This window comes from Winogradskya consettensis (assembly GCF_018332715.1).
Lineage (GTDB): Bacteria > Actinomycetota > Actinomycetes > Mycobacteriales > Micromonosporaceae > Actinoplanes > Actinoplanes consettensis.
The window spans coordinates 57,672-288,357 of sequence record NZ_BOQP01000030.1 but is presented as its reverse complement, the minus strand read 5'-3'; the positions used below and the strand labels follow the sequence as shown (position 1 = coordinate 288,357).

Genomic DNA, 230,686 nt, shown 5'->3' with positions numbered 1-230,686 from the left:
CGGAGCTTCGCGGACGCTCCCGAGCCGCGGTTCAAACAGGTGATGGAGGCGCTCGTCCGGCACTCGCACGCGTTCGTCCGCGACGTGCGGCTCACCGAGGCCGAATGGCAGGCCGCGATCGGGTTCCTCACCCGCGCCGGGCACATCACCGACGACCGGCGGCAGGAGTTCATCCTGCTCTCCGACGTGCTCGGGCTCTCGATGCTGACGATCGCGGTGAACCAGCCGCCGGAGCCGGGTGCCACCGAGGCGACGGTGTTCGGGCCGTTCTTCGTCGCCGGGGCGCCCGCCGTGCCGTACGGCGGTGACGTCGCGCAGGAGGCGAACGGGCAGCCGTGCTGGGTGGACGGCGTGGTCCGCGGTGGCGACGGCCGGCCCGTGGCGGGTGCTCGCATCGACGTGTGGGAGGCGGACGAGGACGGCCGCTACGACGTGCAGTACGGCGACGACCGTACGGCGGGGCGCGGGCACCTTCTCACCGACGAGTGGGGGCGTTACGGGTTCTGGTGTGTGACGCCCACGCCGTACCCCATCCCGCATGACGGCCCGGTCGGGGATCTGCTCACCGCGGCAGGCCGCGGGCCCATGCGCGCGGCGCACCTGCACTTCATGGTCACGGCGGCGGGTTTCCATCGGCTGGTGACACACATATTCGTACGCGGTGACACCTATCAGGACTCCGACGCGGTGTTCGGCGTCAAGGAGTCCCTGGTCGTGGATTTCACCGAGCAGGAGCCGGACACCCCGAATCCCACAGGACGGGAGCTCGACGGCACTTGGACCCGCACGCAGTTCGACATCGTTCTCATCGACCTTGGGGAGCCCGCATGACCGAGCTGCAGACCGACGTCCTGGTGATCGGCAGCGGGCCGGCCGGTGCGTCCGCCGCGCTCTTCCTGGCCACGTACGGCGTGGAGCACATCGTCGTCACGAAGTACCGCTGGACGGCGAACACCCCGCGGGCGCACATCACCAACCAGCGCACGGTCGAGATCATGCGGGACATGGGCATCGAGGACGAGGTGCTCGCCGAGGCGACGCCGCATCACCTGATGGGTGACACCGTCTTCTGCAGCAGCCTGGCCGGCGACGAGATCGGCCGGGTACGCACCTGGGGCACCCACCCGGCGCGGGAGGCCGACTACCGGCTGGCCAGCCCCTCGCTCAACTGCGACCTGCCGCAGACGCTGTTCGAGCCGCTGCTCATCGGGCAGGCCGCGGCGCGGGGGAGCCGGATCCGGTTCGACACCGAGTACGTGTCGCTGGAGCAGGACGCCGACGGGGTCAGCGTGCGGGTCCGGGACCGCATCTCCGGTCACGAGTACGTCATCCGCGCGAAGTACGTGATCGCGGCCGACGGCGGGCGCAGCAAGGTCGCCGCGGATCTGGGGCTGCCCATGGCGGGCCAGATGGACGTCGCCGGCAGCATGAACATCGTCTTCCACGCCGACCTCAGCGCGTTCGTCGCCCACCGGCCCAGCGTCCTCTACTGGGTGCTGCAGCCGGGCGCGACCATCGGCGGCATCGGGCTCGGGCTGGTGCGGATGGTCCGGCCGTGGAACGAGTGGCTGATCACCTGGGGCTACGACATCAGCGGGCCGCCGCCGAAGCTCGACGACGAGATGGCCACCGGCATCGTGCACAGCCTGATCGGTGACGACTCCGTGCCGGTGATCATCCGGTCGCTGTCGTTGTGGGGCAACAACAAGATGTACGCCGAGCGGTACCGCGAGGGCCGGGTCTTCGCCGTCGGTGACGCCGTGCACCGGCACCCGCCGTCGAACGGGCTCGGGTCGAACACGTCCATCCAGGACTCGTACAACCTGGCATGGAAGCTCGCGCACGTGCTCAGCGGGAAGGCCGGGGCGGGGCTGCTCGACAGCTTCGACGCCGAGCGCGCACCGGTCGGCAAGCAGATCGTGCTGCGGGCCAACAAGAGCATCGAGGAGTTCGGGGCGATCCTCGCGGCGCTCGGTGTGCGGGGCGATCAGGACGTGACGCAGATGCAGCAGGCCATCGCCGCACGCGGGGACGACTCACCGGAGGGCGCGGCCCGGCGCGAGCAGTTGCGGGCGGCGCTCGAGTTGAAGGACTACGAGTTCAACGCCCACGGGGTCGAGCTCGGGCAACGGTACGCCTCCCGCGCGATCGTTTCCGACGGGTCGCCGGAGCCCGCGTACACCCGTGATCCTGAGCTCTTCTACCACCCGACCACCTGGCCCGGGGCGCGGCTGCCGCACTGCTGGCTCGGCCGTGACGGGCACAAGGTGAGCACGCTCGACGTGGCGGGCAAGGGGCGTTTCGTGGTGCTCACCGGCATCACCGGCCGGCCGTGGGCGCAGGCCGCGGCCAAGGTGGCGGACCAGCTCGGCGTTGAGCTCGAGGCCGTCGTCATCGGGCCCGGCGCGGATCTCACCGATCTGTACGACGACTGGGCCCGGCTGCGGGAGGTCGGCGAGGACGGGTGTGTGCTGGTACGCCCGGACGCGCACGTCGCCTGGCGCTCCGCCCACCTCGCCGCCGACCCGTCCGGAGAACTGTCCCGCATCCTGACCGCGCTCCTCGACCGCTGACCGCGCTCCTCGACGCTGGCCGAGGCCGGCCCGCTCAGCGAAAGGTTGTGCACAATTAAATTGTGCACAACCTGAATGGGCAGACCGGCGTCCCGCCCGTCACGCGGTCAGGACTTCGGCCTGAAGGCTCCGTCGACGGCCGTGGCAAGGGCTTTTTTGCGGCGCGCGTGCTCGGCGGCGGTGTCCTCGGGGCTCGCCGCGACCAGGGTGCTCGCCGGGGACCAGGCCATGGACATCGCGATGACCAGGGAGTGGACGTCCTGCGGGGCGTAGCCGGCGTCGATGTGCCCCGCGGCCTGGGCGTCGGCGATCGACTGGTGCTTCTTCTCGTCGCTCTTGGCCATGTGGGCGAACAGGTTGCCCGTCGGGATGCGTTCGAGGCGGGCCCAGGCGCTCAGCCGGACGAGGTGGGGGCTGCCGAGGTACGCGTCGTAGAGCCGGGTCGCGTAGCCGGGGAGGTCATCGGCGGTCAGGGGGACCGCGTCGACGATCTCGTTGACGGATTCCGTCCAGATGGCGTCGAACAGGTCGGTCTTGTTGCCGAACCAGGCGTACATCTGCTGCTTGTTGACCTTGGAGGTGGCGGCGATGCGGTCGACGCGGGCGCCGGCCAGGCCCCAGGTGGCGAACTCGGCGGCGGCGGCGTCGAGGAGGCGGCGTCGCGATGCCTGTCCGTCTGCCATGTGGCGACCTTAACAGGGGACAAACCAACTAGATGGTTGCCCTAGTGGTACGGTCGACCAACCAACTAGTTCGTTGGTCTCTGTCGAAAGGCAACGCGACATGCGTCAGACATCCGGATACGCCCTGCACAAGCCCGGCGACGAACTGCGCCCGTGGCGGTTCGAGCGCCGTGACCTGCGGCCCGACGACGTGGCGGTCACCGTCACCTACTGCGGGCTCTGCCACTCCGACGTGCACGCCGTCGACGCCGCGAGCGACGACGGGACGCCGTTCGTTCCCGGGCACGAGTTCGTCGGCATCGTTGCCGAGGTCGGTCCGGCGGTCACGCGGTTCGCGGTCGGTGACGCGGTGGCGGTCGGCAACATCGTCGACTCCTGCGGCGTCTGCGAATACTGCCGGGCCGGGCAGGAGAACTACTGCGGTGCGTTCCCGACCACGACGTACGGCGGGATCGACCGGCACGACGGCACCGTCACCCGGGGTGCGTATTCGCGCGAGTACGTGGTCCGCGAGGCGTTCACCTACCACCTTCCCGACGGCCTCGACCCGGCCGCGGCTGCCCCGCTGATGTGCGCCGGCGTCACCGTCTGGGAGCCGTTGCGCCGCTGGAACGTGGGCCCGGACATGCTCGTCGGCGTGGTCGGGCTCGGCGGGCTCGGGCACCTGGCGGTCAAGCTCGCCAAAGCCCTGGGCGCCCGCGTCGCGGTGTTCACCACCTCGCCCGCGAAGGCGGCCGCGGCGCTGGAACTCGGCGCCGACGAGGTCGTCATCTCCACCGACGCGAGCGCCATGGACGCTCAGAAGGGCCGCTTCGCGTTCATCCTCGACACCGCTTCGGGCGCGCACGACCCCAATCCGTACCTGCGGGCACTCGGCCTCGACGGCACCCTGTGCGTGCTCGGCATCCCGGGCAGCTGGACCGTCGACCCGATGAGTCTGCTCGTCGGCCGCAAGAGCTTCGCCTCGGCCGGCAGCGCGGGCACGCGGGGTACCCAGGAGATGCTCGACTTCTGCGCGGAGCACGGCGTCACCGCGGACATCGAGATCGTCGCCCTGGCCGACGTCAACGAAGCCATGGACCGCTTGCGCCGAAACGACGTGCGCTACCGGTTCGTCCTTGACATGACAGAAGGCGCCTAATCTGAGCGGATGGAGATCGGGCGGATCGGCATCTGGACCAATCAATTCGATCAGGTACGCCTGTCGTCCGCCCTGCGAGCCGCGGCCGAGCTCGAACAGCTCGGGTATTCGGCGCTGTGGCTCGGTGAGCTGTTCGGCCGCGAGGCGCTGACCCAGGCGACGCTCATGCTGTCCGCGACGAGCACCATCACGGTGGCGACGGGCGTGGCGAGCATCCACGGCCGGGACGCCACCCTGATGGTGCAGGCTCAGCGGACGCTGCACGAGGCGTACGGTCCGCGTTTTCTGCTCGGTCTCGGTGTCGGGCATCCGTGGACGGTGAGCGAGATGCGCGGGCTCCCGTTCGGGCCGCGCCTGCCGACGATGCGCGCCTACCTCGACCGGCTCGACGAGGTGTCGTTCGGTCCGCCGAACGCCGAGAAACGACCACCGCGCGTGCTCGGGGCGGTCGGGCCGAAAATGCTCGGGCTGGCCGCTTCGCACGCCGACGGCGCGTTGCCGATGGGGATGCCGGTCGGGCACACCCGGATGGCCCGCGCCCTGATGGGCCCGGCGGCCTTCCTCGCCGTGGTGCTGCCCGTCCTCCCGGCCGACCGCACCGGCGTGGGCGAGCGGGGCGAGGACCGGGCCGCAGCCCGCCAATACGTCGTGGAGGCCCTGCCCAACAGGGCGGAAATGCTGCGATCCCTGGGGTACGACCTGAGCGCCGGCCCGGACGGTCTCGTCGACGATCTCGTGGCCCGCGGCGGCGTCGACGAGATCGGGCAGCGCGTCCGCGAGCACCTCGACGCCGGTGCCGACCATGTCTGCCTGAGCGTGATCGGGGCGCTGCCCGGCGAGCTGCCACTACGGCAATGGCGGACGCTCGCCGCGCTCACCGCCTGAAACTCAGGGCGGCCGCCTCGCCGCGGGAGCTCACCTGGAGCTTGTCGAGGATGTTGCGGACGTGGAACTTGACCGTGTGCTCGCTGAGTTGAAGACGCTCGGCGATCGCACGGTTCCGCAGGCCCTGGGCGATCCCCGCGAGCACCTCCAGCTCCCGCGGATTGAGCCGGTCGAGGGGGCGTACGTCCGCCGGTGCCTCGATGCCCAGCGGGAGGCTCGCGGTCACCGTGGTTCCCCACCCGGGGACGGCATCGACCTCCCAGCTGCCCCCGAGCGCCGCAAGCCGCCGGGTCACGTCGTGGGTTGGGCCGCTCCCGTCATGGGTTGGGCCGCTCCCGTCATGGGTTGGGCCGCTCCCGTCATGGGTTGGGCCGCTCCCGTCATGGGTTGGGCCGCTCCCGTCATGGGCTGGGCCGCTCCCGTGGGCTGGGCCGCTTTTGTCGGTGCTGTTGTCGCGGACCGTGATGTGCAGTGCCTGGCCGGTGAGGCGCCACGACGCCCGGATGCGGGTGGTTCCCGGCCGGTCGATCGCGGCGAGCACGAGGCCCCGCGTCGCCGCGCGGGCGGTGTGGGCGATGTCCTGGGGGATCAAGCCGTCCTCCGCGGGACCGGCCAGGGTGATGTCGGCGTCCGTGTGACGGACGAGCGGGGCGAGCTGGTTCTCCAGGGCGGCGAACGACGCGCTCGCCGGCTCCGCGGAGAGCTCCTGGTCGCGGTCGGCCACGGCCTTGAGCTCGATGAGGGCCTCGGCGGCGAGGTCGGTGGCGGTCCTGCGTGCCACGGGGTCGGTGAGGCGGGCCGATCGGAGCACCGCCAGCAGACCGGTCAGGGTGGTCGACCAGCTCTGACCGAGATCGGTGATCGTCCGGGCCCGGGCGGCGGCCGCGGCCAGGTTGCCCGCCAGCAGGTCCGGGGTCTGCGCGGTCGCGCGTCTGCTCTGGTCCGTGCTGAGAACGCGCCACAACCGGGCCGCCACGTCCAGGGCGGCGGCCGGTGGTTCGGGTTCCTCGGGGACTATCACCAGCAGCGACCGGGCCGAGGCGAGCAGGACGAGGCGGCGTTCGGCCCCGGCGAGGACCGCGTCGATCAGCAGCGCACTGCTGGCTTCTGCGGATCCTTCCGCGGGTCCGCCTGCGCGAGCTTCCGCGCGTTCTTCTGCGCGCTCGGACAGGCGGAGCAGCTCCGTGCTGGTTACCGCTTCCGTGATCGCCGGGTCGCCCGCTACCGCGAGGGGGCTGCGGGCGCAGTCGCCGGTCTGGATCGCGGTGGCGTGGTGCGGGATAAGCCTTTCCAGCTCGGCGGCGAACGCCTCGTACAGGTCCACTCGCGGGACCGCCAGGAGCCGTTCGACAACGGCGAGCACGTGGCGCGGGTCCGACCAGCAGGCGTCCATGACCACCAGGGTAGGCAGGCCGGGCGGGCGGGGGACTGCTCCTTCGGCTGGTGGACGCTGCTCCTTCGAGTGGGCTGCCGCGCCCGTCCGGCGAGTTGACTTCCCCTGGCCGGAACATCCCCGACGTCAGGAAGTCCCATGCGAGCGATCACCTTCACCGAGTACGGCGGCACCGAGGTTCTGCGGATCTCCGAGGTCGAAATTCCAGAACCAGGACCGCTACAGGTACGCCTCAGAGTCCGCGCCGCCGGAATCAACCCGATCGACTGGAAGATCCGCAGCGGCGCGCTCCGGCATGTCCTCCCGGTCACCATGCCGCACACACCCGGTCTGGAACTGGCGGGCATCGTCGACGCCGCCGGGGCGGACGCGGGCTTCGAGGTCGGCGACGAGGTGTTCGGCTGGGCGGACGCCGGTGCGTACGCGGAGTTCGCACTGGCCACCAACCTCGCGCCGAAACCCGCCGGGCTCTCGTGGGCCGACGCGGCGACGCTGCCGATCGCCGGTGCCGCGGCGGTCCGCGACGTTGACCGGCTGGGGGTTCGCGCGGGGGAGACGTTGCTGATCCACGGTGCCGGCGGGACCACCGGGCGGTTCGCGGCCCAGGTCGCGCTCGCCAAGGGGGTCACGGTCATCGGCACCGCGGGGGCCCGCCACCACGACGACCTGCGGGCGCTGGGCGTCGTGCCGATCCTGTACGGCGAGGGCTGGCCCCACCGGGCCCGCCTCGTCGCGGCAGGACACATCGACGCGGTCTACGACGCGGCCGGGCACGGACAGCTGCCGGGATCGATCGAGCTGCTCGGCGGCAAGGAACGGATCATCACCATCGCCGACGAGGCCGCCTTCGAGCTGGGGATCCCGTACTCCACGGGGGGTGAGCAGACCCGGGAGTCCCTCGCGGAGGTCGCGCGCTGGGTCACCGAGCGTGGGGTGCGGATCGTCCACCGGCGCGGTTACGCACTCGCGGAGGCGGCCGCCGCGCAGGCCGAGAGCGAGACCGGACACCCGGGGGGAAAGCTGACCATCCGCGGGGAATGAGCCATCGCCCGGCAGCAGCGTATGGCCTCGACCAGGCAGTGGATCGGCGAGGATGCGGGGACGTGGCAGGTGCGGTTGAATTGCTCGTTGTGCGTACCGAAAAAATGCTGCCGGCGGCTGTCGTCGCTGATCCCCATGCGGTTTATGAGCAGTTACGGGAGGACGGGCCGGTTCACCGATTCGTGCTTCCGGACGGGAGTTCCGCGTGGATCGTGACCCGTTATGACGATGCGCGGGCGGCGCTGGCCGACCCCCGGCTCTCGCTGAGCAAGGCCCATGCCGGGCCCGGCGCCTGGAAGGGTTTCGGATTACCGCCCGCGCTCGACGCGAATCTGCTGAACATGGATCCGCCGGACCACACGCGGCTGCGGCGGCTGGTTTCCTCGGCTTTCACTCCGCGGCGGATGGAGCTTCTGCGGCCCGGGATCGCGCGGGTGGCCGACGCGTTGCTGGAGCCCGTTGTCGCCGCCGGTGAGGGTGATCTGGTCAGGACGTTCGCGCCGCTGCCGGTCGCGGTGATCTGTGATGTGCTCGGAATCGCTGGGCAGCAGCGCGGGGAGCTGAAGAACTGGGCCGCTGTTCTGCTGGCGCCGCCGAAGGACGACCCGAAGGCCGCCGGGCGGGCGGTGCTGGAGATTCAGGCATTTCTCGGGCGGCTCATCGAGGACAAGCGGAGCCGGCCCGGTGATGACATTCTCTCCGCCCTGATCGCGGCTCGCGACGATGACGACCGGTTGAGCGAGGACGAGCTGACCTCGCTCGCTTTCCTGACGATTATCGCGGGCTACGAGAATTCCGCCAATCTGATCGGGCTCTCGCTGCTCACCCTGCTGCAGCATCCGGCGCAGTGGGCGGCTCTGCTGGCCGATCCGGGGCTGCTGCCCGGTGCCGTACGGGAGTTGATGCGGTTCGAGCCGCCGGCGCCGGTCTCGTTGCGGCGCTTCCCCAAGCAGGACCTGGAGATCGGCGGCGTACGCATACCGGCCGGCGACACCGTGCTGATCGCCATCGCCTCGGCCGACCGGGATCCGGCGCGGTGGCCCGATCCTGGCACCCTCGATCTCACGCGGGACACGTCCGGGCAGTTGTCCCTGGGGCACGGAATCCACTACTGCCTCGGTGCCCCGCTCGCCCGCATCGAGGCCGAGGAGGCCATCGGTGCGGTGCTGCGCCGGCTTCCCGATCTGCGGCTCGCCGTGCCGGTCGGCGAGCTCGGCTGGCGGCCGTCCTTCCGGTCCCGTGCGCTGCAATCGTTGCCCGTACTGGCCGGAGAGGCTGGACAGCGGCAGCGGGGGCCTCTACATTGAGGACACGCCGTTGCGAGTTCTTCCCCCGTGGAATTCGCAGCGGCGTTTTAATGCCCTCGGTTTACGGGCCCGCCCCGGCTTTGAAACCCGCGCGCCGGCCGATTTCGGATTCGATCAATTTTTCCGTGTTAGGCTAGCCGTGTCGGGTTTCGTCAGAGCATGACGATTGCAGCATATTTCGCCCCCCAATCTTCGGCCCAGATTTGCGGCTCAGATCTTTGGCTCAGATCGTTGGCCCGGATCTTCGGACCAGCTTTTGGCACCAGGCCTTTGGCCAGAATTCCGAGCCGGAATTCTGCCCCGCAATGTTGCCCCGCAATGTCTGTCCCGGGGATATCGCGGCGAAATGTCGCACCGAAATGTCGCGCGGCGGCCCAACCGGTTCGGTGGGCCGCCGCGGCTTTCCCGGCAAAGGCGAAATGCGGTCCTCGGCAGGCGGTGCGACACTTGCCTGGTGCGGCACCGGATTTTTCCGGCGCCGCCCGGAGGGTGTGTCAGCGGCCGGCCACCCCTCGTCGGCTGCCGAGTCCGCGGGACCCATGTTGCCTTCACCAACGGACGAGCACATTGCCCGACTGGCCCTTCCCGGCGATTCCGGTGCCGGCGCTGCCGGGCGGGAATTCGTCACCGCGCAATTGACCCGGTGGGGATTGCCACCTGACACCGTCGAGATCGCCGTCCTGCTCACCAGCGAACTGGTCGCCAACGCCGTCAAACACGCACCACCGCCGGGTGACCTGACCCTGGCCCTGGCCGACGAGTTCGTCCGCGTCGAGGTCGGCGATTCCAGCTCGGCGCCGCCGGCGGTGGCCGAGCAGCAGCCCCGGGCACTCGGTGGCCGCGGGTTGCTGCTCGTCGAGGCGCTCGCCGCCCGATGGGGGTGGCGCCAGGAAACTCAGGGCAAGGTCGTCTGGTTCACGGTGACGGTGCCGTCGGTGCGGATGGCGCCGCCAGTGCGATGGTGAGCGCGGACAGCCACTCCGGGTCGCGCAGCCGGTCGCCGTAGAGCTCCCGCAGCCGGGTCATGCGATAGCGGACGGTCTGCGGGTGGATGAACAGCTCCGCCGCCACGTCCTCGCGCCGGCCCTGGTGCATCAGCCAGCTCCGCAGCGTCTCGACCAGCTTCGTAGCGGCGAGATCCGGGCCGCCGGCGAGCGGCGCCAGCACTTTCGCGCGCAGGTCGGCGAGGGCCTGCGGGTCGGCCGTGAGCACCAGGACGGCGAGGTGGTCCTCGGTGTCGACGATCCGCCCGGCCGGCGAGAGCCCCGGGATCTGCATCGTGCGCACCGCGCGGTCGAACGACGCCCGCACCTGCGTCCACGGCCGGGCCGGGCCGACCACGGCACTCTGCCCGCGCAGCAGACCGGTGACGGCCGCCCGCGACGTGCCGTGCGCGTCGGGGACGAGCAGCAGCGAGAAATCCTGCACCCCCGGACCGGCCTCGCTCAGCTGCAGGGTCCGGCTGTCGAGCAGATCGACGACCGTACGCGCGGCGTGCTCGGGCACCAGCACCGCCGTCAGCGACTGCGGGGGTGGCCAGTCGGCGCGCTCGGCGGCCGCGATCAGGCTCTGCTCGGCCTCGCCCGCGAGCAGCGCGCGGGCGAGCTGCTCCAGGTGGCGCAGCCGGGCCCGGCCGGTGGAGGCCAGCTCGTCGGCGTGCCCGGCCACGCTCGCCGCGGACAGCTCGTCGATGTAGGCGAAGACCAGCTCGGCGAAGTGCGCGATGATCGGGGCCGGCTGTCCGGCGCCGACACTGATCGCGGCCAGTTCCCGCCAGGCGACCCGGGCACCCACCCGGTAGGCGCCGAGCAGGGCGTCCAGGCTGCGGCCGCTGCGGGCCTCGCCCCGGCCCAGGGCGTACGCCGCCTCGAGCGCGGGGGCCAAGGGCGACTGCGGATCGGGGCCGTACGCGCGCGACACGAGATTGAGGAACGTGCCCAGCGCCGCCTTGACCGCCCGCTCGATCTTGCTGCCCAGCAGGCCGGTGAAGGCCTCGGTGTACGCCGGGACCTCGGCCGTGATCGCATCGATGGTCTGCAGCGCGACATCCGACAGCCGCTCCCGCAGTGGCGCGACCACTTCGGGTGAGAGCCGGTAGCTCCGGACGTCGGGGAGGGGCTCCGACACGGTGTTACTCCCGTTCAACCACGGCATCTTGTGCTCGACGAACAAAGAACAGGGTGGAATTCACTTCGTTTGGTCAGGACTCTACCCCTGAAACGCAGGACCCTTGTTATGTGGCTGTTATACGCAACCTGCGGACCGGTGCCTGGCGCGTCGTGGAACTCATCACGACGCCTGTGGTCCCCGCCGATTACCTCGATGTGATCGCCCCGTTGCGCAACGCGAACGTGTTGCGTGCCCGGGTCGATGCGGTTCGTCCCGAGACGGAAAGGGCCGTCACGCTGGTGCTGCGGCCCGGTCGCGGCTGGGTGCCGCACGAGCCCGGTCAATATGTACGGGTGGGAGTCGACGTCGACGGCGTCCGCCTCTGGCGCTCCTACTCCATCACCAGCACGCCCGCCCGCAAGGACGGCCGGATCACGATCACCGTCAACGCCGTGCCCGACGGCGCGGTCAGCACCCACCTGCTCACCCGGGCCCGGCGCGGCATGCTGCTGCACCTCGACGTCCCGACCGGCGAGTTCCAGCTGCCCGCGGCGCGTCCCGGCAAGGCGCTGTTCGTGACGGCCGGCAGCGGCATCACCCCCGTGATGGGGATGCTGCGCAGCGCCCTGCACGAGATGTCCGACGTCGTGGTGGTGCACTCGGCCGGCACGCACGAGGCCGTGGTGTTCGGCGCCGAGCTGCGCACCCTCGCCGCCGAGGGGCGGATCCGGCTGGTCGAGCGGCACACCCGTACCGATGGCCGGATCAAGCCCGCCGACCTGGACGACCTGGTCCCCGACCTGTTCGACCGGCAGACCTGGGCCTGCGGGCCCAACGAGATGCTGGACGACCTTGAGGCCCACTGGGCCGACGCGGGTGAGGCGGACCGGCTCGTCACCGAGCGTTTCCGGCCCGCGTTGATCAGCGCCGGTGGTGGTGGCTCGGTCACGTTCACGCAGTCCGGCACCGTGGTCGAGACCGACGGCTCGGTGCCGCTGCTCGACGCCGGTGAGGCCGCCGGTGTCCTCATGCCGTCCGGCTGCCGGATGGGCATCTGCTTCAGCTGCGTGCTCCCGCTGCGCGAGGGCGCCGTGCGGGACCTGCGCGACGGGACGCTCACCGTCGCGGAGGCCGGTGACAGCATCCCCGTCCAGACCTGTGTCTCAGCCGCGGCGGGTCCCTGCCGCATCGACGGCTGAGCTCCCGGTCCTCCCCCTTACCTCTTCCCCCGCTCCCTGCGAAAACGAGGAAATTCTATGACCACCATCCAGCGCAAGAAGACCAGCCCGATCGCCCACCTCACGCCCGAGGACATCGAAGCGATCGGCGTGGAGCTCGACGCCATCCGCGACGAGGTCATGAACAGCCGGGGCGAGAAGGACGCCGCGTACATCCGGCGGGTGATCGCCTGGCAGCGCGGGCTGGAGCTCAGCAGCCGCGGGGTGCTGCTCTTCTCGCTGTTCCCGCCGGCGTGGCTGGTGGGAACAGCCGGTCTGTCGGTGGCGAAGATCCTCGAGAACATGGAGATCGGCCACAACATCATGCACGGCCAGTGGGACTTCATGCGCGACCCGAAGATCCACTCGACCAAGTGGGAATGGGACCACGCCTCCCCGGCCGAGCAGTGGAAGCACTCGCACAACGAGCTGCACCACACCTACACGAACGTCGTCGGGCGCGACAACGACCTCGGCTACGGCATCATGCGCGTCGACGAGGACCAGCGCTGGCACCCCATGCACCTGGGCCAGCCGCTGTGGAACTTCATCAACGCCTGCTTCTTCGAGTACGGCATCGCGGCGTACGACCTCGAGCTCGGCAAGAACCTCGCGACCAAGGAGCGCCGCCGGCGCCCCGAGTTCAAGAGCGCCCTCAAGAAGGTCCGCCGCAAGATCGGCAAGCAGATGCTCAAGGACTACGTCGTCCACCCGGCGCTGTCCGGCCCGTCGTTCCTGCACACCCTCGCCGCCAACGCCACGGCCAACCTGATCCGCAACGTGTGGAGCCACTCGGTCATCATGTGCGGCCACTTCCCGAACGGCGTCGAGACGTTCGAGAAGACCTCCATCGAGGGCGAGACCCGCGGCGAGTGGTACCTGCGCCAGATGCTCGGCTCCGCCAACATCAGCGGCAGCAAGGCCATGCACATCATGACCGGCAACCTCTCCCACCAGATCGAGCACCACCTCTTCCCCGACATGCCCAGCCGCCGCTACGCCGAGATCGCCCCCAAGATCAAGGACCTCTTCCAGAGGTACGGCCTGACGTACACGAGTGGCCCGCTCCCCAAGCAGGTGGCCTCCGCCTGGTACAAGGTCATCCGCCTCTCCCTCCCCAACCGCGGCGAAGCAGCCATCCGCCGCCCCAAGGCCGTCAAGCCCGTCGTCGCGAGCGACCCCTCCGCCCGCTGGCGCCGCGCCTCGGCCGCGGTGGCCGAAGCCCCCGCCGTCGTCGCCGCTTCCGCGGCCGCGGCATCCTCCGCCGTAGCCGCTTCCGCAGCCGCCGCGTCGTCCGCCGTCGCGGATGCCGCGACCGGCCTGGCAGGAACCACCACCGCGCAGGCCTGAGCCCCCGCCGGCGGTTCCTCGGCGTTTTCGATCGTGAGAGATGCCACGGGATCCGCGGCCCGTAGACCGGGCGGCGGATCCCGTGATCCCGTAGGGTTCGGTTCAGGTGTGCCGGGAAGTCTGGTCGGCGGTTCTTTTGCCGACCCCTCCGGAGGATCTCGCCCATGGCCGCTTCCCGTCTCTTCTCCCGTGGCAGCTGGCCCGAGGCCCGGCGGATCGCCGAGGTGCTTCGCGCCGAGACGGTCGGTGGCGCCCTGTTGCTCGCTGCTGCGGTGCTCGCCCTGGCCTGGGCCAACTCACCCTGGTCGGGCGCCTATCACGACCTGTCACAGGTCCGGGCCGGGCCATCCTCCTGGCACCTCGACCTGACCCTGGCCCAGTGGGCGGCCGACGGATTGCTCGCCGTCTTCTTCTTCGTCGCGGGGCTCGAGCTCAAACGTGAGTTCGTGGCCGGCGATCTCCGCGATCCGCGCCGCGCCGCACTCCCGGTGGCCGCGGCGGTCGGCGGCATGGCGGTGCCTGCCCTGATCTTCGCCGCGGTCGCCTCGCGCAGCGGCGGCGCCCTCGTGGGCTGGGCGATCCCCACGGCCACCGACATCGCGTTCGCGCTGGCGGTTCTCAGCGTGATCAGCACCCATCTACCCAGCTCGCTGCGGACGTTCCTGCTGACCCTCGCGGTCGTCGACGACCTGCTGGCCATCGCGATCATCGCGGTTTTCTACACGTCAGCACTGCACCTGATCCCGTTGCTGCTGGCGCTGGTGCCCATCGCGCTGTTCGGTGTGCTCGTGCAGCGGCGGGTGCGCAGCTGGTGGCTGTTGCTGCCGCTGGCCGCAGTGGCCTGGGGACTCGTCCACGCATCGGGCATCCACGCCACTGTGGCGGGCGTGCTGCTGGCCTTCACCGTCCCGGTCCGCAGCCGTGACGGCGCAAGCCACGGGCCGGCCGAGAGCTTCGAGCACCGCTGGCGGCCGATCTCGGCCGGCGTGGCAGTCCCGGTCTTCGCCTTCTTCGCGGCCGGGGTGTCGGTGGCCGACGCCGGTGGGATCGGCTCGGCGCTGACGAACACCGTCACGCTCGCTGTCGTCGCCGGGCTGGTCCTGGGCAAGGTCGCCGGCATCACCGGGTCGACGTGGCTCGTGCAGCGTTTCACCCGGGCCCAGCTGGCCGACGGGCTGAGCTGGTGGGACGTCACCGGCCTGGGCCTGCTCGGCGGGGTCGGCTTCACGGTCTCGCTGCTCATCGGCGAGTTGGCGTTCGGCGCCGGCACCGAGCGCGACGGCTATGCGAAGATCGGCGTTCTGGTGGGCTCGCTGGTCGCCGCCCTGCTCGCGATGGTGGTCCTGAGGCTGCGCAATCGCCACTACCGGCGGCTCTGCGAGCAGGAACAGGTCGACAGCGACCGGGACGGCATCCCCGACGTCTATCAGAGAGATCCCGCGTGAGCACCCTCGGCTGGATCGCGGTGGCGATCTTCGTGACCGCGTACGTCCTGATCGCCACCGAGAAGATCAACCGTGTCGCCGTCGCCGTGGGTGGCGCGGCTCTGATGCTGGCCATCGGCGCGACCGACGCGGAGCACGCGTTCTTCTCCGAGGACGCCGGCATCGACTGGAACGTCATCTTCCTGCTGATGGGAATGATGATGATCGTCGCCGTGCTCCGCCGCACGGGACTGTTCGAGTTCCTGGCGATCTGGTCGGCCAAACGAGCCCGTGGCCGTCCGTTCCCGATCATGGTGATCTTCATCGTGGTCACCGGCGTGCTCTCCGCCGCGCTCGACAACGTCACCACCGTGCTGCTGGTGGCACCCGTGACGCTGCTCGTCTGTGAACGGCTCGGCGTACCACCGGTGCCGTTCCTGCTTGCGGAGGTGTTCGCCTCCAACATCGGCGGGACCGCGACGCTGATCGGTGACCCACCGAACATCATCATCGCCGGGCGCTCCGGGCTGACGTTCAACGACTTCCTCAGTGTGCTCGCACCGTTCGTGGTGGTCGTGCTCGTGGTGCTGGTCGGGCTCTGCCGGATCATGTTCCGCAAGGCGTTCCGCTACGACCACGAACGGGTGCAGCGGATCATGGCGCTGAACGAGCGCGACGCGATCCGGGACCCGCGCCTGGTGGTGCTGAGCTTGTCCGTGCTCGCCCTGGTGCTCGCCGCTTTCGGGCTGCACACCGTCCTCGACCTCGAGCCGTCCGTCGTCGCCCTGCTCGGTGGCCTGCTGCTGCTGGCCCTGTCCCGGATCGACGCCGGCGAGATCGCCCGCGAGGTCGAGTGGCCCACACTGATCTTCTTCGCCGGTCTGTTCGTCATGGTCGGCGCCCTGGTGACCACGGGCGTCATCGGCTCCCTCGCCCACGCCGCCACCGAGGCGACCGCGGGCAAGCTGTGGCCGGCGACGATGTTGCTGCTGTGGGCCTCCGCCGCGCTGTCCGCGATCGTCGACAACATCCCCTACGTGGCCACCATGAGCCCGATCGTCGCGGACCTGGTCGACGCCAACGGTGGGCTCGGCCATGCCCAGGTGCTGTGGTGGGCGCTCGCCATCGGCGCCGACCTCGGTGGGAATGCCACCGCCGTGGGCGCCTCGGCGAACGTGGTCGTACTGGGCCTGGCCGAACGCGCCGGGCACCGGATCACGTTCTGGGAGTTCACCCGGTGGGGCCTGATCGTCACGGTTGTCTCGGTCGCGCTGGCCGTTCCCTATCTCTACCTGCGCTTCTTCTGAGGTCAGGTGCCCAGGATGTGGTCGAGCAGGCTGTCCAGGGTGATCGCGCCGGTCATCACCCGGTCGGCGTCGACGACCGCCACCAGCGGCACGTTCGCACGGGCCATCACTGCGGCCACCTCCAGCAGCGTGGCCTTGGGGCTGACGGCGGGCAGCTCCCGGCGCTCGCGGGGCAGCAGGTCCGCGACTGTGCGGTCGCCGATGCCGTCGAGGATCACCGTGGCGTCGGCCTCGCCGATCACCCGGGCCAGCGCCGGATCCTCCTGGCAGTAGGACGGCAGCGCCATCCGCAGCACCTGGACACCGGCCAGAACGGTGAGCGGGCGGCCCCGGTGGTCGACGACGATCAGGCCCGGCAGATCCTGACCGGCCAGCACCTTGGCGGCCTCGCGGGCGGGCGTGCCCTCGGTGACCGTCGCCATGGTGACGGCCACGTCCGCGGCTAACATCGGCGCCTCCAGTCGGTTGTCACCTCACGGTATCTCGGTCCCGCCCATGGTGAGCCCTTCCGCGACAGAGCTGGGCGCGACCACCGTTCGCCGGCGTGGTCGCGGTGCCGAGGAAGACCGGATCGCGTGGGACACGGGGAAGCCCGGCCTTCCCGCAACGAAGGCCGGGCCTGGACCCCAGGGTGGTCTAGAGGGTCGCCGTGCAGGTGGTGCCGTTGAGGGCGAAGGCGGATGGCGTGCCCGGGCTGCCGGTGAAGGTTGCCTGGAAGCCGGGGGTGACCGTGGCGCCGGAGCCGAGGGTGGGTGCCCAGCTCGGGCCGGTGACCGCGAGGGTGGTGCCGGACTGGGACCAGACGCCGTTCCAGCCGTTGCTGAGGGTGACCGTGCTGCCGACCGTGAAGGTCAGGCGCCAGGTGCTGAGCGGCGGGCCGTTGTTGGTGATGCGGAGGTCGGCGGTGAAGCCTGTTGACCACTGGTTCGCTGTCCAGGTGACCGCGCAGGCACCCGGGAACGAGGGCGTGGAAGGCGACGGGGACGCGGGCGGGGTCGTGGTCGGAGGAGTGGTGGTCGGCGGGGTGGTGGTGACCGGGGCTGCCATGGCCAGGTCGTAGGCGCGTTGCGGGACGAACTGGCCGGCGGGGCCGATGCAGCCGTCCGACTCGCCGGGGAGTTTGATCCAGAGGTACGCGTCGAGGATCGGGTCGGCGACCTGGTTAGTGCTCGGTGTGCCGATCGCGCGGCCGGCGGGGTCGCACCATTCGCTGCCCGCGGGGCCGTTGCCGTTGCGGCTGGTGTCGATGACGCCCTTGAGACGGGAGACTCCGGTGGCGGCGATGACGTTGCGGACGTACGTGGTGCTCTCCGCCGTGGTCCGGTAGTTGGACACGTTGACCGAGATGCCGTCGGCGCTGTTGGCGATGTCCGCGCGTACCAGTCGGGAAGCGATCTCGGCGGGAGCGAGCCACGCGGAGTGACCCGCGTCGAAGTAGACCTTGGCCTGTGCCGAGGCGGCCTTGAGCGTCCTGCCCGCGTAGGCGATCGACGTGTAGACCTCGGCCTGCTGGGCCGTGGTGAGGCACGTGGTCATCAGGGACAGGACGTCGGGTTCCAGGATGATCGCGGCGGCCCGGCCCCGCAGGCCCGCTGCCACCTGGTCGATCCATTGACGGTACGCCGTGTGCGACGGCAGCCCGCCGGAGCTCGCGCCGGAGCAGTCCCGATTCGGGATGTTGTAGACCACCAGGATCGGGATCTTCCCCGCCGTCGACGCGGCGGCGGTGAAACTGTCCACTTCGGACGCCACCGTGGCGGTGTTGTTCGCGGTGAACCAGCGGGCCTGTGGCACGTTCGCGATCCGGTCGCGGATGACCGCCGTGCGGGAGTCGTTCGGGTTGGCGGCGACCCAGCGGGCGGCCTGGGTCGACGGGTCGACGTAGTAGGGGGAGTCGGCGGCCAGCGCGGGCCGGGCGGTCAGAACGCCCAGCCCGGTGACCGTCGCGGCGGCGAGTGCCGCGGCGAGGACGGGTCGGTATCGCAAGGGGGAACTCCTATCCGGGCGGGGAAGGCTCCTATGCGGGCAGGCAGGAGAGGCCGGGAAGCGATGCGGGGGCGCTGCCGTTGGCGAGGAACCCGACGGTGGTGGTGGCACCGGCCGTCAGGGACTTGTTCCAGGCTTCGGGTGCGACCATGGCCGAGGTGTCCATGGCGCTGAACGTGCCGCCCCACGACTGGGTGACGCTCTGACCGCCGGGCCAGATGAAGTGCACCATCCAGTTCGACACGGCGGTGGTCGCGGTCACCTTGATCTCACCCTGGAAGGCACCGGCCCACGAGCTCGTTGTGGTGTACGCCGCAGTGCACGAACTCCCCGTGGGAGGCGTGGTCGTCGGCGGGGTGCTCGTCGGAGGCGTCGATGTGGGCGGCGTCGATGTGGGCGGCGTTGACGTCGGTGGCGTGGTGGGCGTTGTGCCACCACCCGTGCCGACTCCGGTGACCTCGCCGTTGCCGCCGTCGAACACCACGTCGGAGCAGCCGTAGAACGTCTCGTTGCTGTCCGAGCGCTGCCACACCGAGTAGATCAGGTGCCGGCCGCTCTTGCCCGACGGCAGGTTCGCCGTCCATGAGTAACGGCCGTCCACAGTGCCCGGTCCGCCGGTCGACTCCGGGTTGACGACCTGCGAGAACGGTGTCGTCTCGAGGTCGCTCCAGGCCAGGGCGCGGGTCGGGCTCCAGGTGTCCTTGGTGATGAAGAGCTTGAACGTGCCTGGGTGCTTCGCCCAGTTGTTGTAGTCGAAGCGCATGCTCGCACCCGACGTCAGGTGCGTGACCGGCCAGTCGGTGCGGGCCAGGTTGAAACCGGTGAAGTCGTACGGCCCCCCGGTGCCCGCGCTGCAGGCCTGCCCGTCGGGGATGAAGCCGGAGGTACGGCCGGCGCCGTCGGAACGCAGCACGGCGAACCAGTTGTACAGCGAGTTGGCCCCGCTCTGGGCGACGGCGGCCGCGCAGGCCGGATTCTGCGGCACGATCTGCCCGGTCGAGGTCAGACCATCTTTCCAGCAGAGATAGGTACGGCTGCCCGGTGCCATCATGGCGCCGTGCGCGCTCGCCGACGTCTGGGTGATCACGATCGCGCCGGTCGCGGCGAGGACGGCCGCGGCGGCGTACACCATGAACTTGTTGCGGACTTTCATGGGTGTGTGCTCCTTTCAGCTCCGTGCGCAGGTGGTGGCCGGGACGGTGGCTGCCCCGGTGCCGGTGAGGCCGAAGGTGGTGGTGGCGTTCGCGGCGAGGGTGCCGTTGTAGGCCGCGTTGCGTACGGTGACCGCCGCTCCGGACTTGGTGAGGGTGCCGTTCCAGACCTGGGTGACGTCCTGGCCGGACGGGAGCGTCCAGCCGACGGTCCAGGCCGTGGTCGCGGCCGAGCCGTTGGTGACAGTGACCTCGGCCTGGAAACCGCCCTGCCACGAGCTGGTGACCCGGTACGCCGCCGTGCAGCCGCCGGTGGTCGGCGGCGTTGTGGAAGGCGGCGTTGTGGAAGGCGGGGGCGTGGTGGTCGGCGGCGGCGTTGTCGGGGACGGGCTGGTCGACGGTGTCGTGGACGGGGACGCGGTCGGGCTGGACGTGGGCGGGGTCGTCGTGGTGCCGGTGCGGTCGGCGTAGAGGATGCCGCGGCCGTTGGTGCCCAGGTAGACGCGGCCGTAGACGCGGGGGTCGCCGGCGAGTGCGTCGCCGTTGTTGCCGTACTGGTGGGCGTTGTCGTTGATCCGCACCCAGGTCGCGCCGGCGTCGTCGGAGCGGAAGACGCCGTCCACACCGTCGACGACACCGACGAGGAACACCGCCGGGTACGCGGCACCTGGCGCCGCCTTGCCGAACGCCACGTTGATCGCGGAGGTCACGGTGGCGAGTCTCGTGAACGTGGTGCCCGCGTCGGTCGAGTGGTGCAGTCCGGTGGTGCCGGCCAGCCACACGTCGCCGGTCTTCCCGGGCACTGCCTTCAGGTTCGTGGCGGCGAGGGCTGCTCCGGTGGTGAACGTTGCCCCGCCGTCCTTGCTGACGTAGACCGAGCTGCCCGCGTACCCGTAGAAGGTCCTGGGGTTGACCCTGTCCGACTCGACCTTGGCCCCGGCCGGGATGCCGGTGGAGGCGGTCCACGAGCTGCCGCGGGTCGTCGAGTAGTGGACGCCGGTGCCGGCCGGGGACCACACGAACGAGTTCGCGTCCGCGCCGACCGCGATCGTGCCGCCGCCGGTGACGCCCGAGGGTTCCTGGCCCGCGTACCAGTTCTTGCCGCCGTCGTTGGAGACGCCGAGGTGCGGGGCGGCGTCCGCGTTACCGACCCGGGCGAAGACCGCGGGGCTGAGCTCGGCGAAGTCGAGGCTGGTGTTGCTGCCCAGGCTCGGGGTGTCGTGGAAGTTCGGCGGCACGGCGCTCAGATCGCCGTGGTGGAAACCGCCGACATCGCCGAGCGCGCTGACCAGCGGTGCGCCCGACGGCGGGCTGGCCAGGTCGAGGACGGCCGTCTCCTCGATGCCGGTGGCGAACGGCTTGATGGTGAACGCGGTGTTGCTGTCCCAGTTCGTCAGCTGGGTGGTGCCGTAGACGGTCGCGCCGGTGCCGTAGAGCATCCGGTTCGAGTCGAACGGGTCGATCTCGAGCGACTCGGTCATCCAGCCCAGCTTCGGGGTGGCCTCCGGTGGCTGCGGGTTGGTGTTGAAGTCGAGCCACGGATCCGATGAGACGTCCATGGTGTAGCGCTTGGTCGTGCTCGGATAGCCGTTGTAGTCCCAGATCCGGGTCCACGTGGCGCCGTAGTCGGTGCTGCGGAAGAAGATGACGTCGGGCCACCACGAGATCTGCGTGGCGACCATCAGCGTGCCGGGGTGCAGCCGGTCGACGGTCAGCCCGGAGTAGCCGTAGTACGCGTCCGCGGCCGGGGTCGGGCTGATGTCGGTCCAGGTCCCGGTGGTGGTGTCGAGGCGCTGCACCTGGCCGGTGCCGCCGTCGTACGGGCCACCGCTGTCACTGGTCGCGATGAACAGGTACTTGCCCTGGATGACGCCCTTGTGCGCGAGATAGCCGGTGGGCTGCCCGGCGACGCGTTCCCAGGTCGTGCCGCCGTCGAGCGAGCGGTAGACCGGGTTCTGCTTGTCCGCGACGCCCACGTAGATCTGGTTGGTGTCGCCGAACGTCACCCAGCTGAGACCCTGGTTCTGGTTCAGGTAGCCGTTCGGGTCGGCCGGGTCCTGCACGTAGTTGCCGGCATTCGGGAACGCGGTCACCTTGCTGAACGTCGTGCCGTAGTCGGTGCTGCGGTACAGCCCGTTGCCACCCTCGGCGGCGAAGTAGACGTTGCGGTTGTTGCCCGGATCGACCGCCAGCCGCTCACCCATGCCGCGGCCGGGCATGTTGCCGCCGTTCTTGAACGGCAGCGTGGTGATCTGCCAGGTCGCGCCGCGGTCGGTGGACCGCAGGATCGCGCCGTTGTTCGGGTCCCAGCTGTTGGTGTACATGCCGACGGCCGCGTACACCCGGTTCGCGTCGACGGGGTCGGCGGCGATGCTCAGCACGCCGTTGTAACCGAACTTGTCGCGCGCCACCCAGTCCAGCAGGGGCACCCAGTTCTGACCGGCCTGGTTCCAGCGGTAGGCGCCGCCGATGTCGGTGCGCGCGTAGATCAGGTTCTTCTCGGCGCGGCTGAAGATCAGACCCGGGACGAAACCGCCGCCGTCGATCCGGACGTTCTTCCATGCGTACGCGTCCGAGGCGGCAGCGGCCGCCGGAAGTGGCTGCTGGAGCGCGGGCACGGCGAGGGCGGCAGCGCCGCTGAGGGACAGCGCGGCGACGAGGACGGTGAGGCGTCGGCGGTGCAAGTGGTCCTCCCATCGATGGACGTGATTGTGGGAGCGCTCCCAGACAATGCTGTCTGTTCACGTGGCTGTCAAGAGTCGGAAACAAACTCTGGCGCGATGTGGGGTCTTTGCGTCGGTACCTGTTGACGCCGCCCGGTTCGGGGGGCTAGAAAGACCGCTGTCGATCCATTGTCGGAGCGCATTCGTCTGTATTCGATGAAGGCGTGCTCTTCGGGGCGGCAGTGACCAGCATCCGGAGCCCGACGCATCCGGAGCCGTGCGTTCTTCCAATGTGGCCTGCCACGGTTCGCTTGCTGCCGATGTCGGCGCGGAGTTGGATTCCAGGGCGCCGGCGGACACCCCCTGTGTTCTATTTCCTGGAAGTTTCGGGTTCGTTAACTGGGTATTGCGCTGGGAGCGCTCCCATGGCAACATCACGCTCAGTCGCTAGTTCGGCACCGACGAACGTCGATCAGATTCCCCGCCCCCGTCCTTCGAGGAGCAATCTGCGATGACTCCCCCTCCCTCTCGATCACCCCGGCGCACCCTCACCCGGGCGCTCACCGTGGCAGCCGCTGTCACGCTGGTCTCCGGACTCGGCGTGGTGGCAGCCACCCAGGCGAACGCCGCCGCCGGTTGCCGGGTCGCCTACTCCGCCAACTCGTGGAGCACCGGCTTCACCGGCAACGTGACGGTCACCAACCTGGGTGACCCGATCACCAACGGCTGGACGGTCGCGTGGGCCTTCGCCGGTAACCAAACCGTCACCCAGGGCTGGAACGCCACGATCACGCAGAGCGCGAAGAACGTGACCGCGGTGAGCCCGACCTACGCGAACTCGCTGGCCACCAACGCGTCCGCGACGTTCGGCTTCAACGCGAACTACTCGGGGACGAACACGAACCCGACGGCGTTCACGCTCAACGGCGTGGCCTGCACGGGCAGCACCGGCCCGACGACCCCGCCGTCGTCACCGTCCACCCCGCCGTCGTCACCCTCGACGCCACCGTCCTCGCCGCCCACCAGCCAGCCGCCGGCCGGAGCCAAGGTCGACAACCCGTACGCGGGAGTCGCGGGCTACAAGAACCCGGAATGGCAGGCCAAGGCGAACGCCGAGCCCGGCGGCAGCCGCGTCGCCAACAACCCGACCGCGGTCTGGCTCGACCGGATCGCCGCGATCGAGGGCACCGACGGCAGCAGCTCCAACGGCTCGATGGGCGTCCGTGACCACCTGGACGCGGCCCTCGCCCAGGGCGCCGGCTACATCCAGTTCGTCATCTACAACCTGCCCGGCCGCGACTGCGCGGCGCTCGCCTCCAACGGTGAGCTCGGCCCGAACGACCTGCCCCGCTACAAGAGCGAGTACATCGACCCGATCGCCGCGATCCAGGCCGACCCGAAGTACGCCGCCCTGCGGATCATCAACATCGTCGAGATCGACTCGCTGCCCAACCTCGTGACGAACACCTCCGGCAACGCCGGCGGCACCGCGGCCTGCGACACCATGAAGGCCAACGGCGGATACGTCCAGGGCGTCGGGTACGCGCTGAACAAGCTCGGCGCGATCGGCAACGTCTACAACTACGTCGACGCCGCGCACCACGGCTGGATCGGCTGGGACAGCAACTTCCTCCCGACCGCGAACATCCTGCTCCAGGCGGCCCAGGCCTCCGGCAGCGTCAACAACGTCACCGGCTTCATCGTCAACACGGCGAACTACTCCGCGCTCAAGGAGCAGTACTTCGGCATCGGCACCTCGGTCAACGGCACCTCGGTGCGCCAGTCGACCTGGGTCGACTGGAACCAGTACGTCGACGAGCTCACGTTCGCGCAGTCCTTCCGCAACCAGCTCGTCGCGGTCGGCTTCAACTCGAACATCGGCATGCTGATCGACACCAGCCGCAACGGCTGGGGCGGCTCGGGCCGCCCGACGGCGGCCAGCACCTCGACCGACGTCAACACGTTCGTCAACCAGTCCCGCATCGACCGCCGCATCCACGCCGGCAACTGGTGCAACCAGTCCGGCGCCGGCCTCGGCGAGCGTCCCCGGGCCAACCCGGAGACCGGCATCGACGCCTACGTCTGGGTCAAGCCCCCGGGCGAGTCGGACGGCTCGAGCTCCCTCATCCCGAACGACGAGGGCAAGGGCTTCGACCGGATGTGCGACCCGACCTACACCGGTAACGCCCGCAACGGCAACAGCCTCAGCGGTGCACTCCCGAACGCCCCGATCTCGGGTGCCTGGTTCTCAGCACAGTTCCAGCAGCTGATGGCCAACGCGTACCCCGCGCTGTAGAGCATTTCCGACCTGACCCTCTCCCACAGCCCGCGGACCGCCGTCACCCGGCGGTCCGCGGGTCTTTGCCGTTACAGTCCACCGGGTGCCCACGCTGCGAATCGTCGCCTCCGTCATCCGCGATCCCGAGGGGCGCTGGCTGCTCGTGCGCAAGCGCGGGACAACCATCTTCATGCAGCCGGGCGGGAAGCTCGAGCCGGGAGAAACACCCGATCAGGCTCTCGTACGCGAGCTGGGCGAGGAACTCGGGATGCGCGTCGGGGTGGAGGCGCTCGGGCATGTCGGGCGGTTCATGGCTCCCGCCGCGAACGAGGCCGGGTTCGACATCGACGTGGACGTCTACACCGCTCCCTATCCCGGCCCGGTCACGGCGCTGGCCGAGATCGAGGAGGTCCGGTGGCTCGACCCGCGGACGCCTGGTGACGTCGTGCTCGCCCCGCTGATCGTCGACCGGCTCCTGCCAATGCTGCTGGCCGGTCGGCTCTGACGGTTTCAGGTGCTCCCCGACGCTTTACGGGCCGAGGAGGGAGCGGAGGCCGCTGGCCCGGGCGATCGGGCGGGTGATGGCCGCTCGGATCGCTTCCGCGGTGCCGAGGATGCGCAGGTGGGTCCTTGCCCGGGTGGCGGCGGTGTAGAGGAGTTCGCGGGTCAGGAGCGGGGATTCGGGTGGCGGGAGGATCAGGGTGACGCGGTCGAACTGGCTGCCCTGGCTGCGGTGGACGGTCAGGGCGTAGAGGGTCTGTGCCTCGAGGAGGCGGGTCGGGGGGATCAGGACCGGCGTGCCGCCCCGGGCGAAGGCCGCTCGCAGCCCGTCCGAGGTCTGGACGATGACCCCGGTGTCGCCGTTGTAGAGGCCCGCGTCGTAGTCGTTGGCCGTGATGAGCAGCGGCTGGCCCGGGTACCAGTCGGAGCCTGACGGGGCAGCTTCCCGCCAGCGGGCGATTTCCGCGCTCCAATGCGTCACGCCGTGCGGGCCGTGGCGGTGGGCACACAGCAGGCGGTGCGTGTCGAGGCGGTCGAGTGCGGTGACGGCGTCGCCTTCCAGTGCTGCCCTGGTCACCTCGTCGAGGGCGGCTGTGACGTCCGCGCGGAGGCCGTCGGTCGCGCCGTCCTCAATGAGCTCGACCTCTCCGGCTGTCCTGTCGGCCCTGGCTTCTTCGCCGGCCCGGCCTTCTCCGGCGTCGACGCCGGCCTTGTGGCGGGCATCGGCGGTGAGGTGCAGGACTTCGAGGGCTGCGTCGGGGTCGCCTGCGCGGATGGCTCTGGCCAGGGCGGCGATGCTGCCCTGGAAGCGCCAGGTGTGGTCGAGGGTGACGACGCCGTTGGTGACGGGCCGGCCGAGGATCTCGCTGGGGTGGCCCTCGGCGCGGACGATGTCGCCCAGGACCGCGCCGGCCTCCACCGATGCGAGCTGGTCGGGGTCGCCGACCAGGATGAGGCGGGCGGTGGGGCGTACGGCGTCCAGCAGCTTTGCCATCAGGGTGAGCGACACCATCGAGGTCTCGTCGACGACGACGACGTCGTAAGGCAGGCGGTTGGTGCGGTCGTGGCGGAAGCGGGTGCGGGAGCCCGGGCGGCGTCCGAGCAGGCGGTGGATGGTCGACGCGTGCAGGTCGCCGAGCTCGGGCAGGTCGCAGGCCCGCACCGCTTCCTCCAGGCGGGCGGCGGCCTTGCCGGTGGGCGCGGCCAGGGCGATCCGGGGTGGGTCGCCGGGCTGGTGGTGCAGCGCGGCGAGGATTCGCGCGATCGTGGTCGTTTTACCGGTACCCGGGCCACCCGCGAGCACTGTCGTCCAGCGATGGACGGCAACCGCGGCGGCGAGCCGCTGGCATTCGCTGTCCGCGCCGGGGAACAGCGCGTCGAGGTCGGTGGTCAAACGTGCGGAATCGAACAGCGGGGTGGACCGGGCGCGTTGTTCGAGATGGTGACGGACCAGCTCCTCCTGGCGCCAGTAACGGTCAAGATAGAGCAGTTCGCGGACGAGACGCAGCGGGCCGCCGGGGGCGACCAGGGGGCTGCGCGCGCAAGCCTGCAACCATGCGGCCGGCGCGGGCCATGGCAGGTCGCCCGGGACGACGTCCTCGTCGCCGGTCGCGGTGCCGGCGACCGTCGTCAGGTCGACGCAGACCGAGCCCAGCCGCAGGGCGCGTACGGTCAGCGCGAAGGCGAGCAGAACCGTCTCGTCGCTCTCGCCGCCCAGCGCGGAGACGCGGCGGGCGGTGTGAACGTCGGCGAGGGCCAGGACACCGGCGGTGTTGAAGACCTGCACCAGGCCGGTGGCGCGCAGGGCGAGGGTCATAGCAGATCCGACAATTCCTCGATGAGGGCAGCGGGCGGCCGCCAGCTGAAAACGCCCTGCCCGGGCGGGGTTTCGGGGCCGTTCATGCCGCGCAGGAACAGATACAGCACCCCGCCGAGGTGGGTCCGCGGGTCGTAGCCGGGCTGACGCCAGCGCAGATAACGGTGCAGGGCAACGGCATAGAGCAGAGCCTGCAGCGGATAGTGCGCTGCGATCATCGCTTCCGCGAGTGCCGAGGACCGATATGCGTACGCCGTGAGCGGCGCCCCTCCCAGCCAGTTCGACTTGTAGTCGACGACGAGGTACCGGGGCCCCGGCAGGCGTAACACGGCGTCGATGCTCCCGGTCAGGTAACCACGAAGCCGCTGGGAACTGAGCGACGGTTCGCGCAGCTGCTGGGCGTACCCGTGGAGTGGATCGTCGGCGGGCAGGTGCCGTGCCAGGCTGTCGCCGAACAGGCCGAGGGTGACCGGCGGGCCGCTGCGGGGCAGGTCGCCGCCGTCGAGGGGGAGTTCGAAGTCCAGTTCGGCCAGGCGGTCGGCGGGGGAGAAACCGGTGAGACTGCGATTGCCGGCGAGCGGGCCGAGCGGGGTGTGCAGGCTGGGCAGCATCGCCTGCGCGAGTTCGTCCGGATCGAGGGTGAGGGCTGTCGCGGCGATGAGCGGTTGTGCGCGTTCGAGCAGGGCAGCGTGCAGATCGGTGGCCGTGAAGTCGAGGTCCTCGAGCAGGGTGTGCAGCAGCGTGCCGAACGCCGCCCCTTTCGGCAGACCACCCATCGGCGCATCACCACCTTCCGCCTCCCCTTCGGCGAAAGCATCCAGCTCATCCTCGATGCCGACGTCGGGCTCGCTGCGGACACCGGGCGCCTCCTGCGAAGCCGCGGTGGCTTGGTCGTGGTGGGCGGCGGTGAGGCGGGAGTAGGAGGTTCGGCGCCAGCCGAGGTCGAGGTGGCGGTGGAACCGGGCGGCGGACAGTGACGGCGGATCTGTCCGCGTGCCGTGGAAGGGAGCAGGCGGGGCGGGGGTGATCCGCTCGACCGCGAGGTTGAGGTGGCGGAGATGGTCCAGCGCGGCGGCGTCGGCAGGGACCGGGTATTCGGGGAGCGGGTTCTCGCCGGCGCCGGGGCGGCCGAACAGGAAACGGTGCAGGGCCGAGGCGGTGGTGTTCAGGGTCGGCGCCCACCACGCGACGACCTGGTTCGCGGCCCGGGTCAGCGCGACGTAGAGCAGGCGCAGATCCTCGCCGGCCTCCTCGGCCAGATGCCGGCGCAGACCCAGTGTGTACCCGGGGCCGCTGGGCCCGCCGACGTCGAGGACCCGGGCGCCGTTGTCGTCGTGCAGGTGCAGCAAGTCCGGCTTGCCCATGTGCCGGTCCCAGCCGAACGGCAGATACACCACCGGATACTCGAGGCCTTTACTACTGTGGACGGTGAGGATCTGTACTGCGTCGTCGTCGGATTCGAGACGGCGGCTGCGTTCCAGGCTGACGTCGTGCGGTGCCTCGTCGATGCGGCGGCGCAGCCACTCCGCGACGGCGGTCAGCCCGAGGGTGCCCTCGGTTGCCGCGGCGTGCATCGCCATGCCGATGTGGCGCAGGTCGGTGAGGTGGCGTTCGCCGGCGCGTTCCGCGAGCAGCCGGGCGGGCAGCCCCGTCGCGGTGACCGCTTCGAGCAGGGCGGCCACGCCACGCTGGTCGAGCAGCCGGGCCCACTGCCGCAGCGTTGCGCCGAGCTCGTCGAGGTCCGGTTCGGTGGCGACGGCCAGGCGTTGAGCGGACCAGCCGATCAGGCCCGACAACGCGACCGCGGCGACCCGGGCCCGGCGATGCGGTTGTTCCAGGGCCTCCAGCAGCACCAGCCAGTCCCGGGCCGCGGGTGTGCCGAAGACGCTGGTCGCCCCGGCCAGGACGGCGGGGACACCGAGTGCGGTCAGGGCCTCGTGGACCTGGGTGCTCTGCCGGTGGGTGCGGACGAGGACAGCCACATCGCCGGGGACCAGGCCGGCGCGGCCCGCGATGTCGGCGGCCAGGTCGGTGGCGACGGCGTCCCGGGCGTCCGCCGCGGGGATCAGGCCGGGTTTGTTCAGCGTGAATCCGGTGCGGGCAAGGACGCGCAGGCGGAACGGCGCCAGGACCCGGGGCTTCGCGGGTGTCGCCGCGCGCACCGGGCGTACGGTGATGCGGCTGTCGCCGAGGGCAGCGTGCCCGAAGACGGTCTCGAAGGCGGACAGGACCTGTTCGTCACTGCGCCAGTTCGTGGCCAGAGTGGCGTGCGCCGGCGCGGCACCGGCGGCGGTCAGGTAGCTCACCACATCCGCGCCGCGGAATGCGTAGATCGCCTGCTTCGGGTCGCCGATCAGGACCAGCGTCGTGTGACCGTGGAACGCGGTGCTGACGATCGCCCACTGCACCGGATCGGTGTCCTGGAACTCGTCGATGAGGACCACCGGGTACCGCTCCCGCAGCCGCGTGCACGCCGCCGGGCCCCGCGCCGGGTCGGCGAGTGCGGCTTGCAGTCCGGTGAGCATGTCGTCGTAGCAGTACAGCCGGCGGCTCGCTTTGCGTCGCTCCACTTCGGACCGTACGGCGCACGCGAACCGGTAGCGCACCCCTGCGAAGGAATCCGGCGGTGCCGCTGCCGGTTCGAGACGCGCCTGGCTGTCCGCCACAGCCTGGCGCGCGATGGCGAGCGCGACCTCGCGGCCGAAATGCGGGACGGGTGCGCCGGTTCGCGCGTACTTGCGGATGTAGAGGTCGTCGACCACCTCCGTGACCAGATCGTCGAGGTCCTCCACGAACGTCGCGTCCGGATCGCTGTCGGACGTGATGCCGAGCCCGGCGAGCACCTGATGGCAGAACTGGTGCGTGGTGGCGATCGTCGCCGCGTCGAAATCCGCCACCGCTGCCGCGAGCCGCTGCCTGCGCGCGGCGACCTCCCCGGGACCTGCGTCCGCCAGCAGTGCAAGGACCACATCGTCACCCGCGCGGGCGGCTGCCGGGTCCGCGAGCCCACGCTCAGCACTGACAAGTCTCTCCCGTACGCGCTGACGCAGCTCCGCCGTGGCCGCGCGCCCGAACGTCACGAGCAGCAACTCCCGCAGCCCGGCCCGCCCCTCGGCGACATAACGGGCCGCCAGCGCCGCGATCGTGAACGTCTTCCCGGTGCCGGCGCTGGCCTCGAGGACCGTGGTGCCGGTCGGCAGCGGCCCACACACGTCGAACGCGGGAATCGTGGTCGTCACGGGACATCCAGGACTTCGGCGTCGTGCAGCGGGCGCCAGAGTTGCAGTGCCAGGCCGCCGAAGAGAGTCGGCTCCGGGCCGCTGGACGCCGTCGCGGTCAGGCGGTCCAGCGGGGCACCGGGACCCCAGACCAGGGTGTGTGCCGGGTCGTCCGACTCGCCACCGCCACCGAAGCGGGTCCACGCATCCCAGGCTTTGTTCACCGCGACCTCCGGTGGTCTACCGGCAAGGCGGCTCTGCGCGTACGCATGGGAGGTCCTTGTCGCCATGAGTGCCGGCTCTCCCTGCTCAGCCCATGCGATGAGCGTGGTCAGTGTCCGCAGTGCCTTGTCAGCGTCGATCGGGCCGAGCGTGGAACGGCTTGCCCCGCCGCGCATGCCACGCCCGATGGTGACCGCCCGCCACGGGATGCCGGGGCGGGTGGCGGACAGGGCGAGGAGGTTGAGCCATGCACGGATCCGGTATTTGGGGCCGAGCTTGGCGTAGGTGATCGTCACGACGGTGTCATCGTGGACGTTGGCGACGGTGCCCGTGAGGCGGCGGCCGCCGGGAAGAGGGAGTTCGACGTCGAGGGCTTCGGGCGTACCGGTCAGATGCGCCCGGGCGGCCTCGGAGAGCGGGCGGACGTCCGCGGCTATCTCGTCCAGCAACCGCTTGCCCAGCGGGCCCGGCGGAACGGCTCCGCGCCGCCATTCGGCCTGGACACAGCGTTCCAGGTCGGCGCCGTCGAGCAGGGCGCGCAACATCCGGTCGCCGACCGCCCATTTGCTCAGGGCGTCCAGCTCGACGGGGAGCGCGTCGTCAGGCTCGTCCTCGCCGGTGGAGAACCCGAGCCCGAGGTTCCGGCGCAGAAACGCGCGCACGGGATGATCGAGAAAAGCGCGCAGATCATCCAGGGCGACTGTTTCGCTGGGGCCGTTGGGGGGCAGCGGGCCGGTCAGGAACGGCGTGGGTGCCCGGCGCTCACCGGCCGCGGCCAGCGCGCCGGCCAGCGCCGTCGGGTCGAAGCTGAACGGGTCACCAGTGAAGTTGCGCTGATCGAACGGCTGCAGCGGATGGTGGGTCACGACGTCCGGGCCGAGGACATCGAGCAGTTCATCCAGCGGTACGCACGGCGGGCGCGGCGCGTTCGTCCGCTCATCCGCGCCCGAGTAGAGCATGACGAGAGTGCCGGTGGCTGCCATGACCGCGTCGAGCAGGAGCTGACGGTCCTCGCCGCGGGGATCGCGCTCGCCCACGCAGGGGTCACGGGCCAGCACGTCGTCGCCGTCGACACCGGCCTGCCGGGGAAACGCTCCGTCGTCGAGCCCGAGCACACAGACGACCCGGTGGGGAACCGAGCGCATCGGCACCATGGTGCACATCGTCAGATCGCCGGTGCGGAAGTTCGCGCGGGTCGGCCGGCCCCGGAGGCGCTCGCTCAGAAGCGAACTGATGTCGCCGAGACCGAGTGACGGGTTCTGCGCGTTCTCGGTGAGCGCGAACAGTTCCGCGCGTACCTGGGAGCTCTGCCAGGCATCGGCATCCGGGACGTCGGTGAGCGAATCGACGGCGCCCGCGAGCACTTCGCGCCATTCGTTGAGCGGGCGTTCGCTGATCATGGCTGTCAGGACGGTCTCCAGCCGGTCGACCAGCTCGGCCAGCCGGCCGGCGAGATCCACATCGCTGGAGTCGACGTCGTCCAGCGGCAGGGCTGTCCCGAGCCAGGTCAGTTCCTCCTCCGACATCGCCACACCGAGCAGGATCCGGTCGAGCCCCGCGGCCCAGGTGTTCGGCCGTACGTCGAGCTGGAAACGTGCACGGTGACCGGCGTCGAAACCCCACCGGACACCGGACTCGACCACGAGGTCGCGCATCCGGTCGAGGTCGTCGTCGTCCAGCCGGAACTCACGGCGTACGGGGGGAAGGCTCGCGAAGTCCAGAACCTGGGCCGCCGTCACCCGGGAGCCGGCCAGTTCCAGGAGCCGGCCCACCACGGCGAACAGCGGGTTCACCTGCCGTAGTGCCCGGTCCGCCAGACGGACGCGGAGGCGATGCGCGGGGTGCGTCGCCTGCTCGCCCAGCCCGAACGAGGCCGAGATCAGCGGCGCGAACGTCTCGATGTCCGGGCACATGACGAGAATGTCGCGCGGCTCGAGCCCGGGACTGCGCGACAGCAACCCCAGGATCACCTCCCGCAGCACCTCCACCTGCCGATCCGGCCCATGGCAGGCATGCACCTGAACACTGGAATCGGCCGGTCCCTGCGTGGCCGGTCCCTGCGGTGCCGGGCTTTGTTCGGGTGGGAGGTCGTTGGCGATTGCGTGCTGGAGGCGGCCGAGGGTGGTGTCCGGGTAGGCGGGGCCGGGGTGGTGGGTGTCGTGAGGCGGTGATGGTGTGGTGAGGCTGAGCTGGAGTTCTCGGGCGTCGCGGCCCAGAGAGGCGAGGAGTGGGTTGCGGGGGAGGTCCTTGGTCGGGTCGTCCAGGCGGGTGCGGGGTTTCGAGTAGGCGCGCAGGCGGTCCCAGAGGACGGGGGAGGGATGGGGGAGCCAGAGGTGGACGTCGTGGTGTTCGGCCAGGGCGGTCAGGAGTGCGGCGTGGGCGGATGGCAGGCGGGTCAGGCCGAAGACGGACAGCCGGGGTGGCATCGACGCTGCCTGTGGGTCGTGGCGCAGGGTTTCGCACAGGTCGGTGAGGCGTTCGGCCGGGCCCGGGGTGTGGAGACGGGCTCGCAGGTCGCGCCAGAGTGCGGCCTGCCAGCGCAGATCCTCGGGGAGGGTTCTACCGATGCCGTCGACGTCGTCGCCGGCTGTCCAGGCGGTGACCATGTCCGGGCGGTGCAGGTTGTACGAGTCGAACAGCGCGGCCAGGTGGCGGGCTGTCGCGTAGCGCCGGCCGTCCGTCGCGAGGTAGGCGGCCAGGGTGCTGCACCACGGTTGCTGCACCGAGCGGTCGATCGCGTCGAGGACGTGCCAGACGAGGCGGTCGGGATGCCAGGGATCGGGTGCCGCACCGAGGGCCGCCGGGCCGCCCGGATCGGTGATCGAGTCGATCAGCGCGGACACCGACAGGAACTGCACATTCGCGCAGATCCCGTCACCGTGACCGACCGTCGCCGGGCCGGCGGCCGGGCCTGTCGCGCTGCCAGCGCCGGGTGGGTCAGCGCGGGGTGGGCTGGCACCGGGCGGGGTGGCGTTGGGTGGGGTGGCGTTAGGTGGGGTGGTGCCGAGGTGGTGGGAGAGGCGTTGGGCGAGCCAGCGTTCCACGCCGCGGGAGGGGACGCTGATGATTTCCGGGGCGAAGGGGTCGGGGAGGGGTGTGCGCAGGAGGGCGGCCAGGGCCTCGGCGAGGTGGTCGGCGCGTTCGGCGCGGTGGAGGCGCAGCACCTGGCTTATTTAACCGAATAATGCTCATAAAAGGCGTCAAACGGCCTGATCATCCACGGTTTAAGGTGGTGTGGTGGCTTATCTCGGACTGCTCACCACGGATGATGTCGCGCTGCACGGGCGTGACGTGGACACCGCTGCGCTGGTCGACGCGCTGCGCGGGGACGGGCTTCGGGTCGATGCGCCGGTCTGGCATGACGAGTCGGTTGACTGGGGAGCGTACGACCTGCTGGTCATTCGTTCGCCCTGGGACTACTCGGAGCGGTTCGCGGAGTTCATGGCGTGGCTCGATCGGGCGGCGGGGCTGACCCGGATCCTCAACGCGCCCGAGCTGATCCGGTGGAACATCGACAAGAAGTACCTGCGTGATCTCGAAGGACATGGTCTGCCGTGCGTTCCCACCGTGTTCTGCGAGACGGTCGAGGAGGCGGAAGTGGCCGTATCGCGCTCGGGGCAGGATCGGATCGTGGTGAAGCCGTCCATCTCCGCCGGGTCGCGGGACACCGGGCTGTTCGCGCCCGGCGATCCGGAGGCGATCGAACTGGCCGGCCGGATTCTCGCCGCCGGGAAGACCGTCATGGTCCAGCCCGCGAACGAGCATGTGATCGAGCACGGCGAGAACGGGCTGTTCTTCCTGAACGGGACGTACGCGTACGCGTTCCACAAGGGTCCGATCCTGGCGCCCGGCGGGGTGTACGTGGGCGGGGAGTACGGGCCGGCGATCACCGCCACGGAGGCCACCCCGGCGGAGATCGCCTTGGGGGAACGGGCACTTGAGGCCGTACGTAAATCGGGATTTGATCTTCCGCTCTATGCCCGGATCGACATCGCCGCCGGCACTGAGGTGATCGAGGTGGAGGTCTTCGAGCCCGCCTACCAGAGCGACACCGTGCCCGAGGCGGTCGGACTGGTCGCACAGGCCATCCGCGATCGGATCCGGGGCCTCTAACCAGAGCGCGGCGAAGAAGGGGACCAGCTCGGCGACGGCCTGGGTGACGTGCTCGTCCTTGTCGTGGAGCGAGATGTGCGTGCCGCGACCTTCGCGCATCACCGCGCCCACGTCCGTTGCACGACGGACTGCGCATGCTCGCTTCGTGGGCCGCGGGTATCGATGTCGCGGCCCTGAGCGGTGATCAGGCGTCGGTTATGCGGTAGCCCGCGCCGGGGATCGTGATGATGACCGGTGGTGTGCCGAGTTTGCGGCGCAGGCGGCCGACCGTCACCGTGACCGTCTTGGTGAACGGGTCGGTGTGCTCGTCCCAGACCTTGTCGAGCAGGGTCTCGGTGCTGAGGAACGCCGGCCCGGCGAGGAGCAGGGCTTCCAGGACCGCGAATTCCTTGACGGAGAGGTCGAGCCGGCGGCCGTCGCGGACCGCGGTGCGGCGTACGGGATCCAGCTCGATGCCCGCGGCCCGTAACGTCCGTGGGTGGGCCGCGGGTCTGCGCCGTGCCAGGGCACGGACCCGCAGGACCAGCTCGGGGAAGTGGAACGGCTTCGCGAGGTAGTCGTCGGCGCCGAGGGTGAGGCCCCGGACCCGGTCGGCGGGCGCTCCGGCGGCGGTCAGCATCAGCACCATCGGCCGGTCGTCCCGCTCGGTGATCATCTGACAGAGCGTGTCGCCGTGCAGTCCCGGCAGATCCCGATCGAGTACGACCACGTCGTACCCGGTGATGTCGAGTTTCGCGGCCGCCTCCAGGCCGTCGCGGGCGAGGTCGACCGCCAGACCCTGATCCCGCAGGCCTTCCGCGACGACATCGGCCAGCGCGCGGGCGTCCTCAACAACCAGGACCCTCATCTGTGTACGCCTCCAGGTGTCCATTCGTGCAGGGTGACCGTCGCCGCAAGTCCGCCCGATGCACGAGTGCGCAACTCCAGCCGGCCGCCGTGCGCACCAGCGACCGCCGCGACGATCGACAACCCGAGCCCCGTTCCGCTGCCCGCCCCGATGCCCTCACCGAGGCGTTGGAAGGGCTGTCCGAGCCGGGCGACCTGCGCGGGATCGAGCACCGGCCCGCCGCTCTCCACGACGATCCGCGCCCGGTCGGCGGAGACGCGAACCAACCCGCCGGCCACGTTGTGCGTGACCGCATTGTCGATCAGGTTGTCCACCAGCCGGCCCAGCAAAGCGGCATTGCCCCACGTCCGGCCGGGATCTCCGATGCGTTCCACGGTCAGCCCCTTGGCCGCGATGTCCGCGCCGCGCGCCTCGACCGCCCGCTCGATCAGGGCCCCGAGCTCGACCTCCGCGGTACCGGCCGGGTCGCCGCCCGCGGACAGGGCACCGTGCTGGGCGCGGGCGAGCATGAGGAGGCCTTCGAGCAGGGACTCGATCCGGTCGAGTTCGGGGCGCAACCGATCCGCCAGGGCGACGGTCTGCGCGGCGGCCTGGGGTTTCGCCGAGGCGACGTCGAGGGTGGCGCGGATCGTGGTGAGCGGGGTACGCAGCTCGTGCGATGCGTGCGCGACGAATCTGCGCTGCGCCGCGAAGGACACCTCCAGACGTTCCAGCAGGTCGTCGATGGTGTCGGCGAGGTCTTTCACCTCGTCGGCCGGGCCGGGGACGGCGAGTCGCTCGTGCAGGTTCTCGGCGGTGATCCGGCGGGTGGCCGTGGTGATCGTCGTGAGGGGCCGCAGGACGCGCCGTGCGGCTGACCGGCCCAGCAGCACCGACACCACCGCCATCACGGCCAGCGCGATCAGGGAGCCGGCCAGCAGCTGGCGGGTCTGGGCCGCCTCGGCGCCGGCCAGTTGCTCACGCAGATCCGGTCCGGCGCCGGCGAGGCGGGTGTACCTGACCGTGCCGAGGACGTTGGCCAGGGCCAGCAGGGCGGCGCCCGAGACCAGGAACATGGCGGCGTACATGATCACGAGCCGTTGCCGGGCTGTCCGTCGTGGCTGATCCATGGCGTGAAGGATGCCGCATGGCCGGGAACAGGGTGGTAACAGCGTGCGACACCGCCCTGTCACCGCCCGGCCGGTAGGAATTTCGGCATGCGGAAAACCACCATCATCGGGTTCGCCAGTGCTGTTCTGGTCGTCATTCTCGGCGGGCTGCTCACCGCGTACACCGATCTGGCCCATTGCAGCGAGGGCGAGCGGGAGGTGCCCTGCCCGGCCGCCGAACGGGTCAGCGACACATTCGTCTTCGCGCACAAGCCGATGAGCGCGAACGGCAGCATCACGGTGCACGTCGCCGCGCTGACCGGAACGCTCACCTATCCGCCGCCCGGCCGTGACGCGATCGTGCCGGGGCTGGTGCCCTGGGCGAAGGGCGGCATCATCATCAAGGACGGAACGGGTCAGGGCAGCCCGTACGTCGCGCTCATGCGGACAGCAGAGCACGGCGTCCGGCTGCAGTACGCGTACACCCATGATCTGGCCGGAAGCCCGGATGCGACCTGGCTGCGCCTCACCCGGGAGGGTGACACGGTGATCGGCTATGACTCGATGGACGGCCGCGAGTGGACGGAAATCGGCCGTACGCGCATTCCGGACCTGCCCGCCACTGTCGAAACGGGCATGTTCGCAACCTCGCCCGGCTGGCTGGGACTGCGCACTGTCGCACTCGGGGCAAGCGTCGCGGAATCCGGCTTCACCCAGGCCTCCGCGACCTTCGACACCATCACCACCACGGGTACGCCCACCGCGCCCTGGACCCCCGCGATCATCGGCGACCTGGGCCACACGGACTGGGAGAAACACCACCGAGCCCCGGGCATGACCGAGTCCGCCGGCACGGTCACCGTCACGGGCAGCGGCGACATCGGGCCCCAGGGAGACGGCGGCGCCCGTGACATCGAGGACACCCTGGTCGCCCTGGCACTCGGGCTCCTGATCGTGCTCGTGATGAGCACGCGCGCGAACACCGCCCCGGTGACACTCGCCGCGATGGCGTTCGGCGCCGGACTGATCGCGGCGGGTGCCACCATCCCGCTCGGCGTCCGGCTGCTCCGCGCGAACGGCAACACGGTCAACGCGGCGTCTGTCCTCACCGAGCTACGGGTGATCGTCGGCGTCGGGGTGCTGTTCGCGTTGGCCGCCCTCTTCGCCCGAGCCCTCGCCGTCCGCCTTCACCGACGCCGCCTCGCCATTCTCGTCGCTGTCGCCGTGGTCGTTGTGCCTTACCTGCTGGCGGCGTTTCCGCTCCTGCCGGACGTGGTTGCTGGTTGGCTTTTGCGGCTCACCCCGGCGGCCGGGTTTGCGGTCGTGGGGACGACTCCCGAGTATTCGCAGGTCGCGGCCCATTATGTGCCCTCGGGCGGCTACTTCCCGCTGCCGTGGTGGGGCGGTCTGCTGGTCCTGGCTGCATGGACGGCCATTGTCATGGTCGGCCGGGTCCGGCGGGTCAGCTTCAGCCGTGGCTCGGATGGCCGGACCGGGCAAGGCCGCTCGAACGGCTCGGCGGAGTGAGCAGCGCCCGAAGACTGAGTGGCGTTCGCAGTGTGAGTGGTGCCCACAGTGTGAGCGGTGCTCGCGGAGTGAGTGTTGCTCGCAGTGAGCGACGCTCGAAGAATGGGCCATGCCCGCAGTGTGAGTGGCGTTCGTAGTGTGAGTGGCCAGCTCGGAGTAAGCGGCGTTCGCACTGTGAGCGATGCTCGAAGAGTGAGTGTTGCCCACAGTGCGAGTGTCGTTCGCAGTGTGAGTGGCCCGCGCAGAGTCAGCGGCGTTCCCAGTGTGAGTGTCGCTCGCACAGTGAATGGCGTTCGCGGAGTGATTGGTGCTCGCAGAGCGAGCGACATGCGAAATGTGAACGGTGCTCTCAGAGTGAGTCGCGCTCGCAGAGTGAGCGGTGTGCGCAGAGTGAGGGGCGGCCCGGCAGGGTGCGTGGCCGGGCAGGGTGAGTAGCCGGGGGTGCGTGGCCGGGCAGGGTGAGTAGCCGGGCAGGGTGAGTAGCCGGGGGGTGCGTGGCCGGGCAGGGTGAGTGGCCCGGCAGGGTGCGTGGGCGGGGAGGGTGAGTGGCCCGGCGCCCGGGGCGGCCGCCTCCGCTCCCGGGTGCCGGGTCCGCCCCGCACTGCCGGCCAATTGTGCTGAAATGGCTGGTCAGCGCGCCCCTGAGGAGTGGCGCAGGACGTCGGAGAGTTGGGCGGCGGCGCGGACGGCGGCCAGGCGGCCCTGGTGGAGGATGGTGAGGTCCTCGACGGCGCCGGCGGGTGGGGTGTGGCTGACGGCGGCGGCGAGGGCTTCGTTCTGGCGGCCCCAGGTGGCGACCGTGTCGGTGAGGGCGGTGGCCATCGCGGCGGGTGGGAGGTCGTGGGCTGCGTAGTACGCGAGGAGTTGCTGGCGGTGGGGCCAGTAGGACCAGACCTTGGTTTCGTCGAGCAGCTGCTCGACCGGGTCGGTGCGAAGGTAGCGCAGGGCGAGCTGGACGGAGTCGGGGCGGCCGTCGGCGATCAGGTCGTCGACCATGCGGTGGCGGGCGTGGGAGCCGGCCACCTCGTAGAAGGTGCTGCGGCAGCCGTGCGGCCGGGCTGCGGCGACGATGCTCTTCCAGGTCAGCGGTGCGCCGGGGCGGGTGACCAGGAGCTCCGCCGCCGCGCGGAAGTAGATGATTTTCGTCTGCCAGTGGTTGCGGCGCGGGGACTTGTTGCCCGAGAGCCTGAGGAGCCAGCCGGCGGTGACAGTGTGCCGCAGTTCGTGGGTGATGGTCGTGGACATCGGCTGGGGCCCCTTTCGGGTCGGCTTGTCTCCGATGTCGAGCGTGGCTCGCACCGCCGGGACGGGGCATCACGTGTTCACGTGATCTCCGTCAGTTCGCCACCATCGCGGAGTTCGGGTCCCCGCCATCGCGGAGTTCAGTTCGCTACCATCGCGGCGCTCAGGTCCCCACCCTCGCGGAGTTCAGTTCGCCACCATCGCGGAACTCAGCACGTCGCAGAGCTGCGCGCCGGCGCGGACGGCGGCGAGCCGGCCCTGGTGGATGACGGTGAGGTCCTCGACGGCGCAGGCGGGCGGGCTGTGGTTCACCGACGCCGCGAGCGCCTCGTTCTGCCGGGCCCAGGCGAGCACCGACTCGGTCAGGGCCGCGGCCATCTGCTCCGGCGTGAGCGACGGCGACAGCGACAGCGACAGCGACGGCGACATCGACAAGGACCGGGACTGCGACTGCGACTGCGACAGCGACCGGGACGGCGACTGCGACGGCGACGGCGACTGCAGGCGGGCGAGAAGCTGCTGACGGTACGGCCAGTACGACCAGACCTTCGTCTCGTCGAGCAGCTGCTCCACCGGGTCGGTGCGCAGGTAGCACCAGGCGAGCTGGACGGAGTCGGGGCGGCCGTCGGCGATGAGGTCGTCGACCATGCGGTGGCGGGCGTGGGAGCCGGCTACCTCGTAGAAGGTGCTGCGGCAGCCGTACGGCCGGGCCGCGGCGACGATGCTCTTCCAGCTGAGTGGTGTGGCCGGTAGCGCGGCCAGGAGTTCGTCGGCGGCGCGGAAGTAGGTGACCTTGGTCTGCCAGTGGTTGCGGCGCGGGGAGGTGTTGCCCGAGAGCCGGGTGTGCCAGTCGCCGGTGACGGTGTGCCGGAGGCCCTGCATGATCATCGATGACATCGGCGTGAGTCCTTTTCGGTTCGACGTGATCCGATGTAGAGCGTTGCCGTCGCCGGGTCGCATCGACATCACGTGTTCACGTGTTCCTGACCGGCGCGACCCGTGACCACGTCCAGCACGGCCTCCCAGTCGGTGGGTACGGCACCGGAGCGCCACGCCACGTGCTGGTCGGGGCGCACCAGCACGAGACCGCTCTCCCAGCGGGCCCGCACCACGGCCTCGGTGATCGTGAGGTGCTTCATCGGGATGCCGCGGGCGGTGGCGGCGGCCACGAGCGGCGTACCGTCCGCCTTGTCCGTGAGGTCGACCAGGGTGAACTGCGGGCCGAGCCGGTCGAAGAGCTGGCCGCCGTCGGCCATCCGCAGTGCCGGCGGCCGGGCACCCGGCGCGGTGGTCACCTGCCCGGCCGCGGGTGCTCCGGTCTCCTGCCAGACCACGCCGGAACTGCCCGCACCTTCACCCGACGCCGTGCCGTTCAGATCCAGCTGGGGTGGCTCCTGACCGAGCACCCCGGCGAGGACCTCACGGCTCGCACCGGCGGCCGTCAACCGGCCGAACCGGCTCCGCGTCTCCAGTGCCCGCGCCGCCAGCTCCCGGTCGATCAGCGCCCGCCGGCGGCGTTCGTCCTCGTAACTGCCGAGCAGCGCGGGCCCGCCCCAGCCGTTGACCGTGGCGGCGAGTTTCCAGCCCAGGTCGACCGCGTCACCCACGCACGTGTCCACGGCATCACCTGGTGGGCGGAACCGGTGGGCGGCCTCACCCGCGAGGAAGACCGGTCCGCACCGGTACGCCGTGGCGACCCGCAACGCCTCCTCCGACTGGGTGACCCCGACGATCTCCGCCGTGTCCGCCACCGCGCCCAGCCGTCCCTTCAGCATCGCCATCGGGTCGACCATCGTCACCTCGTCGGCGGGCAGCGGCAGATGGCCGATCCACAGATCCTCGTCGTGGCGCCAGGTCAGGGTCAGCCCCGCCGTGATGATGGTCAGCGGGGACGCAGACGGCCCCGCCATCCCGTCGATGCGGAAGTAGACGGTGTAGTGGTGGACGGGGGCGGCCAGGTGTTCCATCGCGACACCGACACAGCGCCGCACCGTGCTCTGCGCGCCGTCGCACCCGGCCAGATAGGTCGCCTGGACCACGTGCCGGTCACCCGTACCCGCTTCCACCAGGACGGCCACCGCTCCGCCCTGCTCCGGTCGCAGATCCGTGAAGGTCCAGCCCTCCCGCAGATCGATGAGGGGATGCTCGCGGACGGCGTCGCGCAGCCGCCCGGTCAGCTCCGCAGCCGGTAACAGCACGTACGGCTCGATCGGCGCGGTTCCGTCCGTGACGGCTTCGTACGCGGTCCGCAGCTGGTTGACCGACGGCAGCGTCGACATCAGCACGGGTGGCTGTTCCAGCCCGCGCAGCCAAACCACCTCGGCGGTGCAGTCCGGGTCGATGCTGTGCCGGCGGATGTCCCCGGCCAGCCCCAGCCGCCGCAGCAGCTCCATGCTGCGGCCGCTGACCAGATTGAGTTCGCGGTGCGGCGCGGGCCGGGACGCCCGCTCGACCACCGTGCTCGCCACCCCGTGATGAGCGAGCTCGAGCGCGAGCACCGAACCGGCCACGCCGGCACCGACTATGAGAACAGGAGTACGCAGCGCAACCATACGGCCCATGCTGCGGCCACCGCCGTCGCGCGTACATCACGTACCCACGGGATAAGGCCTATCCGCCGCGTTCCCGCTCGACGCGTTTCGCCAGCTCGATCCGGCGCTTGATCTCCAGTTTGGCGAAGATGTGCCGCAGGTGGCTGTCCACGGTGTGCCGTGAGAGGTACAGCTCGCCGGCCACCTGCAGGTTGGTGAGGCCGTCCGCGACCAGCAGGGCGACCTTGCGTTCGGCGGGTGACAGCTCGGGGAGCAGCTCACTCTTCGGCTCGGCCGGGGGCGCACTGCCGTGCTGCCGTTGCAGGCGTCGCTGCGCGCCGGTCGCGCCGCATTCGCTCACGATGCCGAGCGCCTCGGCGTACCAGTCGGATCGGTCCTCCGCCCGTGCGGCATCTTCCAAAGTAGAGGCAAGAGCCAATCTGCGGGGTGTACGCCGGAAGCAGTCCACTGCTTGCCGCAACCGCGCCGGATCGCCGTGCAGCAGACCGCCGGCGTGGGCCGCGGCACCGTGGGCCGCATGCGACTCCGGGTTGCGTCGCGCCAGCGCCTCGGTCGCCGCCACGACCCGCCCGGCCGCGGCCCGGTCGCCCTGCCCCAGCGCGATGCCGACCAGGATGCCGGGGGCGGTCGGGTCCATCGTGATCAGGGCCGGGCGCTCCGGCAGCGATCCGTAGAAGCCCGCCGCCAGCGAGAACGCCACATCACTCTGTCCCTCGGCGTGCAGCAGCAGCGCTTCCGGCCAGACGACATCCTCGGGCGTTGCGGTGATCCCGGTGCGCATCAGCTCGTGCATCCGGGCCAGGTGCGCCTTCGCCGCCTCCAGATCGCCGCGCAGCACCGCCAGCCGGATCAAGGTCCCGAGCAGAGGCACCACCAGTTGGTACGCCGTGAGCTGCTCGGCCGTCGCCACCCCCGCATCGGCTTCCGCGGTCGCCTCGTCGAGCTCTCCGCGCGCGGCGAGAAGATTGGCGTTGTAGTAGTGCCACAACGGCTGCGCCCACAACGTCCCGAGCCGCTCCGACTCGCGGCGCCCCCGGCCGAGGACCTGCCCCGCCTCCTCGAACCGGTCGTACGCCGTCAGCGCGCTGCCCATCCAGATCGCCGGATGCCGGTGCCGGGCACGGCCGCCCCGCGTCGCCGCCGTGCTCGTCGCGGACTTCGCGTGCGCGAGCGCCGCACCCATGCGACCCTGCGCCTGAGCGACGAGGCTGCGCGCGGTCTCCCCGAACACCGCCGCGCCGTACTCGCTGCTCGCCATGCCGAGGCGCTGCGCGTCGGCCCCGGACGCGTCGGCACCCTCCAGATCGTCCACATAGAACAGGGCGTGGGCGCGGATCGCGTACAGCCGGGCCCGGGTCGCGTCGCCGATCTTCTCGTGACCCAGGCCGCGGTCGGCGTACTCAACGGCGCTCCTGTTCTGTCCTGCGTGCTTGCACGCCTCCGCCAGGCCGAGCAGCAGCTCGGCCTCGGTCTCGGCATCCAGCCCGGCGTCCAATGCCTCCTCGCCGAGCCGCCGGGCCTGATCGACCCGCGCCGCCGACGCGAGCAGGCCGACCGCCTCGGCGATGAGCACGGTCCGGTTCTGATCGTGCGCGGGCAGCGCCTCGAGCGCGTGCAGCATCAGATCCGCCGCTGTCGCCGGAGCCGCACCGGCCACCTCGCGGGCTGCGGCCCGCAACATGGCAACAGCGTCCGTGGTCCCGGCGCGACCGCTCTTGAGCAGGTGCTCGGCGACCTCGATGGCGGGCAGCCCCTCGTCCCGGGAGATCGTCGCCGCCTCCCGGTGCAGCCGCTCCCGCAACGTCCGGGGCAGCGTCGAATACACCGCCTGGCGCACCAGGTCATGGCTGAACGCGATCCCGTCCCCGGCATCGGTGAGGATCTCGGTGAGGCCCTCCTCGACCAGGCGGTACATCTCGGCGGGACCGTGCCCGGTCAACCGGGTGGCGGCCTCGACCCCGAACGGGCGGGTGAACACCGAACACGCCCTGACCAGCCACTGCGTACCCTCGCTGAGACTCTCCAGCACCTCCCGGACCGTGTCGACGAAGCTCGACGGCAGCTCCCCGCCGATCACGGTCGCCGTCCCCGCCGTGATGACGAGCTGCCGGGAGGCGCGCAGGGCCCGGAGCAGCTGCCCGACCCGCAGCGGGTTCCCGCCACAGCCGTTGGCCAGCGCCAGCACGGTGTTGTCGACCTCCGCACCGACCACCGCCGCGCTGAGCTCAGCGATCGCCGGCTCCTCCAGAACGCTCAACCGGATCGGCGCGGCGCCACCGCGGATCAACCAGTTCAACGTCTGCAGCCCCGGCGTCTCCACCGGCTCCGGCCGCCCCGCGAACACCCACCACACCGGCGAGCTGGCCAGGGCCGGAACGAGCTCGCGCACGGCGAGCGCGCTCAGCTCGTCCATCCACTGCGCGTCGTCCACCACGATCAGCAACGGCCGCTCGGCGGCGAAATCCTCGAGGGACGCCCGCAGCAGATCGATCGTGCGGTACTGCTCGGTCCGGTGCGAACCGTCGAACAGCCAGGAGAAACGCTCACCCTCGCGCGTGCACGCCCGCAGCGCCCCGGCCAGGGTGACGAGCGGCGCCGCCAAATCCAGCTTGAACGCCTCCCGTGCGGCCACGGCCAGCCCGAGCTCGGTCGCGGTCTGCACCGCCGCCCGCACCAGGTGGGACTTGCCCACACCGGCCGGCCCGAGCATGACCAGGCAGCCACCCTCACCCGCCGCGGTCCCGGCGAGGGCGCGGCGGATGGTGTCCATCTCGTCGCTACGGCCGAACGTCTGCTCGTTCAGGACGGTCTCCCCGGCATGCTCGTCGATCCTGGGCTGGGCTTGCTGAGTGGGCTGGTCGGGTTGGGCGTGCCGGTCGGGGCGGGCTGGCAGGGCAGGTCCGGCCCGCTCGGGCCGGGGCCGGCCGTTGTGGCGGTGGTGTCCGGAAGTGATGATCAATTCAGGGGTCCGTTCGGACGGTGGGCCACTCCTTGTCATAACCGGACGGACACGGGAGTGCCCGGACAGCGACGTGGATGATTTTTGTATCACCGCACTGTTGGGTGCACCTTGTCGCTGGACGGCCGGCCGCCCGTGATCCGGGCACCGCGTCATCGATCATCGGGTACGGCAGCGCCTGACCGTTCCGGGTCAGCGCGCGCCGCGCAGTACACCGGCCTGAGTGGACATAAGAGCTGATCAATCCATGGACCGCCGTCGTGCCAGGCGCTCGCGGGGTCCGCGCGCTCCGGCACACGATCGGCCCGGCCGGCTCGTCGCGATCACTCACCGCGGCGAACGGAACGCCGGAACCGGCATGATCGCGGCCGTCATCGATCGTCGTGGTCCGTGACACGCCTCGCGTGGATTCACTCATTCGGGTGACCGTCGGCTTCATGCTCACGTTGCTCGTTTCTGTCCGGGCCGTGCCACAGCTCCGCATCCGTTCACCAGGGTGGTGCTCACCGCTACCGTTACCCTTCCGCGGGCGGCGGCGTCCGCTGTCCGGGTGAACCCGGCCGAGCCGGCGGCACCGCCGCGGGAGACCTTTTCCGGCGGCCGGGAATCTACGGCCGCTGGCCTGTGTATCGCGTGATGACCATTCCTGATGCGCCCTCGGGGTGTTCCGGTGATGACGATTCCCCGGCAGCCGGAAATCGGCACCTACCCATACGAGTAGTAGGCCCCGGCGCCCTTCGTGGCTAGCGTCGAAATGCAACGGCGCTCTCGCGGAATCGGCTCTGAGCAGCCGCCGCGCCGATCTGCCGACCACCGCCCGTCGAGGCGGTGACGAACTCGAAAAGGGGTCACGACAATGGAGGAGAACGGAACCTTCGGCCGCCGGTTACGGCTGCGCCATCTGTATCGGAAACCCGGATCCGGGCTGCTCGTGGTGCCCCTCGACCACGCGATCGCCGGCGGGCCGCTGCACCACCGGGGTGACCTCGACAATCTCGTCGCCGAGCTGGCCGACAACGGTGCCGACGCGGTTGTCCTGCACAAAGGAGCCGCCCGCCGGGTGCATCCCGCGCGTTTCCGGCGGCTCTCGCTCGTGCTGCACCTGAACGCGAGCACCGGCCTGGCACCCGACCCCGACGCGAAGTACCCGGTGGCCACGGTCGAGGAGGCGCTGCGGCTGGGAGCGGAAGCGGTCAGTGTCCACATCAACGTCAGCTCGCTCACGGAGAGCCGGCAGATCGCGCATCTAGCTCTCACCGCGGAGGACTGCGACCGGTGGGGCGTTCCGCTGCTGGCGATGATGTACGTCCGCGGGCCGGAGATGATCGACGGCCGCGCCCCGGAACTGATCTCCCGGGCCCTGACCGTCGCGGCCGAGCTCGGCGCCGACCTGGTCAAGACCAGCCTGCCCGCCACGCCGGACGAGCTCACCCCGATCCTCACCGACTGCCCGATCCCCGTCCTCGCCGCGGGAGGCCCACTCGCGGGAGGCCCGGCGGCTGGCGGCCCGGCGGCTGGCGGCCCGGCGGCTGGTGCCTCAGCCGAGGTCCTGGCCGCTCTGGCCGGTGCCGTGCGTGCCGGAGCCGGGGGGATCGCGGCGGGCAGGCTGGTGTTCACCGCTCCCGACCCCGGCGCCATGGTCCGGCAGCTCGCCACCCTGGTGCACGATCGGACGGCGGTGGCGGCGCGATGACCGTCATCGACGAGAACAAGCTGACGGCTGCGGGTTCGCCCGGGGGGACCGACTTCGGCGGGGACAGGAAATGCTGGCTTGATCTGCGCGGGCTCGGTGAGTGGCGGCAGGCGGTGGGGGAGGAGGCCCTGCACCAGGGATTCGACGCGATCGTGGCCGCTGATCCGGCCGATCTCGCACCGCTGCCGCCGTCGGTGACCAGGGTCCTGGTCCCGGAGGAGTTGCCGGACGACTTCGGCGTGGCGGACCTGGTGCTGGTCGATCCGCGGCGGCACGGGATGCCGTCGGTGCTCGCCGAGCGGCACCCGGGAGTGCGGTTCGGGAGCCGGCACGACGTGCGGGACCCCGATGACCTGGCGGCGGCGTGCGAGAGCGTACGCCGTGACCCCGTGGTCCTGTTGCACTTCCTCGACCCCACGAACATCCCGATGGAGATCGTCCTGGCCGCGGCGGACGGCGCCGAGGGCACGATCATCACCCGCGTGGACGGCGTGGACGACGCAGCCGTGCATCTCAGCGTGCTGGAGCACGGACCCGGCGGCGTGATGCTCGCCGGAGCCGCGCCGGGAGAGGCGACCAGGCTCGCGCAGGTGGTGCGCGACCGGTCACCTGATCTGGAACTGGTCACGCTCACGGTCACCGGGGTACGGCACGCCGGCACGGGTGAGCGTGCGTGCGTCGACACGTGCACCTATCTGCGCCAGGACGAGGGGATCCTGGTCGGTTCGCGGTCCCGCGGCATGGTGTTGTGCGTCAGCGAGACCCACCCGCTGCCCTACATGCCGACCCGTCCGTTCCGCGTGAACGCGGGCGCGATCATGTCGTACACGCTCGCCGATCACGAACACACGCGTTACCTGAGCGAGCTGGCGGCCGGTGGCACGGTCCTCGCGGTCGGGGCGGACGGGCGGACGCGGCGGGTCACGGTCGGGCGGGTGAAGATCGAGACGCGGCCGTTGCTGTCGATCGACGCGGTGGCGCCGACGGGTGAGCGGGTCAACCTGATCGTGCAGGACGACTGGCACGTACGGGTGCTGGGCCCCGGCGCGACGGTGCACAACTCGACGTCGCTGCGCCCGGGCGACGAGGTGCTGGGCTACCTGCCCGGCCGGGAACGCCACGTGGGCTATCCCATCGACGAACTGTGCTACGAGCAATGATCTTCGACTTCCACGCCAGGCTCGCGCCCGTCCCTCGCGCCGCTGAAGTACTGCTCAGCGTCATGGACGGGGCGGGCATCGCTCGCGCGGCGGTGTCGGCCGGCGGGTTGATCGGGCTCGGCCGGCTCTCGACGCAGATCTCCGAGGGTGGGCGCGCGGAGGTGAGCGCCGACAACAACGACGTGCTCGCGCAGTGTTCGCTCTCCGGTGGGCGGCTGCTGCCGTTCTTCTTCGCGGATCCGGTGCACGACGTGGCCGCGTACCGACAAGGTGCGGGGAATTTCCGGGGGTTGGAGATCTCACCGGCCGTGCACGGGTTCCGGCTGGACGATCCGGCGGTGCACGAACTGATCGCCGTCGCGGGTGCGATGCGGCATCCGGTCTACGTGGTCACGCTGGCTCACGCCGGGGCGCGGCCCGCCGATCTTGCGCGGCTGGCCCGGGCGAACCCCGGGGTCACGTTCGTCTGGGGACACTGCGGTCACACCGGGCTGGAGCTCGCGGGTCTGGCGGAGCTCGCCCCGGTCCCGAACGTTCTGGCCGAGCTGTCCGGCTGCCTCACCGTCACGGCGCGCGCGGCGGTCGAGGGGTTCGGCGTACGGCGCGTGCTGTTCGGCACCGAGCATCCGTTGCAGGAACCGCGGGTGGAGCTGGTCAAGATCGCGGCGCTCGGTCTGTCCCCGGCTGACCTGACCGCCGTGACCTGGGCCAACGCCTGCCGCGTCCTGGGGGAGGAGACGACATGAGAGACGTCCGGCCCGGTCTGGGTGACTGGCACGATGCCGCGGAACTCGCCTATCTGCAGGACGCTCAGCTGGGGCAGCTGCTGGCGTCGGCCGCGCACTCCCCGTTCTATCGCAAACGCGGGGTGCCGGGCGGGCGCGCGGAACTCGCTCAGTATCCGCTCACCACGAAGGAGGATCTGCGCGACGCCTATCCGTTCGGGATGCTCGCGGTCGATCGGGCGGAGCTGGCGACCTATCACGAGTCGAGCGGGAGCAGCGGGGCTCCCACCGCGTCGTACTACACGGCGGCGGACTGGCTCGATCTGGCTGAACGGTATGCGCGTAAGCACGTCGGGATCCACGCGACGGACACGTTCCTGGTGCGGACGCCGTACGCCCTGATGATCACCGGGCATCTGGCGCACGCGGCTGCGCGTTCCCACGGGGCGACCGTGGTGCCCGCGGACAACCGCTCACTTGCCACCCCGTACGCGAAAGTGGTCCGGGTCCTGCACGACCTCGACGTCTCGCTCACCTGGTCGTTGCCCACGGACACGCTGCTGTGGGCCGCCTCCGCGCGGCTTCGCGGACTGCGGCCGGAGCGGGACTTCCCGGCCCTGCGCGCGCTGTTCGTGGGCGGCGAACCGTTGAGCGCGGCCCGGCGGGCGCGCATCGCGCAGATCTGGAACACGCCGGTCGTCGAGGAGTACGGCGCGACCGAGACCGGCAGCCTGGCGGGGGAGTGCCCGCACGGACGGCTGCATCTCTGGGCGGACCGGGCGATCTTCGAGGTGCACGATCCGGGAAGCGGGCGCTGCGCACCGTACGGTCGCGGGCAGCTGGTGGTCACGCCGTTGTACCGCTCGGCGATGCCGCTGCTGCGCTACAACATCGAGGACGAGGTCGAGATCTCGGACGCCCCGTGCGCGTGCGGCTGGGCACTTCCGAGCGTCAGGGTGCTCGGCCGGGCGCGGTCCGGCGTGCACGTCCGGTCCGTCGAGCTGACCCAGCTCGACGTGGAGGAGATCGTCTTCCGGCTCCCCGCGGAGTACGGTGTCCTGTTCTGGCGGGCCCGCCCCGATCCGCCGCGGCTGCGGGTCCAGATCGAGGTGGATGAACGATTCCGGTCTGTCGCGGCGCGGGACCTGCGCGACGCGCTCCACGCCGCGCACGGCATCGACACCGTCGTCGACACGGTGCCACCCGGTGGGCTGGTGCCGGCGGCGCTCCTGACCGCCGCACCCGACGTGATGAAACCCCGCAGCCTGTTCGGGTCCGCCGACAACTGGGACAAAGCGCTCCAATATTACTGATGGGCCCTCTTTGATACTGACAGGAGTGAGTGTCGTGGCCATGACCAGAGCAATCGTGATCGGCGCGGGAATCGCGGGCCTCACCACGGCCGTCGCGATGTCCCGCACCGGCGTGCATTGCGAGATCGTCGAGCGCAGAACCTGTCCGGCCGGTGGCGGCGGGCTCCAGCTGTCCCCTGATGCCACCTCGGTTCTGCGGCGGCTGGGGCTGGGAACGGTGCTGCGGGACGCGACCCGGCCGCGCACCCGCGAACTGCGGCGCTGGCAGGACAACTCCGTCATCGCCCGGACCGGACTCGGGTCGCGGGAGGCGCCCTACTGCACGATGCGGCGCACCACCCTCGTACGCGCACTGCTCGCGGCCGTGCCCGGTTCTGTTCACTTCGGGCGGCGCTGTGCCGGCGTGATCGACCACACCGGCGGCGTTGTCGCCCGCCTCGACGACGGCACGGCGCTGACCGCGGACATCGTGGTGGGGGCTGACGGATTGCACTCCTCGGTCGCCGCTCAGCTCGGCACCGTGCCGATCCGCTACTCGGGGCACAGCGTCTACCGGGCGGTGATCCCGGCGGGCCGGGCCGGGCGGCTGGCGCCATCCGGCGTGGTCGTCTGGCTGGGCCCGGGACAGCACTGCGTCGCCTACCCCATCGACGACGGGGGCAGCATCAACCTCGTGTTCACCGTGCCGGCGGCGGTGCCACCCTCGGCCGTCCGGGAGGTGGAGACGGCGAGCGTGCTGCGGGCGTACGACAATTGGCATCCCGCCGTGCGCGGCCTGATCGCACTGGCCGACCGGTTCGATCATCATGGCCTGTTCGACCGCGCACCGCTGCCGGCCTGGCACCGCGGCCGCGTGGTCCTGGTCGGCGACGCCGCGCACCCGATGCTGCCGTTCGTGGCGCAGGGTGCGGCGCAGGCCATCGAGGACGCGGCGGCGCTGGCCGGAAACCTGGACGACTTCGCGCGTTTCGAGGCGGGGCGCCGGCCGCGGGTGGAGCGCATCGCGGCTGCCGCGCGGGACGGCGCGGTGGAGTTCCACCTTCCGGACGGTCCGGCCCAGCGTGAGCGCGATCGCCGGCTCGCCGCCGGTGCCCGACCGCAAGTGGGGGCCCTGCGATGATCGCTCTGGTGACCGGGGCCGGTCAGGGGATCGGCGCGGCTGTCGTCGCGGCACTGGCGGCGGACGGGTACCGCGTCGTCGCGACCGATCTGAAGCCGCCGGTCACGGATCCGGGCACACCGGACGTCCTCGCGATGGCGATGGACGTGTGTGACACGGGTGCGGTGACGGCGACCGTCGCGTGCATCGAGCAGTCGGTCGGAGCGATCGACGTCCTCGTCAACGTCGCGGGGATCCTGCGGGTCGGCCCGGCCACGGACGCGACCGACGCCGACTGGCACGACGTCTTCGACGTGAACGCGGCCGGCGTCTTCCGGGTCAGCCGTGCCGTCGCCCGGCCGATGATGGCGCGGCACCGGGGAGCCATCGTCACCGTCGCCTCGAACGCGGGCGGTGTGCCGAGAATGAACATGGCCGCCTATGCGGCGTCCAAGGCCGCAGCCGTTCATTTCACGCGCAGCCTGGGGCTCGAGCTCGCGGCGTTCGGCATCCGGTGCAACGTGGTCTCCCCGGGTTCCACCGACACCCCCATGCAGCGTGGTCTCTGGAGCGACGCCGGGGGTGCGGCGGCGACTGTCGCGGGCGATCCCGGCCGGTACAAGGCCGGCATTCCGCTGGGCCGGATCGCCGCACCGCAGGACGTGGCCGACGCGGTGGTGTTCCTCGCCTCGGCCCGCGCCCGCCACATCACCATGCAGAACGTCTATGTGGACGGGGGCGCGGCGCTGTGATCACGCAGGACCGTCGCCAGCTCCACCCGGGAGGCGATCCCGAGCTTCTGGAAGACCTGCCGCAGGTGGTAGTTGACCGTGTGCGGCGACAACCCGACCCGGTTGGCGATCTGCTGGTTGGTCAGGGCGTGACCGGCGAGTTCGGCGACCTCACGCTCCCGGGAACTGAGCAGGTCCCGGCCCGGTCGCTGCGGTGCCACGCGCAGCGCCGCCGCGATCGGGCGCGGCAGGCTGTCCGTCACGATCGCCCGGACGAGGTCGTGACTGAACGACAGCATCTCGCCGTCGCCGACGAGCAGCCCCGACTCCAGCGCCTCGCCGATCGCCGGCACCACCCGCACCGGGCTCACCCGCACCAGCCGGGTCAGCTCGACCAGGGGAAACGGCGAGCGCAGGGTCGTCGCGGCCTGCAGGAGGTGCCGCGCCTGCGGGGAGAGGGCTGCGAGCTGTCCGGACACCCAGGATTGCGTACGCCGGGGAAGTGCCGGAGGCTCCGAAACCGTCACCCGCCCCTCCTCCTGCAACCCGGTGATCAGCTCGCGGACCGCCCCCGGGCGCCCGGCGGCAACCCGCAGCAGGTCCACCAGTTCCCTGCCCGGCGGCCGGCCGAGCAGCTCGGCGGCGAGCAGTCCGACCTCGGCGGGCGGCAACGGGGCGAGGGTCAGCCGGTGGACCGAGGGCGAGGTCAGGCGGTCGAGCGGAAGCGGATCGTGGCCGGTGCGAGCGGTCACGACGACGAGGACGGGGGCGGATTCGGCGAGCAGGTCGAGGCCGTCCCAGATCCGGGCGGTGATCCGCAGCGGATGGTCGCTGCAGAACATCAACGGCCCTGCCGGCGTCCACTCCGGAGCATCCGTGACGGTGACACCCAACCGGCGGGCCGCCGCGCTCAGCTCCTGCAGGAACCGGGTCCGGCCGCTGCCCGCGGCACCCTCCACGACCAGGACGGTGACCTGGCCCGGCGCCGTGGCGCCGAGCAGCCCGGTGGCATACCGCAGTTCGCGTTCCCGGCCGACGAACGGTGCCGGGCGCAGGTCACGGGCGATGTCGGGGCACCCCATGGCTCCTCCTCGATCGTTGTGTACGAACGATGGTGGGCCGAGGTCGCCGGACGGACGCTCTATAAGTAGGGGATCGCGGCACGCAGTCGCCTTCCTCACATCCGGTATCAGAAGGTGAGGCATAGCGAAACCCGGTCCCCGTGTCCGCAGCTGATCATCGGAGAAAGGGTCGTTCGAACGGCGCGAGACTTCGACGATCGTCTCTAGGTGGGCCGCGAATCGCTTGATCCTGCGCACAGCCCTCCCGCAGGACGGGCGTTTCCGGTCAAGCTGACGCTCCACAGTCCTCATTCAGGATCGGCCCGATCGGGCGACTCGATCGGATCCCGATCTGGCAGCTCGACCGGAAGGAGTAGCGGTGAACAACTCGCATGCCCCGACCCAGCGTCTCGACCCCGCCCGGATCCGTGCGGGCCGCGCGTCGAACGCGCCCCAGGGCGGGCTCTACGCCTCCCGCACGGTCCGGCCCGAAGCGCCCGTCGAAGTGCGGGACCAGCCGTCGCGCAGCGTCGACGAGCGGCGCGTGATCGACCTGCGGCCGGGCTCGGAACGCGCCGAGGGGGCGCTGTCCGACGGGTTGCGGGCGGCGGGTGACGACCGGGTCCGGGAGTTCCGTGGCCTGGCGCGCAGTGGACAGCTCGCCGCCGTTGCCGCCGCCGATACCGGCCTGCGGGTGCGGCTCAGTGGTGCGGCGTACGAGGTGGTCTGGCCGATTGTGTTCTCCCGGCTGACCCGTAGGTTCGAGCTGGCGCGCGGGCACGCCATGTGTGCGTCGGGCGTGGAACGGCTGGCCGACGAATGCCTCGACCGGTTCCACGAGGACGTCGAGGCGGTCGTCGCGGACGTGCTCGCCCACGCCCGGCAGCCGATCCTCCACCTCGAGGCGTGGATCGCCGGGCGACTCAACGCCGCCACGGTCGACCATCACCGGCGGATGCGGGGACGGCGTGGCGCATTGCAGCGTCCGCGGTTGCCGCGGTGGCTCGCCGATGCCCTGGACAACGATCCGTGGCTCACCACGCTCGCGACGGAGATCCTGGTCTGGGTCGGGGTCACGCTCACGGCGGGCTCCGAGACCTGGCCCCTGGAGTCCTGGTCGCAGAAGCGGGGGGTCCGGACCGGGCAGTGGGCGACCAGCGACCCGGCAACCGTCGCGCGGGAGATCGAGTCGGTTCTCGCGATCATGCGCCGACGGCGGGACTGGTACGAGTCGTACGTGGAGCGTCCGCTCGGCGCCAAGCAGGCGCCCGTGGCCACCTCGCCGGTGGGGGACGCCACCGGTGAGCTCGCTCGGCCGCTCGGCCCCGCGGACCCCGACGGCGCGATCGACGCCGAGCTGCTCGGCCTCGCCGCCGAGGCGGTACGGAAGATCGACAGCCGGGTCGCGGGGGGCGAGCGGGCCGAGGCCATCGTGGTCGACGTCATCCGCGCGGTCTTCGGCGGGACGTTCACCGGGACGCTCGACCGCGCACCCTACGGCGCCGCCGATCCGGTCGGCGGTCTGTCCGGCGCGCTCGCGAACACACAGACGGTCAACCGCATCGTCACGACGGTCCTGAGCATTCTGCCGGCGGGCATGTCCGTCAGAAACGAGCATGACGACACCAGAGAACAGCGAGCCCGTCGCCCACATCGGTGAGCGTTCCCAGGCCGGTGCGCGCGGTGACCATCCACAGCCCGCCGGCCTGATGCGGGTTGCCGGCTACTCGCCGCCCCCGGTGATCTCCCGGCCGGCGACGGCGGGAGATCGCATCGGGGCGGCACTGCTCGACGGGGGGATCGCGGTGGTCACCCTCGGGGTGGGATGGTTCATCTGGTCGCTGTTCACCTGGCAGCACGGCCAGAGCCCGGGCAAGTCGCTGCTCGGCTACGTGGTGGTCGACGCGCTGACGGGCGAGCCGTTCGGGTGGGGACGGATGTTCGTCCGCGAGCTCCTGATCAGGGCCGTCCTGTTCAGCGGCGCCGGCGCGCTCACCTGCGGCGTGTTCTCCCTGGTCGACGCGGGCACGATCTTCCGGCAGGATGTGCGCTGCCTGCACGACCAGGCCGCCGGCTCGATGGTGGTGGTCCTGCCGGCCGGCTGAGCTACGGGCGGGTGTTCGACGTCACGGATACCCGGGCGCGATCTGCGGATACTGTTCCCCGCGGTGTCCAAGCTCGCCGCGGCCTTCGCCCTGCCCACAGCGCCCGGATCCTTCGTCGGCCGTGCGGTGCTGCTCGACGCCCTGCGCGCGGAGCTGGCGAGACCGTCGGCGCTGGTGCTGCTCACCGGCGAGGCGGGGGTCGGGAAGACCCGGCTGGTCGCCGAGCTGCTCGACAGCGCCGAGGTCCCGATCGTGGTCGCCCACTGTGACGACCTGCGCGACCCGCAACCGCTCGGACCGCTCGTCGACGGGTTGCGGCTCACCTCCCCGCTGGTCACCGGGCCGCCGCTGGACGCCGACGCCGAGCGGGCCCGGCTGCTCAGGGCCATGGCCGAGCTGCTCCGCGAGCGGGGTCCGCTCGTCGTCGCTCTCGAGGATCTGCAGATGGCCGATCCGGCCACCGTGGAGCTGATCGACCATCTGGCCGCGTACCCCGTGCCCGGCCTGTCCGTGCTGATAACCATGCGTGACGGCCTCCCCGGCTGGCAGCCACCCCCGGCCGTGCGGCACTTGCCGGTGTCGCCGATGACCCGAGACGAGGTCGGCAGTCTCGCCGCCGCGGTGCTGACCAGGTTCGACGCGGGCGCCGAGCCGCCGGACCGGTTCATCACCCACCTGTTCGAGCGGACGGCCGGCATCCCGTTCCTGATCGAGGAGGTCGTGCGCTCGCTGGTGACCGGCGGTGACGTGGAGCGCATCCGGCGCCATCCCGAGGTCCTCGCCGACGTCGCCGTCCCCGCCCTGCTGCGGGACGTGCTCCTCACCCGCCTGCGCCAGCTCGGCGAACGCACCCAGGAAATTCTCGGCGCGGCCGCGGTGACCGGCATGGCTGCGGACCCGCACCCACTGTCCGTGATGGTCGACACGGATCACCGTACGGTCGCCACGGCCCTCGCCGAAGCCCGCGCCGCCGGCCTGCTGCACGAACGCGACGGCCGGCTCTGGTTCCGGCACACCCTCGCCCGGCAGGTCGTCTACGAACTCGTCCCGCCGGTGACCCGCAGCCTGCTGCACCTGCGCAGCGCCCGGATGCTCGAGGAGCAGCAGCCCCGGCCGGTCGCGCTGCTCGCCCACCACTACCGGCTCGCGGGCAGTCCCGCCGACCACGTGCGCAACGCCGAGGCCGCGGCCGATCTCGCCACCGCCCAGGGCGACGACGCCACCGCGGCCCGCTTCCTGCTCGAGACCATGGGGTACGCCGACCTGCCCCGCCCGGTCCGGGTCCGGCTCGCGGTGAAACTGGGCCGCTCGGCGATCGAGAGCGTCGCCCAGGCCGACGCCATCCCGGTCCTGCGCCGCCTGCTCGCCGACCGCCGGCTGCCCCCGGGCGCCCGCGGCGAGCTGGGCCTGGCACTCGGGCGGATGCTGCGCCAGCAGGGCGAGGCCCGCGAGGGGTACGAGGAGATCGAGCGCGCGGTGCCCTACCTGCGTCAGCACGCCCGCCGCGCCCGCGCCCTCGCCGTCCTCTCCGCGCCGGACACCGTCGTCGGCCGGCACGTCTCGGAACATCAACGCCGCTGCACCGAGGCCGCCGCGGCAGCCGAGCTCTCCGGGGACCCGTCCGCCCTGCTCGCCGTCGAGATCGCCCGCCTGTCGCTCAGCCTGGAGACCGGTGATCCCGGCGCGTGGCCCGCGATCGAGGCGGCCCTCGCCGACGAGACGTTCGCCGGCTACCCCCGGGACCGGGCCCGGGCCTGCCTCAACTGGGCTCAAGGCGCGCTGCACGCCGGCCTGACCTCCGCCGCGTCGCAGCTGCTCGACACCGGTCGCCGGCTCGTCGACGCCGCCCAGTACGAACGGCTCCGGCCGATCGTAGAGCTCACCGAGATGGGCCTGGATCTGGCTGCCGGGCGGTACGACGGGCTCGAGGAGCGGCTGCTGCATTTTCTCGCCCGGCCGTACCGCTCACCGCAGGCCATGCCGGACGCGCGGCTCTACCTCGCCCGGCTGCGCTACCGGCAGAGCCGCGCGGCCTCGGCCTCGGCCGTGGCGTCGGCTCCGAGCGGTGCGGAAGCGGGGATGCGTACGGTGATCGCCGAGGCCGCCCGGGTCGGTGCTGTGTGGCCGCTCATCCCCGCGCACACTGCACTCGCACTGTTGCTGGTGGAGGACGGCCGCTCCGCGGAGGGGATGGCCGAGGTGGCGGCGGCCCTGGAGCTGGTCGAGGGAAAAGGCATTGAGGCGTGGGGGCGGGAAGCACGTAGCATCCGCAACCATGCGGATCACTAAATACACCCACGCGTGCGTCCGGCTCGAGGCCGAGGGCCGGGTCCTGATCGTCGACCCGGGGACCTGGAGCGAGGCGTACGCGCTGAAGGGCGCCGATGCCGTCCTGGTGACCCATGAGCACAGTGACCACGTCGACGTGTTGCGGCTCGCGGGTCTCGGCGTCCCCGTCTACGCCCCGGCCGGCGCAGGGATCACGGGGGTGGACTTCACCCCTGTCACGCCCGGTTCGACGTTCAGCGCGGCGGGTTTCGAGGTGCAGGCGGTCGGCGGGGAGCACGCCACCATCTACGGCGGGCTGCCGGACTGCCCCAACCTCGGGTACATCGTGGACGGCGCCGCCTACCACCCGGGGGACTCGCTGCACGTTCCCGGCGTGCCGGTGGAGACGCTCCTGGTCCCGGCGCAGGGCTCCTGGCTGAAGATGCGCGAGGCGATCGATTTCGTGAAGACCGTCAACCCGGACCGCACGATCCCGATCCACGATGCCCAGCTGAACGAGCGCGGCCTCGAATCGATCAACGGCTGGCTCGCGGAGGAGACCGACAACGGGTACCGCTATCTGGCGCCCGGCGAACACATTTGATCTTACGCATTTGGCTTCAGTGCGTACGGGGCGTACTCGACGCAGTTCTATGCTCTATTCTCCTTGCCTGGCGACCGGATATTCCACTCCGGCTTTTTGATGCCGGCTTTTCTGCTTACGGAGATTTCAGGGCATGGGCGACAAGATCGAAATGCTGGTGTCGGTCCAGGAGACCGATGCCGACCTTGAACGCATCATCGAGCTGACCGGCTATCTGCGGGACAGGATCGCGGAGAACGACGACGCCGTCATCGGCCACCCGGTGACCGGTGGCGGCCCGCCGGGCACCCGGGGGACCGACCTCGAGACGATCGGCGCGATCCTGGTGACGGTGCAGGCCTCCGTGAGCCTGGTCGCGACGGTGGTCGACACGGTCCGGGACTGGCTCAGGACCGACACCGCATCGCAGCGCCGGGTGAAGATCCGAGTGGGTGACAACGAACTCGAGGTCAGCGCGGCGACGACCGCCGAGCAGGGACGCCTCGTCGCCGCCTTCCTGCGGGCGATCGAGGCCGGGGACGACGGGCGGCCCTGAGCTCATGGCCGGCGCCCGGTCCGCCCTGATCATCGCCGTGAACGACTATCTGGACGACAACCTCGACGATCTCCGGGCGCCGTTGCGCGATGCGGCGGCATTGAAAGGTGTCCTGGCCGATCCAGCGATCGGCGCGTTCGACAAGGTCACGATTCTGCCGAATCCGACGGCGGACATGGCACGGCGCGCTCTGGAGAATTTCTTCAAGCGGGGCGGGGCGACCGAGGTGCGGGTCTGCCACTTCAGCGGGCATGCTTTTCGTGGCACATCGAGCGACAGCCTCTATCTCGCGATGCACGACACGGATACGGAGGAATATCCCGATTCCACTTCCATCCCCAGCGACTGGCTCGCAAATCTGATCAAGAGAAGTCCCGCCCGGTACAAACTGCTGCTCCTCGATTGCTGTCACGGCGGCCTGTTCAAATTCCGCGGCCCGGACGGCGGGGAAACCCTAGGCTCCGACGACGTCGACGAAACGCTGAACCGCAGCGTCGGGAAGTTCGCCCCGGCCCCGGCGATTCCGATAGCGGGCGGCCGGGCCGCGGTGGCGATCGCGGCCGCCAGAGCCGGGCAGGGGTCGGTGGAGAAGCGCCACGGCGCGCTGTCCGAGGCGATCATCGAGGGCCTGAGCACCGGCGACGCCGGCCGGGCCGACAGCGAGTGGATCACCCCCGACGACCTGCTGGCGTACGCCAGGGACTGGTTCACGAAGACCGGACTGCAGCAGTCCCCGGTCGGGACGCAGCACGAGAACACCGCCGACTTCCTCGTCGCCCGCAACGTCTCCTACCAGCCACTCATCCCGCCCGACGTCGAGGAGTTGCTCAGGTCTCCGACCCCCGCGACCCGTTACACCGGGATCGCGAAGCTCGACATGGTCGCGAGCTCGGGCGCAGCCGGTGCGGCGCAGGCGGTCCGGACCCGGCTGCAGCAGTTGGTCCAGGACAACAAGGGTTCGCAGCTCGGCGAGCTGGCTCAGGTGGTACTGCTGCGAAATTCCCTGACAGTGAACCCGGCCGTGGCAGGCTTCGGCCGGGTGCGCCGGGGAACGACAGTGCCGGCTCACGAGATCACGGTGGCCGTTCCGCACCTGGGCGACCGGTGGCAGGCCGAGTGCGCTGACCCAGCGGTGACGCTCACCCGGCACTCCGACCGGCTCGCCATCGCCATCGACCCGGCGCGACGCGGCGACATCGCCGCCACCGTGACCGTCACCAGTGCGATGGGCGACGCCGAGATCCCGGTGACGGCGACGGTGATCCGCCCGGAGATCCCCTGGCACGTGCCGGCCTTCCCCCTGCTGCCGCGGCGGCTTCACCTGCCCAGGTTCACCGATGCCGGGAGGCGCACCGCCGCGACCCTGGCCTGCGGTGCCGCCGTCCTGCTCACGACCACGTCCGCCCACCTCGTGCCGAAGGTCCAGCTGCAGGGCTGGTGCATCCCGACCCAGGACCTGCCGGTGCTGACGACCCAGTCCCTGCAGCCCGCCCTCGAGAAGGCCGCCCGCGAGTTCGAGAGCAGCCACACCAGCACCGACTGCGCGGACACCCAGGTCCGCATCAGCATCACGGCCCTGAGCTCCGACGGGCTCGCCGAGCGCCGCATCGCCGAGCAGTGGCCGGACACCGCCGACGCGGATCCCCGGGCGACGCCGGAGGTCGCCGCAGCGGCGGACGCCGAGGCACGAATGGCCGGGCCGGCCCCGCAGGTGTGGGTGCCGGAGTCATCGGTGCAGGTGGAGCTCGCCCGCACCGCCATGGGTGGGACTGCCCCGCTCAGCCTGAACCTGCCGGCCGCTGCGGAGATCTCCGAAGCGTCGGTGGCCGCGTCACCGTTCGTCCTCGCCGTCCCCGATTCCCCCGGCAGCCCTGCGCACCTGACCTGGAAACAGGTGCTCCAGGACGGATGGAGGTTCCCCCGGCCCGACCCGCGGAATTCCACCACCGGTCTACTGGCGACCTACGCGCTCTACGAAGCGGCGTCGGACGACCGCGACGCGGAGAAGATCCTGCGGCCCAGCCTCGGCGGCGACGACCTGCGCAACGATCTCTGCCGGCTGCGGCTGTCCACCGACGCGCCACCGGACGGCACAGCGTTCCTCATGCCCGAGAAATACGTCTCGGACTACAACGCCGGGCGTCCGCTGGGCGACGGCTGCCCCGTCGCCAATACGGCGCCGGTGACCACCACCCTCAAGGTCGTGGAGTCGAGCACCCCGGCGCCTGCCCTGGACGTGCCGTGCGTGACCCTGACCGGCATCCCGGCGAGCGACGGCGCGCAGCACGAGCTGGCCGAGGCGTTCTGCGATCACCTCCACAGCGCGAAGGGACTCGCGGCCCTGCGGGCCGATGGCCTCGCCGCCCCGCGGAGCAGCGCGGCCATGCCCAACCCGGGCACCGGGGCGGCGAAGAAGGTCATCGACACCTGGACCTCGGCGCAGCGACCCGTCCGCGTCCTGCTCGCGATGGACGTCTCCGGCTCGATGAAACTGACGCCACCGGGCTCGTCGACGCAGCGCATCGAGACCGTCCGGGCGGCGGCCCGGACCGCGGTCGAGCGCAGCAAGATGGCACCGGGCGACGAGGTCGGCGTCTGGCGGTTCGCCACGCATCTGTCGGGCAACAGGGACTACGCGGAGCTCGTGCCGCTCGCCTCCGCCACCAGCGACCAGCAGAGCCGGGCGGCGGCGGCGCTCGCGTCGCTGACGGCCACGCAGGCCGACACCGGGCTCTACGACACGATCCAGGCGGGCGTGCGGACCCTCGCCGAGGGGATCACGGCAACCGCGGGCGTCGACCCGGTGAACAGGCTCGTGGTGCTCACCGACGGCGAGAACGACGACGACCCGACGGCCGCGACGGTGCAGGATCTCGCCACCGAGCTGCGCGCCTACGACGTCGAGGTCTCCATCATCGCCTCGGTCGGCGCCGACTGCGCGCCCTTCGAGCCGCTCTACAAGTTCGACCTCACCTGCGTGGAGAAGGGCGCGGACGAGCTGGCCGCGGCGTTCGCCAAAGCACTCCCCAGCCGGGCGGTGACCCCCTCATGATCACGCCGGCGCGGGTGGCGCGGGTGGCGCGGGTGGCTGGGCCGGCGCGGCTGCGCAGGCTTGGCTGCGGGGCATCGGTGCTGTTGCTTCTGGCTGCCCTTGCGGCGGTGGCAGGCTGCGAAGCCGGCCCGCCCGAATGCGGCGCCGACGGCATCGGAAGGATCACGTTCGCCACGGTGAAGAACTATTCGGCGGCCCAGCGACGCGACCTCACCCAGCGGTGGGCCAGGGACCACCCGGCCGAGCCGTTGACGATCGTCGTGCTCCCGGCCACCTCGGACCAGCAACGGGTTCAGCTCGCCACCACCCTGCAGGCCGACAAACGCGCCGGCCGCGCCGGGCCGGGCAGCTACGACGTGGTCGGCATGGATGTCGTCAACCTGCCGGAGTTCGCCGAGGGCGGATACCTGCAGCCCCAGGACGAGAAACGCTTCCGGCGCGCGAACTTCCTCGGCGTACCGTGGCAGAGCTCCGTCCAGGGCGGCACCCTGTATGCCGTGCCGTTCACCACCAACGTCGGACTGCTCTACTACTGGGCCGACGAGCTGGTCAGCCGCAAGGTGATCAGCAACGAGAACGAGCGCTGGAAGCCGGAGAGCTGGCAGCAGATCGCCGACGCGGCCCGTGCCTCGATGGGCGACGACAGGGCCGGATACACGGCCCAGCTGAAAAGCTACGAGGGTCTGACAGTCAACGCGATGGAGCTGATCTGGGCGGCCGGCGGCGACCTGCCGACCCCGACCCGGCCCGTCAGCCAGGACCAGTTGGACGCCGCGGCCGACGGCATCGAGGTGCTCATCGACGGCGTCCACCAGCGGTGGATCTCCCAGGACAGCCTGGACTACGACGAGTCGTCGAGCCTGAACGCCTTCCTCGGCAAGAAAGCGGTGATCATGCGGCACTGGCCCGACGCCTGGCCGGTGCTGCGCAAGGGCGACCCCCACATCCGGGTCACGATGCTGCCGGGGACCCGGTCGACCACCCTCGGCGGTGAGAACATCGCGGTGGCCCGCTGCTCACCGCACCGCAGCAGCGCGTCGGACCTCCTCGCCTTCCTCACCGCTCCCGACCAGCAAAAGTGGATCTTCGATGCCGGCGTCTACCTGCCGACCGTCCAGAGCCTCTACACCGACGGCAGCCTCACCGGCGGCACCCTCAACCTCGAACCGGACTTCATCGCCCTGCTGAGATCGAGCATCGACAATGCCCGCCGCCGCCCGGTGCTACCCGCCTACAGCGACGCGAGCCAGCTGATCCAGACCCACATCCACGCCGCTCTGCAGACCCCGGCAGGCGAGGGCAAACCTCCGGTGGACGTCATCAACGACCTGGCCGGCGACCTGCGCGGCTGACCGCCCTACCGCGGCTACGCTGTTTACTCCTTACCGCGGCATGCGCTGCGCGGCAATGGTCGCCCTGCCGAGCGGCATCGTCCGCCATCGAGCCGCAAAGGTCCCCGCCCCCGCATCCAGCACAATCCTCATCCGGTGCGGAGTCTCCACAAACACCAGATCAACAACATCCGCACCGTACGCCGTGACTACCGGCCCGCTCCCCGCCCAGCTCCCGTCAGCGCTGAGAGCCATCACCTCCCCGTCCACGACAACCTCCTTCGCATCCACGACCACCTCCCGCACAGTGGGCACCTCATTGCCCGCCCCCGCCCGATAACTCCCCGCGGTGAGCCGCGCCGGCCCCACCGGCCGCGCCAGCTCTGTTGCCGTCGCGGCTTGCGCGTTGTCTCCGCCCGCCGGTCGCGCTAGCTCTGTTGCGGCCCCGGCCTGCGCGCTGTTTCCGCCCGCTGTTGCGGTCCCGGCCTGCGTGCTGTCCCCGTCCGGGGTCAGGGCGGGGAGCAGATGCGTCCACACGGCGTCGAGCTGGGCTGCCATGTCGGGGCTCTGCGCGGTCATCGCGATCACGGCGTCCTGCTCCGGCAGAACCAGCATGTACTGCCCGTACGCCCCGTCGCCGCGGTAGCCGTGCCGGCTGCGCCAGAACTGGAAGCCGTACCCGAGATCCCAGTCCTGCTCGGGCCGCCGGGTCTCCACGTGCTTGCGGGTGGCCTCCGCGACCCACTCGGCACTGAGCAGCCGCCGCCCCGCCCACACACCGCCGTCCAGATACAACTGACCGAGCTTCGCGACGGCCTCGGTCGTGACATGCAACCCCGCGAACCCCGGCTGCCGTCCGACCCGGTCAGCTCCCCACCCGTACGTGCTGATGCCCAGCGGCTCGAACAACCGGGGCCGTAGGAAATCGATCAGCGACCCACCACTCACCCGGCCGATGATCGCCGACAACGCATACGTGCAAGGCTGGTTGTACGCGAACACGGTCCCCGGCTCCCGCTCCGGCGGCACCTGCAGAAAACCCCGCAGCAGATCCCCACCGCCGGCCACCCGCGCCCGCTCGAACGTCTCCTGCTCGTGCCCACTGGCCATCGCCGCCACATGCCGCACCCGGATCGACCGAGCCCCGGCATCGGTGACAAGCCCGTCGAGCTCCGGGAAATACGACAGCACCGTCGCATCCAGATCGACGAGCCCCTCCGCCACCGCCATCCCGAGCGCCGTCGACGTGAAACTCTTGCTGAGCGAATACAGCCCGTGCGGAATCTCCGGCGCATAGGGATGCCACCACCGCTCGGCAACAACATGCCCGTGCCGCAGCACCATCAGACTGTGCAACTCCACCCCGTCCATCCCCGCGACCGCGGCGACGAACCTGTCGATCCCCCCGGCATCGACGCCTTGCTCCCCGGGCGTACTCCGCGGCAACACAGTGCTCTGCATCCCTGCTTTATACCTTCCGCAGCGCAGGCCCGGCAGCCGCCACGAACCTCAGCCGTGGAACAGGTCGATCAGGCTCTGCGCTGCGTCGTCGCCGAAAATGATCCTGGTGGTGGCCTCACCCTCAGCCGCGGCTTCGGCACTGCGAGGAAACATGACCTGTTCGTACGCCGTGAGCGCGCCCTCGACGTCGCCGGGGTGAGCGGCGATGGCAGCACCGAGCTCGGCGCCGTCCTGCATCGCGAGGTTGGCTCCCTCGCCGTTCGGCGGCTGCAGGTGCGCGGCGTCGCCGAGCAGGGTCACCCCGGGCACCCGGTCCCAGCGATGGTCGCCCGGCAGTGTGAAGTGGGGCCGGCAGACCGGAGCAGTGTCACTGTCGGTGAGCAGCGCTCTCAGTTCGGGCGCCCAGCCATCAACCTCGCGGGCGATCCGGGCGGTCGCCGCGACCCGGTCGCTGAAGTCGATGCCGGCGAACCACTCCTGCGGCCGGGCCAGCCACAGGTACGCGTGCAGGTTGCCGTCGCTCTCCCGGTGAACGAGGAACGCTTTCCCGCCGCCGCTGTTCTCGGACACGAACAACATCCCGTCACCGACCGCCTTCGCGGTGGCGGGATGCCGGCTGGCGGCGTCGAAGAGGAAGGTCTCGATGGACGAGCTGCCGCCGTACACGGGCGTGACATCGGTGAGCAGCGACCGCACCTTCGACCACGCCCCGTCTGCCCCGACGAGCAGGTCCGTGCCGACGGTGCTGCCGTCGTGGAAGATCACCTCGTGGCGTCCGCCGCCGACCGACCGCACCCCGCTGACCCGCCGCCCCCACCGCACAGTGCCGGCCGGAACCGAGTCGAGCAGCATCTGCCGCAACGCCGCCCGCTGCGCCTCGGGACTGCCACCGCTCCCGTCGTCAGCCTTGTCGAACAGCACAACGCCACCCGGGTCGAGCACCCGTACGGACTCGCGCCCCGGCAGCACGATGGCCCGGAACTCGTCCATCAGACCGGCCGCTTCCAGGGCCACCTGGCCGTTGTAGTCGTGAATGTCGAGCATCCCGCCCTGAGCGCGCGCCGTCGGCGACGCCTCCGCCTCGAAGACGGTGACAGGGATGCCGTGCAGATGCAGGACGCGGGCGAGGGTGAGGCCACCGAGTCCGGCGCCGATGATCGTTACTGGGCTCTTCATGCGTTCGAGCCTGCGCGCCCCCACCGACACGCCGGCGACACAACAACGACACGACACCTACACCCGGCTCCGTAGCTCGGCCCTGCCGCTTGCCGGCGTCGGATGGCACTTCATTCCAGTTCGCCAGCGTTCAGGTTCATTGCAGCGTGCGCTAATATTGGATCCAACAAGACAGTGCTTGGATCCTGAAATGGGATTTCGGGGCTTGCTATCGTGCTTCCACCCCAGCCGCCGTCGCGGCACCGATCGAACCCGGGACCGCATTGACCACAGCGGGCGAGGCCACCATGGACGACGCACCCCGGAGCGACGCGCTCGTCGACGCCACAGCCGCTGCCATTCGGGCGCGGATCATGTCCGGCGACATCCCGATCGGCGCGCAACTGCGCCAGGCGGAGCTGGCCAAGACACTCGGCGTCAGCCGCACCCCCGTGCGCGAGGCGCTGCGCCAGCTGCAGACCGGCGGCCTGATCGAGGTCGTCCCGCACCGCGGCGCCGTGGTTCGCGTCCCCGCCCCGTGGGACGTGCGCGAGACATACGAGGTCCGCGCCGAGCTCGAGGGCCTGGTTTGTGAGCGTGCCGTCCCCCGGATCACCCGCGACGGCCTCGACGACCTGCGCAAGGCCAACGAGGCGCTGCGGCCCGGCGCGATCCGCCCCGACGGCTCCAGCACGGTCGCCAACGACAGCTTCCACACGCTGATCCACGGCATCGCCGGCAACGAGCGGCTGGCCCGGGTGATCAAGGAGATCAACGAGGCGTTCCCGCGCAACGTCTCCGCGCTCGTGCTGCAGGACAACCCGCGCCACCGCGAGGACAACTTCGCGGAGCACGAGCGGATCATCACCGCGCTCGCCGCCGACGACGCCGAGACGGCCCGCCGCGAGATGCAGGCACACGTGATCAGCGCCGGCGAGCAGCTCGCCCGGTGGTACGAACGCCGGTCCGCCACGGTGTTCCGGGGATAGGTCACGCCGTCACCGCGAGAGCCGCGGGGGAGAGCCCGTCCGGATCGGGGAGAGCCCGTCCGGATCGGGGCTGGCGATGCCGGTCGCGAGGTCGGCCAGTGCCGCGCCGATCGCGGGACCGAACTTCAAGCCGTGCCCGGAGCAGGCCGCCGCCACCAGCACGTGCGGCAGGCCGGGCATCGCCCGATCGCGAACCGGTTGCGCGACCGCGAACCGGTTACGCGGCGCCATCGTGTAACGGCACCTCGATCGAGAACGCGCCGAGCCCGGGCGGCGCGACCAGCGACGCGTTGCCGGCACCGAGGAAGACGTTGACGATCCGGGTCTCCTCGAGCAGCGGCGCGAGCGCCGGGTAGCAGCCGCGACGTCCACGGCCTGGCGCAGACGACCGGCCGGTCGGCGGTCAGCTCCCCGCCGTCCGTGCTGACCCGCATTCCACTGCCGCCGGCCCGCCACGACGTGACCGTGGTGCCTGCACGGGGCCGGCGGTCCTCGATCGATGCTATTGGATGCGACAATCGGGGTTGCGACAGTTCTCTTGCATTTCACCGGCCATTGGCTCACGCGAATTACGCTCACGCGACCCGATGCGAGGTTCGCGTATCTGTTCGCCATCTGTGATGATCATGAAAATGTACTTTCCCGCGCTGAGCTTGGCTTTCTTCGTCGACTGTCCGCTTGCGACAGTCGTTACGAGAGGGATGCCCGTTTCGGAAACGCAATGGAAGCACCCCCTTCATTACTCCTTTCGGGTTCACGCCATTCCTTTTTAACAATCAGGCCCTACCTTTTACAGCGGCACGGGTATGTGTGGGGGAGGTGCCGTGAGAAAACTATTAGCTCTGCTCGTTTCGGCTCTCCTGGTGGTCGTTGTCCTGGCACCGTTGCCGGCGCAAGCGGCGCCACCAGCGGATTTCCGGACCGAACTCGTGGTCGGGGCCGGGCTGGAGGGGCCGTCCGGTTTCGAGATCGCTCCCGACGGGCGGATCTTCGTCCTCGAGCGGTCGGGAAAGATCAAGATTGTCAAGAACGGGCGACTGCTGGCCACGCCGTTTGCGGATCTGCCGTCGCAGCCCAGTGGCGACCGCGGCCTGATCGGTGTCGCGTTCGACCCGGAATTCGGCGTCACCAACCACTACGCGTACTTCTATTACACCGGCCTCGATCTGCACAATCGGCTGGTCCGATTTGACGCTTCGGCCGATGTCGCCACCACCGGTCCGTTCACCATCTTCCAGACCGAATCGTTGTCGCAGGAGCTGCACGTAGGCGGAAGTCTCGCTTTCGGGCCGGACGGGAAGTTGTATTTCGCGGTCGGGGACAACGGCTACCCGCCGAACGCCCAGCTGCTGACCAACCCGCACGGCAAGATCCTGCGCATCAACCGCGACGGCACGATCCCGCCCGGCAACCCGTTCGCCGGCCAGGCCGGCAAGCAGCAGGAGATCTGGGCGTACGGCTTCCGCAACCCGTGGCGCTTCCAGTTCGACAGCGCGACCGGTCAGCTCTACGGCGGTGACGTCGGCGACTACACGTGGGAAGAGGTCAACCACATCGTCAAGGGCGGCAACTACGGGTGGCCGCTCAAGGAGGGCGCCTGTACGTCGGCGTGCACGGGCTACGTCGACCCGATCTACGCGTACCCGCATGAGGGTGAGAGCGCGGCCGTCACCGGCGGGCCTGTCTACCGCGGGACGATGTTCCCGGCCGAATACCGGGGCAACCTCTTCTTCGGCGACTACGCCAAGGGCTTCATCCGCCGCGCGGTGCTCGACGCGGACGGCAACGCCACCTCCGTGGAACCCTTCGACACCGTCGCCGGCAGCGTCGTCGACCTGAAGGTGGCACCGGACGGCTCGCTGTACTACCTCACCTTCATCCCGGGCCGGCTCTACCGGATCAGTTACGAGATCGGGAACCACGCGCCGAGCGCCACGGCCACGGCCGACGTGACCAAGGGCCTGGACCCGCTGACCGTGCACTTCTCCGGTGCGGCCAGCGTCGATCCCGACAGCGACCCGCTCACCTATCAATGGGAGTTCGGCGACGGCACCGGCAGCACCGCGGCAGAGCCGGTCAAGATCTACCCCGACATCGGTGTGTACGTTGCCACGCTCACCGTCACCGACAGCGAGGGAAACGCCGCCGAGGCGGTGCCCATCGTCATCCAGGTCGGCATCGCGCCCACGCTCAACGTCGCCGTGCCGGCCGACGGTGCCCGCTACCGCGCCGGCGACGTCATCACCTACAACGCGTTCGCCAGCGACGCCGCCGGTTTCGACCTGGACGACAACGACATCACGATGAACGCGGTGCTGCACCACGGCACCCACATCCACCCGTTCGTCGGCCCGCTGACCGGAAGGGCCGGCTCCTTCACGATCCCGTCGACCGGGGAGTCGTCCGCGGACACCTGGTACGAGCTCACCGTCACGGCCACCGACACGAACGGTCTCAGCACCTCGCGCTCCGTCACCATCCGGCCCATCACGACGACGTTCACCGTTGCCACCAGCCCACCCGGGCTGACGGCCTATCTGGACGGCATCCCCGAGACGGCACCGCACGAGGTGGCCGGGGTCGAAGGCTTCAGGCGTGAGTTGTACGCCCCACCGGTCGCCGTCGCCGCCGACGGCACCACGTACCACTTCACCGGCTGGTCGGACGGCGGAAGTATCCGGCACACCATCGTCACGCCCGGGGACGACACCACGTACACGGCCGTCTACGCCCCGTCGACGCCGTTCGCCGCCAAGTACTACGCCGGCAGAGCCCTCGCCGGGGCGCCCGTCCTGACCCGCAACGACCCGCGCATCGACTTCGCGTGGGGCGGGGGCTCACCCGGCGCCGGTGTGCCCGCGGACAACTTCTCCGCACGCTGGACCAAGAAGCAGTACTTCGCCGCCGGCCGCTACCGCTTCACCGCGGTCTGCGACGACGGGTTCCGGCTCTACGTCGACAACACCCTCGTGCTCGACCACTGGTCCAGCCAGCCCGGCACCGCGTACGACTGGATCGGTGACCTGGGCGCGGGCAACCACACCATCACGCTGGAGTACTTCGAGGAGGCCGGCGGGGCGATCGCCAAACTCGACTGGGCCGCCACTGTGGAGCAGCCCGACGACACCTGGCGCGCCGAATACTGGAATCTCCCCGGCACCGGCAGCTCGCCGACGGTGCCCAGCGCCCCACCGGTCCTGACCCGCGCCGAGGACGCCGTCGACCACGACTGGGCGGGGGGATCACCGGCCCCGGCGATCAATACCGACCACTTCGCCGGGCGCTGGACCCGGACCTTGAGCCTGGCCCCGGGGGAGTACGAGTTCACCGCCACCGCGGACGACGGGGTACGGCTCACCGTGGACGGGCTGCGGGTGATCGACCGGTGGACCGATTCGGGGCCGGTCGCGACCACCGCCACCACGGTGCTCGACGGTGGCCCGCACACGGTCGTGCTGGACTACTACGAGAATTCCGGCGGCGCCGTGGCCCGGCTCGCCTACCGGCAGCTCGCGGACCAGCTCGACCCGCAGGACTACACGTCGGAATTCTGGAACACCCCCGGTGCGGGCAGCGCCCCGCCGTTTCCCGCCGGCGAGCCCGACGTGACGCGGACCGACCCAGCGATCGCGTTCGACTGGGGCGGTGGTTCCCCGGACCCGGCCATCAACGATGACAAGTTCGCGGCCCGGTTCACGCGAACAGACACGCTGTCCGCGGGCCTCTACCGGTTCTCGGGCCTGAGCGACGACGGGGTACGGGTCTTCCTGGACGGCGTACCGATCGTCGACGAGTGGGCCGACCAGCACGCCACGTTCAGCACCGACCGCCCGGTGCTGGCCGGCATCCACCAGATCCGCGTCGAGTACTACGAGAACGGTGTCGGCGCCGCACTCCAGTTCGGCTATCAGCGCATCGGCGCGTACCACCCGGCCGCGACCTGGTCCGCGGAGTACTTCGCCAACACCACCCTCACTGGTACGCCCGTGGTGTCCCGCAGCGACGACACAGTGGACTTCGACTGGGGGCTGGGGTCGCCGGACCCGCTCGTCCCGGCGAACCAGTTCTCCGCCCGGTGGACGAAGACCGCTGACTACGCCGCCGGCACCTACCGGTTCGCGGCGACCGGGGACGACGGCATCCGCGTGCTGCTCGACGGCGTCACGGTGCTGGACGGCTGGTCCGACCACGGCCCCACCACGTTCACCACAGACCTCGACCTCGGAGCCGGCGAGCACACCGTCGTCGTCGAGTACTACGACAGCTTTGTCGGCGCCGTGGCCGTGTTCACGGAGACACCCCAGTGAGCCCCCTGTGAAACACCCCCCAGTGAGAAGGAGTCCGTTCATGGCGGAGATATCGCCGACCCGGCTCGAAGCCCCGGCGCGGGTCGCCGGCGCTCCACCGGCGGTGACCGTCGTGGTGCCGACCCGCAACGAGGCGGACAACGTCGGCCCGCTCGCCGACCGGGTACGCGCCGCGTTCGGCGACCAGCCCGTGGAGATCGTCTTCGTCGACGACAGTGACGACGCGACGCCGTCGGCCATCGAGGCGATCGCCGAGCGTCACCCCGGAGAGGTGCGTCTGATACATCGTGTCTCACAGGAGCGTGCCGGTGGTCTCGGTGGTGCCGTGGTCGCGGGGATCTCCGCCGCCCGCGCGCCCTGGGTGGTGGTGATGGACGGCGACCTGCAGCACCCGCCGGAGACCGCGCCGCTGCTGCTGGCCGCTGGTCGCGCAGAGACCGCCCAGGCCGTGGTGGCCAGCCGTTACCGGGAGTCAGGCCGGGTCGACGGGCTGGGCGGCTGGTTCCGCCGCACCGTCTCGCGTGGCTCCGGGCGGCTCGCCAAGCTGTTCTTCCCGCTCCGGCTGCGCGGTGTCACCGACCCGATGAGCGGGTTCTTCGCCGTGCGCCGCGACGCGGTCCGGCCGGCGGAGCTGCGCCCGGACGGCTACAAGATCCTGCTCGAGATGCTGGTGCGCAACCGGATCGAGCGCGTCGCCGAGGTGCCGTACACGTTCCGGTCCCGGACCGCGGGGGAGAGCAAGGCGTCGCTGCCCGAGGGCCTGCGGTACTTCCGGCACCTCGCGGGGCTGCGGCTGTCGATGATGCGGCGGCCGCAGTCGGCGTACGGCCGGATGGCGGGTTTCGCCCTCGCCGGCGCCGCCGGCACCGCGGTCAACTCGGTGGCGCTGTGGGCCCTCGGTGAGCTCGCCGGGCTGCCCTACCTGCTCGCCGCGTTCCTGGCCGTGCAGGTCGCGATCGTCTGGAACTTCGCGGTCATCGACCACCTGGTGATGCCGCCCGGCGTACACGCGCGACGGCACCGCTTCGGCCGCTTCCTGCTGCTGAACAACAGCCTCACCCCGCTGCACCTGGGCCTGCTGTTCGCCCTGGTCCGCTGGGGCGGGCTGCACTATCTCGGCGCGAACGTGGTCGCCATCATCGTGGTGTTCGCGCTGCGCTACATCGTCACGAGTTCCTGGGTGTACGGCACCCCGGCCGGCGGCGGTCTGCCCGCCACGGAGCTGATGCGGCTGGTCCGGCGGACCGGGCAGGTCCGCGTGATCCTGACCCTGCTGCTCACCGCGCTGGCGTTCCCCGCCCTGCTCGCCGTCTCGTGGAACGGGCTCTGGACCCGCAGCGGTGCGGTGCCGCTGATCATCCCGCTGGCCGCGGCGACGGCCCTGGTCCTGGGGCGGCTGCGCCCCGACCGCGGCGAACCGGATGTGCACGACCGGCAGGTGGACGGCCTGCTCTCGGTCGGGTGCCTGGTCTCCGCGTCGGCGCTGCTGCTGCTCGCCCCGGCGCCCGACCGGCTCACCTGGCTGCTGCCGGCGTCACTGTTCTACCTGGCGGGTGCGGCGATCCTGCTCCTCGGTACGCGTACGGCGGCCCGGCTGCGCTGGGCCCTGCTGCTCCCGCTCGTGTCCATCGCTGATCTCGGCCTGGCCGCGAACGACGCACCGGCCGTGCTCGGCGCCGTGGCCTGCCTGATCGTCAGCGCGCTGGTCATCTTCGGGGCCCGGTGGGGTGCCTTCGCACGCGCCGCCGTCGCGTCCCTGGCGGTGGTCGCGGTGGCGGCCAACGTCCCGTTCGTGGCGGGGATGTTCTCCTCGGGCCGCTACGCCGGGCTACCCGCCCTCACCGACGTCTCGCTGGCGCTGGTGGTGGCGGCGATCGTGGTGTTCTGGTCGCGGAGCCGCCCGGTCCGGGCACTGGCTGCCGGGCGCCCGTTCCTGCCCCGGGCCCGCTTCGTCCTCGCGACCCTCACCGTCGTCGCCGTGCTGCTGGGGCTGCGCACTCTGCCCGAGCTCACGTGGCAACCCGCGGAGCTGCCGGCGACGTCTGGCGCCTCGTCGCAGGGTTCGCCGCGGGGAGACCGCTGATGCCGGCTGAGGTGATCGAGCGCAAGCTCACCGCGTACTCCGCGCATGTTGTTCTGACCCGGCTCCAGCGCATCGGCCTTTTCGCCGGTCTCGCCCTGCTGGCCGGGGTCGCCGTGCTGCGCCCGATGCTGGTGCTGCAGGTGATCGTCGCGCTCGTGACGCTCTGCTACGGCGCGGCCATCGCGTTCCGGGTCGCGCTGGTCTACGCCGCCGGGCGTGGTGAGCACCGGGTGCTGATCAGTGACGAGGACGCGCGGGCCGTGGCGGACGCCGAGCTGCCGGTCTACACGGTGCTCGTCCCCGCGTACCGTGAGCCCAGTGTGATCGGTGCCCTGATGGCGCATCTCTCGGCACTGGAGTATCCCCGCGACAAGCTCGAGGTGATCCTCCTGCTCGAACCGGACGACACCGAGACGATCGAGGCCGCACGGGCCGCGCTCACCGGCGAGCACCTGCGGATCCTGGTCGTGCCGGAGTCGATGCCCAAGACGAAGCCGAAGGCCTGCAACGTCGGGCTGGCCGAGGCGACCGGCGAGTTCGTCACGATCTACGATGCCGAGGACATCCCCGACCCGCTGCAACTGCGCCGGGCCGTCGTGGCGCTGCGCCGGCTCGGCCCGGAATACGTGTGCCTGCAGGCGGAGCTGGGCTACTTCAACACCGATCAGAATCGGATCACCCGCTGGTTCGCCCTGGAATACGCGACCTGGTTCCGGTCCCTGCTGCCCGGGTTGGTCGCGCTCGGCATGCCGGTCCCGCTGGGTGGCACAAGCAACCATTTCCGTACGCGTGAACTGCGCGAGCTCGGCGCCTGGGATCCGTACAACGTCACGGAGGACGCGGACCTCGGCATCCGGCTGGCCCGCTCCGGCTTCCGCGTCGGCGTGCTGGAGTCGGTGACCCTCGAGGAGGCCAACTCCGACTTCATCAACTGGATCAAGCAACGCAGCCGCTGGTACAAGGGCTATCTGATGACCTGGCTGGTCCACCTGCGCAGCCCCCGCGCGACGTTCAAGCAACTGGGGTGGCGCGGGCTGCTGTGCCTCAACCTGTTCGTCGGCGGCACTCCGCTGGCCGCGCTGCTCAACGCCGTGCTGTGGGCCACCACTCTGCTCTGGTTCCTGGCCCAGCCCGCCGTGATGGAGCAGATCTTCATCCCGCCCTTCTACTACATCGGCGTGTTCTGCCTGGTCTTCGGCAACGCCACGGTCATCTACCTCAACGTCCTCTCGGTTCGCAGCATGGACCGCCCCGACCTGCTCGGCACCGCGCTGCTGTCGCCGCTGTACTGGGCGATGATGAGCCTGGCCAGCGCCAAAGCCGCGTGGCAGCTCGTCTTCAAGCCCTCCTACTGGGAGAAGACGACCCACGGCCTGCACCTTCCCACCACGGCGCCGGCGGCCTCCGATGACATCTGACACCCTCGTCGCCCGGCGACGCCCGACCCTCACCGAGCACCGCGCGGTCCTGCTCGCGTGCGGCATCGTCTACCTGGCCGTCGCTCTGTGGTTCTGGCACAACCAGGTGATCCCGAGCGACTCGACCAGCCGGCTCGCCAACGCGTACTACACGCTCTTCAGCCGGGACCCGCACCTCGCCGCGGTCGGCTTCGTCTGGAACCCGCTGCCGTCGCTGATCCTGCTCCCGTTCCTGCCCCTGAAGGTGCTGCTCCCGGCGCTGACCCAGCAGTCCCTGCTCGCGCCCCTGGTGTCCGCCGCGTTCATGACGGCCACCGTCGGCGTCGTCCACGACCTGCTGCGCCGCATGACGCTCACCCGGACCCCGCGGCTGATCCTGACCGCGGCGTTCGCCCTGAACCCGATGACCGTCCTCTACGCGGGCAACGGCATGAGCGAGGCCTGCTTCCTGCTGTTCCTGCTGCTCGCCACCCGTGCGCTGTACCAGTGGCTGACCGTGCGCAAGGTCGAGTCGCTCGTCCCGGCCGGTCTCGCGATCGCACTGGCGTACGGCGCGCGCTACGAGGCCCTCGCCCCGGTCGTCGCGCTCCCGGTGGTGGTCGCTCTGGTCACCTGGCGTCTGGGGGGAACCGGCAGCCGGGCCGCGCTGGCCCGGGTCGACGCGGTGATCGCGGGGCTGCCCGGGGTGCTCGCGGTGGTGCTCTGGGCGGTCGCCAGCAAGATCATCGTCAACCAGTGGTTCGCCACGTTCTCCTCGGAGTACGGCAACTCGGCCCAGGTGTCGAGCGGGTCGACCGGGATCTCGTCGGTCACCGGTGACGACCTGGGCGGGCGGCTCGCGTACTGGTCCCAGCAGTGGCTCGGGCTCGCCCCGTTGCTGCTCGTGCTGCTGGTCCTGGCGGCGATCCTGGCCTGGCGGGCGCGCAACCCGGGCATCCTGGCGCCGGTCACGATCCTCGGGTCGGTGCTGGCGTTCGACGCCCTCGCGTTCCTGACCGGCATGTCCTTCGGCTGGCTCCGCTTCCAGATCACCCTGATCCCGCTCGGCGTCCTGCTGGCCGGGCACGTCCTGGCCACGTGGCGCCCGCTCGGCACCGCCCGCGTCGCGGTGACCCTGACCTTGGCCCTGCTGGCGATCCCGAGCACGCTCTACACCCTCACCCAGCCCGAACTCGCCCGGGAGGAATCCGAGTACGTCACGGCCGCCGGCTCGGCCCGGCGCAGCGACCTCGCCCGCGTCGACGCCCGGGTGGCCGCCGACCTGGACGCCATGAACCTGCCCGACGGCGCCGTCCTGGCCGACGCCGCGGTCGCCTACGGCGTCATCCTCGCCAGCGATCACCCTCACGGCTTCGTCACCACCCCGGACCGCGACTTCCCCGGTGCGGTCACCGACCCCCGCGGCCACAACATCCGCTACCTGCTGCTCTCGGCGGACGCCCCCACCGACGCGGTCCGCACGGGGCGTTACGGGCCCGACGCCGCGTCGGTTCCTGTCACCGGCGTGCGTACCTGGTCGGACGCGTACGGCAACCTGCAGTGGACCCTGATCGCAGCTTGACCGGCATTGCCCGGCGGGTGGGTCTCCCGCCGGGCAATGCCCCCTACAGTGATCATCATGGTGACTGGTGAATACAGGGACTTCTTCGTGGCGATGGCCGGCGCGGCGGGTGCGCTGACCGGCCTGCTGTTCGTGGCTCTGTCCTTGACTCCGCACAACAGCCCCAAACTCGACAATCCAGTCATTCGACAGGTACGCGCGAGCGCCGCCCTCATCGCCTTCACCAATACCCTCGTGGTCTCACTCTTCGGCCTCGTCCCCGAGACCAACCTCGGTTACCCGGCAGCCTCCATGGGAGTCGTCGGCGTCCTGTTCACGGCAGCCGGCATCCGCACGGTCCTGGCCAGCGTCGCCGCCACCCGCGCCCGCCTGCGCCAGGCCGGTCTCATCGTCCTGCTGCTCAGCATCTTCGGCGCCGAACTGATCTGCGGCGGCCTCGTCATCGCCGGCATCAACCCCGAGGTCGCCATGCACCTCATCGGCTACGCGCTCTGCACCTCGATCCTGGTCGGCGTCGCCCGCGCCTGGGAGATGGTCAGCGACCGCGACACCGGCGTCGTCGCCTCCCTCGCCACCCTGGTCGAGCACAAGCCCTGAGTTCCTCTGCCGGCGTTGCTCGGCTTTGCGGGTGCAGGCAGATGACGAGCGCACGCCGCCGACTTCGAGACGTCGTCGCCGGGCCGGCGAAGAGGTGATCGGCCTGGTGTCCACCTCGGGGTGATCGTCCACAAAGGGCGGGGTCCTGCGTACGCCGCGTGCCAGGTGTCGCACTCTCCGGATTGGGGCATATATCGACGTACATGTGTCAGCTGGAACCGGTTTGACGCATACTGCTAGCGTTCCCGGCGGTCGGCGATGGTCGATCCGTGTGGATCGTGTTCAGTGGAGGTGTCGCTGGTGCTGGAGAGGCTCAGCGGCGGCCTCGATCGGCTTCGTGACGAGGCCGGCGAGGGCACCGTGACAAGGCGGCGGTTGCTGACCGCCGTGCCGGGAGCTGCCGGGCTGCTCGTGCTCGGCGGGGCGGCGACGGCCGGGTCCGTGTCGGCGGCGAGACCCGAGCACACGCCGCGGGCGACGACAAAGCCGCGCACCCCGCCCAAGGAGAGCGCGCCGGCCAAGCCGCCGGGGCTGCCGACGCAGAAGAAGCCGATCTTCACGCTGGCGGACTATCGGCGGATGTCGTCGGCGCCGCCGTTCCCCACCGACGCCGTGGCGCTGACCATCGACGACGGGCCGCACCCGATCTGGACCCCGAAGATCCTGCACCTGCTCGACAAGTACCACGTGCCGGCCCTGTTCTGCATGATCGGCAACCAGGTGCTCGGCCACGAGCAGATCGCCAAGACGGTCGTCGGCGCCGGTCACCAGCTCGCCAATCACACCTGGAGCCACCCGACGAAGCTCGCCGGCAAGTCCGGCCCGCAGGTGGCCAAGGAGATCGCCAGGGCCCAGGCCAAGATCCAGAAGACCACGGGGTACGCCCCGAAGCTGTTCCGTTCCCCCGGCGGCGACTGGTCCCCGACGGTGCTCCGCGAAGCCGCCCGCGCGGGCCTGCTCCCGGTCGACTGGAGCACCGACCCCCGCGACTGGTCCCGCCCCGGCGCCCCCGCCATCGAGCACCGGCTGATGGCCGCCCGCCCCGGGCAGATCATGCTCTGCCACGACGGCGGCGGCGACCGTTCCCAGACCTACACCGCGCTGAAGAAGGTCATCCCCGCGCTGTCGGCGAAGGGCTACCGCTTCGTGGCCCTGTAACCGGACCGGCCTTCCCGTCGACAGCGCCCGTTCGGCCGTGTTCGCCGGTTGGGCCCGGGGTGGCCGGGGTCGCGGTGGCGGTCCTGCGGGGGAGGGCGGCGAGGAGGCGGTCGAGGGCCAGGAGGGCCGCGCCGAGCAGGGCGAAGAGGGCCAGGAGGGCGACCATCCAGAGTGCCACGCCCAGGTAGCCCTTGCCCTCGGGGCTGAAGAAGAAGTACGGGTAGCGGTCGGGGACCTCGGGGAAGAGGATGGCCCGGAAGATGGACGTGATGCCGTACCCGAACGGGTAGATGAGCCAGAGCGGGAGGTCCCGCCAGGGTGACACCCGGCGGGGGCCGAAGAGGAGCCAGTCGAGCAGGACCATGATCGGCACTGCGTAGTGCATCAGGAAGAGCGAGCGGTTGGTGAGTTCGGTCGCCGGGTCGCCGTGGATGAGGCCGGGCAGCGGATTGTCGCCGTGGTTGAGCACGAAATGCGAGATCAGGCACGTGATCACGATCCAGAGCGTGACCGGGCCGCGGAGCCGGGGTGCGGCCGGAGCGGTGGTGCCGCGTTTCAGCATCCAGTAGATCGTGGCGCCGAAGTAGCCGAGGACGATCAGGTTGCTCTGGTTCGTGTAGTAGGCGAACCGGTGCTGGTCCATCTGGAAGCCGGTGTAGCCGCAGGCGACGATCGCCACCCGCCACCACAGCTCGGGACGGGACAGGACGGTCATCGGGGGAGGGTCCTTCCGGCGGGTCATGCTTGAGGGGGCTTGATCGATTCTCTGGATTATGCGGGAGTCTCGCGGCGGGCGCGCGGCACCCCTACGATGGTTGTCATCGATACCTGGGAAGCCGTTCCGCGCGGCAAGGGCTTTGTCGTCACCATCCATGCCGGGCCGCGCCCGCACGTCGCGCGGCTGTCCGCCGAGGAGCTGGAGATCGTCCGGCCGATCCTCGACGAGACCGTGGAAGCCGGTGGCCGCGACGAGTTCAGCCGGGTCCAGTTCGCCGACGCGCTGCGGGTGGCGATCGGGCGGGACCCGTTCCGGCAGGTCGGGCGTGGGGGAGCCGAGTGGCGCACGGCCCGGCTCGACATCGCGGGCGTCGTGATCGGGTTGATCTTCGCCAACTCCGACGACGTGCGGTGGCGCCAGGTCACGGGTTACGCCGTCGCTGCGTTCTGCTTCGCCCATCTGTGCTGGCTGACCATCCGCGTGCTGCTCCGCCGGCAGCCCTGACGCTGCCGGCGGAGTCCGGTAGAGGCGGAGCCCGGTAAAGGCCGAGTCCGGTAAAGGCCGAGTCCGGTAAAGGCGGAGTCCGGTAGAGCCAGGGTCAGTTGATGGTCACGCGGTGGCGGAGTTTGTTGTAGCCGGTGCTGGGTTCCCAGAGGCCCTCGTTGGCGAGGTGGATGGAGTACTCGGGGCGGCCGGCCAGGCGGGCGCCGGGGTCGGGCAGGTCGAGGAGCAGGTCGTACGTGCCGGCTGCGAGACCGTTCAGTGACACGGTTTCGGTGGCCGTGGTGGTGGTGCCGGGCGCCCAGCGGCGGGGGTCGGCGGTGAGGAAGCGCAGGTAGTTGATGCCGGTGTCGGTGTTGCGCAGGACCAGGGCGGCGTCGCGGGGGTTGGCCGGGGCGGACCAGCCGTCGTTGCGGACGGTGAAGCTGATCGGCAGGATGCCGCCGCGGGCGGCGGTGTCCGGGTAGGAGCCGCTGACGAGGGTGAAGCGGTAGCCGAGGCTGCGGCGGATGGTGTCGATGCAGCCGCCGGAGGACCAGCTGGCGAGCACGTCCGGGTGGTAGTCCTCGTTGAGGAAGTTGTAGTGGAACTGGATCAGCTCCTGCACCGCGGTCGGGCAGTCGGTGCGGGGGGAGTTCTTGGCGCAGGTCTCCCCGCCCATGGCCACGTACCGGGTGTCCGCTTCCAGGTACGGGTACTCCGCGTTCGGGTTGCGGAACGTGCCCATGTCGTCGGCGGCGGCCAGGAAACAGTCGTTGTGGTGGCCGAGGCGGGCGGCGATGGTGCCGGAGTACGCCTCCGTGTCGGAGACGGGATCGGGGTCGTACAACGTCTGCTTGTAGGCCATGGTGCGGACCTGGAGCATGCGGTCGGCCGGCAGGACCGTGAGCAGCTTGTCCAGGATGGCTTTGCGGTTCGCCCAGTCGGCGGGGGAGATCTGGCCGAGGTTGCCGAAGTTCTGCGTGTAGTACCACTCGCCCCAGGCGCCGATGAAACCCGCCTGCAGGACGTGGATGATGTCGGCATTGGCACGCAGTACGGGTGCGAGCTGGTCGATGTGCGCGAGGATACGGTCCGATGTGGCATCGTCGCCGCCCATATCGGCGGTGTAGGCGAACCGGACGACCATTTTGAGCCCCGCCGAGCGTACGACATCGGCTTGTTGCTGGAATTGTTTCAGGGCTGCGTCGCTGATCGGGGAATGCTTGTACGGCGTGAGATAGAACATGCACATCACAAGTGAGATGTGCTCTTTTCTACGGAACGACAGAAGTCGATCACGGTCGAAGTCGTGCGAGTCACAGTTTCCGGGGTAGTGGTAGAAACCGCGCTCGGGATTGGCGATGTCGGCGCCGTCCGCGCTGTAGGCAACCGAGTTGTCCGCGGCGCGGGCCTTCGTGGTGAAGGGCGGGGCCGCGCCGACAATGGTGGCACAGAGCAGACCGGTGAGAGCCGCGGCCGGCATGCGTTTCAGAGGCATGAGAATACGCTAGGACAAACTCCGATGAAAAGCCGCATAACACGATAAAAGAAAGGCGCCCGGGGGAATCTGCCCCGAGCGCCCTTCAGCATTTCTCAAGCAATGGTCACGGTACGCAGCAGGTCGTTGAAACCGGTCGAGGCCTCCCACACGCCGGCGTTGGCGAGCTGGATCGCGTAGTCGGCGCGGGCCGCGAGGCCGGTCGTAGGGTCGGGCAGGCTGAGCAGCAGCCGGTAGCTGCCCGCGGGGATCTCGGCGAGTGAGAGCGACTCGCTGACCGTGGTGGTCGTGCCGGCCGCCCAGCGCCGCGGGTCGGCGGCGAGCGGGAGCCGGTAGAGCGCCCCGGTGCCGGTGTTGCGCAGCACCAGCACGGCCTTGCGCGGGTTGGCGGGCGCCGACCAGCCGTCGTTGCGGACGGTGAACCGGACCGCGAGGGTGCCGTTGCGGGTGGCGGTGGCCGGGTACACCCCGGTGGTGAGGGCGAAGCGGTAGCCCAGGCTGCGCCGGACCGTGGTCATGCATCCGCCGGCCGTCCAGGTGTTCAGGACGGACTGGTTGTAGTCGGTGTTGAGGTAGTTGTAGTGGAACAGGGCGAGCTCCTGCGTCGCGGTCGGGCAGTCCGAGCGCGGGGAGTTCACGCCGCAGGTCTCGCCGCCCATGACGACGTACTTCGTGTCCGCGGCGAGGTACGGGTACTCCACGGCGGGGTTGACGAACGTGCCGTAGTCGTCGGGGCTGGCCAGGAAGCAGTCGTTGTGGTGCCCGAGACGGGCGACCGCCGTTCCGGTGTACGCCTGCGTGGCGGAAACGGGCTCCGTCGCGTACAGGTCGCGTTTGAATGCCGGTGTCCGGAGCTGGACATCGCGGTCGGCCGGCAGCGCGGTCAGCAGCTTGTCGACGACGGCCTTGCGGTTCGCCCTGTCGGTGGCGGAGACGACGCCCGCGTTGCCGAAGTTCTGGGTGTAGTACCACTCGCCCCAGGCGCCGATGAAGCCCGCCTGCATCACGTGGATGACGTCGCTGTTCGCCTGCAGGAGCGGCTTGAGCTGGTCGATGTGGGCGAGCACCCGGCTCAGCGGGGCGTCGTCACCGGTGGTGTTCGTGGTGTACGCGAACCGCACGATCATCTTGAGCCCGGCTGCCCGCACGGTGTCGGCCTGGCGTTGGAACTTCGCGAGAGCGTCCGCACTGATCGCGGAGTTCTTGAACGCGGCCAGGTAGAAGATGCACATGACCAGCGAGATGTGATCGTTCGCGCGGTACGCCGCCAGGGTTGCCTGGTTGAAGTCGGCCGCGTCGCAGTCCTGGGTGTGGTGGTAGAGCCCGCGCTCCGGGTTCGTGATGTCCTCGGTGCTCGCGGCGTAGGAGACGGAGCCGTCCGAGCCGCCGGTGTAGGTCTGCGTGATCCTCGCTGAGGTCTCGAGCGGTGACTCGATCTGGAAGACGAGGTCGGCGTCGCCCGGGGTGGCCGTCTCGCCGAGGTCCGACCGGTTGACCGTCCACGTGGCGGTGCCACTCGCCGCGGTGTGGGTGACCGTGGCGACCGAGGCCCAGCTCCAGCCGCTGCCGGAATTGCGGTAGAGGGTGTTGTTCTCGAGGAGGAAGTCGGCGCCGACCCCGGCGGTTGCGAAGCCGGTGGCGGCGTTGCGGTCGGCGTCCACATAGACCCGCCGGAAGGCCGGGGAGCCGGTGTAGCCGACCGTGTACGTGACCGTTGTGGCGGTGTTGGTGGCGCTCGGCGAGGTGATCGCGGCGTGGGCCGGGGTGACGGCGAGGGCGGTCGCACCGAACAGCCCGGCGACGGCCGCGGCCAGTAAGCGCTTCAGGGGCAGAGCTCGTGTCAGGGGCAGGGCTCGTGTCAGGGGCATGGCTCTCCTATCGGCAGGTGTCTATTCCTATATTGAGGTACTCCAGGGAAATTCGGGCGACGGTGAACAAACTTTGGTAAAAAAGGGCGCCCCCGGGAGAACCCGGGGGCGCTGTCGTGCGGCGGGTACCGGTCAGAGGCCCGCCCACTTCTGGTTCGCCGCGCCCGTACACGTCCAGATCTGCAGTTTTGCACCGTTGGTGGTGGCGGCGTCCTTGATATCGAGGCATTTACCACTCGCCACGTTCACGAGGTCGTGACCGGCGGTGTACGTCCACTGCTGGTTCGGGCCGCCGAAGCAGTCCCACATCTGCACCGCCGCGCCGTCAGTTGTCAGGTTGTCCTTCACATCGAGGCACTTGCCGAGCGAGCGCAGTGTGCTGTCCGCCGGGTGCTGCCAGAGGCTCTGCGCGGCCGGATCGCCCGCGTAGCAGTGCCAGGCCGAGCCCGCGACGTTGGCGCCGGCGGCGGTGTTGACGCTCTGCGCGTACGTCGTGTCGTCCCAGTTGTGGTCGTACCCGAGGATCCTGGTGCTCAGCCCGGCCGCGGCGAGTTTCGGGGCGAGCGCGTTGATCACCCGTGCCTGCTGGTCGGCGGTCATGAGCATTCCGGGATAGCCGGGCGGCGAGAACTTGGGCTCGTTCTGCACGCTCAGATATCCGATGGGTACGCCGGCATCGCGGTACGCCTGCGCGAACTTGACGAGATAGTCCGTGTAGGCACCGATGCCGGCGTCTTTCAGCGAGCCGCCGATCAGCGCGGAATTGGTTTTCATGCGAGTGGGTGCGCTCCACGGCGTACCCATGAAAGTGACCTGGGGGTTCAGGGCGCGGGCCTGGGTGAGCAGCGGAAGAATGTAGTCCTGGTCGTGCGCGATCGTGAATCCCGCACCGTCGTCGTAGGTGTAGAAGGAGCGCGAGTAGTCGCTGGCCGCGATCGGCTGGCGTACCCAGCTCAGGCCGATTCCGGCGGCCGGGTCGAACAGTTTTGTCATCACCGCGTCGCGCTGCGGGGAATGGAAGATGTTGTACGCGGCGGAGTCGGTGAACGACGCGCCGAAACCGACCATGCTCTGGTAGGTCTTCGCGGGGTCGACCGTGATGACGGTGCCCGACCCGGTGCCGCCGAACGCGACCGCCGCCTGCTGGGTGAGCAGATTCGTCCGGTCGGGGGTGGTGAGCCCGAGGGGGAGACCGCGCGGGGATTCGCGGCGTCGCGACCATGGCCGAACGGATCGGGAGCTGTCCATGATCGGTGTAACAAATGGGGAGTTTCAGCCCGTTGTTACCTCACGGGAGGGACCTTCTTCCCTGGTGGGCGCGTTGTGCCCTATCCTCTGCCGACTGCCGCAACGGCAGGATGAGGCACAGTTGAACGGGGCAGGGGACCACGGTGTATCCAGGACAGCAGCAGGGCGCTCCGGGCGGGGCGATCGCCATCACGACCAAGTATTTCTGGCTCGCGTTCCTGATGGGGCTCTTCAAGCCGGAGATCAGCTTCAACGGCCAGATCGTGGCGAAGGCCTGGGGGCGCACCGTCGTCCCCGTGCCGGCCGGCCAGCACCACGTCCACGTGCACGTGCCCTACCTGATCCCGTCGCGGATCGGCAACGCCGACCAGGGCGTCACCGTGCGGCCGGGCGAGACCGTCGAGATCGAGTACAAGGCGCCCACGATCGCGTTCCTCGGCGGCGCGCTCGGCACCCCGCCGCAGAAGTTCCCCGGCATGGTCGCCACCTGGATCATGCTGGGTGTCGCGCTGTTCATCATCCTGTGCGCGTGCGGTGGCAGCCTGATCTCGATCGCGTCCAGCGGCAGCACCTCGCCGTAATCAGTTAACCCCGGAACGCGAACCGCTCTCGCGCGTGCCCTGGTTCGGTTGGTAGCATCCCGCCGTTCCAGGGCCACGTGCGGAGGTCTCCGGTGACAGACAATCGGATGAAGGATCGTGTAAAAGTGATGTTCAACGGGACGTCCCCGGACAATGCCACCTCCGAGCACCAGCTGCTCGCGCCCGGCCAGCCGCAGCAGGGCCAGCCGCACCAGGGCCAGCCGCACCAGGCGCAGCAGGGTCAGGCCCAGCAGGGCATTCCCCCGAACCAGGCGCTGCAGGTCCTCACCATGGCCCAGCGCACCGCCGAGGAGCACCTCCAGCGGGCCCAGCAGCAGGCCGACAAGATCCGCACGGACGCGCTCGCCGCGGCCGAGGAGATCGGCCGCGAGGCCCAGATGCACGGCCACAACGTGCGCCGCGAGGCCGAGCAGGTGCTGCTCGAGGCCCGGGCCAACGCCGAGCAGATCGTCCGCGACGCCCACGAGCGGGTCGAGGAGTCACAGCGCAACGCCGCCAAGGTCGTCCTCGAGGCGCGCGGCGAGGCCGGCCGGATCACCGCCGACGCCCAGGCCAACGCCGACCAGCTGCGCCTGGCCGCCCAGCAGCGTTACGACGACGTGGTGGGCAGCCTCGGCGCCCGGCGCGAGGCGTTGCAGCAGCAGATCGAGGCCCTGGAAGCGTTCGACCGGGACTACCGCGGCCGGCTGACCAGCTTCATGCAGGGTCAGCTGCGCTCACTCTGGGTGGACCAGCCGCAGGTCAGCGGTGACCTCGGCAAGCAGGAACCCGAGCCCGTCACATTTACCCCGGCCCTGCGCCAGCCCACCGGCCAGCTGCCGATGATCATCCCTCAGCAGGCCACCCCCTCCTCCTCGCCGGCCGCGTCCGACGAGGACGAGGACGCGGCCGAAGAAACCGAGGAGACCGAGGACGCCCGCCAGGGAGCTCACGCGTCGCGCGACGAGTAGACCAGCGAACCACCCACGTAGGTGAGGTCCACGCGGGCCTCGGCGATCGCCTCCGCCGGGCCCGCGAGCAGGTCACGGTCCAGAACGACGAGATCCGCGCGGTGGCCGGGCCTGAGTTCGCCGCTGTCATCGCGGTGATTCACAAATGCCGACCCCTTGGTGTACGCCGTGAGCGCCGGCGAGATCCCCAGCGCCTGACCCGCCAGGAACGGCGGCTCCCCGGAACCGGGATGCGCCCGGTTCACCGCGGTGTGTACGCCGAGCAGCGGATCCGCGGTCGTCACCGGCCAGTCGCTGCCCGCCGCCAGTCGCGCCCCGGCACGCGCCAGATCGCCGAACGGGTACTGCCATCCCGCCAGCGACGGTTCAAGGAACGGAATGGTCAGCTCGTCCATCTGCGGTTCGTGCGTCGCCCAGTACGCCTGGATGTTCGCGGTGGCACCGAGCGCGGCGAAACGGCGTACGTCATCGGGGTGCACAACCTGCAGATGCGCGAGATGCGGCCGGGTGTCCCGCATGCCGTTGGCTTTCCGGGCGGCGGCGACCGCGTCGAGAGCCTCCCGGACGGCCCGGTCGCCGAGTGCGTGGAAATGCGCCTGGAATCCGAGCGCGTCGACCGCCGTGACGTATTCCGCGAGGGCGGCCGGATCGACGAACGACAGGCCGCTGTTCCCGGTCGGGTGCCCGCACCTGTCGCGATAGGGAGCGGTCATCGCGGCGGTGAAATTCTCCGCGACGCCGTCGAGCATGAACTTGACCGACCGGCTGCGCAGATTTCCCACGCTGAATGTGTCGCGCTGCTGCAGCAACGTCTCGATCTGCTCGGCGCCGCGGTCCCTGTTCCACCACAACGCGCCCTCCACGCGGGACAGCAGCGAACCGTCGGCCGCCGCCGCCAGATAGGCGTCGGAATGGTCGGGATAACCGTTCGCGCCGCACAGCATCGCGTCCTGCCACGCGGTCACCCCGAGCGAGTGCAGCAATTCCTGGGCCCGCAGCAACCCGGCCAGCCGCTCGCCGGGCGTCACCTCCGGGACGAGACCGGCGACCAGCGCCATAGCCCCCTCCTGCAGGCACCCCACGGGCTCGCCGTGCGCGTCACGGTCGATGCGCCCGTCCGCCGGGTCGGGCGTGCCCGCGGTGATCCCGGCCAGCTCCAGCGCCCGGCTGTTCACCCACCCGGCGTGGTGGTCCCGGTTCATCAGGAACACCGGCCTGCCGCCGGCTATGCCGTCCAACAGCGCTTTCCCGGGTACGCCGCCCGCGAAGCTCTCCATCGACCACCCGCCCCCGGTGATCCACCCGGCATCGGGACGGGTGTCCGCATAGTCCCGGATCCGCCGCAGATACTCGCCTACGTCAGTGGTGCCGCTCAGATCGCAGAGCCCCAGCTCCAGCCCGCCCAGCACAGCGTGCACGTGGGCGTCCTGGAAACCCGGCAGGAGCAGCCGTCCGCGCAGGTCGACGAGCTCCGTGCCGGGCGCCGCGCGCTCCCGCACCTCGTCGCCGCCCAGCGCGGCGATGTGCTCACCGCGTACCAACAGGAAGGAAGCGTCCGTGCCGAAGAGCCGGCCGCCGGTGAAGAGAACGTCCATGCACCGACAATGGCAGCTCTTGACCTGGAGCGCGCTCCAGGTCCTAGCGTCGTTCGCGTGCAGACGACAGAACTGGGACACACGGGTACGCAGATCAGCCGCCTCGCCCTCGGTGCCATGCAGATGGGCAACGCCACCAGCGAGCCCGACTCGATCCACATCCTGAACCGCTACCTCGAGATCGGCGGCAGCTTCCTCGACACCGCCGACTGCTACGAGTGGTGGGCCACCCCCGGCAGCCGCGGCGGCGAGAGCGAGGAACTGCTGGGCCGCTGGCTGCGTGCCGGCAACCACCGCGACGAGGTCTTCCTGGCCACCAAGGGCAGCGCCCTGCCGGTCCACTCCCCGGAGCTGTGGGCGGCCGACGGCACCCCGGACTGGGACCGGGCCCGCCGGACGTTCGCCGGTGGTGGCGCCACGGTCCTGCGCGACGCCCTCGACGGCAGCCTGCGCCGTCTCGGCACCGACCACGTCGACCTCTACTACATCCACGTCGACGACCGGGTCACCCCGCTGGAGGAGACGCTGGAGACCCTGGCCGGCTTCGTGCGGGCCGGCAAGGTACGCCACCTGGGCTGGTCGAACGTCTACACCTGGCGCCTGGAACGGATCCGCCGGCTCTGCTCCCGCCACGGCTGGCCCCTGCCGGTCGCCGTCCAGCAGCAGCACTCGTACCTGCGCCCGAACGGCTCCTACGTCTCGGTCAGCAACGCCGAACAGCTCGACTACCTCGCCGAGCACGGCGACCAGACGCTCGTCGCGTACTCCCCGATTCTCAAGGGCATCTACGACGACCCGGCGAAACGGGCCGGGCACAGCGCGATGTCGGCGTACGCCGGGCCGGATTCCGACGCCCGGCTCGCGGCGCTCACCTCGCTCGCCGGCGACCTCGGCGTCACCCCGAACCAGCTCGTCCTGGCCTGGATGATGCACCAGGACGCCCCCACGGCGATCCCGCTGATCGGCCCCCGCACGATCGAGCAGTTCGAGGCCGCCGTCCCCGCCCTCGACCTCAAACTGACCCCCGAGCAGCTGGAACTCCTGTCCTGACCGGACGAGTCAGTAGCCGCTCGTCTAAACAGGATTGTGAATTCGTGCGGTGATCGCCGATGGCGTAGGGTTCCGGCGTTCTGCCCGTCGATGCGCGAACTGAGGGAATCCGGTGTCACTGACCAGGAAGCAGCTGGGTATGGCGCTCGCCGCCGGCCTCGTCACAGCGGGTTCGATCGTCGTCGTCACCGTCGCCATGATGATGGCGAGCGAGCCGCCCGCGACCCAGGTGATCACCGAGAGCGCGGTGAACCTGGCGTCGCCGCCCGTCGTCGCTTCTTCTTCTCCTTCGTTGTCGCCGTCGGCCTCGGCGCCGGCTTCGCCCTCGGCTTCTCCGTCGGCTTCTCCCAGTAGGTCCAAGAAGAAGACCCCCTCGAAGTCCCCGTCGCCGACCCCCTCGAAGACCACACCCCCGATCAAGACCTGGCCGTCCGGTACGAAGGCGAGCGCGTCCAGCGTCCACGCCTCGAACGTGGTCGACGGCGTGACCCGCCACTACGAGGCCGCCGGCGCCATCGACGGCGACGCCGCCACGTTCTGGAACGACGACACCGCCGACCAGCAGCCTGACACCCTCACGATCACCACCCCGGCCAAGGTCACCGTCGCCGGGGTCGCCGTCACCTCGCACGTCGACGGCATCATCTCCGAATACCAGGTGCAGACGTGGAACGGCAGCGCCTGGGTCACCCAGGGCAAGGTCAGCGCCAGCACGGCGATGACCCGCACGATCAGCTTCGCGGACCCGGTGACGACCACCAAGGTACGAGTCGTGGTCACCGGCGTCGTGAACCAGTCGAGCCGCATCGCCGAGGTGAAGCCCGCGGTCTGACCGGCCTGTCAGCCGGTGTTTCGCGGTGCCGCGGACACGCCGGTGACGGGGGCTGCCGGCTGCCCGGCTGCGGCGCCGTTCTACTGCGGGGCGGGCCAGGTCGGCGGGCAGGTGGTGGCGTCGGCTGACCAGCCGGAGTTGCCGGGGCCGGTGGTGATGGTGAAGCCGGTGCCGCAGCGGTAGACCGGCGGCGACTGCGCGACCCCGGTCACGGTGACCCCGGTCAGTGTGGCCGCGCCGGCGTTCTGGAAGAGCAGCGCGTACGTCCCGGCGCCTGCGATCCGTACACCGTCCAGGTCGAGCCCGGTCACCGCGCTGCCCTCCACGGTCTGCACCGCGGCGTACGTGCTGTCGATGATGTCGGTGTCGCTCACCTTGATCGACGCCCCGGTCAACGGCGCGTTCAGGGCGTCGAACCACAGCGCCCCGATGCCCGACTCCCACTCGCTGGGCGACCCGGCCCGGATCAGCGTGTTCCGCGCGAGCGTGAACGTCCCGGACACCGCAGTCGGCCCGCGCACGTCGTCGAACCGGTTGCCCACGTGCACCCCGCCGCCGCTGACGATCGTGTCTGCAACCACGTTGTCCGTCACCGTGATGCCGGTGCCGCCGTAGACCGCGATCGCGTTCGCCAGCATCGGCGCGACGACGGTGTTGTCGCGGAACGTGTTGCCGGAGTTGACGTTGGTCTGGGACCACATCGCCAGCCCGTCGTCGCCCGTGTTGCGGACGAACGTGTTCTCCACGGTGGAGCCGGTGATGCCCCGGTGGAAGTTCACGCCGTCCGCGGTCTGGTCCAGGATCCGGCTGTTGCGCAGCGTGAAGTTCGTCGTCACGCCGTCCAGCCACAGCCCGACCTTGGTGTGCTGCAACCACACGTTGTCGACGACGGAGTCCGTCAGCGAACCACCGATCGCGTTGGTCGGCGCGCTGTCGTCGCGTTCGGTGATGTCACCGATGATCGCCAGGTCACGGATCGTCACGCCGGTGCTCGGTGCCCCGCCCGCCCCCGCGTACCTTCCGAACAGCCCTGCCGCCCGGGACCGATCGCCGGGGTCACGCCCGCCCAGCACGGAGTACCAGGGTCCCGCCCCCTGCACGGTCACCTTGTCGACGGTCACATGCCCGAAGAGCAGGAAATTGCCCCGGGGTACGAACACCGCGCGGCCCTGCGTACGCCCCGCATCGACTGCTGCTTGAAATTTCGCCGTCGCGTCGACTGTGCCGGTCGCGTCCGCCCCGAAGTCGGCCACCACGTCCAGCGCATCGGCGGGCCTGGCGATAGGCGCCCCGACCAGCTCGAAGTCGGCGAGGTCCACGGTGATCGAGGGGGTCTGCGCCGTCGACGACAGCTCCACCCGCACCGTCGACCCGGCCGGCAGCGTCTGCCCGAACATGGTCCGCGTCTCGTCGTAGAAGTGGTGCGCACCCGTACCCGGCGTGTTGGTGAACGGGAACGACCCGTAGTAGAACGCATACCGTGACGTGACCGCCACCGCGGTGCTGTTGCCCCCGGCCCGCACGTCGACGCTCGCGGTCCGCCCGGTCCCGGCCGCGTCGTCCGGCACGCTGTAGCGGAACGACATCGCATCAGCCGGCGCCGTCAGCGTGAACTCGACGTACTCCCCGGCCGCGTCCAGGGTCACGGCCCGGCGCCCCGAAGCCTCGGTCGCGAGGGTCCCGTACCGCCGGTCCGGCGCCAGCACGGTCCCGTTGGTCGCCGCATCCTCCGCCTCGAGCTCGGTGAACGGCACCCGCGCACCCCGCCCGTCCACCGCGAACGGCGACGTGGCCGTGGCCGCGGCTGTGATCGCGGCATCAGCCGACGGCGACGCGGCTGTGGTTGCGGCATCAGCCGACGGCGACGCGGCTGTGGTTGCGGCATCAGCCGACGGCGACGACCACCAGGACGACAGGCTCAACCCCGCAGCGACAACCGCCGCCGCCCCCAGGGCAGCCACCCCGCCCGCCGCCCGCCGCCGCGCCCGCCGGTGCCGCGCAGGCGCACCCTCACCGTGGAAACTCATCGAACCGGTACCTCCGAGACAGCCGACAGCCACCCGGACGCTATAGACCCGCCCCGCAGTCACGCACCGTCAGTAAGCAAAGTTAAGAGCTGCCTAAGGGGAGGAGATCGCGAGTGCCCTTTCACTACGGCCGGTTGTGCACGAACCAGGCGTCCCCGCTGGCCACCGCGACTGCCAACTCCCACTCAAGGACGTCCGAATCAGGTCCCAGCGCGAGCAGTTGCCGGGCCGCCGTCCACGCGTCATCTCCCGGAACCGGCGGCCAGCGCCGTCTGTGCCTCGGAGTCGAGGGGTGAAGGCGCCACTATGTTCCGGCAATTCGAGCATGGGCCCGATTGTGCATGTCACCACTCGGTTGACGTTATATGACGGCTTCCGTACTGTGTGGCCCGTGCAGAACTCAACTCATGGCTTCGGGCCGCTGCTCGCTGCGTACCCCGCTCGGATGCGTCGGCGGCACGGGGCGGAACTGATCGCGACCCTGATCGAGATGGCCGGGCCGGACGGGAGGTCGAGCCGGGCCGCCCGGTGGCAGCTGGCCGCCGACGGACTGCGGGAACGGTTCCGGTTGCCGGGCGGGCGGCCGCTCGCCGTGGTGGCCGCGGTGCTGGCACTGGTGGTCGGTGGGGCGCTGGGGGCGGCAGGCGGATCCTGGGTGGGCACCACGTTGTACGCCGACCTGCCCGGCGCCGAGTCGGTCGCGGCGCAGATGCTGCCTCCGGGCGGCACGCCGCTCAGCCACACCGGGGACAGCTCGTACCTCAACGTGATGGACACGATCGCCGCCGGCCTGAACCCCGCTGAAGCGGCCGAGGTGTCAAGGCAGAAGATGGAGGCCGACGGCTGGGACACCACATCGGTCGGTACGGGCGACGGCTCCGACGGTCTCCTGCGAAACGCCCACTTCCACGCGACGAACGGCAACACCGAGCTGAGTGTGTACGCGTACTACGCCACCGCCGACGTCGACCCCATGATCTCCATCGCCGGATGGCCCTCCCGGCCCGCCGCCTTCGTACCGCTGACGATCGCGGGGCTCGTGCTGGGCATGATCGTCGGATGGCTCGTCGCGGCGGCGCTCACCCACCGCATCGCGGCGGCCCGGCGACGCCGACCGGCCGCCCTGCTCGGCGGGGCAGGCCTCACCCTCCTGCTCCTCCCGGCGACCACCTTCTTCGCCTCCCTGGCCTACTACCTGACCGGCCCGGACACCGCGAGCACGGGCGGCCGCCTCCACACCGGCGACGCCTTCACCTTCGGCCCGACCATGGATCTGCTCCGGGAGACCGGTGTCCAAGGAGTCTTCGGCCAGACCGGCACCTACCTCAGCTGCACCCTTACCGGCTTCACCCTCATCGCGATAGCCGCCATCGCCGCCCGCCCCCACCCCGCCGGCGAGGCCCCCGACCCGGTCGGCGCGCTTCCCGCCTGACCCGGCTGCTCGAGCCCGTTCACCCGCGCGTTTCGCCTGGCCGTCTCGCCTGCTGAGGCGGCCAGGCGGTCTTCCGGCTGATCCCTTGTGGATGGCCTGCGCTCATGAATTCCCGCGATGAGACGATCGCGTCGCCGAGGTCGTGCTGCGCGGTGCCGTGGTTCCGCACCTGCTCGGCGCCGCCGAGGACCCCGGCGGCGCCCCGATCGAGGTCTTCGACCAGCTGCGGGCCGGGCTCGCCGACCGCTCCGAGTTCTGTCGCGGGCTCGCCGAGCCGTGGCCCACACCTTCCTGGCCGGGGGCCTCTTCTCAGCGGGAGGCGGGTTTCACCTGGCTGAGCAGGGCTGCTGCTTCCTGCGGGGTGAGCGGGCCGTCGACGCGCAGCGTGGGGAGCATCAGCGGGTAGACCCGGCCGGCGTTCCAGGAGCGCTCGTACGGGGCGGCGTCGAGGACGATGACGCGTACGCCGTCGTGGTGGGGGATGTCGGCGGGTTTGCCCTCGTTCCAGATCCAGTCGCCGTTGGCGTCGATCATGTTCCAGCTGCCCGTGATGCCACCGTCGGGTGCCGGGTCACCGGTGCTCGCCGCGGCGATCTCGATCTCCGTCGGCGGGCGGCCCGGCAGCCGGGTCTCGTCGGCGGGGTCGCTGATCAGGGCGGCGGCGAGCAGCGTGTGGAGCTGGAAGTTGTCGGCGATGCCGCCGATCGTGACCCGGTAGCCGCGGCCGGTGCCGGCGAAGCCGCGGTCGAGCACGATGAGCGGTTCGTCGTCGAGGACCTCGAGCAGGCCGGCCAGCCAGGACGGCGTGCCGAGCCGTTCCCGGACGGGTTCGATCGCGGCGGCGAGGCGTTCGCGGCCGGGCAGCGCGGCCCGGGCGTCGGCGCGCTGGCAGAGCACCAGCAGCGGCTGGACCAGCTGGTCGGCGGACATCCAGGCCTGCATCAGCAGCTCGGCCTCGTGCGCGTCGAGGCTGCGGCGGCGGGCGAGCTCGGTGAAGCGGGCGAGCGCCTCGCGGGCCGTACTCTCATCGGTGAGGTCCGGGATCTCGCCGAGGTCCGCCTCGCACAGGCCGGCGAAGAGCGCGGCCGACTCCAGCACCTCGGTGGCCCGCTCCACGAGGACCGGCAGCACCACGAGCGGGTCGGTGCCGAGCCCGGCGACGGCGCCGACGACCTGGGCGAGGTCCTGCGCGAAGAAGAACGGCATCGCCCGCATCCCCTGGGCGAGGCGTTCCAGCGCGGTCTGCACCTCGGCCGGCTCGGCCCGCTGCGCCTGCTCGACGATGCCGGCCAGCGCGGCCTCCCACTCGTCGGGGTCGGCGGTGCGGCTGAGGACATCGAAGTACACGTCGAACGTCACCGCCGCGATGTTACCGGGGTTCAGGTGCTGTCACGCGCCGTGGGCGTAGAGCGCCAGGCGTACCCGGTTGGGGCTGGCGGTCTTGGTCATCAGGCTGGTGACGTGGGTCTTGACCGTGGTCACGCCGATGTGGAGCCGCTCGCCGATCTCGGTGTTGCCGAGGCCCTCCGCGACCAGGGCGAGCACGTCGCGTTCGCGGGCTGTCAGGGCCACCGCCGTGCGCGGCTCACCGGTGGGGGCCTGCATCGCCCTGCGGACCAGCCGGCGCAGGACGTCCTGACTGAACGGGCTGTCGCCGGCCGCCGCCCGCCGGATGCCGTCCAGCAGGTCCTCGGGGGAGGCGTCCTTGAGCAGGAAACCGCAGGCCCCCGCGTTGAGCGCCGGGTAGAGATGGTCGTCGTCACCGAACGTCGTCAGCACCAGCACCCGGGCGGCGGGCCGGGCGGCCAGGATGCGCCCGGTCGCGGTGATGCCGTCCAGGCCGGGCATGCGCAGGTCCATCACGGTCAGGTCGGGGGCGAGCCGCTCGGCGAGGGAGACCGCGTCGCGGCCGTTGTCCGCCTCGCCGACCACCTCCAGGTCGGGCTGGGCGTCGCAGAGCATCCGCAGGCCCGCCCGGATCAGATGCTGGTCGTCGACGAGAAGAACCCGGATCATGCGGTCACCTTGGGGAGGAGGGTGCGGACGCGCCAGCCGGTGCCGAGGGGACCGGCCTCGAGCTCGCCGCCCAGCACCGACACCCGTTCGCGCATCCCGGTCAGGCCGTGCCCGCCACCGGACGGTACCGCCGGGACGGCCCGGGTGTCGCGGCCGCCGTCGTCGCGGACTTCCCACGTGTCGCGGCCGCCGTCGTCGCGGACTTCCCACGTGACGTCACCGTCGTCGACCGCGAGGACCAGCCTTACGTGGGAGCCGGGGCCCGCGTGTTTCGCCACGTTAGTCAGGGCCTCCTGGGTCAGGCGCAGCACGGCGAGGCCGCGGACCGCGTCGAGGGCGCCGGCTGCCGGGGAGATCTCCGCGTCGACCACCAGCCCGGAGCGGCGCGCGGTCTCCACGGCGCCATCCAGTGCCGCGGGCAGGGCAGCAGGTTCGATTGCGGTCAGGGCGGCGTCCCCGCGTACGCCATCGGGGTCCCGAAGCACCGCGACAAGCCGCCGCAGGTCCGCCAGGGCCGTCGTGCCGGTGCCGTGCACGTCGTCGAAGACATCGCTCACCTGCGGGTCCAGGCCGGGCAGCACGTGCCGCGCCACACCGACCCGCAGCACCATCGACGCCACGTGATGCGCGACCACATCATGCAGCTCCCGGGCGATGGCGGTGCGCTCGTCGGCCCGGGCCGCGCGCAGCTCCGACTCGCGACGGCGGTGCCCCTCGGCCACGCGTTCCGAGGCCTCCCGGGCGAGCTCGGCGCTGATCCGCACGACCATGCCGAGCAGCAGCGGCACGACGACCGCCACCATCAGGCCGAAGACCCGCACGAACAGCGACCCGTACCCGCCGGCCACATAGACCACCGAGAGCAGGCCGGCACCCCACCACCGCACCACCGGCCTCGCCCAGATGGTCACCTCGAGCAACGCCCAGCCCGCCCCGACCTGGTTGATCGTCGGATCGTCGAGCAGCCCCATCGCCACCGCGAGCAGCACGGCCTGGGCCGCCAGGTTCGCGGTCGGCCGGTTGCGCAGGACCAGCGCCGCCGTGAAGGCGATCACCGCGAGCACCCACTGGTCCGCCCCCGGTGACCGGTGCGCCTGGGCGCTGTAGACCAGGAAGCCGACGCCCGCGAGGTCCACCAGCACCCACCGCACGAGAGCACCGCGCGCGTCGAAGAGCCGGCCCACCCATCTCACGGCCCTCACCCTATGCCGCCGCAGCATCGCTCTCCCCGCACCACTCACCCAGATCGGTTGTGCACAACTTGGTTGTGTGCAATTTAATTGTGCACAACTTAATTGCACACAACTCAATCGTGCACAACTGAATTGCCCGCAACCGATTTCGGGCGCCACCAGCGGCGGAGCACGAGGTACGCGAGCAGCCCCAGCGGCCCGAGCAGGATCGTGAGCAGCAGAACCGGGGCCATGACCAGCGCCGGGACGGCACGCTCCCGGCTGTCGAGCCACGCCCACCGCCCGACGAACAGGTCGAAGGCGATCATGTGTGCCCACCCCGCAGTGGCGCCGTCGGCCGAGCCGAGCAGCTCCCGGACGCCGGCGAGGGTCGGGGAGGCAACGGCCGGAAGGACCTCGCCGAGCGACCCGGCCACGGTGATGGCGTAGATCAGCAGCGGTGGCAGCACGATCCAGGGCGAGCCGATGATCCGGCGCGTCCACGACCAGCTGGGAAGCAGGATCATCAGGGCCCAGAACGGCGCGGCACAGGCGAACGTCAGCGAGAACAGAACTCCGGTCATGCGGTCACAGCCTTCCGGTTCGCGGCGAGATACACACCGGCGGCGGTCGCGGTGGCGGCCACGATGACGGCCAGTGCGGTGAGAGTCAGGGCATCCGGGTGCACGACCGACTGGCCACGCAGTGCCTGCCAGGTCAGCACGACGGTCGTTGCGCCGTAGGCCGTTCCCGCGACCCGGAGCAGGCCGATCTGCGTACGCTGCGCGAGCCGTCCGCCGAGCCGGGCCAGCAGCAGCGCGAGCAGCGGCAGTGCCTGCAGGGCGTGCAGGCCCACGAAATGCCCGGCGCGCAGGTCACCGCCGACCGTGCTCCAGCCCAGCACCGGCAGCCCGGGTCCGCCGTCGAGAGTGCCGACGCTGTGCGCGCCGGCGATGTCGTCGATCCCGGGTGCGGCGGTCGGCAGGACCATCGGGATCGCTGCCAGCATGCCCAAGGACGACAGGCCCAGCCCGAGTCGTACGCCCAGAGCGGCGACCCGGTCGGCGATCCGTGCCCGCAGCACCACCACGGCGATCACGATCTGAGCCACGAACAGCACCATGATCGCCGTACCCATGACGTTCCAGAGCACCGAGTTGAGCGCGCTGGTCTGGTTGTAGTGGCTGGTCTGGCCCCGGGCGGCCTGCCCGGCGATGACCACCATCTCGGCGACGCCCATCGCGACGATGACGACGGTCGACCATTCGGCGAGGCGGCTGCGCCGGGGCAGCAGGGTCAGCATCCACGCGAGGGTGCCCGCGTAGAGCACGAACGAGACGGAGAACTTGAACGGCTTGAGCCAGACCGGGGCTCCGGTGACGATCCGGTCGTCGGCGGCCAGTCCTGCCAGGGTGGCGATCGTCAGCACGGCCATGGCGGCGGCCAGGACCAGCAGCGGACGGTTCCAGCGCTGGACGCGTACCGGCATGATTGTGGTGGTCATAGGTCGATCCTCGGGTTCCGCGGTGCCCGTTTCGCCCGCCCCGGGGCCGGACCCGCGGCCGCTGGTCCGAGCCGTGCCTCCTCCCTGGGGAGGAGGCACGGCTAAGCTCCGAACCGTGATCGCGAATCCCGGAATCGTCTTCAAGGACCATGTCGTCGCCGTGCCGCTCGACCACTCGCGGCCCGACGACGGGGAGACCATCGAGGTGTTCGCCCGCGAGATCGTCGCCGCCGACCGAGCCCGTGACGAGCTGCCGTGGCTGCTGTTCCTGCAGGGCGGGCCGGGCAGCCCGGGGACGCGGCCGTTCGGGCAGGACGCGTGGCTGCGCCGGGCCCTGCGCACGCACCGGGTGCTGATGCTGGACCAGCGCGGCACCGGGCGCAGTACGCCGATCACCGCGCGGACGGTGCAGGGGATGACCGACGAGCAGATCGCCGCGTACCTGAGGCTGATGCGTGCCGACAGCATCGTGCGCGACGCCGAGATCCTGCGTGAGGAGGTCGCCGGCTGGGTGCCGTGGGACACCTTCGGGCAGAGCTACGGCGGGTTCTGCACCCTCACGTACCTCTCGATCGCTCCTGAGGGCCTGCGCAATTGCTACATCACCGGAGGACTGTCGGGGCTCGATGCGACGGCGCACGACGTGTACGCGCGTACCTATCCCCGGGTCGCGGCCAAGAACGCCGCGTACTACCGGGCGTACCCGGAGGATGCCGCCGCGATCCGCCGCCTGAGCGACCGGCTCATTGCCGAGGATGTGCGCCTGCCCGACGGTGACCGGCTCACGGCCCGGCGCCTGCGGCTGCTCGGCTCCTCCTTCGGCATGAGCAACGGCTTCTCCAACGTGCACTGGCTGATCGAGTCCGCCGGCCTAGGAGCGGAAATTCCCGATGCCTTCAGGTACGCCGTGATGAGCGAGACCGGGTTCGTCGACCGTCCGCTGTACGCGTTGCAGGAGTACTGCTACGGGGCTCCCGGCAGCGCGACCGGGTGGGCCGCCGAGCAGGCGATCACGCAGTACCCGGAGTTCGCGGAGAAAGCCGATCCGCTCTACTTCACCGGCGAGATGATGTACCCCTGGATGTTCGAGGAGATCAAGGCGCTGCGCCCGTTCGCGGGTGCCGCCGAGATCCTGGCCCGGGCGCAGGACTGGCCCGCCCTGTACGACCCGGCGCGGCTCGCCTCGAACGAGGTCCCGGTCCGCGCGGCGGTCTACCACGACGACATGTACGTCGACGCCGGCCTGTCCCTGGAGACGGCCGCCGCGGTCGGCAACGTCCGGACGTGGGTCACCAACGAGTTCGAGCACGACGGTCTGCGCGCCGACGGCGAGCGGGTCCTGGGCCGCCTGATGGACATGGCCACCGGTCTGGCGTGACGCTGGGTGACGGTCTCGATGGGGTGGGCCCGATCACCAGGTTCGCCGGAACGGCCGCCGGGGGCGTAAAGTGGGCCGTACTCCGGAACTGCGCGCTCCTCTGACGGGCATGATGCGCGGTCGGCCGGTCTACTTGGCATCGTTGTTCGGGCGCTGTCAATCTTGGCCTTGTCGCTCCTGGCGCTGCCAAACATTCCGGCATTCCAGACTTTCGGCATTCCAAACATTCCGGCATTCCAGCCTCTCGGTGATCCTGCCGTCGGCACACCGGTTCGGCCTCGACCCCGCCGCGTCGCGATCTTCCGATGACGTACGGGCCGATCCGACGGGCTTTCCCGCGCCATTCACCGCTGCGCATGCGGTGCAGGGCGGCCGTCGGCCCGTGGCCGGTGCCGTGTTGCATCCGTCGCGGCACCACGGAAGCAGCCCGCCATGATGGTTCCCCGGCACGTCATCGTCACCGCCCTGCGCGAGCGCGGCAAGAGCCAGCGCGCCGACTGGGTCGACCGTTCCCTGCCCGACCAGGTCGACCTGCACCACCAGGTCGGACTGCTCGCCACCCTCGACCTGAGCGCCGACGACCTCGTCGCGAAGGCGGCCGCGTCATGACCGCCGTCGCGGCACCCACCGTCCGGCTGCGCCTCGCCCCCGGGGACACCCGGGGCAAGCTGCTCGACGGTGCCTGGTGGCCCCGCACGAACGACCTGACCACCGAGCTGCCGCAGCTCGTCGCCGAGCTCAGCGGCCGGCGGGGCACCATCACCCACGCGCTGGCCCGCACCGAGGACTGGCAGGCGCCGCATCCGAAACGGCTGCCCGGCGACCGCCGCGCCGTCCGGCTCGCCTGGTTCAGCTCGCAGCCGCACGGCCTCGTCACGCTGATGACCGACTTCGGCCGCGACCGTTACGACCTGGCGATCGTGCCGGTCGACGCCACCGGCGAGCAGGCGGAGACCGTCATGGCCGCCGCGGCCGACCCGGACGGCGAACGCCGCGCGCCCGACCTGCTGACCGGGCTCACAGCCTGACCGCAGTGGCACTCCAACCATCGAAAGCAGGGGTTATGCGGTTCGGATTTCTCAGCACCCAGCCACCCACCCGGTGCGGCCTGGCGACGTTCAACGCCGCGCTCGCCGGGAGCATCACCGGCGGTGACACGGCCGGCAGCGTCGTACGCGTCACCGCCCCGGGGGACCACACGCCGTCCGGGCCCGACGTCGCGCACACCTGGCGGATGGCGGCGGCTGACGGCTGGCGGGAGGCCGCTGACGCGCTGAACGCGTTCGACGTCGCGATCGTGCAGCACGAGTACGGCATCTACCCCGGTGCTGACGGCGCTGACGTGCTCCGGCTCATGCGGCGGCTGACCGTACCCACGATCGTGGTCCTGCACACCGTCCTCAGCCGGCCCACCCCGCGGCAGAAGTCCGTGCTGGAGCAGGTCGTCGCCACGGCCGGCGCCGCCGTCACGATGACCGCCACCGCCCGGGACCGGCTCCTGATCGGCTACGACGTCGACCCGGCCAAGGTCGCCGTCATCCCGCACGGTGCGGCCTTCGACACGGGTACGCGCACCGAGCGGCCCGCCCGTCCGCACATGCTGACCTGGGGTCTGCTCGGGCCGGGCAAGGGCATCGAATGGGCGATCCGGGCGCTCGTACCCCTCAAGAGCCTCGACCCGCTGTACATCGTCGCGGGCCGGACCCACCCACGCGTGATCGAACTGCACGGCGAGTCGTACCGGTCGGGCCTGCACCGGCTCAGTGCCGAGCTCGGCGTGGCGCCCCAGGTCGACTTCCGGGACACCTACCTCGACCAGGCCGGCCTCGGCGCCCTCATCGGGTCGGCCGACGTGGTCGTGCTGCCGTACGACTCCACCGAACAGGTCACCTCGGGCGTCCTGGTGGAAGCGGTCGCGGCGGGCGTACCCGTCGTCGCCACCTCGTTCCCGCACGCCGTCGAGGTCCTCACCGACGGCCCCGGCCTCATCGTCCCCCACCGCAACCCCCGCGCCCTGTCCGCCGCGGTCCGCAAGGTCCTCACCAACCGCGGCCCCATCGCCGGCTCCGACACCGCCGCTCTGCGCTGGCCCGCCGTCGCCGCCCGCTACGAAGCCCTCGCCGCCGCGCTCGTCACCGGCGTCCCGGCGGCTGGTTCCTCCCCCGCCCCGGCTGCTGTCTCCGCGTCTGTTTCTGCCTCTGTTTCTGCGACCGCCCTGGTATGACCGATCGCATTCTCGCTCCGCCGGCGCGGACCTCCTCGGCGTTCGTGGCCCGCGGCCGCTCGGCCGTGACCGATCGCCTCTTCGTTCCGGGGGCGCGGACTTTCTCGGCGTTCGTGGCCCGCGGCCGCTCGGCCGTGACCGATCGCCTCCTCGTTCCGGGGGCGCGGCTTTCCCTGCCGTCCGCGGTCTGCGGCCCTGAGGGCATGTCTGAGGGGGCTCAGCCATGACGGCGCCGGTCGAGGCACCGGCGCGGCGGACCACGCCGACGCCGCCGTTCCATCATTTGATCCGGCTCACCGATGACACCGGGTTGTTCGAGCACGCGCAGTACGCCATCGCCCGCCGTGAGCACGGCTACTGCACCGATGACGTGGCGCGGGGCCTGCTCGTGGTCAGCCGCGAGCCGGACCCGGCGCCGGCGCTGCTGCGGCTCGCCGAGACGTACCTGACGTTTCTCGTCCATGCCCAGGCCGCGGACGGCTCGTTCCACAACCGGCTCAGCTTCGAGCGCCGTTGGACCGACCGCCCGGAGCTCGGCGACTGGTGGGGACGTGCCCTGTGGGGCCTCGGCACCGCCGCGGCGCGCCACCCCGCCGGCTGGATCCGGGACTCGGCGCTGCGGGCGTTCACCGCCGGCGCCGCCCGCAGGTCACCGGCGCCGCACGCCATGGCGTTCGCGGGGCTCGGCGCGGCGGAGATCCTGCGTGCCGACCCGGGCAACGAGCTCGCCGCGACGCTGCTCGCCGACGCCGCCTCCGCGATCGGGTGGCCCGACCCGGACCCGGCGTGGTCCTGGCCGTACCCGCACCTCAGCTATGCCAGCGCCGCCCTCGCCGAGGTGGTCATCGCCGCGGGTCATCGCCGCGGCGACGTGGCGTTGCGCGCAGCCGGTCTGCGGATGCTCACCTGGCTGCGCGACGCTCACCTGGCAGACGGGCACCTGCGCCCGCTCCCGGTCGCCGGATGGACCCGCCGGACCGTACGGCAACGCTACGACCAGCAACCCATCGAGATCGCCGCCCTCGCCGACGCCTGCGCCACCGCCGCCGAGGTCACCGGCGACGAACAATGGCTGGTGACAGTGGGCCAATGTGTGCAGTGGTTCCTCGGTGACAACGACGCCGGCGTCACGATGTGGGACCGCGCGACGGGCGGCGGCTTCGACGGACTGACCGCGCAGGGCGTCAACGTCAACCAGGGCGCCGAATCCACCCTCGCGCTGATCGCGACCCTGCAGCACAAGCGCACGCCGAGGTCCCGGTAGGCCCCGTCACCTGTAGCTGGTCAGCTCCTCCGGGGCCCGGCCGAGCAGGTCCGCCAGCTCGCGTACCTCGATGGTCCGCTCCGTCGAGGCCGCGGGCACCGGGGGCTGCGGGCGCCGGTCCCTCAGCCTTCGCTCGGCGATCCCGTGGATCCATCCGGTGACGCCGGAAGGCGGCCCCGCGTAACAGCCGGCCAGCCACCACACCTCGACATAGACGGCCGCCACCAGCGTCGTCGTCGAGTGTGGATGCACCAGACGGGCCTGGATCCGGTCCCGGACCGGCCCGGAGGTCTGGTCGTACAGGACGGCGAAGGCCTCGCGGTCTCCGCGGGACACCCGATCCATCAGAGAGCCGAAGTCGACCTCGGGCACCGCGTCGCGGGTCAGAGACGGTCGGCGAAGAGAAATGCGCACAGCGGGCTCCAGACCATGGCACAAGAGAATTCCGTGCCGCCGAGTTTCGTGCCGCCGGGGTCTGGAGCGACGATGCGAGGTGACATCCCAGCAGATAAACCGACAATACCGATGTTCGCTGCCGCGGGACCAGCGGATTCGCCCGGAAGTGGTACGCGGTTCGCCCCGGCGGGTGTCCATCCAGGAACTGCCGTAACCCCGGAACGGACTGCGTCGTGCGGAGGCGACGGAGCCCCACGCGGTGGTTGAGGCCGCGTGGGGCTCCGCCGGTCCCTCCCCAGGGGCCGGTCTGAGAGGGGCGAATCAGGTCAGGTTGGCGTGGGCCGCCCGGGTTGCGTGGGCCGCCCGGCCTGGCTGGGTTGCCCGGCTTGCGTGGGTCGCCCGGCCTGGCTGGGTTGCCGGGGTTGCGTGGGCCGCCCGGCCTGGCTGGGTCGCCCTGGTTGCGTGGGTCGCTCAGACGAAGTGCGCGGCGATCCAGTCGGCGACCGTGTTCACCGAGGCGAAGACCGCGCCGTCGTGGGTCTGGCCGTTGAGGGTGATGAACTGCTCGGGGGCGTTGTAGGTGTTGAGCTCGTCGATCAGCGGGCCGGCCGTGATGACGTACGGGACGGCCTCGTCGTCGGTGCCCTGCACGATGAGGATCGGGGCGCTGGGCGCGGACGTTGCCGGGTTACCGTACTGTGCCAGTTTGTTCAGCACGGTCTGTGACACAACGCCGCCCGGCACGAGCTGCTCCGGGGTGAACGAGGCGTACGCGTCGAGGATCTCGTAGAGACAGCCGGTCGCCAGCACCGAGGCCTTGGACTTCGCCGGTGCTGCCAGGTAGTTGTTCGGGACGAACGACGGCTCCACCGCGTTGATGCCGTAGAGCGCCATCACGAGGTACCCCTGGCCGGGCGTGCCCGGGATGTCGGGGGCGATCAGGTTGAGGTTCGACACCGGAGCGATCGCCGCAGTGCCCTTCAGAACCAGGGCGCCGTCGTACGAGGGGGCGAGCTGGTTGGCGAACAACGCGCCCTGACCGCCCTGCGAGTGGCCGTCGATCGCGTACTGGGTGCCGAGCGCGGCGTCGAGGTTCCGCGCGGCCTTGGCGCTGTCGATGATCGCCCGCGCCTCGCTCGCCCCGACCAGGTACGGGTGGCTGCCGGCCGTGCCGAGACCCGCGTAGTCCGGGGCGGAAACGGTCCAGCCGCGCTGCAACAGCACCTTGATGGCGGCGATCGCCTCGGGCCAGAAGACGTTTATGTTGGTGGACGGCGCGCAGTTGTCGGCCAGCCCGGTCGTGCCGTGCGCCCACACGACCGTCTTGTTCTTCTTGTTGGTCTTCGGCGTGAACACCAGCCCGGAGGTCGTGATGAGTACGCCGTTGATCGCGGTCGTCACATACGTGATTTTCTTGGCCGTGGCCAGCGCCGAGTATTCCGCCGGAACGGTGAGATTCGCCGACGACAGAACGGTTCCGGCGACATTGACCACCGCGTTCGCGGGGCTACTGGTGGTGAGAACAACACCGGCAAGGGCGAGCACAACGGCCTGGCCGGCTGCGGCCAGGCGGACGGCATAACGCCGTCGGAGCACAGTTCTCATGTATGTGTCCTTTCAGGGAAGCGGTATCGCGCATTACTGACGGACGGATTACGGGCAGCCTGTGGCACTGATCGAGTTCCGGCCGGCGAAGAATGTAAAGGGACTGCTTTCGCGGCGATGATTACCGAGATCGGGTGAATTGCTCGCGGATCAATTCTCCGGACGTGTTCTCACACCGCCGGCATTTCTGCGGCGGAGCTGGGCCTGCGGGGACGGCGCCGGTCGTCCGGCCCGGGGCGCGCTTCACGGTGCGCGGATCGCCGGGCGGCGACCGGTGCGGGTGCTACCTGACGTTTCCGCACGGCGGTCTCGCGGCACGCATCGTGCTGTCGGAACGATGCACTGCCGTGCTGTGTCATGAACGCCGCTACGGGTGAGGGGCGGCGCACCCGCACGAGTGCTGTCGTGCGGGTGGCGCTGCGTGCGGATTTACGGGTGGTGCGGAGTGGTGTGCACGTACACATATACGCGCAGGTTGTAGGGGGTGTACGTGCGTGCGCACGCACACGGAACGTTCGGATGCGGTGGTGCGTATTGCGGGGTGGTACGCGGTGCGGGGGTGGTGCGCGGTGCGCGGTGCGGGGGTGGTGCGCGGTGCGCGGTGCGGGGGTGGTGCGGGTGGTGCGGGCGGTGCGGCGTGCCGGGCGGTGCGGGCGGTGCGGCGTGCCGGGTGATGCGGGGTAGTGCGGCTTGGGGTGGTGCGGGGGTGGTGCGGCTTGCCGGGTGGTGCGGATTGCTGGGTGGTGCGGCTTGCGGGGTGCTCCCAGGGCGGGCCGGTGCGGACCGGGCGGGCGGACCGCACCGGCCCGGACCTGGGCGGGGAATAAGGCTTCTGACGCCGGTGGGGACCGGTCGAGTGGGGACGGACCGAAGGTGGAACTGCCGATGGGCGGACAGACCGGGGGTGGAGCGGCCAGGGCGCGGCCAGGCCGGGGGTGGAGCGGCCGGGGGTGGAGCGGCCGGGGGTGGAGCGGCCGGGGGTGGAGCGGCCGGGGGTGGAACGGCCGGGAAGGGACGGCTGAGGGTGGGACGGGGGAAGGGGGGTGGGGCTGGGAGGGGGAGAGGGTGGGTCAGGCGAGGTGGTCGGCTATGCGGCGGAGGGCGGTGATGGTTTCGCGGTCCCGGGTGGGGTCGTCTTCGGTGGGCCAGGCGCTGCATTTGACGATGACGACGTCGGCGGCGGGGTCGACGAAGAGGTATTGGCCGTGGACGCCGAGGCCGGTGAAGGCGTTGAAGCAGCTTTCGCCGAGGGTCCACCACTGGTTCGCGTACCCATAGTGGTCGTAGCCGCTGGGGCCTAGGGCGCCGACTGCCAGGTGGGGGAGGTCGGTGCCGCGGCTTCGGCGGGCCCAGTCGCGGGGGACGATCTGGTCGCCGGCGAGGCGGCCGTCGTGGGACATCAGGAGGCCGAGGCGGGCGAGGTCGCGGGCGGTGGCGTTGAAGGCGCCCGCGCCGATGGCGGTGCGGGGCTGGGAGCGGGTGAGGCCGTAGTAGGCGTCGCGTTCGGCGCCGATGCGGGTCCAGAGCCTGTCCGACGCGTACGCCGCCAGGGTCCTGCCGGTTGCCGCTTCGAGGACCCAGCCCAGGATCTGGGCGTCGAACGTGGAGTAGTTGAACGTTTCGCCGCTGGGGGCGGTGCGGGGCGCGGAGCGGATGATCGCGGGGACGTCGCCGCCGCTGAGGACGGCTCGTTCGAAGTCGCGGATGATGCTGGCGGCGCCGTCCCACGACTCGAGCTCGCCGACGCCGCTGCTCATGTCGAGCAGGTCGGCGAGGGTGACGCCGTCGTAGGCGGTGCCGACGAAGTCGGGGCGGTAGTCGGTGATCTGGTCCTTGATGCTGCCGATCGCGCCGTCGGCCAGGGCGATGCCGAACAGCATCGAGGTGACCGACTTGGAGAGCGAGAACAGCTGCATCCTGGTGCGCGGGCCGGCGAAGGCACCGGGGTAGCTCTCGTGCACGATCCGGCCGTGGTGCAGCACCACGAACGCGGTGGTGAACGTGCGGTGGTGCAGGTCCGTGAGGTTGTAGTCGTGGTCGTCGAAGCGGTAGGTCAGGTCGAGGGGCACGGAGGCGACCGACAGGGGACGGTATTCCAGCCCGCAGCTGACGCGTTCGGTGGGCATCAGCCAGTTCATGTGGGTGAAGGTCCACTCGTTGAGCGGCCTGCGCATGATCACGTCGCTCTGCCGTTCCCACCAGGAGGGCTGGGCGGCGGCGGGGCGGACGGCCGGTGGCTCGATCGTGCTGGTCATGGTCGGTCCCCGTTCTGGTCGATGGTGCGATCCGCCGGGCGCGCCCGGAACGAGGTGTCTCGGAAGTGCTCACGCAAGGTCAGCCCGGATGGTTCATTGACCGGTTCGAGGTAGCTGTTGAGGATGCCGAGGACCGCCATGGCGACCAGGTTGTCCTGGTGGTCCTCGCCGACGATGCCCGCGCCGGGGTCGCCCAGGTGGTGCAGGGCGAAACCCTCGGTGACCGCGGCCAGCATGTTGGCGAGCTGGTCGAGTGTGACGCCGTTGCGCAGCTGGAAACCGCGGGAGGCGAACGTCGACTCGTAGATCTTCTTCCACGGCTCGAGGGCGCCGTCGTACTGGTTGGCGATCGCGTCGTGGATGCCGTCGTTGCGGTCCGCGGTGGCGACCATGATCAGCTGGAGCCGGAACAGCGGCATCCGGCAGATCGCCTGCAGCTCGGCGAAGGTGGCGCGGTCGATCGCGTCGACGAAGCTCTCCTCGTCGTCGAGCCAGCCACGGGTCTCCACCTCGGCGTTGTACTGCGGGTCGTAGTTGTTCGCGTGGAACATGAAGGTGAGCAGGTCGTTCAGGTAGTCGTCGTGACTGGCCCAGGTCGCGCGGTAGGGCCCGTCGCCCTTCTGCCGCAGGAACGGCGGCTCGAGGCTCTCCATCTCACGCGACAGTGCGCGCTCGGTCAGGAACCGCAGGCCCGACCAGTACTGCTTCTTGCCGGTGTCGGCGACCGCTGCCCAGTCGCACGCACCCAGGTTCTGCTCGACGAGGTTGGCACCGGCCTTGAGGTAGGACGCCACCTTCGGCGAGTTCACCAGCGCGGCGCGCGTGGCCTCCCGGACACCCTTCACGCGGGTGACGATGCCCGAGAAGTCCTGGTTATAGGGATAGGGCAGTTCTGCCTTACCGACCGTCATGCAACGATTCTTTGGCCGTTTCCCGTTCCGGACAAGTGCGTGAGTGCGTAGTACTCGAAGTCTAGTCCTTGCCGTTTTACGATGGCGGTAAATATTACCTTTAGTAGCGCGGCGATTACTGTAAGAAATTGTCGAGGTCGCCATGATTGGGTATAACGAGCACATGCACAGTGAAGCTCTCGTGGGTCTGCTCGGCGAACTACCCGGCACGGAGGTGTCGGTGGCCGCCGGCGCCGTGACCGTGACCATCCCGGCCATCGGTGACGCGGTCACGCTCGCGATCCGCGACGTCCTGGGTTTCGAGCAGGTGATCGTGCCCACCGGCGACCCGGGACTCGAGCTGGGCGTGCGGCGCGGCCACGAGGAGCTTCCCCTGATCATCACCGTCGACGACGTCGTGTTCATGCCGGCGTACGCCGCTGACATGCTCGTGCCCGGGGCCGAGGTGCGCGTGCCCGCGACCCCGCACCTCATCGCGTACTCGGAGATGCACCGCGACGTGCGTGCCCTGGGCCGTGCCGTCGACGCGCAGGGCGCCGAGTTCGACGACGACATCCTCGCCGCGACGCTGCTGGTGCACCGCTGCTTCCTCGCGGGCGCGGTCCGGGTGGGGCTCTGGCCGGTGCGGGTCGCGGCCTGGTGGGAATACACGTACGCCCGGGTCGGCAGCCGGCTCGCGCTCGGCCCTTTCCGGCCCGATCCGGCGTGGGACCGGCTGATGGCGGACGTCACCCGGGCGCGGGCGTCGAGCGCTCAGCCCGTACATCAGGAATGATTTTTGTTTGGGGTCCGCTCCACTGTGGGTAGCTGAACGGTGTCAGCGATTCTCATGAAGGAGTTGGATGATGGCGCAGGTGACCAGCACTCGGCCGACCCGTTCCGGCGTTACCGCAGCCCGGGTCTGCACCATTGTGGGCTTCGTCTTCGCGGCCCTCGCGATCGTGTTCTTCCCGCCCGTTTTCGGCCTCGTCGCCGTGATTCTCGGAGTCGTCGCCGGTTCCCTCGGCGACCGCCCGCTCGGCTGGTACGCCGCGGCTGCCGGAGTGGCCGGCGCGGTGCTCGGCATGGTCCTGAGCGCGCTTCTCCTCAACGCCGTCTGACAATTCCCAGCCCCCGAAGGGCCGTGCCGCCAAATCTCCCCCTTGGCGGCGCGGCCCTTCGTGCTATGCCACGGCATCGCGCACGATGCCGGCAGCGCGCTGCGCGATGTCGGCATCCGTGCCATTCCACAGCGAGGCGAGCCAAGGGCCCGCGAACAATCCGACCAGGGTGGGTACGCCGTCAGCGCCGGAAGCGTCGAGCCATTCGCAGATATCGCCCGCGCCCGGCCCGTGGATCCGGTAGTAACCCGAACGCGACACCGGCCAGAAGTGCTCGTCGAAGCGGAGCACCACTTTCTCGACCCGGCCCATTCCCAGCCGCGAAAGAGCGTCGCGATGCCCCTGCGGCAATGGCGGCACAAAAGCGAGCGTGCCGGCCTTCAGCACTCCCACCGGCACGGTCACGATCGCCGCGTCGAAACGGGTGCCCCCGACGAGGACACCGTCCGGCCCGGCGCTGACGTGCGAGACCGGGCTGGACAGGTGCACGGTGAGGCCGCGCGCGAGATGGTCGACCAGGAGCCGGTAACTGCCCGCGATCCACCGGTCGCCCGCACCGACCCCCGGCTCGAACCCGTGCCGCGCGCTCAGCCACGACAGCGGCGCCCCCGAATCCATGATGATCTCCGCGTCGGCGAACCGCTGGATGTCCGCGGGCGTCCACGGCGCCGGCTCGCGCAGCCACGCGTCGACCACGTCCGCGATCGACGCGTCCGCCGGTGCCGCCGCCAGCCGCCGCTGCGCGTCCACGTCGAGCCCCGCCGGAGCCGGCGCGCCCCGCAACACCATCGGATCGGCGAAATCCGTCGGCACCGTGCGCAGCCCCAGCCGCTCCGCGATCCGCGCCAGCGCGTTCCCCGCGTACTGCTGAAGCCAGTTGGCACCGAGATCGAAGCGGAAGCCGTCCAGATCCTGCCCGGCGGTCCGCCCGCCCAGGCGGTCCCGGGCCTCGAAGACCTCAGTGTGTACGCCGAGCCGGGTCAACTGCCGCGCCGCCGCCAGCCCCGCCATCCCGGCACCGACCACCGCGACCCGCCGATGCCCCAGGTCCGCGGCCCACAGCCCGGCCTCCCGGCCCTTCTCGTACGCGCCGTGCGCCATCCCGGCCCGCTCCGGATGGGTGGCCTCGCCGGCGATCCGCAGCCGTACGCCCACCGCGCTGCCCAGCGTCACCCGGTCCGCCGGGGTCCCGCCCCGGCCGATCAGGCTCCACGAACCCCGGGACCACGGGTCGTCACCCCAGTGGGAGACGAGAAAAGCTCGCATCACGGCCGCAGCGTACGCCTTCGCGCGCGGGAGGTAGGTTGACGGGAACTCGTCGTCGCGCGCAGCGGGCTCGTGACGTGCCCGTCGAAAGGTGCGGCAGTTGTCTGCTAGGAGGGCGGTATCCCGATCAGGGCAGGCTCTGCCCGCGACCCGCCCGCCGACGCTCGACGAGGTGGCCACCCGCGCCGGCGTCGGCCGCGGCACGGTGTCCCGCGTCATCAACGGCTCGGCCCAGGTCAGCGATCAGGCCCGCGAAGCGGTGCGCTCCGCGATCGCCGAGCTCGGATACGTACCGAACAGGGCAGCCCGCACCCTGGTCACCCAGCGCACCGACTCGATCGCCCTGGTCGTCTTCGAATCCGGCGAACGCTTCTTCGCCGAGCCCTTCTTCGGCCGCATCGTCCAGTCCATCTCCACCGGCCTCGTCGACCGCGGCCTGCAGATGGTCCTCATGATCGCCCAGGCCCCCCACGAGCGCGAACGCCTCGAGGGCTACCTCACCCGCCAGCACGTCGACGGCGCGCTGCTGCTCTCCCTGCACGGCGCCGACCCCCTGCCCACCAAACTCGAGGAACGCGGCGTCGCCACGGTCCGCGCGGGCCGTCCCGCCGGCACCGACCTCGGCTGCTACGTCGACGCCGACAACCGCGGCGGCGCCCGCGACGCCGTCGCGTATCTGAAGGACCGGGGCCGGCACCGCATCGCGACCATCACCGGGCCGCAGGACATGGCCGCGGGCATCGCCCGGCTGGCCGGCTATCACGACGTGGCAGGCCCGGGCCTCGTCGAGCACGGCGACTTCAGCGAGGAGAGCGGGGCCGCGGCCACCGTCCGGCTGCTCTCGCAGGACCCGGAGCTCGACGCGATCTTCGCCGCTTCGGACACGATGGCGGCGGGCGCTCTGCGGATACTGCGCGAGCGAGGCCTGCGTACGCCACAGGATGTCGCCGTTGTGGGTTTTGACGACTCGGTCGTCGCCGCCCACACCGACCCGCCGTTGACCAGCGTCCACCAGCCGATCGAGCAGATGGGCCAGGAGATGGTCCGGCTCCTGCTCTCCAAGATCGACGGCATCGAGCCCTCGGACCCCGAAGTCGTCCTCACCACCAGCCTCGTCATCCGCGGCTCCGCCTGACCGTTCCGAGCTGTGGTCTGCGTCTTTCCGTTCTCAGCTGCGGTTAGCGCTTGACCGTTCCCAGCTGTGGTTGGCGTCTTACCGTTCTCAGTTGTGGTCGGCGACCATGAGGCGGCTGTTGCCGAGCGAGCGGGGCCGGTGGGACGGTGTTTCCAGGGCCGCGGCTACCGCCAGCAGATCCTGGTCCAGCGTGACGGTGAAGCCGTGCCGCGCGAGCAGAGCCGTCATCTCACCCGCCGTCCAGGTCGAGCGCCACGGCTCCCGCGCCCAGACACTGCGCCTCCCAGTGGAGGCCATCAGAGCCCGCGCCACCAGCTGACCGACCCTCATCGACGGTGCGGGCGCCTGGAAGTTCACGATCAGGCGACTCCCCGGGGCCGAGCAGGCAGCGGCGGCGGCAACCGTGGCGGCCACCTCCGGCCTGGTCAGATACGGCACGACGCCCTCCCGGATCCAGGTCGTGGCCACGTCGGCACGACAACCCGCCGCAGCCAGCACCTCGACCAGGTCGTCCCTGCCGAAATCCACGGCCACATATGCCGGCCCGGCACCGTCGAGTAGTGCGGCACGGTCGCGTTTGTCCTGCTGGGAGGCCGGCTGGTCAACCTCGAAAACCGCGGCGCCGGCAAGCTCGGGCATCCGCCACGCCCGGCCGTCCAGCCCCGCACCCAGAATCACCACCTGGGGGCTCGCCCGCTCCCGCACGGCATCGTCGATGGCCACGGTCCGCGGCACCATCATCTCGGCGCAGCCCCTGACCATCTCGTAGTCGACCCTCTCCCGCCACCGCCCGGGCACGGCCCCATCACGCACCCGGTTGACCGCCGTACGCTCGCCGTCCCGAAGTAGAGCCATGGCCGTCGGATCCGAGAAACGGCCCGTGGCAATCAGGCCATGCCCAGCCGCCCGCCCCTGACAGACCATCACCGCCGTACGGCTGGCCCTCAGCGTCCCTGTCATCTCAGCCCTCACCCGGACCACGCTAATCGCGGGGCAGAGCCGGCACCGCTGACAGATGTCACCACTCCGAGCCGAGTAATTCCGATTGTTTCTTGGCCGGGTCGGGCCACCGGCGCCTCCCTGCGGTGGTCAGTTGACGGCGCTGCCGTGGACCGGACCGCCGGAGGTCAGGCCTGCGGTGGTCAGTCGATGGCGCTGCCGTGGACCGGGCCGCCGGAGGTCAGGTCGGCGACCTTGAGCATTCCGGCCCAGCCGTCGTCGTACCCGAGCACCACACGGGTGGTCTTGTCCGTGCCGCCCTCGTCGGCGCGCTGCACGATGCCCTGGACCTTGGCGGCCTCGGCGGGGCTCAGCTCGACGCCGTTGTCCGTGCCGGTCGCGTCGACCTCGCCGAGCGAGCCGTTGAGGACCACGCAGTACCCACCGCCGTCCACCTCGACGTAATAGGTGTCGGCGTCGCACATCCCGATGAGGCGCCCGACCACGCCGGGGCGTTCCGAAGCCGGGACCGTGGTGCTGATCGAGTCGTCCACGGTGTAGACGTTCACCGTGTGCGTGCTCCCGGGCGGGAGCGGTTCATTGCCGCTGTGCGCGATCACGTACGTCGCACCCGTCGCCGCCGTGGTCACGCCGGCCGCGGCGAGCACGGCCGCTGCGATGAGCGCACGTCTGACCCAGCGCCGGCCCTGGCTCTTCGCCGGGGGGCTCGTGATCGGACGGTCGAGTTCAGTCGTGGAAGTCATGCGACCCAACGTATTGACCGATCCGAGCCGGCACGTGAGCTGTCGTACTCAAACCGCCTGGGTGCTGCAAACAAATCGATTGACCATGCACCGGGGTGGCCGTGAGGGTGTGCACATGATTGGTGTCACCGGGGCCACCGGCAACCTGGGCCGGATCGTGGTGGAGGTGCTGCGGGAACGGGCCGGTGAGGTTCTCGCGTTCGGCAGGGAGCAGGCCGACTACGACAAGCCTTCAACTCTGGCCGAAGCCTTTCACGGGGTTTCGCGTCTGCTGTTCATCTCGTCGCCCGAGCTGGACCCCGGCCGGCGCACCGCGCAGCATCTCGCCGTGGTCGGGGCCGCCGCGGAGGCCGGGGTCGAAGCCGTCGTCTACACCAGCTTCCACCGGATTCCCGGGATCTTCGCCGTGCACGGCCTGACCGAGGACGCGATCGCCGCCAGCGGCATGGCGTACTCGATCCTCCGGAACCCCTTCTACACCGAGCCGTTCGTCGCAGCCGCCCCGACGCATTCCGCCGGTGGGCATACCGCCGGTGGGCGGTCCGTCGAAGGCCCGACGCATTCCTCCCGCGGGCGGTCCGTCGAAGGCTCGACGCATTCCGCGGGTGGGCGGTCCGCCGGAGAGCTGACGCATTCCGCGGGTGGGCAGTCCGCCGGTGGGCAGCCCGCTGGTGGGGAGTCCGTCGGAGAGCTGACGCATGCGACCGGTGGGCAGCCGCTGAACACCGCCTACCGGGCCGATCTTGCCGAGGCCGCAGCCGGAGCACTGCTCTCGGATCGGATCGCCAATCGCACCTATGAGCTGAACGGTCCGCTCTGGACCTTCCCCGAGCTTGCGGCATCCCGGGGCACGACGGCGCGGGAGGGTGAGGTCGCCGGGCCGATGGGCTGGCTGCACGGGTTCGCTAAGGCCGGGGCCCTCGCCACACAGACGCCGGATCTGGAAGAGCTGCTGGGCCGCCCCGCACGTGCGCCGCGATGAGCTGAGCCACCCGCCGTACGCCGGGTGAGGTCTCCGCGCTCCGGGTCGCCATGACGAGGTCGACCGTCGCGCTGCGCTGCAGCAGTGGCACGTAGGCGACGCCGTCGATGCCGAGCGACCGGACCGACGCGGGGACCAGGGCAACGCCCATGCCGGCCGCCACGAAGGTGACCAGCGTCGACGTCTCGCGTACCTCGATGATCTCGCGGGGCTGGAAGCCCGCCGCCCGGCAGGTGTCCAGCAGGCTCTGGTGCATGGAGGAGAGCCGGCGCGACGGGTGTGAGACAAACGGTTCCATAGCGAGGGTGGTCAGGTCGAGGACCCCGGCGCCGGCCCGGGGGTCGTCCGCGCGCAACGCCGCCACGAGGGCCTCGGTGCGCAGCGGCACGACGTCGAGGCCCGCGCGGTCGGTGGGCGGGCGCATGAGGGCCACGTCGAGCGAGTAGTCGAGGACGCCCGTGACCAGCTCCGGGGTGAGCATCTCGCCGCGCAGGTCGAGGCGGAGGTCGGGCAGGCCGGCCCGGAGCTTGCGGGCCACGCCGGGCAGGACGTCGTAGGTCGCCGTCCCGATGAAGCCGATGCTGACCTGGCCCGCGCGGCCCTGGGCCAGGCGGGCCTGTTCGTCCTCGGCCCGGGTGAGCAGGGCGAGGATCGTGCCGGCCCGTTCCAGCAGGAGCGTGCCGGCCTCGGTCAGCTCCACGCGGCGGGTGGAGCGGGTGAAGAGCGTGTTGCCCAGCTCCTTCTCGAGCTGGCGGATCTGCTGGGAGAGCGCCGGCTGGGCCAGGTGCAGGCGGGCGGCGGCGCGGCCGAAGTGCAGCTCCTGCGCCAGCATCGTGAACGATGTCAGCTGCCGGAGATCCATGCATCCAGCTTATCAATCCGTGGCGATTGAAGATTGGAGAGTATGAGTCAGCGGCCGTACGGTGAGGGGTATGACCGCGAGCTATCTGTACGGCGCCGCGCGCACCCCGTTCGGCCGGTTCGGCGGGGCACTGGCCGGCGTACGCCCGGACGACCTTGCCGCGACCGCACTGTCCGGCCTGCTGGACCGCTTCCCGGCGCTGGACCGCGCCGCCATCGCCGACGTGGTCTGGGGCTGCGCCAACCAAGCCGGCGAGGACAACCGCAACGTCGGCAGGATGGCGGTGCTGCTCGCCGGGCTGCCGGTCACCGTCCCCGCGACCACGGTCAACCGGCTCTGCGGCTCCAGTCTCGACGCGGCGATGATGGCCTCCCGCAGCGTCGAGACCGGCGACGCCGACGTGGTCGTGGCCGGCGGTGTCGAGTCGATGACCCGGGCGCCCTGGGTGCTGCCGAAGCCCGACAAGGCGTTCCCAGTCGGCAACGCCACCGCGGTGTCGACCACGCTGGGCTGGCGCCTGGTCAACGAGCGGATGCCCGCCGAGTGGACCGTGTCGCTGGGAGAGGCCAACGAGCAGCTGCGCGACCGCTTCGGGATCGACCGGGAACGGCAGGACGAGTTCGCGCTGCGGTCGCACCTGCTCGCGCACGCCGCGTGGGAGGAAGGCTTCTACGACGACCTGGTCGTGCCGGTCCCGGGCGCGGTGCTCACCCGCGACGAGGGCATCCGGGCATCGAGCACCCTGGAGAAGCTCGCCACGCTCAAGCCGTCGTTCCGCCCGGACGGCGCGATCACCGCGGGCAACGCCTCGCCGCTGAACGACGGTGCCGCCGCCGTACTCATCGGGTCCGAAGCCGCAGCCGCGCAGATCGGCAGCGCCCCCCTGGCCCGCATCGCCGGCCGCGGAGCCGCCGCCCTCGAACCGCAGATGTTCGGGTACGCCCCCGTGCAGGCCGCCGACCGCGCGCTCGCCCGCGCCGGGATCAGCTGGGACGACGTCAGCGCCGTCGAGCTCAACGAGGCCTTCGCCGTGCAGAGCCTCGCCTGCGTCGACGCCTGGAAGATCGACCCGGCGATCGTCAACGCCAAGGGCGGCGCCATCGCCATCGGCCACCCCCTCGGCGCCTCCGGTACCCGCATCCTCGCCACCCTGGCGAAGCGCCTCACCGACTCCGGCGACCGCTGGGGCGTGGCCGCCATCTGCATCGGCGTCGGCCAGGCCCTCGCGGTCGTCCTGGAAAATGAGTCATGACTTCCATTTGTGCGAGCACCGACGAGGCCGTGGCCGGGGTCGAGGACGGGTCGACGGTGCTGGTCGGGGGCTTCGGCATGGCGGGGATGCCCACCCACCTCATCGACGCGCTGATCCGGCAGGGCGCGACCGGCCTCACGGTGGTGTCCAACAACGCCGGCAACGGCGACGCGGGGCTGGCGGCGCTGCTGGCCGAGGGACGCGTACGCAAAGTGATCTGCTCCTTCCCCCGCCAGCACGACTCCTGGGTCTTCGACGGCCTCTACCGGTCCGGCAAGATCGAGCTCGAGGTCGTGCCGCAGGGCACCCTCGCCGAACGGCTCCGTGCGGCCGGCGCCGGCATCGGCGCGTTCTACTGCCCGACCGGCGCCGGCACGCTGCTCGCCGAGGGCAAGGAGACACGCGAGATCGACGGGCGTACCCATGTGCTGGAATTTCCCATCAAGGGCGACGTGGCGCTGATCGGCGCGCACCGCAGCGACCGGATGGGCAACCTGGTCTACCGCAAAACGGCCCGCAACTTCGGCCCGGTCATGGCGACCGCCGCCACGACGGTCGCGGTCCAGGTCAGCGAGATCGTCGAGATCGGCACGCTGGACCCGGAGGCCGTCGTCACGCCCGGCATCTACATCGACAGGGTGGTCGCGGTATGAGCGGGCGGTTGGTCGGCGAGATGGTCGCGGCATGAGTGGGCAGGCATCTATCGGCAGGGTGGTTGTCGGATGAGCGGGCAGGCTTCGCTGGGCAAGGCTGAGATGGCGGCGCTGGTCGCGCGGGACATCCCGGCCGGGGCGTACGTGAATCTCGGGATCGGCCTGCCCACCCTGGTCGCCGATCATCTCGAACCCGGCTCGGGCGTGGTGCTGCACACCGAGAACGGCATGCTCAACATGGGCCCGCAGGCGCACGGCGACGACGTCGACCCGGACCTGATGAACGCCGGCAAGGTCCCGGTGACCGAACTGCCCGGGGCGGCCTACTTCCACCACGCCGACTCGTTCGCGATGATGCGCGGCGGTCACCTCGACGTCTGCGTGCTCGGCGCCTTCCAGATCTCCGCAGCCGGCGACCTCGCGAACTGGCACACCGGCGCCGCGGACGCCATCCCGGCCGTCGGCGGGGCGATGGACCTCGCGATCGGCGCGAAGAAGGTCTACGTCATGACGACGATGTTCGCCAAGGACGGCAGCCCCAAGGTCGTGCCGGAGTGCACCTACCCCCTGACGGCCGCCCGCTGCGTCGACCGCATCTACACCGACGTCGCCACGCTCGAGGTGACCGGCGACGGCCTGGTGGTGCGAGACCTCTTCGGCATCACGTACGCCGACCTCAGCGCACGCCTCACCGTTAAGCTGAGTGACGGCTCAGCTTAGCCCTGCCACGGCCACCGTCGGCGCGGCCCGTAAGGGCAGGGCGCCGTTAGGGCAAGGTGCCGTGAGGGCAGAGCGCAGTGAGGGCAGAGCGCTGTGGCGTCAGGGTGTGGCGGCGGCGGGGTGCCGTGACGGCAGAGCGCTGTGGCGTCAGGGTGTGGCGACGGCGGGGGTGCCGTGACGGCAGAGCGCCGCGGCGTCAGGGTGCGGCGGCGGGCTGGTCGAACCAGCCGCAGTCCGGGCAGAGGTCGAAGGCGGAGTAGCGCCGGACCCTGGTCTGGTCGCAGTGCGGGCAATGAGACGGTCTGTCTCGGAGTGGGCCCGGCCGGTCGAGGCGCAGCACTGCGAAGTCCAGGACGTGCCGCAGCACCCCGTCACCCGGGTCCACCGACAGCGAGCCCGCGCGGTCCGCGACCGTAGCGCTGATCACGAGCCAGGGCCGGGCCTGCGCGGGGAGCGGCTCGGCCAGCAGCGGCCCGGCCTCCTGCGGGTTGACCTGTTCGATGCCGGTCACTACCGCCGCCGAGGTGCGTACGCCCGGCCGGCCCAATGTCTCGCGCCAGCGGCGGTGCGGGCCCGGGCCGGCGGCGGTGCCCAGGTGGGTGCGCAGGATCAGGCACAGCGGGGCGGTGTCCGTGCCGAGCATGCCGGTCTTCACGTCGGCGTCGCGGCCGTCGTTGAGGCCGGAGAGCAAAGCGGGTTCGGCCGGAGCCGTGAGGCCGGGGTGCAGGAGCGGCGCGGCTTCGCGTACGAAATCCCAAAGGGCCGACCGGACGCCTGGCCGCAGCACTTCACCGCAGTTGGCCCTTCGCCACCGGTTGATGGTGGCGGTGCCCGGCGGACGCCTGGCGGGCACGAAGATCCCGGAGGGCTCCTGAGGTGCGCGGGAACCTGAACGCATGTCCGCATCGTGTCATCAAGGCCACTGTCGATCATCGCCGGGTCGATCATGGCGGCCGAGCGTGGTTGGGTGGTGATCGTGACGGATACCGGGGTAGGCCTACGGTCGGAGCGTGGTCCGGTGCTCGCCGCCGTCATGCTGAGCACGGCGCTGGTCGCGATCGACTCGACCATCATCGCCACGGCGGTGCCGTCGATCGTGGCGGACATCGGCGGGTTCGCGGAGTTCCCGTGGCTGTTCTCGACGTACCTGCTCGCGCAGGCGGTGAGCGTACCCGTGTTCGGGAAACTGGCTGACCTTTTCGGACGCAAGCCTGTCGTCCTGGCCGGTATCGCGGTCTTCGCCCTGGGGTCGGTCGGCGGTGGCCTCGCCGGCAGCATCGGCGCCCTCATCGCCTTCCGGGCCGTGCAGGGCCTGGGCGCGGGCGCCATCCAGCCGACCACGATGACGATGATCGGGGATCTCTACTCGGTGCGGGAACGCGCGAAGGTCCAGGGCTATATCGCCAGCGTATGGGGCATCGCCTCGGTGCTCGGGCCGACCCTGGGCGGCGTGTTCAGCGAATGGGTGTCCTGGCGGTGGATCTTCTTCATCAACATTCCGCTCTGCCTGGCCGCCGCCGTGACCATCTGGCGTCGCTTCGGCGAACGCGTGAACCGGGCCCACCCGGCGATCGACTACCGCGGCGCGGCGTTGCTCACCACCGGCCTCACCCTGATCATTCTCGGTCTCCTGGAGGGCGGTCAGAGCTGGGCGTGGGCGTCGGTACCCGGCATCGCGGTGCTTGGCGCGGGCGTCGCGCTGCTGGTCGCCTTCGGCTTCGCCGAACGCGACGTCGCCGAACCGGTGCTCCCACTCTGGGTCTTTCGCCGCCGGACCCTGGTCGCCGCCGGCCTGACGTCGTTCGGGATCGGGGCGGTCCTGCTCGGCCTCACTTCCTACATCCCCACGTACGCCCAGACTGCGCTCGGCGCCAGCCCACTGCTCGCCGGTTTCGCCCTGGCGACCCTGCTGATCGGATGGCCCATCGCAGCCAGCCAGTCAGGAAAGATCTATCTGCGGCTCGGCTTCCGTGGCTGCGCCCTGATCGGTACGGCGATCGTGCTCGCCGGCTCGCTCCTGCTGCTCGTCCTCGACCAGCGCTCCAGCGTGTTCACGGTCGGCGCGGTCTGCCTGCTCATCGGTCTCGGCATGGGCCTCGTCGGCCCGCCCACCGTCGTCGTCGGCCAGTCGAGCGTCGGCTGGGAGGACCGCGGCGTCGTCACCGCCAACTATGTCTTCATGCGCTCCCTGGGCAGCGCCGTCGGAGTCGCGGTCTTCGGCGCGATCGCCAACGCCACCCTCCGCGGCGACGGCACGGACCCCGTCCGCATGACCACCGCGGTCCAGCACGTCTTCCTCGGCATCATCGCCCTCGCCGTCCTCATGGTCGCGATGGTCACCCTCATGCCCCGCGGCGACCGCCCCGATCCTGCCGCCGCGGAGTAGACGTGGAGCTCCATGAGTTCGCCGCACTCGCCGAGCCGCTGCTGGCGAGGTCCGCAGCGGGGGAGGCCGAGCACGGCTTCGCGCTCGTCGAGGGACGCACGGCCACGGCCGATGAGATAGCCGTCGTCGAACGCCGCCTGGGAATCGCACTGCCGGAGAAGTACAAAGCGTTCATTGTGCGCTTTGGTGGCGGCATGTTCGGCTACGTGGAGCTGTTCCCCGTCGTCGCGGAGCCGCAGGAGTACGGCGACGACCTCTGCACCGTCAACGACCAGGAGTTCCCCGATCGCAGTTTTGTCGCCGTCGCCGCGGTCGGCACCGGCGACCACTGGGGCTTTCCCGTCGAGGATGGCCGCTGCCTCGAGCAGGTCTGGTTCCACTTCCACGCCGCCGGCGACGACGAGATCGTCGCCGCGGACTTCCTCAAGTTTCTGGCGGCGCACGCGCTCAGGCCTTGAACCTCCCGTCCGGCTCGTGCGCGGCGACGTGCCTCTTGTCCTGGGCGCGCCTGCTGGAGGGTCGGCGGAGTCTGGCGGCGTGCCTCTTGTCCCGGGTGTTCGCTGGAGGGTCGGCGGAGTCTGGCGGCGTGCCTCTTGTCCCGGGTGTGTTCGCTGGAGCGTGGGCAGGCTCTGGCGGGGGATGCGCCCGCCGGAGCGTCGGGGGGACTGGAGATGATCTCGCGATGGAATTCGTGCTGGATCCGCCGTACGGGGCCGGGCCGCTGCGGCTCGGGATGACCGTCGAGGAGGCAAGATCGGCGCTGGGGACGCTCGGGCCGCTGGTCCGGGACGCGTTCGGCGGGGTGGCGCTGACGATGCCCGGCGGTCTCGGGTTCAGCGTCGGGTTCGGTGTGGCCGGGCGTTCCCGGGGGCGGGTCAACTTCATCGAGCTGTACCGCCCGTACGAGGAGGACGTCGTGCGGTACCGGGACGTTGATGTCTTCGGGCAGGCGGCCCGCGAGGTGGTCCGGGAGTTGCGGCGGCACACCAGGGTCGATGCGGGCGAGGACGATGGCTGCTTCTCGGCGCCCGATCTGTACCTGGGCCTGTGGCGGTCGTTCGCGGCGGACGACGATCCGGATGAGGAACAGGGGTTCTACTTCCAGTCCGTCGCCGTGGCCCGGCCCGGGTACGGCGACGGACCGGCCGAGGCCGCTGCCCGGGCCGCTGTGGGGGAGGAGTCCGGCTACTGATCGCGTACGGCTGAAGGATCTGTCGCTCATCCTGATTTTGGATCTTCAGGGAGATGGTTTCCGGCTTGTTTCCGTGGTGTGCTGGGTCCATGAGCGATGAGAAGGTCACCAACTGGGCCGGGAATATCGTTTTCGGCGCGCACCGCCTGCATCGGCCGACGTCGGTGGAGCAGATCCAGGAGCTGGTGGCAGCCGGTCGGCCGGTCAAGGTCCTGGGCAGCGGCCACTCCTTCAACCGGATGGCCGACACCACCGGCGACCTGATCTCGCTCGCCGACCTCCCCCGCATCTTCGAGGTCGGCCCCTACCACAACTCGGTACGCATCGACGGCGGCATGCGCTACGGCGAGCTGGCCTCCCGCCTCGACGCCGAGGGCCTGGCGCTGCACAACATGGCGTCGTTGCCGCACATCTCGGTGGCCGGGGCGATCGCCACCGCCACCCACGGTTCGGGCGAGCACAACGGCAACCTCGCCACCGCCGTCTCGGCTATCGAGCTGATCCGCGGCGACGGCAAGCTGGTCACGTTGCGCCGCGACCTCGACGGCGACGCCTTCCTCGGCGCGGTCGTCGGCCTGGGCGCGCTCGGGGTGGTCGTCTCGCTCACCCTCGACGTCGCCCCGGCCTTCGAACTACGCCAATATGTGTACGACGACCTGCCGCGCGCCGAGCTCGAGCGCGACCTCCCGGGCATCCTCGGGGACGGCTACAGCGTCAGTCTCTTCACCAACTGGACCGGCCCGGACGTCAACATGGCCTGGCTCAAGCGCCGCGACCCGATGCCCGCCGGCGACTGGCACGGGGCCCGCCGCGCGGACGCCGCCCGCCATCCCGTCCCCGGCATGCCGGCCCAGAACAGCACCGACCAGTCCGGTGACCCCGGCCCCTGGCACACCCGGCTGCCACACTTCCGCATGGAGTTCACCCCGAGCAGCGGCGAAGAACTCCAATCGGAATACCACGTCCCCCGGGCCCACGCCCTCGAGGCGATCGACGCGGTCGCCGCGATCGGCGACGTCGTCTCACCGGTCCTGCAGATCTGCGAACTCCGCACCATCGGCGCGGACGACCTGTGGCTGAGCCCCAACTATCAGCGCGAAACGTTCGCCCTGCACTTCACCTGGATCGCGGACACGGACATCGTGCTCCCGGTCGTGGCCAGGCTGGAGCAGGCCCTGGCACCGCTGGACGCCCGCCCCCACTGGGGCAAGGTCTTCACCACCAGCCCGGAAACCATCCACGCCCAGTACGACCGCTTCACCGACTTCGTATCCCTCACCCGCGAATTCGACCCGAACCGCATCTTCCGCAACCCCTGGCTCGACGCCCTGCTCGACTGAGCGCGCGGGTTGACGGGGCCGGTTCGCCGGGCCGTGCCGGGCCGCTTGGCCGGTTCGCTTGGCCAAGCCGGTTGGCCGGTTCGCCGGGCCGGGCCGTGCCGTGCCGCTTGGTCGAGCCAGTCTGCTGTAGTGGCTCCAATGGACCGGGACGCGGCGCTGCTGGGTTGGGTGCCGGATTGTTCGGCTTGAGCGCCGCATTGTTCGGCTTGGGCTGTGTCGGTCACCTGGGGCTGGGTCACTCGGGTTGGACCCACGCCCCGGGCGGGGGCCGCGACCCGGTAACCGACCTCGGCGAGGTTGTCCGGGCGTTCCCGGGGCGGTTGTCAGGCGGCAGCGCGGGCTGGGCGGGTGGTGCTGTAGGTGCGGGGTGCGTCGGCGTAGGTCCGGGTTGCGCGGTGGGGGGCTGCTGCTGCGGTGCGGGCCGGCGTTCCCGTCGCGCGGCTGGACCGGGCAGCAGCCCGGGTGGACGTCGCAGCGATCCGGGTGGACGACGCCGCGGTCCGGATAGACGTCGCCGCGAGGCGGCCGCGGGAGACGAGCAGGGCCGCGGCGGCGTAGGCCGCTACGACGAACACCACCTCCTCGGCTACGCCTACGATGACCGGCAGGCCGGGGACGTACTCCGTCACCGAGACGCCGCTGACCACGAGGGCGGCAGCACCGGCGAGCCCTAGCACGGCCGTCAGGAAGGGCCGGCGCAAATGGAGAGCGCGGCCGGTCAGCAGGCCGATGATGAGGCCGGTCGGCACTCCGATGGCGAGGGCGACCAGGGCGGCGTTCATCACGTAGTCGGCGATGTCCTGGCCGTCGTGCGGCCGCACCAGCAGGTTCGACACGGCGTACCCGACGACCCACGTCACCAGGGAGACGGCCCCGACACCGGCGCCCCGCGCCGCGACGGACTTCCAGGACGGTGCCGGCAGGTTCGCTGTCTCAGTCATGTGGATCATCCTGGCGAACCGGCGCCGCCCTTAAATCCCGTCATCGTGCCAAGACCGTGCGCCACGGCGGCCTTGTCACTCTGAGACAAAGTGTCTGACTAAGCCGGACAGGCGAGTGACTCGCGCCCACAGAGGAGAGACACGCAATGGCGGTTCGATCAGGCGTTCTCGGCGAAGGCCGTGTTGAGCTGGTCGGCGAGGGCCGCGTCGATGACCGGGCCGTGCAGGCGGTCACCCTCCCAGCCCACCGGCAGCTCGACCGAGATACCGCCGTTCCGGGCTGCCCACAACGCCGTGTGATAGACCGAGCCCTTCGCCTCCCGGATCTTCGCCAGGGTCGCGGTCTGGAACTGGATGGGATGGCCGGCCGCTGCACCGGCGCGCATGTGGGCGTACATGGTCCGGTAGGCCGGGCGGGTCTGCTCGAGGGTCCCGTCGACGTCCGCTGCGATGAGGGAGTTGTTCTCCCAGACCCCGAAGTCACCCATGGCGGTGCGCTGGTGGTCCATCAGCTCGATGGTCCTGCCGGTATCGTTGACCAGCGAGTTCGTGGCGCCGTCGGGCGAGACCACGATCGTCTGCAGGGGGTTGTAGGCGATCGAGGACGAAACACCGTACGGGGATAGGAGCTCCTCGTGGATCGCGATCGCCCTCTTGAGCGCGTCCATCTCGTCCTGCGTCGTGTACTCGAGCTTCAGCAGCGTGGTCCTGTTCGCCTGCGAGTCGAGCTCGTGGATGCAGGGCTCGGCGAACACCGTGCACGTGGCCGACACCGTCACCTCGCACCACATCGGGTCGTCGAGGTGGTCGCGGAGCCGCAGCACGAAGTCGCGGTACGCGTCCAGGTACGCGCCCGTCCACCAGCGCGGCACCGTCAGTGGTTCGCCGTCGTTGTCCCAGTCGAGAGCCGTGCCGCCGATGGCCTTGGCCCAGCCCGGCGCTGACTGGCCCGCGACCAGGCGCAGCTTCAACCGGGAGTAGCCCTGCTCCCTGGCGAAGGCGACCGCGCCGGTCAGCTGGTCGCACGCCGCCTTGCTGATCGCCCCGCCCTCGGCCGGCTGCGCCGCGTCCCAGTTGAGCCGGACGACAAAGCCTTTGAGCTGGGCCGCGCCCTCGTCGACCTTGTCCTGCTCCCGGGCGAGCAACCCGATGACATTGCCCTTGTCCGGCCCGGCGGCGGCCGCAGGGGAGAACGGCAAGGCAGACCCGAGGGGTACGCCGATGCTTGCCAGAGTCAGAAAGTCACGTCTACGCATGAGATGCGGATGCCCCTCTCACGACAGCTCCGGGCCCACAACCCTGACGAGCCCGGCGTGCGCCACAGATCGCCGATGCCCCCGATGAGCTCCCGGCCACCATCCAATGTAGTCAATTTTCGGGTTGATACGTCACCGCAGCCGACCCCGCTCCAGAGGCAGCTCGCTGCCCCGGTCCGGTTGACGCCGGTGCCGGCCGTCCGCCAGTCAGGCAGCGCAGCGGTGTGGCGCTCCCGCGGTGTGGCGGCCCCGGGGTGTAGCGGTGCGGTGGGCGGCGGTGCGGAAATTTGGTTTGGGGGGCGTGGGGCGGTCCGTATAGTCCTGGCTCGGTGGACCTGTAGCGCAATTGGCTGTCGCGCTGCCCTTTCAAGGCAGAGGATGCCGGTTCGAGTCCGGCCGGGTCCACCGCCGGGGTGGCCGGTAGCGCAGAGGTCGACGCGCCGCACTGCTCGTGCGGAGGACGCCGGTTCGAATCCGGCTCGGCCCACCTCGCCAGCGGGGAAGCAGGACAGGGGAGGCGGCCGGCCTGCCGGCGAACCGGGGGAGGTGAGCGGTATGGACGGCGATGCGATCGAGGCGGCCCTGCGGGTGCTCGGCGAGGTTCGTGATCTTGCTGTTGATGACCCGGTGCGGCAGCGGTTTCAGCGGGCCGTGGACGGGCTGGTGAAGGACGCTCAGAAGCAGCGGCGTGCTGATCGGCGGCGCAGGACGGCGGCCTTGGATCGGGCCGTTGTGGCAGGGGCGTCGACGGGGGCGGTGGACCGCGCTGAGGGCGTACCCGTGGTGGGTGGCTCTGATGAGGGGTCTGGGACCACTCGGCGGGAGCGGCGGTGTTATGCCTGCCGGGGGCGGTTTCGGATGGTCGACGCGTTCTATCACGCACTCTGCCCGGAGTGTGCCGGGCTGCACCGGCGGTATCGGGACGCCCGAACCGACCTGACCGGACGACGGGCGCTGGTGACCGGTGGGCGGGTGAAGATCGGGTTCCAGGTCGCGTTGAAGCTGTTGCGCGACGGCGCCGAGGTCATGGTGGTGACGCGGTTCCCGGCTGATGCAGGACGCAGGTTCGAGGGGGAGCCGGACGCCGCGGCCTGGCTCCCGCGGCTACGGATCATCGGTGCCGACCTGCGTGACCCGAGGCAGGTGCTGGAGGTCGCGGACCGCGCCGGCGAGCACCGCCTCGACATTCTGATCAACAATGCCGCCCAGACGGTACGCCGCCCCGCGTGGGCCTATCAGCCGCTGGTGGCAACGGAGCTCCTCACCGCCCGGGCTGCCGGAGCGGGTAGGTCCGGCGAGGTCGCTCCGAGAGCCGAAGCCGGCGGGTCCGTCGAGGTTGCTCGGACAACCGGAGCGGATGGATCGGCCGCGGCCGCTCGTGCGGCCGCAGAGGGCAGGCCGGTCGATGCTGCCCGGGCCGGCGTAACGGGTCCGGCGGTCGAGATGGTGTCGGGATACCGGCCCGGTGTCGCGGAGCTGATGCTGCCCGCTATCACCTCAGCGACCGGGCGTGCCGGCGTGGACGGCGCGACGACGGCGTGGGACGAGACCGATGCCACCGGGGCGCTGGTCGTGCCGGGCGAACACAACTCGTGGACCGCCCGGCTCGGGGAGGTCGATCCGGTGGAGCTGCTCGAGGTGCAGCTCGTGAACGTCATCGCGCCGTTCCTGCTGCTCGATCGGCTGCGCCCGGCGTTGACCGGTCCCGGGGTGGACCGGCGCTACGTGGTCAACGTGACCGGTCGTGAGGGCTGGTTCGGTGGCGGGACAGGTCCGGAACGTCATCCGCACACCTCGATGAGCAAGGCGGCGCTGAACATGCTCACCCGGGTCGCGGCCCCCGACCTGGCCCGCGACGGTGTCCACATGTGCGGTGTCGATACCGGCTGGATCACCGACGAGAACCCGCCGGGACGCCGGGACCGCCGTGCCGCTGCGGGCTGGCGGCCGCCGCTTGACGTCGTCGACGCGGCGGCCCGCGTCTACCACCCGATCCTGAGCGGCGAGGCGGGCGCGCCGCTGCATGGCGTACTCGTCAAGAATTACGGGGTTGTGCCCTGGTAGGTGCCGGTGGGCGCCGGGCGGTAGGCCTGGCAGTGGCCGCAGCTCAGGAACTGCCGGCTCGGGCGCACGGGGAAGAGCGGCACGAAGAAGAGCGTGAACTTCGTCGTGCGCCGGATCAGGGTCTGCGGCGCGTTCCAGCCGCACACCTCGCAGATCATGGTCGTGACGGAGATCAGATAGTCCTTGGAGCGCAGACCGAAGAGCAGGAACATCCCTCATTTGTACCCAGGGCGGGCCACCTCACTCCCCGACGCTCAGCCACGCCGCGGTGTCGGGCGGTAGCAGGCCGTCGGCGGTGAGCGGGCCGCTGGTCAGCAAGACCTCGCCGGGTGGCAGCTCGGCGGCCCTGTCGCCCATGGCGATGGCAAGGACAAAGGCATCCTCGCGTACGGCGGTCAGCAGCCCGTTGTCGTGAACGCGCCACACGACCGCATCGTCAGCCGTGAGGGTTCCGTCGTATTCGTGCCGCGCGCCTGCACTGCCGTCCGTGAGGGTTCCGTCGTATTCGTGCCGCGCGACCGTGATGTCGGCGTGGAGGGCGCCGGTGACGTCGGCCGATGGCCTGGTCGCGGTGACGGGGTCGCCGTGGAGAAGACGGCGGCGCAGGGCGAGGGCGTGGCGTAGGAAGGCCGGGTCGGTGGCGTAGGTGCCCCAGTCCGGCGGGACCGGCAGCCACGGTGGGGCCGAACCGGGTGGGGAGAAGCCGTAGGTGTCGGCCGGGTCGGACTGCCAGGGCAGGGGGACGCGGCAGCCGTCGCGGGAGATGCCCGAGCGGGTCCAGGCCGGGTCCTGGCGATCGGACGGTGATACGTCAACCTCGGGCAGGCCGCGTTCCTGGCCCTGGTACACGTACGCGGCACCGGGCAGGAACAGGATCGCGAGCAACGCCGCCTTGGCGCGGGCCGGGTTGCCGTAGCGCGTCGGGGTGCGGACGACGTCGTGGTTCTCCACCACCCACGTCACGGGGGTGCCGCCGTTCATCAGCCTCGTGCCCACGTCCGCCCATGCGGTCGCGTCCCACGGGGCTGCCACGAGCGCGAAGGCGAAGGCCTGGTGGAGCTCGTCCGGGCGTACGTATCGGGCTGCTCGTTCCGGGTCGAGGTTGACCTCGCCGATCAGGGCGCGCGGCGGGTCGTAGGAGTCGGCGATGTGCCGCCACTGCCGGTAGACGTCGTGGACCTCCTCCTGGTCGCTGGCGAGAGGGTTGCCCCGCAGCCGCATCGGCGGGACGGCGCCGGGGTCGTCCAGGTCGGGCAGGCCCGCGGCCTTGTAGAGCCCGTGCGCGACGTCGATGCGCAGCCCGTCCACGCCGCGGTCGAACCAGAAGCGCAGCACGCCGGCGAAGAAGTCCGCGGTGAGCGGGTTGCGCCAGTTCCAGTCGGGCTGCTCGGGCGCGTACAGATGCAGGAACCACTGACCTGGGCGCCCGTCGCCCTCGGTGACCCGGGTCCAGGCCGGGCCGCCGAAGACGCTGGGCCAGTTGTTCGGTGGCTCGTCCCCGCGGCCGTCGGCGAAGTGGAACCGGTCGCGGGCGGCGCTCCCCGGCCCGGCGGCGAGCGCGTCCTTGAACAGCGGGTGCTCGTTCGAGCAGTGGTTGGGCACGACGTCGACGATGACCCGCAGACCGAGCTCGTGGGCACGCGCCACCAGTGCGTCGAAGGCGGCCAGGTCACCGAAGAGCGGGTCGACGTCGGTGTAGTCGCTGACGTCGTAGCCGTGGTCGGCCTGCGGGGAACGCTGGAACGGCGTCAGCCAGATCGCGCCGACGCCGAGCCCTGCCACGTACCCGAGGCGTGCGGTGATGCCGTCGAGGTCCCCGACCCCGTCGCCGTTGTTATCGGCGAATGATCGCGGGTAGATCTGATACACGACCGCGTCGCGCCACCACATGTCCGGCATACCGCCGACACTTTCACAAAGCTCTATACAGTGCAGGGAGGCGGAGCAAGAGGCCGGACTGGCGCCGCGGAGCCGCAGGTGGCACCGTGATCGATAAGGGTGTGTTTCGGATGGTCGGAGGCGACATGGCACGCGACGGTGACCGGCTGGGGCAGGGAGCGCCCGGCGAGCCCGCGAAGGGGCGCGGACCCAACTCCAGCGGCGAGTATTCACAGGCCGACTATCACCACCCCTCCGCGGGATGGGGCGCGGCGGTCAGCGTCGGCAAGATCATCGCGAAGGCTCAGGAGCCCCTGGCCGCGCCGCGGGCCGTGCTCCAGATGAACCAGCTCCGGCTGAACAGCAAGGGCGGCGGCTTCGACTGCCCCGGCTGCGCCTGGCCGGACGACCGCAAAGGCCTGCACCTCGACTTCTGCGAGAACGGCGTCAAGCACGTCACGTGGGAGATGACCCGCAAGCGCACCGACGCCGCGTTCTTCGCCACGCACACGGTCGCCGAGCTCAACAAGTGGAACGACCACGACCTGGAGAACCAGGGCCGGCTCACCGAGCCGATGAGCTACAACCCGGCGACCGACAAGTACGAGCCGATCAGCTGGGCCGACGCGTACAAGATGGTCGGCGATGCCCTGCGCGCCCTGCCCAGCCCGCACGAGGCCTCCTTCTACACCTCCGGACGGCTCAGCAACGAGGGCACCTTCCTCTACCAGCTGTGGGTACGCGAGTACGGCACCAACAACCTCCCCGACTGCTCCAACATGTGCCACGAGGCGAGCGGCCGGGCTCTACAGGCAGCGATCGGCACCGGCAAGGGCACCTGCGACCTGGAGGACTGGGAGAATTCCGACCTGCTCATCCTGATGGCCGTCAACGCCGCCTCGAACGCGCCCCGGATGCTCACCTCGCTGGCCCTCGCCGCCGACCGTGGCGCCGACATCGTGCACGTCAACCCGCTGATCGAGGTCGCCAGCCAGCGGACCATCGTGCCGCACGACTTCAAGGCGATGGGCACGTTCCACGCCACGAAGACCGGCACGATGAACATCCAGCCCCGCATCGCCGGTGACCTGGCGCTGCTGCGTGGCGTCGCCAAGGTGGTGCTCGAGCAGGGCGCCGTCGACGAGCACTTCATCGCCGAGCACACCGATCAGTACGAGGCGTACCGCAAGACGGTCGAGGACTCCGACTGGGCCGAGCTGGTGCACCAGTCCGGCGTCCCCGAGGAGCAGATCCGCGAGCTGGGCGCGAAGTACGTCGCGTCGAAACGTACGATCATCGCCTGGTGCCTGGGCCTCACCCAGCAGGAACACAGCGTCGACACGATGCGCGAGATCATCAACCTGCTCCTGCTGCGCGGCATGATCGGCCATCTCGGCGCCGGACCGTCCCCGATCCGCGGGCACAGCAACGTGCAGGGCAACCGCACCTGCGGCGTCAACCACCACCCGACCGAGGCATGGCTGGCCAAGCACGACGCGGCCACCGGCATCGTCTCCCCCCGCGAGCGCGGCCTGGGCACGGTCGACACCATCGAGGCGATGCGCGACGGCCGGGTCAAGGTCTTCATCAGCGTGGGCGGCAACTTCGCCCTCGCGGCCCCCGACACCGAGCAGACCTTCGCGGCGCTGCGTAACACCGAGCTGACGGTGCAGGTCAGCACGAAGCTCAACCGCAGCCACCTCGTACACGGGAAGAAGGCTTTGATCCTGCCTTGCCTGGCCCGCTCCGAGAAGGACTTCCGCGGCGGCAAGGAACAGGGCGTGACCATCGAGGACTCGATGAGCTACGTGCACCTCTCCTACGGCAAGCGCAAGCCGCCGACCGAGCACCTCGAGTCGGAGAACGCCATCCTCTGCGGCATGGCCCGGGCGACCCTGCCCGGCTCGGCCACGCCATGGGAGGCCTACGCCGAGGACTACGACAAGATCCGAGACACAATGTCTCACGCGCTCGACGGCTTCGAGGACTTCAACAAGCGCGTCCACGACGGCATCGGCTTCCGACTCGCCCAGCCGGCCAGGGAAAGGGTCTGGCTGACCGCCTCCGGCAAGGCCGAGTTCCACAGCTCACCGCTGCCCGACGTGGTCCCGCCCGAGGGCCGCCTGATGCTCTCGACCGTACGGTCCCACGACCAGTGGAACACCACCATCTACTCGGACAACGACCGCTACCGTGGCGTCAAGAACATCCGCACGGTCCTGTTCATGAACCGCGAGGACATGACAGAACACGGCCTGAGCGAGTGGGACCTCATCGACATCACCAGCCATGCCCGAGACGGGGAAACCCGATCTGTGTACGGGTACCGCGTGATCGGCTACGACACCCCCCGCGGCAGCGTCACGGGTTACATGCCCGAGCTGAACGTGCTCTGCGCGCTGACGGACAACAGCTCCCAGAGCGAACAGCCGCTGACCAAGCACCTGATCGTCGAGGTCACCCCCGCCGCGACGGCCTGACGATATCCACCTCGGCATCCTGGCCCGGCGCAACCTGTTCCTTGCGCCGGGCCTTCGCCTTTATGGATCGCCCGGCGGCATGGGGAGCGCTTATCCTCCGGACGTGAGTGAGATCAGCGGGGACTTCGAGACACACGTGACCGTTCAGGCGCATCAGAGTGATGGCCTGGACGTCTTCGCCGCCGAGCACGATCTCAAGGTCGTGCACATCGAACTGGACCGCGGCGACGTTACTCACCAGCCGATGCTGACCCTGCACGGCAGCGGCACCCTTGCGGAGCAGATACGGCTGGCCGGCCAGTGGTGCGACAGCCTGCGGCAGGCCGGCATGCACCCGGCCCGGGTCAAGATCGAAGCAGCACCGTACGCGACCGGCGCGCCCGTCGTCGATCGTGACGCCGCCGGCGAGCCGGAGGAACGGTACTTCGAGCACCACGTGAAGGTGCTGCTGCCCGCCGCGGCAGGCATGGCCGGTCTGCTCGAACTCACCGACCTGGCGACCTCGTTCGGAGCACGCCTGTCCCGCAACGCCCGGTCCCGCGACGCGGACGGCAACCAGGCGCGCTTCGTCAACCAGCGCTGCTGGGGCGTCGGCCGGGAAACGTCGACGGCACGGCTCGACGAACTGGTGAACGGCCTGCGAGCCGCCGGCTACGAGATCGCCAAGATCGAGCAGGAGTACGTGGTGCACGACAGCCACCTCGACCTGGACCTCGGCTGGCTCCAGCCGGACCGTCCGGAGCACACCTGGGCCCGCAAGAACAACGACTGGCACACGAAGCGCGACAACGCGAACAGGCGGGCCCCGGCCGGTGAACCCGGCTACCCACCCACCTACCAGCCCCTACCGTCCGCACCCGGCCTCTATCAGCGCGCAGCCTTCGACCCGGCCGTCAAGCCGTACCCCCACGCGTTCCGCCCGGGCGAGCCGGTCTTCACCGACCCGGTGCAGGGCCAGCGCTGGCGCGACGCCCGCCGGACAGCCATCCAGGACCTCCTGACGGCGATCGCTACCAGCCGCTGGTCCGAGCACCTGGTGCTCCGGGGCAGCGTCACCATGGCGGCCTGGGTGGGAGAAGCCGCCCGTGAGCCCGGTGACCTGGACTTCGTGGTCACACCCCCGACCCTGACCAGCGACAGCACCGAAGCCCGCCAGTTGCTCGACGGCATCCTCGCGTGCGCGGGGCTGCACCCGGGCGAGGCCGCAGAGTCGGCAATCTGGACGTACGAACGCGCCGACGGTCACCGGCTGGCCATCCCGTTCGACGCCCTGCACACCCACGGCGTTTCGGATGAGGGTTCGCGTGGCGGTGCGGCGTTGCGCGGTGGTGCCGCTTTGCCTGGCGGCGAGGGTTCGCGTGGCGATGCGCTGTCGCGTCGCGGTGGAGGCCGGCGTTCGCGTCGGCCTTTGCGGGGGTCGCGGCGCTCGGTGGAGGAGCTCGGCGGGTCGCTGCAGGTCGATGTCGTCTTCGGGGAGCGGCTGCCCGTCGACCCGCTACCGGTGACGCTGCCCGGCGTGGGCGTCCCGGTGCAGGCCGCCACCGCGGGGTTGTCGCTGGCCTGGAAGCTGCAGTGGCTCGGCACCGACATGTGGCCCCAGGGCAAGGACCTCTACGACGCGGTCCTCCTGGCCGAGCACACCCCGGTCGACCTGGCCCTCGTCCGCCAACTCCTTGACGACTCGACCTTCGGCCCGGAGACCGTACTGTCCTGGATCGACGTCGACTGGGACAACCTCGCCGCCGAGCACCCGATCATCGAGGGCGACGTCGAGCGATGGGTACGTCGCCTCGCCATCGCCCTCGACCGGTAGCACCGCCCCTGCCGAGCACTGAACCCTCGCAGCACGACACTCATCGACGGTCCGCGTACCCCTCGGCGGGCTTGTGCCTGCGAACAGCAGACGGGTAGATCGCCGGAGAGGTAACGCCGCTGGTGAGAAAGCCGCGACCGCCGTTAGCGGGCCGGCACCACCAGCCTCACAGTCAGGCGAGGCCTTCGCGGTGGGCAATGACCGCGAGCTGGGTACGGTCACGCGCGCCCAGTTTGGCAAGGATCCTGCTGACGTAGGTCCGGGCGGTCGCCGGGCTGATGAACAGCGCTTCGCCGATCTCCTGGTTGGTCTCCCCGAGACCGACCCGGGACAGGACCTCGCGTTCGCGCTCCGTGAGCCGGGCGAGCCGGGGATCGGGTTCCGCAGGGGCATCCTGCGAGGCGAGCCGGTCCATGACATGCCGGGTAACGGCTGGGGACAGCAGGTTGTCCCCGGCGGCGACGACCCGGACCGCCCGGCGGAGATCGTCGGAACCGATGTCCTTCAGCAGATAGCCGGCCGCTCCCGCGCGGATCGCCGAATCGATCTCGGTGGCCTCGTCGAAGGTGGTGAGTACGAGGACCCGCACGCCGTTGAGGGATGCGTCCCGGGTGATCTGCGCGGTCGCTGTGAGGCCGTCGCCGCCCGGCATACGCAGATCCATGAGCACCACGTCCGGCAGGTGCCGCCGGACGACGGCGAGACCGGCGACGCCGTCACCTGCTTCGGCCACGACCTCGACGTCGGGGACCGACGCCAGCAGAGCGCGCAGCCCGGCCCGGATGAGCTCCTGGTCGTCGACCAGCACGACGCGGATCATGCGGGTTCGCGCAGAGGCAGTTCGGCCTCGACGGTGAATCCGGACGCTTCGTGCCGCGTGCGCAGCGACCCACCGAGCGCGCGGGCCCGCTCCGTCATACCGGCGATGCCATGACCCGCACGGACGGGCTTCCCCGATGGCGGACCGTCATCGGTCACGAACACTCGCAGCCGCGTGGTGCCGGCGACCACTTTCACACTCAGCCGACTGGCATCGGCATGCCGGACCACGTTGGTCACCGCCTCCTGGACGATCCGGTACGCGGCCGCGTCGATGATCCGGGGCAGCGTCCCCGGCGCCACCTCGACCTGTTCCTCGACATCGAAGCCGGCCGCCCTGGCCGTGTCCAGCACAGGCGACAGGTACGCGAGCGACACCGTGACACTCCTGCCGGGCGGCTTCGAACGCAGCACGCCGACCGTCGTACGCAACTCGCGCATGGCCTGCGACGCGGCGGCCTTCACCTGCCGTACCGCAGGTCCGGCGACCTCGTCGTCCACCGGGATCGCCTCGCGTGCCACCTCCGCGTGCAGCGAGATCACGGAGAGAGCGTGCCCGATCGCGTCGTGAAGGTCGCGGGCGATCGACAATCGTTCCTCGCGTAACCAACTCTCTGCTTCCTGGATGTACTGCCGTGCCATCAGGTCCCGCAGCTCGCGCTGACTGCGCTGCTGGACCCGGCGGCTCCGCAGGCCGTCGCCGAGCGCGATGGCAACCGCCATCAGCGTTACGTGCGGCGCCAGGTCGTAGCCGAGTACGAAGGCGGCGTCCTGCCCTTCCATCAGCCGGAACATGAGCGAGACGCCGAGCACCCCCAGCGAGGTGACGGCGGCGGTCACGAGCCGGCCGGCCTCCGCGGCGGAGAACAGGGCGGCGGCCAATGGTACGGCGACACCGACCGCCGGGTACCCCACCGAGTAGTAGGCGAACAACCCCAGGGCGGTAACGCCCAGCACCGCACGCGGATAGCGGCGGCGGGCGAGCATGAGCGCACCCAGCCCGGCGGCCCATGCGTACGCGATCGCGTCCGGTTGCTGGGTACCGCCCTGCCGGGCCGAGATGGTCCCCACCAGCGTGGCGGTCACAACGAGCCCGAGTATGGAGTCGGCCACCCACGGCATGGGCCTCCGGATACGACTATCCATGGTGGCCAGCCTAAATCCCCGGTACCGCGGTAGCGCGCCGCCGAACGTAGTAGCGAGGCGTCCGGGCTGTCGCTTCTCGACGTACACGGTCGAGGTCCGAGACGGATGGCGCGCGAGGCCCGGGCGCCTACGGTCGGGCCATGCAGAAGCAGCCATCCCGTCCCCGAGGAATGCCCTGGCCCGCTATGGCCGGATTGGCGCTGCTCGCCGTGCCCCGCGTGATCCTGCACGATCTGGACATCCTTGAGGAAGGAACGTTCGTCAACCTGCTGTTCGTCGTCGTTCCGCCGATGATCTGGATCGCGGTGGCGCTTGCTGCCAGGGTCCCGCGACCGTTCCTCACCCTCCTGGCGGTCGGGGCCTTCTACGGCGTGTTCCTGTGCATTGCCCACCAGCTGCTCTGGGACGCGAGCGGGGGTCACGATGTGCGCCTGGGCGGCAACCTCGAAGGCCGGCTGTCGCCGGGCACGGAACAGCTGATGATCCGGATCTTCGCCGCGGTCAGCAGCATCTTCACCGGCCTGTTGGTAGGCGCCATCACCGGACTGATCGCCTGGGGTGGACGCCGGCTCCTGACGAAACGGGAGAGGGCGTGACAGGCGAAGCATCGTTCACCGGCTCGGCAACGCCGGGACCGCCCGGTGAGGTCAGTGGGTTCAGAGCCAGACCGGGACCATCGTGCCGGAGTCGAGCCGGTCCGCCGAGTCGACCTGGCAACCCATCAGGGCAGCGGCCCGCAACACAGCCGTGCGGGCTCGGTCGTTGTCGCCGGGCGGGAACGCGATCCGGATCTGATGCCTGTACGCCGTCTCGTACATCACCCGCCACCGGCCACCGGCCGCGGCGAACTTGTCCTGCCGGGACTCCTCGGGGCCGACCCGCATCCGGTCCGCGGTCGGGGCGAGGGCTTCGCGCAGGTGGGCGTACCGCTGCTCGTAGGGGAGTGTGCTCTCGGTGAGCCTGACGTAGACGTGGGTCAGGTCCTGGACGGGGTCGAACCACTGCGCTGTGGCCCGGAAGGCGTCCGGGAACGCCGCAACCCGGCCGGCCAGCCAGCCTTCGAGGAACGCCGCAGCGCCCATGCGGTAGAGCTCCCACTCCGCACCCCGGGGAGTCCACACCACGACCGGCCACTCCTCGGGGCCGCCCTCGGTGAGCCAGCACAACCAGTCGCCGTTGCTGGTGCCGCCCCAGATCAGGATCCCGCCGGGCGCCGGATACAGCGGGTACGGGTAGTCATCAGGATCGTCCTCCTGATAACCCCGCTCGTCCTCGAGCACGTCGGCGTTGTAGCCGGGCAGGTCCGGCTGGAGAGAGATGAGATCGCAGAACTCGCCCTGCCCGTAGCGGTCGGCCATCGCCTTGAAGTCGCCGGGCAGGCGCAGTCCGAGCCCGGCCTCGGCCGCCGCCCAGTCCGCCGGCCCGCCGGCAGGATTGGCCGGCGGTGGCACCAGCCGCATCAGATCATCCAAAGCCGTCACAGCCGGTGAGCTTAACTGCCCCGCCCGGCCCGCCCGGCCCGCCCGGCCCGCCCGGCCCGTCCAGCCGGTCCACCGCGAAGGCCGGTGAAGCGCGAAAGGCCGCCGCGGCTCACCGAAGTGAGTCGCAGCGGCCTTGGACGAGCGGAAGAGGTCAGGCCTTCTTGAGCCAGAAGGTCAGGCCGATCTGCTCCTCGGTGAACGGCGTGCCCCAGTCGGGCGTGCCCTCCGCGTAGTCGGTGGCCAGGACCTCGTCGGCGACGAGGTCGCGGTGTTCCCAGAGGGCGGCCGACGTGGCTTCGTCCGTGGCCTGGTAGCGCAGGACGATGCGGTCGGAGACCTCGAGGCCGCTGGATTTGCGGGCCTCCTGGATCAGGCGGATCGCGTCGCGGGCCAGGCCGGCGCGCTTGAGCTCCGGGGTCAGGTGCAGGTCGAGGGCCAGGGTGGCGCCCTGTTCCGAGGCGACCGCCCAGCCTTCGCGCGGCGTCTCGGTGATGATGACCTCGTCCGGGGACAGGTCGACCGGGGCGCCGTCGACGAGCACGGTTGCCGTACCCGTGGTGGTCAGGGCTTCCTTGAGCGCGGCGGCGTCAGCTGCCGCGACGGCCTTGGCCACGTCCTGCACGCCCTTGCCGAACCTTTTGCCCAGTGGCCGGAAGTTCGCCTTGGCGGTGGTGTCCACCAGGGACCCGCCGGCCGCGGCGACGTTGAGGACGACGCCGACGTTGAGCTCGGAGGAGATCTCCGCGAGCAGCTCGGGGCCGAGCGCGTCGAAGCCGTGGCCCGAGGCCAGTGCGCGGGACAGTGGCTGCCGGGTCTTGACGGACGATTCGGCGCGGGCGGTGCGGCCCAGTTCCACCAGGCGGCGGACCAGGGTCATCTGCTCGCCGAGGCGGGCGTTGATCAGCGTCTCATCCGGCGAGGGGTACGCGGCCAGGTGCACCGATCGTGCCGCCGTCGGGTCGACCGTGGCCACCATGTCCTGCCACACCCGCTCGGTGATGAACGGGGTCAGCGGCGCCATGAGCAGCGTCACCGTGTGCAGGGCCTCGTGCAACGTGGCCAGGGCCGCCTTGTCGCCGCGCCAGAAACGGCGGCGGCTGCGGCGGACGTACCAGTTGGAGAGGTCGTCCACGAACGCCGCGAGCAGCTTGCCGGTCTCGTGCGTGTCGAAGGCGGCCATGGCGGCGTCGACGTTCTTGACCAGGGTGTTCAGCTCCGAGAGCACCCAGCGGTCAAGGACGGGACGGTCGGCCGGTGCCGGGTCCGCGGCCGAGGGCGTCCAGCCGGCGGTACGCCCGTAGAGCGCCTGGAACGCGGCGGTGTTCCAGTACGTCAGCAAGGTCTTGCGTACGACCTCCTGCAGGGTGTTGTGACCGACCCGGCGCTGCGCCCAGGGTGACCCGACCGCGGCCATGAACCAGCGGACCGCGTCGGCGCCGTGGCGTTCCAGCAGCGGCATCGGCTCGAGGATGTTGCCCAGGTGCTTGGACATCTTGCGGCCGTCCTCGGCCATGATGTGCCCGAGGCAGACGACGTTCTCGTAGGGGGACTCGTCGAAGACCAGCGTGCCGACGGCCATCAGCGTGTAGAACCAGCCGCGGGTCTGGTCGATCGCCTCGGAGATGAACTGCGCCGGGTAGCTGCGCTCGAACAGCTCCTTGTTGCGGTACGGGTAGCCGAACTGGGCGAACGGCATCGACCCGGAGTCGTACCAGGCATCGATGACATCGGGCACCCGCGTGGAGGTCACGCCGCACCAGCAGCCGAACGTGATCTCGTCGATGAACGGCCGGTGCGGGTCGAGGTTGGACAGGTCGCGGCCCGTCTTCTCGCTCAGCTCGGCGAGGGACCCGATGCAGGTCAGGTGCCCCTCGGGGCAGCGCCAGATCGGCAGGGGCGTGCCCCAGTACCGCGACCGGGACAGCGCCCAGTCGACGTTGTTGTTCAGCCAGTCGCCGTACCGGCCGTGCTTGATCGTCTCCGGCTGCCAGGTGGTCTTCTCGTTCTCGCGGATCATCTGCGCGCGGACCTCGGTCGTCCGCACGTACCAGGACGGCTGCGCGTAGTAGATCAGTGGCGTGTGGCAGCGCCAGCAGTGCGGGTAGCTGTGCTCGTACTGCTGCTCACGGAAGAGAGCACCGCTCTGCTGAAGCTCGAGGACGAGCGGTGCGTCGGCGGACTTGAAGAACATGCCGCCGACGACGGGTACGCCTGCCTCGAACGTGCCGTCCGGGCGTACCGGATTGACCATGGGAAGCCCGTAGGCCCGGCAGGTCGCGAGGTCGTCCGCGCCGAAGGCGGGGGACTGGTGCACCAGGCCGGTGCCGCTGTCCGCGGTGATGTACGTCGCGAGCACCACGAAGTGCGCGTCGGGGATCTCGACGTAGTCGAAGGGACGCTGGTAGGTCCAGCGCTCCATCTCCTTGCCGGTGAAGCTCTGCCCGGTCACCGTCCAGCCCTCGCCGAGCGCCTGCTGCACCAGCGCCTCGGCGACGACGAGCCGCTCGTTGCCGTCGGTCGCGACGACGTACGTGAGGTCGGGGTGCACGCCTACGGCGGTGTTCGAGACCAGCGTCCACGGCGTCGTCGTCCACACGAGCAACGACGCGGTGCCGGCGAGCGGGCCGTTGGTGAGCGGGAAGCGGACGTACACCGAGGGGTCGATGTCGTTCTCGTAGCCCTGCGCCAGCTCGTGGTCGGACAGCGCGGTCTGGTCCCGCGGGCACCACGGCGCCACCCGGAAGTCCTCGACCAGCAGCCCCTTGTCGAAGATCTTCTTGAGCGACCACCACACGGACTCGATGTACTCGGGGTCCATGGTCCGGTACGCGTCGTCCATGTCGACCCAGTAGCCCATGCGCTCGGTCAGCGCGGCGAAGGCGTCGGTGTGCCGGGTGACGGACTCGCGGCACTTGGCGTTGAACTCGGCGATGCCGTACTTCTCGATGTCCTGCTTGCCGGTGAAGCCGAGCTCCTTCTCCACCGCGAGCTCGACGGGAAGACCGTGACAGTCCCAGCCGGCCTTGCGCGCGACGTGGAAGCCCTTCATCGTCTTGTAGCGCGGGAAGACGTCCTTGAACACCCGGCTCTCGATGTGGTGCGTGCCGGGCATGCCGTTCGCCGTCGGCGGGCCCTCGTAGAAGATCCAGTCGGGACGGCCCTCGGTCTGCTCGAGGCTGCGGTTGAACACGCTGTTGGCGTGCCAGAAGTGCAGCACCTCATGATCGACCTGGGCCAGGTCGACCTGCGCGGGAACGGGCTTGTACATCGGGTCCTTCCTCCGTCGGGTTAACACTCACCAACGGAGGGACGAGGCTCGCGCCCCGCGGTACCACCCTCCTTGACCACGCGTACGCCGTACGTGTGGCCCCCTCATTAAGGGTTTGCTCGGCTCGGGGGGTGATTTTCGCGCCGTGCACACCTCCGGGCTCCCACCGTCCCCGGTCGCTCTCAGGCTGCGTTCAGCGGTACTCGTCCCCGTCAGCACCTCGCGGTGGGCAATGCTACCGCAACCCGTAACGGGCCCCGAGCGCATTACCCCCTACGATGCGCGCCGTGAATGCCGATCGTCACATCGACGAGTTGTACGCCGCCGCCCGTGCCAATGACATGTACGCCTTCCAGCACGGCGTCCTGCCGCTCTGGACCGAGCTCGAGGGCGTCGGCCCCGCCCGGGCCGCGGAGGTCCTCGACCGGATCCTCGGCCTGTTCGCCCTGGTGCCGAACCCGGCGTCCAGCAAGCTCGGCATCCTGGCCGGGAGCCTGGTCGCGATGGGTGCCCCGCCGGCCGCGCTGGCGGAGGTGGCCGCCCCGATCCTGCTGGAGAACATGGCCGCCTCCGTCGCCTTCGCCCGCTTCTGGCGGCGCGCGGCCGGCCCGAAGGTCCCGCTGCCCCGGCCTGATCAGGGACAGGAGGCATACGAGTACGCGCAGGCGACGCTGACCCGTAACTCACGCCTGCCGTGGCGGCATGCCGTCGCCCCGCAGGACGCGGCCGGTCTTGCCGGTGCGTGGTTCTCGCTGGAGGACTGGCTGACGTTGGCCACCACGCTGCTGAGCATCCCGGAGATCCGGTCGTCGTTCTTCGGTGACTCTGCGGCTGCTGACCCGTCCGTGGCTACCGGTCGTGATGAGGCAGCACAGCTGGTTGCCGACCTCGGCGCCGTGCGTGGGGACATGGACTGCGTGGCGGGCCTGCTCGAGGTGCTCGACGACGAGGAGCTGATCGTCGTGCATCGCGGCGCCGGGCGGGCCTACGCCGTGACGCTCACCGGCGTAGGCGACAACTTCCAGCTCTGCACGTTGCTGGCGGACGCCTTTGCCGGCGAGTTCCCGGAACTCACGCCGGAGCCCTCCTGGGTGCTGGCGTCCTCCACGGGCCCGGTCGACGCGGCCGCCCGGATCGAGGCCCGTTGCCAGCTGACCGACGCCCTCGGCGCGAACATCTGGTTGGAAGGCCGGCCCGCCGGCATCCCGCGGGCCGATGAGCGCCGGGTCGTGGTGCTCGACCCCGTGGCGTACGGCAGGAGCTGGGATCTGGGCCGAACCTATGAGCAGATGGTCCCGAAGGTCCGGGTCGACCGGGAGCTCGCACCGCAGGAAGCGGCCCGGTGGATGGCGCAGATCGCGCCGCCCGCGCCGGTCAAGGGCCATCCGCCGGCGCACATTCATTTCGGCAGGCTCACCTCGACGGTCGAGGTCACCGGCTGACAGGAACCGCACAACCGGCGTACATACGTCGCCTGGGGGAGTGAGGTAGAAGAGTAAGGGTAGCCTTACCGAGAACCTCACTCCGCAGGGAAGAAGTGGTCTCATGCCAAAGCCAGTCCGCGCCGCCAAGATTGGCGTCGTCACCCGGATCGAGCAGCTCACCCCGCACATGGTGCGGATCGTCGTGGGCGGGCCCGGTCTGGCCGAGGTTCAGGCGGGGGAGTTCACCGACCATTACGTGAAGGTCATGTTCCCGCCGCCCGGCGTCGAATACCCCGAACCCTTCGATGCCGCCGCGATCCGGGAGACGCTGCCTCGCGAGGCCTGGCCGGTGGTGCGGACCTACACGGTACGCCGCTGGCTTCCGGACGTTCCTGAGCTGTGGCTCGACTTCGTGGTGCACGGCGACGAGGGCATCGCCGGGCCGTGGGCGCGTAACGCGCAGGTCGGCGACCCCGTCCGCTTCATGGGCCCGGGCGGCGGCTACGCACCCGACCCCGCCGCCGACTGGCACCTGATCGCCGGTGACGAGAGCGCCATCCCGGCCATCGCCGCCGCGCTCGAGGGCATGCCGGCCGGCGCGAAGGTGTACGCGTTCATCGAGGTCTCGGACCCGGCGGAGGAGCAGAAGCTGGAGACCGACGCCGACCTGTCGCTGACCTGGCTGCACCGCGGCGAGCGCCCGGTCGGCGAGTCCCTGATCGCGGCCGTGCGGGAGTTCACCTGGCCGGCGGGCGACCTGCAGGCCTTCGTGCACGGCGAGGCGAACTTCGTGAAGGACCTGCGGCGGCTGTTCCGAGTCGAGAAGGGGATCCCGATGAGCCAGCTGTCGATCTCCGGCTACTGGCGCCGGGGCATGAACGAGGACGGCTGGCAGTCCAGCAAGCGTGAGTGGAACCAGCAGATCGAGGTTGAGCAGGAGAGCGTCACCCCCGCGTGACGCTCACACCTGGTCTTTCCGGGCTGCTCGGGCGGCCTGCGCCGCCCGAGCGCCGGGACGGGTCATGGCCGTCCGTAGGTCTCCAGCAGGCGCAGCCAGATCTCGTTGATCGTCGGGTACGCGGGGACGGCATGCCACAGCCGGTCCAGTGGCACCTCGCCGACGACCGCGATCGTGGCGGCCTGCAGCATCGAGTCGACGTCGGGGCCGACGAACGTGACGCCGAGGACGACCTTGCGCTTCTCGTCGACGACCATTCGCGCGGTTCCGGAGTATCCGTCCTGGTAGACGCTCGCCCCGGCGACGTTGCCGATCTCGTAGTCGACGACGCGGATGTCGTACCCGGCCTTCTTCGCAGCCTCGGCGGTCAGGCCCACCGAGGCCACTTCCGGGTCGCTGAAGACGACCTGGGGTACGGCCTGGTGGTCGGCGGTCGCCACGTGCGTGCCCCACGGCGCGTCCGACACCGGCTTGCCGGTGGCGCGGGCGGTGATGACGTCCCCCACGGCGCGGGCCTGGTATTTGCCCTGGTGGGTGAGCAGTGCGCGGTGATTGATGTCGCCGGCCGCGTAGAGCCAGTCGTATCCTTCGACCAGCAACGTGTCGTCGACGTGCAGCCACTCGCCGGGCGTGAGGCCGACCGTCTCCAGGCCGATGTCGCCCGAGCGCGGCTTGCGCCCCGTCGCGATCAGCACCTCCTCGGCGCTCACCGAACTGCCGTCGCCCAGCTCGATGACCACGCCGTCGTCACCGCGGGTCACGCTCTTGGTCGCGGTGTTCAGCAGCACCGTCACACCCTGCTCGCGCAGCGCCGCGGCGACTTTCTCACCGGCGAACGGCTCCGAGCCGGCCAGCAGCCCGCCCCGGGAGACCAGGGTCACGGTGGTGCCGAAGCTCGCGTACGCGGTGGCCATCTCGACCCCGACGACCCCACCGCCGACCACGGCGAGGCTGGCCGGCACGGTCTTGGCGCTCGTCGCCTCCCGGCTGGTCCACGGGTCCGCGTCGTCGAGCCCAGGAATCGGCGGGAGCAGCGCATCGGAGCCGGTGGCCACGACGACGGCGTGCCGCGCGGTGACCACGGTCTCGGTGCCGTCCTTGGCGGTCACGGTGACCTGCTTGGTCCCGCTCAGCCGGCCGTGCCCGCGGAGCAGGCCGATGCCGGCGCCTTCGACCCACTTGACCTGGCCGTCGTCCTTCCAATTGCTGGTGAAGGTGTCCCTGCGGGCCAGCACGGCCTCCACGTCGAGCCTGCCGGTGACCGCCTGTGTGGCGCCACCCACGTGCTGCGCGGCGCGCAGCGCCTGGGCCGGGCGCAGCAGCGCCTTCGAGGGCATGCAGGCCCAGTAGGAGCACTCACCCCCGACCAGTTCGTGCTCGATCAGGACAGCGGTCAGCCCGCCCTGGACCACCCGGTCGGCCACGTTCTCGCCCACCGGTCCGGCCCCGAGCACGATGACGTCGTATTCGCTCATGCCCCGATCTTCCCATCCCCGCGTCACGTGTCCGCGCTGTTTCTCGCGCGATGCGTTGTAAAGACAAGTCAGAGCTTGCAAAGTCTTGCATGGACAATCGGCCGGGGTTAGCGTGCGTCGTCCGCGCATATAGGAAGGCCTCGATGTGGAGCTCTCCCGCGCGAGCCGCTTGCTGCTCGCCGCCCTGTTACCTTTCCTGACTCTCGGCGTGGGCATACCCGCCGCCGCCCAGGCCGCGACCGCGTCGGGCCTCCCGGCCGACGCCACCCGAGCGTCGGCCGTCACCGCCCAGGCATCGGCGCGACCAGCCCCGAAGCCGAGCCCGAACGAGCAGTTCTACTTCGCGCTCCCGGACCGCCTGGCCGACGGCGACCCCGCGAACAACCTCGGCGGGCTCGACGGAGACCGGCTCTCAACCGGGTACGACCCCACTGACAAGGGCTTCTACCACGGCGGCGACCTGCAGGGCGTGATCGACCGCCTCGACTACATCCAGGGGCTCGGCACCACCGCGATCTGGCTCGCGCCGATCTTCAAGAACCGGCCCGTGCAGGGCAGCGGCACCGACGTCTCGGCCGGTTACCACGGCTACTGGATCACCGACTTCACCCAGGTCGACCCGCATTTCGGCACGAACGCAGACCTCAAGCGCCTCGTGCAGCTCGCGCACCGGCGCGGCATGAAGATCTACCTGGACATCATCGTCAACCACACCGCCGACGTCATCAAGTACGCCGAGAACCAGTACGCATACGTCGACAAGACGGCCAAGCCCTACACCGACGCGCAGGGCCGGGCCTTCGAGGACCGGAACTACGCCGACGGCACCCGGGCCTTCCCGGCCATGAACACCTCGTCGTTCCCCTACACGCCGGTCATCGACCCCGCGGACCGCGCCGTCAAGGTTCCGGCCTGGCTGAACGACCCGCTGATGTACCACAACCGGGGCGACTCGACGTTCACCGGCGAGAACAGCGAGTACGGCGACTTCTTCGGCCTGGACGACCTGTTCACCGAGCGTCCCGAGGCCGTCCGCGGCATGACGAAGATCTACGCGGACTGGATCGGCAGCACCGGGATCGACGGGTACCGCCTCGACACGGTCAAGCACACCGACCTCGACTTCTGGCCGCAGTTCTCCCAGGGCATCGCGGACGCCGCGAAGAAGGCCGGCAAGCCGGGCTTCTTCATGTTCGGTGAGGTCTACAGCGCGGACCAGGAGGTCGAGTCCACCTACGTGCGTCAGGGCGGCCTGCCCGCGACTCTTGACTTCTCCTTCCAGGACGCGGCGAAGACTTTCACCGCCGGGGGCGGCTCCGCACAGGCCCTCGCCGATGTGTACGCGAAGGACGACCTCTACACCACGCCCAGCACCGGGGCAGGAAAACTACCGACCTTCCTCGGCAACCACGACATGGGTCGCATCGGGTCGTTCATCGAGTCGGGTGACGCCGATCCGGCGACCTACCTGCGCCGCGACGAGCTCGCCCACGAGCTGATGTTCCTGACCCGGGGCCAGCCGGTCGTCTACTCCGGCGACGAGCAGGGCTTCACCGGCCCCGGCGGCGACAAGGACGCCCGTCAGGACCTGTTCGCCAGCAGAACCGCGGACTACCTGGACGACGACCTGATCGGCACCGACCGCACCCATGCCCAGGACAACTACGAGACCGGGCACCCGCTCTACCGGACGATCGCCACGCTGGGCGCCCTGCGCAAGTCCCACCCCGCGCTGCGCGACGGCATCCAGGTCACGCGGTACGCCGCCGACGGCCCGGGCGTCTTCGCCGCATCCCGTGCCGACCCGTCCGAGCGACGGGAATACGTGGTGGCGGTCAACAACGCGACCACCGCGCAGACGGTCACGGTGGACACCTGGACGCCGGGATCCTCGTTCCAAGGTATCTACGGCGGAGCCGGCCGGGCCGTCGCCGGCGCTGACGGCAAACTGACAATCACCGTGCCCGCGCTGTCATCGGTCGCCTACCGGGCCGGCACCAGGATTCCCGCAGCCACCACGGCGCCGACCGTCGAGATCACCTCACCATCCGCCGGCGCACTGGTGCCGACTCGTACGGACCTGACCACGACGACCACCGGTGACCCGCTGTCGACGGTCACCTTCGAGGCCCGCGTCGGCAACGGCCGCTGGCAGAACCTGGGCACGACGTCGCTCGGCGGCGTCCACCACGACCTGGACGGACTGCCCGGCGGCACGGAAGTCACCTATCGGGCAACCGTGCGGGACGGCAAGGGCCGTAGCGCGTCCACCACCCGCGCGATCAAGGTCGGCACCCCCACGATCACGGCCGGCCCGGACTACGCCGTCGTCCACTATCAACGGTCCGCCGGGGACTACGACGACTGGAACCTGTACGCGTTCGGCGACATCGACGAGTCCTCGCAGACGAGTTATCCACAGGGCCAAAAATTTGTCGGCGAGGACGCGTACGGTCGGTTCGCTTGGGTGAAGCTCAAGCCCGGCGCCAAGAGCGTCGGCTTCATCGTGGTGGACAAGAACGGGGTGAAAGACGTGGCCGCGGACCGGTTTCTCGATCCCTCCGTCAATCCTGAGATCTGGCTCAAGCAGGGCGATCCAGCGATCGGCACGAAAGCTCCGGACGCCCCGCAGGACGACGGTACGGCCGTCATCCACTACCACCGCACCGACGGTGACTACAGCGGATGGGGCATGCATGTGTGGGAAGGCGCGGCGAAACCGACCGACTGGGCAGCGCCGCTGCAACCCTCGACGACCGACTCCTTCGGTGTCACGTTCCGGGTTCCGCTCGCCGCCGGTGCGACCGGGCTCAACTACATCATCCACAACGGCGACACCAAGGACCTCCCCGACGACCAGCGCCTCGACGTCGCTACGGCGGGGCACGAGATCTGGGTGCTGTCGGGCGTACCCGAAAGATTGGTGCCTCCGGTGCTCAAAGCCGGCGGTGGCGGCACCACCGACCTGACCACGTCGGCCGCGGTCTGGCTCGACCGCTCCACGATCGCCTGGAAGACGGGCGTCGGCAGCACCCTCGAGCCGAGCGGCGCGGGCACGGACGGGCGGGTCTACGACCTGATCTGGGCGTCGCAGGGCGGGCTCGACCCGGCCGCGCCGCAGCACAGCCTGCGCCTCAGCGCGCAGCGTGACGGGCTCACCGAGGCGCAGCGCCTGAAGTTCCCGCACCTGTGGCAGCACAACGCGTTCAAACTGCCCCGGGGCGACATCCATGAGCTCCTCAAGGGGCAGGTCGCGATCACCGAACGCGATGCGGCAGGCAAACTGCTGGCCGCGACCGGTGTGCAGATCGCGGGCGCACTCGACGATGTCTACGCCGCGGCGGCGAACGCCGCACTGGGGCCGGTCTTCGCCGAGGGGCGGCCGAAACTGTCCGTGTGGGCACCGACCGCACAATCCGTGAGCTTGGAGCTCTTCGACTCACCGACCGCGACGGCGCGCGGCGTACCCATGTGGCGTGACGCACAGACCGGCGTCTGGTCGGTCCGGGGCACCAAGGACTGGAAAGGTAAGTACTACCGCTACCGCGTGACCGCATGGCAACCGGCGGAGCAGAAAGTGGTCACCGCGAGCGTCACCGATCCCTACTCGGTCGCGTTGTCCGCGGACTCCACACACAGTCAGATAGCCGACCTCACGGATGCCACCCTGGCCCCGGCGGGCTGGAGCTCGCTGCGCAAACCCGCGCCCAAGCCCGGCAAGACCCAGATCACCGAGCTTTCGGTACGCGACTTCTCACCCGAAGGCACCTACAGCGCCTTCACGAACCCGTCGACGCCGGGCATGCGGCATCTGAAAGAGCTGGCCGACGCCGGCACCACCCACGTCCATCTGCTGCCGGTCTTCGACTTCGCGTCCACCCCGGAGCGCCGCGCGGACCAGCAGCAACCCGCCTGCGACCTGTCGTCCCTGCCATCCGACTCCGACCAGCAGCAGAAGTGCGTCGGCGCGGTGGCCGGCAAGGATGGCTACAACTGGGGCTACGACCCGCTGCACTACACGACACCCGAAGGGGGCTACGCGACCGATCCACAGGGTGCCACGCGCACCAGGGAATTCCGGCAGATGGTCGCGGGGCTCAACAACGCGGGTCTGCGCGTCGTGATGGACGTCGTCTACAACCACACCGCGGCCGCCGGCACCGACCAGTACTCGGTGCTCGACCAGATCGTCCCCGGCTACTATCAGCGGCTCCTTGAGGACGGCACGGTCGCCAACTCGACCTGCTGCGCCAACACGGCCCCCGAGAACACGATGATGGGCAAGCTGGTCGTTGACTCACTCGTCACCTGGGCCAAGGCGTACAAGATCGACGGCTTCCGCTTCGACCTGATGGGACACCACCCCAAAGCCAACATCCTTGCCGTGCGGGCCGCTCTCGACCGGCTCACCCTCGCCAAGGACGGGGTCGATGGCAAGAACATCTACTTGTACGGCGAGGGCTGGGACTTCGGCGAAGTGGCCGGCAACGCCCGCTTCGTCCAGGCGACCCAGGCCAACATGGCCGGCACCGGCGTCGGCACGTTCAACGACCGGCTCCGTGACGGTGTGCGCGGCGGCGGCCCGTTCGACGACAACCCGCGCGTCCAGGGCTTCGGCTCAGGCCTCTACACCGATCCCAACGGCGACCCGGTCAACGGCGCTCCCGCCGAGCAGAAGGCACGTCTCCTGCACTACCAGGACCTGATCAAGGTCGGTCTGAGCGGAAACCTCGCCGGCTACACGTTCACCGCCACGGACGGCGCGGTGCACACGGGCGCGCAGATCGACTACAACGGCGCCCCGGCCGGATATACAGCGGAGCCCGGCGAGGCAATAACCTATGTGGACGCTCACGACAACGAGGTGCTGTACGACGCTCTCGCGTACAAGCTTCCCCAATCGACGTCGGCCACCGACCGGGCGAAACAGCAGTCCGTCGCCCTCGCCACCACGGTCCTGGGCCAAGGCGCGAGTTTTACGACCGCGGGCAGCGAACTGCTGCGCTCCAAGTCGCTGGACCGTAACTCCTTCAACTCCGGCGACTGGTTCAACCGCAACAACTGGGACTGCAAGCAGGGCAACGGCTTCGGCAAGGGCCTGCCGCCGGCCGCCGACAACGAGAGCAAATGGGTGTACGCGAAACCGCTGCTCGCCGACCCCGCCCTCAAGCCCGGCTGCGACGCCATCAACCTCGCCAACACCCGCTACGAGGAACTCCTCAAGATCCGCAACTCGTCCCCGGTGTTCGGCCTGCCCACCGCGGCGGAGGTCCAGAAACGCATGTCCTTCCCCCTCTCCGGCAAAAACGAGACCCCCGGCGTCATCACCATGAAACTCGACGGCCGAGGCGTCGACCCCCGCTGGAAATCGGTAACCGTGGTCTTCAACGCCACCCCCACCCCCACAACCCAGACCGACCCCTCCCTACGCGGAGCCTCGGTCACCTTGCACCCCCTCCAGCACCTCCCCGCCTCCTTCACCCCCTCCACCGGCACCCTGACAGTCCCGGCCCGCTCGGTAGCGGTATTCGTACAAAGCTGACGCCACCAGCTACGACAGCACACCCCAGCCAGCCGCGGCGCTGCTGGGGTGTGCCCGTGCAGTGCCTGTGCGCGTGGACCCGCCGGCCGTCAGCGACCTGGTGAACCAGCGATACCCCAACTGCCACACCAGCCACTTCTGCCGCAGCGACGACCGTTGCCACTGCTCGGCCTTGCTGTGCTCGGCCTGGCTGTGCGGTGCCTGGCTGTGCGGTGCCTGGCTGTGAGGCGAACCGGCGTCCGGCGAACCGGCGTCCGGCGAACCGGCGTCCGGCGAACCGGCGTCCGGCGAACCGGCGTCGATCCCGTCCGATATCGGTCACGCAGCTCGGTTTGACGGGCGCCCGGCTGCGTGTGGCCGGGCAGCATGGGATTCGGCTCGGAAGAGCATGGCCGCGTGGAACGTGGCCGCGTTGGGCGTAGCTGCGTGAGGGTCCTGGCTGGATGGGGGTGCGGCCTCGTGGGTTCGCCAGTGAGGGCCTGGTCGTGGGTGTTCGGCTGACGAAGTTCACCGAGACGTGCCCGCCGTGGCGAATGCGGTGATCTGGGTCGCGTTCACACAGCTTGGGCAGGGGTTTTCCTCAGGTTGCCGGGACAAACTCGCGATAGATCATCCGAGCACATTCCCCGAGGAGGTGACGCCGTGGGCACGAGTCTCGCGAGTCTGAACCTGCACGGCGGCCTGGATCACGAGGACAATCCGTACTCGGTGAAGGCTGCCATCGCCGAGTTGGACACCGACATCGTGGTGGTCCAGGAGAACTGGCGCCCGCTGAGCGCGGGCACCATCAGCTTGGCCGCGCAGGCCGCCGCCGACTGCGGGTACGACTCCTACGCCGAGATCGACATGATCTCCGGCCGAACGCTCAAAGAGCTGGGAGTGGCCGGGGGTGCCGGTGCGACCGAGCCCGGGGCATGGGGCATCGCGATCATGAGCCGGCTGCCGTGGCACAGTCTCGGCACGATCCCTCTCGGTGCGGCACGAGGTGATGTGATCGGCGAGCGCCGTGCACTGACCGCGGAGGTCCGGACCGCGGACGGCAGGCTGCTGCGGGTAGCCGTCGCTCACCTGACCCATCGGCTCGTGCACGGGCCTGCTCAGCTTCGGCGCCTGCTGGCCGGTCTGGAGGGCTCCTCGGTTCCCACGGTGATCGCGGGCGATCTCAACATGTGCCGTCCCACGGTCTACCTCGCCGGCCCCTATCGTCCGGCCTTGCGTGGGCGTTCCTGGCCGGCCCACCGGCCTGTCGCCCAGATCGACCATATCCTGGCTGGTCCGGGCGTTGCCGTGACGAATGCAGCGGTGGTCCGGTCGCTGGGATCGGACCACCGACCGGTACGCGCCGATCTCACCGTTACGGCCGGGGCGCGCCTCCTCCAGGACGCCGGACCAGTAGCTGCACACCGCTGACCCAGCGGCCGTTCATGGTGGCGACCTCTATGCGACGCTCGTCCACCGGCTCGAAGCTGCCGCTCTCGGCGCTGCCGGCGCCGGCAGGATGAGACGTACTGCTGGACAGCAACGCCCGTAGGGCGGCGAGGTCGTGGTGCCGGCAGACCGCGCCGTCGTCGGTGGCGAACACGCCGTACGGAGTCTGGGACGCGGCGCCGTACCGGGCGCGGTTGCGGTCATCGTTCTGCAGAAGCACGTCGCTGACGTACAGCAGGCCTCCGGGGACAAGGACGCGGTGCAGTTCCGCGATGAGCGCCTGCTGGTCCTTGTCGGCGGGGACACAGGTCAGGACGGCGAAGAGGAGAACCACGTCGAAGCTGCTGTCGGCGTACGGGAGGAATGGCGGAGAATCCAGGAGGCTGAAGCGGAAGTCGGGTCTTGCCAGGCGGCCGCGGGTGAGGAGGGCGATCGACGGGTCCGCACCCGTCAGGTCGGTGAAGCCATGGTCGCTCAGCTCCGCCATGGCTCGGCCGTAGCCGCATCCGTAGTCGAGAATCCTGGCGTCGCGGGACACCGCGTCGAGCCAGGGGTGATGCACGGGGTGGGTGAAGGTCTTCGTGGCGCCAGCGTTCTCCCAGTAAGGAAGCATGTGTCGTACCGTAACGGCGCCGGGAGTCAGCTGATCCGGTTGTAGCGGTACGGGGCGTAGGCGGCGCGGATCGCGGAGATCGTCACGACGCGGCGGCGCATGTCGGTGGCGGTGCCGCTCTGTTCGATGATCCAGGCTCGGGTGTGTGCCGGGTTGGCCCAGGCCTGGACCAGCTGGACGTGTTCGAGGGCGCGGTTGCCGGGCACCAGGCGCAGCAGGATGTCGCCGCGGCGCAGGTCGCGCCAGCCGATACGGGACGACACCGTCGGCAGTTCCCAGGTGACGAGCGCGCGGCCGATGCCCGTCGGGTCGAGCGCCCACGCCATGGAGACCATGCCCGAGCAGTCGGGGCGGTAACGGCGTCCCCGGTTCAGGTCCCAGCGCGCGTCGCTGTTGCTCTGTGAGTACGGGATGTCGCGGCGCAGCCAGTCCGCCGCCCGCACGATGGTCTGGTTACGGCTGATCCGTCCACCGTAAGCGGAAGAAGCGGCCCGCTCCGTAAGAGCTGCACCCGAAGATCCCAGCGCGACAAACGTCAGCGCCGAAGACGGCAGCGCCGAAGACGTCAGCGCCGAGGATGCCAGCGTTCGCAAGGGCTGCAGAACTGGGGAGGACTGCAGCACTCGCGAGGATGCCGGGGCATCCGGAAAGGTCGGCCTGGCCGAACGAGAGGCTTGTGCAGGGGCGGGCGACGCGAGGATGGTGCAGGCCGTCAGTGCGGCGAGGACCGGACGCAGCATGTCCCCAGCATGACCGCCGACTTTAGCTTTCGGGGCCAAAATCACACATTTCGCCGCGGCCGCCATCGCCGCGGACACGGTGTTACCGTGGAATCGCACGAAGTGCTGCGTCGGAACGCTTCGTGTGTCACCACAGTGGCCCCGTGACGCGCCGAGGAGCGCTGTCGTCGTGTGTGCCACGCCCTCGGGGGCCGTTTCCCAGACCGGAGACCTACCCCATGACCACCCTGGTTATCGGAGCCCGCGGCAGTGTCGGCCGCCATGTCGTCGACCATCTCCTGACCGCCGGTGAGCCCGTTCGCGCCTCGGTTCGCTCCATGCACAAGGCCGTTCTGCCGGCCGCCGTGTCCGTCGTGGAGTCGGACCTCGCCAGACCCGAGACCGTCCGGGCGGCCCTTGACGGCATCAGCAAAGTGTTTCTGTACGCACCTGAGCACCTCACTTCCACCCAGGCGGCCGCATTCCGGGGCCTCGACCGTGTTGTGCTGCTCAGCTCCGGCAGCGTCCTGCTTCCCACCGCCACCGGCAACGCGATCGCGGAACAGCACCGCGCGGTCGAGCAGGCCTTCGAGTCGGTGATACCGATCCGTCCCCTGGTCCTGGCGAGCAATGCCCTCAACTGGGCGAGGTCCATCCGCTCTGAGGGGGTTGTCCGCCTCGTCCACCCCGACGCCATGACGGCGCCGATCCACGAGCGTGACATCGCCGCGGTGGCGACGGCCGCCTTGTTAGGTACTGCGAGCAGCGAGGTAAGTAGCCTACTTACCGGACCTCGCCTGATCTCCCAACGCGAGCAGGTGGCAGCGATCGGCCCCGGCCTCCGGGTGGAGGAGCTCTCGGAGAGCCAGGCCCGCGCGCACTTCGGCCGTTTCGAGACCGCGGAGAACGTCGAGGCGATCCTGCACTTCATCCGCGAGGCGGCCGAAGGTGGCTCCCCGGCGACGAAAACCGCCGAAAACGTGCTCGGCCGCCCGCCCGTCGAATTCGGGGAATGGGTCCGCGACCACGCCGGGGACTTCCGGTAGGGATCGGTCGGATGGGGGACAGCATCGCGCCGGAAAACCGGCAGACTGAGGGGTGTGCGAATTCCCCGGGCGGCGGTTGCCGTCGTTCTGGTCGCGACTGTCCTGAGTGGGTGTGAATCTTCGGAGTCCGTGGAGCGAGGCCCCGCGAAGCCCGTCCACATCGACGGCAACAGGTTCATCGATGTGGACGGGCAGGAGCTGAAACTACGCGGATTCAACCATTCCGGTGCCGAGTATTCATGCGTCGAGGGTGATGGTTTCTTCGACACCGAGGACGGGCGAGCGCCCTCCGAGAAGGTCGTCGCGGCGATGGGGGAGTGGCACGCCTCCGTGGTGCGGGTGCCGCTCAACGAGCAATGCTGGCTCGGACTGCCGTCGGTCCCCAGGGAATTCTCCGGTGCCGCATACCGGGATCAGATCCGGACCTTCGTCGACCGCCTCAACCGGCACGGGATGGTCGCCGTCCTTGACCTGCACCGCAGCGCTCCCGGCGATGGCGTCCCACGCGAGCAGGAACCCATGCCCGACCGCGAGCACAGCCCGGCATTCTGGCAGTCGGTCGCCCAGGACTTCCCGGCCCAGGCCGTCATCTTCGACCTTTTCAACGAGCCATTTCCGTACGCGGAAACGAACAGTGACCGGGCCTGGTCATGCTGGCGCGACGGAGGTTGCACGCAGACCTCGGTCAACACCGGTGAACCCTATGTCGCGGCGGGAATGACCGAGTTGATCGCCGCCGTGCGCCGGACCGGGTCACGGGTGCCGCTGTTGGCAGGCGGTATCCATTGGGCGGAAAGTCTTACCCAATGGGCGAAATACCGGCCGGTTGACCCCGAGAATCAGCTCGCGGCCTCATGGCACACCTATTCGTTCAACGAATATTGTACCGGGCAGGACTGTTTCCGGCGGGAGCTCGACCAGCTCACCGATCGGGTTCCGGTATTCGCGGGCGAGGTCGGGCCGACGCTGACGGTCGGCGCCGACGGGGTCGACGCCGACTGCCCCCGTTCCGCCGTCCGTAAGGGCGGGTTCGCGGATTCCACGCTGGACTGGCTCGACGATCACGCCGCCGGGTACGCGGCCTGGAGCTGGAATCCCTGGCCGGACTGCTGGTCGCTGGTCGAGGACTGGGGCGGCGAGCCGACGTCGCGGTGGGGTGTGGGCGTGCGACGCCGGCTCGCCGCGTCATAGGGGCGGCCCGTCCCCACGCTGGCCCGGCACGTACCACGCCGGGTTCAGGTTGGCGGTGGCCTCACCGGGCAGGGCGCCGTTCGACCCACCGTTCGTGGTGCCGGCCAGTAAGCCGTGCGGCGACGTGCCGGACGATCCGCTGATGGTGGTTCCGGCCCGCGAGGCGTGTGGCGTGCCGGATGACGAGCCGTTCGAAGGGTCCAGCTTTGACGGGCCGGCCAGGGTGCCCGCGTTGGAGGAGCCGTAGACGGTCGAGGTCGGGGCCGGTGAGATCGGGTCTACCACGACGGGGATCGACGCCGTGTCGTCCACCGCCGCGCCGGCGTTCCGGGCGCCCGGAACGGTGACGGCCTCGACCGGTCTGGTGTCACGGCCCTGCGGTGCCAGTCCGCCGGCGCTACGTGGTGCGTTGAGCAGTACCCCGCTGACCTCACCCTCCGCGCCCGCCGCGAGCTCCGCGAGCGCCCGCGTTACCGCCTTGCGTGTGGAGCGACGCAGATCACCGACGAGCAGGATGTGATCGCTCGCCGCCGCGAGCACGATCGCATCCGAGACCGTCAGCACCGGCGAGCAGTCGAGCACCACCACGTCGCAGCGGGAGCGCAGGGTACGCAGAATCCGCCTCAGCTGCGTACCGCCCAGCAGATCCGCCGCCGCCTCGGCATGCCGGCCCGCCGTGAGCAACCGCAGCCTCGGCACCGGGCTGTCACGCAGTGCCGCAAGCAGATCGGCGTTCTCGGCGAGGACATCGGTAAGGCCGACAAGCCCCAGGCCCGCACCCTCGGTAAGGCCGACAAGCCCCAGGCCCGCACCCTCGGTAAGGCCGACAAGCCCCAGGCCCGCACCCTCGGTAAGGCCGACACGCCCCAAGCCCGCACCCTCGGTGAGGCCAGCAGGCGCCGGGCCCGGACCCACGGCGAGGCTGGCACGCGCCTTGCCCGGGTGATCGGTGGGGCCGACCCGCTGGTCCCGGTCGTCGGTGAGGCCGGCGTGCCCTGAGGCTGGGTTCCCGGACAAGGCTGCGGTTCTCAAGCCAGCGCCGTCGAAGTCGTGAGCGTCAGCGCGGACGTCCCTGCCGTGGACCTCGGACGCACGAGCTCCGGAGGTCACCCCGAACGCCGTGGCCACGCCGGGGTGGCGAAGGTCGGCGTCGACCAGGATGACGGTGCGACCGGCCTGGGCGAGTGCGACCGCCAGGTTCGCTGCCGTGGTCGTGCGCCCTTCGCGGCCGTCGGCGCTGGTCACGAGGATCGTCGTGCTGTCCTGCAGTACGGGCCGCAGGCGCGAGCGGAGATAACGGAACGCCTCCGCTGCCGGGGACGAGGGGTCGCGCAGCAGCACCGGCCTGGTCCGGTCACCGCGGCGCCACCGGCGTTCGCGGGGGATCGTGGCGAGGACCGGTGAACCGAGCAGCTTCGCCAGGTCGTCGCGACCACGGAGCCGGTCGCTGAGCCGGTCCCGCAGCAGGGCCGTGCCGACACCGAGCAGCAGCCCGATCACCAGGCCCAGTGCCAGGTCCAGATAGACAGGTCGTTCCTCCGGCAGGGACGGTAGCCATGCGTCGGTCACCAGGGTCGCCTGTTGTGCCTGGGCCGCGCCCTTGCTCTTGGCCTCGTCGGAGTTCCGGTATTCCACGTACGCCTCGGCGAGCCGCTGCGCCCGCCGTTGCGCCGCACCCGGCTCCGCGTCGGTGTAAGCGAACGTCAGCACGTTCGCGTCCGGGGCCACGCTGACCACCAGGCCCTCGGCCATCTCGCCCGGGCCGATCCCGAGCTGTTTGGCTGCCGGGTCCACCACCAGCCCAGACTGCGCCAGCTGCTTCTCGGTGCCCATGTCGGGCGCCACCGGTGTGGTGTTCGCCCGGACCCGGGACTCCACCACCACGATCGCCGCGGACCGGTACTCGATGGGCGCGTTGCTCGCCACCGCGTACGCGCCCGCCATCACCAGAACCGTCACCAGGACGATCCACCATCCGTGTACGCGGATCAGCCGCGCCGGACCCCCACTCGTCACGCTCTTGCCTCCCTGGGCAGAACATCGGCCCCCACCGGCCGGTTGAACACAGTCAGGTACTTCCTCGCCTGGTGCTCCCAGGCGAGCTTCTCCACCACGGCCCGCCGCCCCGCGGCGCCCAGCCGCTCCCGGCGTACGGGATCAGTCAGCAACGCATCGATGAGCGAAGCGAACGCCTTCACATCCCCGGCCGGCACCAACCCGGCAGCCCCCTCCACCGAGACAACGCCGGCGGCGTCCTTCCCCGGCGTGCGGCCGGTCGGTGAAAGATGAGTCGGGACTCCGGATGCGATCAGCCGGGTCTCCGTGACGTCGAACGCGACGAACGGCAGTCCGAAGGCCATGTACTCCATGGCCTTGACGGGCGTGACGAACTCCTCGAGGTTCGGTTCGAGGCCCAGGTCCGCGGTGGCCAGGTAGTCGAAGACCTCCGCCTGCTCGGCCCAGCCGGGGAACGAGACCCATGGTTCCAGCCCGTGCCGTTCGACGAGGCGGACGAGGTCCGGAACGGCGTCGCCCACGCCGACGAACGTGTACGCGGTGTCGGTGCGGCCGAGGCCGTGGACCAGGTAAGCGATCGCCTCGATGGCGAGGTCGATGCTGTCCTGCGGACCCATCATCCCGACCAGGACACAGAGGTGTTCCCTGCCACGGCGCAGCTCGGGCCGGACCGTGCCGCCGCCGTTCAGCTCGGACAGCCGGGGGCCGTTGCCGACGACCGTGACCGCGTCAGCGGGTACGCCGCCCCGGCGCATCGCGACCTCGCGTACCGATTCGTTGACCGCGACCACGTGATCGGCCGCGCGGAGGCTCGCGTGCTCGAGGCGTTGCAGCAGCGCGTACATCAGGCCTTCGCGGGTGTGGTAGCGGGCGGCGTAGATCTCGGGGGAGAGGTCCTTGAAGTCGAAGACCACCCGGCGTCCGAGCAGTTTCAGCGGCCGGGCGATCAGGAAGTAGATGTCCGGGGTACTGGAAACTTGGAGAACATCGATCCCGCCCGAGAGCAGTGCTCGCACGGTGAGCAGGCCGGCCATCGCGAGCGAGTAGCCGTACTCCCAGAGGAATCCGAGTTTGGACGTGCCGTCGCGGGGCGGTTCGTAGTCGAGGACGCGTACCCCCGGCACGGTCTTGTTGCCCGGGTCTCGCCGGCAGATGACAGTGACCTGCATGCCGGCCTCGACCAGCGCGGCAGCGTGCTTGCGCAGCCGGTGGTCGCGGGCGAGGGAGACGTTCTCCACCATCAGCAGAACCCTCATGACTCCACCTGTTCAGGTCGGTGTTCGAGCACGCGGAGCAGCGCCAGCAGGCCGAACAGGGCGTCGGCCGCGCCGCGGTAGGTCAGGTGCGGGTCGAAGATCATCAGGACCGCGTTCGCGGTGACGACCGCCGCGATGGCCAGGCCGATCGTCGCGACCACGCCGGTGGCACGGCGGGCTGCCGCACTCGCGCGCCGCACGGTCACGACCACGAACCACAGGTACGCGCCGAGCAACGGGAGACCGCCGCCCCAGAGGAGCCACACGTAGCCGCTCTCGATCCACACCCAGCCGAACTCCTCGTGCGCGGCGGGGACCCTCGCGGACGGCCGGACCCCGGTCGCCCAGTTGCCGTGCGCGCTCAGGTCGGGCAGGAAGTACGTGCTCAGGTTGTGGTAGCGGACGATCCAGCTCTCGGGCAGCCCGGACGCGCTCTGGAATCCGGCCAGCCTGGTCTCGATCACCGGCCACATCACCACCGCGCCGGCCATGAGGAGCGGCAGCGCGTACCCGATGATCCGGGTGGCCCTCGAGACCACGATCAGCGCGCCCATCGCGACGACGAGGCCGAGGATCGTGGAGAACTCCCCGGCGCCGAGCGCGCCGAAGGTGCAGACGGCGATCACGCCGGCCAGGAGGACGCGGTGCCTGTTGCCGTGCAGCAACAACCCCACCGCGATGGCGAGGTTGAGGATGGCGAGGTCGGCGACCGCCGCCGCGAGGGCGAGGGTCGAGCTGCCCCGGCCGATCGCGAGGGTGCGTTCCACCCCGAAGGGCGCCCACAGAGTGCCGAGCAATTTGGGTACGCCGAACAGGTCCAGTGACTGCAGGATGCCGATCACACACACGACGACCGCCGCGCCCATGGACAGCACCAGGCACACGTAGGCCTGGTGCCGGTCCGCGATGCTGAAGCGGACGATGAGATAGACCGCGAGGTACTTCCACAGCACGATCGCGTGCTGCAGATCGTCGCCGGTGATCTCGCGGTGCCGCGCCACCATCATCAGCAGCGGGACGACGGAGCTGCACACCGCGAGCCCCAGCAGGACCAGGTCGATGCGGTTGATCCGGACCAGCCGCACCGACCCGGTCCGCACATTCAGCAGATACCGCACCAGCAGAGCCGCCCCGGCGAAGACGCAGAGCGCTTCATTGGGCCGTAGGACCGGGAGCAGGGTGCCACGGTCGATCCCGGCGGTGATCGGCGTCAGCGCAATGATGAGGTACGCCGCCACGGCCGGCCGCAGCACGATCCAGGTGCCGAGCCCCACGGCAGCGACCACGCCGACGGCGAGCAACGGTTCGCGCCCGAGCAGCGCCCCCATTCCCGCGCAAAGCATCAATAGCGCCAGATTGATAAGTACACGCGATGAATTCCCGGGCCGCCGCACTCGTCGCGGTTGCCTGCCAGCCGCGGCCCCGGCTTCGGCCCCGGTTGCCCCGGGCGCCGCGGCCCCCCGGGAGGAGCCGAGTTTGCTTCGCAGGGAGCCTCGGACCCACTTCAGCTCGGGGGCGCGGGCCGTGGCCTGGAGTCCGAGGTAGAGGACCGCACCGGCGACGCCGCCTGCCGTGACTCCGAGGAGCCCTCCGATCCCGCCGCCGACATGGCGGATGACGACGGCGCCGGCCACGTGCGCTGGTGCGAGCATCAGCGCGGCGATGCCGAGGATCCGTCCGAGCGGCCGGAGCAGCGGCTCGTCACCCGGCGGCAGGCCGTGGAGGAGTTTGCCGACCAGGTACGCGGAGCTGACGACAGTGCCCGCCGACAGTGCGGCGCCGAGGATCGCCAGGACGGCGGCGCCCGAGGTGAACGGCGCCAGTGACGCCACCGCCAGGCAGACGGCGAGCTGGAGCACCATCGCCCGCAGCGGCGTACGCGTGTCCTCCCGGGCGTAGCACGCATATGTCGCGACCAGGAACGCCGCCTCGCCGGCCACCCCCACCGCGAGGGTCGCGAGGGCCGCGGCGATGAGGCCGGTCCCGGTGTCGTTGCCGAACCCGCCGTACGCCATGGCCCGCGCGATCGGTCCGGAGATCGCCACATAGCCCACTGCTGCGGGTACCGCGACGAACAACGCGAAGGCCAGTCCCCGCAGGAACGTGTCGCGGAACATCGCACCGTTGCCCGGTCCGCGCATCCGGGCCAGCCGTGGTGCCAGGGTCAGCGCGACCGGGGTCGCCGCCAGGGCGATCGGCAGGAAGTAGAAGTTCATGGCGAGCTGGAATGCGACCACGCCGCCGGCGACCCGGTTGGCGAGCACGAGTAGCACCAGCAACTGCGCCGCAGCGAGCGCGGCCTGCCCCAGGGACGGGAGGGCGCGGGCCAGGACCCGGCGTACCTCCGGGTCCCGCCACCCGCGGCGGGGCCGTAGCCGGACACCGGCTCGCTGGGCGCCGTACCACTGGGCAGCCGCGTGGAGGGCCACCGATCCGGTCGTGCCGAGACCGAGCAGGAGCAGGGCTCCGCCCGGCGGTTGTGGGAGAGCAGTGATGCCGGGGTAGAGCAGTGCTACGGCCGCCAGGACGGCTATGGTCCCGACATTCTCCAGCGCGGGTGCTGCCGCCGCGAGCGCGAACCGCCCGTGTGCGTTCATCGCCGCCCCCGCCGTGGCGACCAGGCCGTACAGCGGGATCTGCGGCAGCAGGAGCAGGACCAGCAGCACCGCGGTGGTGCCCTGACCGCCCACCTCCGCCGCGTGCAGTGCCGCCGGGGCGGCCAGCGCCGCGAGGGGCACGGCCACCGCCGCACCGGCGGCGACCATGCCGAGAAACCCGCCCGCGACCCGCTCGGCGGCCCGCCGGTCGCCGCTGTCCACATGGGCGACCAGCGCCGGGATGAGCAGCGACGACAGCATCGAGCCGCCGAGGAAGCCGTAGAAGACGAGGTTGGGCAGCGAGTTCGTGAACTGGTAGGTGTTGGCGAACACGGTCACGCCCAGCACCGCGGCGATGACCACGCCCCGCACGACGCCGGTGATCCGGCTGATGATCGTCCAGGCGGCGACCGTCATCGAGTCGCCGACGGCCTCCGTGGGTGCGGCGAGACCCACGTCGGGCCCCTCGGTGACGCCGGCGCCGGCGCCGGCGCCGGGTGAGGTGGTGGTCGTGGTCATGCCGTGCGGCGCAGCGCGGGCAGGGTCCGCGCCAGGATCGTCAGATCCAGCCACAGGCTCTGCCGCCGTACGTACTCGACGTCCAGGGCGAGCGCCTGCGGCATGGTCAGCCGTGCCCGCCCACTCACCTGCCACAGCCCGGTCAGGCCGGGGCGGGTGGCGAACCGGGTCCGCTGCTCGTCGGTGAACAGCGCGGCCTCCCACGCCAGCGACGGCCGTGGCCCGACCAGGGACATCTCACCGCGGACGACGTTGACCAGCTGCGGGAGCTCGTCCAGGCTGGTCCGGCGCAGCCAGGCGCCGAGCCGGGTGACGCGGGGGTCACCCTCCAGCTTGTAAAGACCCGCGGTGGGCTCGGCCCGGTCGCCTGCCATCAGCATCTGACTCACGTACGCGCGGTGAATGGCATCGCCCGCCCCGGTGGTCATGGACCGGAACTTGAGCATCGTGAACGGCTTCTCGTGCAGCCCGAGCCGTTCCTGGCGGAAGACGGCCGGGCCGGGCGAGCCGATCCGGACCACGGCCCAGAGCACCAGTAGCAGCGGTGAGAGCACGATCAGGCCGGCACCCGCCAGGACCAGGTCGAGGGCACGCTTCATCGCCCGGTCCTCTCGGTGAGCGGTGCTCTCTGTTCGTGCGGTGCCCTTTCCGCGAGCGGTGCTCTCTGAGGGGCGGACGACGACGGAGTGAGCGGTGCTCTCTCGCTCAGGTCGGCGACGCGCTGACCGATCTCCGGGAGATCGGTCACGCGCCGGTGCGGCACAGCGGGGTTGCCGTAGGCGACCATGCCTGCCGGGATGTCGCGGGTGACCACCGAGCCGGAGCCGATCATCGCGCCGGCGCCGATGTGGACGAACGGCAGGATCGTCACGTTGACGCCGATCTGAGCGCCGGCCCCGATGTGCGGGCCGCTCATCAGCTGCGCCGAGCGGGTGTCACCCGGGTAGAGGTCGTTTGCGATCGTGACCCCGGGGGCGAGGAACGCGTCATCCTCCAGCCACGTGAACTGAGCGATATAACAGTTCGCGTGGATTTTCACCCGGTTACCGATCCGGCAGCCGTAGTCGACGACGGTGTTGCTCCACACGCTGACGTGCTCACCGATGATGCACTCCTCGCGGATGACCACACCATGGCCGGTCTCGAGGTTCGCGCCGATCTTCGAGCCGTCGTAGAGCACGGTCCCGCTGCGCAACCGGGCATCGCGCCCCAGCTGCAGCCCGCGCCCGGGACCACGCCCGGCCGGATATCCGATCCGGACCCCCTCATCGGTGACCCACCCCTGCCCAGCCCAATTCGGCCCAGCCCGGTCGGTCCCAGCCCAATCCGCCCCAGCCCGGTCGGTCCCAGCCCGGTCGGTCCCAGCCCGGTCGGTCCCAGCCCGGTCGGTCCCAGCCCGGTCGGACTGAGCCCGGGTAGCGCCGACCCAGCCCGCGTTCGTCCCGGTTCGGTCGGTCCCCACCCGGCCCGCCCTGGTCTCGGCCCGCCCCGCCCCAGTATCGGAGCGGTCGGCGCCGGAGCGATCAGGCCCGGTCCGGTCGATCCGGCCCGTCCCGGTCTGCGAGCGGTCGATCATGTCTCTGGCACGGTCTGTCTCAGACCCGGCCGGTTCGGCCGAGCCTGTCCCGGCCCCGATCCGGTCAGGCCAAGCCCCGGCCCGGCCGGTATCTGCGCGGCCCGTGTCTGCGCGGCCCGTGTCTGCGCGGCCCGTGTCTGCGCGGCCCGTGTCTGGGCGGCCCGTGTCTGGGCGGCCCGTGTCTGTGTGGCCGGGTTCCGGGGTCATGAGGCCACCGCTTCGATGAGTGCTTCGCAGACGAGGTCGACCTGGTCGAGCGTCATGTGCGGGTAGATCGGGAGGGAGAACTGTTCCTTGGCGGCCTGTTCGCAGACCGGGAGCGGGCCTGTTGCGTACCGGCGTAGTGGTGGTTGTGAGTGGCAGGGGAGTGGGTAGTGGATGCCGGTCTGGATGCCTAGGTGGCTCAGGGCTTGGCGGACCTTGTCGCGGTCGGGGACGCGTACGACCATCAGGTGGTAGGCGTGCCGGACGCCGTCGTCGAGGGCGGTGAGGCGTACTTCTGTGCCGGTGAGGCGTTTGCGGTAGACGGCGGCCAGGTCGATGCGGGCGTCGGTCCAGGCGTCGAGGTGGTCGAGTTTGGCAGTGAGGGCGATGGCCTGCAGGGTGTCGAGGCGGCTGTTCGTACCTATGTAGTCGTGTTCGTAGTGGGCTGAGCCGTTGGTGCGGCCGTGGTTGGCGAGGGCTCGGATGCGTTCGGCGAGGGCCGGGTCGGAGGTGACGACCGCGCCGGCGTCGCCGAGGGCGCCGAGGTTCTTGCCCGGGTAGAAGCTGAAGCAGGCTGCGGTGCCCCGGGAGCCGGCTCGGTGGCCGTCGCGTTCGGCGCCGTGGGCCTGGGCGGCGTCCTCGATGAGGTGGATGCCGGCGGTGTTCGCGACCGCTTCCAGGGCGGCCAGGTCGGCGATGTTGCCGTAGAGGTGAACCACCATGACGGCCCGGGTCCGGGGGGTGAGGGCGGCGGTGAGGTGCTGCGGTGTGAGCAGCAGGGTGTCCGGGTCGACGTCGGTGAAGACGGGGGTGGCTCCGGCCCGGACGACCGCCGCGGCGGTGGCGATGAAGGTGTTGGACGGGACGACCACCTCGTCGCCGGGGCCGATGCCGAGTGCGAGCAGGGTGAGTTCCAGGGCGTCGGTGCCGTTGGCGACGCCGACCGCGTGGGTGGTGCCGCAGTACGCGGCCCACCGGCGTTCGAACTGCGCCACCGGTTCGCCCCCGATGTAGCGGCCGGTGAGCAGCGCCTCGGTGAATTCCTTCTCGATGCCGGGCCAGATCTCGCGGGCCATGGCACCCAGGTCGGTGAAGGGAACGACGGTCTGCATGCGTGATGTCCCTTCCCGGTCAGGCACGGACGGAGGCGGCGGTCGCGGTGACGGAGGCCGCGGCGGCGGAAGGCGCGGGCGAGGATGGCGCGGTCGAGGAAGGTGGCGCCGGCACGAGGCCGGGGAGCGACGGACCGTCACCCGCCACCTCCTCGAGCTGCACCCGGCGGTCCTGGGCGAGCGACAGCTGGGCGGCCTCGATGACCTCGACGACGGCCAGGCCGTTGGCTCCGTCGGTACGTGGTGCCGTACCCGTCCTCATGCATTCGATGAAGTGCCGGGCCTGGACGGCGAGCGGCTCCTCGAAGGGCACCACCGGTGAGGTGATGGCGCCCTGGTGGTAGCTGAACCGCGACGGTGACCGCCGGTCGGTGTTGGGCAGGACGGCCTTGTCGTGCACCCGGATCCGTTCGGCGGCGTCGGTGTCGTCGAAGACGGCCATTTTCTTCGAGCCGACCGCGGTCACCAGCCGGACCTTGCGCGGGTCCAGCCAGCTGACGTGGATGTGCGCCCCGACGCCGATGTCGGCGTAGTCGAGTTCCAGGTGCGCCACGTCCTCGAAGACCGGGTCGACGTGGTGCGAGCCCCATGCCCGTACCGAGGTCGGGGTCGAGCCGAGGACGTAGTTGGCGATCGAGATGTCGTGCGGCGCCAGGTCCGAGACGACGTTGACGTCGCTCTGGTAGAGGCCCAGGTTGAGCCGCGCGCTGTCCAGGTAGTAGAGGTCGCCGAGCTCCTGGGACTCGACGAGTTCGCGCAGCATCATGACCGCGCCGTTGTATTCGAACGTGTGCCCGGTCATCAGCGTCACCCCGGCCGCGCGGGCGGCGTCGATGAGCTGCCGCGCACCGGCCGGGCTCGTGGCCATCGGCTTCTCCACGAGCACGTGCTTGCCCGCCCGGATCGCCTCGAGGGCGACCTCGACGTGCGACGCCGGCGGCGTGGCGACCACCACCGCGTCGATGTGCGGCAGCGCCGCCCGCAGCGATGTGTAACCGCCGCCGTTGGCGAGCAGGTGACCCATGCCCGACAGCAGTGGCAGCCGGGCGTCGATGGCGACCGCGCGGGCCACCCCCGGCGTCGACTGCATGACCCGTAGCTGCTTGGAACCCCAATAGCCGACGCCGACCACGCCGATCCTGATGCCGGCCCCCGCAGGTCTGCCCACCGACTCGCCGGTTAAGCCGCGATCGTCCTGGTAGGACTGGCTCCGGTCTGCCCCCATTTTTGTGCCGTCCCCTCGCATTGCGTTGGTGCCTGTGGACGAGAAGCGCTTCGGCGCCGAGTATTCGGTGTGCACTGTGTACTCAGCTAGTGACCGTAAGGCTGAGTAACGCGGGCCGACCGGTGGAGTATCGGTGGATCAGATCATTGAGATCGGGAAATATCCGCAGGTCGCGATGCGGATGAATAAATGTTCACGGGCCTGTGGGTAATCCGGCGGAAATCAAGAGGAAATTACCGTCGGCACCCCAGTTGTCCGTATTTGCGGGACCGTCGGATATCCGCCGATCGTGCCATGTGGCTTTTAGCGGGCACGTGGGAAAGTCGTCACGACCGTGCCGGTGAGTGCGGTGCCAGAAAGGATCTCCATGACTCTCCATTTATTCGATAAGACCCGCATCCACCTGCGAATACTTGCCGCTGCGGCACTTCTGGTGCTGCTCGGTAGCCCGTTGGTCGGAGCCGTTCCGGCTAACGCCTCCCCGGCGAACCCGCTCGTCGTGACATTTACCTTCGACGACGGCGTGACCGACCAGCTGGCCGGTGTGACGATGCTCGACGACCATGAAATGGACGGCACCTTCTACATCAATTCCGCGCTGGTCGGCGCAACCGGTTACATGACCCGCGCGCAGCTCGACGCCCTTGCCTCGGGCGGACATGAGATAGGTGGACATACCGCCACTCATCAGGACCTCACGACGCTGTCCGCCGACGAGATGAATAGGCAGATCTGTCAGGACCGCGACACTTTGTTGTCATGGGGATACGCGGTAACGTCATTTGCGTACCCGTTCGCGGAATTCAATGCGACGATCAAATCGATGGCCGCCCACTGCGGATACGACACCGCCCGTGCGGTGGGCGATCTGTGGTCACCCGCCAGCTGTTCGGACTGCGACGCGGCCGAGACCGTGCCACCGCTCGACCGCTTCGAGACCCGCACCCCCGACGACGTGGAGTCGACGTGGACGCTCACCGACCTGCAGGCCGTGGTGCTCAACGCCGAGGCCACCGGCGGCTGGCTCCCGTTCAACCTGCACCACGTCTGCGACGGCTGTGCGCTGGAGTCCATCTCCCCGGCGCTGCTCGACGAGTTCCTCGACTGGTTGCAGCCGCGGACCTCGGTCGGCACCACCGTCAAGACCGTCCAGCAGGCACTCAGCTCGACGCTGCACCCGGCCGTCGCACCCAACTCGCCGGCCCCGCCCGGAGCTCCCGGCGTCAACACGGTCCTCAATCCGTCGCTGGAGGATCCCGAGACCGGTGACAACCCGACCTGCTGGCAGAACGCCGGCTACGGCACGAACACCGTCACCTACACGCGGGTCCCGGACGCCCACACCGGGGTGTACGCCTCCCGCATCGCCGTCAGCAGCCTGACCGACGGCGACGCGAAGATCATCCCGACGTTCGACCTCGGCACGTGCTCGCTGTCGGTCGCCGCGGGACACCACTACGAGGTCAGTGCGTGGTACCACTCCGACGTGCCGGTGTTCTTCACGCTCTATCGGCGTACGGCTGAAGGGTCCTGGGCGTACTGGACGCAGAGCCCGCGCCTGGCCGCTCAGGGTGAGTGGACGCGTGCGACCTGGGTCTCCCCGCCCGTCCCGGCGGAGGCCGTCGCCGTCAGCTTCGGCCTGACCATCGACTCGGTCGGCACCCTCGTCAGCGACGACTACGGCTTCGCCGACACCCCGGCCCTGCCCGACCCCGCACCGCCGGGAGCCAACGCGTTGCGCAACCCGTCGCTGGAGACCGCGGGCGCCGACGGCTTCCCGCAATGCTGGACGGGCGCGGGCTTCGGCACCAACACGCCGGTCTGGACCCGGGTCACCGACGCCGCCGACGGCACGTACGCGCAGAAGCTCGACATCACCGCCTGGACCGACGGCGACGCCAAGCTCATCCCGCTCTTCGACAGCGCCAACTGCGCCCCGACGGTTGTAACAGACCGTACATACGCGCTCAATGCGGCGTACAAATCAACGGCTCCGGTCTTCTGGACCCTCTACCGCCAGCTCTCCGACGGCAGCTGGGCCTGGTGGACCCAGAGTCCTGCGTACGCGGCCACGTCGTCCTACGCCTCCGCGGCGTGGACCACCCCCGCGGTCCCCGCCGGCACCCAGGCGGTCAGCCTCGGCCTCACCCTGGCCGGCACGGGAAGCCTCACCACCGACGACTACTCCATGATCGGCAACCCCTGACCCCGCGCACAGGGGACGGGCTCCAGCAGTAGAGGCGGGCGGACCGCGTGCCGGTCCGCCCGAACCCGTCGGCTGCCGAGTGCGACCGATCGCACTCGCGATCGAGCGCGGCCAGGTCGCACTCGCGATCGAGCGCGGCCACGGCGTCAGCCGCGTCGCCGTTTCAGGAGCGGCACATCGGGGAGACCCTCCGTCCGCCCGTCGCTGTCGCCGACGGCGCCGCCCCGCCTGCGCTGTCGCACGGCCCGGCGCTGTCGCGCAGGCCTGCCTCTGTCGCGCAGGCCCGCACTGTCGCGCAGGCCCGCAGTGTCGTGCGGCCTGCCGGTGTCATGCAGGTTCACGCGTACACGCCGCCCGCGGTGTCCCGGTAAGCGGCGTGGCTCGACGGGCAACCCGACCGCGCGACCCAAACCCCGCCGCCAAGGGCTCGCCGCCCTCGCGTGTTTGTTACAGGCGGTGCGGGACAATCGGGCGTCTGTCCGCCTACGTGTTGAGCGGGCGGCGGGCGACGAGGAAGACGTGGGTGACGGGCCAGTCGACCGGGTCGCCGGCCGGGGTGGTCAAGGAGGCGACCGGGGCGAGGCGGTTGTCGACGATCCAGTCGTTGCGGGTGGTGTCCGAGGCGGGGTCGAGTTCGAAGCCGATGTCGGTCAGCAGCGACTTCCAGTCGGCGAACTCGAGACCGCAGAACTGTTCCTGCGTTTCGGACAGCCAGTTGTCGGTGTAGTCCTTGCGGGTCAGGAAGTCCATGGCGTCGCCGAACGGGAGCTCGACCGTCGTGTCGTTCACCGTGGTGAACGAGAACGGGAAGCGGTAGTCGGCGGCGAACCGGTCGAGGCGGGCGCGGGTGGACAGGGCGCTGACGTGGGTTGCGACCTCGGAGGAGGACAGTTCGGCGAGCTCACTGCGTACTGATGAAGGATTGAGGCCGTCGGTGGCGGTGAGGGTGAGATGGACCGGGCGGTCCTTGCCGTCGGGGCCGCAGACGTCGCTGTTGATCCAGACGCCGCCGGGGGCGGTGTGGTCGTAGATGGCCTGGGCGAACGTGCGCAACGAGGCCATGCGGTCGCCGTAGGACCAGATCTCGTGGGTGAGGGCGAACGTCAGCGTGGTGTCGATCGAACGCGGTGGGAAGATCGCGCCGCCGAGGACGTTGCGGCGGTAGAAGTAGACGTTGGCGTTCTGGAAGACGCCCTGGGCCTTCTTGTGGACACACTCGTCGTAGAGGTGCCGGGCGATCTCGACGCCGATGAGGTCGCTCTCGCGCAGGGCCGGCTCCTGGTCGGCGCGTTCCAGGACCGAGCCCGCGCCGCATCCGATGTCGACGATCCGGCCGGGGCGCACGTGCGGGCGGACCAGGTCCCACTTGCGGCCGGCGGCGTCGGCGAAAGCTTCCGCGTACGTCCGGTAGTCGCGGGTCGGGGTGAGCCCGCCCTCGTCACCGACCACCGGGTCGTTCACGACCGTCCGGACGCTGTCCTCCAGGCGGTAGCGGTCGAAGACGTCGGTCGTGGCCGGGTGGGCCAGCTCACGCCATCGCTGGTCACCGGCTGCCAGGCGCAGCAGTACGTCCCACGGCCGCTCCGGTTCGGGTGTGATGTCCGACTCGACTCCGGCCACCGGGAAGCCCAGCCGCTCGTACAGCGCTGAGACTGATGGAGTCGAACACGCAACCACCGTGTTCTGTGGGGTAAGGGTGATTCCCGTGGCAACAGTCACGTTCTTGAGGGTGACCTCGGCGAAGCGGTCCGTCGGCGCGGTGTCGAAAACCGGCACGACCAGCGACCGCAGCCCCGCCAGCACGCTGAACCGCTCGATCGCCGCTTCCCGGCGGTGGAACGGCACCGGGTTGCGCTTGGTGTTCGCGTGATTCGCGGAGGTTACCGCCCATATGATCGTCGTATCTCCGAAACCCGCCAGATACCCGGCCTGGAACCTGGTTAGAACATGGTGACGGCCTGGGAACAACACGAACTGAGATTCCATTCGCTCGTTGATACCGTACGACGAGACGACCTGAGGACCGGAGGCCCGAAAAATGGCTGAACGCACTGCTCACCGGCACCGTGTGGTGATCGTCGGAGCCGGTTTCGGCGGGCTCTTCGCGGCGAAGGCGCTGAAGAACGCGAACGTCGACATCACGCTCATCAACGGCACCGCGTACCACCTGTTCCAGCCCCTGCTCTACCAGGTGGCGACCGGCATCCTCTCCGAGGGCGAGATCGCCCCTCCGATCCGCGAGATCGTCCGCAAGCAGGACAACATCGACGTGAAGCTCGGCTGGGTCACCGACGTCGACGTCGAGAACAAGAAGGTCAAGGTCACCGCCCCCAGCATCGAGTACGAGGTGGAGTACGACACCCTCATCGTCGGCGCCGGGGCCTCCCAGTCGTACTTCGGCAACGACCACTTCGCCGACCACGCGCCCGGCATGAAGAGCATCGACGACGCCCTCGAGCTGCGCGCTCGCATCTTCGGCGCGTTCGAGCTGGCCGACCTGCAGCAGGACCCGGCCGACCAGGAACGCTGGATGACCTTCGTCGTCGTCGGCGCCGGCCCCACCGGCGTGGAGATGGCCGGCCAGATCGCCGAGCTCGCCCACCGCAACCTCGCCGGTCAGTACAAGCACATCGACCCCCGCAAGGCCCGGGTCATCCTGATCGACGCCGTCGACGCCGTCCTCAAGACGTTCGGCGACCGGCTCTCCACCCACGCCCTGCGCCAGCTGCACCTGCTCGGCGTCGAGGTCGAACTCGAGACCAAGGTCGTCGACGTCGACGCGACCGGCATCGAGGTCGAGACCAAGCGCGGCCACGAACGCATCGATTCCATGACCAAGATGTGGGCCGCCGGCGTCGCCGCCCCGCCCCTGGCCCGCAAGCTCGCCGAAGCCGCCGGCGCCCAGACCGACCGCGCCGGTCGCATCATGGTCGAGCCCGACTGCACCCTGCCGGGCCACCCGGAGATCTTCGCGGTGGGCGACATGATGTCCCTCGACCGCCTCCCCGGCGTCGCCCAGGTCGCCATCCAGAGCGGCCGGTTCGCCGCCGACCAGATCAAGCGCCGCCTCAAGGGCAAGGAAACCGGCCAGAAGTTCCAATACTTCGACAAGGGCAGCATGGCCACCGTCTCCCGCTTCAACGCGGTGGCCAGCATCGGCAAGATCCACCTCTCCGGCTTCATCGGCTGGCTGATGTGGCTCGCCGTCCACCTGCTCTACCTGGTCGGCTTCAAGAACAGGTTCACCGCTGTCGTCCACTGGTTCGTCAGCTTCTTCGGCCGCGGCCGCTCGGAGCGGGTATCGACCTTCCAGCAGTCGTACGCCCGGATCGCCACCCGCGAGTACGGCGATCCTTTCGAACGGCGCCGGGTCGAGGAGGCAGAGGCCGCCGCCGCTGCTGAGAAGGAGGCGGCTGCCGAGAAGGCCGTCGCCGGGACCACTCCTGCCGGGACCACTGTGCAGGCGTCGTCTGCTGGGGCCGCTGGGGCTTCTGCTGCGGCCAAGGGCGGGACTCCCGCCAAGGCTAAGGCTGCTGGCCGACGCTGATCGCAGAATATCGATGACGGCTGCCGGGCTTGCCCGGCAGCCGTTTCTTTGCCTGGATCTCCCGGGTCCGCCATCAGCACGGGACCGCCATCAGCACGGGTCCGCCATCAGCACGGGACCGCCATCAGCACGGGTCGGCCGCAGGACGGCTGAGATCGCCGCGGGGCTCTGCCCATTCGTTGTTCTGTCGGCCCGTGGCTCTGTCGGCCCGTGGCTCTGGCAAGCCGTTGTGCTGTCAGTCCGCGGCGAGGCGGTAGCCGGATTCGACCGCGATGATCTCCACGCCGAGCTTGCGGCGCAGGGAGGCCAGGCAGAGCGCGACCACGGCGGTGCGCCCGCCCGGGATGCGCGCCCCCAGGTCGATTCCCGGGACAACTTCGCCGGGTACGCGCATCAGCTGCTCGAGCACGTCGAACTCGATGCCGGTCAGCGGGATCGTGGCGCCCCCGCGGCGCACGGTCCGGCTCTCCACACCCAGCTCGAGGTCGCCCGCTTGCAGCACGGTCCCGGCGGGGGAGTCCGCGGCGTCGCCGAGCACGTTTCGCAGGCGGGACACCACGAGGTCCAGGCTGAACGGCTTGGTCAGGTAGTCGTCCGCCCCGGCGAGCAGACCGGCCGCCCGGTCCTCGGCCGAGTCCCGTGCGGTGAGGAACAGGACAGGCAGGTGCGGCCACTCGGTACGCAAGCGGCGCAGCACCTCCACGCCGTCGAGGTCGGGAAGCATCATGTCGAGCAGCACCGCGTCGGGGGTGAACACGGCCGCCGTCGCGAGGGCCGCCTCGCCGTCGGCCGCGCTGCGGACGTCCCAGCCCTCGTAGCTGAGGGTCAGCGTGAGCAGTTCGGCCAGCGACGGTTCGTCGTCCACCACCAGGATGCGAGCGGGCCGTCCCGCCGTGCCGTACCGGCTACCGGGGGCGGCTGAGGTCACCATCGTCATGAGGAGAGTTTCGGCTCGCGCTTTGTGACCACCCTGAGCAGCACATGTGGATGAGCTGTGACCGCATCGTCACGCTACGGGCGGGCGCTCGGTGGTGAGGTGTCCGCGCTGCGAGCGCCGCATCAGGTCGCGAGCAGGTGATGCATACCCCGCGACCGGTGCACCACGGTGAGAGCACTGCATCGTCTTGCGGGTGAGCGGTGCACCACTTCGAGTTCGTGCATCAGATGCGACCGGACGGGGTGCATCGAGCAGAGAGCGGTGCACCGCTCTGTGAGCGGGCGATGCGTTTCTAGCGAGCGGTGTACCGCTTTGCGAGCGGCCATGCGTTGTGTTGCGAGCGGTGCACCGCTTGGAGAGCGGTGTGTCACGCGGCCAGGGTGGCGTAGCGGCCGCCTTCGGAGACCAGGGTGTCGTGGGTGCCGGACTCGAGGATGCGGCCGTGATCGACCACGGCGATCTGGTCGGCGTCGCGGACCGTGGAGAGGCGGTGGGCGATGGTTACCGTGGTGCGGCCCTTGGCCAGTTCGTCGAAGGCGCGCTGGACGGCGCGTTCGGTCTCGTTGTCGAGGGCGCTGGTCGCCTCGTCGAGGACCAGGATGCGGGGGTCGCGCAGCAGCGTGCGGGCGATGGCGATGCGTTGCTTCTCGCCGCCGGAGAAACGGTGGCCGCGTGAGCCGACCATGGTGTCGTAGCCGTCGGGCAGGGCGGCGATCAGGTCGTGGATCTGGGCGGCTCGGGCGGCCCGTTCGATCTGGTCGTCGGTGGCGTCCGGGCGGGCGTAGCGCAGGTTCTCGCGGATCGTGGTGTGCAGCAGGTAGGTCTCCTGGCTCACCACCCCGACGATGCCGGCGAGGTCGGCCAGGCGCAGGTCGCGAACGTCGATGCCGTCGACGGTGACGCGGCCGGCGTCGGGGTCGTAGAGGCGGGCGACCAGGGCGGCGAGGGTGCTCTTGCCGGAGCCGGTCTCGCCGACCAGGGCAAGTGACGTCCCGGCCGGGACATCCAGGGTCACGCCGGCGAGGGCGGCGGTCTCACTTCCCGGGTACGCGAAGGTGACGTCCTCGAACCGCAGGTGACCACGGATGCGGGCGGGGTCGACGGTGACCGGGTGCGCCGGGTCGTCCACCTCCACGGGCAGGTCGAGGTATTCGAAGATGCGTGCGAACAGGGCGAGCGAGCTGGTCAGTGAGACACCGACGCCGAGCAGGCCCATGAGCGGGCGGAACAGGCCGGACTGCAGCGCGGTGAACGCGACCAGGGTGCCGATGCTGAGCTTGCCGGCGGTGAAGGGCAGGCCGGCGCTGAGGTAGATGACCGCCGGGATCGCGGCGAAGAGGATGGTCATCGAGGCCATCCGCCAGCGGCCCGCGAGCTCCGAGCGCAGCTCCAGGTCGATGAGGCGCTGGGAGGACTCGGTGAAGCGGCTGACGAGCGCGGCGCCCGTACCCATCGTCTTGGAGAGCTGGATGCCGCTGATGGACAGGCCCTCCTCGACGGTGACGTTGAGGTCGGCGAGCTCGCGCTGGCGCTGGGCGGTGATCTCGCGGCGCATCTGCGCGACCCTGCGGGTCAGGTAGATCGCGGGCGGCAGCACGACCAGCGAGACGAGCGACAGCTGCCAGGAGAGCGCGGCCATCGCGACGGCGGTGGCGACGACGGTGGTGAGGTTCGAGGCGATCGAGGTGGCCGTCGACGTGACGACCGACTGCATGCCGCCGATGTCGTTGGTGATGCGGGACTGCACCTCACCGGTACGCGTACGCGTGAAGAAGCCCACCGACTGGCGGTGCAGATGCGTGAAGACGTCGGTGCGCAGCCGGTGCATGACCTGCTGACCGACGGTGGTGGAGATCCAGGTCTGGATCACGCCGAGGGCGGAGGTGACCCCGGCGACCGCGACCATGCCGGCGACGAGCCAGCCGAGCAGGGCGAGGTCCTGGTGGGGGAGGGCGTCGTCGATGACGGCGCGGAGCAGGAACGGCGAGGCCATGGAGATCACCGAGGACGCCACGATGATCGCGACGACGACGGTGAGCTGGGCCCGGTGAGCGGTGAACAGGCGGCCGATGCGGCGCAGGGAGACTTCCTTGGCCTGCTTCTTCTCGGCGGCGGTCAATTTCCTGGGTTTGCGGGGGCTGTCCAAATGGAGCCTGCTTTCGGATCGGGTACGTCGACATGCTGAGGTTACCTCAACATGAGGGAACAACAGCAACCGCTGGTACGGTATTCCCTGTGGAGGACAGCACACTCTCCGAACTCTTCTGGTCCGTCGCCCGCCGCCTGCGCCACCTCGGCAAGGAGACCCTCGAGCCCCTCGGCATCTCCCCGTCCCAGGCGCGCGCGATCGGTGAGCTCACCCGCCACGGCTCCATGCGCCCCGGCGTGCTGGCCGAACACCTGCGCATCGCCGCCCGCTCGGCCACCGAGGTCGTCGACGACCTCCAGGAGCGCGGCCTGGTCGAGCGCGACCACGACCCGGCCGACCGGCGCGCCACCCTGGTCTCGCTGACGAGGGCCGGCCGCGAGACTGCCGAACGGATCAAGGCGACCAGGCAGGCGGAGGCGGAGCGCTTCTTCGGCTCCCTCGACCCCGCGGACCGTACGGAGCTGACCCGCATCCTGCGCACCCTGCGTGACTGAGGCGCGCCCCGCACGGTGAGGTGCGCTCTGCCTGACTGACGGAGCTGCCGTAGCAGGGTTTGGTGTTAGGTGCGCCACTTGGCTGACCGATCGGACAGGTTCTGACCGATCGGTCAGGCAGGATGGTGCAATGGTTCGCGTCAATACCCGTGACGAGATTCTGCGCGTCGCGGCTGAGCAGTTCACCCACTCCGGGTACAAGGGCACCTCGCTGCAGGAGATCGCTGCTGCGGTGGGGTGTTCCAAGGCGACGTTGCTGTACCACTTCGCCAGCAAGGACGCGATCCTGCACGCGCTGGTCGCTCCCGCGGCGCTTGCGCTGGCCGGGCTCGTCGCTCATTTGGAAACCGTCGACGACGCGGTCGTGCAGGCCGCGGCCATTGACGGGTACGTCGACCTGGTGCTGCGGTTCCGGCACGAGGTCGCCCTGATCTATGACGTCATCCCGCAGTTCCTCCAGGAGCCGGCGTTCGACACGGTGCGTCCTCTCACGGATCAGTTGTGCGCCGCGTTCGCCGGGCGCACGGACGATCCCGGCAACGGCATCGCCGCCGAGGTGCTGCTGGGCGGGATCGCCGGCGTGGTCATCGACGACGACCGGGACGCGGCCGAGCTGCGCCCCGCCCTGATCGGTGTCGCCCGGCGGGCCCTGCTTCCGGCTGTCTGACACAGGGCCGACCGGACAAAAGAGCTTTCTATCCCTCGCATCTGACATAAGGCCCGGCCCGGCAAGAGAGTCCGTGCCTGTTGCATCACCGCATCACCGCACCCCGAGCGGGGGTCGATCCCGCGCGGGTTCGCGTACCCCTCATCTGACAAGGATTGACATGGCAACCCTGCTGTACCGGCTCGGCCGGGCCTCGTTCCGGCGTCGCAGGATGGTGGTGGTCCTGTGGCTCGTGCTGCTGGCTGCCGTCGGTGGCGCGGCGCTGGCGTTCAAGGGCTCGACGTCGAGTGACTTCACGATGCCCGGCACGGAGTCGCAGCGTGCGATCGATGCGCTCAAGCATGAGTTTCCCGAGGCCAGTGGCGCGACCGGTGTCATTGTCGTGCGGGCTCCCGAGGGGAAGGCGCTCGCCGACCCGGCGTTGACCGCGGCGGTGCAGGGGCTGGTCAAAGAGGCTTCGGCGCTGCCCGGAGTGGTCGGGGCGGTGGATCCGTTCGCGGCGAGGGCGCTCTCGCCGGACGGGCGGTATGCGCTGGTTCAGGTGCAGTTCGCGGAGCGGTCGGACGGGGTCACCGCCGACCAGCGCAGTGCGTACGAGCAGAGCGGCGCGACGGCCCGGGCGGCCGGACTGCGGGTGGAGCATGGCGGAGAGGTGATGAACGCCGAGCCGGAGGTCGGGGGCACCGAGGGGATCGGTGTGGTCATCGCGCTGGTGGTGCTGGTGGTCACGTTCGGGTCGCTGGTCGCCGCCGGGATGACGATGCTCAACGCGCTCATCGGGGTGGCCGCGGGCATGGCGGGGCTGTTCGCGCTGAGCAGCGTGATCTCGCTGACCAGTACGGCTCCCGTGCTCGCGCTGATGCTGGGGCTCGCGGTGGGTATCGACTACTCGTTGTTCATCACCTCGCGGCACCGGCAGCATCTCACCGAGGGTGAGGAGCCGGAGGAGGCCGCTGCGCGCGCCGTCGGGACCGCGGGTTCCGCCGTGCTGTTCGCCGGCATCACGGTGATCATCGCGCTGGCCGGGCTGTCCGTCGTCAACATTCCGTTCCTGACCGTCATGGGGCTCGCCGCCGCCGGGACCGTCGCCGTGGCCGTGCTGGTCGCGCTGACGTTGCTGCCCGCGCTGCTCGGGTTCGCGGGTGCCAAGGTGCTGCCGCGCAAGCTGCGCGACGGGTCCGCCGATCGGGCCGCCGCGGCGGCGAAGGAGGGCTTCGGGTTCCGCTGGGCGCGGATCGTGACCCGTCTGCGCGTACCCGTCATCATTGTGGGAATCCTCGGCCTGGGCGCGCTGGCGCTGCCTGCCGCCGGCATGCGGCTCGCGCTGCAGGACCCCAGTGCCAGTGCGGAGGGTACGCCCGCACGTGAGGCCGCCGACCTGATCAGCACCGGATTCGGCCCCGGGTTCAACGGCCGGCTCGCCATGGTCGTGTCGAGCGCGTCCGCGGAGAAGACCGCCGCCGCCGTGCAGCTGGTCGCCCCGGCGCTGCAGGGCACGCCGGACCTGGTCGCGGTCACCCCGCCGAACCTCAGCCGGGACAAGCGCACCGCCCTGCTGGCGATCATCCCGAAGGACGGGCCGACCGCGGAGAGCACCGAGGCGCTCGTGCAAGAGGTACGGAAGCGGACCCACGGCATCGGCGGCGCGGATGTCTCGCTGACCGGGCAGACCGCTGTCGGCATCGATGTCTCCGAGAAGCTCTCCGACGCCATGCCGATCTACCTGGTGCTGGTCGTCGGCCTGTCGGTGCTGCTGCTCATGCTGGTGTTCCGCTCGATCCTGGTGCCGCTCAAGGCCGCGCTGGGCTTCCTGCTGACCGTCGGCGCGACGTTCGGGATCACGGTGCTGATCTTCCAGGAGGGGCACCTGGCCGGGCTGCTCGGCGTCGACACCCCGGGGCCGCTGATCAGCTTCCTGCCGATCCTGCTGATCGGGATCCTTTTCGGTCTCGCCATGGACTACGAGGTCTTCCTCGTGTCGCGGATGCGGGAGGACTACGTGCACGGTGCCGGGGCGCAGGAGGCCACGGTGAGCGGCATGGGCCACGGCGCCCGGGTGGTCACCGCTGCGGCCCTGATCATGATCAGCGTATTTGCCGGGTTCACCCTGATCGACGATCCGATCATCAAGTCGATGGGCTTCGCCCTGGCGCTCGGGGTCGCGATCGACGCGTTCGTCGTACGGATGACGATCGTCCCGGCGGTCGTGTCACTTCTCGGGCGTTCTGCCTGGTGGCTGCCGCGCTGGCTGGACCGGGCACTGCCCAACGTCGACATCGAGGGCGAGAAGCTGCGCGCTGAGCTGGCGGCGCCCGAGGATCGGGAACCGGTCACCGTCTGAACCGGTTGAGTTAACACGGAGTCCGGGACGCCCCTCGGCGTCCCGGTTCTTCATTGCCGGATTGTTACCTGAACGGTGATCTCGAAACTTGCGAATCATCTTCAGATCGGAATAGGTTGCCGACGGCAACAAAACAGCGAAACTCCATCCCCCTCCGGAGGCAGCCATGACGTTCGTGAGGTGGTGCGTGCGATGACGACAAACGCCCCCATCCTCCTGGAGATGCGTGACATCACCAAGGAGTTCCCCGGAGTCAAGGCTCTCTCCGACGTCAACCTGGTGGTCAAGGCCGGCGAGATCCACGCCATCTGCGGCGAGAACGGCGCCGGGAAGTCGACACTGATGAAGGTCCTCAGTGGCGTCTACCCCTACGGCACCTACTCCGGTGACATCGTTTACCAGGGCTCCGCGGCGCGGTTCTCCGACATCCGGCAGAGCGAGAACGCCGGCATCGTGATCATCCACCAGGAGCTCGCGCTCATCCCGGACATGTCGATCACCGAGAACATCTTCCTCGGTAACGAGCCGCGCAGGCGCGGCGCGATCGACTGGAAGTCCGCCCAGCGCCAGGCCCTCGACCTGATGGCCCGTGTCGGCCTCTCCGAGGACCCCGACACCCTGATCAAGGACATCGGCGTCGGCAAGCAGCAGCTCGTCGAGATCGCCAAGGCGTTCGCCAAGGACGTCAAGCTGCTCATCCTCGACGAGCCCACCGCGGCGCTGAACGAGGCCGACTCGCAGCACCTGCTCGACCTGCTGCGCGGGTTCCGTGAGCGCGGCGTCACCTCGATCATGATCTCGCACAAGCTGAACGAGATCGAGGCCATCTCCGACTCGATCACGATCCTGCGCGACGGCAAGACCGTCGAGACGCTGGACGTCAAGGCGGACGGCGTCGACGAGGACCGCATCGTGCGGGGCATGGTCGGCCGCGAGCTCAGCAGCCGCTTCCCCGACCACACGCCGAACATCGGCGAGGTGTTCTTCGAGGTCCGCGACTGGAACGTGCGCCACCCGATCTCCGCCGACCGGCAGGTCTGCAAGCACGAGAGCTTCAACGTGCGCAAGGGCGAGATCGTGGGCTTCGCGGGCCTGATGGGCGCCGGGCGCACCGAGCTGGCGATGAGCATCTTCGGCCGCTCCTACGGCGTCTTCGAGTCCGGCCAGATCTTCAAGGACGGCAAGGAGATCAAGCTGAAGTCGGTCGCCGACGCGATCGACAACGGCCTGGCGTACGTCAGCGAGGACCGCAAGGCGATCGGTCTCAACCTGCTCGACGACATCAAGACCTCGACGGTGGCCGCGAAGCTCTCCAAGATCTCGCACCACGGCGTGCTGAACGAGGTCGAGGAGTACGACGCCGCCGAGGCGTACCGCAAGGAGCTGCGTACCAAGGCTCCGACGGTCGACGAGGGAGTCTCCAAGCTCTCCGGCGGCAACCAGCAGAAGGTCGTCCTGGCGAAGTGGATGTTCACCGACCCTGACCTGCTGATCCTCGACGAGCCCACCCGCGGCATCGACGTGGGCGCGAAGTACGAGATCTACGGCATCATCCAGCGGCTCGCCGACCAGGGCAAAGGCGTCATCGTCATCTCCTCGGAGTTGCCGGAGCTGATCGGCCTCTGCGACCGCATCTACACCGTGTTCGAAGGCCAGATCACGGGCGAGCTCGCCCGCGAACAGGCGGACCCGGAGACCCTCATGAAGCAGATGACCTCGACGAAGAAGATGCAGACGCGATGAGCCGATTCAAGGACCTTCAGAAGAACCTGTTCGGAGGCACGACCTCCAACGCCCGCCAGTTCGGGATGATCTTCACCCTGGTGGCGATCGTCCTGCTGTTCCAGTTCCTCACCGCGAACAACCTGGGTGTGGGCTTCGGGGACGGCCTGACGCTGCGGTCGGACAACCTGATCGCGCTGTTCCAGCAGAACTCGTACATCCTGATCCTGGCCATCGGCATGCTGATGGTGATCGTGGCCGGCCACATCGACCTCTCGGTCGGCTCGGTCGCCGCGTTCACCGGCATCCTGGTCGCCAAGTCGATGGCGGACTGGAGCCTCCCCTGGCCCCTGGCCATCCTCTTCGGCCTCGCGATCGGCGCGGTCATCGGCGCCTGGCAGGGCTTCTGGGTCGCCTACGTGGGTGTGCCCGCCTTCATCGTCACCCTGGCCGGCATGCTGCTGTGGCGCGGCGCCAACCAGTACGTCGGTAACGCGGACACCATCCCGGTGCCCAAGGGCTTCCAGGACATCGGCGCGGGCTTCCTGCCCGAGGTCGGCCCGGACACCGGCTACAACAACCTGACGCTGCTGCTCGGCCTCGCCGCCTGCCTCGCCGTGGTGTGGCGTGAGCTGCAGGCCCGCAAGACCCGCAAGGAGATGAACGCCGAGCCGGCGCCGCTGTGGGTCTCGATCTTCCGGATGGCCGTCATGGTCGCCGTGCTGATCTTCGTGACCCTGCGCTTCGCGGGTGGCCGGGTCGGCACCAGCTTCCCGATCTCGGGCCTGATCCTCGTGGCCCTGGTCCTGATCTACGGCTTCTACACCCGCAACACCGCGGGCGGCCGGCACATCTACGCGGTCGGTGGCAACTCACGCGCCGCGGAATTGTCCGGTGTGAAGCTCAAGCGGGTCAACTTCTTCGTCATGATGAACATGTCGATCCTGGCCTCGCTGGCCGGCATGATCTTCGTGGCCCGCTCCGCCGCCTCCGGCCCGCAGGACGGCCTGAGCTGGGAGCTCGACGCGATCGCCGCCGTGTTCATCGGTGGCGCCGCGGTCTCCGGCGGTATCGGCACCATCTCCGGCTCCATCGTCGGTGGTCTGGTCATGGCCGTGCTCAACAACGGCCTCCAGCTGCTCGGCGTCGGCTCCGACCGGGTGCAGATCATCAAGGGCCTGGTGCTGCTGCTCGCGGTGGCGCTGGACGTCTACAACAAGAGCCAGGGGCGCTTCTCCATCATCGGAAGCCTGACGCGCCCCTTCCGCCGGGATGAACCATCCAAACCGGCACCCACGTCGGACACGGGCAACGAGCCCGCCAAGACGACGGTGGCCGGCTGACGCCGGTCACCACCCCCCTCTCACCCGCAACACCTCTCACTAGAAGGGCTAACCCCCGCATGCGTAACTTCTTCGGCAAGACGGTGGCGGTCGGCGCCATCGCGATGCTGGCCTTGACGGCTTGTGGCTCCGGCCGCGACGGCGACACCGACAGCGGCAGTGGCGACAGCGCCAAGGGCTTCGCTGCCAACTCGCTCATCGGCGTGGCGCTTCCCGCGAAGACCTCGGAGAACTGGGTCCTCGCCGGTGACCTGTTCACCAACGGTCTCAAGGAGGCCGGTTTCACCAGCGACGTGCAGTACGCCGGCGCGTCCACCACGGTGGCCGACCAGCAGGCCCAGATCACCGCCATGGTGACCAAGGGTGCGAAGGTCATCGTCATCGGCGCGACCGACGCCGCGCAGCTGTCGACCCAGGTCACCGCGGCCCACGCCGCCGGCGCCAAGGTCATCGCGTACGACCGCCTGATCACCGGCACGCCGGACGTCGACTACTACGTCGCGTTCGACAACTTCAAGGTCGGCCAGCTCCAGGGCCAGGCCCTGCTGGACGGCATGAAGGCCAAGAAGCCGACCGGCCCGTACAACATCGAGCTGTTCGCCGGTTCTCCCGACGACAACAACGCGACCGTGTTCTTCAACGGTGCGATGGACGTCCTCAAGCCGGAGATCGACAAGGGCAACGTCGTTGTCACCTCGGGTCAGAAGGACTTCAAGCAGATCGCCATCCAGGGCTGGAAGGCCGAGGGTGCGCAGGCCCGCATGGACCAGCTGCTGACCTCCACGTACGGCAGCAAGGAGCTGGACGGCGTCCTCTCCCCGAACGACACGCTGGCCCGCGCCATCATCCAGTCGGTCAAGAGCCGTAACAAGGCTGTCCCGGTCGTCACCGGCCAGGACTCCGAGGTCGAGTCGGTCAAGTCGATCGTCGCCGGCGAGCAGTACATGACCATCAACAAGGACACCCGTACCCTCGTCGCCCAGACCCTCACCATGGTCAAGGCGCTGCAGGCCGGTAACGCCCCCGAGGTCAACGACACCAAGTCGTACAACAACGGCAGCAAGGTCGTCGACACCTACCTGCTTCCCCCGGTCGCGGTGACCAAGGCCAACGCGGCTGAGGCCTACGCGAACGACCCGAAGCTCGCGGCACTCACCAAGTAAGCAGCAGCACCCTTGGGGTCCCCGGAGTCCGTCTCCGGGGACCCTTTGCCGTGTCCCCCGAGCTCCATGTCCGTTTTGTAGGTCAACGGCCCGTTCGTCGTTCCCGGCCCGGAAGGAGCCCGCTGGTGGTGACCCCGCTGCGCCGCGGGCTGCATACGGGATCCGCGACCGCCGCTGACCCGCAGTCGCCCGCACCGCCCTCCCCGGCCGCGGGCCAGGAGGAGATCCGCCGCCAGAACCTGGGCGCCGTCCTTCGTTATGTGCACGTGCACGGCCCGACCTCCCGCGCGGAACTGACCAGCAGCCTCGGCCTGAACCGCAGCACGATCGGCGCCCTCGCCGCGGACCTCGCCGCCTCCGGACTCGTCACGGAGGAGGCCCCGCCCCCGGCGCGCCGGGCCGGCCGCCCCTCGCCGCTGGTCAGCCCGCGCTCGGCAGCGGTCTACGCCGACGCCCTCAGCATCGAGGCAGACCGGCTCCGCGCCGCTCGCGTCGGCCTCGGCGGCCGCATCCTCGACCTGCGCGAGGCACCCCGCCCGCCCGGTGACGTCGTACCCACCCTCGCCGCCCTGGTCCGTTCCCTCGAACCGGAAGGCTTCTGCGCCGGCGGCGCGGTCGCGGTCGCCGACACCACGCGAGCCGCCGACGGCACCCTCGACGTCGGCGGCGCGGACGAAGGGCTGGCCGCCGCCCTCGACGCCGCCCTCGACGCCCCCGGCCGCTTCCTCGTCGGCGACCTGGCCGACATAGCCGCTCTCGCCGAACACACCCGGGGCGCCGCCGCCGGCATCGACGACCTCATCTACCTGCACGGCGACCTCGGCGTCAGCGCCGGCATCGTGACCGGCGGCCGCCTCGTCATCGGGCACCGCGGCCACAGCGGCAAGGTCGGCCACATGGTCGTCAACCCGACCGGCCGGCACTGCGGCTGCGGCTCCAAAGGCTGCTGGGAAACCGAGATCGGCACGGAAGCTCTGCTCCGGCACGCCGGCCTGCCGCCGGGTTCAGACCACCTTCCCGTCGTACGCGCAGCCGAGCGCGGTGACGCCGCGGCCCTCGCGGCGCTGGACCGGGTCGGGGACTGGCTCGGCTTCGGCGTCGCCAACCTGGTCAACGTCTTCAACCCGGACATCGTCATCTTCGGCGGCACCCTCGGCGACCTCTACCCGGCCACCGCCCCGGCCATCCGCCGCCGCCTCGACATGATGGCGCTGCCCGCATCCCGGGAGCACCTGCAGCTGCGGGCTACGGCACTGGGGGACGAGGCCGCGCTGATCGGGGCCGCGGAGCTCGCGTTCGATCCGTTGCTCACCGATCCGCTTGCCGCTGCCGGCCTGCTCTCCCACACTCCGGCCGAAGCCGGCCCCGCCGCACCGGACGCTGAACCCACGGGCCAGTAGCCGGCGAGTCAGGTCGGGCGGGACGGCGTCTCAGCTGCGGTGCGGGGGACGGCGGGTGGTGAGGCCCGGGAGCAGGGTGATGGCGGCGAGGAAGCCACCGATCACCATGAGGGCGTAGGCGAGGAACAGGCCCTCGGGGCCGGCGCCGAACATCACCGAGCCGAGGACGACGACCATGGCGATGAGCATGGGACCGGCGGCGAGGACCCAGGCCGCCGCCTTCACACCCGGGGTCCAGCGTGGTGAGGTCGTGGTGAGCACCAGGCCTGCCAGCGGGCCGGCGCCCGGCAGGATCACGGAGCCGGCGGTCAGGAGGGCGAGGGCCGCGTAGTCCGCGCCCGACGACGCCGGGGCGGGTGCCGGGACTGCGAGCCGCCGCAGGTGGGCAGGCATCCGCCCGCGCCTCGCGGCGGCCGCCAGCGACGCGGGCGGCCCGAGCCGCTGCAGAATGGGCGCGGCGTCGTCCATGCTGCCGCCCTGCCCCTGACGCCGCACGGCGATGAAGTCGGCAACGGCGGCCATCAGCTCGTCGCGCAGCTCCGGTTCGAGATCGTCGGTCGCGGCCCACAACGCGGCCAGGTAGTCCAGAACAAGAACGTCGGCCTGCGCCTGCACCAGCGGTGCGGTATCGGACCCGGACATCATCGTTTCCCCCTGACAAACTCTCCGGTGACAACGAACCCAGCATCCCGGCCCGGCCACCACCCCCACATCCGGCCACGGACCGGCCTTCCCGCCACCACCTCTACCTTTCGGCCGACCCGGCGAGACCGGCGCTGCAGGGCTGTTCCGAGGGCCGGCGGGTGAGGCCGGCCTGCGTGACCGACCGTGGGGCGACCTGCCGGGCCGGCCAAATGAGCCGACCTGTTGGGTCCGGCCGGGTGGGGTGAGCTGCCGGGCCGGCGGGGTGGGGTGAGCTGCCAGGTCTGGCGGGGTGGGGTGAGCTGCCGGGCCGGCGGGGTGGGGTGAGCTGCCGGGTCCGGCGGGGTGGGGTGAGTTGTTGGGTCCGGCCGGGTGGGGGTGAGCTGCCGGGCTCGGCCGGGTGGGGTGAGCTGCCAGGCCGGCCCCGCGAGATCGGCGCTGCGGGGCGCGCCTGGGGAGTCAGCAGAGGGCGGCGGACCTCGGGTGGAGTTTCGGTGTCATCGGGGTCGGTGCGTCGTTGGTCCGTTTTCGGGATGGTCGCGGGGGCCCGGGTCCGGCAGCGTGGGCTCGTGACTTGTGGGGATCTTGACGGTGGCGGGGCTGGGGGTGGTTTTCCTCAGGGTGGGAGTGGTTGCGCCGATGCAGGGGGCGTGGCCGATGATCGCCGGGCGCCGTGGCGTTATGTGTGGGTGGCGGGTGGGCTTGGGCTGGTGAGCTGGGTCTGGTTCGTGGTCTGGGCCGTTTCCGGGGCCGGGCCGGTGGGGGTTGCCTATGTGGCGGTGCCCCTCGGTGGGGTGGTCTCGGTGGTGGCGCTGGTCCGGCTGGGGGATGTGGTCCGCGGCGAGGTGGTAGCGCGGCGGTTCTGGCGGAGGCTGATCGCCGGGGCGGTTTTTCTGACTGCCGGGTTCACGTTGATGGCTGTGCACGCCTTCCGGTTCTCGGTCGGGGACGTGCCGCCTGACATGCCGTTGTCCGCTGCTGTCGCGGTGGCGCTGGGGTTCGCGATGATCACGTGGGCGGTGGCGCGGGTGCCGGTGCGGCCTGCCGGGCCGCGGGAGCGGCGCAGGATGTATCTCGATCGGGCGATCGCGTTCCTCGGGTGTGCGACGCTGCTGTGGCAGTTCGGGCTGGCGCCGATGCTCACGGCGGCCGAGCGGTGGAGCGGGCGGACGCTGGTGCTGATCGCGCTGGCGCTGCTCATGTCGCTCGCCGGCATCACGAAGGTGTCGTACCTCGGGGACGGTCCGGTCGATCGGACGGCGATGCGGCTGGTCGCGGCGATCGGGCTGACCGGGGCGGGGGTGTCCGTGCTCGCCGCGACCTACGGGGACGCCGGTGGGGCGCCGGCCCAGGCGGTGGTTCTTCCGGTCGCTCCGGTTCTGCTGACTCTTGCCGTACGCGCACAGTGGCGGGTCGCCGCCGGACTGCGCCAGCCTTCTCGACGGTCGTCGTCAGTCCTCGCGTACGTGGCGATTGCGGCTGTTGATCTGCCTCTGATCGCTGTTGCCGTGGGGCGGTTGCAGTGGCCGGGGCGGGTGGCGGTCGGCGCGGCCGTGGTGGTGAGCGTGCTCGTCACGGTCCGGCAGTACCTGGCGTTCCGGGACCACGTCCGGCTGCTCGACAGTCTTCGCTCGCAGGAGGAGCGGCTGCTGCACGAGGCGAGCCACGACGGGCTGACCGGGCTCGCCAACCGGGCCCGCTTCCGTGACCTGCTGGGCGGCGCGCTCGATCGGGGCCGGGGCGCGACGGTGCTGCTGGTCGACCTCGACGACTTCAAGACGGTGAACGATTCGCTGGGGCACGACGTCGGGGACGACCTGCTGGTGTCGTTCGCGGACATGCTGCGCGTTCAGGCGGGCGAGGACGCTCTGCCCGTACGCATAGGTGGTGACGAGTTCGCCCTGCTCCTGACCGGTGGCGCGCCGGTGGGCGAGACCGTCGCGCAGCGTGTGCTCGATGCCCTGACCGTGCCGATCAGCTCGCACCTGCTGCTGGTGCAGGCGAGCATCGGCATCGCGACCGCGGAACCGGGTGCGACCGTGGACACCGTGCTGCGGGCCGCCGACGTCGCCATGTACGCGGCGAAACAGCGGGGCAAGGCGGCGTACGTGCGGTATCTGCCGGAGATGGCCGTGCCGGTCCTCGCGCACATGCAGCTCGGCGGGGAGCTGCGCCGCGCCCTGGACGAGGGCGAGTTCGAGCTGTACTACCAGCCGGTGATGGCGCTACGGACCGGCCGGGTGATCGGGGTCGAGGCGCTGGTGCGCTGGCGGCATCCGGTGCGGGGGATGGTGCCGCCGGTGGAGTTCATCCCGGCCGCCGAGCGTACGGGGCTGATCGTAGAACTGGGACAGTTTGTCTTGGACGAGGCGTGCCGGCAGGCCGCCGCGTGGCTGGCCGAGCTCGGTCCACAGGCGCTGCAGAAGGTCGCGGTCAACGTCTCCGCACGCCAGCTGCACGACCCCGGCTTCGTCGGCGACGTGCTGGCGGCGCTCGAGGAGCATGCGCTGCCGACCGACCGGCTGGTGCTGGAGCTGACCGAGTCGGCGGTGCTGCGCGGCACCCAGGTGTCGCTGGCGCTGCGGGAGCTCGACGGGCACGGCATCAAGCTCGCGCTGGACGACTTCGGCACGGGGGAGTCGTCGCTGAGTCTGCTGCGCGCGTTCCCGGCGGCGATCGTCAAGCTGGACAAGTCGTTCGTGGACGGCATCGAGATCGACGACGCCGACCCGGCCGCGCGGGACGCCCGGCAGGCGGTCGCCCGGGCGGTGATCCAGCTCGCCGGGGCGCTGCGGCTGGATGCCGTCGCCGAGGGGATCGAGAACGAGGAGCAGGCCGAGCTGCTGCGGGCGCTCGGGTACACGCTCGGCCAGGGGTTCCACCTCGCCCGGCCGATGCCCGCCGGCGCCCTGGCCGAGCTGCTGCGCGAGCAGGTCGCGGCCGCGGGGACGGCCGTGCGCACGGCCTGAGCGCCGGCGCAGCCGCTGCGGGGTGGTCTCGCGGCGCGGCGGGGTGGTCTCGCGGCGCGGCGGGGCGGTCTTACGGCGCGGCCGGCTGTTTTCATGGCGGCCGGCTGTTCTCACGGCGCGGCCGGCTGTTCTCACGGCGCGGCCGGCTGTTTTCATGGTGCGGCCGGGTGGTCGACGATGGCCGGGTGGTCTCACAGTGAGGCAGGGTGTCTCACAGGCCGGCAGGGCAGTCCTATTGCTCGGCGGCGCGGTCTCACTGGGCGGCGGGGCGGTCTGATGGGCGGCGGGACGGGCGTACGTACGGGGTGACGTCGAAGGTCCAGTCGTCGGGGACCCGGTCGAGGTCGGTGGTGGGTGGCAGGGCGATGCAGCGTGCCGCGAGGTGCTCGAAGAAGGCGTTGTAGGACGGGTCGGCGCGGTGGAGGCGTTCGGCGCGGAGGTAGGGGGCGGCCCGGTCCCAGGCGCGCAGCACCGACTGGCCCATGAAGCCGCGCACGACGGTCTCGTCGACGACGCCGTTGGCGACGAGGACGCCGACGTTGTTGAAGTAGCTGACCACCGGGATGACGCGGGCGCGGTCGTTGTCGGGCAGGTCGAGGATGCCGGTGTCGTCACCGGGCGGGTGCTCGGTCCAGAGGTCCTCGACGATGTAGCGCATGTTGTCCCGGAACTGCCCGGTGCGGAACTCGCGGAACAGGTCGAGGGCGACGGGGAGCATGTTGCTGTGCCGCATCCGGACCAGCTGGCGCACCGCGACGCCGCCGGACACCGCGAGGGCCAGGATCGAAACCACCAAAGAGGACAGGCTCAGGATCATGGCTCCACAGTGGCAGGGCGTGTCGATGTCCGGCCTGTCCGTGTTGACGGGGACTTAGGCGTCGGTTGATAGAAACTTTTGCATTTTTCGAAGATTCTTTTGGCCACGACGGCGAAACCTGTGATTAACATCAGCTAGCGAACAAGTTCGATGTTCCGCAGTGCTCCGGCGTGGCACGTGGCCTGGTCAGTGACTCCTCTGACCGGCCGCATCCGCGTGCCCGCGCCCATCCCGCACCACCGATCGGGAGGCATGCAAGCGATGCACAACGACTCCACTCTCAGCCGCCGAAATCTCCTGGGCGCCGCGGCCGCGACCGCCGGTGCCGCCGCCGTCGGGGGCTCGGCGCTGCTCGCCTCGCCCGCGCAGGCCGGCGGCTCAGGGCACGGATCCCTCAGCCGCGTCCCGCGTGACCAGATCAGCGTGCAGCTCTACACCCTGCGCAACCAGCTCGCCATCGACCTCGACGCCAGCCTCGCCGAGCTCGCCCGGATCGGCTACAAGCGCGTCGAGCACGCCGGTTTCGTGGGCCGCACCGCGACGGAATTCCGGGCCGCCCTCGACCGGGCCGGCCTGCGGGCCACCTCGGGCCACGTCGGGATCCCGCAGCCGTTCAACGCGGCCACCTGGGAGGCAGCCCTCGCCGATGCCGCGATCATCGGCAACAAGTACATCGTGCATCCCTACTTCGGGACGACCTCCACGGGCGCGCCGATCCGCGACAGCGCCGTCTGGAAGGCATTCGCCAAGGATCTCAACAAGGCCGGCAAGCTCGCCCGCAAGCATGGCCTGAGCTTCGGGTACCACAACCACCACAACGAGTTCGCCCGCCAGGACGGCGGCAAGCTCACCGGGTACGACGTGCTGACCCGCGAGACCGACCCCGGGCTCGTGCACCTCGAGGTCGACCTGTTCTGGGCGTACCGCGGGGCCAGCGACCCGGTCGACCTGATCGGGCGTAACCGGGGCCGGATCACCCAGGTGCACGTGAAGGACCTGGCCACCTCCGGCAGCTTCGCCGACCCCGGTGACGGGCTGATCGACTTCGCCCGCATCTTCGAGCGCTCCCGCGAGGCCGGGCTGGTCGAGTACATCGTGGAGCGTGACGACGCCGGCAGTCCGCCGCGCACCCCCGCCGACGCGCTGATCACCGCGCAGGCCGGTTTCCGGTTCCTCGACACCCTGCGGTTCTGAGGAGAGTTGATGAGACGTTCGCTCACCGCCGTACCCGTCATGGCCCTGGTCGTCACCGGCCTGACGGTCCCCTCGGCGCAAGCCGCCCCGCAAGCCGCCGCCCCACCGCCCGACTCGTCCTTCCAGAAGGTCACCCTCAACGACTTCCCGGGCGAGCCGATCGCGCTCGCGGTCCTGCCGGACAAGCGCGTCCTGCACACCGAGCGCAAGGGCGAGGTCCGCGTCAACGACCCGCGGACCGGCGAGAACGTGCTGGCCGCCACGATCCCGGTCTACAAGCACGACGAGGAGGGCGTGCAGGGCATCGCGATCGACCCGCACTTCTCGTCGAACAAGTGGGTCTACGTCTACTACTCGCCGGTGCTGAACACGCCGGTGGACGACCCGGCGACGCCGACGGTCAACGAGGGTGACGCGCCCGAGACCGGGACCGCGTCCGACTTCGCCCGCTTCAAAGGAGTTATGAGACTTTCCCGGTTCAAGCTGAGTGGCAACTCACTTTTGCTGACCACCGAGCAGAAGATCCTCGACGTCGCCACCGACCGCGGCATGTGCTGCCACGTCGGCGGGAAGATCGACTTCGACGGCGCCGGCAACCTGTACCTGTCCACCGGCGACGACAGCAACCCGTTCCAGTCCGACGGGTACGCGCCGATCGACGAACGCGCCAACCGCAACCCGGTGTTCGACGCGCAGCGCACCGCCGGCAACACCAACGACCTGCGCGGCAAGATCCTGCGCATCAAGGTCGGCGGCAACGGCGGCTACACGATCCCGAGGGGCAACCTGTTCAGGCCCGGCACCGCGAAGACCCGCCCCGAGATCTACGCGATGGGCCTGCGCAACCCGTTCCGCTTCACGGTCTCGCCCGAGGGCGTCGTCTACGTCGGCGACTACTCGCCGGACGCCAACACGGCCAACCCCGCGCGCGGCCCGGCCGGGCAGGGACGCTGGGCCGCGATCGACAAGCCCGCCAACTACGGCTGGCCCTACTGCGTCGCCCCGGACCAGCCCTACGTCGACTACGACTTCGCCACGAAGACCTCGGGCGCGCCCTTCAACTGCGCCGCCCCCGTCAACGAGTCACCCAACAACACCGGCAAGCGCGCTCTCCCGCCGGTCGAAAAAGCCGAGATCATCTATGGGTACGGTGCCAGCGCCCAATTCCCTGAGCTCGGCACCGGGGGCATCGGGCCGATGGGTGGCCCCGCCTACGAGTACAGCGCCGCCAACCGGTCGCAGACGAAGTGGCCGAAGTACTACGACGGCAAGCCGCTGCTCGCCGAGTGGACCCGCGACTACGTCAAGGGCCTCACCCTCGACCGGCGCAACCAGGTGACCGCGATCGAAGCGGTGCTCCCGTCGATCGTGTTCGACAACCCGATGGACCTCGAGTTCGGCCCGGACGGCGCGCTCTACGTCCTCGAGTACGGCGACGGCTACTTCAGCGAGAACCCCGAGGCGCAGCTCGCCCGGATCGACTACGTACGCGGTAACCGGTCGCCGATCGTCGCCGTGCAGGCCACCCCGTCCAGTGGTGCCCCGCCGCTCACGGTCACGTTCACCAGCACCGGGACCAGTGACCCGGACGGCGACAGCCTGCGGTACGCGTGGGACTTCAACAACGACGGCGTGATCGATTCACGGCAGGCCAGCGCCGTCTACACGTACACGCAGAACGGGAACTATCGCCCGACCCTGAAGGTGACCGACCCGGCCGGCCGGTGGGCCGCGGCCGAGGTCATCCTCCCCGTCGGCACTGCTGCGCCCGTCGTGACGCTCGTCGCCCCGGTCGAGGGCCAGCCGTTCACGTTCGGTGACACGGTCGACTACCAGGTCACCGTCGAGGACGACCAGCCGGTCGACTGCGCCCGCGTCACCGTCACCTACATCCTCGGCCACGACCAGCACGGGCACCCGCTCTCCACGGCGTCCGGCTGCAGCGGCTCGATCACCACGTTCCTCGACGCCGGCCACGCCGGGGCGGACAACCTGACCGCCGTGTTCGTCGCCGAGTACACCGACACCGGCACCCCGCCGCAGAGCGGCTCTGACCAGGTCGTCCTCACCCCGTCCACCGACTGAGACCCGCCCTGCCGGACCCCCTTGCATCAGGGGGTCCGGCAGGGTTCTCCCGGAAATTCACTCAAGTACGCCTCCGGTACGCCAATGTGAGAGGCGTGGACGCGCACGACGAATCATGGTGGACGCAGTTCCCCGAAGCATCGGACCGATTCGACCGCGCCTACGTACTCGAGGGCCTCAGCGACCTCATCTCCCCCAAGATCCAGGCCCCGCTGCTGCGCCGCGAGGTCAAGATCGCCACGGACACGGTCGTCCGCTACCTGGAACGCCCCTCCAGCGAGACCCGCGCCGAGCACGCCCAGGACGCCACCGCCCGCCTCACCCGCACCCTCGACCGCATCGAGGAACGCTCCACCGGCGCCGCCATCTCCACCGATGAGGCAGCCATCCTCCTGACCGCCGCCCGCGGCAACTACGCCGCCGCGGCCGCCGCGGCCACCCGCCTGGTCGGAGCCACCCGCCTGCAACGCCTCTTCGTCACGGCCCTGCGCCTCGAACGCTTCGACATCCCGATGGTCCTGCGCCTGCTCGACGGCGGCCAGACCCCCGCCCAGGCCATCCAGGCCGGCCACCTCCTCGGCCGCTACAGCTGGTGGCCGAGCTGGCTGCTCCGCGTCGTCACCGAACGCGCCCTCGCGGGAAGCCTCGACGAGGAGACCATCGCTGCCCTGGATCGCTGCGCCTACGCGGAGCTCAGCCCCACCCAGGCCAACCTCGCCCGCAAACTCCTCAGCGGCAACGAAGGCCTGATCGATACGGCCGCCGAACGCCTCGCCGGCCTGGGCGAGCCGGAAGCAGCCGGCCGCCTGCGCGAGGGGGACCTCAACGCGGTCGCCCTGGCGGCCCGCCTGATCCCGCTCTGACCTGGCCGGATCCACAGTTCGGACTGTGCTGTGGTCTGGTCGGCCCGTAGGCCGGATCCGGCCGGATCCGGCCGGGTTCGCTGGTGTCCCGCTGTCCGATTCCGCTCCGACCGGTTGGTCCTCTGTCGGAGGCCGCCACGTGCTGCGGGCCGGAGCCGGTTCTCAGACGGCGACACCGATCCGGGTGGCGAGATCGCGCAGTCCTGCCGGAGTTGTCGTGGGTGCGTACAGCAGGGTCGAGACCAGGTCTCGAACCGAGGGCCTTGTCGCTTCCTCGGGGGCATGGCGCTCCGCGGACAGCAGGGCCCGCACCGCCCGGTCGGCTTTGCCGTGTTGGGCCCACGCCCTCGCGGTATCGATGCAGAACCGTCCGTAGCGCTCCGGCCCGGGGAGCTCCGCTGGATCGACGGTCGCGGCATGGGCCAGGGCGGTCGCCGAGTCGCCGAGCGCGGTGAACACGCCGATCTTGTAGACCGCGACGATGGATCGTCCGAACGGCGCCACCCCGTTCGTGATCACACCGTCCCCGAGGCGCCCTGCCGCGGCTGTCGCCTCGTCGAGGAACGTAGCGGCGTTACCCGCGTCGTCGGCCTGGGCGCTGCTGTAAGCGGCGGTGCACAGCAGGTTGCCGTAGGCGCCGATCAGTCCGGCTGTCGCGGTGCCCCGGCCGGCATCCAGGCTTCCGGCGGCACTGGTGAGCAGGCCGAGCGCACCCTGGTGGTGGCCCGCCCGTCGCATCGTGATCGCCACGGTGCGCGTGGCCGCCGCGACGGTTGCGTCCTTGCCGGACTCCCTGGCGGCCGTGAGTGACCGGTCGGCCAGCACCCACGCCAGACCGTCCTCACCATGTTTGGTGCTCAGGGACGAGGCCAGCGCGTAAGCGTGCGACAGCATCGCGGCGAAGGTTTCGCGTTGCTCGTCGCCGGACTGCTGCAACGCCGCGCGGAGGCCCGCGAGCAGGCCAGGCAGGGTGCGGGTCAGTTCCGCGTACCGGCTGGCGGAATAGGTGCGGCCCGCGCCGGTGAGGCTTGCCCGGGCGGCGCCCCGCGTGAGCGGAGCAACTGCGAGGTCCTCGCTGAAGAGCAGGGCCTCCAGCCCGGCGGCGCCCGGGGTGGCGGCTGCGGGCCCACCCATCGCGATCCCGGCGACCGTGGATCCGGCCATCCCTGCCAGCAGGGTTCGTCGTTTCATCGGCTCACCGCCCTCGCTCGGTCCTCGGTGGAGCGTAGCCGGATCCGCGGTATCCCGTCGCGATCCGCCGGCCGTTCGGGTGTCGTGTCGCGAAACCGAGGATGACAGGCCCAGATAGTCGTCGGGGATGTCCAGGGCCTGGGCCAGGCGGCGGCGCACCGCGATGTGGTGCAGCGGCGGCTGGCCGTTCTCGAGCCGCGAGATCGTCGAACCCGAGTAGCCGCACATGGCGCCGAGCTCTGCCTGGCTCAGATGGGCGGCCTGCCGGAAGAGGCGGACCACTGTGCCTGGCTGGTCGTCTCGCACCGCCTGAAGCAACGGCGGCAGGCGATGGACTGCTTCCATATTGATGAAGGTAGCTCACAGTAGTGATCAAAGCACTTGATGCATTTGCAGAGGCTGCAAATGGGTCCCGGACATCGCACACAGCATGGCTCGCCATCCCCTCGGTGGGTCTAGTGGAAGGGATTCGTCTCGAAGGAGGAGCCATGGCGCCGTCATCACGGTGGAGCATCCGCATTCTGGGGCTGGGGATCGCCGTCATCGGGCTCCTCGCACCGGATGCACCGCCGGACCACCTGATTGATCTCGGCAGGTGTGTCCTGGTCGCGTCGTGGGTCGATGCCCTGCTCGAGGCGATCCTGCTCCTGCGTGAACGCCCGGCCCGTCACACCGGGCAGGGCCGGGCCGCCCCGGGCGGATCACCGCGGGCTGTTCAGGAGGGTGAAGGCGTCGGCGAGCGGGCCGTCGGTGCTGCGGAGGGTGGAGAGGGCACGGCTGGCCCGGCTCTTGACCGTGCCGGGGGAGCAGCCGAGCTGGGCGGCTATCTCCTGTTCGGTGAGGCCGGCCCAGTAGCGCAGGACCAGGACGACGCGCTGGGCTGCGGGGAGTTGGCGCAGTGCCTCCAGGACCACGTGGGCGGTGTCGCGTGGGGTGTAAGGGTCCGCGGTGGGTTCGTCCGGGAGGGTAGCGGCGGGGATTTCCCGGTGCCAGAGACGGCGGGCGGCGCGCCAGGCGGCTCGGGCCATGATGCGGCGGGTGTAGGACTCCGGGTCGCCGTGGGGGTGCAGTCCGGGCCATTTTCGGTACGTCTTGACGAGCGCGTCCTGGGTGAGGTCCTCGCCGTGGCCGCGGTCGCCGGTGAGGAGGGTGCCGTAGCGGACCAGGGACGGGTAGCGGTTGGCGACGAATTCGGCGAAGCCGTCCGGTGCGGTCATCGGGCGGCCAGCCCGAGCAGGTGCTCGAGCTCGGAGACCGTGGCGTCGGTGAGGCGTACCCGGCCGCCGGCGGACGAGACGGCCTCCTGGCAGCGGTCGCCGAGCGTGATGATCACGCTGGTCGGGTCCGGGGCGTCGCCGGCGAGGGTGAGGCGGAGGGCGTTGTGGGAGGAGCCCGCGCAGGCGCCGGTGAGCATCGCCGGCTGGCTCCCCAGCAGCCTCGTCACAGCGGCGATCGTCGCCGGGTCGGTGGTCTCGGCGTGGCCGGTCCACGGGTCGGCGTCGGTGATGTCCGATGTGGTCAGCTCGACGGAGGAGGTGTCCACGGGCAGCACGAGTGCGCCGAGGGCGGCCGGCTCGGTGCGGATGGAGTCGATGATCGTCCGGGAGGCGGCGCCGTCGACGCGGAGGGTGATCGAGACGTGGGACCAGGGGAGGTGCAGGACGTTGTAGTAGCTGTAGCCGGGAGCGTGGTCCGGTGCGAGTGCCTCGGAGTCCAGGGCGTCGGTCATCCAGGCGGGTTCACCGCCCGGCAGGGTGACGGACTCCGGGGGGAGCACGATCAGTGGGAGATCGGTGCGGGCGGACGGATCGGCCCCCGGCTGTCCGTCGGCGGACGGAGCGACGTCCTTGGGGAGGAGAGCCCGGCCGGCGGGCCAGGTGCTCGCGGTGCCGGTCACCTCGATCTCGGCGGTCTGGCACCCGATCTTCTGCGGGCCTGAGATGAGGACTGTGGTACTGAGTGTCTCACAGGGGGCGTCCGCGACCGGGGTGGCGACGGTCCAGCCTGCCGGGATCGGGAGGTGCAGGGCGCCGGCCACGACCTCGCCGTTGACGACACGAGGGGTCGGGGGAGCGAAGGAGGCTGCGGGAGGTGCTTCGTTGCCGGCGACGTGGGTGGTCACGGCTACGGCGGTGGCGGTGCCGAGGAGGGCTGCTGCGAGGGCCGCGGTGGTCAGGGTGCGACGGCGGCGGCGGGCTGCGCGGCCGCGGGCGATGACGGCGGTGACCGGGTCGGGGTTGTCCGGGGTGATCCCGGCCACCGCGTCGTCGAGCAGTTCTCTTATTCGTGCGCTCACTGCGTACCCCCGGAGTCCTTGAAGGAAGGTGTCATACTCCTCAAAGGCAGCGGCAGGCGGGAAGGTTCCGTGCGGTCAGGCGCCGCCGGCGGTGAGGGTGACCGTCTGGGGCTGGAAGGACGTGCCCGTGATGTCCGTGCCCGCGGCCTTGACCTGGTCGAGGGCCTGTTTGATGTAGTCGTTGGTGTAGGCGAGGCCGGTCGGTTCCTTGGTGAGGACCGTGTCGCCGGTCTGGTTCTTGGCGGTGAGGGAGATGTCGACGGTCTGCTTCCAGGCCGCTTCGTCGATCATGCCGACGCCGCCCGTGGCGGCGGGCCAGACGAGCTTGTTGACCTCGTTCATCTGCCAGAGCTGGTGGCTCTTGCCGAGTTTGGAGCCCTTCGCCACGACGAGGTCGCGGCAGGCTTCCGGGTTGTCGCGGCAGTAGGCCCAGCCCTTGACCGTGGCGGCGAGGAACTTCACGGTCTGTTGCTGGTACGCGGGGTCGTTGAGCTTTTCCGTGTTGGCCCACACGGCGTCCTGGAGCATGGCGGAGCCGTTCGTCTTCCAGTCGATGATCTGGAAGTCGTCGGGGGTGTAGAGCTTGCCCGTGGCGGGGTTCGTGGCTTCGAGCAGCTGCGCGTACTCGTTGTAGGACATCGCCTGGGCGACGTCGATCTCCTTCTTGAGCAGCGCCTGCATGTCGAACTGCTGCTGGACGAGCGTGACGTCCTTGCCGGCGTCGAGGCCGGCCTTGGTCATGCCGGCAAACAGCTCGAACTCGTTGCCGAAGCCCCAGTTGCCTACCTTCTTGCCCTTGAACTGGGCGGGTGTCGTGATGCCACTGTCCTTCCAGGCCACCTGGTAGGTGCCGGACCGGGCGAAGATCTGGCCGACGTCGGTGATGCCGGCGCCCTGCTCGCGGGACGCGAGGGCCTTGGGGACCCAGGCGACGGCGTAGTCGGCCTTGCCCTGGGCGAGGACGGTCTGCGGGACGATGTCGACGCCGCCCTCGAGCAGTTGGACGTCGAGGCCCTGTTCTTTGTAGAAGCCCTGGTCGACGGCGGCGATGTAGCCGGCGAACTGGGCCTGGAAGAACCACTGGAGTTGCAGCTTGATGGGGGTCGTGCCGCCCGAGGCGGTGGGGGTCGCGGGGGTGTCGGCGGTGCCGCAGGCGGTGAGGAGGAGGAGTAGGGAAGCGGCGATCAGATATCGGCGCACACGGGCTCCTTTAAATGCGATAGGGCATGGCGATCCGCTCCAGCAGGAGCGTTGCTAGGTAGAAGACGAGTCCGAGCAGGCAGGCGCCGGCCACGAAGGCCCAGGCACGGGGGTACGCGGTGAACGCGGCCGCGGAGGTGATCCGGGACCCGAGACCGTTCTGCAGGCCGCCGAAGTACTCGGCGACGACGGCGGCGATGACAGCGAGCGAGGACGCCTGGCGCAGGCCGGTGAAGACGAACGGCAGCGCCCCGGGCAGGCGGACGAGGCGGGTGAACGTCCAGCCGCCGGCGGCGTAGCTGGTCATCAGCTCGCGGTGGACCGGGTTCACCTCGCGCAGCCCGCGCAGGGTGTTGATGAAGACCGGGAAGAACACGATGATCCCGGCTACCAGTCGGCGCGGCAGGCTGGACGTCGACTCGAACATGTTGTTGAGGATCGGGGCGAGCGCGATGATCGGCAGCGCGTTCAGCACCGCGGCCAGGGGCAGGGACAGGTCGGCGAGGAAGCGGAAGCGGCTGGCCACCATGGCCAGCAGGACGGCGGCGGCGGTGCCCCAGAGCAGGCCGATCAGGGCGTTCAGGCCGCTGGCCAGAGCCGCGTCCCAGATGTTGCCGCGCTGTGCGATGAGCTCGTGCCCGATCGCGGAGGGGGCCGGGAGGATGAACGGGGCGATGCGGCCTAGCGAAACGGTCAGCTCCCAGGCCGTCAGGGCGGCGATGCCCAGGACCAGCGGCGGGAGGACGCGCCTCAGGCCGCCGGCGCTGGGTTTCATGCTGCCGCCCGGAGGGCTTTGCGGACCGTGGTGACGGCGTCGAAGAAGGCGGGGGACTGGCGTACGGCCTCGTCGCGGGGGCTGGGCAGGTCGATGTCGACGGTGGCGGTGATCCGGCCGGGGCGGGGTGACATGACCACGACGCGGTTCGAGAGGAACACCGCCTCGGAGATGGAGTGGGTGACGAAGATGGTGCTGGTGCCGGTCTTCGCGCAGATGGCGAGGAGTTCGGTCTGGAGCCGTTCGCGGGTCATCTCGTCGAGGGCGCCGAACGGCTCGTCCATGAGCAGCAGCGGCGGGTGGACGGCGAGGGCCCGGGCGATGGCGACGCGCTGCTGCATGCCGCCGGAGAGCTGGGCGGGGTAGTGCCTGGCGAAGTCGGCGAGGCCGACGAGTTCGAGCATCTCGGCGGTGCGGGAGCGGCGTTCGGCCCGGGACTGGCCGCGTAACTCGAGCGGTAGCTCGACATTGCGCTGGACCGTGCGCCATTCGAAGAGGCCGGCCTGCTGGAACGCGATGCCGTACTCCTGGTCGAGGCGGGCCTTGCCGGCGGGCTTGCCGTTGACCTCGACCGTGCCGCTCGTGGGGGTGATGAGGTCGGCGATCAGCCGGAGCAGGGTGCTCTTCCCGCAGCCGGACGGGCCGATCAGGGAGACGAACTCGCCGGGGGCGACCGTGAGGTCAACGTCGGACAGGGCGGTCACCTCGCCGGTGTGCCCGGGGTTGAAGACCTGTGAGACAGCCTGTATTGAAACCGCGGTCACATCGTCACCACCGTTACTCGGCGCCGGTGCCGCATCAGCGGCAGTTCGAGGAGGCTGACCAGGCCGGCGACGACGAGCCCGAGCAGGGCCGCGCCGACCATGGCCGTGTAGACCTTCGCGGGGTCGGAGGTGGCCTCGCGGGAGTACTCGAGGATCAGCCGGCCGATGCCGCCGCGCGTGCCCGTGGAGATCTCGCCGACCACCGCACCCACGACGGCGGCGGCACCGGCCAGCCGCAGCGCGGGGAACAGGTAGGGCAGCGAGGCCGGGAAGCGGAGCTTGATCAGGGTCCGCCACCAGCCGGCGGCGTAGCTGCGCATCAGCTCGACCCCGCTCGCGTGCGGGGACTGCAGTCCGCGGAGCATGCCGACCGCGACGGGGAAGAAGCTCAGGTACGCGGAGATGACCGCGACCGTCATCCAGTCCTGCCACGGGTAGGCGCCGAACGACAGGTTGCCGCTCCATCCGGCGATCAGCGGCGCGAGGGCGACCAGGGGGACGGTCTGCGACAGGATGACGTAGGGGAGCAGGCCGCGCTCGACGATGCGGAAGCGTTGCATGGCGACCGCGAGGACTAACCCGACCGCCGCGCCGGCGACGAAACCGAGAGCAGTGATACCGAGTGTGAACAGTGTTGCGCTGAGGACGGCCTGCCAGACCGGCCGGCCGCCCGTGAGTTCCGGGCGGCCGAAACGGGACAGCATGTCCCACACGTGCGGCATGGACAGGTCGTCGGCGCGCGGCAGGACGCGGGTGCCGAACAGCACCGTGCCGTCCGGGTTGCCGACCGCCTTGTAGCCCTCCCAGAGGGCGACCATGAGAAGAAGCCCGATGACGACGCTCAGGGCTCGTCTCATGAGACCGCCGGGATGATGCTCTTGCCGTAGGCCTCGAGCGTGGCTTCCTTGTCGTCGTGCTGCAGGTAGAGCGCGAACTGGTCGACGCCTAGCTCGCGGAGCTGCTCGAGCCGGGCGAGGTGGTCCTCGACCGGGCCGAGGATGCAGAACCGGTCGACGACCTCGTCGGGCACGAACGCGGTGTGCGAGTTGCCGGCGCGGCCGTGTTCCGCGTAGTCGTAGCCTTGCCGGGCCTCGATGTAGTCGGTCAGGGCCTTCGGGACCGCGCCCGCGGAACCGTAGCGGGACACGATGTCCGCGACGTGGTTGCCGACCATGCCACCGAACCACCGGGTCTGGTCCCGCTGGTGCGCGAGGTCGTCGCCGACGTACGCCGGGGCGGCCACGCAGAACTTGATCGCCAGCGGGTCGCGGCCGGCCTTCTCGGCGGCGTCCCGGACGGCCTTGATCATCCACGCGGCGATGTCCGGGTCGGCGAGCTGCAGGATGTAGCCGTCGCCCACCTCGCCGGTCAGGGCCAGCGCCTTGGGGCCGTAGGCGGCGACCCAGACGTCGAGCCTGCTGTCCGGGGCCCACGCGAACTGGAGCTCCTTGCCGCGCAGCTCCACCGTCTCGCCGCTTGCCAGGCCCCGGATCACGCCGATGCTCTCGCGCAGCTGAGCGAGCGTGTTCGGCTGCAGTCCGAGGACCCGCAGCGCCGAGTCGCCCCGGCCGATGCCGCAGATCGTGCGGTTGCCGTACATCTCGTTGAGGGTGGCGAACTGGGAGGCGATGACCGTCCAGTCGCGGGTGCCCGGGTTCGTCACCATCGGGCCGACGATGACGCGGGACGTCTCGGCGAGGATCTTCGAGTAGATGACGAACGGCTCCTGCCACAGCACGTGCGAGTCGAACGTCCACACGTGGCTGTAGCCGAGGTCCTCCGCCTTCTTCGCGAGCTCGACGAGCTCGCTCGAGGGTGGGTCGCACTGCAGGACGACGCCGATGTCCATCGCCTTCACCTCACCTTCGGGAAGCCGAGGTCGACCTCGGAGGTGGCCGGGTCCGGCCAGCGCGAGGTGACGACCTTGCTGCGGGTGTAGAACTGCAGCCCCTCCGGGCCGTACATGTGCAGGTCGCCGAAGAGCGACGACTTCCAGCCGCCGAAGCTGTAATAGGCGACGGGTACGGGGACCGGCACGTTGACGCCGACCATTCCGCACACGACGTCGTACTGGAACTGCCGCGCCGCGCCGCCGTCGCGCGTGAAGATGGCGGTGCCGTTGCCGTACTCGTTGCTGTTGACCAGGTCCAGGGCCTGCTCGTAGGTGTCGACCCGGACCACCGACAGCACCGGCCCGAAGATCTCGTCGGTGTAGAGCGGTGAGTCCGTCGGCACCTTGTCGACCAGCGAGGCGCCGAGGAAGAACCCCGGCCCGTCGGTGATCGGGGCGTCGCGGCCGTCGACGACGACCTCGGCGCTGCCCGCGTCGGCGAGATAACCGGCCACCTTGTCGCGATGCTCCCGGCTGATCAGCGGACCCATCTCGGCGTTCGGGTCGCTGGCCGGTCCGACGGCGATCCGGCCGATCCGCTCCTTGATCGCGTCGACGAGCGGGTCGGCGCTCGCACCCACTGCCACGACGACCGAGACGGCCATGCAGCGTTCGCCGGCGGAGCCGTACCCCGCGCTGACCGCCGCGTCGGCGGCCGAGCCGATGTCCGCGTCCGGCAGCACCACCATGTGGTTCTTGGCCCCGCCGAGCGCCTGCACCCGTTTGCCCTGCGCCGTCGCGCGCTGGTAGATCGTCCGCGCGATCGGTGTCGAGCCGACGAACGAGATGGCCTGTACGTCCGGACTGTCGATGAGGGTCTCGACCGCGAGCCGGTCGCCCTGCACGACGTTGAACGCGCCGTCCGGCAGCCCGGCCTGGCGCAGCAGGTCCGCGAGCAGCAGCGCCACCGACGGGTCCTTCTCGCTGGGCTTGAGGACGAACGTGTTCCCGCAGACCAGGGCGTTGCAGAACATCCACATCGGGACCATGGCCGGGAAGTTGAACGGCGTGATCCCCGCGACGACCCCGAGCGGCTGGCGGATCGAGTAGACGTCCACCCCGGTCGAGGCCTGCTCGCTGTAGCCGCCCTTGAGCAGGTGCGGGGCGCCCGCGGCGAACTCGATGTTCTCCAGGCCCCGGGCCAGCTCGCCGCCCGCGTCGGCCACGGTCTTGCCGTGCTCGGCGCTGACCAGCGTCGCGATCTCCTTGCGGTTGGCGTCGACGAGCTCGCGGAAGCGGAACATCACCTCGGCGCGGCGGGACAGCGACGCCGCCCGCCAGGCGGGGAAGGCCTTCTTCGCCGAGGCGACGGCAGCGTCGGTCTCGGCCGCGGTCGCCGCCACGATGTACGCCTGCTGCTCGCCGGTCGCCGGATCCCAGACGGGAAGCTGACGGCCGCTGGTGCCCGCGGTCGCCGTACCGTCGATCCAATGTTTGATCTCACGCATCGCCGCGCCCCCTAGACCAGGTACTCGGAGAGGCCGCGCGGCACGTACTTGCCGTGCCCGGCGTGGCCCTTGTACTCGCCGTTCTGCACGATGACCGAGCCTCGGGAGATGACCGTGTCGACCTTGCCCGCGATCTCCCAGCCCTCCCAGGCTGAGTAGTCCATGTTCATGTGGTGGGTGTCGACCGAGATCCGGGTACGCCCGGCCGGGTCGTACAGCACGATGTCGGCGTCCGAGCCGGGAGCGATGACGCCCTTCTTCGGGTACATGCCGAACATCCGCGCCGGCGTCGTCGCGATCGTCTCCACCCAGCGGCCCAGCGACAGCTTGCCGTCGACCACACCCTGGTAGAGCAGGTCGACGCGGTGCTCGACGCTGCCGATGCCGTTGGGGATCTTCGAGAAGTCGCCGATCCCCATCTCCTTCTGGTCCTTCATGCAGAACGGGCAGTGGTCGGTCGACACGACGGCGAGGTCGTTGGTCTTCAGCCCTTTCCACAGGTCGGCCTGGTGGCTCTCGTGCTTGCTGCGCAGCGGCGTCGAGCAGACCCACTTGGCGCCCTCGAAGCCGGGCGCGCCGAGCTGGTCCTCCAGGGTGAGGTACAGGTACTGCGGGCACGTCTCGGCGAAGACGTTGCGGCCGCGGTCGCGGGCCGCGGCGACCTGCTCCAGGGCCTTCGAGGCGGAGAGGTGCACGATGTAGAGCGGGCAGTCCGCGGCGACCTCGGCGAGCCAGATCGCCCGGCTCGTCGCCTCCGCCTCCAGCTCCTGCGGGCGGGTGACACCGTGGTAATACGGGTCGGTCTCGCCGCGTTCCAGGGCCTGCTTGACGAGTACGTCGATCGCGGGCCCGTTCTCTGCGTGCATCATGATCATGGCGCCGTTGTCGCGGGCCTTCTGCATCGCGCGCAGGATCTGGCCGTCGTCGCTGTAGAAGACGCCGGGGTACGCCATGAACAGCTTGAAGCTCGAGATGCCCTCGGTCGCGACGAGCTGGTCCATGGCCTTGAGCGACTCGTCGTCCACCCCGCCCAGGATCATGTGGAAGCCGTAGTCGACGTGGCAGTTGCCGGCCGTCTTCTCGTGCCAGGCCGCCAGCCCGTCCTGCACGACCTCACCGGTCCGCTGGATCGCGAAGTCGATGATCGTGGTGGTGCCGCCGAACGCCGCGGCCCGCGTACCCGTGTCGAAGGTGTCGCTGGCCTGTGTACCGCCGAACGGCATCTGCATGTGGGTGTGCGCGTCCACGCCGCCCGGGATCACGTATTTGCCGGTCGCGTCGATGGTGTCAGGCACGTCAGGGGCGGTGCCCGGGGCGTAGAGCGCGACGATCCGCTCCCCGTCCACGAGCACGTCGGCGGCGTTGGGGCCCTGCGGCCCCACGACGGTCCCGTTCTTGATCAGGAAGCTCATGGGGTGACCAGCCCGTCGTAGCTGTCGGGGCGGCGGTCGCGGTAGAACTGCCAGCGGTCGCGGACCGTGGAGAGCAGGTCGAGGTCGAGGTCGCGGACGATGAGCTCGGGGTTGTTGGTGTCGCCGACGTCGCCGACGAACTTGCCCTCGGGGTCGACGAAGTAGGACTGGCCGTAGAAGTCGTCGTCGCCGAGGGGCTCGATGCCGACGCGGTTGATGGCGCCGATGAAGTACTCGTTGGCGACGGCGCTGGCCGGCTGTTCCAGCTGCCACAGGTACGACGAGAGGCCACGGCTCGTGGCGGACGGGTTGAACACGATCTGGGCGCCGTTGAGGCCGAGCGCGCGCCAGCCCTCGGGGAAGTGCCGGTCGTAGCAGATGTAGACGCCGACCTTGCCGACCGCGGTGTCGAAGACCGGGTAGCCGAGGTTGCCCGGGCGGAAGTAGAACTTCTCCCAGAAGCCCTTGACCTGCGGGATGTGGTGCTTGCGGTACTTGCCGAGGTAGCTGCCGTCCGCGTCGACCACGGCGGCGGTGTTGTAGAGGACGCCGGGCTGCTCCTGCTCGTACATCGGCAGGACCATCACCATGCCCAGCTCGGCGGCGAGGGCCTGGAAGCGCTCGGTGGTGGGGCCGGGGATCGACTCGGCGTACTCGTAGTACGCGGCGTCCTGGACCTGGCAGAAGTAGGGGCCGTAGAAGAGCTCCTGGAAGCAGATCACCTTGGCGCCCTGGGCGGCGGCCTGGCGGGCGTAGTCCTCGTGAGCCTTGATCATCGTCTCTTTGTCGCCCGTCCAGGTGGTCTGGACGAGGGCGGCTCGCACGATACTGCTCATCGGTGCTGCCCCTCTCTCTTTATGGTGGCATGAGTCACGTGTTGATTGTGATCGCCTCGGCACCACCTGTCATGGCCCCTGCTCTGCTTGACATCCGGGGCCCATGCAGGGGAACACTAATGACACAGGCAGAGGCGAACAATTGCTCGCTTGTTACCAAATGTTTCGCGCCGGTAATTTGCTTCGGCCCGTCCGGGGGCGGGCCGGCCGGGAAGTGCGAGGAGGGGGCGGGGCTTGCTCAGGCTCATCACGGGGGCGGTCGACGACCGCAGTGCCCGGGGCATCGCCGCGGCGGTGAGCCGTCTCGTCACGGCGGGTGACCTGCCGAGCGGGGCGCGCCTGCCCACCGTGCGCGACGTCGCCGCGGCCCTGGGCGTCAGCCCGACCACGGTGAGTGAGGCCTGGCGCAGCCTCGCGCGGGCCGGGGCGATCCAGACCCGCGGCCGGTCCGGCTCGTTCGTCACGTCACCCGGCCAGCCCCGGCAACGCCTCCGGTACGCCCAGCTCGGCGGCACGTTCCCCGGCGTCACCCAGGACTTCTCCACCGGCGTGCCCGACTACGATCTGTTACCGAGTATCACCGAGTCGCTCAAGCGGGTCGGGGACGCGCGCCTCACGACGAGTTACCTCGAGGCCGCCGTGCTGCCGCCCCTGGAGACGGTGCTGCGGGCGCGGTGGGCGTACCCGGTGGATCGGCTGACCGTCGTCGACGGGGCGCTCGACGCCCTCGACCGGATTACTTCCGCGATCGTCCGGTACGGCGACCACGTCCTCGTCGAGAACCCGGCGTTCCCCCCGGTGCTCGACCTGCTCGAAGCCGTCGGCGCCACCGTCGTCGGCGTGGCGCTGGACGAGCACGGGATGCGGCCGGACGCGCTGGCGAGTGCGCTGCGGGCGTACGACCCGGTCGCGGTGTATCTGCAGCCCCGGGCGCACAACCCGACCGGGGTCAGCCTCAGCGCCCGGCGCGTCGAGGAACTGGCCGACGCGCTGGCCGCGTACCCCCAGGTCACCATCGTCGAAGACGATCATGCGGGGGACATCGCCACCGCGCCCCCGGTGAGCCTGGGCACCCGCCTGCCGCACCGGACCGTGCACGTCGCCGGTTTCTCCAAGAGCCACGGCCCGGATCTGCGGCTCGCCGCGCTCGGCGGGCCCGCACCGCTGGTCACCGCGATCGCCGACCGGCGGCTGCTCGGGCCCGGCTGGTCCAGTCGCCTGCTGCAGGCCGTCCTGCTCGACCTGCTCACCTCCGTGGACGCGATCGTGCAGGTGGCCGAGGCGCGCCAGGTCTACGCGGACCGCCGCGCCGCCCTGCTGACGGCGCTCGCCGAGCGGGGCGTGTCCGCGACGTCGGACGACGGCATCAACCTGTGGATGCGGGTCGAGGATCAGCAGATGGCGATGCTCAGCCTCGCCGGGCACGGCATCGCGGTCGCCCCGGGCGCGCCGTTCGAGGTGTCCACGCTCGGCGCCGACCACGTCCGGATCACGGTCGGCCTGATCCGCGACGGCGTACCCGCGCTGGCCGACATCTTCGCTTCCGCCGCCGGGGCCGACGCCCGCGGCAGCGGTTCCCGGAGCCAGCCGCACCCGCGCGGCTGGCGCTGACGCCCACTCCTGGAGGACACCCATGACCGATGACCTGCTCGCCCGGCACCAGGCCGTCCTGCCCTCCTGGGTGACGACCTACTACGGCAACGACGCGATCGAGCTCGTCTCCGGTTCCGGGCGGCGCGTGACCGACGCGTCCGGGCGTACCTATCTCGATTTCTTCGGTGGCGTGCTCACCAACATGCTCGGCTACGACGTCGCCGAGGTGCGCGAGGCCGTCGAGCGCCAGCTCGCCACCGGCATCGTGCACAGCTCGACGCTGTACCTGATCCGGCAGCAGGTCGACCTGGCCGAGAAGATCGCGCGGGTGTCCGGCATCCCCGACGCGCGGGTCTTCTTCACCAACTCCGGCACCGAGGCCAACGAGGCGGCGCTGCTGTTCGCCACGAATCACCGCCGCTCCAACCAGATCCTGGCGATCCGCAACAGCTACCACGGCCGTACGTTCGCCGCGATGGCCGTCACCGGGCACCGCAGCTGGTCGGCGAGCGGTCTCAGCCCGCTGCAGGTCAGCTGGCTGCACTCGGGGGACAAGCTGCGCGGGCGGATGGCGGGGCTGTCCGACGGTGACCACATCGACGCGGCGGTCGAGGACCTGCGCGAGGTGCTGGCCACCACCACGGCCGGTGACGTGGCGGCGCTGATCGCCGAGCCGATCCAGGGCGTCGGGGGGTTCGTGCACGCCCCGGACGGGCTGCTCGGCGCGTTCAAGAAGGAGCTCGACAACCACGGCATCCTGCTCATCGCCGACGAGGTCCAGACCGGCTGGGGGCGTACGGGTGAGCATTTCTGGGGCTACCAGGCGCACGACGTCCAGCCGGACCTGATCACCTTCGCGAAGGGCATCGGCAACGGGTTCGCGCTGGCCGGTGTCGTCGGCCGCGCGGATCTCGTCAACGCCGTGCCCGCCACCAGTTTCTCCACGTTCGGCGGCAACCCGATCTCGACGGCGGCCGGCAACGCGGTCCTGGACTACGTGCTCGATCACGATCTGCAGGCCAACGCCCGGCGTACCGGCGAGATCCTGCTGAGCGGTCTGCGCGAGGTCGCGGCAGATTCCAAGATCCTGGCCGAGGTACGCGGCCGCGGCCTGATGATCGGCCTCGAGTTCTGCCGTTCGGGCACCACCGAGCCGGACACCGCCGCAACGCTCGCGGTCTTCGACGAGTGCCGCAAGGGCGGGCTGCTCGTCGGCAAGGGCGGCCTCTACGGCAACGTCCTGCGCATGGGCCCGCCGCTCACGCTCACCGAGGACGAGGCCCGCGAAGGCCTCGCGATCCTGGTCGCGGCGATCCGCACCGCCGAGTCGCAGGGCTGATCCGAGGCTGATCCAGAGGCTGATCCGGAGGGCGGGTCCCGCATGATCACCGGGGCCTGCTCATCCTGGCCCAGGTGTCAAGATCGACGAGGGTGAACAGCCGGTGAAATCTGTTCCATGGCCGGAAGAACTTACCCGTGACCAGGCTTTCGACGGTAGCCGTACATCGATGGCGCGAGTCAGTATCTGCATGTGACAGAGACTTCCGTGATTCTCGTACTCGTGGTCGTGACCGCACTCGGTTTCGACTTCACGAACGGGTTCCACGACACCGCCAATGCGATGGCCACCTCCATCGCGACGAAGGCGCTACGGCCCAAGGTGGCCGTGGCGCTCTCCGGCATCCTCAATCTTGTTGGTGCGTTCCTCTCCGTCGAGGTCGCGCTCACCGTCAGCAACGCCGTGGTGAAGATCCAGAGCTCGAACGGTGCTCCCAAGCCCGAACTGCTCGCCGACGGCGGCTCCGCGTTGCTGCTCATCGTGCTCGCCGGCCTGGTCGGCGGGATCGTCTGGAACCTGCTGACCTGGCTGCTCGGGCTGCCGTCCAGCTCCTCGCACGCACTGTTCGGCGGGCTGATCGGCGCGACCATCGCCGGGCTCGGCTGGGCCGGCGTCAACTGGAACGGCGACGGCAGCAAGCTCGACGGCGTCGTCGGCAAGGTGATCCTGCCCGCCCTGCTGTCGCCCGTGATCGCCGGCGTCGTCGCCGCGGCCGGCACCTGGCTGATCTACCGGATCACCGTCGGCGTCGCGAAACGCTTCACCGACAACGGGTTCCGGTGGGGCCAGATCGGCAGCGCCTCGCTGGTCTCGCTCGCGCACGGCACCAACGACGCGCAGAAGACCATGGGCGTGATCACCCTCGCCCTGATCGCCGCCGGGGACTGGACCGATACCAAGAGCATCCCGTTCTGGGTGAAGGCCGCGTGCGCCCTCGCCATCGCGGCGGGCACCTACCTCGGTGGCTGGCGGATCATCCGGACCCTCGGCAAGGGCCTGGTCGAGATCGCCCCGCCGCAGGGCCTCGCCGCCGAGTCCGCGTCGGCCGCCGTCATCCTGGCCTCCAGCCACCTCGGCTTCGCACTGTCCACCACGCACGTCGCCACCGGCTCGATCCTCGGCTCCGGCGTCGGCAAACCCGGCGCGCAGGTCCGCTGGCGGGTCGCCGGCCGCATGATCGCCGCCTGGCTGATCACCCTGCCCGCCGCCGCGGTCGTCGGCGCGGTCATGTGGTGGATCGGCAACCTGCTCGGTGGCGGGCTCGCCGGCTCGATCGCCGTCTTCGTCATCCTGCTGGCCGCCGCCACGTACATGTTCCTGCGCTCGCGGCGCACCCCGGTCGACCACAACAACGTCAACGACGAGTGGGAGGACGCCCGGCCCGCCGAGCGCGAGCCCGCCGCCGTGGCGAGCTGAGAGGCGTACGAGATGCACAACCTGGGTTTCGCCCTCGAGGGCGCGTGGAAGGTCCTGGCGGCGGGTCTGATCCTCGGCGCCGGCCTGCCGGCCCTGTTCGCCCTCGGCATCCGCACCCTCGCCTGGGGCGACGGTGGCAGCGCCGAGGCAACCGCCGGAGCAGCTCCGCATGCCGCGGGCAAGATCCTCGGCTGGCTGCTGTTCGCGATCGTGTTGCTCGGCGTCGTCCTGGGTATCACGTTCATCGTGGCCAGCGGCCTCGGCAAGGCGCTGAGCTTCGAGCACGTGTTCCCGACCATCGTGGACAAGTGAGGCCATGACCGAATCACGGTCCAATTTCATGACCCGCGCCGTCGAGTGGCTGCGCGCGGGCTACCCGACGGGCGTGCCCCGGCAGGACTACGTCGCCCTGCTCGGAGTCCTGCGCCGCAAGCTCACCGAGGACGAGGTACGCCAGATCGCGATCGACCTGGCCAAGGAGTCCCCGGAAAGCCCGGACCCCATCACCGCCGAGGACATCGAGGCGATGATCGCCGGCTCGGTGCTCCAGAACGCCACCCCCGAGGACGTCGTACGCGTCTCCGCCCACCTCGCCGCCGGCGGCTGGCCCCTCGCGGACCCGCCGCTCGCCTGAGCCCCCGTTCCCGCCGGGTGTCCGATCCGCGCCCGGCGGGAACGGCTTCGGCGTCCTTACCATCGGGCGATGCTCATCGCGCACCTGAGTGACCCGCACCTGCCGACCGGCCCGCTCGCCGCGGCCCCGGCGACGGCCCTGCACCGCGCGTTCGCCCGCCTGCTCGCCCTCGAACCCCGCCCGGCCTGCGTGGTCATCACGGGAGACCTGGTCGAGCACGGCACCCCCGACGAGTACGCGCTCCTGCTCGACATCCTGGGCCTGTGCCCGATCCCCGTGCATCTCGCACCCGGCAACCACGACGGCCCGCGCTTCACCACGGAGCTGGGCGGCAGCCGTTACCTCGCCGGTGGATCGTCCTCGTCGTACGCCGTCGAATACCCCTCGGCCACTGTCATCGTCGCCGACTCGGTCATCCACGGCCGGGCGGAGGGCCGGCTGGGCGACACGCAACTGGCCTGGATCGACGAAACCCTGGGCGTACGCCCGGACGTGCCCGCCTTCATCGCCATGCACCACCCGCCCGTGGCGGTCGGCATCCCGTTCCTGGACGGCATGGGGCTGCTCGACGGCCCGGAGCTCGGAGAGATCGTCGCGAGGCGGGGCAACGTGGCGCGGGTCCTGGCCGGGCACGTCCACCGGACCATCGCTGTGCCGTGGGCGGGAACGCTGGCCAGCGTCGCCCCGGCTACCTACCGCCAGACCGCACTGCGCCTGCACGACGCCCAACCGCCGGGTTACCTGATCGAGCCGGCCACCTTCCTGCTCCACGCCCCCGCCGGTGACGGCTGGGCGACCCACTCGGTCGCCGTCTCCGGGGCGGGCGCCGTCCTCGCCTACTGACACTGCTCTCCAGGGTGAGCACTGCTCTGCGGGGCGAGGGTATGCCGTTTGTGGGGCGGGGCGCTGCTCGCTGCGGTGAGCGCTGCTCTGCGGGGCGGGGGTATGCCGTTTGTGGGGCGGGGCGCTGCTCGCTGCGGTGAGCGCTGCTCTGCGGGGCGGGGGTATGCCGTTTGTGGGGCGGGGCGCTGCTCGCTGCGGTGAGCGCTGCTCTGCGGGGCGGGGGTATGCCGATTGCGGGACGGGACCCGCTTGCTGCGGTGAGCACTGCTCTCCGAATCGGGGGATCTCGCCCTTCGCGGCGAGCACCGCTCTCCAGGGCGAGCACCCGGTCGGAGCGTGGCCGGGGTGTGGGTGGGGCCGGTCGGAGTGTGGGTGGGGCCGGTCAGAGCGTGGCCTGGCGGAGGGCGGTTTCGGCCTGGGCGGCCAGGGCGGGGACGAGGTCGGCGGCGGAGGGGTGGTCGGTGATGAGGTCGGTGGACTCGCCGGCCCGGATCGGTTGTGCGGGGATGTCGCCGCGGTCGGCGGCGTCGCGGGAGGCCTGTCGGGCGTGGGGGTCCGCGGCCAGTTCGGGTTCGCGGTCGCGCCAGCGGTCGAGGAAGGGGTGGCCGAGTGTCCGGGCCGTGTAGGTGGACGGCCAGGGGGAGTTCCGGGCGATGTCCAGGACGCGGCTGCGTTCGGTGTTCTCGGACCGGCCCTCGAGGATCGCCGTGACGGTGGACGGGTCGGCGAGGCTTTCCTGGGTGGCCTGGAAGCGGGTGCCGAGGAGGGCGCCCGCCGGGCCGAGCGCCAGGGCCGCGGCCACGCCGCGGCCGTCCGCTGTGCCGCCGGCGGCCAGGACCGGCACCGGTGCCACGAGGTCCACCACGGCAGGGATGAACGGGAGGGTCGACCGGCCGTGCCGGGCGCCGTGGCCGCCGCTCTCGGTGCCCTGGGCCACGATGATGCCGGCGCCGAGGTCGCGGGCGCGGCGGGCCTCGTCCAGACCGGTGACCTGGACCATGAGGATGGCGCCGGCATCGTGGACGAGGCCGGTGAACGCCGGTGGGGTCGCCGAAGGAGAACATCACCGCCGCCGGCCGGAAGGAGAGGACGTGCTCGACCGCCGCGGTGCCGGTCGCCCAGGTCAGGAAGCCGGCGCCCCAGGGGCCCGGGCCGGCGGCGGCCAGGGGGAGCTCGCGGGTGAGCCAGTCCCTGTCGCCGCCGCCCGCGCCGAGCAGGCCGAGGCCGCCACCGCGGGCGACAGCGGCGGCGAGGGCACCGCCCGCGGTTGCGCCCATCGGCGCCAGGGCGATCGGGTGCCGTGCTCCGGTCATCCGCGTGAACGGGGTTGTCAGTGTCATGATCCCATCGGCCAGTGCCCGCGAATAACTGTCGATCGAATGTGTCACGGGTAGCGGTAAACCGCCGTGCGGGCGATAATTGTGGCCGTTCGGTGGAGATTTCTTGCGGGTAACGCGATGATCCATTCGGGGTGGTCCGGAGAACCTTGGGAAAATGGTTCCCGTTCCTGGGCTGAACCCACAGTTTACGGCCGTGTTGCTCCCGCAATCCACTTCGGACTGTTTGTGCTGCCCGGGGGTAACCTCGCAGATCCGTCGCTTCGTGTGAACCGTGCCCTATGTGGACATTAGGGAGGCGGATCACGCTCAGTGATGATCTCCGATGTCGTGTTGGCGGTCCGGCTGAATGTTAATGGCGCATTACGAAAGGCAGAGGAGATTCGCAAGTCAGGTCCATGGAGTCGACTTTGCGGACGGTGTTACGGCGCGGCGGGGGTTCGGGTGCTATCACCAGGGACGATCCAGAGTCAACCGCACCAATAGTCAATCTGGGGACACCCGAATACGGCCTCGGTGATCCTTAAATCTTGCTTAGACTCGCCGTCGGCCCGCCATCCTCGCCGGCTTCGCGAGCATGCACCGCACCGTTCTTACGTTTCTGTCGTCTCTGCTGTGGAGGACGCCTGATGGCTCCTGCTCGTCTCGTCCAACGACGAGGGATCGTCCAACGACGGGGGATCCGCTCCCTCTTCGCCGTGCTGTGCGCCGGTGTCCTCGTCGCCGCCGCGCCTACACCGGCCGGCGCGCAGCCGGTCCAGCGCGCTCAAACCCAGGCCGCGCTGCGCGCTCAAACCCAGGCCGCGCTGCGCGCTCCCGCCGGAGCCGCGCCGAGCGTCCCGGGTTACGGCCAGGTCGCCCAGCCGCGGGTCACCCCGCCCGCGCCGCTGCCGAAGCGCACCGGCAAGGTCGCCGTGACCACGCCCGGCAAGGCCGCCGCGACCACAACCGGCAAGGCCGCCGCAGTGGCCGGCGTCAACGACCAGGTCGCCCTGCGCTCGCTGATCATCGCCACCGACACCAGCGATTTCGGTGTCGCCACCTACAAGGCCACATTGGACCGCGTCGGCGCGGCCTACGACGTGCTCTACTCGGCCGACACGACGCTGACCACCGGCTCGCTGGTGCGCCCTGACGGCGTCGGCAAGTACAACGCGATCCTGCTGACCAACAGCATGCTGGTCTACTCGTCCGGGGGTGCCTACCTCAACGGCCTCGAGAGCGGCGAGTGGAACATCCTCTGGGCGTACGAGCGGAACTTCGGTGTCCGCCAGGCCGCGCTCTACACCAGCTACGGCACCTGGCCCGAGGACTACTGCCTGCGTTCCGCCGGGGAGACCTCGGTCGGTGACACCCCGCTCAACGTGAACTTCACCGCGGCGGGTGCCGGGGTGTTCGACTATCTCAAGGCGAGCGCCACGATCCCGGTGGTGCAGTCGTACGTCTACAAGACCTCGATCGCCGCGGGTTGCAGCGCCGACTCCACGCTGACCGACGGCACGAACGTGCTCGGGGTGCGGACGACGTCGACCGACGGCCGTGAGCGGCTCGCGCTGACGTTCACGCTGAACCAGTACCTGCTGCAGTCGGATCTGCTGGTCTACGGCGTGGTCCGGTGGGCGACCAAGGGCATGTTCCTCGGCGAGCAGCGGCACTACCTCAACGTCGACGTCGACGACTGGTTCAACACCTCGGACCACTACTACCCGGACGGTCACGTCGAGTACACGCCGGGCTTCCAGGTCTCCGCGCACGACATGGTCAACCTGAAGGACAAGCAGGCCGCGCTGCGCACCGCGCACCCGCAGGCGTCCGGGTTCACCTACAACCTGGCCCTGAACGGCGCGGACATCGATCCGTTCGCGGGCAGCACGTGCAGCCCGAACGGCGGCCCGACCGAGCTGACCGCGACCAGCAAGTGCCTCAAGAACGACTTCCGGTGGCTGAACCACACGCTCAACCACTACGAGCTGAACAGCACCAACTACGCCACGACCTATGGCGAGATCAACGACAACCGTACGGCTGCCACCGCCGCCGGCATCTCCACGCCGAACGACGTGCTGAAGACCCCGGAGTACTCCGGGCTCGGCGTCTACACGACGGACCCCGACGACGACACCGGCGTACCCGTCGACCACGGCCTGACCGGCTCCAACCCGAACCTGCTGCAGGCGGCCAAGGACCTCGGGGTGAAGTACCTGCACGGCAACTTCTCGTTCGCGAGCCACGTGCCGGCGAACTTCAACACCAGCATCGTGCACCCGCTCGAGGCGAGCCTGTCGGTGGTGCCGGACTGGCCGACCAACATCGCGTACCACGTCACCACGCCGCAGGAGGAGACCGCGTTCTACAACTCCTTCTACGGGCCGAACGGGCGCTTCCCGTACTGGCCGACCGACCGCACGTACGCGCAGATCGTGGATTACGAGGCCGGCGTGGCGCTGCAGCACGTGGCGTCCGGTGGCATCAACACGCACACCTTCCACATCGCGAACGTGAAGGACTACGGGACCGGTAAGACGCTGCTCACCGACTGGACCGAGAGCGTCGTCGGCAAGTACGACTCGCTCTACGCGACGCCGCTGATCAACCTCGACTGGTCCGCGCTGGGCGCGTACACGACGGTTCGTAACGCGCACTTCGCGCAGCGGGCCGCCGGGGCCGACCCGGTCTACGACCGGTCCACCGGCACGGTCACGGTGACCTCGCCGCTGACCGGCACGGTGCAGCTCAGCGGGGTGACGGCGGCGACGTCGAGCACGTACGGCAGCGACGTCTCGGCGCCGATCGCCCTCGTGGCGAACACGGCCGTGACGGTGACCGCGGCTCCGCGGGCCTGATCGCGGCGGACGGGGGGAAGGCGGAGATCCAGTGCGTGTCGCACTCGTGTCGGAGGGGACGTACCCCTACGCGATGGGCGGGGTGAGCATCTGGTGTGAGCAGCTCATCCGAGGCATCCCGGACTACCGCTGGGAGGTCGTCGCGCTCACCGTGGACGGCAGCGAGGAATCCGTCTTCGCCCCGCCCGTGAACCTGGACAACGTCCACTCGATCCCCCTCTGGGGGAGCGGGCCGGACCACCCCAGGCGCAACAACCAGCAACCCGGGGCCGCGTTCACCGAGTCGTATGCGGTGTTCCTGCGCGCCCTGGTCACCCCGCTGGAGACGACGCTGTCCGAGCAGGGCGCGGTCAGCCGCAGCATGTTCCTGCTCGCACTGCGCGGGCTCTACGAGTACGCCGCCGACGGCGGGGACCTCAGCGCCGCGCTCGTGTCGAACGAGGCCCTGGGCATGATGCTCGACGCGTGGCGTGAGCTGCGCGTCGAGCAGACGTCCCCGGCGCCGACCGTGGCGGACGCGATCCAGGCCGCGTGGCTGATCGAGCACATGCTGCGTCCGCTGAGCGCCCCGGTCGTCGAGGCCGACATCATCCACTGCTCGATGAACGGGTTGTCCACGCTCGTGGCCATGGCGGCCAAGTGGCGGCACGGCACCCCGATCGTCATGAGCGAACACGGCATCTACCTGCGGGAGCGTTACATCTCGTACCTGGACGACGACGCCTCGCACGCGGTGCGGGTGCTGGCGCTGAGCTTCTTCCGGTCCCTGGCCGGGGCGGCGTACCTCATCACCGACGTGCTCGCGCCGCACTCGGCGTACAACCGCCGCTGGCAGCTGCACAACGGCGCGGATCCGGACCGGATGTGGACCATGTACAACGGCGTCGAGCCGGCCGAGTTCCCCGCGGCGACCAGCGAGCCCGGGGTGCCGACGATCTCGTTCATGGGCCGGATCGACCCGCTCAAGGACCTGCACACGCTGATCAGGGCGTTCGCCCTGGTGAAGAAGGAGATCCCGGCGGCCCGGTTGCGCATCTTCGGGGGTACGCCCGCCGTGAACCGGATCTACCACGAGTCCTGCGAGCTGCTCATCGAGGAGCTCGGGCTCACCGGCTCGGCGGTGCTCGAGGGGCGCATCGGGAACGCCGTCGACGCGTACCACGCGGGCAGCATCGTCGCACTGACCAGCATCTCCGAGGGCTTCCCGTACACCGTGGTCGAGGCCATGGCCTGCGGGCGGCCCACGGTCTGCACGAACGTCGGCGGGGTGTCCGAGGCGGTGGGGGAGACCGGCATCGTGGTGGCCCCGCGCGACCACGCCGCCGTCGCCGAGGCCTGCGTCAAGCTGCTGCGCGACGACGAGCTGCGGTTCCGGCTCGGCGTCGCCGCGCGCGCCCGGGTCCTCGAGCACTTCACCCTCAGCCAGTCGCTGCAGATGTATCGCAACGTCTACGAAGGACTCGCGACGCCGATCGGTGCCGCCGAGCAGCCGGAGCACCTGCGCGGCACGGCGCAGGGCCGGGCCAGGCCGCCGCGGCAGCGTTCCGCCGCCACCTCGGGTCTCTACACCGGTGGGCAGCTGTGACGGTGAACGACGAGGCCGGCACCGAGACCGTGCGGATCGACATCGGCGACAAGACCGTCCGCATCGAGCTCCCGGACGAGACCGTCCGCATGGACGTCGGCGACCGGACCGTACGCCTGTCCGCGCCGAACACCGCCGGGGCGCACCGGACCGACAACTCCGACACCCAGGTGATCCGGCCCCCGATCCCGCCGCAGTCGCGCCGGACCCGCCGCGCCCCCGCGGGCCCCGCGCGGCCGGACGGCACCTCCGCCGGCCCGGACACGGCAGCGAGCGGCCCGCCGATCCACACCGTCGTTCTTCCCCGGATCTCCGACGACCCCCTGGAGGAACTCGTCGACCGGATGCGGCCCAAGCTGGCCCGTGCCGTCGACGCCCTGCAGGTCGCCGCCGCCCTCGAGTCGGACGGCTTCACCGACCGCGGCGCCAAGGTCGAGTACGGCTTCGCCGACGTGTTCGCCCTCGCCGTCGAGGTATACCGCCGGCTCGGCCCGCCGCTCGAGCAGACGGCCGCGCCGGACGCCCCGCGGACGTGGCGCTCCGGGCTCCGGGTCCTCGCGCACGGCCCGCTGTACGCCCTGCCCAGCGCGGTGTTCCCCGCGGTGCTCGGCGTGCTCGGGCAGCGGTCGGTGGTGCTGGCGCTGACCCTGGCCAGCGCGCTCGGCTGGCTGTACGCGGGGACGGCCGCGTTCGGCGCGTACAAGCTGCTCGGGGGCAACCGCCCGCGGGCCGCCGCCCGGCTCCTGCGCTTCGCGACCGTGGGCGCGCCGTTCGCGGGTGCGGCGTGCGGGTTCCTCGTGGTGGCGGTCACCGGCGGTGGCTGGGGGCTGATCGTGCTCGCCATGTGCCAGCTCGGCTATCAGCTGGCCGGCACGGTGCTGGTGTTCTACCGCCGCGAGGGCGTCCAGGCGCTGACCATGGTGCCGGCGGTCGTCTTCGGCTGCGCGTACCTCCTGGCCGGCCCGGCCCTGCGGACCCCTGCGCTTGTCACCGCTGCCGCCGGGGTGACCGCCGCCTACGTCGCCGCGCTGCTGCTCACCCGGAACCGGGGCGACGTGGCGGAGGCGTCCGGGTTGCCGTTGCTGCGCCTGCAGCTGCCCGGTCTGGCCGGGGTCACGTGGTACGGCCTGTGCTCGGCCGCCCTGCTCCTGCACGCCGAGGCGCCGTATCTGCTGAACCGGCTCGACATCGCGGCCGCGGTGGCCCCGCTGATCCTGGCCATGGGGTTTGTCGAGTGGCGCGCCGAGGGGTTCCGGGCCGCCGCGGTCCGGATCACCAGGCTCAGTCACCGGCCCGAGGACTTCCAGCGCGCGATGCGCGTACTCATCGCCCGGGAGACCTTGCTCTGCCTGGCCGTCCCGGCAGGTCTCGGCCTGGTGCTCATCGCCGGGCTGGCCCTGACCGGGTGGCTCTCGGCACCCGGCGTGGTGATGATCGCCGCCCACGTCGTGCTGGGCGGCGCCTACTACTCCGCGTTCCTGCTGGCCGGCTTCGAACGTTTCGGCTGGCTCTGCTGGTCGATGCTGGCCGCGCTCGCGGTGCACATCGGGATCGGTGCCGCCCTCGGTGCCGCGCCCCTGCTGGGGCGGACGGCGCATCCGCTGACCGACACCCTGCTCTATCTCGGCAGCGTCGTCGCGCTGCAGGGCCTGTTCCTGTACGGCCTGTCCCCGTTCGCGGGCCAGGTCCGCCACTTCCGGTAGATCACGACCATGGGGAGGCAGAACTGCTATGCATGCGGTGATTCTTGCCGGCGGCAAGGGCGTGCGGCTGCGGCCGTACACCACGACCTTGCCCAAGCCGCTGATGCCCATCGGTGACAAGCACGCGATCCTGGAGATCGTCCTCGAACAGCTCGCGGGGTGCGGCTTCACGTCGGTCACCCTCGCGATCAACCATCTCGGCCCGCTGATCCGGGCGTTCGTCGGCGACGGGGACCGCTGGGGGCTGCACGTCGACTACATCGAGGAGGACCGGCCACTGTCGACGGTCGGGCCGCTGTTCGGCCTGAAGGAGTCGCTGCCGGAGCACTTCCTGGTGATGAACGGCGACATCCTGACCGACCTCGACTACGCCGACCTGCTGCACCAGCACGCGTTGTCGGCCGGGGGGCTGACCGTCGCGATCGCCGAGCGTACCCACAAGGTGGAGTTCGGCGTGCTCGACGTCGAGGCCTCACGGATCGTCGGGTTCCGCGAGAAGCCCGAGCTGCACTACCAGGTCAGCATGGGCGTGTACGGCATGTCGCGGCGCACGCTGGCGCCGTACCCGCCGGGGTTGTCCTTCGGGTTCGACCAGCTGGTGCTCGACCTGCTGGCCCGCGGCGACAACCCGGCGACGTACCCGTTCAAGGGGTTCTGGCTGGACATCGGCCGGCCGGAGGACTACGACGAGGCCAACCGCAGCTTCGAGCGGATCCGGCCGCTGATCCTGCGCGAACGGCTGGGTGAGCCGGTATGAGGGTGCTGCTCTTCGGGTCGTCCGGGTTCATCGGGGGTCATGTGCGTGCGGCGCTGACCGCCGAAGACCGGGTCGAGGACCTGATCTGTCCCGGGCGGGACCGCCACGACCTGATCGCCGGGGACGTGACCGCGCTCGCGGAACTGCTGCGCGCCGAACGCCCGGACGCCGTGGTGAGCTGCGTCGGGGCGCTCGGCGGCTCCGGCGAGGACCTCGTGCGAGCCAACACCCTCGTCGCGGCGAAGCTGCTCGAGGCGGCGGCCGAGGCGGTGCCGTTCGCGCGGCTGGTCCGGCTCGGCTCGGCCGGGGAATACGGCGTCGTGCCGCACGGCGAGGCCGTCGGTGAGGACTCGAGGACAGAACCGGTCGGCGCGTACGGTGTCAGCCACGTCGCCGGCACGCGACTGTTCACGCTGTCCGGGCTGGACGCGGTGTCCGTACGCGTGTTCAACCCGATCGGCGCGGGGCAACCGGCGGAGAACGTCCTGGGCCGGGCGGCTCTGCGGATCAGGGAAGCGCTCGCGGTCGGCTCGACGGAGATCACGCTGGGGCCGCTGGGTGCCTACCGGGACTTCGTCGACGTCCAGGACATCGCGTCGTTGCTCCGGGCGGTCGTCACCGAGCCGCGGCTGCGCAGCCGGGTCTACAACGCGGGCAGCGGGCGGGCGGTCACCGTACGCGCCGCGGTCGGCCTGCTGGCCGAGCGGGCCGGCTGGAAGGGAGCCATCCGGGAGGTCGGGACCGGGCCGCAGCGCTCCGCCGCCGTGGACTGGATCCAGGCCGACATCAGCCGGGCCCGCGACGAGCTCGGCTGGAAACCGGAGCACGACCTGGAGACGTCCATCACGAACATCTGGGCGGGGGCGCCCGGGTGAGACTCCACGGCCACCGCGTCCTCTGCGTGGCCGCCGTGCTCCTTCTCATGGCGGCCTGCTCGGAGGACCCCTCTCCGCCGCCGCCGGCTCCTTCGACGTCCGCTTTGTCCCCGGCTCCGGCTTCCACTCCCACGCCCACGCCCACTGCTACCTCCGACGGGACGGTGGCCCCCACGGGAAAGCCCACAACCACGCCGGTGGAGTTCCGCTCGTGGGCGTACCAGCTGCAGGACTACTCCGGCGGCAAGCTCGACCAGCTGGCGGCCGGGCCGTGGCAGGTGGTCGTGGTGGATCTCGCGCGGGACGCGCACGAGGACTACTTCACCGCCGCCGAGATCGCGAAGGTGCGCTCGACCGGCAAACGCGTGCTGGCGTACTTCGAGATCGGCAGCATCGAGGATTTCCGGCCCGAATACCCGGGGCTGCGGCGTGACGCCGCCGACCTGATCGCCAACGAGTGGGGGGACTGGCCCGGCGAGTACTTCGTGCGCTACTACGACGAACGGTGGTGGCAGCGGGTCGTGCGGCCCCGGGTCGACCAGGCGTTGCGGGCCGGGTTCGACGGCGTCTACCTGGACACGCCCCTGGCGTACGAGGAGATCGATCTGGGCTCGGTGCAGGGCCGGGACCGGGCGCGGCTGGCCCGGGACATGGCGGGGCTGATCGCGCGCATCTCGGCGTACGCCAAGGGCCGCACCAAAGATTTTCTGATCGTCCCGCAGAACTCGCCGGAACTGCGGCACCAGCCCGGATACACCGCGGCGGTCGACGGCATCGCCATGGAGGAGCTGTTCTACCAGGCGACCGACGAACGCTGCACCGAGGACTACTGCGCGGAGAACCTGAGCGAGACGCGGGCGTTGCGGGACGCCGGCAAGTTCGTGCTCAGCGTCGACTACGCGACCCGGGCCGCGGACGTGCGCAGCGCCTGCGCGCGATACCGGACCGAACGTTTCGCCGGCACGGTCACCGTGCTGGATCTTGACCGACCCGGCCCGCCGTGTCCGTGACGCGGCGGCCGACACACACCGAAGTACTGGAGGGGAACCACATGCCTATGACGATCGGGGTCGTCGGGCTCGGCTACGTCGGGCTCACCCTGACCGCGGCTCTGGCCGACAAGGGATTCATCGTGCACGGCGCTGACGTGTCGCCCACGGTGATCGACACCCTGTCGCAGGGCCGGTCGCACATCTTCGAGCCCGGGGTGGAGGAGATCTTCGCCGCCCGGGTCGGCAACGGCGTCCACGTCGCCGCCGAACTGCCGCGCGACACCGTCGACGTCGCCGTCATCAGCGTCTCCACACCGGTCGACGAGAGCACCCGCCGGCCCAACCTGGCCAACCTGGCGAGCGCCGCGCGCAGCGTCGCCGCGACCTGCCGGCCGGGCACGCTCGTCGTGGTGCGCAGCACCGTGCCGGTCGGCACCAGCCGCAAGGTCGTGCTGCCCGAGCTGCGGGCCGCGTGGGGCGACGACGTCAAGCTGGTGATGGCCCCGGAACGCACGATCCAGGGTCAGGCGCTGCGGGAGCTCGTCGAGCTGCCGCAGGTCGTCGGCGGCCTGGACGAGGCGAGCCTGCGGGCCGGTGTGGAGTTCTTCAGCGGTCTGGCGCAGACCGTCGTCGAGGTCTCGGACCTGGAGACCGCCGAGATGGTGAAGCTGTCCAACAACTGCCACACCGACCTCATCTACTCGTTCGGCAACGAGATCGCGCTGATCGCCGAGCAGCACGGTCTCGACCCGCTGGAGGTCCTGCGGGCGGCGAACGTCGGCTACCCGCGCCCCGACCTGGCCAAGCCCGGGTACGTCGGCGGCGGGTGCCTGTCGAAGGACCCGTACATCATGCTGGACAGCGCGGGTGACTACGAGCCGTACCTCGTCGGTCAGGCGCGGGCGCTCAACGAGTTCCTTCCCAAGCACGTGGCCGACACCGTCGTGCGGCTGCTGGCCGAGGCGCGCGGGGAGACCCGGGGGCTGCGGCTCGCCGTGCTCGGGTGGGCGTACAAGGGCTGGCCTCCCACCGACGACATGCGGGGCACGCCGATCGCCGACATGATGCCGATCTTCTCGGCCGCCGGCATCACCGTGACCGGCCACGACCCGATGGTCACCGAGGACGTCATCCGGCAGTACGGCGGCGACCCGGTCAGCCTCGACAAGGCGTTCACCGACGCGGACGCGATCCTCGTGATCAACGACCACCCGGACTACCGGTCGATCGAGGTGACGGAGCTGCTCGGCGACAGCCGCCCGGCGCTGATCTTCGACTCATGGCGCATCCTCGACAGCGCCGCCGTCGAAGCGCTCGGCATCCGCTACGCCGGTCTCGGCTACCTCCCGTCGGCTCCGGCGGCTCCGGCGGTTCCTTCGGTTTCGGCGGTTTCGGCATGAGGGCGCTGCTGCTCGGTGGTGCCGGGTTCATCGGCCTGCACCTCGCCCGCCGCCTGTCCACCGAGGGGTACGAGGTCACGATCGTCGACGACTTCTCCCGGGGCCGCCAGGACGGCGACCTCGACGAGCTGATCGCCCGGCCCGGCGTCAAGGTGATCTCGGCGGACCTGACCGACCCGTCCGCGTACGCCGGCCTGCCGCACGGGTGGGACCAGATCTACCTGCTCGCCGCCGTCGTCGGGGTGCGCAACGTGGAGAAGGACCCCGCCCGGGTGGTGCGGGTCAACACCCTTGCCGCGATGCACCTGCTCGACTGGATCGCGCCCGGTGAACGGGTCTTCTTCGCCTCGACCAGCGAGGTGTACGCGGGTGGCGTCGACGCCGGCGTCGTCAGCGTGCCGACCGGCGAGGACATCCCGGTGATGATCTCGGACATCACGGCGCCGCGGTTCGCGTACGCGGCCAGCAAGCTCCTCGGCGAAGCCGCTTTCCTGCACACCGCGCGGGCCAAGGGCTTCGAGACCGTGGTGGGCCGCTTCCACAACGTCTACGGCCCGCGGATGGGCGCCGATCACGTCATCCCCGAGATGTCGCTGCGCGCGCAGGCCGGCGAGGACCCGTTCCTGGTGCCCGGCGCCGACCAGTTCCGCGCGTTCTGCCACGTCGACGACGCCGTCGAGGCGATGGTGCGGCTGATGACCACGCCCGAGGCGGCCGGTCAGATCGTGCACATCGGCAACGACCGCGAGGAGGCCAACATCGGCGACCTGGCGAAGCTGGTGCTGCGCGTGGCCGGGGCGAACCCCGTCGTCGCCGCCACCCCGGCCCCGCCCGGCTCGGTGCGCCGGCGCTGCCCGGACCTCACCCGGCTGCGGTCGCTGACCGGCTACGAACCGAAGGTGTCGCTCGAAGAGGGCGTGCGATCGACGTACGCCTGGTACGCCGAGCACGGGAGACCGTCATGACCGACCCGATCTGCTTCTACTACGGCAACGGCAAACTCACCGAGCTCGCCGGGTATCCGCGGGTGGTGCTGCAGCCGGAGTTCTACAAACCCGAGGAGATCGCGTTCCTCAAGGAGCGCGGGGTGCAGACCCTCGGCTATCTCACGCTGTCCGAGGACCAGGGGCCGCCCGCCGTCTGGCAGCGCGCCGAGAAGAACCCGGACTGGGGTGGCTCTTTCGTCCACGTCGGACATCCGGAGTGGGTGGCGCACGTGGTCGGTCAGGCCCGGGACGCGATGGCCGCCGGGTTCGACGGGCTGTTCCTCGACACGCTCAACGTCGAGCTGACCTACCCGGAGGACGTGCCGCACCTGCTGACCCTCGTGGCGGCGATCCGGGCCGAGGCGAAGCCCGCGTACATGCTGGCCAACCGGGGTTTCGGCATGCTGCCGCGGCTCGCCGAGCTGGTCGACGGGGTGGTCTTCGAGTCGTTCTCGGCCCGCTGGACCGACGACGGGTACGCGCCCTGGCCCGCGGACGTTCTCGAGTTCCACGCGCAGATCGCCGAGCAGTTACTTCAACTGCAACTTGACCTGTACGCCCTCGACTACGCCGACACCCCGGGTCTGACGGACTTCGCGGTCCGCCGTGCCCACCAGTTCGGCATGCAGTGCGTGGTCAGCGATCGGGCCCTGTCCCGGGTCTGACCCCGCGTATTGGCCTCTTCTCCCGGGCCGGCGACGCGCTGTCGCCGGCCCCTTACGTATCGACAACCATCAACCCCTAAGGCCATGATGGGTACGTGTCGATTGTCGCCTTACGCCGGATCCTGCTCGCCGTCGTCGTCATCCTCGCCCTGATCACCGGCGGGCTGATAGCCGGCGGGCGGGCGGCGCGGGCGGCCGGCGAGCACACCGTGACGTTCGTCAACGCCAGCGGCGAGAAGGTGTGGGTCGGCAGCACGGTCAACGCCGACGAGTCGGTCAACTTCACCCGGCTGCCGATCCTCGAACCCGGCCAGTCCGCCACCATCGTCATCCCGGAGAACACCACACCCGGGCACTGGCGCGGCAAGTTCTTCGCCCGGCAGCGCTGCGCCGGGGTCAGCGGCAGCACGTTCCACTGCGAGGTCGGGGACTGCGGGAACGCCGCCGACCACTGCGCGATCAACTACGAGCAGGACGCCAGCCTCGCCGAGTTCAACTTCGACCCGTCCGACCCGTGGGGCGCGCCCTGGTACAACGTCAGCTACGTCAACGCCGTGTCGCTGCCGATCACCATCACGCCGTACGGTGCGCCCGCACCCGCGCCCGGATCGCAGTACTGCGCCGAGGCGGGCTGCGCGAAACCGCTGCTCAGTGCGTGCCCGGCCGCGTATCTGCGCCGCGACGCCCAGGGCGAGCCGCTGCTCTGCGTCAACCCCAACCGCGACGCGGTCACCGACTACAGCCAGGCGATCAAGGCGGCGTGCCCGCGGGCGTACAGCTGGTCGAAACACGACACCGAGCCCGGCAACCAGGTCATGTACAACTGCAAGGAGTGCACCGGCTTCACCGTCACCTTCCACGCCAACGACGGGGTCACGCCGCCACCCACCACGCCGCCACCCACCGGCGCCGAAACGCAGATCATCAGCGACTGGAACGGCAAATGCGTCGACGTCCCCAACGGCGAATACTCCGACCGGATCCGGCTCGGCGTCTGGGACTGCTGGAACGCCCAGGGCCAGCGCTTCACCTTCGCCCCCGACGCCACCATCCGCATCGGCGGCAAATGCGTCGACGTCGCGGACGGCTCCACCGCGGACGGCGGCTGGGTCCAGCTCTACACCTGCAACGGCACCGGCGCCCAGCAATGGCGCTTCACCTCCGGGGGCGACATCGTCAACACCGCCTCGAACAAATGCCTCGACATCGGCGGCTGGAACCCCGCCAACGGCGCCCCGTTGAACATCTGGACCTGCAACGGCTTCGCCAACCAGAAATGGCACCGGGCCCTCGTCACCCTCGCCGCGGGCCAGGCACCCCCGCCGCCCCCGCCGCCGGGACCCCGCCCCCGCCCCCGGGTGATCTCATGATCACTTCACGTGGCGGTAGGGTGCCACGGTGGCAGTTGTGGAGACCTCGGCCCTCGTCAAGATGCTCACGCTGGGTGCCAAGCCGGCGCTGGAGCGGCTGAAGCGCAAAGAGGCCGTGGTCGCGGCCCTGAAAAAGGTCCATCTCGCACCGGACCGCCCGCCGGCCGATTTCGACGGCGTCTACACGTACGCCATCGTGGAGTTCTGCTACGGCAAGCCGGAGCCGGTGATCCTGCTCTTCCGCAACGAGTTCGTCATGGCGGCCTTCCGGAAGTCCTTCGAGTCGGGCGACGAACGCCACCTGCGCCGTGAGGTCGACCTCGTTCTGCAGTGGAACGACGAGACCGGTGGCCTGGGCCGGATCGACTACAACCTCGCGCTGGAACTGACCGGCTTCCAGGCGGTCTTCGAGCAGCTCGTCGACAGGACCCGCAGCGCCGCGCAGGCCCGGTTGGAGCGCAAGGTCGGCGACGTCCACCAGAGCGTCAGCGACCTCGTGGACCGCATCGACCGGATGAGCACGCCGGAAGAGATCGTCCGCTACATGGTCCGCAACTCCTCCCCGGCGGAGGTGCTCGCCGGTGAGCTGCGCGAGTGGTTCGCCGCGGTCGAGTACAAGATCACCGCGGAGATCCTGAACGGCCCGGACGAGTTCGTCTGGCTGGTCCGGGTCCCGGCCCGCCGCGGCTACGACTCGGTGGTGGTCCTGGGCATCGGTGCCGAGATGAGCCGCCCGGACGTCCTGCGCGCTGCCTCGCTCGTCGGGGAGCACCGGGCCAAGGAGGGGTGGGTCATCGCCCCGCAACGCGTCAGCCAGGCGGCCCGGATCGCCGATGAGGAGCTCGACGAGATCTTCTGCTACACGCTCGACGAGCTGATCGACGAACGGGCGGACTTCGAGCCGTATCTGCATTGGCTTGAGGAGGAGGTCCGCACCCGCCACATCGACACCCGCTATGTCCCGCTGACCTGCGCCAAGGACGACATCGACCGGCGCTCCGGGAAGGTCGGCGGCACCAGTGTCTATCCATGGACGGGAGGCGGCCTCGACGACTACGTCGGCGGCTGGCTGGAGGACGACACCAAGGAACACCTGTCAGTGCTGGGTGAGTTCGGGATGGGCAAGAGCTGGTTCTGCCTGCACTACGCGTGGACCCTCGCCCAGGAATGGCGCGCCGCCAAGGCCGCCGGGCGCAAGCGTCCCCGGCTGCCGCTCGTGGTCCCGCTGCGCGACTATGCCAAGGCCGTCACCGTCGAGTCGCTGTTCTCCGAGTTCTTCTTCCGTAAGCACGAGATCCTGCCCGACGGCTACCGCGTCTTCGAAACCCTCAACCGGCTCGGCCGGCTGCTGCTGATCTTCGACGGCTTCGACGAGATGGCCGCCCGGGTCGACCGTCAGGCAATGATCAACAACTTCTGGGAGCTGGCCCGGGCGGTCGTACCCGGCTCCAAGGTCCTGCTGACCTGCCGCACCGAGCACTTCCCCGAAGCCCAGCAGGGCCGCGACGTCCTGGGCGCGCGGCTGGTGGCCTCGACGTCGGCACTGACCGGCGCGCCGCCGCAGTTCGAGGTCGTCGAGCTGCAGCCCTTCGCGGACGAGCAGATCGGGGAACTGCTGTCCCGGATCACCGACACCCCCACCCGGAACCTGGTCCTCGGCAACGAGGAGCTGATGGAGCTCATGCGCCGGCCCGTCATGTCCGAACTGGCCCTGGCCGCCCTGCCCGCCATCGAGGCCGGCGCCAAGGTGGACCTCGCCCGGGTCTACCTCTACGCGGTCCAGCACAAGATCGACGCGGACATCAAGGCGGAGCGTACGTTCACCTCGCTCGCGGACAAGGTCTTCTTCCTCTGCGAGCTGTCCTGGCACATGCTCGCCGAATCGGTCCTGACCATCAACTACCGCGAGATCCCCGACCGGATCCGCGCCTGCTTCAAGGACGTGGTCCAGGAACAACGCGACCTCGACCACTGGCACTACGACATGATGGGCCAGACGATGCTGGTCCGCGACGCCGACGGCAACTACACCCCGGCCCACCGCTCTCTGCTGGAATTCTTCGCGGCCTACAAGATCGCCGCCGAACTGGGCCTCATGAACACTGACTTCATGACCCTGATCGGCGCGACCGATGCGGCGGGCGCACCATCCTTCGCCTGGTCGGGCCTGGTGGGCGCCACTTTCGGCCAGCGCAGCACCGCATCCGGCTGGCTCCCGGAACCGCTCGAATCAATCGCGTCGTCACTGCTCATCGATACCCTGACCGACCCGGTCCTCAGCCTGCTCGTCACCATGGTGAGCGATGACGCGGGAGCCGTGATGGCGAGGCTGGCCGGCGACACTCGGAACCTGACGGCCGAGGACGAGACAAATCTCGGTGCCCGCTTGGTCGATGTCATCGTGGAGATCGACCCGGCAGGTCTTCGGGGCGCTCATCTGGACGATGCGGCCTTGTCCAACGCGGTTTTCGACCGCTATCTGCGCGGCATGGATCTGACCGGCTGCTCGCTCAGACATGCCGATCTGCGGAACACGGATCTCGAGGACGTCGTCCTGGTCGACGCCGATCTGACCGGCGCGGTGCTCGACGGCGCACACTATCTGGGCTTCGACCGGCGGGCTGCGGCGATCCTCACCGAGGCGTCAGGGAACGAGGTCTACTTCTGCGACCGGCGGGGGATACGGCTCACTCGATGGAGGATCGGCGAGCCACCCGAACCGCTGGCCGAGCTGGACACCATGCTGGAAAGTGCGTCCTGGCTCGACGGAAGGATCGTGGCCGTCGAGGACGTGGCGGGCAGGGACGGTGTCGCGGTCCATCTGATCGATCCGGAAACGGGACAGCAGCAGACCTTCCACAGCCCGAAGTTCGCGGTGACGGCGGCGGTCTTGGGGGACCGCCCGGTGCTGCTGACCCACGACGGCGTGGGCGGCTCGATCGAGATCGTCGTCCGGGACCCCGCGGACTTTCGGGAACTCGGAAGCGCGGTGGTGCCAGGTTTCGACTTTGCAGAGTTCGAGTCCAACGGCGCAGGACGCGTTGTCGGCCTGCTCAGCAACAACCCGAAGAGGGACGAACTCGAGAAGAAGGCCGTCGTCGAGCTGGCCATGCCCGCACCGGGGACGTTGTCATGGACGGTGGCGGGCCTCGTCGCGCTGCAGGAGATCGTCCAGGAGATCATCTTCTTCGGTGCCGGTGACCTGGCAGCCGTCCAGTTCGGTGAGGACGGCCAGCTTGTGCTGTCCCTCTTCGGGGCGGGGTTCACGAACGGGCATCAGTTCGTCTTTCCGACCTGGCCCACCGACTGGTTACAACCGCCATATCCCTACGCCGGTCCCCGCCACTGCTCAGTCAACGCGGCGGGGACCGTGGTGGCCGTCTTCACGGGCGCGCGCATACACGTCTTCGACCTCACGGATCTGACCTCCCCTCGTTTTGTCGTCGACGACCTTCCGTCGGTCACCACCTTCGCGATCCTTCAGAAGTCGGAGACTCTCGTCGTGGCGAACGCCCACGGGCGGGTGGCGGCGTTCGATCTGGAGAACGGGACCGTGATCGACGAGTTCACGCTGAGCCGCAACGTGCGCGGAGCGAACTTCACCGGCGTGGTCGGAGTGCCGCCTGAGGTGCTTGCTCAGTTGAGGTTCAACGGGGCGGTTCTTTAAGAATCCCTTAACCTCTCGGGAGCGCTGATCCGGTGTGGAAGCGCTCCCGTATTGATCGCCGAGGTCCTTTGACAGGAAGGCTTTGGCGAAAATGCACATCACCCGTAGTTCCGCTCGTCGCTGGCAGATCGCCGGTGTCGGCGCGGTCGCCGTGGCTCTGGTCGGCGTCGGTCTCGGGGTCGCCTCGGCCGCCGAGAACACCCCGACGGTGAACTGCCCGTCGGTCGCCGGCGCGCTCGGCACCATTCCCGCGCAGTCGCAGGCGGAGATCGAGCGGAACCTCGCTCTGCTCAACACCCAGATCGCCGAGGCGAACAAGCGCCTCGTGACCAGCAAGGGTGAGGGCGGCCCGAACTTCATCCAGAACGCGATCCTCGGCCCGCTGAAGGACAAGCGGGTGTCCACCATCGACCGGATGGTGATCTCGATCGGCCGGCACACCACGGCGCCCAAGCTGGACGAGCAGGCGCTCGCGACCTGCACGCTCAACGCGGACGGCGGTGGCGTCGCAGCTCCCGAGCCCACTGCCGTCGAGTCCGCCGCACCGGCCACCGGTGACGACGCCGACGGTGGCGCGGACGCCGGCTCCGGCACCGCCCCCACGGTGAACTGCCCGGCCGTCGCCGGCTCGCTCGGTGCGATCCCGGCGCAGGCCCAGGCCGAGATCGAGCGCAACCTCGCGCTGCTCAACACGCAGATCGCCGAGGCGAACAAGCGCCTGATCACCAGCCAGGGCGAGGGCGGCGCGAACTTCATCCAGAACGCGATCCTCGGCCCGCTGAAGGACAAGCGCGTCGCGACGATCAACCGGATGGCGACGGCGATCGGCCGTAACGCCGCGAAGCCGGTCCTCGACGTCGACACCCTGGCCACCTGCAGCCTGAACGAGGGCGGCGGCGCGGCTGCCACCCCCGAGCCCACCGCGGTCGAGACCAGCACCCCCGGCACCGGCACCGAGGCCGGCACGGCCCCGACCGTCAACTGCCCGGCCGTCGTCGGCCTCCCGTCGATCCCGGCGGAGGCGAAGGACGAGGTCGTCCGCAACCTCACCCTGCTCGACACCCAGATCGCCGAGGCCAACCAGCGCCTCATCACCAGCCAGGGCCAGGGCGGCGCCAACTTCATCCAGAACGCCATCCTCGGCCCGCTGGCCGACAAGCGCGTCGCCACCCTGAACCGCATCGAAACCGCCATCGGCCGGCACGCCGCCAAGCCCGAGGGCCTCGAGAAGTTCGCGGTCTGCACGCTCAACCAGTAAGCACTGCCCCGCACGATACTTCGGGCGTGACCGGCTCCGGCCGGTCGCGCCCGACGTGTTCCCGGCGTGATCGGCTCCGGCCGGTCGCGCCCGACCTGTTCCGGCGTGATCGGCTTCTGCCGGCACGCCCGACGTGTTCTCCGGCGAGTTACGGTCTGTGCGGCCCGCCGCGGGGTAAGCAGAAGGCATGACACGTTTAACCGTTATCGGCGGAACCGGGTACACAGGCGCGGCGATCGTCCGGGAGGCGGCCGCGCGCGGGTTCGAGGTCACCGCGTACAGCCGGTCCGAACCCACCGAGCCCGTGCCCGGCGTGCGCTACGAGCAGGGCTCGATGCTCGACGAGGCCTCACGGGTCAAGGCGGTCGGCACGGGTGAGGTCATCATCTCCGCACTCGCGCCGCGCGGGGACCTCGAAGGAAAACTGGGCGGCGTCGATGCTCACCTCGCTGAACTGGCCGGGCTCTCCGGCGTACGGTTCGGGGTGATCGGCGGTTTCAGCTCGCTGCGCCCGCAGGCCGGCGCGCCGCGCTTCACCGACAGCGGCGAGGTCCCGCCGCAGTTCGCCGCCGAGGCCAAGGAGATGGCCGACATCGCCGACGCCCTCGCCGCCGCGCCGGAGTCGCTCGACTGGTTCTTCGTCAGCCCCGCCGCGGAGTACGGCTCGTACGCTCCCGGCGAGGCCACCGGCAACTACCGGCTGGGCGGCGACGTCGCGTTCTTCGACGAGGCCGGCAAATCCGCCCTCTCCGGCGCCGACTTCGCCAAGGCCGTCGTCGACGAGGTCCAGAACCCGAAGCACCACCGCGCCCATTTCTCCGTCGCCTACTGAGACAGCGCGCCTTCTGAGACAAGGGCTCTCACTGAGGCGGCGCCTTTGAGGCAAGGGCGCTCGCTGCGGTAGCGCGCCTTCTAAGGCAAGGGCGCTTGCTGCGGTAGCGCGCTTTCTGAGGCAAGGGCGCTTGCTGCGGCGGCGCGCTTTCTGAGACAAGGGCGCTCACTGGGACAAGGTGCCTTTTGGGGCAAGGGCGCTTACGTCGACAGCGCTTACCGGGCCGGGTCGTTCATCGCCGCGGCGATGGCGGCCTGGTTCTGGTACTCGCGCCAGCGGGTGATCCGGTCGTCCCGGACGGTCAGGACGCCGATGAACGGGGCGCTGGCGGAGAAGCCGGTCGCGACCATCGTGGCGGCGAGCTCGTACTCGACCACGATGGTCTCCGGGGTGGCCGTGTCGTGGACGGCGAGGGTGCGGCAGTCGTCGAAGCGGAACGGGACCGAGGCCTGGCCCGCCCTGATGTAGGCGAGCACGTCGGCCCGGCCGGTGGTGGTGACCGGGCGGCCGGGCATCGCGAACGGCGTCTCCAGCACCACGTCGTCGGCGAGCATCTCCTCGTCGAACGCGGGGGCGTTGCTGATCCAGTTCTGCCGCATGCGCTCGTACATGTCTCGCGGGGTCATCCTGGGCCTCCAGTAAGATGAGTGACGACTCGACTTTGTCCGACGATAATGAGTCGTGACTCATTTTCCAAGGGGGTTCGCCCGTGCGGGCTGACGCGCAGCGCAACCGCGCCCGCATCCTCGACGCCGCCGAGGAGGTCTTCGCGGCCCAGGGCGCGGCGGCGTCGACCGAGGAGGTCGCCCGGCGGGCCGGCGTGGCGATCGGGACCGTCTTCCGGCACTTCCCGGCCAAGGAAGACCTGGTCAAGGCCATCATGAAACGCCTGCTCGGCAGCCTGGTCGAGCAGGCCGGCGAGCTGTCCGGCCCGGCCGGCCTGTTCACCTTCTTCCTCAACGTGGTGGCGAGCGCGGGACGGCAGCGCTCGGTCATCACCCTCGCCGGCGTCGACATCGGCGCGGCGATGGGCGCTCTCGACGACGCGGTGGGGGAGCTGCTCCGCCAGGCGCAGGCCGCTGGGGCCGTGCGCGCGGACGTCCGGCCGGCCGAGGTGATGGCGCTGCTCACCAGCCTGTGCCAGGGCGCCCTGCACAGCGGCTGGGATCCGGCCCTGCGGGAGCGGACCCTGGCGATCGTCTTCCGCGGTCTGGCGACGTGACAGGACCGCGCTCCGGCCCGGACCCGCCGGCCACGGCGGTGGATGAAGGCGGGGCGGCCGTGATCGGTACGCTTCCTCGCATGAAACGTCGTGGCATCCTGCTCATCGCCGGCGTCGTGGTCGCTGCGCTACTGGCCGTGGGGGTGCTGACGTTCCCGCTGCCCTACGTGGTGCTGCAGCCGGGGCCGACCGTGGACACGCTGGGCAGCCGGGACGGCAAGGAAGTGATCACGGTGACCGGGACGCCCGCGTCGGTCTCCGCGGGTCAGCTGCGGCTCACCACCATCCAGGTACGCAGTGACATCTCGTTCTCGCAGGCGTTCAGCAGCTGGTTCAACGGCGACGACGCGGTGGCGCCGCGGGACGTGGTCTACCCGCCCGGGCAGACCACCAAGGAAGTTCAGCAGGTGAACACCGAGGCGTTCCAGACGTCCGAGAGCAGCGCGGTGGTCGTGGCCAAGAAGAAGGTCGGGCATCCGTTCGAGGTGGCCATCGACCTGGACAAGATCGGCGGGCCGAGCGCCGGGCTGATGTTCACCCTCGGGATCATCGACAAGGCCACCCCGGAGGACCTGACCGGCGGAAAGATCATCGCGGGTACCGGCACGATCGACGACGCGGGGACGGTCGGGAAGATCGGGGGCATCCCGCAGAAGCTCGTCGGCGCCAAGCACGACGGTGCGCAGATCTTCCTGGTGCCCGAGGGCAACTGCGACGAGGCCCTCAAGAACGCCGTGCCGGGGCTGCCCATGGCCAAGGTCGCCACGATCGACGACGCCCTCACCGCCCTGAAGACCTTCACCTCCGGCGGGACCCCCGCCCCCTGCTGATGGCGCGGAGCTCCAAGCCTGCCGACAGGGCAGTGCCTCGCCCTCCCTGCTGACCGGCGGAAACGCCCAGTCGGAGGTCGGCCACCGCATCCCCGATCGGCCCCCGCGACCTCAGCCCGGACCGTGAGGCGACGGCCCGGACCGGGGGTGCCGGGCCGGGCCGTCGTGGTGGTGTTGTCAGGAGGTGACGCGCAGGGGCAGGACGTCGGGGGCGCCGAGGCGGGCCGCGTCGGCGGTTTCGTCGTCGGGTTGTTCCTGGGAGGCGCGTTCGGCTTCTACTCGGAGGCGGTAGTTCTCGACCTCGCGTTCTCGTTGTTCCTTGGACCAGTCGAGGATGTCGCCCATCAGATCGGCGGTCATGGGGGCGGCGGCGACGCCGCGGTCGAAGGTCTCGATGGAGATCCGGGTGCGGCGGGTGAGGGCGTCCTCGAGGTGGCGGGCGCCCTCGTGGCCGGCGGCGTAGGCGATCTCCGCGCGCAGGTGGTCCTCCGCGCCTTCGAGGGGTCTGCCCAACTCGGGGTTCTCGCGGATCAGGGTGAGGACCTCGTGGACCAGGGAGCCGTACCGTCCGAGAAGATGTTCCACCCGGGCCACGTGCAGGCCGGACTCGTCGGCCAGGACCCGGCGGCGGTTCCACAGGGCGGCATAGCCTTCGGCACCCAACAGGGGTACGCGTTCCGTGCACGAACGCGGCACCGATCTGCCGAGCCCGTGCACCGCGGCGTCGATGGCGTCGCGGGCCATGACACGGTAGGTCGTGTACTTGCCGCCCGCGACCACGATCAGCCCGGGGGTCGGGCTGGCCACCGTGTGCTCGCGGGACAGCTGCGAGGTGGACTCCGACTCGCCGGAGAGCAGCGGGCGCAGCCCGGCGTAGACGCCCTGCACGTCGCTGCGGTCCAGTGGCGTGGCCAGCACCGTGTTGACCTGCGACAACAGGTAGTCGATGTCGGTGCTCGACGCGGCGGGGTGGGCCTTGTCGAGGGCCCAGTCGGTGTCCGTGGTGCCGATGATCCAGTGCCGGCCCCAGGGGATGACGAAGAGCACGCTGCTGGGCGTACGCAGGATCAGGCCCGTGGACGACTGGATCCGGTCGCGCGGCACCACCAGGTGGATCCCCTTGCTGGCGCGGACGTGGAACTGTCCCCGCTCACCTACCAGGGCCTGGGTGTCGTCCGTCCAGACGCCGGTCGCGTTGACGACCTGCTGGGCGCGGATCTCGAACGTGCGGTCGTGTTCGAGGTCGTGGACGCGGACGCCGGTGACGCGCTCCCCCTCGCGCAGGAAGCCGACGACCTCGGTGCGGTTGGCGACGTGGGCGCCGTACGCCGCTGCTGTGCGGGCCAGGAACATGGTGTGCCGGGCGTCGTCGACCTGGGCGTCGTAGTACTGCAGCGCCCCGACCAGCGAATCCTTCTTCAGGGCCGGGCAGACCCGCAGCGCCTGCCGGCGGGTCAGGTTGCGGTGCCGGGGCAGGCCGCCGCTCGCGGTGGCCATCAGGTCGTAGAGCTGCACGCCGGTG

Annotated in this window: 177 protein-coding genes, 2 tRNA genes and 1 pseudogene (2 of these 180 only partly in view); 103 read left to right on the top strand and 77 right to left on the bottom strand. The window is 70.3% G+C overall.

Translation table 11 applies throughout. The features are described from left to right. Together Aco04nite_RS49090 and Aco04nite_RS27895 are read left to right on the top strand one after the other, a co-directional pair. Window positions 1–831, top strand: the 3' portion of a protein-coding gene (locus Aco04nite_RS49090; RefSeq protein ID WP_244876347.1) for an iron-containing alcohol dehydrogenase. Its footprint begins 1,056 nt before the window's first position; the window shows 831 of its 1,887 coding nt (coding positions 1,057–1,887); the start codon falls outside the window, past its left edge; its stop codon occupies window positions 829–831. Next, window positions 828–2,573 (top strand): FAD-dependent oxidoreductase, encoded by a 1,746-nt coding sequence (locus Aco04nite_RS27895; protein WP_213000207.1) that lies wholly within the window; start codon window positions 828–830, stop codon window positions 2,571–2,573. The genes Aco04nite_RS49090 and Aco04nite_RS27895 overlap by 4 nt, the downstream gene beginning before the upstream one ends. Before the next feature lie 107 nt (window positions 2,574–2,680). On the opposite strand, the gene Aco04nite_RS27890 is transcribed toward Aco04nite_RS27895, so the two are convergent. Beyond that, entirely contained in the window at window positions 2,681–3,256 is a 576-nt protein-coding gene (locus Aco04nite_RS27890; RefSeq protein WP_213000206.1) for a TetR family transcriptional regulator, read from the bottom strand. 100 nt (window positions 3,257–3,356) lie between these two features. Here Aco04nite_RS27890 and Aco04nite_RS27885 point away from each other — a divergent pair, with 100 nt between their 5' ends. Both Aco04nite_RS27885 and Aco04nite_RS27880 read left to right on the top strand, forming a co-directional pair. Continuing rightward, entirely contained in the window at window positions 3,357–4,397 is a 1,041-nt protein-coding gene (locus Aco04nite_RS27885; protein WP_213000205.1) for an NAD(P)-dependent alcohol dehydrogenase, read from the top strand. Between the two features lie 9 nt (window positions 4,398–4,406). Continuing rightward, on the top strand, window positions 4,407–5,282 hold the full coding sequence (locus Aco04nite_RS27880) for an LLM class flavin-dependent oxidoreductase (RefSeq protein WP_213000204.1): 876 nt from the start codon (window positions 4,407–4,409) through the stop codon (window positions 5,280–5,282). Here the strand turns inward: Aco04nite_RS27880 and Aco04nite_RS49730 are convergent. Beyond that, entirely contained in the window at window positions 5,272–6,675 is a 1,404-nt protein-coding gene (locus Aco04nite_RS49730) for a helix-turn-helix transcriptional regulator (RefSeq protein ID WP_280519387.1), read from the bottom strand. The genes Aco04nite_RS27880 and Aco04nite_RS49730 overlap by 11 nt on opposite strands. A gap of 138 nt (window positions 6,676–6,813) precedes the next feature. Between Aco04nite_RS49730 and Aco04nite_RS27870 the strand changes: the two genes are divergently transcribed. The 3 genes from Aco04nite_RS27870 to Aco04nite_RS27860 all read left to right on the top strand — a co-directional run bounded on the left by Aco04nite_RS27870 (window position 6,814) and on the right by Aco04nite_RS27860 (window position 9,988). Beyond that, window positions 6,814–7,716: an NADP-dependent oxidoreductase gene (locus Aco04nite_RS27870; RefSeq protein ID WP_213000203.1), complete on the top strand. Its 903-nt coding sequence runs from the start codon at window positions 6,814–6,816 to the stop codon at window positions 7,714–7,716. A 212-nt stretch (window positions 7,717–7,928) separates the two neighbouring features. Further along, window positions 7,929–9,023, top strand: a complete 1,095-nt coding sequence (locus Aco04nite_RS27865) for a cytochrome P450 family protein (protein WP_244876346.1) — start codon at window positions 7,929–7,931, stop codon at window positions 9,021–9,023. A gap of 539 nt (window positions 9,024–9,562) precedes the next feature. Continuing rightward, a complete protein-coding gene (locus tag Aco04nite_RS27860) occupies window positions 9,563–9,988 on the top strand; it encodes an ATP-binding protein (protein WP_213000202.1) in 426 nt (141 codons plus the stop codon). Here Aco04nite_RS27860 and Aco04nite_RS27855 read toward each other — a convergent pair. Then, window positions 9,939–11,150 (bottom strand): PucR family transcriptional regulator, encoded by a 1,212-nt coding sequence (locus tag Aco04nite_RS27855; protein WP_244876345.1) that lies wholly within the window; start codon window positions 11,148–11,150, stop codon window positions 9,939–9,941. The two genes, Aco04nite_RS27860 and Aco04nite_RS27855, sit on opposite strands and share 50 nt — an antisense overlap. 119 nt (window positions 11,151–11,269) lie before the next feature. Between Aco04nite_RS27855 and Aco04nite_RS27850 the strand changes: the two genes are divergently transcribed. The 4 genes and pseudogenes from Aco04nite_RS27850 (at window position 11,270) to Aco04nite_RS27835 (ending at window position 16,430) form a co-directional block, all read left to right on the top strand. After that, the gene (locus tag Aco04nite_RS27850) at window positions 11,270–12,331 is read left to right on the top strand and encodes a ferredoxin reductase (RefSeq protein ID WP_438874945.1); all 1,062 of its coding nucleotides are present in this window, start codon (window positions 11,270–11,272) and stop codon (window positions 12,329–12,331) included. 57 nt (window positions 12,332–12,388) lie between these two features. Then, window positions 12,389–13,474, top strand: a pseudogene (locus tag Aco04nite_RS27845) (fatty acid desaturase family protein); the annotation flags it as partial. A 389-nt stretch (window positions 13,475–13,863) separates the two neighbouring features. Then, window positions 13,864–15,144 carry a Na+/H+ antiporter NhaA gene (gene nhaA, locus Aco04nite_RS27840; protein WP_213000198.1) on the top strand — a complete coding sequence of 427 codons (1,281 nt, stop codon included), beginning with the start codon at window positions 13,864–13,866 and terminating at the stop codon, window positions 15,142–15,144. Further along, window positions 15,141–16,430: an ArsB/NhaD family transporter gene (locus Aco04nite_RS27835; protein WP_213000197.1), complete on the top strand. Its 1,290-nt coding sequence runs from the start codon at window positions 15,141–15,143 to the stop codon at window positions 16,428–16,430. The genes nhaA and Aco04nite_RS27835 overlap by 4 nt, the downstream gene beginning before the upstream one ends. Window positions 16,431–16,432: 2 nt before the next feature. On the opposite strand, the gene Aco04nite_RS27830 is transcribed toward Aco04nite_RS27835, so the two are convergent. The 4 genes from Aco04nite_RS27830 to Aco04nite_RS27815 form a co-directional block, all read right to left on the bottom strand. Further along, a complete protein-coding gene (locus Aco04nite_RS27830) occupies window positions 16,433–16,879 on the bottom strand; it encodes a CBS domain-containing protein (protein WP_213000196.1) in 447 nt (148 codons plus the stop codon). Window positions 16,880–17,066: 187 nt separating this feature from the next. Beyond that, a complete protein-coding gene (locus Aco04nite_RS27825) occupies window positions 17,067–18,416 on the bottom strand; it encodes a glycoside hydrolase family 6 protein (protein ID WP_213000195.1) in 1,350 nt (449 codons plus the stop codon). 31 nt (window positions 18,417–18,447) lie between these two features. After that, complete coding sequence (locus Aco04nite_RS27820) at window positions 18,448–19,569, bottom strand: lytic polysaccharide monooxygenase (protein WP_244876344.1); 1,122 nt, start codon at window positions 19,567–19,569, stop codon at window positions 18,448–18,450. 15 nt (window positions 19,570–19,584) lie between these two features. Beyond that, window positions 19,585–22,251, bottom strand: a complete 2,667-nt coding sequence (locus Aco04nite_RS27815) for a cellulose binding domain-containing protein (protein ID WP_244876343.1) — start codon at window positions 22,249–22,251, stop codon at window positions 19,585–19,587. Between the two features lie 490 nt (window positions 22,252–22,741). Here Aco04nite_RS27815 and Aco04nite_RS27810 point away from each other — a divergent pair, with 490 nt between their 5' ends. Both Aco04nite_RS27810 and Aco04nite_RS27805 read left to right on the top strand, forming a co-directional pair. Beyond that, on the top strand, window positions 22,742–24,526 hold the full coding sequence (locus Aco04nite_RS27810; RefSeq protein ID WP_213000194.1) for a glycoside hydrolase family 6 protein: 1,785 nt from the start codon (window positions 22,742–22,744) through the stop codon (window positions 24,524–24,526). 85 nt (window positions 24,527–24,611) lie between these two features. Next, the gene (locus Aco04nite_RS27805) at window positions 24,612–25,013 is read left to right on the top strand and encodes an NUDIX hydrolase (RefSeq protein WP_213000193.1); all 402 of its coding nucleotides are present in this window, start codon (window positions 24,612–24,614) and stop codon (window positions 25,011–25,013) included. A gap of 24 nt (window positions 25,014–25,037) precedes the next feature. Here the strand turns inward: Aco04nite_RS27805 and recD are convergent, their stop codons facing one another. Genes recD through recC form a run of 3 tightly spaced genes read right to left on the bottom strand, consistent with a single transcriptional unit; the run spans window position 25,038 to window position 33,429 of the window. Continuing rightward, window positions 25,038–26,825: an exodeoxyribonuclease V subunit alpha gene (gene recD / locus Aco04nite_RS27800; RefSeq protein WP_213000192.1), complete on the bottom strand. Its 1,788-nt coding sequence runs from the start codon at window positions 26,823–26,825 to the stop codon at window positions 25,038–25,040. After that, entirely contained in the window at window positions 26,822–30,064 is a 3,243-nt protein-coding gene (locus Aco04nite_RS27795) for a UvrD-helicase domain-containing protein (protein ID WP_213000191.1), read from the bottom strand. The genes recD and Aco04nite_RS27795 overlap by 4 nt, the downstream gene beginning before the upstream one ends. Further along, window positions 30,061–33,429, bottom strand: a complete 3,369-nt coding sequence (recC, locus tag Aco04nite_RS27790) for an exodeoxyribonuclease V subunit gamma (protein WP_213000190.1) — start codon at window positions 33,427–33,429, stop codon at window positions 30,061–30,063. The genes Aco04nite_RS27795 and recC overlap by 4 nt, the downstream gene beginning before the upstream one ends. Window positions 33,430–33,502: 73 nt before the next feature. On the opposite strand from recC, the gene Aco04nite_RS27785 reads away from it, so the two are divergent. After that, window positions 33,503–34,378, top strand: a complete 876-nt coding sequence (locus Aco04nite_RS27785) for an ATP-grasp domain-containing protein (protein ID WP_244876342.1) — start codon at window positions 33,503–33,505, stop codon at window positions 34,376–34,378. A 184-nt stretch (window positions 34,379–34,562) separates the two neighbouring features. Here the strand turns inward: Aco04nite_RS27785 and Aco04nite_RS27780 are convergent, their stop codons facing one another. Together Aco04nite_RS27780 and Aco04nite_RS27775 are read right to left on the bottom strand one after the other, a co-directional pair. Then, window positions 34,563–35,225, bottom strand: a complete 663-nt coding sequence (locus tag Aco04nite_RS27780) for a response regulator transcription factor (RefSeq protein WP_213000188.1) — start codon at window positions 35,223–35,225, stop codon at window positions 34,563–34,565. Further along, a complete protein-coding gene (locus Aco04nite_RS27775; protein WP_213000187.1) occupies window positions 35,222–36,334 on the bottom strand; it encodes a sensor histidine kinase in 1,113 nt (370 codons plus the stop codon). Before Aco04nite_RS27775 ends, Aco04nite_RS27780 begins: the two co-directional genes overlap by 4 nt. A gap of 87 nt (window positions 36,335–36,421) precedes the next feature. Between Aco04nite_RS27775 and Aco04nite_RS27770 the strand changes: the two genes are divergently transcribed. Then, complete coding sequence (locus Aco04nite_RS27770) at window positions 36,422–37,840, top strand: DUF1349 domain-containing protein (protein WP_213000186.1); 1,419 nt, start codon at window positions 36,422–36,424, stop codon at window positions 37,838–37,840. A gap of 630 nt (window positions 37,841–38,470) precedes the next feature. On the opposite strand, the gene Aco04nite_RS27765 is transcribed toward Aco04nite_RS27770, so the two are convergent. From Aco04nite_RS27765 to Aco04nite_RS27750, 4 genes are all read right to left on the bottom strand, one after another. Then, window positions 38,471–39,085, bottom strand: coding sequence for a hypothetical protein (locus tag Aco04nite_RS27765; protein WP_213000185.1), 615 nt, complete (start codon window positions 39,083–39,085; stop codon window positions 38,471–38,473). Window positions 39,086–39,268: 183 nt separating this feature from the next. Beyond that, on the bottom strand, window positions 39,269–39,979 hold the full coding sequence (locus tag Aco04nite_RS27760) for a hypothetical protein (RefSeq protein WP_244876341.1): 711 nt from the start codon (window positions 39,977–39,979) through the stop codon (window positions 39,269–39,271). A 68-nt stretch (window positions 39,980–40,047) separates the two neighbouring features. Continuing rightward, entirely contained in the window at window positions 40,048–41,634 is a 1,587-nt protein-coding gene (locus tag Aco04nite_RS27755) for an FAD-dependent monooxygenase (protein WP_213000184.1), read from the bottom strand. Window positions 41,635–41,692: 58 nt separating this feature from the next. Beyond that, window positions 41,693–44,593: an ATP-binding protein gene (locus Aco04nite_RS27750; RefSeq protein WP_244876340.1), complete on the bottom strand. Its 2,901-nt coding sequence runs from the start codon at window positions 44,591–44,593 to the stop codon at window positions 41,693–41,695. An 856-nt stretch (window positions 44,594–45,449) separates the two neighbouring features. On the opposite strand from Aco04nite_RS27750, the gene Aco04nite_RS27745 reads away from it, so the two are divergent. The 6 genes from Aco04nite_RS27745 to Aco04nite_RS27720 are packed head-to-tail and all read left to right on the top strand — an operon-like array spanning window position 45,450 to window position 51,335. Beyond that, the gene (locus Aco04nite_RS27745) at window positions 45,450–46,286 is read left to right on the top strand and encodes a beta/alpha barrel domain-containing protein (RefSeq protein ID WP_213000182.1); all 837 of its coding nucleotides are present in this window, start codon (window positions 45,450–45,452) and stop codon (window positions 46,284–46,286) included. Then, window positions 46,283–47,446, top strand: coding sequence for a 3-dehydroquinate synthase II family protein (locus tag Aco04nite_RS27740; RefSeq protein WP_213000181.1), 1,164 nt, complete (start codon window positions 46,283–46,285; stop codon window positions 47,444–47,446). The genes Aco04nite_RS27745 and Aco04nite_RS27740 overlap by 4 nt, the downstream gene beginning before the upstream one ends. Next, window positions 47,443–48,192: an amidohydrolase family protein gene (locus Aco04nite_RS27735; protein WP_213000180.1), complete on the top strand. Its 750-nt coding sequence runs from the start codon at window positions 47,443–47,445 to the stop codon at window positions 48,190–48,192. Before Aco04nite_RS27740 ends, Aco04nite_RS27735 begins: the two co-directional genes overlap by 4 nt. Continuing rightward, window positions 48,189–49,484 (top strand): phenylacetate--CoA ligase family protein, encoded by a 1,296-nt coding sequence (locus Aco04nite_RS27730; RefSeq protein ID WP_213000179.1) that lies wholly within the window; start codon window positions 48,189–48,191, stop codon window positions 49,482–49,484. Before Aco04nite_RS27735 ends, Aco04nite_RS27730 begins: the two co-directional genes overlap by 4 nt. A 40-nt stretch (window positions 49,485–49,524) precedes the next feature. Then, on the top strand, window positions 49,525–50,604 hold the full coding sequence (locus Aco04nite_RS27725) for an FAD-dependent monooxygenase (RefSeq protein WP_213000178.1): 1,080 nt from the start codon (window positions 49,525–49,527) through the stop codon (window positions 50,602–50,604). After that, a complete protein-coding gene (locus Aco04nite_RS27720; RefSeq protein WP_213000177.1) occupies window positions 50,601–51,335 on the top strand; it encodes a 2,3-dihydro-2,3-dihydroxybenzoate dehydrogenase in 735 nt (244 codons plus the stop codon). Before Aco04nite_RS27725 ends, Aco04nite_RS27720 begins: the two co-directional genes overlap by 4 nt. Here Aco04nite_RS27720 and Aco04nite_RS27715 read toward each other — a convergent pair. Continuing rightward, window positions 51,308–52,396: a LuxR C-terminal-related transcriptional regulator gene (locus Aco04nite_RS27715; protein ID WP_213000176.1), complete on the bottom strand. Its 1,089-nt coding sequence runs from the start codon at window positions 52,394–52,396 to the stop codon at window positions 51,308–51,310. The two genes, Aco04nite_RS27720 and Aco04nite_RS27715, sit on opposite strands and share 28 nt — an antisense overlap. Window positions 52,397–52,754: 358 nt before the next feature. Between Aco04nite_RS27715 and Aco04nite_RS27710 the strand changes: the two genes are divergently transcribed. The 7 genes from Aco04nite_RS27710 to Aco04nite_RS27680 all read left to right on the top strand — a co-directional run bounded on the left by Aco04nite_RS27710 (window position 52,755) and on the right by Aco04nite_RS27680 (window position 62,291). Next, complete coding sequence (locus Aco04nite_RS27710; RefSeq protein ID WP_213000175.1) at window positions 52,755–54,035, top strand: hypothetical protein; 1,281 nt, start codon at window positions 52,755–52,757, stop codon at window positions 54,033–54,035. Further along, a complete protein-coding gene (locus tag Aco04nite_RS27705) occupies window positions 53,992–54,480 on the top strand; it encodes an RDD family protein (RefSeq protein ID WP_213000174.1) in 489 nt (162 codons plus the stop codon). Before Aco04nite_RS27710 ends, Aco04nite_RS27705 begins: the two co-directional genes overlap by 44 nt. 63 nt (window positions 54,481–54,543) lie before the next feature. Beyond that, window positions 54,544–56,769, top strand: coding sequence for an ATP-binding protein (locus tag Aco04nite_RS27700; protein ID WP_213000173.1), 2,226 nt, complete (start codon window positions 54,544–54,546; stop codon window positions 56,767–56,769). Then, entirely contained in the window at window positions 56,756–57,352 is a 597-nt protein-coding gene (locus Aco04nite_RS27695) for an MBL fold metallo-hydrolase (RefSeq protein WP_213000172.1), read from the top strand. Before Aco04nite_RS27700 ends, Aco04nite_RS27695 begins: the two co-directional genes overlap by 14 nt. Before the next feature lie 133 nt (window positions 57,353–57,485). Further along, complete coding sequence (locus Aco04nite_RS27690; protein ID WP_213000171.1) at window positions 57,486–57,887, top strand: hypothetical protein; 402 nt, start codon at window positions 57,486–57,488, stop codon at window positions 57,885–57,887. A 4-nt stretch (window positions 57,888–57,891) separates the two neighbouring features. Continuing rightward, window positions 57,892–60,939: a substrate-binding domain-containing protein gene (locus Aco04nite_RS27685; protein WP_213000170.1), complete on the top strand. Its 3,048-nt coding sequence runs from the start codon at window positions 57,892–57,894 to the stop codon at window positions 60,937–60,939. After that, window positions 60,936–62,291, top strand: coding sequence for an extracellular solute-binding protein (locus tag Aco04nite_RS27680; RefSeq protein WP_213000169.1), 1,356 nt, complete (start codon window positions 60,936–60,938; stop codon window positions 62,289–62,291). The genes Aco04nite_RS27685 and Aco04nite_RS27680 overlap by 4 nt, the downstream gene beginning before the upstream one ends. Before the next feature lie 30 nt (window positions 62,292–62,321). On the opposite strand, the gene Aco04nite_RS27675 is transcribed toward Aco04nite_RS27680, so the two are convergent. After that, entirely contained in the window at window positions 62,322–63,731 is a 1,410-nt protein-coding gene (locus Aco04nite_RS27675; protein WP_213000168.1) for a serine hydrolase domain-containing protein, read from the bottom strand. A gap of 48 nt (window positions 63,732–63,779) precedes the next feature. Further along, window positions 63,780–64,907, bottom strand: coding sequence for an FAD-dependent oxidoreductase (locus tag Aco04nite_RS27670; protein WP_213000167.1), 1,128 nt, complete (start codon window positions 64,905–64,907; stop codon window positions 63,780–63,782). A 287-nt stretch (window positions 64,908–65,194) separates the two neighbouring features. Here Aco04nite_RS27670 and Aco04nite_RS27665 point away from each other — a divergent pair, with 287 nt between their 5' ends. Then, window positions 65,195–65,875, top strand: coding sequence for a GntR family transcriptional regulator (locus Aco04nite_RS27665; RefSeq protein WP_213000166.1), 681 nt, complete (start codon window positions 65,195–65,197; stop codon window positions 65,873–65,875). A 9-nt stretch (window positions 65,876–65,884) separates the two neighbouring features. On the opposite strand, the gene Aco04nite_RS27660 is transcribed toward Aco04nite_RS27665, so the two are convergent. Further along, the gene (locus Aco04nite_RS27660; RefSeq protein WP_213000165.1) at window positions 65,885–66,106 is read right to left on the bottom strand and encodes a hypothetical protein; all 222 of its coding nucleotides are present in this window, start codon (window positions 66,104–66,106) and stop codon (window positions 65,885–65,887) included. Between the two features lie 593 nt (window positions 66,107–66,699). On the opposite strand from Aco04nite_RS27660, the gene Aco04nite_RS27655 reads away from it, so the two are divergent. The 6 genes from Aco04nite_RS27655 (at window position 66,700) to Aco04nite_RS27630 (ending at window position 76,999) form a co-directional block, all read left to right on the top strand. Then, entirely contained in the window at window positions 66,700–70,182 is a 3,483-nt protein-coding gene (locus tag Aco04nite_RS27655; RefSeq protein ID WP_213000164.1) for a PQQ-dependent sugar dehydrogenase, read from the top strand. A gap of 40 nt (window positions 70,183–70,222) precedes the next feature. Then, on the top strand, window positions 70,223–72,265 hold the full coding sequence (locus tag Aco04nite_RS27650; protein ID WP_213000163.1) for a glycosyltransferase family 2 protein: 2,043 nt from the start codon (window positions 70,223–70,225) through the stop codon (window positions 72,263–72,265). Then, window positions 72,265–73,683 (top strand): glycosyltransferase, encoded by a 1,419-nt coding sequence (locus Aco04nite_RS27645; protein WP_213000162.1) that lies wholly within the window; start codon window positions 72,265–72,267, stop codon window positions 73,681–73,683. The genes Aco04nite_RS27650 and Aco04nite_RS27645 overlap by 1 nt, the downstream gene beginning before the upstream one ends. Then, on the top strand, window positions 73,673–75,244 hold the full coding sequence (locus Aco04nite_RS27640) for a hypothetical protein (RefSeq protein ID WP_213000161.1): 1,572 nt from the start codon (window positions 73,673–73,675) through the stop codon (window positions 75,242–75,244). The genes Aco04nite_RS27645 and Aco04nite_RS27640 overlap by 11 nt, the downstream gene beginning before the upstream one ends. 57 nt (window positions 75,245–75,301) lie before the next feature. Next, window positions 75,302–75,841, top strand: coding sequence for a hypothetical protein (locus Aco04nite_RS27635; RefSeq protein ID WP_213000160.1), 540 nt, complete (start codon window positions 75,302–75,304; stop codon window positions 75,839–75,841). Window positions 75,842–76,141: 300 nt separating this feature from the next. Beyond that, window positions 76,142–76,999, top strand: coding sequence for a polysaccharide deacetylase family protein (locus tag Aco04nite_RS27630; RefSeq protein WP_213000159.1), 858 nt, complete (start codon window positions 76,142–76,144; stop codon window positions 76,997–76,999). Here the strand turns inward: Aco04nite_RS27630 and Aco04nite_RS27625 are convergent. Beyond that, entirely contained in the window at window positions 76,953–77,714 is a 762-nt protein-coding gene (locus Aco04nite_RS27625; RefSeq protein WP_213000158.1) for a Pr6Pr family membrane protein, read from the bottom strand. The genes Aco04nite_RS27630 and Aco04nite_RS27625 overlap by 47 nt on opposite strands. Window positions 77,715–77,810: 96 nt before the next feature. Here Aco04nite_RS27625 and Aco04nite_RS27620 point away from each other — a divergent pair, with 96 nt between their 5' ends. Continuing rightward, window positions 77,811–78,221: a hypothetical protein gene (locus Aco04nite_RS27620; protein WP_213000157.1), complete on the top strand. Its 411-nt coding sequence runs from the start codon at window positions 77,811–77,813 to the stop codon at window positions 78,219–78,221. Between the two features lie 94 nt (window positions 78,222–78,315). Here the strand turns inward: Aco04nite_RS27620 and Aco04nite_RS27615 are convergent, their stop codons facing one another. From Aco04nite_RS27615 to Aco04nite_RS27605, 3 genes are all read right to left on the bottom strand, one after another. Beyond that, complete coding sequence (locus Aco04nite_RS27615; RefSeq protein WP_244876339.1) at window positions 78,316–79,698, bottom strand: DUF4832 domain-containing protein; 1,383 nt, start codon at window positions 79,696–79,698, stop codon at window positions 78,316–78,318. A gap of 95 nt (window positions 79,699–79,793) precedes the next feature. Beyond that, on the bottom strand, window positions 79,794–81,566 hold the full coding sequence (locus tag Aco04nite_RS27610; RefSeq protein WP_213000156.1) for a DUF4832 domain-containing protein: 1,773 nt from the start codon (window positions 81,564–81,566) through the stop codon (window positions 79,794–79,796). Between the two features lie 132 nt (window positions 81,567–81,698). Next, window positions 81,699–82,814 carry a ricin-type beta-trefoil lectin domain protein gene (locus tag Aco04nite_RS27605; protein ID WP_213000155.1) on the bottom strand — a complete coding sequence of 372 codons (1,116 nt, stop codon included), beginning with the start codon at window positions 82,812–82,814 and terminating at the stop codon, window positions 81,699–81,701. Window positions 82,815–82,957: 143 nt separating this feature from the next. Here Aco04nite_RS27605 and Aco04nite_RS27600 point away from each other — a divergent pair, with 143 nt between their 5' ends. Beyond that, window positions 82,958–83,395: a hypothetical protein gene (locus Aco04nite_RS27600; RefSeq protein ID WP_213000154.1), complete on the top strand. Its 438-nt coding sequence runs from the start codon at window positions 82,958–82,960 to the stop codon at window positions 83,393–83,395. Between the two features lie 107 nt (window positions 83,396–83,502). Next, the gene (locus tag Aco04nite_RS27595) at window positions 83,503–84,366 is read left to right on the top strand and encodes a hypothetical protein (RefSeq protein ID WP_213000153.1); all 864 of its coding nucleotides are present in this window, start codon (window positions 83,503–83,505) and stop codon (window positions 84,364–84,366) included. Here the strand turns inward: Aco04nite_RS27595 and Aco04nite_RS27590 are convergent. Continuing rightward, window positions 84,345–85,961, bottom strand: coding sequence for an amidohydrolase (locus Aco04nite_RS27590; RefSeq protein ID WP_213000152.1), 1,617 nt, complete (start codon window positions 85,959–85,961; stop codon window positions 84,345–84,347). The genes Aco04nite_RS27595 and Aco04nite_RS27590 overlap by 22 nt on opposite strands. Window positions 85,962–86,018: 57 nt before the next feature. On the opposite strand from Aco04nite_RS27590, the gene Aco04nite_RS27585 reads away from it, so the two are divergent. Further along, window positions 86,019–87,011 carry an aldo/keto reductase gene (locus Aco04nite_RS27585; protein ID WP_213000151.1) on the top strand — a complete coding sequence of 331 codons (993 nt, stop codon included), beginning with the start codon at window positions 86,019–86,021 and terminating at the stop codon, window positions 87,009–87,011. 112 nt (window positions 87,012–87,123) lie between these two features. Next, window positions 87,124–87,843 (top strand): discoidin domain-containing protein, encoded by a 720-nt coding sequence (locus Aco04nite_RS27580; RefSeq protein WP_213000150.1) that lies wholly within the window; start codon window positions 87,124–87,126, stop codon window positions 87,841–87,843. A gap of 80 nt (window positions 87,844–87,923) precedes the next feature. Here the strand turns inward: Aco04nite_RS27580 and Aco04nite_RS27575 are convergent, their stop codons facing one another. Next, the gene (locus Aco04nite_RS27575; protein WP_213000149.1) at window positions 87,924–89,870 is read right to left on the bottom strand and encodes a glycosyl hydrolase family 28-related protein; all 1,947 of its coding nucleotides are present in this window, start codon (window positions 89,868–89,870) and stop codon (window positions 87,924–87,926) included. A 391-nt stretch (window positions 89,871–90,261) separates the two neighbouring features. Between Aco04nite_RS27575 and Aco04nite_RS27570 the strand changes: the two genes are divergently transcribed. Beyond that, window positions 90,262–91,302 (top strand): hypothetical protein, encoded by a 1,041-nt coding sequence (locus tag Aco04nite_RS27570; protein ID WP_213000148.1) that lies wholly within the window; start codon window positions 90,262–90,264, stop codon window positions 91,300–91,302. A gap of 309 nt (window positions 91,303–91,611) precedes the next feature. On the opposite strand, the gene Aco04nite_RS27565 is transcribed toward Aco04nite_RS27570, so the two are convergent. From Aco04nite_RS27565 to Aco04nite_RS27545, 5 genes are all read right to left on the bottom strand, one after another. Continuing rightward, window positions 91,612–92,661 (bottom strand): hypothetical protein, encoded by a 1,050-nt coding sequence (locus Aco04nite_RS27565; RefSeq protein ID WP_213000147.1) that lies wholly within the window; start codon window positions 92,659–92,661, stop codon window positions 91,612–91,614. Window positions 92,662–92,691: 30 nt separating this feature from the next. After that, window positions 92,692–93,318 (bottom strand): response regulator, encoded by a 627-nt coding sequence (locus Aco04nite_RS27560; RefSeq protein WP_213000146.1) that lies wholly within the window; start codon window positions 93,316–93,318, stop codon window positions 92,692–92,694. Beyond that, a complete protein-coding gene (locus Aco04nite_RS27555) occupies window positions 93,315–94,511 on the bottom strand; it encodes a sensor histidine kinase (protein WP_213000145.1) in 1,197 nt (398 codons plus the stop codon). The genes Aco04nite_RS27560 and Aco04nite_RS27555 overlap by 4 nt, the downstream gene beginning before the upstream one ends. Window positions 94,512–94,624: 113 nt before the next feature. Beyond that, window positions 94,625–95,074 (bottom strand): ABA4-like family protein, encoded by a 450-nt coding sequence (locus tag Aco04nite_RS27550; protein WP_213000144.1) that lies wholly within the window; start codon window positions 95,072–95,074, stop codon window positions 94,625–94,627. Then, window positions 95,071–95,994, bottom strand: coding sequence for a hypothetical protein (locus Aco04nite_RS27545; protein WP_213000143.1), 924 nt, complete (start codon window positions 95,992–95,994; stop codon window positions 95,071–95,073). Before Aco04nite_RS27545 ends, Aco04nite_RS27550 begins: the two co-directional genes overlap by 4 nt. A gap of 115 nt (window positions 95,995–96,109) precedes the next feature. On the opposite strand from Aco04nite_RS27545, the gene Aco04nite_RS27540 reads away from it, so the two are divergent. From Aco04nite_RS27540 to Aco04nite_RS27520, 5 genes are all read left to right on the top strand, one after another. Next, window positions 96,110–97,372, top strand: a complete 1,263-nt coding sequence (locus tag Aco04nite_RS27540) for an alpha/beta fold hydrolase (protein ID WP_213000142.1) — start codon at window positions 96,110–96,112, stop codon at window positions 97,370–97,372. A 432-nt stretch (window positions 97,373–97,804) separates the two neighbouring features. After that, window positions 97,805–97,981: a hypothetical protein gene (locus tag Aco04nite_RS27535; RefSeq protein ID WP_213000141.1), complete on the top strand. Its 177-nt coding sequence runs from the start codon at window positions 97,805–97,807 to the stop codon at window positions 97,979–97,981. After that, entirely contained in the window at window positions 97,978–98,400 is a 423-nt protein-coding gene (locus tag Aco04nite_RS27530) for a DUF5994 family protein (RefSeq protein WP_213000140.1), read from the top strand. The genes Aco04nite_RS27535 and Aco04nite_RS27530 overlap by 4 nt, the downstream gene beginning before the upstream one ends. A 35-nt stretch (window positions 98,401–98,435) precedes the next feature. Continuing rightward, window positions 98,436–99,596: a glycosyltransferase gene (locus Aco04nite_RS27525; RefSeq protein WP_213000139.1), complete on the top strand. Its 1,161-nt coding sequence runs from the start codon at window positions 98,436–98,438 to the stop codon at window positions 99,594–99,596. 223 nt (window positions 99,597–99,819) lie between these two features. Continuing rightward, a complete protein-coding gene (locus Aco04nite_RS27520; RefSeq protein WP_213000138.1) occupies window positions 99,820–100,860 on the top strand; it encodes a glycosyltransferase in 1,041 nt (346 codons plus the stop codon). Between the two features lie 6 nt (window positions 100,861–100,866). Here Aco04nite_RS27520 and Aco04nite_RS27515 read toward each other — a convergent pair whose 3' ends face one another. From Aco04nite_RS27515 to Aco04nite_RS27495, 4 genes are all read right to left on the bottom strand, one after another. Further along, window positions 100,867–101,274, bottom strand: coding sequence for a sigma-70 family RNA polymerase sigma factor (locus tag Aco04nite_RS27515; protein ID WP_213000137.1), 408 nt, complete (start codon window positions 101,272–101,274; stop codon window positions 100,867–100,869). A 453-nt stretch (window positions 101,275–101,727) separates the two neighbouring features. Further along, entirely contained in the window at window positions 101,728–102,861 is a 1,134-nt protein-coding gene (locus Aco04nite_RS27505; RefSeq protein WP_213000136.1) for a lipase family protein, read from the bottom strand. Between the two features lie 1,070 nt (window positions 102,862–103,931). After that, window positions 103,932–105,116, bottom strand: coding sequence for a serine hydrolase domain-containing protein (locus Aco04nite_RS27500; RefSeq protein WP_213000135.1), 1,185 nt, complete (start codon window positions 105,114–105,116; stop codon window positions 103,932–103,934). Then, window positions 105,113–106,027 carry a hypothetical protein gene (locus Aco04nite_RS27495; RefSeq protein ID WP_203840764.1) on the bottom strand — a complete coding sequence of 305 codons (915 nt, stop codon included), beginning with the start codon at window positions 106,025–106,027 and terminating at the stop codon, window positions 105,113–105,115. The genes Aco04nite_RS27500 and Aco04nite_RS27495 overlap by 4 nt, the downstream gene beginning before the upstream one ends. A 163-nt stretch (window positions 106,028–106,190) precedes the next feature. Here Aco04nite_RS27495 and Aco04nite_RS27490 point away from each other — a divergent pair, with 163 nt between their 5' ends. Then, on the top strand, window positions 106,191–106,802 hold the full coding sequence (locus Aco04nite_RS27490; protein WP_213000134.1) for a hypothetical protein: 612 nt from the start codon (window positions 106,191–106,193) through the stop codon (window positions 106,800–106,802). 70 nt (window positions 106,803–106,872) lie between these two features. Further along, window positions 106,873–107,127 carry a hypothetical protein gene (locus Aco04nite_RS27485; RefSeq protein ID WP_213000232.1) on the top strand — a complete coding sequence of 85 codons (255 nt, stop codon included), beginning with the start codon at window positions 106,873–106,875 and terminating at the stop codon, window positions 107,125–107,127. 63 nt (window positions 107,128–107,190) lie between these two features. Here the strand turns inward: Aco04nite_RS27485 and Aco04nite_RS27480 are convergent, their stop codons facing one another. Further along, on the bottom strand, window positions 107,191–108,393 hold the full coding sequence (locus Aco04nite_RS27480) for a flavin monoamine oxidase family protein (protein ID WP_213000231.1): 1,203 nt from the start codon (window positions 108,391–108,393) through the stop codon (window positions 107,191–107,193). 100 nt (window positions 108,394–108,493) lie between these two features. Between Aco04nite_RS27480 and Aco04nite_RS27475 the strand changes: the two genes are divergently transcribed. Then, a complete protein-coding gene (locus tag Aco04nite_RS27475; RefSeq protein ID WP_244876338.1) occupies window positions 108,494–109,528 on the top strand; it encodes a LacI family DNA-binding transcriptional regulator in 1,035 nt (344 codons plus the stop codon). Window positions 109,529–109,615: 87 nt separating this feature from the next. Here Aco04nite_RS27475 and Aco04nite_RS27470 read toward each other — a convergent pair whose 3' ends face one another. Both Aco04nite_RS27470 and Aco04nite_RS27465 read right to left on the bottom strand, forming a co-directional pair. Then, window positions 109,616–110,452, bottom strand: coding sequence for a class I SAM-dependent methyltransferase (locus tag Aco04nite_RS27470; RefSeq protein WP_244876353.1), 837 nt, complete (start codon window positions 110,450–110,452; stop codon window positions 109,616–109,618). 218 nt (window positions 110,453–110,670) lie between these two features. After that, complete coding sequence (locus tag Aco04nite_RS27465) at window positions 110,671–111,231, bottom strand: hypothetical protein (RefSeq protein WP_213000133.1); 561 nt, start codon at window positions 111,229–111,231, stop codon at window positions 110,671–110,673. A 115-nt stretch (window positions 111,232–111,346) separates the two neighbouring features. Here Aco04nite_RS27465 and Aco04nite_RS27460 point away from each other — a divergent pair, with 115 nt between their 5' ends. Then, window positions 111,347–112,213 (top strand): Rossmann-fold NAD(P)-binding domain-containing protein, encoded by an 867-nt coding sequence (locus Aco04nite_RS27460; protein WP_213000132.1) that lies wholly within the window; start codon window positions 111,347–111,349, stop codon window positions 112,211–112,213. Here Aco04nite_RS27460 and Aco04nite_RS27455 read toward each other — a convergent pair. Beyond that, window positions 112,137–113,075, bottom strand: a complete 939-nt coding sequence (locus Aco04nite_RS27455; protein ID WP_213000131.1) for a LysR family transcriptional regulator — start codon at window positions 113,073–113,075, stop codon at window positions 112,137–112,139. The genes Aco04nite_RS27460 and Aco04nite_RS27455 overlap by 77 nt on opposite strands. Before the next feature lie 70 nt (window positions 113,076–113,145). Here Aco04nite_RS27455 and Aco04nite_RS27450 point away from each other — a divergent pair, with 70 nt between their 5' ends. The 3 genes from Aco04nite_RS27450 to Aco04nite_RS27440 all read left to right on the top strand — a co-directional run bounded on the left by Aco04nite_RS27450 (window position 113,146) and on the right by Aco04nite_RS27440 (window position 115,700). Beyond that, window positions 113,146–114,327: a thiolase family protein gene (locus Aco04nite_RS27450; RefSeq protein WP_213000130.1), complete on the top strand. Its 1,182-nt coding sequence runs from the start codon at window positions 113,146–113,148 to the stop codon at window positions 114,325–114,327. After that, entirely contained in the window at window positions 114,324–114,980 is a 657-nt protein-coding gene (locus Aco04nite_RS27445) for a 3-oxoacid CoA-transferase subunit A (protein WP_213000129.1), read from the top strand. Before Aco04nite_RS27450 ends, Aco04nite_RS27445 begins: the two co-directional genes overlap by 4 nt. A gap of 69 nt (window positions 114,981–115,049) precedes the next feature. Further along, window positions 115,050–115,700: a 3-oxoacid CoA-transferase subunit B gene (locus tag Aco04nite_RS27440; RefSeq protein ID WP_213000128.1), complete on the top strand. Its 651-nt coding sequence runs from the start codon at window positions 115,050–115,052 to the stop codon at window positions 115,698–115,700. A gap of 196 nt (window positions 115,701–115,896) precedes the next feature. Here the strand turns inward: Aco04nite_RS27440 and Aco04nite_RS27435 are convergent, their stop codons facing one another. Continuing rightward, complete coding sequence (locus tag Aco04nite_RS27435; RefSeq protein ID WP_213000127.1) at window positions 115,897–116,598, bottom strand: hypothetical protein; 702 nt, start codon at window positions 116,596–116,598, stop codon at window positions 115,897–115,899. A gap of 78 nt (window positions 116,599–116,676) precedes the next feature. On the opposite strand from Aco04nite_RS27435, the gene Aco04nite_RS27430 reads away from it, so the two are divergent. From Aco04nite_RS27430 to Aco04nite_RS27415, 4 genes are all read left to right on the top strand, one after another. After that, window positions 116,677–118,086 (top strand): MFS transporter, encoded by a 1,410-nt coding sequence (locus Aco04nite_RS27430; RefSeq protein WP_244876337.1) that lies wholly within the window; start codon window positions 116,677–116,679, stop codon window positions 118,084–118,086. Window positions 118,087–118,088: 2 nt separating this feature from the next. Then, window positions 118,089–118,544, top strand: coding sequence for an SMI1/KNR4 family protein (locus Aco04nite_RS27425; protein ID WP_213000126.1), 456 nt, complete (start codon window positions 118,089–118,091; stop codon window positions 118,542–118,544). Between the two features lie 224 nt (window positions 118,545–118,768). Further along, entirely contained in the window at window positions 118,769–119,278 is a 510-nt protein-coding gene (locus tag Aco04nite_RS27420) for a hypothetical protein (protein WP_213000125.1), read from the top strand. An 89-nt stretch (window positions 119,279–119,367) separates the two neighbouring features. Next, window positions 119,368–120,618 carry an FAD-binding protein gene (locus tag Aco04nite_RS27415; RefSeq protein ID WP_213000124.1) on the top strand — a complete coding sequence of 417 codons (1,251 nt, stop codon included), beginning with the start codon at window positions 119,368–119,370 and terminating at the stop codon, window positions 120,616–120,618. 323 nt (window positions 120,619–120,941) lie between these two features. On the opposite strand, the gene Aco04nite_RS27410 is transcribed toward Aco04nite_RS27415, so the two are convergent. Both Aco04nite_RS27410 and Aco04nite_RS27405 read right to left on the bottom strand, forming a co-directional pair. Continuing rightward, window positions 120,942–121,559, bottom strand: coding sequence for a hypothetical protein (locus tag Aco04nite_RS27410; RefSeq protein ID WP_213000123.1), 618 nt, complete (start codon window positions 121,557–121,559; stop codon window positions 120,942–120,944). Between the two features lie 158 nt (window positions 121,560–121,717). After that, window positions 121,718–122,815, bottom strand: coding sequence for a hypothetical protein (locus Aco04nite_RS27405; protein ID WP_213000122.1), 1,098 nt, complete (start codon window positions 122,813–122,815; stop codon window positions 121,718–121,720). Between the two features lie 331 nt (window positions 122,816–123,146). Between Aco04nite_RS27405 and Aco04nite_RS27400 the strand changes: the two genes are divergently transcribed. The 3 genes from Aco04nite_RS27400 to Aco04nite_RS27390 all read left to right on the top strand — a co-directional run bounded on the left by Aco04nite_RS27400 (window position 123,147) and on the right by Aco04nite_RS27390 (window position 124,879). After that, window positions 123,147–123,220, top strand: a tRNA-Glu gene (locus tag Aco04nite_RS27400). A gap of 10 nt (window positions 123,221–123,230) precedes the next feature. Then, a tRNA-Ser gene (locus Aco04nite_RS27395) sits at window positions 123,231–123,302 on the top strand. Between the two features lie 68 nt (window positions 123,303–123,370). Continuing rightward, on the top strand, window positions 123,371–124,879 hold the full coding sequence (locus Aco04nite_RS27390; RefSeq protein WP_213000121.1) for an SDR family NAD(P)-dependent oxidoreductase: 1,509 nt from the start codon (window positions 123,371–123,373) through the stop codon (window positions 124,877–124,879). Here the strand turns inward: Aco04nite_RS27390 and Aco04nite_RS27385 are convergent. Continuing rightward, window positions 124,858–125,091, bottom strand: a complete 234-nt coding sequence (locus Aco04nite_RS27385) for a zinc-ribbon domain-containing protein (RefSeq protein WP_213000120.1) — start codon at window positions 125,089–125,091, stop codon at window positions 124,858–124,860. The genes Aco04nite_RS27390 and Aco04nite_RS27385 overlap by 22 nt on opposite strands. 28 nt (window positions 125,092–125,119) lie before the next feature. Beyond that, window positions 125,120–126,778 (bottom strand): glycoside hydrolase family 13 protein, encoded by a 1,659-nt coding sequence (locus Aco04nite_RS27380; RefSeq protein ID WP_213000119.1) that lies wholly within the window; start codon window positions 126,776–126,778, stop codon window positions 125,120–125,122. Between the two features lie 125 nt (window positions 126,779–126,903). Between Aco04nite_RS27380 and Aco04nite_RS27375 the strand changes: the two genes are divergently transcribed. Both Aco04nite_RS27375 and Aco04nite_RS27370 read left to right on the top strand, forming a co-directional pair. Continuing rightward, window positions 126,904–129,237 (top strand): FdhF/YdeP family oxidoreductase, encoded by a 2,334-nt coding sequence (locus Aco04nite_RS27375; RefSeq protein ID WP_213000118.1) that lies wholly within the window; start codon window positions 126,904–126,906, stop codon window positions 129,235–129,237. 103 nt (window positions 129,238–129,340) lie between these two features. Then, on the top strand, window positions 129,341–131,050 hold the full coding sequence (locus tag Aco04nite_RS27370; RefSeq protein WP_213000117.1) for a nucleotidyl transferase AbiEii/AbiGii toxin family protein: 1,710 nt from the start codon (window positions 129,341–129,343) through the stop codon (window positions 131,048–131,050). A 172-nt stretch (window positions 131,051–131,222) separates the two neighbouring features. On the opposite strand, the gene Aco04nite_RS27365 is transcribed toward Aco04nite_RS27370, so the two are convergent. Continuing rightward, entirely contained in the window at window positions 131,223–131,870 is a 648-nt protein-coding gene (locus Aco04nite_RS27365) for a response regulator (RefSeq protein WP_213000116.1), read from the bottom strand. Continuing rightward, window positions 131,867–133,015: a sensor histidine kinase gene (locus tag Aco04nite_RS27360; protein WP_213000115.1), complete on the bottom strand. Its 1,149-nt coding sequence runs from the start codon at window positions 133,013–133,015 to the stop codon at window positions 131,867–131,869. The genes Aco04nite_RS27365 and Aco04nite_RS27360 overlap by 4 nt, the downstream gene beginning before the upstream one ends. A 185-nt stretch (window positions 133,016–133,200) precedes the next feature. Here Aco04nite_RS27360 and Aco04nite_RS27355 point away from each other — a divergent pair, with 185 nt between their 5' ends. After that, window positions 133,201–133,611, top strand: a complete 411-nt coding sequence (locus tag Aco04nite_RS27355; RefSeq protein ID WP_244876352.1) for a hypothetical protein — start codon at window positions 133,201–133,203, stop codon at window positions 133,609–133,611. Window positions 133,612–133,671: 60 nt separating this feature from the next. Here Aco04nite_RS27355 and Aco04nite_RS27350 read toward each other — a convergent pair whose 3' ends face one another. Beyond that, window positions 133,672–134,496, bottom strand: coding sequence for an SMI1/KNR4 family protein (locus Aco04nite_RS27350; RefSeq protein ID WP_213000113.1), 825 nt, complete (start codon window positions 134,494–134,496; stop codon window positions 133,672–133,674). Between the two features lie 151 nt (window positions 134,497–134,647). Continuing rightward, complete coding sequence (gene ileS / locus Aco04nite_RS27345; protein ID WP_213000112.1) at window positions 134,648–137,764, bottom strand: isoleucine--tRNA ligase; 3,117 nt, start codon at window positions 137,762–137,764, stop codon at window positions 134,648–134,650. Between the two features lie 287 nt (window positions 137,765–138,051). Here ileS and Aco04nite_RS27340 point away from each other — a divergent pair, with 287 nt between their 5' ends. Both Aco04nite_RS27340 and Aco04nite_RS27335 read left to right on the top strand, forming a co-directional pair. Next, entirely contained in the window at window positions 138,052–139,206 is a 1,155-nt protein-coding gene (locus tag Aco04nite_RS27340; protein ID WP_213000111.1) for a hypothetical protein, read from the top strand. A gap of 103 nt (window positions 139,207–139,309) precedes the next feature. After that, window positions 139,310–140,146 carry a siderophore-interacting protein gene (locus Aco04nite_RS27335; protein WP_203840738.1) on the top strand — a complete coding sequence of 279 codons (837 nt, stop codon included), beginning with the start codon at window positions 139,310–139,312 and terminating at the stop codon, window positions 140,144–140,146. Window positions 140,147–140,208: 62 nt separating this feature from the next. On the opposite strand, the gene Aco04nite_RS27330 is transcribed toward Aco04nite_RS27335, so the two are convergent. Continuing rightward, window positions 140,209–141,621, bottom strand: a complete 1,413-nt coding sequence (locus Aco04nite_RS27330) for a dihydrolipoyl dehydrogenase family protein (protein ID WP_213000110.1) — start codon at window positions 141,619–141,621, stop codon at window positions 140,209–140,211. A gap of 145 nt (window positions 141,622–141,766) precedes the next feature. On the opposite strand from Aco04nite_RS27330, the gene pulA reads away from it, so the two are divergent. Further along, the gene (gene pulA / locus Aco04nite_RS27325; protein ID WP_244876336.1) at window positions 141,767–147,163 is read left to right on the top strand and encodes a pullulanase-type alpha-1,6-glucosidase; all 5,397 of its coding nucleotides are present in this window, start codon (window positions 141,767–141,769) and stop codon (window positions 147,161–147,163) included. 642 nt (window positions 147,164–147,805) lie between these two features. Beyond that, window positions 147,806–148,573: an endonuclease/exonuclease/phosphatase family protein gene (locus tag Aco04nite_RS27320; protein WP_213000109.1), complete on the top strand. Its 768-nt coding sequence runs from the start codon at window positions 147,806–147,808 to the stop codon at window positions 148,571–148,573. On the opposite strand, the gene Aco04nite_RS27315 is transcribed toward Aco04nite_RS27320, so the two are convergent. Further along, window positions 148,518–149,204, bottom strand: a complete 687-nt coding sequence (locus Aco04nite_RS27315) for a class I SAM-dependent methyltransferase (protein WP_213000108.1) — start codon at window positions 149,202–149,204, stop codon at window positions 148,518–148,520. The genes Aco04nite_RS27320 and Aco04nite_RS27315 overlap by 56 nt on opposite strands. Before the next feature lie 26 nt (window positions 149,205–149,230). Beyond that, on the bottom strand, window positions 149,231–149,647 hold the full coding sequence (locus Aco04nite_RS27310; protein ID WP_213000107.1) for a hypothetical protein: 417 nt from the start codon (window positions 149,645–149,647) through the stop codon (window positions 149,231–149,233). A gap of 515 nt (window positions 149,648–150,162) precedes the next feature. Between Aco04nite_RS27310 and Aco04nite_RS27305 the strand changes: the two genes are divergently transcribed. Both Aco04nite_RS27305 and Aco04nite_RS27300 read left to right on the top strand, forming a co-directional pair. Further along, window positions 150,163–150,969 carry an SDR family oxidoreductase gene (locus Aco04nite_RS27305; protein WP_213000106.1) on the top strand — a complete coding sequence of 269 codons (807 nt, stop codon included), beginning with the start codon at window positions 150,163–150,165 and terminating at the stop codon, window positions 150,967–150,969. 129 nt (window positions 150,970–151,098) lie between these two features. Next, on the top strand, window positions 151,099–152,160 hold the full coding sequence (locus Aco04nite_RS27300) for a glycoside hydrolase family 5 protein (RefSeq protein ID WP_213000105.1): 1,062 nt from the start codon (window positions 151,099–151,101) through the stop codon (window positions 152,158–152,160). On the opposite strand, the gene Aco04nite_RS27295 is transcribed toward Aco04nite_RS27300, so the two are convergent. The 7 genes from Aco04nite_RS27295 to Aco04nite_RS27265 form a co-directional block, all read right to left on the bottom strand. Next, entirely contained in the window at window positions 152,155–154,176 is a 2,022-nt protein-coding gene (locus tag Aco04nite_RS27295; RefSeq protein ID WP_213000104.1) for a P-loop NTPase, read from the bottom strand. The genes Aco04nite_RS27300 and Aco04nite_RS27295 overlap by 6 nt on opposite strands. Then, window positions 154,173–155,432 carry a glycosyltransferase family 4 protein gene (locus Aco04nite_RS27290; protein WP_213000103.1) on the bottom strand — a complete coding sequence of 420 codons (1,260 nt, stop codon included), beginning with the start codon at window positions 155,430–155,432 and terminating at the stop codon, window positions 154,173–154,175. Before Aco04nite_RS27290 ends, Aco04nite_RS27295 begins: the two co-directional genes overlap by 4 nt. Beyond that, the gene (gene murJ, locus Aco04nite_RS27285; protein WP_213000102.1) at window positions 155,429–158,548 is read right to left on the bottom strand and encodes a murein biosynthesis integral membrane protein MurJ; all 3,120 of its coding nucleotides are present in this window, start codon (window positions 158,546–158,548) and stop codon (window positions 155,429–155,431) included. Before murJ ends, Aco04nite_RS27290 begins: the two co-directional genes overlap by 4 nt. Further along, window positions 158,545–159,147: a sugar transferase gene (locus Aco04nite_RS27280; protein ID WP_213000101.1), complete on the bottom strand. Its 603-nt coding sequence runs from the start codon at window positions 159,145–159,147 to the stop codon at window positions 158,545–158,547. Before Aco04nite_RS27280 ends, murJ begins: the two co-directional genes overlap by 4 nt. After that, entirely contained in the window at window positions 159,144–159,743 is a 600-nt protein-coding gene (locus tag Aco04nite_RS49725; RefSeq protein WP_280519386.1) for an acyltransferase, read from the bottom strand. The genes Aco04nite_RS27280 and Aco04nite_RS49725 overlap by 4 nt, the downstream gene beginning before the upstream one ends. Window positions 159,744–160,327: 584 nt before the next feature. Continuing rightward, window positions 160,328–161,440, bottom strand: coding sequence for a DegT/DnrJ/EryC1/StrS family aminotransferase (locus Aco04nite_RS27270; protein WP_213000099.1), 1,113 nt, complete (start codon window positions 161,438–161,440; stop codon window positions 160,328–160,330). Between the two features lie 19 nt (window positions 161,441–161,459). Continuing rightward, a complete protein-coding gene (locus Aco04nite_RS27265) occupies window positions 161,460–162,665 on the bottom strand; it encodes a Gfo/Idh/MocA family protein (protein ID WP_213000098.1) in 1,206 nt (401 codons plus the stop codon). A gap of 367 nt (window positions 162,666–163,032) precedes the next feature. On the opposite strand from Aco04nite_RS27265, the gene Aco04nite_RS27260 reads away from it, so the two are divergent. Further along, window positions 163,033–164,871 (top strand): polysaccharide deacetylase family protein, encoded by a 1,839-nt coding sequence (locus Aco04nite_RS27260; protein WP_213000097.1) that lies wholly within the window; start codon window positions 163,033–163,035, stop codon window positions 164,869–164,871. Window positions 164,872–165,354: 483 nt separating this feature from the next. On the opposite strand, the gene Aco04nite_RS27255 is transcribed toward Aco04nite_RS27260, so the two are convergent. Continuing rightward, entirely contained in the window at window positions 165,355–166,716 is a 1,362-nt protein-coding gene (locus Aco04nite_RS27255; RefSeq protein ID WP_244876335.1) for a class I SAM-dependent methyltransferase, read from the bottom strand. A 193-nt stretch (window positions 166,717–166,909) separates the two neighbouring features. Between Aco04nite_RS27255 and Aco04nite_RS27250 the strand changes: the two genes are divergently transcribed. Continuing rightward, entirely contained in the window at window positions 166,910–168,418 is a 1,509-nt protein-coding gene (locus Aco04nite_RS27250; protein WP_244876334.1) for an NAD(P)/FAD-dependent oxidoreductase, read from the top strand. 235 nt (window positions 168,419–168,653) lie between these two features. Here Aco04nite_RS27250 and Aco04nite_RS27245 read toward each other — a convergent pair whose 3' ends face one another. Together Aco04nite_RS27245 and Aco04nite_RS27240 are read right to left on the bottom strand one after the other, a co-directional pair. Beyond that, complete coding sequence (locus Aco04nite_RS27245; RefSeq protein WP_213000095.1) at window positions 168,654–169,355, bottom strand: response regulator transcription factor; 702 nt, start codon at window positions 169,353–169,355, stop codon at window positions 168,654–168,656. Between the two features lie 367 nt (window positions 169,356–169,722). After that, complete coding sequence (locus Aco04nite_RS27240; RefSeq protein WP_203839667.1) at window positions 169,723–171,474, bottom strand: ABC transporter ATP-binding protein; 1,752 nt, start codon at window positions 171,472–171,474, stop codon at window positions 169,723–169,725. Window positions 171,475–171,590: 116 nt separating this feature from the next. Here Aco04nite_RS27240 and Aco04nite_RS27235 point away from each other — a divergent pair, with 116 nt between their 5' ends. The 7 genes from Aco04nite_RS27235 (at window position 171,591) to Aco04nite_RS27205 (ending at window position 180,634) form a co-directional block, all read left to right on the top strand. After that, on the top strand, window positions 171,591–171,998 hold the full coding sequence (locus Aco04nite_RS27235) for a MarR family winged helix-turn-helix transcriptional regulator (protein WP_244876333.1): 408 nt from the start codon (window positions 171,591–171,593) through the stop codon (window positions 171,996–171,998). Window positions 171,999–172,128: 130 nt separating this feature from the next. Beyond that, window positions 172,129–172,665 carry a TetR/AcrR family transcriptional regulator gene (locus tag Aco04nite_RS27230; protein ID WP_213000093.1) on the top strand — a complete coding sequence of 179 codons (537 nt, stop codon included), beginning with the start codon at window positions 172,129–172,131 and terminating at the stop codon, window positions 172,663–172,665. A 160-nt stretch (window positions 172,666–172,825) separates the two neighbouring features. Continuing rightward, complete coding sequence (locus Aco04nite_RS27225) at window positions 172,826–175,006, top strand: MMPL family transporter (RefSeq protein WP_213000092.1); 2,181 nt, start codon at window positions 172,826–172,828, stop codon at window positions 175,004–175,006. Window positions 175,007–175,198: 192 nt separating this feature from the next. Then, a complete protein-coding gene (gene mmsA / locus Aco04nite_RS27220) occupies window positions 175,199–176,749 on the top strand; it encodes a multiple monosaccharide ABC transporter ATP-binding protein (RefSeq protein ID WP_213000091.1) in 1,551 nt (516 codons plus the stop codon). Next, window positions 176,746–178,071 (top strand): multiple monosaccharide ABC transporter permease, encoded by a 1,326-nt coding sequence (gene mmsB / locus Aco04nite_RS27215; RefSeq protein ID WP_213000090.1) that lies wholly within the window; start codon window positions 176,746–176,748, stop codon window positions 178,069–178,071. Before mmsA ends, mmsB begins: the two co-directional genes overlap by 4 nt. A 59-nt stretch (window positions 178,072–178,130) precedes the next feature. After that, the gene (locus Aco04nite_RS27210; protein ID WP_203839661.1) at window positions 178,131–179,234 is read left to right on the top strand and encodes a substrate-binding domain-containing protein; all 1,104 of its coding nucleotides are present in this window, start codon (window positions 178,131–178,133) and stop codon (window positions 179,232–179,234) included. Between the two features lie 125 nt (window positions 179,235–179,359). Further along, the gene (locus tag Aco04nite_RS27205) at window positions 179,360–180,634 is read left to right on the top strand and encodes an ROK family transcriptional regulator (RefSeq protein ID WP_438874944.1); all 1,275 of its coding nucleotides are present in this window, start codon (window positions 179,360–179,362) and stop codon (window positions 180,632–180,634) included. A gap of 30 nt (window positions 180,635–180,664) precedes the next feature. On the opposite strand, the gene Aco04nite_RS27200 is transcribed toward Aco04nite_RS27205, so the two are convergent. Next, a complete protein-coding gene (locus tag Aco04nite_RS27200) occupies window positions 180,665–181,276 on the bottom strand; it encodes a DUF1700 domain-containing protein (protein WP_213000089.1) in 612 nt (203 codons plus the stop codon). A 650-nt stretch (window positions 181,277–181,926) separates the two neighbouring features. Here Aco04nite_RS27200 and Aco04nite_RS27195 point away from each other — a divergent pair. Further along, window positions 181,927–184,245 (top strand): putative bifunctional diguanylate cyclase/phosphodiesterase, encoded by a 2,319-nt coding sequence (locus Aco04nite_RS27195; protein ID WP_280519385.1) that lies wholly within the window; start codon window positions 181,927–181,929, stop codon window positions 184,243–184,245. A gap of 253 nt (window positions 184,246–184,498) precedes the next feature. On the opposite strand, the gene Aco04nite_RS27190 is transcribed toward Aco04nite_RS27195, so the two are convergent. Then, window positions 184,499–185,062 (bottom strand): DUF4760 domain-containing protein, encoded by a 564-nt coding sequence (locus Aco04nite_RS27190; protein ID WP_213000088.1) that lies wholly within the window; start codon window positions 185,060–185,062, stop codon window positions 184,499–184,501. A gap of 261 nt (window positions 185,063–185,323) precedes the next feature. Between Aco04nite_RS27190 and Aco04nite_RS27185 the strand changes: the two genes are divergently transcribed. From Aco04nite_RS27185 to Aco04nite_RS27175, 3 genes are all read left to right on the top strand, one after another. Next, window positions 185,324–186,256, top strand: coding sequence for a sugar phosphate isomerase/epimerase family protein (locus Aco04nite_RS27185; protein ID WP_213000087.1), 933 nt, complete (start codon window positions 185,324–185,326; stop codon window positions 186,254–186,256). A gap of 9 nt (window positions 186,257–186,265) precedes the next feature. Next, window positions 186,266–188,341 carry a PQQ-dependent sugar dehydrogenase gene (locus Aco04nite_RS27180; protein ID WP_244876332.1) on the top strand — a complete coding sequence of 692 codons (2,076 nt, stop codon included), beginning with the start codon at window positions 186,266–186,268 and terminating at the stop codon, window positions 188,339–188,341. Between the two features lie 95 nt (window positions 188,342–188,436). After that, window positions 188,437–189,204, top strand: coding sequence for a hypothetical protein (locus Aco04nite_RS27175; protein ID WP_244876331.1), 768 nt, complete (start codon window positions 188,437–188,439; stop codon window positions 189,202–189,204). Between the two features lie 162 nt (window positions 189,205–189,366). On the opposite strand, the gene Aco04nite_RS27170 is transcribed toward Aco04nite_RS27175, so the two are convergent. From Aco04nite_RS27170 to Aco04nite_RS27120, 11 genes are all read right to left on the bottom strand, one after another. Next, window positions 189,367–190,740, bottom strand: coding sequence for a helix-turn-helix domain-containing protein (locus tag Aco04nite_RS27170; protein WP_213000086.1), 1,374 nt, complete (start codon window positions 190,738–190,740; stop codon window positions 189,367–189,369). Between the two features lie 356 nt (window positions 190,741–191,096). Further along, window positions 191,097–191,612 carry a SigE family RNA polymerase sigma factor gene (locus tag Aco04nite_RS27165; protein WP_213000085.1) on the bottom strand — a complete coding sequence of 172 codons (516 nt, stop codon included), beginning with the start codon at window positions 191,610–191,612 and terminating at the stop codon, window positions 191,097–191,099. Further along, window positions 191,609–192,691 carry a hypothetical protein gene (locus Aco04nite_RS27160; protein WP_213000084.1) on the bottom strand — a complete coding sequence of 361 codons (1,083 nt, stop codon included), beginning with the start codon at window positions 192,689–192,691 and terminating at the stop codon, window positions 191,609–191,611. Before Aco04nite_RS27160 ends, Aco04nite_RS27165 begins: the two co-directional genes overlap by 4 nt. 75 nt (window positions 192,692–192,766) lie before the next feature. Beyond that, window positions 192,767–193,891: an ABC transporter substrate-binding protein gene (locus Aco04nite_RS27155; protein ID WP_213000083.1), complete on the bottom strand. Its 1,125-nt coding sequence runs from the start codon at window positions 193,889–193,891 to the stop codon at window positions 192,767–192,769. 10 nt (window positions 193,892–193,901) lie between these two features. Then, the gene (locus Aco04nite_RS27150) at window positions 193,902–194,666 is read right to left on the bottom strand and encodes an ABC transporter permease (protein ID WP_213000082.1); all 765 of its coding nucleotides are present in this window, start codon (window positions 194,664–194,666) and stop codon (window positions 193,902–193,904) included. Then, window positions 194,663–195,430 carry an ABC transporter ATP-binding protein gene (locus Aco04nite_RS27145; RefSeq protein WP_213000081.1) on the bottom strand — a complete coding sequence of 256 codons (768 nt, stop codon included), beginning with the start codon at window positions 195,428–195,430 and terminating at the stop codon, window positions 194,663–194,665. Before Aco04nite_RS27145 ends, Aco04nite_RS27150 begins: the two co-directional genes overlap by 4 nt. Then, window positions 195,427–196,287, bottom strand: a complete 861-nt coding sequence (locus tag Aco04nite_RS27140; RefSeq protein WP_244876330.1) for an ABC transporter permease — start codon at window positions 196,285–196,287, stop codon at window positions 195,427–195,429. Before Aco04nite_RS27140 ends, Aco04nite_RS27145 begins: the two co-directional genes overlap by 4 nt. Next, window positions 196,284–197,279, bottom strand: coding sequence for a TIGR03842 family LLM class F420-dependent oxidoreductase (locus Aco04nite_RS27135; RefSeq protein ID WP_213000080.1), 996 nt, complete (start codon window positions 197,277–197,279; stop codon window positions 196,284–196,286). The genes Aco04nite_RS27140 and Aco04nite_RS27135 overlap by 4 nt, the downstream gene beginning before the upstream one ends. 5 nt (window positions 197,280–197,284) lie before the next feature. After that, complete coding sequence (locus Aco04nite_RS27130; RefSeq protein ID WP_213000079.1) at window positions 197,285–198,769, bottom strand: CoA-acylating methylmalonate-semialdehyde dehydrogenase; 1,485 nt, start codon at window positions 198,767–198,769, stop codon at window positions 197,285–197,287. An 11-nt stretch (window positions 198,770–198,780) separates the two neighbouring features. Next, a complete protein-coding gene (gene hydA / locus Aco04nite_RS27125; protein WP_213000078.1) occupies window positions 198,781–200,181 on the bottom strand; it encodes a dihydropyrimidinase in 1,401 nt (466 codons plus the stop codon). Then, a complete protein-coding gene (locus Aco04nite_RS27120; RefSeq protein WP_213000077.1) occupies window positions 200,178–201,017 on the bottom strand; it encodes a nitrilase-related carbon-nitrogen hydrolase in 840 nt (279 codons plus the stop codon). Before Aco04nite_RS27120 ends, hydA begins: the two co-directional genes overlap by 4 nt. Window positions 201,018–201,251: 234 nt before the next feature. On the opposite strand from Aco04nite_RS27120, the gene Aco04nite_RS27115 reads away from it, so the two are divergent. The 6 genes from Aco04nite_RS27115 (at window position 201,252) to Aco04nite_RS27090 (ending at window position 206,842) form a co-directional block, all read left to right on the top strand. Further along, window positions 201,252–202,628, top strand: coding sequence for an aminotransferase-like domain-containing protein (locus Aco04nite_RS27115; RefSeq protein ID WP_213000076.1), 1,377 nt, complete (start codon window positions 201,252–201,254; stop codon window positions 202,626–202,628). 22 nt (window positions 202,629–202,650) lie between these two features. Next, the gene (locus tag Aco04nite_RS27110) at window positions 202,651–203,949 is read left to right on the top strand and encodes an aspartate aminotransferase family protein (protein ID WP_213000075.1); all 1,299 of its coding nucleotides are present in this window, start codon (window positions 202,651–202,653) and stop codon (window positions 203,947–203,949) included. 192 nt (window positions 203,950–204,141) lie between these two features. Next, entirely contained in the window at window positions 204,142–205,365 is a 1,224-nt protein-coding gene (locus tag Aco04nite_RS27105; RefSeq protein WP_213000074.1) for an inorganic phosphate transporter, read from the top strand. Between the two features lie 12 nt (window positions 205,366–205,377). Further along, window positions 205,378–205,677: a hypothetical protein gene (locus Aco04nite_RS27100; protein WP_213000073.1), complete on the top strand. Its 300-nt coding sequence runs from the start codon at window positions 205,378–205,380 to the stop codon at window positions 205,675–205,677. Between the two features lie 4 nt (window positions 205,678–205,681). Next, window positions 205,682–205,999, top strand: a complete 318-nt coding sequence (locus Aco04nite_RS27095) for a DUF3349 domain-containing protein (RefSeq protein ID WP_213000072.1) — start codon at window positions 205,682–205,684, stop codon at window positions 205,997–205,999. A 69-nt stretch (window positions 206,000–206,068) separates the two neighbouring features. Beyond that, on the top strand, window positions 206,069–206,842 hold the full coding sequence (locus Aco04nite_RS27090; RefSeq protein WP_213000071.1) for a phosphodiesterase: 774 nt from the start codon (window positions 206,069–206,071) through the stop codon (window positions 206,840–206,842). Window positions 206,843–207,224: 382 nt separating this feature from the next. On the opposite strand, the gene Aco04nite_RS27085 is transcribed toward Aco04nite_RS27090, so the two are convergent. Next, window positions 207,225–207,842 carry an NAD(P)H-dependent flavin oxidoreductase gene (locus Aco04nite_RS27085; protein ID WP_213000070.1) on the bottom strand — a complete coding sequence of 206 codons (618 nt, stop codon included), beginning with the start codon at window positions 207,840–207,842 and terminating at the stop codon, window positions 207,225–207,227. Between the two features lie 966 nt (window positions 207,843–208,808). Here Aco04nite_RS27085 and Aco04nite_RS27080 point away from each other — a divergent pair. The 13 genes from Aco04nite_RS27080 to Aco04nite_RS27020 all read left to right on the top strand — a co-directional run bounded on the left by Aco04nite_RS27080 (window position 208,809) and on the right by Aco04nite_RS27020 (window position 227,112). Further along, window positions 208,809–211,022 (top strand): Agd3-related carbohydrate deacetylase, encoded by a 2,214-nt coding sequence (locus tag Aco04nite_RS27080; protein ID WP_213000069.1) that lies wholly within the window; start codon window positions 208,809–208,811, stop codon window positions 211,020–211,022. Between the two features lie 31 nt (window positions 211,023–211,053). Then, window positions 211,054–212,607: a GT4 family glycosyltransferase PelF gene (gene pelF, locus Aco04nite_RS27075; protein WP_213000068.1), complete on the top strand. Its 1,554-nt coding sequence runs from the start codon at window positions 211,054–211,056 to the stop codon at window positions 212,605–212,607. After that, the gene (locus tag Aco04nite_RS27070; protein WP_213000067.1) at window positions 212,604–214,310 is read left to right on the top strand and encodes a hypothetical protein; all 1,707 of its coding nucleotides are present in this window, start codon (window positions 212,604–212,606) and stop codon (window positions 214,308–214,310) included. Before pelF ends, Aco04nite_RS27070 begins: the two co-directional genes overlap by 4 nt. 28 nt (window positions 214,311–214,338) lie before the next feature. Next, a complete protein-coding gene (locus Aco04nite_RS27065) occupies window positions 214,339–215,067 on the top strand; it encodes a sugar phosphate nucleotidyltransferase (RefSeq protein ID WP_213000066.1) in 729 nt (242 codons plus the stop codon). Beyond that, on the top strand, window positions 215,064–215,942 hold the full coding sequence (locus Aco04nite_RS27060) for an NAD-dependent epimerase/dehydratase family protein (protein ID WP_213000065.1): 879 nt from the start codon (window positions 215,064–215,066) through the stop codon (window positions 215,940–215,942). Before Aco04nite_RS27065 ends, Aco04nite_RS27060 begins: the two co-directional genes overlap by 4 nt. Window positions 215,943–216,139: 197 nt before the next feature. Then, window positions 216,140–216,952, top strand: coding sequence for a glycoside hydrolase family 191 protein (locus Aco04nite_RS27055; protein ID WP_244876329.1), 813 nt, complete (start codon window positions 216,140–216,142; stop codon window positions 216,950–216,952). A 41-nt stretch (window positions 216,953–216,993) separates the two neighbouring features. Beyond that, window positions 216,994–218,334, top strand: coding sequence for a nucleotide sugar dehydrogenase (locus tag Aco04nite_RS27050; RefSeq protein WP_244876328.1), 1,341 nt, complete (start codon window positions 216,994–216,996; stop codon window positions 218,332–218,334). Then, complete coding sequence (locus Aco04nite_RS27045; RefSeq protein WP_213000064.1) at window positions 218,331–219,299, top strand: NAD-dependent epimerase/dehydratase family protein; 969 nt, start codon at window positions 218,331–218,333, stop codon at window positions 219,297–219,299. Before Aco04nite_RS27050 ends, Aco04nite_RS27045 begins: the two co-directional genes overlap by 4 nt. Further along, window positions 219,296–219,985: an endo alpha-1,4 polygalactosaminidase gene (locus Aco04nite_RS27040; RefSeq protein ID WP_203839634.1), complete on the top strand. Its 690-nt coding sequence runs from the start codon at window positions 219,296–219,298 to the stop codon at window positions 219,983–219,985. Before Aco04nite_RS27045 ends, Aco04nite_RS27040 begins: the two co-directional genes overlap by 4 nt. Window positions 219,986–220,080: 95 nt before the next feature. Beyond that, a complete protein-coding gene (locus Aco04nite_RS27035) occupies window positions 220,081–221,355 on the top strand; it encodes a thaumatin family protein (protein WP_213000063.1) in 1,275 nt (424 codons plus the stop codon). Between the two features lie 28 nt (window positions 221,356–221,383). Further along, entirely contained in the window at window positions 221,384–225,022 is a 3,639-nt protein-coding gene (locus tag Aco04nite_RS27030; protein ID WP_213000062.1) for an NACHT domain-containing protein, read from the top strand. 91 nt (window positions 225,023–225,113) lie between these two features. Continuing rightward, a complete protein-coding gene (locus tag Aco04nite_RS27025; RefSeq protein ID WP_213000061.1) occupies window positions 225,114–226,280 on the top strand; it encodes a hypothetical protein in 1,167 nt (388 codons plus the stop codon). A gap of 187 nt (window positions 226,281–226,467) precedes the next feature. Beyond that, window positions 226,468–227,112 carry an NAD(P)-dependent oxidoreductase gene (locus Aco04nite_RS27020; RefSeq protein ID WP_213000060.1) on the top strand — a complete coding sequence of 215 codons (645 nt, stop codon included), beginning with the start codon at window positions 226,468–226,470 and terminating at the stop codon, window positions 227,110–227,112. 215 nt (window positions 227,113–227,327) lie between these two features. On the opposite strand, the gene Aco04nite_RS27015 is transcribed toward Aco04nite_RS27020, so the two are convergent. Beyond that, entirely contained in the window at window positions 227,328–227,738 is a 411-nt protein-coding gene (locus Aco04nite_RS27015; protein WP_213000059.1) for a nuclear transport factor 2 family protein, read from the bottom strand. Between the two features lie 83 nt (window positions 227,739–227,821). Here Aco04nite_RS27015 and Aco04nite_RS27010 point away from each other — a divergent pair, with 83 nt between their 5' ends. Further along, window positions 227,822–228,334 (top strand): SbtR family transcriptional regulator, encoded by a 513-nt coding sequence (locus tag Aco04nite_RS27010; RefSeq protein ID WP_213000058.1) that lies wholly within the window; start codon window positions 227,822–227,824, stop codon window positions 228,332–228,334. A gap of 80 nt (window positions 228,335–228,414) precedes the next feature. Beyond that, window positions 228,415–229,164 carry a YlbL family protein gene (locus tag Aco04nite_RS27005; protein ID WP_213000057.1) on the top strand — a complete coding sequence of 250 codons (750 nt, stop codon included), beginning with the start codon at window positions 228,415–228,417 and terminating at the stop codon, window positions 229,162–229,164. A gap of 177 nt (window positions 229,165–229,341) precedes the next feature. Here the strand turns inward: Aco04nite_RS27005 and Aco04nite_RS27000 are convergent, their stop codons facing one another. After that, on the bottom strand, window positions 229,342–230,686 hold the 3' portion of the coding sequence (locus Aco04nite_RS27000; RefSeq protein WP_213000056.1) for a glycerol-3-phosphate dehydrogenase/oxidase. The gene runs 365 nt beyond the window's last position; 1,345 of the gene's 1,710 nt are visible here — the last part of the coding sequence; its start codon lies beyond the right edge, outside the window; it ends in the stop codon at window positions 229,342–229,344.

Bases quoted from the DNA above. Each gene is read 5' to 3' on its own strand.
- Aco04nite_RS27895 (WP_213000207.1), top strand. From the start codon at position 828: ATGACCGAGCTGCAGACCGACGTCCTGGTGATCGGCAGCGGGCCGGCC.
- Aco04nite_RS27890 (WP_213000206.1), bottom strand. From the start codon at position 3,256: ATGGCAGACGGACAGGCATCGCGACGCCGCCTCCTCGACGCCGCCGCC.
- Aco04nite_RS27885 (WP_213000205.1), top strand. From the start codon at position 3,357: ATGCGTCAGACATCCGGATACGCCCTGCACAAGCCCGGCGACGAACTG.
- Aco04nite_RS27880 (WP_213000204.1), top strand. From the start codon at position 4,407: ATGGAGATCGGGCGGATCGGCATCTGGACCAATCAATTCGATCAGGTA.
- Aco04nite_RS49730 (WP_280519387.1), bottom strand. From the start codon at position 6,675: ATGGACGCCTGCTGGTCGGACCCGCGCCACGTGCTCGCCGTTGTCGAA.
- Aco04nite_RS27870 (WP_213000203.1), top strand. From the start codon at position 6,814: ATGCGAGCGATCACCTTCACCGAGTACGGCGGCACCGAGGTTCTGCGG.
- Aco04nite_RS27860 (WP_213000202.1), top strand. From the start codon at position 9,563: ATGTTGCCTTCACCAACGGACGAGCACATTGCCCGACTGGCCCTTCCC.
- nhaA (WP_213000198.1), top strand. From the start codon at position 13,864: ATGGCCGCTTCCCGTCTCTTCTCCCGTGGCAGCTGGCCCGAGGCCCGG.
- Aco04nite_RS27830 (WP_213000196.1), bottom strand. From the start codon at position 16,879: ATGTTAGCCGCGGACGTGGCCGTCACCATGGCGACGGTCACCGAGGGC.
- Aco04nite_RS27820 (WP_244876344.1), bottom strand. From the start codon at position 19,569: ATGAAAGTCCGCAACAAGTTCATGGTGTACGCCGCCGCGGCCGTCCTC.
- Aco04nite_RS27810 (WP_213000194.1), top strand. From the start codon at position 22,742: ATGACTCCCCCTCCCTCTCGATCACCCCGGCGCACCCTCACCCGGGCG.
- recD (WP_213000192.1), bottom strand. From the start codon at position 26,825: ATGACCCTCGCCCTGCGCGCCACCGGCCTGGTGCAGGTCTTCAACACC.
- Aco04nite_RS27780 (WP_213000188.1), bottom strand. From the start codon at position 35,225: ATGAGGGTCCTGGTTGTTGAGGACGCCCGCGCGCTGGCCGATGTCGTC.
- Aco04nite_RS27775 (WP_213000187.1), bottom strand. From the start codon at position 36,334: ATGGATCAGCCACGACGGACAGCCCGGCAACGGCTCGTGATCATGTAC.
- Aco04nite_RS27770 (WP_213000186.1), top strand. From the start codon at position 36,422: ATGCGGAAAACCACCATCATCGGGTTCGCCAGTGCTGTTCTGGTCGTC.
- Aco04nite_RS27765 (WP_213000185.1), bottom strand. From the start codon at position 39,085: ATGTCCACGACCATCACCCACGAACTGCGGCACACTGTCACCGCCGGC.
- Aco04nite_RS27760 (WP_244876341.1), bottom strand. From the start codon at position 39,979: ATGTCATCGATGATCATGCAGGGCCTCCGGCACACCGTCACCGGCGAC.
- Aco04nite_RS27755 (WP_213000184.1), bottom strand. From the start codon at position 41,634: ATGGTTGCGCTGCGTACTCCTGTTCTCATAGTCGGTGCCGGCGTGGCC.
- Aco04nite_RS27745 (WP_213000182.1), top strand. From the start codon at position 45,450: ATGGAGGAGAACGGAACCTTCGGCCGCCGGTTACGGCTGCGCCATCTG.
- Aco04nite_RS27740 (WP_213000181.1), top strand. From the start codon at position 46,283: ATGACCGTCATCGACGAGAACAAGCTGACGGCTGCGGGTTCGCCCGGG.
- Aco04nite_RS27735 (WP_213000180.1), top strand. From the start codon at position 47,443: ATGATCTTCGACTTCCACGCCAGGCTCGCGCCCGTCCCTCGCGCCGCT.
- Aco04nite_RS27730 (WP_213000179.1), top strand. From the start codon at position 48,189: ATGAGAGACGTCCGGCCCGGTCTGGGTGACTGGCACGATGCCGCGGAA.
- Aco04nite_RS27725 (WP_213000178.1), top strand. From the start codon at position 49,525: ATGACCAGAGCAATCGTGATCGGCGCGGGAATCGCGGGCCTCACCACG.
- Aco04nite_RS27720 (WP_213000177.1), top strand. From the start codon at position 50,601: ATGATCGCTCTGGTGACCGGGGCCGGTCAGGGGATCGGCGCGGCTGTC.
- Aco04nite_RS27715 (WP_213000176.1), bottom strand. From the start codon at position 52,396: ATGGGGTGCCCCGACATCGCCCGTGACCTGCGCCCGGCACCGTTCGTC.
- Aco04nite_RS27705 (WP_213000174.1), top strand. From the start codon at position 53,992: ATGACGACACCAGAGAACAGCGAGCCCGTCGCCCACATCGGTGAGCGT.
- Aco04nite_RS27695 (WP_213000172.1), top strand. From the start codon at position 56,756: ATGCGGATCACTAAATACACCCACGCGTGCGTCCGGCTCGAGGCCGAG.
- Aco04nite_RS27690 (WP_213000171.1), top strand. From the start codon at position 57,486: ATGGGCGACAAGATCGAAATGCTGGTGTCGGTCCAGGAGACCGATGCC.
- Aco04nite_RS27685 (WP_213000170.1), top strand. From the start codon at position 57,892: ATGGCCGGCGCCCGGTCCGCCCTGATCATCGCCGTGAACGACTATCTG.
- Aco04nite_RS27680 (WP_213000169.1), top strand. From the start codon at position 60,936: ATGATCACGCCGGCGCGGGTGGCGCGGGTGGCGCGGGTGGCTGGGCCG.
- Aco04nite_RS27675 (WP_213000168.1), bottom strand. From the start codon at position 63,731: ATGCAGAGCACTGTGTTGCCGCGGAGTACGCCCGGGGAGCAAGGCGTC.
- Aco04nite_RS27670 (WP_213000167.1), bottom strand. From the start codon at position 64,907: ATGAAGAGCCCAGTAACGATCATCGGCGCCGGACTCGGTGGCCTCACC.
- Aco04nite_RS27665 (WP_213000166.1), top strand. From the start codon at position 65,195: ATGGACGACGCACCCCGGAGCGACGCGCTCGTCGACGCCACAGCCGCT.
- Aco04nite_RS27660 (WP_213000165.1), bottom strand. From the start codon at position 66,106: ATGGCGCCGCGTAACCGGTTCGCGGTCGCGCAACCGGTTCGCGATCGG.
- Aco04nite_RS27650 (WP_213000163.1), top strand. From the start codon at position 70,223: ATGGCGGAGATATCGCCGACCCGGCTCGAAGCCCCGGCGCGGGTCGCC.
- Aco04nite_RS27645 (WP_213000162.1), top strand. From the start codon at position 72,265: ATGCCGGCTGAGGTGATCGAGCGCAAGCTCACCGCGTACTCCGCGCAT.
- Aco04nite_RS27640 (WP_213000161.1), top strand. From the start codon at position 73,673: ATGACATCTGACACCCTCGTCGCCCGGCGACGCCCGACCCTCACCGAG.
- Aco04nite_RS27635 (WP_213000160.1), top strand. From the start codon at position 75,302: ATGGTGACTGGTGAATACAGGGACTTCTTCGTGGCGATGGCCGGCGCG.
- Aco04nite_RS27625 (WP_213000158.1), bottom strand. From the start codon at position 77,714: ATGACCGTCCTGTCCCGTCCCGAGCTGTGGTGGCGGGTGGCGATCGTC.
- Aco04nite_RS27620 (WP_213000157.1), top strand. From the start codon at position 77,811: ATGGTTGTCATCGATACCTGGGAAGCCGTTCCGCGCGGCAAGGGCTTT.
- Aco04nite_RS27615 (WP_244876339.1), bottom strand. From the start codon at position 79,698: ATGCCTCTGAAACGCATGCCGGCCGCGGCTCTCACCGGTCTGCTCTGT.
- Aco04nite_RS27610 (WP_213000156.1), bottom strand. From the start codon at position 81,566: ATGCCCCTGACACGAGCCCTGCCCCTGACACGAGCTCTGCCCCTGAAG.
- Aco04nite_RS27605 (WP_213000155.1), bottom strand. From the start codon at position 82,814: ATGGACAGCTCCCGATCCGTTCGGCCATGGTCGCGACGCCGCGAATCC.
- Aco04nite_RS27595 (WP_213000153.1), top strand. From the start codon at position 83,503: ATGAAGGATCGTGTAAAAGTGATGTTCAACGGGACGTCCCCGGACAAT.
- Aco04nite_RS27590 (WP_213000152.1), bottom strand. From the start codon at position 85,961: ATGGACGTTCTCTTCACCGGCGGCCGGCTCTTCGGCACGGACGCTTCC.
- Aco04nite_RS27575 (WP_213000149.1), bottom strand. From the start codon at position 89,870: ATGAGTTTCCACGGTGAGGGTGCGCCTGCGCGGCACCGGCGGGCGCGG.
- Aco04nite_RS27560 (WP_213000146.1), bottom strand. From the start codon at position 93,318: ATGATCCGGGTTCTTCTCGTCGACGACCAGCATCTGATCCGGGCGGGC.
- Aco04nite_RS27550 (WP_213000144.1), bottom strand. From the start codon at position 95,074: ATGACCGGAGTTCTGTTCTCGCTGACGTTCGCCTGTGCCGCGCCGTTC.
- Aco04nite_RS27545 (WP_213000143.1), bottom strand. From the start codon at position 95,994: ATGACCACCACAATCATGCCGGTACGCGTCCAGCGCTGGAACCGTCCG.
- Aco04nite_RS27535 (WP_213000141.1), top strand. From the start codon at position 97,805: ATGATGGTTCCCCGGCACGTCATCGTCACCGCCCTGCGCGAGCGCGGC.
- Aco04nite_RS27530 (WP_213000140.1), top strand. From the start codon at position 97,978: ATGACCGCCGTCGCGGCACCCACCGTCCGGCTGCGCCTCGCCCCCGGG.
- Aco04nite_RS27525 (WP_213000139.1), top strand. From the start codon at position 98,436: ATGCGGTTCGGATTTCTCAGCACCCAGCCACCCACCCGGTGCGGCCTG.
- Aco04nite_RS27520 (WP_213000138.1), top strand. From the start codon at position 99,820: ATGACGGCGCCGGTCGAGGCACCGGCGCGGCGGACCACGCCGACGCCG.
- Aco04nite_RS27505 (WP_213000136.1), bottom strand. From the start codon at position 102,861: ATGAGAACTGTGCTCCGACGGCGTTATGCCGTCCGCCTGGCCGCAGCC.
- Aco04nite_RS27500 (WP_213000135.1), bottom strand. From the start codon at position 105,116: ATGACCAGCACGATCGAGCCACCGGCCGTCCGCCCCGCCGCCGCCCAG.
- Aco04nite_RS27495 (WP_203840764.1), bottom strand. From the start codon at position 106,027: ATGACGGTCGGTAAGGCAGAACTGCCCTATCCCTATAACCAGGACTTC.
- Aco04nite_RS27490 (WP_213000134.1), top strand. From the start codon at position 106,191: ATGCACAGTGAAGCTCTCGTGGGTCTGCTCGGCGAACTACCCGGCACG.
- Aco04nite_RS27485 (WP_213000232.1), top strand. From the start codon at position 106,873: ATGGCGCAGGTGACCAGCACTCGGCCGACCCGTTCCGGCGTTACCGCA.
- Aco04nite_RS27480 (WP_213000231.1), bottom strand. From the start codon at position 108,393: ATGCGAGCTTTTCTCGTCTCCCACTGGGGTGACGACCCGTGGTCCCGG.
- Aco04nite_RS27470 (WP_244876353.1), bottom strand. From the start codon at position 110,452: ATGGTCTGTCAGGGGCGGGCGGCTGGGCATGGCCTGATTGCCACGGGC.
- Aco04nite_RS27465 (WP_213000133.1), bottom strand. From the start codon at position 111,231: ATGACTTCCACGACTGAACTCGACCGTCCGATCACGAGCCCCCCGGCG.
- Aco04nite_RS27460 (WP_213000132.1), top strand. From the start codon at position 111,347: ATGATTGGTGTCACCGGGGCCACCGGCAACCTGGGCCGGATCGTGGTG.
- Aco04nite_RS27455 (WP_213000131.1), bottom strand. From the start codon at position 113,075: ATGGATCTCCGGCAGCTGACATCGTTCACGATGCTGGCGCAGGAGCTG.
- Aco04nite_RS27450 (WP_213000130.1), top strand. From the start codon at position 113,146: ATGACCGCGAGCTATCTGTACGGCGCCGCGCGCACCCCGTTCGGCCGG.
- Aco04nite_RS27445 (WP_213000129.1), top strand. From the start codon at position 114,324: ATGACTTCCATTTGTGCGAGCACCGACGAGGCCGTGGCCGGGGTCGAG.
- Aco04nite_RS27440 (WP_213000128.1), top strand. From the start codon at position 115,050: ATGAGCGGGCAGGCTTCGCTGGGCAAGGCTGAGATGGCGGCGCTGGTC.
- Aco04nite_RS27435 (WP_213000127.1), bottom strand. From the start codon at position 116,598: ATGCGTTCAGGTTCCCGCGCACCTCAGGAGCCCTCCGGGATCTTCGTG.
- Aco04nite_RS27420 (WP_213000125.1), top strand. From the start codon at position 118,769: ATGGAATTCGTGCTGGATCCGCCGTACGGGGCCGGGCCGCTGCGGCTC.
- Aco04nite_RS27415 (WP_213000124.1), top strand. From the start codon at position 119,368: ATGAGCGATGAGAAGGTCACCAACTGGGCCGGGAATATCGTTTTCGGC.
- Aco04nite_RS27410 (WP_213000123.1), bottom strand. From the start codon at position 121,559: ATGACTGAGACAGCGAACCTGCCGGCACCGTCCTGGAAGTCCGTCGCG.
- Aco04nite_RS27405 (WP_213000122.1), bottom strand. From the start codon at position 122,815: ATGCGTAGACGTGACTTTCTGACTCTGGCAAGCATCGGCGTACCCCTC.
- Aco04nite_RS27390 (WP_213000121.1), top strand. From the start codon at position 123,371: ATGGACGGCGATGCGATCGAGGCGGCCCTGCGGGTGCTCGGCGAGGTT.
- Aco04nite_RS27385 (WP_213000120.1), bottom strand. From the start codon at position 125,091: ATGTTCCTGCTCTTCGGTCTGCGCTCCAAGGACTATCTGATCTCCGTC.
- Aco04nite_RS27380 (WP_213000119.1), bottom strand. From the start codon at position 126,778: ATGCCGGACATGTGGTGGCGCGACGCGGTCGTGTATCAGATCTACCCG.
- Aco04nite_RS27375 (WP_213000118.1), top strand. From the start codon at position 126,904: ATGGCACGCGACGGTGACCGGCTGGGGCAGGGAGCGCCCGGCGAGCCC.
- Aco04nite_RS27365 (WP_213000116.1), bottom strand. From the start codon at position 131,870: ATGATCCGCGTCGTGCTGGTCGACGACCAGGAGCTCATCCGGGCCGGG.
- Aco04nite_RS27360 (WP_213000115.1), bottom strand. From the start codon at position 133,015: ATGGATAGTCGTATCCGGAGGCCCATGCCGTGGGTGGCCGACTCCATA.
- Aco04nite_RS27355 (WP_244876352.1), top strand. From the start codon at position 133,201: ATGGCCGGATTGGCGCTGCTCGCCGTGCCCCGCGTGATCCTGCACGAT.
- ileS (WP_213000112.1), bottom strand. From the start codon at position 137,764: ATGTACAAGCCCGTTCCCGCGCAGGTCGACCTGGCCCAGGTCGATCAT.
- Aco04nite_RS27335 (WP_203840738.1), top strand. From the start codon at position 139,310: ATGCCAAAGCCAGTCCGCGCCGCCAAGATTGGCGTCGTCACCCGGATC.
- Aco04nite_RS27330 (WP_213000110.1), bottom strand. From the start codon at position 141,621: ATGAGCGAATACGACGTCATCGTGCTCGGGGCCGGACCGGTGGGCGAG.
- Aco04nite_RS27315 (WP_213000108.1), bottom strand. From the start codon at position 149,204: ATGCTTCCTTACTGGGAGAACGCTGGCGCCACGAAGACCTTCACCCAC.
- Aco04nite_RS27305 (WP_213000106.1), top strand. From the start codon at position 150,163: ATGACCACCCTGGTTATCGGAGCCCGCGGCAGTGTCGGCCGCCATGTC.
- Aco04nite_RS27290 (WP_213000103.1), bottom strand. From the start codon at position 155,432: ATGAGGGTTCTGCTGATGGTGGAGAACGTCTCCCTCGCCCGCGACCAC.
- murJ (WP_213000102.1), bottom strand. From the start codon at position 158,548: ATGACCACGACCACCACCTCACCCGGCGCCGGCGCCGGCGCCGGCGTC.
- Aco04nite_RS27280 (WP_213000101.1), bottom strand. From the start codon at position 159,147: ATGAAGCGTGCCCTCGACCTGGTCCTGGCGGGTGCCGGCCTGATCGTG.
- Aco04nite_RS27270 (WP_213000099.1), bottom strand. From the start codon at position 161,440: ATGCAGACCGTCGTTCCCTTCACCGACCTGGGTGCCATGGCCCGCGAG.
- Aco04nite_RS27265 (WP_213000098.1), bottom strand. From the start codon at position 162,665: ATGGGGGCAGACCGGAGCCAGTCCTACCAGGACGATCGCGGCTTAACC.
- Aco04nite_RS27260 (WP_213000097.1), top strand. From the start codon at position 163,033: ATGACTCTCCATTTATTCGATAAGACCCGCATCCACCTGCGAATACTT.
- Aco04nite_RS27250 (WP_244876334.1), top strand. From the start codon at position 166,910: ATGGCTGAACGCACTGCTCACCGGCACCGTGTGGTGATCGTCGGAGCC.
- Aco04nite_RS27245 (WP_213000095.1), bottom strand. From the start codon at position 169,355: ATGACGATGGTGACCTCAGCCGCCCCCGGTAGCCGGTACGGCACGGCG.
- Aco04nite_RS27230 (WP_213000093.1), top strand. From the start codon at position 172,129: ATGGTTCGCGTCAATACCCGTGACGAGATTCTGCGCGTCGCGGCTGAG.
- Aco04nite_RS27225 (WP_213000092.1), top strand. From the start codon at position 172,826: ATGGCAACCCTGCTGTACCGGCTCGGCCGGGCCTCGTTCCGGCGTCGC.
- mmsA (WP_213000091.1), top strand. From the start codon at position 175,199: ATGACGACAAACGCCCCCATCCTCCTGGAGATGCGTGACATCACCAAG.
- mmsB (WP_213000090.1), top strand. From the start codon at position 176,746: ATGAGCCGATTCAAGGACCTTCAGAAGAACCTGTTCGGAGGCACGACC.
- Aco04nite_RS27210 (WP_203839661.1), top strand. From the start codon at position 178,131: ATGCGTAACTTCTTCGGCAAGACGGTGGCGGTCGGCGCCATCGCGATG.
- Aco04nite_RS27200 (WP_213000089.1), bottom strand. From the start codon at position 181,276: ATGTCCGGGTCCGATACCGCACCGCTGGTGCAGGCGCAGGCCGACGTT.
- Aco04nite_RS27190 (WP_213000088.1), bottom strand. From the start codon at position 185,062: ATGATCCTGAGCCTGTCCTCTTTGGTGGTTTCGATCCTGGCCCTCGCG.
- Aco04nite_RS27185 (WP_213000087.1), top strand. From the start codon at position 185,324: ATGCACAACGACTCCACTCTCAGCCGCCGAAATCTCCTGGGCGCCGCG.
- Aco04nite_RS27180 (WP_244876332.1), top strand. From the start codon at position 186,266: ATGAGACGTTCGCTCACCGCCGTACCCGTCATGGCCCTGGTCGTCACC.
- Aco04nite_RS27170 (WP_213000086.1), bottom strand. From the start codon at position 190,740: ATGGAAGCAGTCCATCGCCTGCCGCCGTTGCTTCAGGCGGTGCGAGAC.
- Aco04nite_RS27165 (WP_213000085.1), bottom strand. From the start codon at position 191,612: ATGACCGCACCGGACGGCTTCGCCGAATTCGTCGCCAACCGCTACCCG.
- Aco04nite_RS27150 (WP_213000082.1), bottom strand. From the start codon at position 194,666: ATGAAACCCAGCGCCGGCGGCCTGAGGCGCGTCCTCCCGCCGCTGGTC.
- Aco04nite_RS27140 (WP_244876330.1), bottom strand. From the start codon at position 196,287: ATGAGACGAGCCCTGAGCGTCGTCATCGGGCTTCTTCTCATGGTCGCC.
- Aco04nite_RS27135 (WP_213000080.1), bottom strand. From the start codon at position 197,279: ATGGACATCGGCGTCGTCCTGCAGTGCGACCCACCCTCGAGCGAGCTC.
- Aco04nite_RS27130 (WP_213000079.1), bottom strand. From the start codon at position 198,769: ATGCGTGAGATCAAACATTGGATCGACGGTACGGCGACCGCGGGCACC.
- hydA (WP_213000078.1), bottom strand. From the start codon at position 200,181: ATGAGCTTCCTGATCAAGAACGGGACCGTCGTGGGGCCGCAGGGCCCC.
- Aco04nite_RS27120 (WP_213000077.1), bottom strand. From the start codon at position 201,017: ATGAGCAGTATCGTGCGAGCCGCCCTCGTCCAGACCACCTGGACGGGC.
- Aco04nite_RS27110 (WP_213000075.1), top strand. From the start codon at position 202,651: ATGACCGATGACCTGCTCGCCCGGCACCAGGCCGTCCTGCCCTCCTGG.
- Aco04nite_RS27100 (WP_213000073.1), top strand. From the start codon at position 205,378: ATGCACAACCTGGGTTTCGCCCTCGAGGGCGCGTGGAAGGTCCTGGCG.
- Aco04nite_RS27095 (WP_213000072.1), top strand. From the start codon at position 205,682: ATGACCGAATCACGGTCCAATTTCATGACCCGCGCCGTCGAGTGGCTG.
- Aco04nite_RS27090 (WP_213000071.1), top strand. From the start codon at position 206,069: ATGCTCATCGCGCACCTGAGTGACCCGCACCTGCCGACCGGCCCGCTC.
- Aco04nite_RS27085 (WP_213000070.1), bottom strand. From the start codon at position 207,842: ATGGTCCAGGTCACCGGTCTGGACGAGGCCCGCCGCGCCCGCGACCTC.
- Aco04nite_RS27080 (WP_213000069.1), top strand. From the start codon at position 208,809: ATGGCTCCTGCTCGTCTCGTCCAACGACGAGGGATCGTCCAACGACGG.
- Aco04nite_RS27065 (WP_213000066.1), top strand. From the start codon at position 214,339: ATGCATGCGGTGATTCTTGCCGGCGGCAAGGGCGTGCGGCTGCGGCCG.
- Aco04nite_RS27060 (WP_213000065.1), top strand. From the start codon at position 215,064: ATGAGGGTGCTGCTCTTCGGGTCGTCCGGGTTCATCGGGGGTCATGTG.
- Aco04nite_RS27050 (WP_244876328.1), top strand. From the start codon at position 216,994: ATGCCTATGACGATCGGGGTCGTCGGGCTCGGCTACGTCGGGCTCACC.
- Aco04nite_RS27045 (WP_213000064.1), top strand. From the start codon at position 218,331: ATGAGGGCGCTGCTGCTCGGTGGTGCCGGGTTCATCGGCCTGCACCTC.
- Aco04nite_RS27040 (WP_203839634.1), top strand. From the start codon at position 219,296: ATGACCGACCCGATCTGCTTCTACTACGGCAACGGCAAACTCACCGAG.
- Aco04nite_RS27025 (WP_213000061.1), top strand. From the start codon at position 225,114: ATGCACATCACCCGTAGTTCCGCTCGTCGCTGGCAGATCGCCGGTGTC.
- Aco04nite_RS27020 (WP_213000060.1), top strand. From the start codon at position 226,468: ATGACACGTTTAACCGTTATCGGCGGAACCGGGTACACAGGCGCGGCG.
- Aco04nite_RS27015 (WP_213000059.1), bottom strand. From the start codon at position 227,738: ATGACCCCGCGAGACATGTACGAGCGCATGCGGCAGAACTGGATCAGC.
- Aco04nite_RS27005 (WP_213000057.1), top strand. From the start codon at position 228,415: ATGAAACGTCGTGGCATCCTGCTCATCGCCGGCGTCGTGGTCGCTGCG.